The 215,026-nt window shown below is 62.8% G+C and carries 186 protein-coding genes and 1 pseudogene; 86 read left to right on the top strand and 101 right to left on the bottom strand.

Going from position 1 to position 215,026, the window contains the following annotated elements; genetic code table 11:
- Positions 1 to 192 precede the first annotated feature (192 nt).
- The 7 genes from ACY3GB_RS16155 to def all read right to left on the bottom strand — a co-directional run bounded on the left by ACY3GB_RS16155 (position 193) and on the right by def (position 7,926).
- Complete coding sequence (locus ACY3GB_RS16155; protein ID WP_011137805.1) at positions 193 to 1,461, bottom strand: sigma-54-dependent transcriptional regulator; 1,269 nt, start codon at positions 1,459 to 1,461, stop codon at positions 193 to 195.
- Positions 1,461 to 3,572 (bottom strand): sensor histidine kinase, encoded by a 2,112-nt coding sequence (locus ACY3GB_RS16150; protein WP_463089647.1) that lies wholly within the window; start codon positions 3,570 to 3,572, stop codon positions 1,461 to 1,463. Before ACY3GB_RS16150 ends, ACY3GB_RS16155 begins: the two co-directional genes overlap by 1 nt.
- Positions 3,572 to 4,144: a DUF4390 domain-containing protein gene (locus tag ACY3GB_RS16145; protein ID WP_463089646.1), complete on the bottom strand. Its 573-nt coding sequence runs from the start codon at positions 4,142 to 4,144 to the stop codon at positions 3,572 to 3,574. The genes ACY3GB_RS16150 and ACY3GB_RS16145 overlap by 1 nt, the downstream gene beginning before the upstream one ends.
- Positions 4,131 to 5,381 carry a 16S rRNA (cytosine(967)-C(5))-methyltransferase RsmB gene (rsmB, locus tag ACY3GB_RS16140; RefSeq protein WP_463089645.1) on the bottom strand — a complete coding sequence of 417 codons (1,251 nt, stop codon included), beginning with the start codon at positions 5,379 to 5,381 and terminating at the stop codon, positions 4,131 to 4,133. Before rsmB ends, ACY3GB_RS16145 begins: the two co-directional genes overlap by 14 nt.
- Positions 5,382 to 5,447: 66 nt before the next feature.
- Complete coding sequence (gene htpX / locus ACY3GB_RS16135; protein WP_463089644.1) at positions 5,448 to 6,302, bottom strand: zinc metalloprotease HtpX; 855 nt, start codon at positions 6,300 to 6,302, stop codon at positions 5,448 to 5,450.
- A 123-nt stretch (positions 6,303 to 6,425) separates the two neighbouring features.
- Positions 6,426 to 7,349, bottom strand: coding sequence for a methionyl-tRNA formyltransferase (gene fmt / locus ACY3GB_RS16130; protein WP_463089643.1), 924 nt, complete (start codon positions 7,347 to 7,349; stop codon positions 6,426 to 6,428).
- Between the two features lie 73 nt (positions 7,350 to 7,422).
- Positions 7,423 to 7,926 (bottom strand): peptide deformylase, encoded by a 504-nt coding sequence (gene def / locus ACY3GB_RS16125; protein ID WP_463089642.1) that lies wholly within the window; start codon positions 7,924 to 7,926, stop codon positions 7,423 to 7,425.
- A gap of 126 nt (positions 7,927 to 8,052) precedes the next feature.
- On the opposite strand from def, the gene ACY3GB_RS16120 reads away from it, so the two are divergent.
- The 4 genes from ACY3GB_RS16120 to topA all read left to right on the top strand — a co-directional run bounded on the left by ACY3GB_RS16120 (position 8,053) and on the right by topA (position 13,120).
- The gene (locus tag ACY3GB_RS16120) at positions 8,053 to 9,087 is read left to right on the top strand and encodes a LysM peptidoglycan-binding domain-containing protein (RefSeq protein WP_463089641.1); all 1,035 of its coding nucleotides are present in this window, start codon (positions 8,053 to 8,055) and stop codon (positions 9,085 to 9,087) included.
- Positions 9,087 to 10,166, top strand: a complete 1,080-nt coding sequence (gene dprA / locus ACY3GB_RS16115) for a DNA-processing protein DprA (protein ID WP_463089640.1) — start codon at positions 9,087 to 9,089, stop codon at positions 10,164 to 10,166. The genes ACY3GB_RS16120 and dprA overlap by 1 nt, the downstream gene beginning before the upstream one ends.
- A 29-nt stretch (positions 10,167 to 10,195) precedes the next feature.
- Positions 10,196 to 10,654: a Smg family protein gene (locus ACY3GB_RS16110; RefSeq protein WP_221667915.1), complete on the top strand. Its 459-nt coding sequence runs from the start codon at positions 10,196 to 10,198 to the stop codon at positions 10,652 to 10,654.
- 156 nt (positions 10,655 to 10,810) lie between these two features.
- Positions 10,811 to 13,120 carry a type I DNA topoisomerase gene (topA, locus tag ACY3GB_RS16105; RefSeq protein ID WP_463089639.1) on the top strand — a complete coding sequence of 770 codons (2,310 nt, stop codon included), beginning with the start codon at positions 10,811 to 10,813 and terminating at the stop codon, positions 13,118 to 13,120.
- 97 nt (positions 13,121 to 13,217) lie between these two features.
- Here topA and ACY3GB_RS16100 read toward each other — a convergent pair whose 3' ends face one another.
- Positions 13,218 to 13,355 carry a hypothetical protein gene (locus ACY3GB_RS16100; protein WP_463089638.1) on the bottom strand — a complete coding sequence of 46 codons (138 nt, stop codon included), beginning with the start codon at positions 13,353 to 13,355 and terminating at the stop codon, positions 13,218 to 13,220.
- A gap of 467 nt (positions 13,356 to 13,822) precedes the next feature.
- Between ACY3GB_RS16100 and ACY3GB_RS16095 the strand changes: the two genes are divergently transcribed.
- Positions 13,823 to 14,200 (top strand): hypothetical protein, encoded by a 378-nt coding sequence (locus ACY3GB_RS16095; protein WP_463089637.1) that lies wholly within the window; start codon positions 13,823 to 13,825, stop codon positions 14,198 to 14,200.
- Between the two features lie 7 nt (positions 14,201 to 14,207).
- Here the strand turns inward: ACY3GB_RS16095 and ACY3GB_RS16090 are convergent, their stop codons facing one another.
- The 5 genes from ACY3GB_RS16090 to ACY3GB_RS16070 all read right to left on the bottom strand — a co-directional run bounded on the left by ACY3GB_RS16090 (position 14,208) and on the right by ACY3GB_RS16070 (position 18,531).
- Positions 14,208 to 14,576: a DUF1622 domain-containing protein gene (locus ACY3GB_RS16090; RefSeq protein WP_463089636.1), complete on the bottom strand. Its 369-nt coding sequence runs from the start codon at positions 14,574 to 14,576 to the stop codon at positions 14,208 to 14,210.
- An 84-nt stretch (positions 14,577 to 14,660) separates the two neighbouring features.
- Positions 14,661 to 15,041, bottom strand: a complete 381-nt coding sequence (locus tag ACY3GB_RS16085) for a diacylglycerol kinase (RefSeq protein ID WP_463090951.1) — start codon at positions 15,039 to 15,041, stop codon at positions 14,661 to 14,663.
- 76 nt (positions 15,042 to 15,117) lie between these two features.
- Complete coding sequence (gene gshB / locus ACY3GB_RS16080) at positions 15,118 to 16,062, bottom strand: glutathione synthase (RefSeq protein WP_463089635.1); 945 nt, start codon at positions 16,060 to 16,062, stop codon at positions 15,118 to 15,120.
- Positions 16,063 to 16,080: 18 nt separating this feature from the next.
- Entirely contained in the window at positions 16,081 to 17,367 is a 1,287-nt protein-coding gene (gshA, locus tag ACY3GB_RS16075) for a glutamate--cysteine ligase (RefSeq protein WP_463089634.1), read from the bottom strand.
- Between the two features lie 219 nt (positions 17,368 to 17,586).
- The gene (locus ACY3GB_RS16070) at positions 17,587 to 18,531 is read right to left on the bottom strand and encodes a carbohydrate kinase family protein (protein WP_463089633.1); all 945 of its coding nucleotides are present in this window, start codon (positions 18,529 to 18,531) and stop codon (positions 17,587 to 17,589) included.
- Between the two features lie 120 nt (positions 18,532 to 18,651).
- Here ACY3GB_RS16070 and ACY3GB_RS16065 point away from each other — a divergent pair, with 120 nt between their 5' ends.
- Positions 18,652 to 19,131 (top strand): TlpA family protein disulfide reductase, encoded by a 480-nt coding sequence (locus ACY3GB_RS16065; RefSeq protein WP_463089632.1) that lies wholly within the window; start codon positions 18,652 to 18,654, stop codon positions 19,129 to 19,131.
- Positions 19,132 to 19,195: 64 nt separating this feature from the next.
- On the opposite strand, the gene ACY3GB_RS16060 is transcribed toward ACY3GB_RS16065, so the two are convergent.
- Together ACY3GB_RS16060 and secA are read right to left on the bottom strand one after the other, a co-directional pair.
- Positions 19,196 to 19,726: a DUF2087 domain-containing protein gene (locus tag ACY3GB_RS16060; RefSeq protein WP_463089631.1), complete on the bottom strand. Its 531-nt coding sequence runs from the start codon at positions 19,724 to 19,726 to the stop codon at positions 19,196 to 19,198.
- Between the two features lie 265 nt (positions 19,727 to 19,991).
- The gene (secA, locus tag ACY3GB_RS16055; protein ID WP_463089630.1) at positions 19,992 to 22,703 is read right to left on the bottom strand and encodes a preprotein translocase subunit SecA; all 2,712 of its coding nucleotides are present in this window, start codon (positions 22,701 to 22,703) and stop codon (positions 19,992 to 19,994) included.
- Positions 22,704 to 22,968: 265 nt separating this feature from the next.
- Between secA and ACY3GB_RS16050 the strand changes: the two genes are divergently transcribed.
- The 14 genes from ACY3GB_RS16050 to ACY3GB_RS15985 all read left to right on the top strand — a co-directional run bounded on the left by ACY3GB_RS16050 (position 22,969) and on the right by ACY3GB_RS15985 (position 40,684).
- A complete protein-coding gene (locus tag ACY3GB_RS16050) occupies positions 22,969 to 25,011 on the top strand; it encodes an alkaline phosphatase D family protein (RefSeq protein WP_463089629.1) in 2,043 nt (680 codons plus the stop codon).
- A 334-nt stretch (positions 25,012 to 25,345) separates the two neighbouring features.
- Positions 25,346 to 27,085, top strand: coding sequence for an ABC transporter permease (locus tag ACY3GB_RS16045; RefSeq protein WP_463089628.1), 1,740 nt, complete (start codon positions 25,346 to 25,348; stop codon positions 27,083 to 27,085).
- Between the two features lie 13 nt (positions 27,086 to 27,098).
- On the top strand, positions 27,099 to 28,412 hold the full coding sequence (locus ACY3GB_RS16040) for an ABC transporter ATP-binding protein (RefSeq protein ID WP_463089627.1): 1,314 nt from the start codon (positions 27,099 to 27,101) through the stop codon (positions 28,410 to 28,412).
- 69 nt (positions 28,413 to 28,481) lie between these two features.
- Positions 28,482 to 28,949, top strand: a complete 468-nt coding sequence (locus ACY3GB_RS16035; protein ID WP_463089626.1) for a DUF721 domain-containing protein — start codon at positions 28,482 to 28,484, stop codon at positions 28,947 to 28,949.
- Between the two features lie 79 nt (positions 28,950 to 29,028).
- On the top strand, positions 29,029 to 29,913 hold the full coding sequence (locus ACY3GB_RS16030; RefSeq protein ID WP_463089625.1) for a phytanoyl-CoA dioxygenase family protein: 885 nt from the start codon (positions 29,029 to 29,031) through the stop codon (positions 29,911 to 29,913).
- Positions 29,914 to 29,989: 76 nt separating this feature from the next.
- Positions 29,990 to 31,642 (top strand): acid phosphatase, encoded by a 1,653-nt coding sequence (locus tag ACY3GB_RS16025; protein ID WP_463089624.1) that lies wholly within the window; start codon positions 29,990 to 29,992, stop codon positions 31,640 to 31,642.
- 84 nt (positions 31,643 to 31,726) lie between these two features.
- On the top strand, positions 31,727 to 32,137 hold the full coding sequence (locus tag ACY3GB_RS16020; RefSeq protein ID WP_463089623.1) for a lysozyme inhibitor LprI family protein: 411 nt from the start codon (positions 31,727 to 31,729) through the stop codon (positions 32,135 to 32,137).
- Between the two features lie 181 nt (positions 32,138 to 32,318).
- Complete coding sequence (locus ACY3GB_RS16015) at positions 32,319 to 33,578, top strand: glutamate-5-semialdehyde dehydrogenase (RefSeq protein WP_463089622.1); 1,260 nt, start codon at positions 32,319 to 32,321, stop codon at positions 33,576 to 33,578.
- Positions 33,579 to 33,876: 298 nt separating this feature from the next.
- Complete coding sequence (locus ACY3GB_RS16010; RefSeq protein WP_463089621.1) at positions 33,877 to 34,353, top strand: WbuC family cupin fold metalloprotein; 477 nt, start codon at positions 33,877 to 33,879, stop codon at positions 34,351 to 34,353.
- 93 nt (positions 34,354 to 34,446) lie between these two features.
- Complete coding sequence (locus ACY3GB_RS16005; protein WP_463089620.1) at positions 34,447 to 34,803, top strand: hypothetical protein; 357 nt, start codon at positions 34,447 to 34,449, stop codon at positions 34,801 to 34,803.
- Positions 34,804 to 35,080: 277 nt separating this feature from the next.
- Positions 35,081 to 36,475: a DUF2252 domain-containing protein gene (locus ACY3GB_RS16000; protein ID WP_463089619.1), complete on the top strand. Its 1,395-nt coding sequence runs from the start codon at positions 35,081 to 35,083 to the stop codon at positions 36,473 to 36,475.
- Between the two features lie 156 nt (positions 36,476 to 36,631).
- The gene (locus ACY3GB_RS15995; RefSeq protein WP_463089618.1) at positions 36,632 to 38,242 is read left to right on the top strand and encodes a methyl-accepting chemotaxis protein; all 1,611 of its coding nucleotides are present in this window, start codon (positions 36,632 to 36,634) and stop codon (positions 38,240 to 38,242) included.
- Between the two features lie 211 nt (positions 38,243 to 38,453).
- Positions 38,454 to 39,800, top strand: a complete 1,347-nt coding sequence (locus ACY3GB_RS15990) for a glutamine synthetase family protein (RefSeq protein WP_463089617.1) — start codon at positions 38,454 to 38,456, stop codon at positions 39,798 to 39,800.
- A gap of 407 nt (positions 39,801 to 40,207) precedes the next feature.
- Positions 40,208 to 40,684: a universal stress protein gene (locus ACY3GB_RS15985; protein WP_231155313.1), complete on the top strand. Its 477-nt coding sequence runs from the start codon at positions 40,208 to 40,210 to the stop codon at positions 40,682 to 40,684.
- A 62-nt stretch (positions 40,685 to 40,746) separates the two neighbouring features.
- Here the strand turns inward: ACY3GB_RS15985 and ACY3GB_RS15980 are convergent, their stop codons facing one another.
- Entirely contained in the window at positions 40,747 to 41,493 is a 747-nt protein-coding gene (locus ACY3GB_RS15980) for a TlyA family RNA methyltransferase (RefSeq protein WP_463089616.1), read from the bottom strand.
- A gap of 431 nt (positions 41,494 to 41,924) precedes the next feature.
- Here ACY3GB_RS15980 and ACY3GB_RS15975 point away from each other — a divergent pair, with 431 nt between their 5' ends.
- From ACY3GB_RS15975 to ACY3GB_RS15965, 3 genes are all read left to right on the top strand, one after another.
- Positions 41,925 to 43,457 carry a glycine betaine uptake BCCT transporter gene (locus ACY3GB_RS15975; RefSeq protein ID WP_463089615.1) on the top strand — a complete coding sequence of 511 codons (1,533 nt, stop codon included), beginning with the start codon at positions 41,925 to 41,927 and terminating at the stop codon, positions 43,455 to 43,457.
- A 66-nt stretch (positions 43,458 to 43,523) separates the two neighbouring features.
- Positions 43,524 to 44,153: a YceH family protein gene (locus tag ACY3GB_RS15970; protein ID WP_463089614.1), complete on the top strand. Its 630-nt coding sequence runs from the start codon at positions 43,524 to 43,526 to the stop codon at positions 44,151 to 44,153.
- A gap of 89 nt (positions 44,154 to 44,242) precedes the next feature.
- On the top strand, positions 44,243 to 44,773 hold the full coding sequence (locus tag ACY3GB_RS15965) for a YfaZ family outer membrane protein (RefSeq protein ID WP_463089613.1): 531 nt from the start codon (positions 44,243 to 44,245) through the stop codon (positions 44,771 to 44,773).
- A 57-nt stretch (positions 44,774 to 44,830) separates the two neighbouring features.
- Here ACY3GB_RS15965 and ACY3GB_RS15960 read toward each other — a convergent pair whose 3' ends face one another.
- From ACY3GB_RS15960 to ACY3GB_RS15935, 6 genes are all read right to left on the bottom strand, one after another.
- Positions 44,831 to 46,846, bottom strand: coding sequence for a M13 family metallopeptidase (locus tag ACY3GB_RS15960; RefSeq protein WP_463089612.1), 2,016 nt, complete (start codon positions 46,844 to 46,846; stop codon positions 44,831 to 44,833).
- Positions 46,847 to 47,032: 186 nt separating this feature from the next.
- Complete coding sequence (locus ACY3GB_RS15955) at positions 47,033 to 49,066, bottom strand: prolyl oligopeptidase family serine peptidase (protein ID WP_463089611.1); 2,034 nt, start codon at positions 49,064 to 49,066, stop codon at positions 47,033 to 47,035.
- Positions 49,067 to 49,139: 73 nt separating this feature from the next.
- Positions 49,140 to 49,913 (bottom strand): alpha/beta hydrolase, encoded by a 774-nt coding sequence (locus tag ACY3GB_RS15950; protein ID WP_463089610.1) that lies wholly within the window; start codon positions 49,911 to 49,913, stop codon positions 49,140 to 49,142.
- 54 nt (positions 49,914 to 49,967) lie between these two features.
- Positions 49,968 to 50,684, bottom strand: a complete 717-nt coding sequence (locus tag ACY3GB_RS15945; RefSeq protein WP_463089609.1) for a substrate-binding periplasmic protein — start codon at positions 50,682 to 50,684, stop codon at positions 49,968 to 49,970.
- 89 nt (positions 50,685 to 50,773) lie between these two features.
- Positions 50,774 to 51,802, bottom strand: coding sequence for a low-specificity L-threonine aldolase (ltaE, locus tag ACY3GB_RS15940; protein WP_463089608.1), 1,029 nt, complete (start codon positions 51,800 to 51,802; stop codon positions 50,774 to 50,776).
- 12 nt (positions 51,803 to 51,814) lie between these two features.
- Entirely contained in the window at positions 51,815 to 52,420 is a 606-nt protein-coding gene (locus ACY3GB_RS15935) for a TetR/AcrR family transcriptional regulator (protein WP_463089607.1), read from the bottom strand.
- A 103-nt stretch (positions 52,421 to 52,523) separates the two neighbouring features.
- Here ACY3GB_RS15935 and ACY3GB_RS15930 point away from each other — a divergent pair, with 103 nt between their 5' ends.
- Entirely contained in the window at positions 52,524 to 52,859 is a 336-nt protein-coding gene (locus tag ACY3GB_RS15930) for a darcynin family protein (RefSeq protein WP_463089606.1), read from the top strand.
- A 127-nt stretch (positions 52,860 to 52,986) separates the two neighbouring features.
- On the opposite strand, the gene ACY3GB_RS15925 is transcribed toward ACY3GB_RS15930, so the two are convergent.
- Positions 52,987 to 53,211, bottom strand: coding sequence for a hypothetical protein (locus tag ACY3GB_RS15925; RefSeq protein ID WP_221662984.1), 225 nt, complete (start codon positions 53,209 to 53,211; stop codon positions 52,987 to 52,989).
- Positions 53,212 to 53,491: 280 nt separating this feature from the next.
- On the opposite strand from ACY3GB_RS15925, the gene ACY3GB_RS15920 reads away from it, so the two are divergent.
- Positions 53,492 to 54,268 (top strand): tRNA threonylcarbamoyladenosine dehydratase, encoded by a 777-nt coding sequence (locus ACY3GB_RS15920; RefSeq protein ID WP_463089605.1) that lies wholly within the window; start codon positions 53,492 to 53,494, stop codon positions 54,266 to 54,268.
- Between the two features lie 355 nt (positions 54,269 to 54,623).
- On the opposite strand, the gene ACY3GB_RS15915 is transcribed toward ACY3GB_RS15920, so the two are convergent.
- Both ACY3GB_RS15915 and ACY3GB_RS15910 read right to left on the bottom strand, forming a co-directional pair.
- Entirely contained in the window at positions 54,624 to 55,016 is a 393-nt protein-coding gene (locus ACY3GB_RS15915; RefSeq protein ID WP_463089604.1) for a VOC family protein, read from the bottom strand.
- A 59-nt stretch (positions 55,017 to 55,075) separates the two neighbouring features.
- Positions 55,076 to 55,837: a CDP-diacylglycerol diphosphatase gene (locus ACY3GB_RS15910; RefSeq protein ID WP_463089603.1), complete on the bottom strand. Its 762-nt coding sequence runs from the start codon at positions 55,835 to 55,837 to the stop codon at positions 55,076 to 55,078.
- Between the two features lie 305 nt (positions 55,838 to 56,142).
- Between ACY3GB_RS15910 and ACY3GB_RS15905 the strand changes: the two genes are divergently transcribed.
- From ACY3GB_RS15905 to ACY3GB_RS15885, 5 genes are read left to right on the top strand one after another with little or no spacing between them, the layout of a single operon-like run.
- Complete coding sequence (locus ACY3GB_RS15905; protein ID WP_463089602.1) at positions 56,143 to 57,402, top strand: MFS transporter; 1,260 nt, start codon at positions 56,143 to 56,145, stop codon at positions 57,400 to 57,402.
- A gap of 29 nt (positions 57,403 to 57,431) precedes the next feature.
- Positions 57,432 to 58,562 carry a LuxE/PaaK family acyltransferase gene (locus tag ACY3GB_RS15900; RefSeq protein WP_463089601.1) on the top strand — a complete coding sequence of 377 codons (1,131 nt, stop codon included), beginning with the start codon at positions 57,432 to 57,434 and terminating at the stop codon, positions 58,560 to 58,562.
- A gap of 1 nt (position 58,563) precedes the next feature.
- Positions 58,564 to 60,969: an acyl-CoA reductase gene (locus ACY3GB_RS15895; RefSeq protein WP_463089600.1), complete on the top strand. Its 2,406-nt coding sequence runs from the start codon at positions 58,564 to 58,566 to the stop codon at positions 60,967 to 60,969.
- Positions 60,970 to 61,011: 42 nt separating this feature from the next.
- Complete coding sequence (locus tag ACY3GB_RS15890) at positions 61,012 to 62,274, top strand: phenylacetate--CoA ligase family protein (RefSeq protein WP_463089599.1); 1,263 nt, start codon at positions 61,012 to 61,014, stop codon at positions 62,272 to 62,274.
- Positions 62,271 to 63,179 (top strand): GNAT family N-acetyltransferase, encoded by a 909-nt coding sequence (locus tag ACY3GB_RS15885; protein WP_463089598.1) that lies wholly within the window; start codon positions 62,271 to 62,273, stop codon positions 63,177 to 63,179. The genes ACY3GB_RS15890 and ACY3GB_RS15885 overlap by 4 nt, the downstream gene beginning before the upstream one ends.
- 180 nt (positions 63,180 to 63,359) lie before the next feature.
- On the opposite strand, the gene ACY3GB_RS15880 is transcribed toward ACY3GB_RS15885, so the two are convergent.
- The 10 genes from ACY3GB_RS15880 to ACY3GB_RS15835 all read right to left on the bottom strand — a co-directional run bounded on the left by ACY3GB_RS15880 (position 63,360) and on the right by ACY3GB_RS15835 (position 72,617).
- Positions 63,360 to 63,713: a YbjQ family protein gene (locus ACY3GB_RS15880; protein WP_011137868.1), complete on the bottom strand. Its 354-nt coding sequence runs from the start codon at positions 63,711 to 63,713 to the stop codon at positions 63,360 to 63,362.
- Between the two features lie 35 nt (positions 63,714 to 63,748).
- Positions 63,749 to 64,477, bottom strand: a complete 729-nt coding sequence (locus ACY3GB_RS15875; protein WP_463089597.1) for a 2-phosphosulfolactate phosphatase — start codon at positions 64,475 to 64,477, stop codon at positions 63,749 to 63,751.
- A 249-nt stretch (positions 64,478 to 64,726) separates the two neighbouring features.
- Complete coding sequence (locus tag ACY3GB_RS15870; protein ID WP_463089596.1) at positions 64,727 to 65,149, bottom strand: DUF3224 domain-containing protein; 423 nt, start codon at positions 65,147 to 65,149, stop codon at positions 64,727 to 64,729.
- A gap of 103 nt (positions 65,150 to 65,252) precedes the next feature.
- Positions 65,253 to 66,242, bottom strand: coding sequence for a murein tripeptide/oligopeptide ABC transporter ATP binding protein OppF (gene oppF, locus ACY3GB_RS15865; protein WP_463089595.1), 990 nt, complete (start codon positions 66,240 to 66,242; stop codon positions 65,253 to 65,255).
- A complete protein-coding gene (locus ACY3GB_RS15860) occupies positions 66,235 to 67,236 on the bottom strand; it encodes an oligopeptide/dipeptide ABC transporter ATP-binding protein (RefSeq protein WP_463089594.1) in 1,002 nt (333 codons plus the stop codon). The genes oppF and ACY3GB_RS15860 overlap by 8 nt, the downstream gene beginning before the upstream one ends.
- A 23-nt stretch (positions 67,237 to 67,259) precedes the next feature.
- Positions 67,260 to 68,174 (bottom strand): ABC transporter permease subunit, encoded by a 915-nt coding sequence (locus tag ACY3GB_RS15855; RefSeq protein WP_463089593.1) that lies wholly within the window; start codon positions 68,172 to 68,174, stop codon positions 67,260 to 67,262.
- Positions 68,175 to 68,187: 13 nt separating this feature from the next.
- Positions 68,188 to 69,108 carry an oligopeptide ABC transporter permease OppB gene (oppB, locus tag ACY3GB_RS15850; RefSeq protein WP_463089592.1) on the bottom strand — a complete coding sequence of 307 codons (921 nt, stop codon included), beginning with the start codon at positions 69,106 to 69,108 and terminating at the stop codon, positions 68,188 to 68,190.
- Positions 69,109 to 69,252: 144 nt separating this feature from the next.
- Positions 69,253 to 70,869, bottom strand: a complete 1,617-nt coding sequence (locus tag ACY3GB_RS15845) for a peptide ABC transporter substrate-binding protein (protein ID WP_463089591.1) — start codon at positions 70,867 to 70,869, stop codon at positions 69,253 to 69,255.
- 419 nt (positions 70,870 to 71,288) lie between these two features.
- Positions 71,289 to 72,323: a dihydroorotase gene (gene pyrC, locus ACY3GB_RS15840; RefSeq protein WP_463089590.1), complete on the bottom strand. Its 1,035-nt coding sequence runs from the start codon at positions 72,321 to 72,323 to the stop codon at positions 71,289 to 71,291.
- Positions 72,324 to 72,386: 63 nt separating this feature from the next.
- Positions 72,387 to 72,617: a sulfurtransferase TusA family protein gene (locus ACY3GB_RS15835; protein ID WP_021477345.1), complete on the bottom strand. Its 231-nt coding sequence runs from the start codon at positions 72,615 to 72,617 to the stop codon at positions 72,387 to 72,389.
- A 127-nt stretch (positions 72,618 to 72,744) separates the two neighbouring features.
- Here ACY3GB_RS15835 and ACY3GB_RS15830 point away from each other — a divergent pair, with 127 nt between their 5' ends.
- From ACY3GB_RS15830 to ACY3GB_RS15820, 3 genes are all read left to right on the top strand, one after another.
- Positions 72,745 to 73,509 (top strand): NRDE family protein, encoded by a 765-nt coding sequence (locus ACY3GB_RS15830; protein WP_463089589.1) that lies wholly within the window; start codon positions 72,745 to 72,747, stop codon positions 73,507 to 73,509.
- A 14-nt stretch (positions 73,510 to 73,523) separates the two neighbouring features.
- Positions 73,524 to 74,033, top strand: a complete 510-nt coding sequence (locus ACY3GB_RS15825) for a CNP1-like family protein (protein ID WP_463089588.1) — start codon at positions 73,524 to 73,526, stop codon at positions 74,031 to 74,033.
- A gap of 68 nt (positions 74,034 to 74,101) precedes the next feature.
- The gene (locus ACY3GB_RS15820; protein WP_463089587.1) at positions 74,102 to 74,707 is read left to right on the top strand and encodes a hypothetical protein; all 606 of its coding nucleotides are present in this window, start codon (positions 74,102 to 74,104) and stop codon (positions 74,705 to 74,707) included.
- A 22-nt stretch (positions 74,708 to 74,729) separates the two neighbouring features.
- Here ACY3GB_RS15820 and ACY3GB_RS15815 read toward each other — a convergent pair whose 3' ends face one another.
- Genes ACY3GB_RS15815 through ACY3GB_RS15800 form a run of 4 tightly spaced genes read right to left on the bottom strand, consistent with a single transcriptional unit; the run spans position 74,730 to position 79,675 of the window.
- Positions 74,730 to 75,569, bottom strand: coding sequence for an arylamine N-acetyltransferase (locus tag ACY3GB_RS15815; RefSeq protein WP_463089586.1), 840 nt, complete (start codon positions 75,567 to 75,569; stop codon positions 74,730 to 74,732).
- A gap of 56 nt (positions 75,570 to 75,625) precedes the next feature.
- On the bottom strand, positions 75,626 to 76,891 hold the full coding sequence (locus ACY3GB_RS15810; protein WP_463089585.1) for an MFS transporter: 1,266 nt from the start codon (positions 76,889 to 76,891) through the stop codon (positions 75,626 to 75,628).
- 52 nt (positions 76,892 to 76,943) lie between these two features.
- On the bottom strand, positions 76,944 to 78,173 hold the full coding sequence (locus ACY3GB_RS15805; protein WP_463089584.1) for an ATP-grasp domain-containing protein: 1,230 nt from the start codon (positions 78,171 to 78,173) through the stop codon (positions 76,944 to 76,946).
- Between the two features lie 56 nt (positions 78,174 to 78,229).
- The gene (locus ACY3GB_RS15800; protein ID WP_463089583.1) at positions 78,230 to 79,675 is read right to left on the bottom strand and encodes an FAD/NAD(P)-binding protein; all 1,446 of its coding nucleotides are present in this window, start codon (positions 79,673 to 79,675) and stop codon (positions 78,230 to 78,232) included.
- 454 nt (positions 79,676 to 80,129) lie between these two features.
- Here ACY3GB_RS15800 and ACY3GB_RS15795 point away from each other — a divergent pair, with 454 nt between their 5' ends.
- Positions 80,130 to 81,002 (top strand): AEC family transporter, encoded by an 873-nt coding sequence (locus ACY3GB_RS15795; RefSeq protein WP_463089582.1) that lies wholly within the window; start codon positions 80,130 to 80,132, stop codon positions 81,000 to 81,002.
- Between the two features lie 77 nt (positions 81,003 to 81,079).
- Here the strand turns inward: ACY3GB_RS15795 and moaC are convergent, their stop codons facing one another.
- The 21 genes from moaC to gatC form a co-directional block, all read right to left on the bottom strand.
- Positions 81,080 to 81,559 (bottom strand): cyclic pyranopterin monophosphate synthase MoaC, encoded by a 480-nt coding sequence (moaC, locus tag ACY3GB_RS15790; RefSeq protein ID WP_463089581.1) that lies wholly within the window; start codon positions 81,557 to 81,559, stop codon positions 81,080 to 81,082.
- A gap of 33 nt (positions 81,560 to 81,592) precedes the next feature.
- The gene (locus ACY3GB_RS15785) at positions 81,593 to 81,775 is read right to left on the bottom strand and encodes a hypothetical protein (protein WP_463089580.1); all 183 of its coding nucleotides are present in this window, start codon (positions 81,773 to 81,775) and stop codon (positions 81,593 to 81,595) included.
- Between the two features lie 4 nt (positions 81,776 to 81,779).
- Positions 81,780 to 82,691 carry a UDP-3-O-acyl-N-acetylglucosamine deacetylase gene (gene lpxC, locus ACY3GB_RS15780; protein ID WP_463090950.1) on the bottom strand — a complete coding sequence of 304 codons (912 nt, stop codon included), beginning with the start codon at positions 82,689 to 82,691 and terminating at the stop codon, positions 81,780 to 81,782.
- A 112-nt stretch (positions 82,692 to 82,803) separates the two neighbouring features.
- On the bottom strand, positions 82,804 to 83,991 hold the full coding sequence (gene ftsZ / locus ACY3GB_RS15775) for a cell division protein FtsZ (protein ID WP_463089579.1): 1,188 nt from the start codon (positions 83,989 to 83,991) through the stop codon (positions 82,804 to 82,806).
- A gap of 100 nt (positions 83,992 to 84,091) precedes the next feature.
- A complete protein-coding gene (ftsA, locus tag ACY3GB_RS15770) occupies positions 84,092 to 85,333 on the bottom strand; it encodes a cell division protein FtsA (protein ID WP_463089578.1) in 1,242 nt (413 codons plus the stop codon).
- 19 nt (positions 85,334 to 85,352) lie between these two features.
- Complete coding sequence (locus ACY3GB_RS15765; protein WP_021477359.1) at positions 85,353 to 86,078, bottom strand: cell division protein FtsQ/DivIB; 726 nt, start codon at positions 86,076 to 86,078, stop codon at positions 85,353 to 85,355.
- Positions 86,068 to 86,979, bottom strand: coding sequence for a D-alanine--D-alanine ligase (locus tag ACY3GB_RS15760; protein ID WP_046155177.1), 912 nt, complete (start codon positions 86,977 to 86,979; stop codon positions 86,068 to 86,070). Before ACY3GB_RS15760 ends, ACY3GB_RS15765 begins: the two co-directional genes overlap by 11 nt.
- A gap of 49 nt (positions 86,980 to 87,028) precedes the next feature.
- Positions 87,029 to 88,423 (bottom strand): UDP-N-acetylmuramate--L-alanine ligase, encoded by a 1,395-nt coding sequence (murC, locus tag ACY3GB_RS15755; protein ID WP_463089577.1) that lies wholly within the window; start codon positions 88,421 to 88,423, stop codon positions 87,029 to 87,031.
- A 37-nt stretch (positions 88,424 to 88,460) separates the two neighbouring features.
- Positions 88,461 to 89,543, bottom strand: coding sequence for an undecaprenyldiphospho-muramoylpentapeptide beta-N-acetylglucosaminyltransferase (murG, locus tag ACY3GB_RS15750; protein ID WP_463089576.1), 1,083 nt, complete (start codon positions 89,541 to 89,543; stop codon positions 88,461 to 88,463).
- A 116-nt stretch (positions 89,544 to 89,659) separates the two neighbouring features.
- Positions 89,660 to 90,817, bottom strand: a complete 1,158-nt coding sequence (gene ftsW, locus ACY3GB_RS15745; protein WP_021477363.1) for a putative lipid II flippase FtsW — start codon at positions 90,815 to 90,817, stop codon at positions 89,660 to 89,662.
- Positions 90,814 to 92,175, bottom strand: a complete 1,362-nt coding sequence (gene murD, locus ACY3GB_RS15740) for a UDP-N-acetylmuramoyl-L-alanine--D-glutamate ligase (protein ID WP_463089575.1) — start codon at positions 92,173 to 92,175, stop codon at positions 90,814 to 90,816. The genes ftsW and murD overlap by 4 nt, the downstream gene beginning before the upstream one ends.
- 11 nt (positions 92,176 to 92,186) lie before the next feature.
- A complete protein-coding gene (mraY, locus tag ACY3GB_RS15735; RefSeq protein ID WP_463089574.1) occupies positions 92,187 to 93,272 on the bottom strand; it encodes a phospho-N-acetylmuramoyl-pentapeptide-transferase in 1,086 nt (361 codons plus the stop codon).
- 1 nt (position 93,273) lies between these two features.
- Entirely contained in the window at positions 93,274 to 94,635 is a 1,362-nt protein-coding gene (locus tag ACY3GB_RS15730) for a UDP-N-acetylmuramoyl-tripeptide--D-alanyl-D-alanine ligase (protein ID WP_463089573.1), read from the bottom strand.
- Positions 94,632 to 96,113, bottom strand: a complete 1,482-nt coding sequence (locus ACY3GB_RS15725) for a UDP-N-acetylmuramoyl-L-alanyl-D-glutamate--2,6-diaminopimelate ligase (RefSeq protein ID WP_463089572.1) — start codon at positions 96,111 to 96,113, stop codon at positions 94,632 to 94,634. The genes ACY3GB_RS15730 and ACY3GB_RS15725 overlap by 4 nt, the downstream gene beginning before the upstream one ends.
- A 4-nt stretch (positions 96,114 to 96,117) precedes the next feature.
- Complete coding sequence (locus ACY3GB_RS15720; RefSeq protein ID WP_463089571.1) at positions 96,118 to 97,869, bottom strand: peptidoglycan D,D-transpeptidase FtsI family protein; 1,752 nt, start codon at positions 97,867 to 97,869, stop codon at positions 96,118 to 96,120.
- Positions 97,869 to 98,141, bottom strand: a complete 273-nt coding sequence (gene ftsL / locus ACY3GB_RS15715; RefSeq protein WP_021477369.1) for a cell division protein FtsL — start codon at positions 98,139 to 98,141, stop codon at positions 97,869 to 97,871. Before ftsL ends, ACY3GB_RS15720 begins: the two co-directional genes overlap by 1 nt.
- On the bottom strand, positions 98,138 to 99,100 hold the full coding sequence (gene rsmH / locus ACY3GB_RS15710; RefSeq protein WP_463089570.1) for a 16S rRNA (cytosine(1402)-N(4))-methyltransferase RsmH: 963 nt from the start codon (positions 99,098 to 99,100) through the stop codon (positions 98,138 to 98,140). Before rsmH ends, ftsL begins: the two co-directional genes overlap by 4 nt.
- Positions 99,097 to 99,543, bottom strand: a complete 447-nt coding sequence (gene mraZ, locus ACY3GB_RS15705; protein ID WP_011137898.1) for a division/cell wall cluster transcriptional repressor MraZ — start codon at positions 99,541 to 99,543, stop codon at positions 99,097 to 99,099. The genes rsmH and mraZ overlap by 4 nt, the downstream gene beginning before the upstream one ends.
- Before the next feature lie 401 nt (positions 99,544 to 99,944).
- Complete coding sequence (gene gatB / locus ACY3GB_RS15700) at positions 99,945 to 101,372, bottom strand: Asp-tRNA(Asn)/Glu-tRNA(Gln) amidotransferase subunit GatB (protein WP_463089569.1); 1,428 nt, start codon at positions 101,370 to 101,372, stop codon at positions 99,945 to 99,947.
- 168 nt (positions 101,373 to 101,540) lie between these two features.
- Positions 101,541 to 102,992 carry an Asp-tRNA(Asn)/Glu-tRNA(Gln) amidotransferase subunit GatA gene (gene gatA, locus ACY3GB_RS15695; protein ID WP_463089568.1) on the bottom strand — a complete coding sequence of 484 codons (1,452 nt, stop codon included), beginning with the start codon at positions 102,990 to 102,992 and terminating at the stop codon, positions 101,541 to 101,543.
- Positions 102,993 to 103,074: 82 nt separating this feature from the next.
- Entirely contained in the window at positions 103,075 to 103,362 is a 288-nt protein-coding gene (gatC, locus tag ACY3GB_RS15690; RefSeq protein WP_166439894.1) for an Asp-tRNA(Asn)/Glu-tRNA(Gln) amidotransferase subunit GatC, read from the bottom strand.
- A 353-nt stretch (positions 103,363 to 103,715) separates the two neighbouring features.
- Here gatC and ACY3GB_RS15685 point away from each other — a divergent pair, with 353 nt between their 5' ends.
- The 6 genes from ACY3GB_RS15685 (at position 103,716) to ACY3GB_RS15660 (ending at position 112,183) form a co-directional block, all read left to right on the top strand.
- Positions 103,716 to 104,759: a rod shape-determining protein gene (locus ACY3GB_RS15685; RefSeq protein ID WP_021477375.1), complete on the top strand. Its 1,044-nt coding sequence runs from the start codon at positions 103,716 to 103,718 to the stop codon at positions 104,757 to 104,759.
- Positions 104,760 to 104,823: 64 nt separating this feature from the next.
- Positions 104,824 to 105,732, top strand: a complete 909-nt coding sequence (gene mreC / locus ACY3GB_RS15680) for a rod shape-determining protein MreC (RefSeq protein ID WP_463089567.1) — start codon at positions 104,824 to 104,826, stop codon at positions 105,730 to 105,732.
- 6 nt (positions 105,733 to 105,738) lie between these two features.
- A complete protein-coding gene (gene mreD, locus ACY3GB_RS15675; protein WP_021477377.1) occupies positions 105,739 to 106,242 on the top strand; it encodes a rod shape-determining protein MreD in 504 nt (167 codons plus the stop codon).
- Positions 106,243 to 106,256: 14 nt separating this feature from the next.
- Positions 106,257 to 108,197, top strand: coding sequence for a penicillin-binding protein 2 (mrdA, locus tag ACY3GB_RS15670; RefSeq protein ID WP_463089566.1), 1,941 nt, complete (start codon positions 106,257 to 106,259; stop codon positions 108,195 to 108,197).
- Positions 108,178 to 109,272: a rod shape-determining protein RodA gene (gene rodA / locus ACY3GB_RS15665; RefSeq protein WP_046155192.1), complete on the top strand. Its 1,095-nt coding sequence runs from the start codon at positions 108,178 to 108,180 to the stop codon at positions 109,270 to 109,272. The genes mrdA and rodA overlap by 20 nt, the downstream gene beginning before the upstream one ends.
- A gap of 145 nt (positions 109,273 to 109,417) precedes the next feature.
- Complete coding sequence (locus tag ACY3GB_RS15660) at positions 109,418 to 112,183, top strand: M16 family metallopeptidase (RefSeq protein ID WP_463089565.1); 2,766 nt, start codon at positions 109,418 to 109,420, stop codon at positions 112,181 to 112,183.
- A 24-nt stretch (positions 112,184 to 112,207) separates the two neighbouring features.
- Here ACY3GB_RS15660 and dinB read toward each other — a convergent pair whose 3' ends face one another.
- From dinB to ACY3GB_RS15645, 3 genes are all read right to left on the bottom strand, one after another.
- Complete coding sequence (gene dinB / locus ACY3GB_RS15655; protein ID WP_463089564.1) at positions 112,208 to 113,350, bottom strand: DNA polymerase IV; 1,143 nt, start codon at positions 113,348 to 113,350, stop codon at positions 112,208 to 112,210.
- Between the two features lie 6 nt (positions 113,351 to 113,356).
- On the bottom strand, positions 113,357 to 113,656 hold the full coding sequence (locus ACY3GB_RS15650; protein ID WP_021479181.1) for an Rdx family protein: 300 nt from the start codon (positions 113,654 to 113,656) through the stop codon (positions 113,357 to 113,359).
- A gap of 357 nt (positions 113,657 to 114,013) precedes the next feature.
- Positions 114,014 to 114,469, bottom strand: coding sequence for a copper chaperone PCu(A)C (locus ACY3GB_RS15645; RefSeq protein WP_463089563.1), 456 nt, complete (start codon positions 114,467 to 114,469; stop codon positions 114,014 to 114,016).
- A 189-nt stretch (positions 114,470 to 114,658) separates the two neighbouring features.
- Between ACY3GB_RS15645 and ACY3GB_RS15640 the strand changes: the two genes are divergently transcribed.
- The 4 genes from ACY3GB_RS15640 (at position 114,659) to ACY3GB_RS15625 (ending at position 117,352) form a co-directional block, all read left to right on the top strand.
- Positions 114,659 to 115,306 (top strand): MarC family NAAT transporter, encoded by a 648-nt coding sequence (locus ACY3GB_RS15640; protein ID WP_046155196.1) that lies wholly within the window; start codon positions 114,659 to 114,661, stop codon positions 115,304 to 115,306.
- Between the two features lie 85 nt (positions 115,307 to 115,391).
- The gene (locus ACY3GB_RS15635; protein ID WP_463089562.1) at positions 115,392 to 116,225 is read left to right on the top strand and encodes a helix-turn-helix domain-containing protein; all 834 of its coding nucleotides are present in this window, start codon (positions 115,392 to 115,394) and stop codon (positions 116,223 to 116,225) included.
- A 96-nt stretch (positions 116,226 to 116,321) separates the two neighbouring features.
- Entirely contained in the window at positions 116,322 to 117,032 is a 711-nt protein-coding gene (locus ACY3GB_RS15630) for an AzlC family ABC transporter permease (RefSeq protein ID WP_463089561.1), read from the top strand.
- Positions 117,029 to 117,352 (top strand): AzlD domain-containing protein, encoded by a 324-nt coding sequence (locus tag ACY3GB_RS15625; RefSeq protein WP_463089560.1) that lies wholly within the window; start codon positions 117,029 to 117,031, stop codon positions 117,350 to 117,352. The genes ACY3GB_RS15630 and ACY3GB_RS15625 overlap by 4 nt, the downstream gene beginning before the upstream one ends.
- On the opposite strand, the gene ACY3GB_RS15620 is transcribed toward ACY3GB_RS15625, so the two are convergent.
- Positions 117,347 to 118,660 carry a sodium-dependent transporter gene (locus ACY3GB_RS15620; protein WP_463089559.1) on the bottom strand — a complete coding sequence of 438 codons (1,314 nt, stop codon included), beginning with the start codon at positions 118,658 to 118,660 and terminating at the stop codon, positions 117,347 to 117,349. The two genes, ACY3GB_RS15625 and ACY3GB_RS15620, sit on opposite strands and share 6 nt — an antisense overlap.
- Before the next feature lie 219 nt (positions 118,661 to 118,879).
- Positions 118,880 to 120,250: an amino acid permease gene (locus tag ACY3GB_RS15615; RefSeq protein ID WP_463089558.1), complete on the bottom strand. Its 1,371-nt coding sequence runs from the start codon at positions 120,248 to 120,250 to the stop codon at positions 118,880 to 118,882.
- Positions 120,251 to 120,598: 348 nt separating this feature from the next.
- Between ACY3GB_RS15615 and ACY3GB_RS15610 the strand changes: the two genes are divergently transcribed.
- Complete coding sequence (locus ACY3GB_RS15610; protein ID WP_463089557.1) at positions 120,599 to 121,309, top strand: glycine zipper 2TM domain-containing protein; 711 nt, start codon at positions 120,599 to 120,601, stop codon at positions 121,307 to 121,309.
- A gap of 66 nt (positions 121,310 to 121,375) precedes the next feature.
- Here the strand turns inward: ACY3GB_RS15610 and ACY3GB_RS15605 are convergent, their stop codons facing one another.
- The 10 genes from ACY3GB_RS15605 to bioB form a co-directional block, all read right to left on the bottom strand.
- Positions 121,376 to 122,260, bottom strand: coding sequence for a sterol desaturase family protein (locus ACY3GB_RS15605; protein ID WP_463089556.1), 885 nt, complete (start codon positions 122,258 to 122,260; stop codon positions 121,376 to 121,378).
- A 193-nt stretch (positions 122,261 to 122,453) separates the two neighbouring features.
- Positions 122,454 to 123,104, bottom strand: coding sequence for a glutathione S-transferase family protein (locus ACY3GB_RS15600; RefSeq protein WP_046168118.1), 651 nt, complete (start codon positions 123,102 to 123,104; stop codon positions 122,454 to 122,456).
- A gap of 83 nt (positions 123,105 to 123,187) precedes the next feature.
- Positions 123,188 to 124,087, bottom strand: coding sequence for a patatin-like phospholipase family protein (locus ACY3GB_RS15595; RefSeq protein ID WP_463089555.1), 900 nt, complete (start codon positions 124,085 to 124,087; stop codon positions 123,188 to 123,190).
- A gap of 15 nt (positions 124,088 to 124,102) precedes the next feature.
- Positions 124,103 to 124,651: an N-acetyltransferase family protein gene (locus tag ACY3GB_RS15590; RefSeq protein WP_463089554.1), complete on the bottom strand. Its 549-nt coding sequence runs from the start codon at positions 124,649 to 124,651 to the stop codon at positions 124,103 to 124,105.
- A gap of 38 nt (positions 124,652 to 124,689) precedes the next feature.
- Positions 124,690 to 125,595: a malonyl-ACP O-methyltransferase BioC gene (bioC, locus tag ACY3GB_RS15585; RefSeq protein ID WP_463089553.1), complete on the bottom strand. Its 906-nt coding sequence runs from the start codon at positions 125,593 to 125,595 to the stop codon at positions 124,690 to 124,692.
- Positions 125,592 to 126,356: a pimeloyl-ACP methyl ester esterase BioH gene (bioH, locus tag ACY3GB_RS15580; RefSeq protein ID WP_463089552.1), complete on the bottom strand. Its 765-nt coding sequence runs from the start codon at positions 126,354 to 126,356 to the stop codon at positions 125,592 to 125,594. Before bioH ends, bioC begins: the two co-directional genes overlap by 4 nt.
- Before the next feature lie 24 nt (positions 126,357 to 126,380).
- A complete protein-coding gene (locus tag ACY3GB_RS15575) occupies positions 126,381 to 126,998 on the bottom strand; it encodes a class I SAM-dependent methyltransferase (protein WP_463089551.1) in 618 nt (205 codons plus the stop codon).
- On the bottom strand, positions 126,988 to 129,831 hold the full coding sequence (locus ACY3GB_RS15570) for a bifunctional diguanylate cyclase/phosphodiesterase (RefSeq protein WP_463089550.1): 2,844 nt from the start codon (positions 129,829 to 129,831) through the stop codon (positions 126,988 to 126,990). The genes ACY3GB_RS15575 and ACY3GB_RS15570 overlap by 11 nt, the downstream gene beginning before the upstream one ends.
- 115 nt (positions 129,832 to 129,946) lie before the next feature.
- Positions 129,947 to 131,098, bottom strand: coding sequence for an 8-amino-7-oxononanoate synthase (gene bioF, locus ACY3GB_RS15565; RefSeq protein WP_463089549.1), 1,152 nt, complete (start codon positions 131,096 to 131,098; stop codon positions 129,947 to 129,949).
- Positions 131,099 to 131,210: 112 nt separating this feature from the next.
- Positions 131,211 to 132,194 carry a biotin synthase BioB gene (bioB, locus tag ACY3GB_RS15560; protein ID WP_463089548.1) on the bottom strand — a complete coding sequence of 328 codons (984 nt, stop codon included), beginning with the start codon at positions 132,192 to 132,194 and terminating at the stop codon, positions 131,211 to 131,213.
- Between the two features lie 98 nt (positions 132,195 to 132,292).
- Between bioB and ACY3GB_RS15555 the strand changes: the two genes are divergently transcribed.
- From ACY3GB_RS15555 to ACY3GB_RS15545, 3 genes are all read left to right on the top strand, one after another.
- On the top strand, positions 132,293 to 133,003 hold the full coding sequence (locus ACY3GB_RS15555; RefSeq protein ID WP_463089547.1) for a double zinc ribbon domain-containing protein: 711 nt from the start codon (positions 132,293 to 132,295) through the stop codon (positions 133,001 to 133,003).
- A 40-nt stretch (positions 133,004 to 133,043) separates the two neighbouring features.
- Entirely contained in the window at positions 133,044 to 133,508 is a 465-nt protein-coding gene (gene trmL / locus ACY3GB_RS15550) for a tRNA (uridine(34)/cytosine(34)/5-carboxymethylaminomethyluridine(34)-2'-O)-methyltransferase TrmL (protein ID WP_021475552.1), read from the top strand.
- A gap of 103 nt (positions 133,509 to 133,611) precedes the next feature.
- Positions 133,612 to 134,424, top strand: coding sequence for a septal ring lytic transglycosylase RlpA family protein (locus ACY3GB_RS15545; protein WP_463089546.1), 813 nt, complete (start codon positions 133,612 to 133,614; stop codon positions 134,422 to 134,424).
- Between the two features lie 204 nt (positions 134,425 to 134,628).
- Here ACY3GB_RS15545 and yihA read toward each other — a convergent pair whose 3' ends face one another.
- The gene (gene yihA / locus ACY3GB_RS15540; RefSeq protein ID WP_463089545.1) at positions 134,629 to 135,249 is read right to left on the bottom strand and encodes a ribosome biogenesis GTP-binding protein YihA/YsxC; all 621 of its coding nucleotides are present in this window, start codon (positions 135,247 to 135,249) and stop codon (positions 134,629 to 134,631) included.
- Positions 135,250 to 135,341: 92 nt separating this feature from the next.
- Between yihA and ACY3GB_RS15535 the strand changes: the two genes are divergently transcribed.
- The 9 genes from ACY3GB_RS15535 (at position 135,342) to ACY3GB_RS15495 (ending at position 145,091) form a co-directional block, all read left to right on the top strand.
- Positions 135,342 to 135,956 carry a c-type cytochrome gene (locus ACY3GB_RS15535; RefSeq protein WP_463089544.1) on the top strand — a complete coding sequence of 205 codons (615 nt, stop codon included), beginning with the start codon at positions 135,342 to 135,344 and terminating at the stop codon, positions 135,954 to 135,956.
- Positions 135,957 to 136,084: 128 nt separating this feature from the next.
- On the top strand, positions 136,085 to 138,106 hold the full coding sequence (locus tag ACY3GB_RS15530) for a cytochrome c biogenesis protein ResB (protein ID WP_463089543.1): 2,022 nt from the start codon (positions 136,085 to 136,087) through the stop codon (positions 138,104 to 138,106).
- Positions 138,106 to 139,251 (top strand): c-type cytochrome biogenesis protein CcsB, encoded by a 1,146-nt coding sequence (ccsB, locus tag ACY3GB_RS15525; protein WP_463090949.1) that lies wholly within the window; start codon positions 138,106 to 138,108, stop codon positions 139,249 to 139,251. The genes ACY3GB_RS15530 and ccsB overlap by 1 nt, the downstream gene beginning before the upstream one ends.
- Before the next feature lie 130 nt (positions 139,252 to 139,381).
- Positions 139,382 to 140,965, top strand: a complete 1,584-nt coding sequence (locus tag ACY3GB_RS15520) for a TerC family protein (RefSeq protein ID WP_463089542.1) — start codon at positions 139,382 to 139,384, stop codon at positions 140,963 to 140,965.
- Positions 140,952 to 141,251, top strand: a complete 300-nt coding sequence (locus ACY3GB_RS15515; protein ID WP_463089541.1) for a GIY-YIG nuclease family protein — start codon at positions 140,952 to 140,954, stop codon at positions 141,249 to 141,251. Before ACY3GB_RS15520 ends, ACY3GB_RS15515 begins: the two co-directional genes overlap by 14 nt.
- A gap of 112 nt (positions 141,252 to 141,363) precedes the next feature.
- On the top strand, positions 141,364 to 142,281 hold the full coding sequence (osmF, locus tag ACY3GB_RS15510) for a glycine betaine ABC transporter substrate-binding protein OsmF (RefSeq protein ID WP_463089540.1): 918 nt from the start codon (positions 141,364 to 141,366) through the stop codon (positions 142,279 to 142,281).
- Between the two features lie 19 nt (positions 142,282 to 142,300).
- Positions 142,301 to 143,437, top strand: coding sequence for an ABC transporter permease (locus ACY3GB_RS15505; protein WP_463089539.1), 1,137 nt, complete (start codon positions 142,301 to 142,303; stop codon positions 143,435 to 143,437).
- A complete protein-coding gene (locus ACY3GB_RS15500) occupies positions 143,434 to 144,363 on the top strand; it encodes an ABC transporter ATP-binding protein (RefSeq protein WP_463089538.1) in 930 nt (309 codons plus the stop codon). The genes ACY3GB_RS15505 and ACY3GB_RS15500 overlap by 4 nt, the downstream gene beginning before the upstream one ends.
- Positions 144,360 to 145,091, top strand: coding sequence for an ABC transporter permease (locus ACY3GB_RS15495; protein ID WP_463089537.1), 732 nt, complete (start codon positions 144,360 to 144,362; stop codon positions 145,089 to 145,091). The genes ACY3GB_RS15500 and ACY3GB_RS15495 overlap by 4 nt, the downstream gene beginning before the upstream one ends.
- A 67-nt stretch (positions 145,092 to 145,158) precedes the next feature.
- On the opposite strand, the gene ACY3GB_RS15490 is transcribed toward ACY3GB_RS15495, so the two are convergent.
- Complete coding sequence (locus tag ACY3GB_RS15490) at positions 145,159 to 145,995, bottom strand: isocitrate lyase/PEP mutase family protein (protein ID WP_463089536.1); 837 nt, start codon at positions 145,993 to 145,995, stop codon at positions 145,159 to 145,161.
- Between the two features lie 143 nt (positions 145,996 to 146,138).
- Here ACY3GB_RS15490 and ACY3GB_RS15485 point away from each other — a divergent pair, with 143 nt between their 5' ends.
- Positions 146,139 to 147,344: a bifunctional transcriptional activator/DNA repair enzyme AdaA gene (locus tag ACY3GB_RS15485; protein ID WP_463089535.1), complete on the top strand. Its 1,206-nt coding sequence runs from the start codon at positions 146,139 to 146,141 to the stop codon at positions 147,342 to 147,344.
- A 312-nt stretch (positions 147,345 to 147,656) separates the two neighbouring features.
- On the opposite strand, the gene ACY3GB_RS15480 is transcribed toward ACY3GB_RS15485, so the two are convergent.
- The 4 genes from ACY3GB_RS15480 to ACY3GB_RS15465 form a co-directional block, all read right to left on the bottom strand.
- Positions 147,657 to 148,049, bottom strand: a complete 393-nt coding sequence (locus ACY3GB_RS15480; protein WP_463089534.1) for a RepB family protein — start codon at positions 148,047 to 148,049, stop codon at positions 147,657 to 147,659.
- Positions 148,050 to 148,140: 91 nt separating this feature from the next.
- Positions 148,141 to 149,298 (bottom strand): YagK/YfjJ domain-containing protein, encoded by a 1,158-nt coding sequence (locus ACY3GB_RS15475; protein ID WP_463089533.1) that lies wholly within the window; start codon positions 149,296 to 149,298, stop codon positions 148,141 to 148,143.
- Between the two features lie 447 nt (positions 149,299 to 149,745).
- Positions 149,746 to 149,970: a helix-turn-helix transcriptional regulator gene (locus ACY3GB_RS15470; protein WP_463089532.1), complete on the bottom strand. Its 225-nt coding sequence runs from the start codon at positions 149,968 to 149,970 to the stop codon at positions 149,746 to 149,748.
- 325 nt (positions 149,971 to 150,295) lie between these two features.
- The gene (locus ACY3GB_RS15465) at positions 150,296 to 151,000 is read right to left on the bottom strand and encodes a hypothetical protein (protein WP_463089531.1); all 705 of its coding nucleotides are present in this window, start codon (positions 150,998 to 151,000) and stop codon (positions 150,296 to 150,298) included.
- 138 nt (positions 151,001 to 151,138) lie between these two features.
- Between ACY3GB_RS15465 and ACY3GB_RS15460 the strand changes: the two genes are divergently transcribed.
- Positions 151,139 to 151,447, top strand: a complete 309-nt coding sequence (locus tag ACY3GB_RS15460) for an H-NS histone family protein (RefSeq protein ID WP_463089530.1) — start codon at positions 151,139 to 151,141, stop codon at positions 151,445 to 151,447.
- Between the two features lie 251 nt (positions 151,448 to 151,698).
- Here ACY3GB_RS15460 and ACY3GB_RS15455 read toward each other — a convergent pair whose 3' ends face one another.
- The gene (locus ACY3GB_RS15455) at positions 151,699 to 156,057 is read right to left on the bottom strand and encodes an EAL domain-containing protein (RefSeq protein WP_463089529.1); all 4,359 of its coding nucleotides are present in this window, start codon (positions 156,055 to 156,057) and stop codon (positions 151,699 to 151,701) included.
- A 518-nt stretch (positions 156,058 to 156,575) separates the two neighbouring features.
- Here ACY3GB_RS15455 and ACY3GB_RS15450 point away from each other — a divergent pair.
- Positions 156,576 to 160,415 (top strand): PAS domain-containing hybrid sensor histidine kinase/response regulator, encoded by a 3,840-nt coding sequence (locus tag ACY3GB_RS15450; RefSeq protein WP_463089528.1) that lies wholly within the window; start codon positions 156,576 to 156,578, stop codon positions 160,413 to 160,415.
- Between the two features lie 136 nt (positions 160,416 to 160,551).
- Here the strand turns inward: ACY3GB_RS15450 and ACY3GB_RS15445 are convergent, their stop codons facing one another.
- Positions 160,552 to 161,106, bottom strand: a complete 555-nt coding sequence (locus tag ACY3GB_RS15445) for a hypothetical protein (RefSeq protein ID WP_463089527.1) — start codon at positions 161,104 to 161,106, stop codon at positions 160,552 to 160,554.
- Positions 161,107 to 161,363: 257 nt separating this feature from the next.
- Here ACY3GB_RS15445 and ACY3GB_RS15440 point away from each other — a divergent pair, with 257 nt between their 5' ends.
- Positions 161,364 to 161,597 (top strand): hypothetical protein, encoded by a 234-nt coding sequence (locus tag ACY3GB_RS15440; protein WP_463089526.1) that lies wholly within the window; start codon positions 161,364 to 161,366, stop codon positions 161,595 to 161,597.
- A gap of 402 nt (positions 161,598 to 161,999) precedes the next feature.
- Here ACY3GB_RS15440 and ACY3GB_RS15435 read toward each other — a convergent pair whose 3' ends face one another.
- From ACY3GB_RS15435 to ACY3GB_RS15425, 3 genes are read right to left on the bottom strand one after another with little or no spacing between them, the layout of a single operon-like run.
- Positions 162,000 to 163,031, bottom strand: coding sequence for an SEL1-like repeat protein (locus ACY3GB_RS15435; protein WP_463089525.1), 1,032 nt, complete (start codon positions 163,029 to 163,031; stop codon positions 162,000 to 162,002).
- A 3-nt stretch (positions 163,032 to 163,034) separates the two neighbouring features.
- Positions 163,035 to 164,966: a phospholipase D-like domain-containing protein gene (locus ACY3GB_RS15430; protein ID WP_463089524.1), complete on the bottom strand. Its 1,932-nt coding sequence runs from the start codon at positions 164,964 to 164,966 to the stop codon at positions 163,035 to 163,037.
- Positions 164,959 to 167,889 carry a type VI secretion system Vgr family protein gene (locus ACY3GB_RS15425; protein WP_463089523.1) on the bottom strand — a complete coding sequence of 977 codons (2,931 nt, stop codon included), beginning with the start codon at positions 167,887 to 167,889 and terminating at the stop codon, positions 164,959 to 164,961. The genes ACY3GB_RS15430 and ACY3GB_RS15425 overlap by 8 nt, the downstream gene beginning before the upstream one ends.
- Before the next feature lie 243 nt (positions 167,890 to 168,132).
- Here ACY3GB_RS15425 and ACY3GB_RS15420 point away from each other — a divergent pair, with 243 nt between their 5' ends.
- The 3 genes from ACY3GB_RS15420 to ACY3GB_RS15410 all read left to right on the top strand — a co-directional run bounded on the left by ACY3GB_RS15420 (position 168,133) and on the right by ACY3GB_RS15410 (position 171,403).
- Positions 168,133 to 169,140 (top strand): DUF6896 domain-containing protein, encoded by a 1,008-nt coding sequence (locus ACY3GB_RS15420; protein WP_463089522.1) that lies wholly within the window; start codon positions 168,133 to 168,135, stop codon positions 169,138 to 169,140.
- 164 nt (positions 169,141 to 169,304) lie between these two features.
- Positions 169,305 to 170,246, top strand: coding sequence for a hypothetical protein (locus tag ACY3GB_RS15415; protein WP_463089521.1), 942 nt, complete (start codon positions 169,305 to 169,307; stop codon positions 170,244 to 170,246).
- Positions 170,246 to 171,403: a hypothetical protein gene (locus tag ACY3GB_RS15410; protein ID WP_463089520.1), complete on the top strand. Its 1,158-nt coding sequence runs from the start codon at positions 170,246 to 170,248 to the stop codon at positions 171,401 to 171,403. The genes ACY3GB_RS15415 and ACY3GB_RS15410 overlap by 1 nt, the downstream gene beginning before the upstream one ends.
- A 359-nt stretch (positions 171,404 to 171,762) precedes the next feature.
- Here the strand turns inward: ACY3GB_RS15410 and ACY3GB_RS15405 are convergent, their stop codons facing one another.
- From ACY3GB_RS15405 to ACY3GB_RS15395, 3 genes are all read right to left on the bottom strand, one after another.
- Positions 171,763 to 173,259: a hypothetical protein gene (locus tag ACY3GB_RS15405; RefSeq protein ID WP_463089519.1), complete on the bottom strand. Its 1,497-nt coding sequence runs from the start codon at positions 173,257 to 173,259 to the stop codon at positions 171,763 to 171,765.
- 420 nt (positions 173,260 to 173,679) lie between these two features.
- Positions 173,680 to 175,602: a UvrD-helicase domain-containing protein gene (locus ACY3GB_RS15400; protein ID WP_463089518.1), complete on the bottom strand. Its 1,923-nt coding sequence runs from the start codon at positions 175,600 to 175,602 to the stop codon at positions 173,680 to 173,682.
- Entirely contained in the window at positions 175,599 to 177,692 is a 2,094-nt protein-coding gene (locus ACY3GB_RS15395) for an ATP-dependent nuclease (RefSeq protein WP_463089517.1), read from the bottom strand. Before ACY3GB_RS15395 ends, ACY3GB_RS15400 begins: the two co-directional genes overlap by 4 nt.
- A gap of 521 nt (positions 177,693 to 178,213) precedes the next feature.
- Between ACY3GB_RS15395 and ACY3GB_RS15390 the strand changes: the two genes are divergently transcribed.
- The 4 genes from ACY3GB_RS15390 (at position 178,214) to ACY3GB_RS15375 (ending at position 181,383) form a co-directional block, all read left to right on the top strand.
- Positions 178,214 to 179,167, top strand: a complete 954-nt coding sequence (locus ACY3GB_RS15390) for a DUF932 domain-containing protein (RefSeq protein WP_463089516.1) — start codon at positions 178,214 to 178,216, stop codon at positions 179,165 to 179,167.
- Positions 179,168 to 179,172: 5 nt separating this feature from the next.
- On the top strand, positions 179,173 to 179,409 hold the full coding sequence (locus ACY3GB_RS15385) for a hypothetical protein (RefSeq protein ID WP_463089515.1): 237 nt from the start codon (positions 179,173 to 179,175) through the stop codon (positions 179,407 to 179,409).
- 88 nt (positions 179,410 to 179,497) lie between these two features.
- Positions 179,498 to 180,481 (top strand): YqaJ viral recombinase family nuclease, encoded by a 984-nt coding sequence (locus ACY3GB_RS15380; RefSeq protein WP_463089514.1) that lies wholly within the window; start codon positions 179,498 to 179,500, stop codon positions 180,479 to 180,481.
- Positions 180,478 to 181,383, top strand: a complete 906-nt coding sequence (locus ACY3GB_RS15375) for a recombination directionality factor (protein WP_463089513.1) — start codon at positions 180,478 to 180,480, stop codon at positions 181,381 to 181,383. The genes ACY3GB_RS15380 and ACY3GB_RS15375 overlap by 4 nt, the downstream gene beginning before the upstream one ends.
- Here ACY3GB_RS15375 and ACY3GB_RS15370 read toward each other — a convergent pair.
- Entirely contained in the window at positions 181,372 to 181,677 is a 306-nt protein-coding gene (locus ACY3GB_RS15370; RefSeq protein WP_210563788.1) for a helix-turn-helix domain-containing protein, read from the bottom strand. The two genes, ACY3GB_RS15375 and ACY3GB_RS15370, sit on opposite strands and share 12 nt — an antisense overlap.
- 405 nt (positions 181,678 to 182,082) lie before the next feature.
- Between ACY3GB_RS15370 and ACY3GB_RS15365 the strand changes: the two genes are divergently transcribed.
- The 5 genes from ACY3GB_RS15365 (at position 182,083) to ACY3GB_RS15345 (ending at position 186,146) form a co-directional block, all read left to right on the top strand.
- Positions 182,083 to 183,720 carry a hypothetical protein gene (locus tag ACY3GB_RS15365; RefSeq protein WP_463089512.1) on the top strand — a complete coding sequence of 546 codons (1,638 nt, stop codon included), beginning with the start codon at positions 182,083 to 182,085 and terminating at the stop codon, positions 183,718 to 183,720.
- 54 nt (positions 183,721 to 183,774) lie between these two features.
- Positions 183,775 to 184,224, top strand: coding sequence for a hypothetical protein (locus ACY3GB_RS15360; RefSeq protein ID WP_463089511.1), 450 nt, complete (start codon positions 183,775 to 183,777; stop codon positions 184,222 to 184,224).
- A 62-nt stretch (positions 184,225 to 184,286) separates the two neighbouring features.
- Positions 184,287 to 184,556, top strand: coding sequence for a hypothetical protein (locus ACY3GB_RS15355; RefSeq protein ID WP_166439369.1), 270 nt, complete (start codon positions 184,287 to 184,289; stop codon positions 184,554 to 184,556).
- A 94-nt stretch (positions 184,557 to 184,650) separates the two neighbouring features.
- Positions 184,651 to 185,148 (top strand): DUF3768 domain-containing protein, encoded by a 498-nt coding sequence (locus tag ACY3GB_RS15350; protein ID WP_463089510.1) that lies wholly within the window; start codon positions 184,651 to 184,653, stop codon positions 185,146 to 185,148.
- A 95-nt stretch (positions 185,149 to 185,243) separates the two neighbouring features.
- The gene (locus ACY3GB_RS15345) at positions 185,244 to 186,146 is read left to right on the top strand and encodes a GTPase family protein (protein WP_463089509.1); all 903 of its coding nucleotides are present in this window, start codon (positions 185,244 to 185,246) and stop codon (positions 186,144 to 186,146) included.
- A gap of 32 nt (positions 186,147 to 186,178) precedes the next feature.
- Here ACY3GB_RS15345 and ACY3GB_RS15340 read toward each other — a convergent pair whose 3' ends face one another.
- From ACY3GB_RS15340 to rpmH, 6 genes are all read right to left on the bottom strand, one after another.
- Positions 186,179 to 187,438: a tyrosine-type recombinase/integrase gene (locus ACY3GB_RS15340; RefSeq protein WP_463089508.1), complete on the bottom strand. Its 1,260-nt coding sequence runs from the start codon at positions 187,436 to 187,438 to the stop codon at positions 186,179 to 186,181.
- 217 nt (positions 187,439 to 187,655) lie between these two features.
- Positions 187,656 to 189,008, bottom strand: coding sequence for a tRNA uridine-5-carboxymethylaminomethyl(34) synthesis GTPase MnmE (mnmE, locus tag ACY3GB_RS15335; protein ID WP_463089507.1), 1,353 nt, complete (start codon positions 189,006 to 189,008; stop codon positions 187,656 to 187,658).
- Between the two features lie 328 nt (positions 189,009 to 189,336).
- Positions 189,337 to 190,974 (bottom strand): membrane protein insertase YidC, encoded by a 1,638-nt coding sequence (yidC, locus tag ACY3GB_RS15330; protein ID WP_021477549.1) that lies wholly within the window; start codon positions 190,972 to 190,974, stop codon positions 189,337 to 189,339.
- A gap of 19 nt (positions 190,975 to 190,993) precedes the next feature.
- Positions 190,994 to 191,203 carry a membrane protein insertion efficiency factor YidD gene (gene yidD, locus ACY3GB_RS15325; RefSeq protein WP_021477548.1) on the bottom strand — a complete coding sequence of 70 codons (210 nt, stop codon included), beginning with the start codon at positions 191,201 to 191,203 and terminating at the stop codon, positions 190,994 to 190,996.
- On the bottom strand, positions 191,179 to 191,544 hold the full coding sequence (gene rnpA / locus ACY3GB_RS15320) for a ribonuclease P protein component (RefSeq protein WP_011137952.1): 366 nt from the start codon (positions 191,542 to 191,544) through the stop codon (positions 191,179 to 191,181). The genes yidD and rnpA overlap by 25 nt, the downstream gene beginning before the upstream one ends.
- Before the next feature lie 4 nt (positions 191,545 to 191,548).
- On the bottom strand, positions 191,549 to 191,683 hold the full coding sequence (gene rpmH / locus ACY3GB_RS15315) for a 50S ribosomal protein L34 (protein ID WP_021477546.1): 135 nt from the start codon (positions 191,681 to 191,683) through the stop codon (positions 191,549 to 191,551).
- Between the two features lie 330 nt (positions 191,684 to 192,013).
- On the opposite strand from rpmH, the gene dnaA reads away from it, so the two are divergent.
- From dnaA to ACY3GB_RS15285, 6 genes are all read left to right on the top strand, one after another.
- Entirely contained in the window at positions 192,014 to 193,417 is a 1,404-nt protein-coding gene (gene dnaA, locus ACY3GB_RS15310; protein ID WP_463089506.1) for a chromosomal replication initiator protein DnaA, read from the top strand.
- Between the two features lie 42 nt (positions 193,418 to 193,459).
- Positions 193,460 to 194,569 (top strand): DNA polymerase III subunit beta, encoded by a 1,110-nt coding sequence (gene dnaN / locus ACY3GB_RS15305; RefSeq protein WP_463089505.1) that lies wholly within the window; start codon positions 193,460 to 193,462, stop codon positions 194,567 to 194,569.
- Between the two features lie 130 nt (positions 194,570 to 194,699).
- A complete protein-coding gene (gene gyrB / locus ACY3GB_RS15300; RefSeq protein WP_463089504.1) occupies positions 194,700 to 197,090 on the top strand; it encodes a DNA topoisomerase (ATP-hydrolyzing) subunit B in 2,391 nt (796 codons plus the stop codon).
- Positions 197,091 to 197,427: 337 nt separating this feature from the next.
- Complete coding sequence (locus ACY3GB_RS15295; RefSeq protein WP_463089503.1) at positions 197,428 to 200,163, top strand: type VI secretion system Vgr family protein; 2,736 nt, start codon at positions 197,428 to 197,430, stop codon at positions 200,161 to 200,163.
- A gap of 3 nt (positions 200,164 to 200,166) precedes the next feature.
- Positions 200,167 to 201,579, top strand: a complete 1,413-nt coding sequence (locus ACY3GB_RS15290; RefSeq protein ID WP_463089502.1) for an SH3 domain-containing protein — start codon at positions 200,167 to 200,169, stop codon at positions 201,577 to 201,579.
- A gap of 1 nt (position 201,580) precedes the next feature.
- Complete coding sequence (locus tag ACY3GB_RS15285) at positions 201,581 to 202,318, top strand: hypothetical protein (protein WP_463089501.1); 738 nt, start codon at positions 201,581 to 201,583, stop codon at positions 202,316 to 202,318.
- A 515-nt stretch (positions 202,319 to 202,833) separates the two neighbouring features.
- On the opposite strand, the gene ACY3GB_RS15280 is transcribed toward ACY3GB_RS15285, so the two are convergent.
- Positions 202,834 to 203,547 carry a GIY-YIG nuclease family protein gene (locus ACY3GB_RS15280; RefSeq protein ID WP_463089500.1) on the bottom strand — a complete coding sequence of 238 codons (714 nt, stop codon included), beginning with the start codon at positions 203,545 to 203,547 and terminating at the stop codon, positions 202,834 to 202,836.
- A gap of 70 nt (positions 203,548 to 203,617) precedes the next feature.
- Positions 203,618 to 204,019 carry a very short patch repair endonuclease gene (locus ACY3GB_RS15275; RefSeq protein WP_463089499.1) on the bottom strand — a complete coding sequence of 134 codons (402 nt, stop codon included), beginning with the start codon at positions 204,017 to 204,019 and terminating at the stop codon, positions 203,618 to 203,620.
- A gap of 124 nt (positions 204,020 to 204,143) precedes the next feature.
- On the opposite strand from ACY3GB_RS15275, the gene ACY3GB_RS15270 reads away from it, so the two are divergent.
- The 4 genes from ACY3GB_RS15270 to ACY3GB_RS15255 all read left to right on the top strand — a co-directional run bounded on the left by ACY3GB_RS15270 (position 204,144) and on the right by ACY3GB_RS15255 (position 207,210).
- Positions 204,144 to 205,301, top strand: coding sequence for a DNA cytosine methyltransferase (locus tag ACY3GB_RS15270; RefSeq protein WP_463089498.1), 1,158 nt, complete (start codon positions 204,144 to 204,146; stop codon positions 205,299 to 205,301).
- Positions 205,302 to 205,682: 381 nt separating this feature from the next.
- Positions 205,683 to 206,081, top strand: coding sequence for a DUF1484 family protein (locus tag ACY3GB_RS15265; RefSeq protein WP_463089497.1), 399 nt, complete (start codon positions 205,683 to 205,685; stop codon positions 206,079 to 206,081).
- A gap of 274 nt (positions 206,082 to 206,355) precedes the next feature.
- Entirely contained in the window at positions 206,356 to 206,757 is a 402-nt protein-coding gene (locus ACY3GB_RS15260) for a DUF1484 family protein (RefSeq protein WP_463089496.1), read from the top strand.
- Positions 206,758 to 206,826: 69 nt separating this feature from the next.
- On the top strand, positions 206,827 to 207,210 hold the full coding sequence (locus tag ACY3GB_RS15255) for a DUF1484 family protein (protein ID WP_463089495.1): 384 nt from the start codon (positions 206,827 to 206,829) through the stop codon (positions 207,208 to 207,210).
- A gap of 274 nt (positions 207,211 to 207,484) precedes the next feature.
- Here ACY3GB_RS15255 and ACY3GB_RS15250 read toward each other — a convergent pair whose 3' ends face one another.
- The 3 genes and pseudogenes from ACY3GB_RS15250 to ACY3GB_RS15240 form a co-directional block, all read right to left on the bottom strand.
- Complete coding sequence (locus tag ACY3GB_RS15250; RefSeq protein WP_463089494.1) at positions 207,485 to 208,009, bottom strand: hypothetical protein; 525 nt, start codon at positions 208,007 to 208,009, stop codon at positions 207,485 to 207,487.
- Positions 208,006 to 208,743 (bottom strand): hypothetical protein, encoded by a 738-nt coding sequence (locus ACY3GB_RS15245; protein ID WP_463089493.1) that lies wholly within the window; start codon positions 208,741 to 208,743, stop codon positions 208,006 to 208,008. Before ACY3GB_RS15245 ends, ACY3GB_RS15250 begins: the two co-directional genes overlap by 4 nt.
- 4 nt (positions 208,744 to 208,747) lie before the next feature.
- Positions 208,748 to 211,494, bottom strand: a pseudogene (locus tag ACY3GB_RS15240) (type VI secretion system Vgr family protein).
- Positions 211,495 to 211,940: 446 nt separating this feature from the next.
- On the opposite strand from ACY3GB_RS15240, the gene ACY3GB_RS15235 reads away from it, so the two are divergent.
- From ACY3GB_RS15235 to ACY3GB_RS15225, 3 genes are all read left to right on the top strand, one after another.
- Complete coding sequence (locus tag ACY3GB_RS15235; RefSeq protein WP_463089492.1) at positions 211,941 to 212,669, top strand: hypothetical protein; 729 nt, start codon at positions 211,941 to 211,943, stop codon at positions 212,667 to 212,669.
- A gap of 213 nt (positions 212,670 to 212,882) precedes the next feature.
- Positions 212,883 to 214,238, top strand: a complete 1,356-nt coding sequence (yjjJ, locus tag ACY3GB_RS15230) for a type II toxin-antitoxin system HipA family toxin YjjJ (RefSeq protein WP_463089491.1) — start codon at positions 212,883 to 212,885, stop codon at positions 214,236 to 214,238.
- Positions 214,239 to 214,566: 328 nt separating this feature from the next.
- On the top strand, positions 214,567 to 215,026 hold a 460-nt coding region (locus ACY3GB_RS15225; RefSeq protein WP_463089490.1), incomplete at its 3' end, for a contractile injection system protein, VgrG/Pvc8 family.

Genomic DNA, 215,026 nt, shown 5'->3' with positions numbered 1-215,026 from the left:
AGCAGCGCCTCGTCGTCCAGCTCGCGGTCTTGCTCCATGCTCATGCTCCAGAATGCGAAACGCCAGCCCCAAAGGCTGGCGTCGATAAGCGATTTGTGTCGAGCAAAACGCCTGAGACAAGGCGCGCCTGGTAGCTTGGGCTGAGCAAAGCGAAGCCCAACATTACCGCAACGCAGCATCAGGCGTTTTGCCTTACTCCTCCGCCACCTTGCGGGCGAACTTGATGCCCAGCTGCTTGAGCTTGCGGTACAAGTGAGTACGCTCCAGGCCCACCTTCTGCGCCACCCGGCTCATATTGCCGTTTTCCAGCGAGATGTGGTACTCGAAATAGCGGCGCTCCAGCTGTTCGCGCAATTCGCGCAGCGGAATATTGAAGTCGAAGCCCGACTCCTCCACAGGCTTTTCGTGGCGGAACTGGGCCAGCACCTTGTTGACCTCGGCGGCGTCGACTTCGTCGGACTCGGCGGTCAGCGCCAGACTCTTGATGATGCTGCGCAGCTGCTCCAGATTGCCCGGCCAGTCGTACTGGCGCATCGCGTTCAGCGCCGCGGTGGTCAGCTTGCGCGCCGGCACCTGCTTGGACTCCACCAGCTCCACCAGGATCTGCTCGGCGATGAAGGTGATGTCCTCGGCGTGCTCGCGCAGCGGCGGGATCGGCACGATCACGCTGGACAACGCGGTCAAGAGGCGGTTGTCGCACTCGGGGTCCACCAGCAGCTCCTGCAGCGGACGGCTGCAGGAACAGATCAGGCGCACATTGAAGCGGTCGAGCTTGGACAGCAGGAACAGCAGGCCCTGCTGCACCCGACGGCTGTACTGGCCGATCTCCGGCAGGTAGAGCACGCCGTTATTGGCCTTCTGCAAGAGTTCCAGCGGCGCGTCGGCCAGCTGCTCCAGCTTGGCCGGCGTCACCCAGGGCGTGTTGCCCTGGTGGAAAAAGCGCGCCACCAGCTCGAAACCGGAGCCGGACTCGCCGGTCAGCAGCACCGGCGACTTGACCTTGGCCACACGCTCCAGCTGGCGCTTCAGTTCCTGGATCGGCTCGCTGCGGCCCAGCTTGTCCAGATTCAGCGAGGTGTTGGCCTGCATGTCGCCGTACTTCAGCGCGCGCTGAACGGTGGTCAACAGCTTCTGCAGCGCGATCGGCTTTTCCAGGAAGTCGAAGGCACCGATGCGGGTGGCTTCCACCGCGGTGTCTATGCTGGCGTGGCCGGACATCATCACCACCGGCATGTTGAGCAGGCCTGACTTGGCCCATTCCTTCAGCAGGGTGACGCCGTCGCAGTCGGGCATCCAGATGTCCAGCAGCACCAGCGCCGGCCGGGTCTGGTTGCGCAATTGGCGGGCCACTTCGGCGTTTTCCGCCAAAGCCACGGTATAACCTTCGTCCTGCAGGATCTCGGAGAGCAGCTCTCGGATGCCGATCTCGTCGTCCACAATCAAAATGTCGCTGCTACGCATTAGGCCTCCAGCAATGGCAGGGAGAGAAGGACACGCGCCCCATGCTGCCCGGCGTTCCCCAAAATGACCTGTCCATGGTGTTCTTCCATAATCTTCTTGACCACGGCCAGTCCAAGACCGGTTCCCTTGGCTTTACTGGTCACATATGGCTCGAACGCGCGTCTGAGAATGTCCGGGCCGAAGCCCGCGCCATTGTCCTCGACGCTGACGAGCGCGTTTCCTTCTTCTTGTCGGCTGCTAATTTGAATCATCGGGATGCCAACGTCAAGGACTGCATCCTGGGCGTTTTGCATCAGGTTATGCAGCACCTGCCGCAGCAGAGCCGCATCCCCCATGATCATCAGCGGAACTTCGTCCAGCGCAATCTTAACAGCAGGATTGGATTCGTAAAGGGCCATCACCTCCCGGATCACCTGATTGAGATCAAGTTTCACCAGTTTGATCTTGGGCGCGCGGGCGTAATCGCGGAACGCCTCCACCATGCTTTTCAGCGCGCCCACCTGCTTGATGATGGTGTCGGTAGAGCGTTTGAGCATGTCGGCGTCCGGCCCTTCCAGCTTGTCCGCCAGCTTCATCGCCAGCCGCTCGGCGGACAGCTGGATGGGCGTCAGCGGATTGCGGATCTCGTGCGCCAAACGCTTGGCCACCTCGCCCCAGGCCGCATCGCGCTGGGCGCGGGCGAGCTCGGTGATATCGTTGAACACCAGCACGTAGCCGTCGCTGGAGTGCTCGGGCAGCCGCGCGCCGCGCACCAGCAGCGTGCGCTCGCCCTGGGCGGCGTCGTAGCCGAGCTGGGTCTGCCAGTCGCTCTCGACGTCGCTGTCGGCGTGCTGCATCACCGTTTCCACCAGGCTGGCCACCGCCGGCATCACGCCGCCCCACTCGGGGAAACGGTGCTCGGCCAGCTGGCTGAAATCGAAGCCCAAAATGCGCGAGGCGCTGGTATTGGCGGCGCGGATCTGCCAGTCGCCGCCGAAGGCGATCACGCCGGCCGACAGGTTGGCCAATATGCTTTCCAGATAAAGCTTGCCGCCCTCGAGCTCGCCGCGGCTCTTTTCCGCCGCCTGCCGCGCCTCGTCCAATTGCTGCGTCATACGGTTGAACAGCGTGGTCAGCATGCCCAGCTCGTCGCGGCGATAAACCGGATGGCGCTTGGAAAAGTCGCCCTGCGCCACCGCCCGGGTTCCGGCCGCCAGCTCGGACAGGGGCGCCGACAATCGCTCGGACAGGAACAGCGCGAAGGCCAGCGCCGCCGTCAGCGCCAGCAGCACCGCCAGCGCCAGCGTCAGCATGTAGAAGGTGCGCAAGCCCTGCCGCGCCAGCAGCAATTGCCGATATTCGGAGCGAGCGCTTTCGATCTGTTCGGCGTCGCGGCTGATGTCGGCCGGCGCCGCCTGCAGCAGCTGCAGCACCCGCGTCTGCTCGCCCGGCCCCCGGTAAGCCAGCAGCACTCTCAGCGCCAGGCCGTTGTTGCCGTCGTTTTCTATGCTCTGCTGCGGCGTGCGCAGCTTGACCCCGCGCAGCGCTTCGTGGCCCGGGGACTGCGGCAGTCCGCGCGCGTCGCCGCCGGCGAAGGCCAGCAACTGGCCGTTGCCGCGGTTGAAGATGGCGATTTCCTTCAGGCCCAGCTGCTCGCGCAGCCGCTCCAGCCGCACCGGCAGCACGCCGTCCGGCAGCGCCTCCACTTCCTCCTGCACCATCCGCCCCTTGCGGCCGACATCGTCCAGCACGTAGTTGAGCGCGCTGCGGCCCAGCACCAGGCCGCGGTCCAGCGCCGCTTCGACCCGCACGTCGAACCAGCTTTCAATGCTGCGGGTCAGGAATTGCGCCGACACGGTGAACACCAGCAGGCCCGGCACCAGCGCGACGCCGGCGAACATCAGCGCCAGTTTCTGCGTCAGCTTGGCGCCGAACACGCGGTTCTTCACCCGCTGGCGCAGGCGCCACAACTGGCGGCCTACCACCCCGAGCAGGGCCAGCAGCAGCAGGCTGTTCAGTCCGAACACCCACCAGTAATAATCGTTGAGTTTGGATGCGTTGCCGGTGGCCACCGCCAGCAGGTAAAGCAGGATGGCCCCGACCGTCGCCATCGCGATGGTGGCGTAGCGCATCAGCCGGCGTCCTTGACGTCCAGCTTGATCCAGCCGGAATCCAGCGACCAGTCGTCAGAGCCCAGCGCGTTCATCTGGAAGGGCTTGGGCAGCTCGCCGATGTCCAGCAGCAAGCGGACCTGGCCGGCGACCTGGCCGGGCTTCTTCGGATCCAGCGTGCCGGGATTGAGCACGCGCCAACCCTGAATCGCGCCGAGGGCGGACAAGGCTTCGCGCAAGGTGGGGTAGTAATTGGACAGGCTGCCGATGGTGACGCGGTAGCGGCCGGTCAAGGGCTGGTAGGACAGTTTGAAAGCCAGCCGCGCGTGCGGGTCGAACCACTCGCGCAGCGACAGATAATATGACGTGGTGCGGGGCTTGGTCAGCTCGAACTCCAGCCGGAAGCCCAGCACTACCCCCTGCTCCAGCGCCTCGCTGAGGCTGGGGGTGAGCTTGGTGAGGAAACGGGTGCTGACCGCCAGCGTGCCGTCGGCCATCACCTCGGCCTCCGCGCGGCGCGAGCCTATGGTGTCGGCCAGCGCCGGCGGCAGCAGGCAACAGAGTAGAGCCAACAGCAGGCTAATGTTTCTCAAGCAGCGCGTAATAGAAGCCGTCATGTCGCTCACAAGGCAGCAGTTGTTCTTCTTTCAGGCACACCGCATCCGCGTGGCGCTTGAGGAAGCCCTCCAATTGCTGGCGGTTTTCTTCGGGAAAAATCGAGCAGGTAGCGTATAGCATTTTTCCCCCGCTGGCGAGCAGCGGCCACAGCGCGTCGGCCATCGCCGCCTGCTGCGCTCCCAGCGCGGCGAAATCGCCGGGCCGGCGCAGCCATTTGATGTCCGGATGGCGCCTCACCACGCCGGAAGCCGAGCACGGCACGTCGGCCAGGATGCGGTCGAACGGGCGGCCGCCCCACCAGTCGTCCGGCCGCGACGCGTCGGCTTCGATCAGCTGGGCGGACAGGCCGAGCCGGCGCAAATTGTCGCCGACGCGGGCCAGCCGCGCGCCGTCGATGTCCAGCGCGGTCACCTCCACGTCGGCGCGCTCCAGCATGTGGCCGGTCTTGCCGCCCGGCGCGGCGCAGGCGTCCAGCACCCGCTGGCCCGGCTGCAAGTCGAGCCAGTGCGCGGCGCGCTGCGCGCCCTCGTCCTGCACCGAGGCCAGGCCGTCGGCGAAGCCGGGCAGATCGCGCACCGCCACCGGCCGGGCCAGCTGCACCGCGTCGTCGCCCAGGGCCTTGGCCGTCAGGCCCGCCTCCTCCAGCCTGCCCAGGTAGTCGTCCACCGAGATGCGGCGGCGGTTGACGCGCAGCGTCAGCGGCGGATGGACGTTGCTGGCGTCCAGGATGCCGCGCCATTCGGCGGGATAGGCCGCTTTCAGCCGCGCCACCCACCAGTCCGGATGGTTGGCCTGCGCCACCTCGTCGGCCGCGGCGTTGGCCAGCAGCTCGTCGCGGCGGCGCTGGAAGTTGCGCAGCACGCCATTGACCAGCGCCTTGAACTTGCCGCGCGCCAGCATGCCCGCCAGCGTCACCGCCTCGTGCACCACCGCGTACTGCGCGGCGCGGGTGTATTGCAGCTGGTACAGCGCGATCAGCAGCAGGCGCTCCACCTGCGGCTCGGGCAGCGGATGCGGCACCAGCTGGCGCAGGCAGTGGCGCAGCACGCCCAGGTGGCGCAGGCTGCCGTAGCTCAGGTCCTGCAGCGCGCCGCGTTCGGCGGGCGTCAGCTTGCCGGCCTGCCGCTGGGCGTCGGCCAGCGCGTCGGTGAGAGTGGTGCCGGCCTCGATGCGGGCCAGGATCTCGGCGGCCAGTTGCTGAATTTGATGCATGGTGTGTCTTTCGATGAAACAAGGCCAGTCCGGGGGACTGGCCGCGGGTCGGTTCAAGGGCCTGCGTCAGTAGGCGCCGCGCGCCAGCGCGTGCAGCCGTTCGATGCGGTCGGCGGTGTGCGGATGGGTGCGGAACAAATCGCCGACGCCGCCGCCGGACAGCGGATTGATGATCATCATCTGCGCGGTCTCCGGGTGCGCCTCGGCGGCCGGCATCGCAATGCCCTGGGCATAATATTCGATTTTCTGCAGCGCGGAAGCCAAAGCCAGCGGATCGCCGGAAATTTCCGCTCCGCCTCGGTCGGCCTCGAATTCGCGCGCGCGCGAGATCGCCATCTGGATCAGGCTGGCCGCCACCGGGGCGAGAAAGGCCACCGCCAACCGCGGCAGCAAGCCGACCGGCTGGCCGTTCTCGTCGCGGCCGCCGAAGAACATCGCGAAGTTGGCCAGCGCGGAAATCGCGCCCGCCATCGTCGCGGAAAGGGTGGAGATCAGCGTGTCGCGGTGCTTGACGTGGGCCAGCTCGTGGGCCATCACGCCGCGCAGCTCGCGGTAGTCGAGCATGCGCATGATGCCGCTGGTGGCGGCCACCGCCGCGTTTTCCGGATTGCGGCCGGTGGCGAAGGCGTTGGGCTGGTCTTCGTGGATCACGTAGACGCGCGGCATCGGCAGGCCGGCGCGCTGCGCCAGCTCCGCCACCATGCCGTAGAATTCGGGCGCGCTGTTGGCGTCCACCTCCTGCGCGTTGTACATCGACAGCACCATGCGGTCGGAATTCCACCAGGCGAACAGATTCATGCCACCGCCGAACAACAGCGCCAGCAGCATGCCGCCCTTGCCGCCCAGCATGCCGCCGATCAGGACGAACAGGGCCATGATCGCGGCCATCAGCAGCGTGGTCTTCAGCCAGTTATCGTTCATGCTCTCCTCTCGCAACTGCGGGTTTGCCTATTTTTAGAGACTGCGCGCGATCTTTCTTCCAGCCCCGCGGCCGGCACAGAGCCGCCGCCGCGGGAAAAAGACCGCAAGCAAACTCTTAGTGCGTCAAACGCCCAACCGGGTTCCCGCCGGCAGGCTCTTGCCGGCGACGAAATCCCGCGCGGCCAGCCGCTTGCCGCCCGCTGCCTGCAGCACGGCCAGCCGCACCAGGCCCTGCCCGGCGCCCACCAGCACGCCGTCGGCGTCGGCGGACACCACCGCGCCCGGCTCGGCGGAACCGGGCTCGGCGCTGGCCAGCCACAGCTTCAGCGGCTCGCCGTTCAGCGCGGTGAACGCGCCCGGCGCCGGATTGTAGGCGCGGATCGCGCGGGCGACATCCTCGGCCGGCAGCGTCCAGTCGACCTCGGCTTCGGCCTTGGACAGCTTTTGCGCGTAGGTGACGCCGTCTTCCGGCTGCTTTTGCGGCTGGATCGCGTCCAGGCGGCCCAGCGTCTCGACGATGGCGTGCGCGCCGCAGGCGGCCAGCTTGTCATGCAGCGTGGCGGCGGTCTCGTCGGCGGCGATCGCCAGCGGGTGGATGCTCAGCATGTCGCCGGTATCGAGGCCGACGTCCATCTGCATGATGGTGATGCCGGTTTCCGCGTCGCCGGCCAGGATGGCGCGCTGGATCGGCGCCGCGCCGCGCCAGCGCGGCAGCAGCGACGCATGGATGTTCAGGCAGCCGCGCGCCGGAATCTCCAGCACGTCCTGCGGCAGGATCAGGCCGTAGGCGGCCACCACCATCACCTCGGCGCCGACGTCGCGCAGCATCTGCTGCGCCTCCAGGTTGCCGCGCAGCTTTTCAGGCTGCTCGACGCGCAGGCCGTGGGCCAGCGCCACTTCCTTGACCGGGCTGGGCTTCAGCTTCATGCCGCGTCCGGCCGGACGGTCGGGCTGGGTCAGCACCAGCGCGATCTCGTGGCCGGCGTCGATCAGCGCGCGCAGCGCGGCGGCGGCGAATTCCGGCGTACCGGCAAAAATCAGTTTCATCTTGATCAGTTCCCCGACAACGACAGCGGCGCCGTCGCGCGGCGCCGCCTGTTCCTGGCCATCCGGCCGGAAATCACATGTTCTGCTTTTCGCGTTTCTTCAGCTTGGTCTTGATGCGGGCTTGCTTCATCTGCGACAGGCGCTCGACGAACACCACGCCGTTCAAGTGGTCGATCTCGTGCTGGATGCAGATCGCCAGCAGGCCGTCGGCCTCCAGCTCGAACGGCTTGCCGTCGCGGTCCAGCGCCTTCACCTTGACATGCTCGGCGCGGGTCACCTTGTCGTAGATGCCGGGCACCGACAGGCAGCCTTCTTCATAGACGGTCTCGCCGTCCTTGGCGACGATTTCCGGGTTGATGAACACCCGGCGCTCGTCGCGCTCCTCCGAGATGTCCATCACCACCAGGCGGCGATGGTAGTCGACCTGCGTGGCCGCCAGGCCGATGCCCTTGGCCTCGTACATGGTCTCGAACATATCGTCTATCTGCTGCTGCAACGCGGCGTCGAAAACCTCCACCGGCTTGGCCACCGTGTGCAGTCTTTCGTCCGGGTAATGCAAAATGTTCAACAGCGCCATTGCTATCCACTCACTCCAAGTTGTCGTATTGCCGCGCCCGCGTCGATAATAGAGCGGTTAGGCGCAGCTTCGTTCCTCTCCGGCGCCGCGCCTTGGCGCGCCGGCATCAAAATTGGGATTCCTCGCATGCGTAAACGCATTATATCGCTTGCCCTGCTGATGGGGCTGGCCTTTCCCGCCTTTTCAGACGACCTGACCGTCAAACCCGACGCCCCCTCGCGCTACACCGTCGCGCGCGGCGACACGCTGTGGGGCATCGCCGGCCATTACCTGCAAAGCCCGTGGCGCTGGCCTGAGCTGTGGCGGATGAACCGCGACCAGGTCCGCAACCCGCACTGGATCTACCCGGGCAATGTGCTGGTGCTCGATTACGTCAACGGCCGACCCAGGCTCAGCCTGGCTTCCGACGTCCAGCGCGAGGTCAAGCTGTCTCCCCAGGCCAGGCCCGAGGAACTGGACCGCGCCATCGCCAGCATTCCCGCCGAGGCGATCGAGCCCTTTCTCGCGCGGCCGCTGGTGGTCGATCCCGCCCAGTTCGCCGCCGGGCCGAGGCTGGTCGCCGGACCGGACGAGCGGCTCACCATCACCCAGAGCGACCGCGTCTACGCCAGCGGCGTGACCGAGAACGGCACCTGGCAGGCGTACCGGCTGGGCAAGCAGCTGCTTGACCCCGACAGCAAGGAAGTGCTCGGGGTCGAAGCCGTATATGGTGGCGATCTGGCGGTAGACAAGCTGCGTCCCGACATCCAGACGCTGACCGTCCGCAACGTGGCCGGCGAAGTGCTGGTCGGCGACCACCTGGTGCGCGCCCCCAAGGCCGCCTTCGTCAATTACGTGCCGCGCCGCCCGGAAGAAGACCTGCGCGGCAAGATCATCGCCGTCTACCAGGGCATAGACGGCGCCGCCCAGTACTCGACGGTGGCGATCAACCTGGGCGCGCGCAACCGCATCGAGCCGGGCCTGGTGTTCGGCATCTACAAGAAGGGTAACACCATCACCATCGCCGACGCCGCCGGCAAAAAGCGCGAAACCCAGCTGCCGACCGAGCAGGCCGGCTCGCTGTTCGTCTACCGCGTGTTCGACAAGGTGTCCTACGCGCTGGTGCTGGACAGCCTGGGCGCCCTTTACGTCGGCGACAGCGTCGCCACGCCGGAAGACTGATGACCACTGAACTGCAAGCCTGGCTGACGCTGGCGCTGACGCCCGGCATCGGGCCGGTCGGCTTTCTCAAGCTGATCGACGCCTTCGGCTCGGCCGAACACGCGGCCGCCGCCCGCGCCGCCCAAACCGAAAAGCTGGTGGGCCGCGAGGCGGCCGAGGCGCTGCAGGCCGGCGCGGCCGCGGAGCCGGCCCGGGCCGCGCTCGCCTGGGCCGAGGGCGACGGCTGCCACCTGATCACGCTGCAGGACGACGACTACCCGCCGCAACTGGCGGAAGCCGCGTCACCGCCCCCGCTGCTGTTCGCCCGCGGCCGGCGCGAACTGCTGGCGCGGCCGATGCTGGCCGTGGTCGGCAGCCGCGCCGCCACGCCGCAGGGCAAGCGCAACGCCGAGGACTTCTCGTCCGCGCTGGCCGCCCACGGCTACACCATCGTCAGCGGCCTGGCCAGCGGCATCGACGCCGCCGCCCACCACGGCGCGCTGGCGCACCCCGCGTCCACCATCGCGGTGATCGGCACCGGCATCGACCGCGTCTATCCGGCGTCCAACCGCCAGCTGGCGCACCGCGTCGCGGCGGAAGGCCTGATCCTGTCCGAGTTCCCGCTGGGCATGGGACCGCTGGCCGGCCATTTCCCGCGCCGCAACCGCATCATCGCCGGCCTCGCCCTCGGCTGCCTGGTGGTGGAGGCGGGCACCGCCTCCGGCTCGCTGATCAGCGCGCGGCTGGCGATGGAGAACAATCGCGACGTGATGGCGATACCGGGCAGCATCCACAATGCCCAGGCCCGCGGCTGCCACCGGCTGATCAAGGACGGCGCGCGGCTGGTGGAGACCGTGGACGACGTGCTGGACGAGATCGGCCGGCTGCCCGCCGCGCCGGCCGGCATCGCGCGGGACGCGGAGCCGGAAGCGCCGCCGCTGCTGCTCAGCATGGGTTGGGAGCCGGTGCTGGCGGACACGCTGGCCGGGACGCTCGGGTTGACTCCCGGGGAGGTTTACGCGATGCTGCTCGAACTGGAACTGGCTGGCCGCGTGGCCAGCCTGCCGGGCGGCCGCTTCCAGCGGCTCGCACAACTCTGAGCGCTCAGCGTTCTTCACGAAAAATACCGATGTTTGACGTACTCACCTATCTATTCGAGCAATACAGCGATCCCGCCGCCTTCGGCGATCGCGGCGCGCTGACCCGCCAGCTGAACGCCGTCGGTTTCGACGACGACGACATCGGCGAAGCGCTGGACTGGCTGGACAGCGTCAGCGAAACCAGCGTCGAGCCCTATCTGGGCGCCGACGAGGGCAGCGGCCTGCGCATCTACGCCGACAGCGAGCTGGAACACCTGCCGCCCGACGTGCGCGGCCTGATCCAGTTTCTGGAAGACAACGGCGCGCTCAGCCCCGCCCAGCGCGAAATGGTGATCGACCGCCTGCTGGAGCTGGACCCCGAGGATCTGGACGTCGATACCGCCAAGCTGCTGGTGCTGATGGTGTTGTGGGCGCAACAGGCGGAACTGCCCATCTTGCTGGGCGAGGCGCTGCTGGAAGCGGTGCATGGCGAACCAACCATGCAATAGCTTGTCAGCCTCGGTGCGGCGGGCTTAACATGCCGCCGACCGATCGTGACCCTATTTAGCATTCAAGAGCGCCCTTGCGCTCTTGTTTTGTTTGACGGATATAACAAGATGTGTCGGCCGGGCGCGTCCGGCCTCGAATTTTGCTGAAAAGATAATATGCCCTCCAGCCTCCTGATCGTTGAATCGCCATCGAAGGCGAAAACGCTGAAAAAATACCTGGGCCCGGACTTCGAGGTCCTGGCCTCCTACGGCCACGTGCGCGACCTGGTGCCGAAGAACGGCGCCGTCGATCCGGAAAAAGACTTCGCGATGAAGTACCAGCTGATCGCGCGCAACAGCAAGCACGTCGACGCCATCGTCAGCGCGGTGCGCGAAGCCGACCACGTCTACCTGGCGACTGACCCGGACCGCGAAGGCGAGGCCATTTCCTGGCACCTGGTGCAGATCCTCAACAGCAAGAAGCTGCTGAAGGACAAGACCGCCCAGCGCGTGGTGTTCCACGAGATCACCAAGAACGCGGTGCTGGACGCGATCCAGAACCCGCGCGACATCGCGCAGGACCTGGTGGACGCGCAGCAGGCGCGCCGCGCGCTGGACTACCTGGTGGGCTTCAATCTGTCGCCGCTGTTGTGGAAGAAGATACGCCGCGGCCTGTCCGCCGGCCGCGTGCAGAGTCCGGCGCTGCGCCTGATCTGCGAGCGCGAGAACGAGATCAAGGCCTTCGAGCAGCAGGAATACTGGTCGGTCCACCTCGACAGCCACAAGAGCCGCACCAAGTTCTCGGCCAAGCTGACCCAGCTCGCCGGCAAGAAGCTCGACCAGTTCGACATCCCGAACGAAGCCGAGCAGGCCGCCGTGCTGGCCCGGCTGCAGGGCCAGCCGGCCACGGTCGGCTCCATCGAGAAGAAAAAGAAATCGCGCAGCCCCGCCGCGCCGTTCACCACCTCGACGCTGCAGCAGGAGGCCGTGCGCAAGCTGGGCATGACCACCGACCGCGCGATGCGCACCGCGCAGCAGCTGTACGAAGGCATGGACATCGGCCAGGGCACCGTCGGCCTGATCACCTATATGCGTACCGACTCGGTGGCGCTGGCCAATGAGGCGGTGGAAGAGATCCGCGGCTATATCGGCCTGAAGTGGGACGCCGACTTCCTGCCGAAAAACCCGGTCGCCTACAAGAGCAAGGCCAAGAACGCCCAGGAAGCGCACGAGGCGATCCGCCCGACCTCCATCCTGCGCACGCCGGAAATGGTCAAACCCTTCCTGACCACCGACCAGTTCAAGCTGTACGACATGATCTGGAAGCGGACGCTGGCCTGCCAGATGGCGCCGGCCAAGTTCGACACCACCAGCGTCGACATCCTGGTGGGCGAAGGCGTGTTCCGCGCCAGCGGCCAGGTGCAGACCTTCGCCGGCTTCCTCGCCGTGTACGAGGAAGACGTCGACGACGCCGAGGACGAAGACAACGCCAAGCTGCCGCAGCTGGCCGAAGGCGAAGAGCTGCCGGTGGACAAGCTGTACGGCGAGCAGCACTTCACCCAGCCGCCTCCGCGCTTCTCCGAGGCCAGCCTGGTGAAGGCGCTGGAAGAGTTCGGCATCGGCCGGCCATCCACCTACGCCAGCATCATCTCGACGCTGAAGGACCGCGAATACGTGATCCTGGACAAGAAGCGCTTCCTGCCGACCGACACCGGCGACATCGTCAACAAGTTCCTGACCGAGCACTTCGCCCAGTACGTCGACTACAACTTCACCGCCAAGCTGGAAGACCAGCTGGACGAGATCGCCAACGGCGGCCGCCAGTGGGTGCCGGTGATGGACACCTTCTGGAAGGGCTTCAAGAAGCAGATCGACGAGAAGGAAAGCATCTCGCGCGCCGAGGTCACCACCGAGAGCCTGGACGAGGACTGCCCGAAATGCGGCAAGCCGCTGTCGATCAAGTTCGGCAAGCGCGGCCGCTTCATCGCCTGCACCGGCTACCCGGAATGCGACTACACCCGCAACCTGGGCGAGACAGCGGAGCAGGCGGCCGAGGAAGCCGAAGCGCCGACGGTGATCGAAGGCCGCTCCTGCCCGGACTGCGGCGGCGAGCTGCACATCAAGAAGGGCCGCTACGGCAAGTTCATCGGCTGCGCCAACTATCCGAAGTGCAAGCACATCGAGCCGCTGGAGAAGCCGCGCGAAACCGGCGTCACCTGCCCGGAATGCAAGACCGGCCAGTTGATCGAGCGCAAGAGCCGCTACGGCAAGCTGTTCTACAGCTGCAACACCTATCCGAAGTGCAAGTACGCGACCTGGAACCCGCCGATCGCCGAGCCGTGCCCGAAGTGCAACTGGCCGATCCTGACGATCAAGACCACCAAGCGCCGCGGCACCGAGAAGGTGTGCCCGCAGAAGGAATGCGGCTACGCCGAGCAGATCGCGCCGCCGGAAGGCAAGGAAGCAACGCCCGCCGAAGAGGCGTAAGCGCGACGCTGCGGAACCGATCAACAAACAGCCCTGCGGCGTTGCCGACAGGGCTGTTTTTTTCGCCATATTCAAAGCCTAGGCAGAGATATCCCGCCTATTCGGTTTCTCCCAAAAAGGTGAAATAGCCCATAGGCACATGCACGCTGCGCAAGGTCGGCGCCGCGCCGACCTCCCCTAGCAAGTCGACGGCCTGCAGATAATGGCTGTTCGAATGCGGCGCGCACCAGAGCATGCCAATCTCCACCGCGGCGGGGCCCCCGTCTGCCGTTCAGCCCCTCCAAGTGCCGCGTGAAACGGCCGGCATAGCGCGGCGACGCAATGCGATGCGAGAAAGAAAGGCATGGGCCTTGCAGAGAGGCTGGCCGCTGCGGCCTGAGTAGTCGACGGCCGCCGGATGCGGCGCATCCAAGCGCCATGGTGCCCATGACAGAGGGCGCCCCGGCTCAGGAGCAGCCGGCCTCAGCCGCCGCTGTTGCGGATCGGCATCACCCGGGCAAACCCGGCCGTTACAGGCGGCAAGCCGGCATCATAGATAAGTGATTGATTATATGGAAAAGCACTGTTCATCCAGCGCTATAATCGCGGCCTGTGGCGCGCCTCCCTCGACCCAATCTGTCCCGGCACCGCGGAGCGTTGTCGCGACACGGCCGCCCGCGCAGATCCTGGGGACCGCAACGTCCGCATCAATGGATAGAAACCATGAAAGTCAGCAGCCACTTCCTGCTCACCGGCGCCGCCATCCTCACCCTGCTTGGCCTCGCGGGCCACGCCTACCTGATCCTGCCCGTTGCCTTCCTGATCGCCTTCTTCGGCCTGTCCGCCGCCGACCGCGAGCAGATCGCCGACATGACGCCGCACGCGGCGGCGATGCTGTTGCCGGCGTCCGAGCGCCCCTTGCTGCCGCTGGACGCCTTCCGCGGCCAGGATCTGATGTTCTACCAAGCCGGCAGCCCGGTATACCGCACCCTGGTCGCGCGCGACTCGCGCTGGCAGCTGCTGGGCGAACAAGGCAAGGTCGCGGAGGAGCCGGGCTGCATCCGCGTCTATCCCGGCTATCTATACCGCAGACAATGCTGAGGCCCGGTCAGGCAGCGGCCCGGCTGGCCTCCGCCTCGCGGATCTCGCGCGCCAGGAAGTAATTGAGCGCGGTGCGCAGCACGGCGATGGCGCCGAGCTTGCCGATCTGGTCCCAGCTGGGCGCCACCGCGGTGGACAGGATGTCGGCCGCCAGCTGCAGCTCCAGAGCCAGGGCGAGAAAACGCGCGAAGGTCAGCCGCAGCCGGTTGTAGTCGCTACGCTGCCCGGCCAGGGCCTGCCGCAACCAGCGCCCCGCCACCACCAGCACGCCGACGGCGATCGCCAGCGCGCCGCAGGCCTCCACCGCCAGCTTCAGCCACAGCGCCAGATTCTGCATCCACTCTTCGACGCCGGCCTGTTGCGGGGAAATCCACATATCGCTCTCCTGTTTCCGGACAAGACAAAGGCCCCGCCGCAGCGGGGCCTTGTTGTCAGAACCGGACGGCCGCGTTCGGTTCCCTCAGCCGAACAGCACGATGCCCCAGACCGTGGCCAGATTGATCAGGCCCAACAGTTGGGCGGCGCTGCCCATGTCCTTGGCCCGCTTGGCCAGCGGATGGCGCTCCAGCGAGGTATGGTCGACCGCCGCCTCGATCGCGGAATTGAGCAGCTCGATGATCAGCGTGGCCAGGCTGCTGGCCACCAGCAGCGCGCGGGCCAGCGGCGTGGTGTGGACGATGAAGGCGGCCGGGATCAGGATCAGCGCCAGAATGGTCAACTGGCGGAACGCGTCCTCATAGCGGAACGCCGCCTTCAGGCCGTCCAGCGAATAGCCGAAGGCGTTGACCAGCCGGGTGACACCGGTCTTGCCCTTGAACGGACTCTCCTGCAGTTTTCCCATCATCGCTCCACAATCCGGCGGCGCCGGCTTTCAAAAGACCGGCATGGTAGCGCGGATGCGCCGCGCGGCAAAGCGCTCAGTGCTGGCAGCGCCGCTCCAGCGCGTCAAGGTACAGGCCGGCGACGTTGATGCCGGTCTGGTCCATGATCTCGCGGAAGCAGGTCGGGCTGGTGACGTTGACCTCGGTCAGGTAGTTACCGATCACGTCGAGGCCGGCCAGCAGGATGCCCCGCTTTTTCAGCTCCGGCCCCACCGCCTCGGCGATCTCGCGGTCGCGCGTGCTCAAGGGCCGGGCTTCGCCGCGGCCGCCGGCCGCCAGGTTGCCGCGGGTCTCTCCGGCTGCGGGAATCCGCGCCAGGCAGTGGTCGACCGGCACGCCGTCTATCACCAGGATGCGCTTGTCGCCGTCGCGGATCTCCGGGATGTAGCGCTGGGCCATCACCGTGCGCTTGCCGCGCCAGGTGATGGTTTCGATGATCACCGACAGGTTGGGGTCGTCCGGCTTGACCCGGAAGATGCTGTCGCCGCCCATGCTGTCCAGCGGCTTCAGGATCACATCCTGATGCTGGTTGACGAAGGCGCGCAGACGGTGGGCCTCGCCGGTGATCAGCGTCGGCGAGATCAGCTCCGGGAAATGCAGGATGGCCAATTTCTCGTTGAAGTCGCGCAGCGCCTGGCCGCTGGTGAACACCTTGACGCCTTGCTCCTCGGCCAGCGAGAACAGCTGGGACGCGTACAGGTACTCCATGTCGAACGGTGGGTCTTTGCGCATCACCACCGCGCTGAAGGCGGTCAGCGGCTGGCGCAGCTTCTGGCCCAGCTTGTACCAGTTCTGGCGATCCTCGGTGAGGGCCAGGTCGCAAGCGTCCACCTGCAGGCGGCCGCCCTCCACCGACAGCTGGCGCGCCTCGGCGAAGCTGAGCGCGTGGCCGCGGCGGTGCGCCTCCTCCATCATCGCGAAGGTGGTGTCCTTGTAAATCTTGAAATGTTCCAGCGGGTCGGCAATGAACAGGATGCGCATGTCTGTGCTCCAGCGGGGTTATTCGGCGTCCGGGTCGGTGGCTTCCAGCTCCAGCGAGGCCGCCAGCAGCGCCAGCCGCGAGATCACGCCGTAGGCGTAGAAGCGGTTGGGCGCGCAGTCGGGCAGGCCCTTGCGGTCCGGCAGGCAGGCCGTCTCGAACGACAGCGGCACGAAGTGCATGCCCGGCGCGTTGAGGTTCTCGTCGATGCCGCGGCCGGTATGCACGCGGTAGAAACCGCCGATCACATAGCGGTCCATCATGTAGACCACCGGCTCGGCCACCGCCTCGGTGACGGTCTCGAAGGTGTAGACGCCCTCCTGGACGATCACCTCGGACACCTCCAGGCCTTCCTTGACCACCGACATCTTGTTGCGCGCCTTGCGGTTGAGGCCGATCACCTCGTCCGGGCTCTTCACGCTCATCACGCCCATGCCGTAGGTGCCGGCATCGGCTTTGACGATGACGAAGGGATCGTTGTCGATGCCGTATTCGCGGTATTTGCGGCCGATCTTGTCCAGCATCTGCGACACGGTTTCAGCCAGCTGCTCCTCGCCGGCCCGGGCATGGAAATCCAGTCCGCCGCAACTGGCGAAATAGGGATTGATGGTCCACGGATCGATGGAGATCAGCCGGGCGAAGTCGTCGCACACCTTGTTGTACGCTTCGAAATGGTGGGTCTTGCGCCGCACCGCCCAGCCGGCGTGCAGCGGCGGCAGCAGCGTCTGCTCCAGGTTCTTCAGCAGGTCGGGAATGCCGCCGGACAAGTCGTTGTTGAGCAGCACCACGCAGGGGTTGAAACCATCGGCCAGCACCAGGCGGTTGCCGCGGCGCTCCAGCGGCTCCAGCGTCAGCTTGTCGCCGTTGGCGGCGACCAGCTCGGTCGGCTCGGTGATCTCGGGGTTCAGCGAGCCCAGGCGGACCTTCAGCCCGGCCTGCTCGAAGATGTGCACCAGGGTGGCGACGTTCTGCAGGTAGAAAGTATTGCGGGTGTGGTTTTCAGGGATCAGCAGGATGCTGCGCGCTTCCGGACATACCTTGTCCACCGCGCTCTGCGCCGCCTGCACCGCCAGCGGCAGGAATTCCGGGTTCAGATTGTTGTGGCCGCCGGGAAACAGGTTCATGTCCACCGGCGCCAGCTTGAAGCCGCTGTTGCGCAGGTCCACCGAGCCGTAGAACGGCGTGGCGTGGGCATGCCACTGGCTGCGGAACCAGTGCTCGATCTGCGGCTGGGCCGCCAGGATGCGGCTTTCCAGCTCGTAAAGCGGACCGGTGAGAGCGGTGGCCAGGTGCGGAACAGGTGGCATGATATCCCCTTGGAACGGACGTTGAATTCGCTAATGGTGGGGGTGGCGACAGTCATATTCAAGTGCCGGCCCGCAATGCGGGCCGTCCGGCAGGCGAAAATCCGCCTGCGGCGCCGGCGAGCTCTCCCCGCTTTTCGCCAGGATTCTCATCATAGCCCGCCGGACAAACAAAAAGGCGCCGCGAAACGCGGCGCCTTCCAGGCACGGCATCCGAGCCGGCTATAGCGGCCATTCCTCGCCATAGGCTTCGAAGTAGATGTCCTTCAGCGAATCCCAGTCGAAGAAGTGATTCTGGCAACCCGGCGTGGTGACCTTGATCGCACCGATCACATTGGCCAGGCGGCCGGTGATCTTCCAGTCCACGCCGCGGCTGATGCCCCACAGCAAGCCGGCGCGGAACGCGTCGCCGCAGCCCATCGGGTCCACCGGCTTGATGGGCATCTGCACGCGCGGGATCAGATGCACGGTGTCGTCGACGTAGATCTCGGCGCCCTTGGAGCCGCGGGTGACGATCAGCGCCTTTACCTTCTTGCGCAGGTCGTCGACGGTCAGGCCGGCGCGCTCGCGCATCAGCTCGCTCTCGTAATCGTTGATCGCCACGTAGCTGGCCAGCTCGACGATCTCGTGGATCTCGTCGCGCGACAGCAGCGGCAGCTCCTGGCCCGGATCGAAGATGAACGGAATCCCCGCCGCCGCCAGTTCCCGCGAGTGCTGGATGAAGGCGGTGTAGCCCCCGGGCGACAGAATGGCCAGCTCGATCGGGTCCTTGATGTCGGACACGTGATTCTCGGTGGCGAAATCCATCGCGCCCGGATGGAAAGCCATCAGCTGGTTGCCGTCCTTGTCGGCAATGCCGAAGCATTGCGGGGTATACTGCTTGCGGATCAGGCGGATGAAGCGGTCGTCCACGCCCACCCGCTTCAGGTGCTGGCGGTATGGCTCGAAGTCCTCGCCCACCACGCCCATCACGATCGGCTTCTCGCCCAGCAGGCACAGGCTGTAGGCGATGTTGCCGGCCATGCCGCCGAATTCGCGGCGCATCGTCGGAGCGAGGAAGGTGGTCGAAATCTTGTGCAGCTGATCCGGCAGGATCTGGCTGTCGAATCGGCCATGGAACGAGAACAGGGTATCGTATGCGAGCGCCCCGCAGACGAGGATAGACATGCCCACTCCGCAAAGTAATCAATCGAACATTTTAACATAAAGTTTATTTTTCGATCATCCCCGGATCGCCGCAAGTTGCGGAAATCCAAGACAATTCCAATGACATCACAGGAAAAGCCGATGAACACCAAACGCTTGTTCGCCTCCCTGTTGCTGGCCGCGCTGCCGCTGGCCGCCCAGGCGGCGCCCTCTCTGGAGCAAAGCCGCTTCGCCGACCTCAACGCCAAGCCGGTGGCCGTGTCCGCCTACAAGGGCAAGGTGACGGTGCTGAACTTCTGGGCCACCTGGTGCGGCCCCTGCCGCGAAGAGATGCCGATGCTGAACGGCCTGCGCAAGAAGCTGTCGCCCAAGGGCGTGGAAGTGGTCGGCGTGGCGCTGGACAGCAAGGAGCAGGTGGAACCCTTCGTCAAACAGCTGAAGATCGGCTATCCGATCCTGCTGGGCAACGACGACACGCTGGACCTGATGCGCGGCCTGGGCAACAAGACCGGCGGCCTGCCGTACACGCTGGTGCTGGACCGCCAGGGCAAGGTGGCGGCGACGCTGACCGGCAAGCTTGACGAGAAAAAACTGGAAGCGGCGGTAAAGCCGTATCTGTGACGCGCGGGGCGTTCCGCCGCATCAGAAATGACGGCGGAACGCCCGGCAAAGCCGGGCCTCCATCCTAGCGGCCCGCTCTTCTCAGGCTGACCTGCCCCACCAGCTCCGCCATCTCCTCCGGCACCGCCGGCTCGATCAGCCAATAACGCCGGCAATCGTCGGTGCGGTCTATCCAGCCGCCCTCCACCAGCTCGCGCCGGATCAGCACGTGGTCGCCGAAGGCCTCCAGCGCGCGGATGGCGGCGTTGACGGCCGGCTCATCCCATTCCTCGCCGCGCGGCAAACCCGACCACAGCGCCCACAAGCAGGCGCGCTGCTCGCTGAACTTCTTCGGCCAGCGCAGCAGCCGGCCCTCGCCGTCGAAATGACGCAGCAGGCGGCGGACTTCATTCGATTCGGTTTGCGGCTCGACCGGGAGCGGGCGGTCGTGCTCGGCGCGCAGATGCTGGAAATTCTGGAAGCCGGCGGAGCGTGCCAGCATGTTGAGGATCTGCAGATGGCCGGGCGCTTCGGCCTCCGCCATCCACTGCCGCTTCAGGGAGCGGGCAAGGGACGAGATATCGCTGCTGTAGAACGGATAAACGGTGCGAGACATGGTTCGAATCCTGTCTGCGTGCCAAGGTCGGGAAGGACTGCCGCGATCGCCGTTGCGGTCTGGCACGGGGTTCGAGCCAAGCGGTAAGTGGGTGATGCTGCCAAGACAGGTTTAGCGTGGCGAAATCGCCGGCGACGCCTGGGTGAACTGCTGACCCGCCGTCATGCTAACACCATGGCATGGCCTTGCAAAGCGCGGCGGCGGGCCAACGCAAAAAAGCCGACGCGGTCGCGTCGGCTTTTCATTTGGCTGCTAGATCAGGCGATCAGGCCAGGCGGCCGTGGCACTGCTTGTACTTCTTGCCGCTGCCGCAAGGGCAGGCGTCGTTGCGGTTGATGCGCAGGCCTTGCGAAGCCAGCGCCTCCGGCGACAGCGGATTGTCCTCGTCGTCGCCCAGCGCCGAACCCGGCTCGGCGTGCTGCATCTCGAAGTCCGGCAGCGCATGCGGCTCCACCGCGTCCACGTCTTCCTGGCCGCGGATCTGCACCGTCATCAGCACTTGCACCACGCTGCGCTTGATGCGCTCCAGCATGTCGGCGAACAGCTCGAAAGCCTCGCGCTTGTACTCCTGCTTCGGGTTCTTTTGCGCGTAGCCGCGCAGATGGATGCCCTGGCGCAGGTGGTCCATCGCCGCCAGGTGCTCGCGCCAGTGGTTGTCCAGCATCTGCAGCACCAGGCTGCGCTCGAACTGGCGCATCACGCCGTCGCCGGCCTGCTCCACCTTGGCCTGGTAGGCCGCGGCGGCCATGTCGACGATGCGCAGGCGGATCTGCTCGATGTCCAGATTCGGCTCGGCCTTCAGCCACTCGGCCACCGGGGCTTCCAGCAGGAAGTCCGACGCCAGCGTCTTCTCCAGGCCGGCCAGGTCCCACTGCTCCTCCAGCGATTCCGGCGGCAGGTGCAGGTCGACCAGGTCGGAGATCACGCCTTCGCGCATGTTCACCACCACGTCGGACACGTCCTCTTCCACCAGGATTTCGTTGCGCTGCTGGTAGATCACCTTGCGCTGGTCGTTGGCGACGTCGTCGTATTCCAGCAATTGCTTGCGGATGTCGAAGTTGCGGCCTTCCACCTTGCGCTGCGCGTTCTCGATCGAGCGGCTCACCCACGGGTGCTCGATGGCCTCGCCTTCCGGCATCTTCAGCCGGTCCATGATCGCGGCGACGCGGTCGGAGGCGAAGATGCGCAGCAGCGGATCTTCCAGGCACAGGTAGAAGCGGGACGAGCCCGGATCGCCCTGGCGGCCGGAGCGGCCGCGCAGCTGGTTGTCGATGCGGCGGGATTCGTGGCGCTCGGTGCCGACGATGTGCAGGCCGCCGGCTTCCAGCACCGCGGCGTGGCGTTGCTTCCACTCGGCGCGGATGGCCTCGATCTTGGCTTGCTTGTCGGCGTCGGACAGGCTGTCATCGGCCTCCACCGCCTTGATTTCCGGCGCTGGGTTGCCGCCCAGCACGATGTCGGTGCCGCGGCCGGCCATATTGGTGGCGACGGTGATCATGCCCGGACGGCCGGCCTGGACCACGATCTCCGCTTCGCGGGCGTGCTCCTTGGCGTTCAGCACATTGTGCGGCAGCTTGGCCTGGGACAGCAGATTGGCCACCAGCTCCGAGTTTTCGATGCTGGTGGTGCCCACCAGCACCGGCTGGCCGCGCTCGTGGCAGTCCTTGATGTCGGCCAGGATGGCTTCGTACTTCTCCTTGGCGGAGCGGTACACCTTGTCCTGAGAATCCTTGCGGATCATCGGCTTGTTGGTCGGGATCACCACGGTTTCCAGATTGTAGATGCTCTGGAATTCGTAGGCCTCGGTGTCGGCGGTGCCGGTCATGCCGGACAGCTTGCCGTACAGGCGGAAGTAGTTCTGGAAGGTGATCGACGCCAGCGTCTGGTTCTCGCGGTTGATCTCCACGCCTTCCTTGGCCTCCACGGCCTGGTGCAGGCCGTCCGACCAGCGGCGGCCGGCCATCAGGCGGCCGGTGAACTCGTCGACGATCACCACCTCGCCGTCCTGCACCACGTAGTGCTGGTCCTTGTGGAACAGCGAGTAGGCGCGCAGCGCGGCCATCAGGTGGTGCATCAACGTGATGTTGGTGGCCGAATACAGGCTGTCGCCTTCCTTCAGCAGGCCGAGGCGGGTCAGGATTTCCTCGCTGTGCTCGTGGCCTGCCTCGGACATCAGCACCGAGTGGGCCTTCTCGTCCACCCAGTAGTCGCCTTCGCCTTCTTCGGTTTCCTGGCGCTTGAGCAGCGGCGGCACCGCGTTCATGCGCTGGTACATGTCGATGTTGTCGTCGGCCGGACCGGAGATGATCAGCGGCGTGCGCGCCTCGTCGATCAGGATGGAGTCCACTTCGTCCACCACGGCGAAGGCCAGCTTGCGCTGCACCTTCTCTTCGACGCTGAACACCATGTTGTCGCGCAGGTAGTCGAAGCCGAACTCGTTGTTGGTGCCGTAGGTGATGTCGCAGGCGTAGGCGGCCTGCTTGTCGTCATGGGCCATCTGCGACAAATTCATGCCGACCGACAGGCCGAGGAAGTTGTACAGCGGCGCCATGATGCCGGCGTCGCGGCTGACCAGGTAGTCGTTGACGGTCACCACGTGGACGCCGTCGCCGGACAGCGCGTTCAGGTAGACCGCGAGCGTGGCGACCAGGGTCTTGCCCTCGCCCGTTTTCATTTCGGGGATCTTGCCCTGGTGCAGCGCCATGCCGCCGATCAGCTGCACGTCGAAGTGGCGCATGCCCATCACGCGGCGCGAAGCCTCGCGGCAGACGGCGAAAGCCTCGGGCAGCAGGTCGTCCAGCGTGCTGCCCTTGGACAGGCGATCGCGGAATTCCTGGGTCTTGGCGGCCAGCGCCTCGTCGGACAGCGCCTGCATCGCCGGCTCCAGCGCGTTGATGCGCGCCACCTCTTGGCGATATTGCTTGAGCAGACGATCGTTGCGGCTGCCGAAAACCTTCTTGAGTAGCGAAGAAATCATGTAGTCGAATCCAGAAACCAGCGGGCCGTTGGGAGTGTCCGCAAAAAATGCTGAAAAGTGTAGCACATTCGCAGACAAGGTTATGGGGGCATCCATGCGCCACATCAAGATGTGAGTCGAGAAATCGCTGTTGGTTTTACGCGACGACCACTTAGAGCAAACGCTCGATTCAATTGACCGCCCCATTCATGCAACTTAAATATTGACCCGCGATAATCCGCAACTTTGCGCATTCCTACAACAAGCGACAATCTCGGGAGAAACGATGGATAGGCGGCAATTCCTCAAGTGGGGCAGTTTCCTGACGGTATCGGTGGCCGCGGCGGGCTGCGGCGGCGGCGGCTCGGACAGCGCCGATTCGGGCAGCCAGCGCCAGCTCGCGGCCGGCCAGGGCTTCGGCCTGGGCGTGGCGTCCGGCGATCCGCGCCCGGACAGCATCATCCTGTGGACCCGCGTCGACGGCGGCGACGGCGCCGGCTCGCTGTCGGTCACCGTGCAGCTGTCCGACAAGTCGGACTTCTCCAACCTGCTGGTCAACCAGGCGCTGAACGCCGACCCGGGCTGGGACTACACCGTGCGCCACAAGGTGACCGGCCTCTCCAGCGCCACCACTTATTACTACCGCTTCCTGACCGGCAAAACCGTCAGCGCCACCGGCCGCACCAAGACCGCGCCGGCAGCCGGCACCCCGCTGTCGCAGCTGAAATTCGCCTACATCACCTGCCAGGACTGGAGCGTCAACCACTGGGGCGCCTTCGACGAAATCGCCCAGCTGGATCTCGACTTCGTTATGCACGTCGGCGACTACATCTACGAAACCATCGGCGCCGGCTTCCAGACCGGCAACAACGAAACCCGCCATCCGCCGCTGACGCTGCCCAATGGCACCAAGCGCGCCGACGGCGCGATCTACGCCACCACGCTGGCCGACTACCGCTACCTGTACAAGAGCTACCGCGCCGATCCGCGCATCCAGGCGGTGCACGCCAATTTCCCGGTGATCTCGATCTGGGACGACCACGAATTCTCCGACGACTGCTGGCAGGATCGCCAGGTGTACTATCCCGGCGACGACAGCGCGCCCAGCACGCCGCGCCGCCGCAGCGCCAACCAGGCCTGGTTCGAGTACACGCCGGCCGATGTCAGCATCGACTTGGCCAATCCCTCGTTCCAGAACATCCAGATCTACCGCAGCTTCGCCTTCGGCAATCTGGCCACCCTGGTGATGACCGACCAGCGCCTGTACCGTTCCGACCACATCATCCCGGAAACCGCCGTGCCCGACACCGGCCTGGCCAATCTGGGCAGTCGCTATTTCGTGCCCAAGGCCGCGCTGGCCCAGGCCGAGGCCGCCAAGATGGCCTCCACCGGCGGCAACCTGCTGAACGTGTCCATCCTGGGCGCGACCCAGCGCGCCTGGTGGCAGCAGCAGATGCAGAGCGCCGCCACCACCTGGAAGCTGTGGGGCAACGAGGTGTCGCTGCTGCGCATGGGCGTGGACGGCACCATGGCGGTCGCCAGCCTGCTGGAGCAGGGACTGTCGGCCGCGCTGGCGCAGAATTTCAGCCTCAACCTCAGCGCCGCCCAACAGCAACAGCTAACCGGCGCGCTGTACCAGGACCTGCTGGCCGCCGACACCAGCGGCGCGACGCCGGTACTGAGCTACGCCAACACCCAGCCTCTGCTCGCCGCCGTCAGCGGCGGCGCGATCAGCGCCGGCGTGTTCGGCGCCGCGGTCAAACCGATGCTCGACAGCAACCTGCCGCCAAGCATGCTGCTCAACCAGTACATCCTCAACGCCGACCAGTGGGACGGCTACAACGCCGAGCGCAAGGCGCTGATGGCCTTCCTGAAAGGCAACGGCATCGGCAACGTGGTGGGCATCACCGGCGACATCCACGCCTTCTTCGCCGGACAGGTGTATGACGACTTCGACGCCGCCAGCCCGACGCCGGTGATGGTGGACCTGGTGACCGCCGGCATCTCCAGCAACTCCTTCTTCAGCTATTTCAAGAACGTGGTGGACACCGTGCCGGCCTTCGCCAAGGCCGCGCCCTTGATCTACCAGACGGTGAACGGCCAGACGGTCAACACCTTCACCGGCACGCTGCAAACCTTCAACCCGTGGCTGAAGTACGCCGACACCGACGCCCAGGGCTACGCGGTGGTGACGCTGACGCCGGGCAAGCTCAGCTGCGCCTTCCACAAGATGGCCAAGCTGGCGAACGGCGCCGCGCCGTCGCCGGCCACCGCCAGCGTCAAGACCGTCGAGGTGCTGGCCGGAACCCCGGCCGTCAACGTGCTGTAAGCGGTTTCCCGTCCCGGGGTTGGCCGCGCCCGCGCGGCCAACCCTTCCAGTCAGTACATTTCGTCACAAAATCCCTACAAAGCCCTCCGGTTTTTAACATTCGTTTTATGGCTTCTCTGGTAGCATCCATGCCCTGAAACCGGACGGCGCGTCGCCGCTTCCGGCATTGCTTGCAATGCTCTCCCGCACGGCTTTGGACAGGGCGGACGCATCGATGCCCGGGCTTGGCATGCCGAACGTCGAGGACGCATCCGCCACCCGCTCCAGAGTTGTCATAATAGAAGCGGGCTGGTTGCCGCCCGCCGCGATAAACGATAGAAAACGGAGAGGCCCGATGACCACCGCCGTCCGCCACTTCATGCCCGCCACCGCCCGGCGGCTGATCCCCAACCGCTGGGACCTGATCGCGTTTCCGCTGATCCTGGGCTTTTTGCTGATGGCCACCACCGGCATCCGCGAAACCTGGGGGCCCATCACCGCGCTGCAAACCGTTCCGATCACGCTGGATCCAGGCAACCTGCCCGAATACGCGCTGCGCACCACGCTGCGCATGCTGGCGGCGATGGCCGCCGCGCTGGCCTTCACCCTGGTTTACGGCACGCTGGCCGCCAAGAGCCGCCGCGCCGGCCTGTTGCTGGTGCCGATACTGGACATCCTGCAGTCGGTGCCGGTGCTGGGCTACATCTCGTTCACCGTCACCTTCTTCCTGGCCTTGTTCCCCGGCCGGGTGCTGGGCGCCGAGTTCGCCGCCATTTTCGCCATCTTCACCAGCCAGGCGTGGAACATGACCTTCAGCTTCTACCAGTCGCTGCGCACCGTGCCGCGCGACCTGGAAGAGGTGTCGGTCAACCTGCGGCTGTCGCCGTGGCAGAAGTTCTGGAAGCTGGAAGTGCCGTTCTCCATGCCCGGCATGATCTGGAACATGATGATGAGCATGTCCGGCGGCTGGTTTTTCGTGGTGGCGTCGGAGGCGATCACCGTCGGCGACAAGACCGTGACGCTGCCCGGCGTCGGCTCCTACCTGGCGCTGGCGATCCAGAACAAGGATCTGGCCGCCGTCGGCTGGGTGATCCTGGCGATGACCATCGTGATCCTGATCTACGACCAGTTCCTGTTCCGCCCGCTGGTGGCCTGGGCCGACAAGTTCCGCCTGGAGGACACCGCCAGCCAGAACGCGCCGGAGTCCTGGGTGCTGAACCTGATCCAGCGCACCCGCTTCATCCAGCAGCTGCTCAAGCCTTTCGGCAAGCTGCTGAAGAAGATCGCCCGCCTGCGGCTGAACTTCAGCCTGCCCAAGGGCATCCATTCGGAAGACCATACGCCGGTGTCGCGCGGCATCGACGTGTTGTGGTGGGCGCTGGTGGCGTTGCTCGCCGCCGCCGCCGCCAGCAAGCTGGTGCACTTCATCGCCACCGAAGTGGGCGTCTGGGAAGTGCTGAGAGTGTTCGGCCTGGGCCTGATCACATTGGTGCGCGTCAGCCTGCTGATCGCCGTCGCCTCGGTGATCTGGGTGCCGCTGGGCGTGCTGATCGGCCTGCGCCCGGCCTTGGCCGAGAAAATCCAGCCGCTGGCGCAATTCCTGGCCGCCTTCCCGGCCAACCTGCTGTTCCCGGTATTCGTGGTCTTCATCGTCCACTACAAGCTGAACCCGGACATCTGGCTGTCGCCGCTGATCGTGCTGGGCACCCAGTGGTACATCCTGTTCAACGTCATCGCCGGCGCCACCGCCTTCCCCAACGACTTCAGGGAAGCCGCCGCCAACTTCCGCATCCGCGGCTGGCAATGGTGGAGGCAAATCATGCTGCCGGGCATCTTCCCCTACTACGTCACCGGCGCGATCACCGCGTCCGGCGGCGCCTGGAACGCCAGCATCGTGTCCGAGTTCGTGTCCTGGGGCGACGACAAGCTGGCCGCCCACGGCCTGGGTGCCTACATCGCGCAGACCACCGCCGCCGGCGACTATCCCAAGATCCTGCTGGGCATCGTGGTGATGTCGCTGTTCGTCGTCCTGTTCAACCGCCTGCTGTGGCGTCCGATGTACGCCATCGCCGAAAACAAACTCCGTCTCAACTAAGGGGGCACCAAGCATGACTACCGAAAACAACGCCCTGGGACAGGAAATCTTCAAGCTGAAGAACGTCTGCCGCGGCTTCTCCAAGGGCAGCGACGAGATCCAGGTGCTGGACGATGTGAACCTGACGCTGCGCGAAGGCGAGATCGTCGGCCTCTTGGGCCGCTCCGGCTCCGGCAAGTCCACGCTGCTGCGCATCATCGCCGGCCTGATCCAGCAAAGCAGCGGCGAGGTCAACTACCAGGGCAAACCGTTGAAAGGCCCGGCCGAAGGCGTGGCCATGGTGTTCCAGACCTTCGCGCTGTTCCCGTGGCTGACCGTGCTGCAGAACGTGGAAGCCGGCCTGGAGGCGCTGGGCGTGGACGCCAAGGAGCGCCGCCGCCGCGCGCTGGCCGCGATCGACCTGATCGGCCTGGACGGCTTTGAAAACGCCTACCCGCGCGAGCTGTCCGGCGGCATGCGCCAGCGCGTCGGCTTCGCCCGCGGCCTGGTGGTCAACCCGACGCTGCTGCTGATGGACGAGCCGTTCTCGGCGCTGGACGTGCTGACCGCCGAGACGCTGCGCACCGACATGCTGGACCTGTGGAGCGAGGGCCAGCTGCCGATCAAATCCGTGCTGATCGTCACCCACAACATCGAGGAAGCGGTGTTCATGTGCGACCGCATCCTGGTGCTGTCGTCCAATCCAGGCCGCGTGGTGGCCGAGATCAAGGTGCCGTTCCCGCACCGCCGCAACCGGCTGGACCCGGCCTTCCGCAAGATGGTGGACGACATCTACGCGCTGATGACCGCGCGCCGCAGCGCCCACACCCTGCACAAGCTGCCGCTTGAAATCGGCAGCCACCTGACCGAGGTGTCCACCAACCTGATGGCCGGCCTGATCGAGGAAGTGGCGCAGGAGCCTTACTTCGGCAAGGCCGACATGCCGGAAATCGCCGAGAAGCTGCTGCTGGAGGTGGACGACCTGTTCCCGGTGGCCGAGGTGCTGGAGCACCTGGGCTTCGTCGAGCTGAAGGACGGCGACATGCTGCTGACCGCCGCCGGCAAGCTGTTCGCCGACTACGGCACCCAGGAGCGCAAGGTGATGTTCGCCGAGCACCTGCTGCGCCACGTGCCGATGGCCGCCCATATCCGCAAGGTGCTGCAGGAGCGTCCCGGCCAGCGCGCGCCGCGGCTGCGCTTCGCCCAGGAACTGGAAGACTCGCTGTCCGACCAGTCGGCCGAGGAGACGCTGGACACCGTGATCAGCTGGGGCCGCTACGCCGAAATCTTCTCCTACAACGACCACACCGAGACTTTCAGCCTGGAAGACGTCGAGGGCGGCCAGTAAGCTTCGGCCGGCCAAACAACGGGCGCCCGGACGGCGCCCGTTTTGTTTCGGCGGCCGCAGGCCTGCCCGATGCTACAATACGGCATCGACCGTTTCCCCCTCACGCCCATGTCCGGACGCCCGCTCAACGACATCACCCGCCAGGATCAGACCCTGGCCCGCCTCACCGCCGCCGCGCACGAGCTGATGGCGCTGGACCGCGCCTTCAAGAAGCTGATTCCGCCGGCGATGGGCGAGGCTTGCCGCGCGGTGCGCATCCGCGACGACGAGCTGGTGATCCACGCCGACAACGGCATCGTCGCCGCCCGGCTGCGCATGACCGCGCCCGGGCTGCTGCCGCAGCTGGCGCAACAGGGCTATCCGGCGTCCAAGGTGCGGGTCAAGGTGGCGCTGCAGCTGGTCCGCGTCAAAAAGCCGAAGACGCTGGCGATCAGCGAAACCGCGCTGGACGGCATGGAGCAGGCGTCCGGCTGCATCGGCCACCCCGACGTCAAGCGCGCGCTGCAGCGGCTGATCGCGCGCCAGCGCCGCGGCTGACTGTACCGACAGCCAGTTTTCCCGCCGCGCCGTTTCGACGCCAATAGCCTCCTTTCGATTCATTTCCGCAGGAGGCGCCATGGCCGCGTTGCAACGCTTTTCCCCCAACCATCCCGCAGCCGGCATCGCCGCCGCGCTGGAGCGCGACGGCGGCGTCATCATAGAAGGGCTGTTGTCCCCCGAACAGCTGGCCCGCTTCCGCGCCGAGCTGTTCCCGCTGCTGGACGCCGCGCCCGACTGCCAGGGCGACTTCTACGGCTACGCCACCCGCCGCCTGTCCGGCCTGATCGCCCGCGTGCCCGTCTGCCGCGAACTGGCCATCCACCCGCTGATCCTGCAGTTGATGGACATCATGCTGCTCGGGGGCTGCCGCGAATACCAGCTCAACCTGACCCAGGCGATACGCATCGGCCCGGGCGAGCCGCGCCAGTTCCTGCACAGCGACGCGCTGATGTTTCCGGTCAAGGTTCCCGGATCGGAAACCATGATCAACTGCATGTACGCGCTGGACGACTTCACCGAGGACAACGGCGCCACCAACGTCGCGCCGGGCAGCCATCGCTGGAGCCAGGAGCGGCTGCCGGACGAGAGCGAAGTGGTCCCGGCCGCGATGCCCGCCGGCTCGGTGCTGATCTACCTCGGCTCCGTCATCCACGCCGGCGGCGCCAACCGCACCGGCCAGCCCCGCACCGGCGCGGTGCTCAGCTACTGCCTGGGCTGGCTGCGCCAGGCGGAAAACCACTACCTGGCGGTGCCGCGCGAGCTGGCGCGCGAACTGCCGGAGCGGCTGCAGCGGCTGCTCGGCTATTTCGTGCATGCGCCCAATCTGGGCGGCGTCGACGGCCAGGACCCGATCGCGCAGCTGCGCGAGCCGCCGGCCGAGCCGCCGCGCTTCACCGAATTCCTGCCCGAAGAAGCCAAAACGCTGCTGGCCGAGGCGCGCGCCGCCATGCGAAACGATTGATCGCCTTCAGATAGACATCAAAGCGGAGTACAGTGGCGGTTTCTCCTTGAACGTCCCCTCCAGCAGGATGACCGCCATGTCCGAACACGATACGCCCGAAACCACACCCGAAACCGCGCCGCAGGACCCGTCGCGCCGCCGCCTGTTCGAAGGCCTGGCCGCCATCGGCGCCGCCGGCGTGCTGCCCGCCGTCGCCAGCCAGGCGGCCGACGCCGCGCCGGCCGCCCACGGCCCGCTGGACGACAGGCTGCGCCATCACGTGAAGAACGTGGTGGTGATCTATCTGGAGAACCGCAGCTTCAACAATCTGTACGGCAACTTCCCCGGCGTCAGGCATCCGCTGTCCAAGGCGCCGGCCGAAGCCTGTATCCAGCTGGACCGCGACGGCTCCAGGCTGAAGAACCTGCCCAAGATCTGGGGCGGCATGGTGCAGCGCGGCCAGACCGTGGCCGGCAAGTACTACCTGATCGAGGAAGACAAGATCCAGAACCTGCCCAACGGCCCGTTCCCGCTGAAGGACGCCGACGGCGAGCCGCTGCCGGAAGCCGTGATCACCCGCGACCTGTGGCATTTGTTCTACCAGAACCAGATGCAGATCAACGGCGGCAAGAACGACCAGTTCGTCGCCTGGGCCGACTCCGGCGCGCTGGTGATGGGCTATTACAACGAGACCGCCAAGAACCTCAACCAATGGAAGATCGCCCAGCAATACACGCTGTGCGACAACTTCTTCATGGCGGCCTTCGGCGGCTCCTACCTGAACCACCAGTTCCTGATCTCCGCCCGCACGCCGGAATACTTCAACGCCAAGGACACCGCGGCGGCGAAGAAGATCGCCGTGCTGGACGACGGCCCCAAGGGCTACCGGCTGAAGGTGAAGACGCCGGCCTCGGCGATGGACGGCCCGCCGCAATTCGTCAACAACGGCGCCATCACGCCGGACGGCTATGCGGTCAACACCATGGCGCCGCCGTTCCAGCCCAGCTACGTCAAGCCGGCCGAGGGCGGCGACAAGCGCTACGCCGATCCGGCCGACGCCAACACCCTGCCGCCGCAGACCTACGACACCATCGGCGACCTGCTGTCGCGCAAGGGCGTCAGCTGGGCCTGGTACGGCGGCAGCTGGCAGGCGGCGCTGGACGGCAAGGGCGGCCCGGACGCGCCCAACTTCCAGTACCACCACCAGCCGTTCAACTACTTCAAGAACTTCGCGCCCAGCACCCAGGCCCGCGCCGAGCACCTGCGCGACGGCGGCCTGGGCGACAGCCCGATCAGCAACCGCTTCATCGCCGACGCGGTGGCCGGCAAGCTGCCGGCGGTGGCGTTCTACAAACCGCAGGGCAACCTGAACATGCACGCCGGCTACTCCGACGTGGAAAGCGGCGACCGCCACGTGGCCAACGTGCTGCAGCACCTGATGAGCGGCCCGCAGTGGAAGAACATGGTGGTGGTCATCACCCACGACGAGAACGGCGGCTGGTGGGACCACGTGGCGCCGCCCAAGGGCGACCGCTGGGGTCCGGGCAGCCGCATCCCCGCCATCGTGGTGTCGCCGTTCGCCAAGAAAGGCCATGTCGACCACACCTTCTACGACACCACCTCCATCATCCGCTTCATCAGCCGCCTGCACGGCCTGCCGGAGCTGGAGGGCGTCAAGGTTCGCAACCAGGCCTTCCGCGAGCGCGGTGCGCAGCCGCCGGGCGACCTGACCGGCGCGCTGCAGCTCTAAGCCCCATGGCCGGTCCGCATCCGCGGGCCGGCTGCTATTTTTTTCTTATCCTTCCGCGTGCGCGCCTTGGAAAACCATAAAAGCATGACTCGATTCGCCCTACGCCTGTCCGCCCTGCTGCTGCTCGGACTCCTGTCCTTCCGCGCCTTCGCCTGCGCCGAAGAGGCGATGTACAGCCACCATTACGACCAGTGCATGGATCAGGCCGGCGGCGTCACCGCAGGCATGCTCGATTGCCTCTCGGCAGAACACGCGCGCCAGGACAAGCAGCTGAACGACACATACCGCAAGCTGATGGCCGCCTTGCCGGCCAAGCGCCAGCACAGGCTGCAGGTCGCCCAGCGGCTGTGGCTGAAATACCGCGCCGCCAACTGCAGCGCCTACGTCGACCCCGACGGCGGCACCGCCGAATCGCTGGTGGCCGCCGACTGCGAACTGGCGTCCACCGCCGCCCGCGCCGCCGAGCTGGCCCGGCTGCAGCCCGCCTCGCGCTGAATCCCCCGCCCCGCGCCCGGGCGCGGGGCCATCGCCGAACCCGCTCGCCGCGCCCCTGCCTGCCGCCGCGCGCCTCCTGCCTGACAATAACCAATCTACATTCAGACTGTCTCTGTTCGCTGCCAGCGCTTTGGTTTAAGCTGCAAACAATCCGAAAACAACAACACCGGGACTCTTCGCCATGAACGTCAAAGAATACATGCAGCAGCTGGGCCAGGCCGCGCGCAAGGCGTCGCGCCTGCTGGCCCGCGCCGACGCCAACCAGAAAAACGCCGCGCTCCACGCCATCGCCGACGCCATCGTCCGCGAGCAGGACGCGCTCTTGGCCGCCAACCGCCAGGACCTGGACGCCGCGCGCCAGGCAGGACTCGACGACGCGATGCTGGACCGGCTGACCCTCACCGCCAAGGGCGTGGCGGCGATGGCCGACGGCCTGCGCCAGATCGCCGCGCTGCCGGACCCGGTGGGCGAGATCGACGAAATGAGCTACCGGCCGTCCGGCATCCAGCTGGGCAAGATGCGGGTGCCGCTGGGCGTGGTGGGCATCATTTACGAGGCCCGCCCCAACGTCACCGCCGACGCCGCCGGCCTGTGCCTGAAATCCGGCAACGCCACCATCCTGCGCGGCGGCTCCGAAGCCTTCCACAGCAACCAGGCCATCGCCGCCTGCGTGCACGAGGGCCTGGCGGCCGCCGGCCTGCCGGCCGAGGCGGTGCAGGTGCTGGCCACCACCGACCGCGCCGCGGTGGGCGAGCTGATCTCGATGCCGGAATATGTCGACGTGATCGTGCCGCGCGGCGGCAAGGGCCTGATCGCCCGCATCAGCGCCGAGGCGCGGGTGCCGGTGATCAAGCATCTGGACGGCAACTGCCACGTCTACATCGACGACACCGCCAATCCGGACAAGGCGTTCAACATCGCCCTCAACGCCAAGACCCATCGCTACGGCACCTGCAACACCATGGAAACGCTGCTGGTGCACAGCGCCTTCGCCGAGTTCATGCTGCCGCGGCTGGCCGGCGCCTATTGGGAAAAAGGCGTGGAGCTGCGCGGCTGCGAACGCACCCGCGCCATCCTGGGCGAGCAGGTCAAGGCCGCCACCGACGACGACTGGGCCACCGAATATCTGGCGCCGGTGCTGGCGGTGAAAGTGGTGAAGGACATCGACGAGGCGATCGAGCACATCAACCACTGGGGCAGCCATCACACCGACGCCATCGTCACCGAGGACTACGGCCGCTCGCGCCGCTTCCTGCGCGAGGTGGACTCGGCCAGCGTGATGGTCAACGCCTCCACCCGCTTCGCCGACGGCTTCGAGTACGGGCTCGGCGCCGAGATCGGCATCTCCACCGACAAGATCCACGCCCGCGGCCCGGTCGGCTTGAACGGCCTCACCAGCCAGAAGTGGATCGTGCTGGGAGATGGGCAGATCAGACAGTAAGCGTCCCGCCGGGAGATAGGCAACTTGCCAACGGCCATCCGTCACAGGATGGCCGTTCCGCTTGATCGATCCAAACGCAAAAGTCGCCTGGATCGACGATTCGAAGCGGCCCGTCTCCCCGTCCTGCGGGCGGAACCGCCATCCAAACCATCGTCCGCGCAACGGACGCGAAACCATTCGGACATCCAGGCTGCGGCGGCCATCCGCTGCCGAACGCCCCGCAGCGCCACGCGCGAAAACACAATCGCTCCATTTCGCGCCATAATCGCGCTTTGTTTTTCACGCTCGCGTCAAACCGATGAAAATCCTGACCAACCAAGATCTCGCAGACCTGTCAGCCAAGGCCGCCTGTGCGCCGCGCCTGCGCGCCCACCACAACATCCACGCCGAACTGGACGATCCGATCCAGCGTCTGGCCATCGCCATGGAGCCGGACACCTATGTCCGCCCGCACCGCCACCCCGGCAGCCCGGAACTGCTGATCATGCTGTCCGGCGCGCTGGACTGGATCGAATTCGACGCCGCCGGCGAAACCGTGGTCGCCCGCCATCGGCTGGGCGACGGCGGCGCGCGCGTGTTCGAGATGCCGGCCGGCGCCTGGCATTCGGTGGTGTCGCTGGAGCCGGGCAGCGTGGTGTTCGAGGTGAAGCGCGGCCCATACCAGCCCTTGCCCGAATCCGATGTAGCCGCCTGGGCGCCGGCTGAAGGCGACGCCCGCGTCGCCGACATGCTGGCCTTCCTGCGCCGCTGCCAGCCCGGCGACCGCTTCGCGTAACATCGCTTAACATCTTGCCGCCGCGAATGACGGAACCCGCGGCGGCCGCCGGCGCACCAAAAGGCATTGTTTCCCCAACCGATGCCGAAACCGATGTTCCTATTCCGCGCCGTTCTCCCCCTCGCCATTTCCCTGTCCCTGCTGGCCTGCGCCACGCCGCTGCGCGCCGCCCCCTCGCTCAGCCTGAGCAGCCAGCGCCCGCCGCAGCAAGTGGCCGACTGCCTGCAGCAAGGCTTGCAAAAGCTGCACATCCCCGATGATTTCGTCGAGCGCCGCGACGAGCGCGACGGCAGCCGCAGCCTGGCGTTGCGCAATCCGGTCAGCGACGCCTCCGGCACCCGGGTCGACATCCTGCCGCAAGGCGACGGCAGCCGGTTGGAAGTCCGGCTGAACGGCATGCCGCTGAGCCCGGCCTGGAAGAAGCAGATCCATGGCTGCGCCCGCAAATGACTGTGGATAAGTCATGCATTCCGTGACTGGCTGTGGATGATCTGGATATCCCGGGATAAGACTGTGGACAACTTGCCGGAAAACGCGCATTCCTTGCCGACGATGTGGGTAAGTGATTTCATCCACAACTGCCTGTGCATAATGTGGACAATTTCAGAACAAGCTGTGAATAAACACCGGCGCGGCGAATCCGCCTGCCCTACCGAACCGCGTCGGGAGCGCGCCATCCGCCCCGCGCGGTTACACTGACGGCAATACGCCACGACTGGACTCGCCGATGACCACCGCCTCCCATCCCCAGTACGACCAGCACTACGCCGACGGCAAAGCCCGCCGCCGCCAATGCCCGCGCTCCAGCCAGGCCGAACTCCACCTGGCGCCGGAGCGCGACGTGGTGGCGCTGGTGGAGTCCACTTCCCAGGGCCGGGTGCCTGCGCTGGTTCCGCTGCGCTACGCGCGCATGCACGCGTCGCCGTTCGCCTTCTTCCGCGGCATGGCGATGATCCAGGCCGCCGACCTGGCCGCCGGACCGGACAGCGGCCTGCGCCTGCAGATCTGCGGCGACGCCCACCTGATGAACTTCGGCTTCTTCGCCTCGCCGGAACGGCAACTGGTGTTCGACATCAACGATTTCGACGAAACCCACCCCGGTCCCTGGGAATGGGACGTCAAGCGGCTGGCGGTCAGCCTGGTGCTGGCCGGCCGCAGCCGCGGCTTCGACGCCCAGGCCACGCGCGAAATCGTCCAGCGCCTGGCCGCCACCTATCGCCGCCGCATCGTCGCTTTTTCGCAGATGAGCCAGCTGGACCTGTGGTATTGCCGCGTCGATTTCGAACAATTGCTGTCCCAGGCCACCGACGAGGGCATGCGCCAGCAATTGAACAAAGTGGCCGGCAAGGCGCGCAACCAGACCCAGGAGCGGCTGCTGCCCAAGATGACCGACCTGGAGGACGGCGGCTTGCGGCTGCGCGACAACCCGCCGGTGATCTTCCACCTCGACGACAGGAACAGCCCGCTGGCCGCCTGCGACGACTGGCTGGGCGGCGACAGCCTGGCCAAGATCCAGCGCATGCTGACCGGCTACATCGACACGCTGAAAGAAGACCGCCGCGAGCTGCTGCAGCGCTTCCGGCTGGTGGACGCCGCCTTCAAGGTGGTGGGCGTCGGCAGCGTCGGCACCCGCTGCCTGGCGCTGCTGCTGCAGGACGACTACGACCAGCCGCTGTTCCTGCAGTTGAAGGAGGCGCGGCCGTCGGTGCTGGAGGCCTTCACCCAGGAATGCGTGCACGGCAATCAGGGCAAGCGGGTGGTGTTCGGCCAACGGCTGATGCAGGCCACCAGCGACCTGTTCCTGGGCTGGACCCACGGCGCCGACGGCCATCACTTCTACATGCGCCAGCTGCGCGACATGAAGGCCGCCCCGGCGCTGGAAGCGTTCACCAATGCCGAAGAGCTGGCCAGCTACGGCCAGGCCTGCGGCTGGACGCTGGCGCGCGCCCACGCCAAGTCCGGCGGCTGCGCGGCCGAAATCGCCGGCTATCTGGGGGAGTCGGACAAGTTCGACCAGATGCTGGCCGACTACGCGCAGGCCTACGCCGACCAGGTGGAAGCCGACTACCGGCTGTTCGACGCCGCGGTCCGCGGCGGACGCTTGCCGGTCTCCGCGGCATAAATGCCGGGTTAGGGAAAATTGCGATGTTGACGGTTGCGTCCTGAACTAGACTGTAACAACAGAAACGCATAATCAGCCGGCGCCGGACCGTCCCCGACGGGCCCGCGCCGCCGCCGCATCTGCGGCGGCTTGTTTCCCTACACCAGAGCGTCCAACATGCAGCTGAACACCCGCCTGATCATCATCATCGCCGCCAGCCTGATCGCGCTGCTCGGCCTGTCCACCGTCGCCTTGCTTTCCACCCGCGCCACCCTGCATCAGGAAAAAAGCGAGCAGATCGTGCACCTGCTGAAAATGGCGGAAAACAGCCTCACCCACTTCCAGCAGCTGGAGGCCAAGGGCATGCCGCGCGCCGAGGCGCAGAAGCAGGCCATCGCCGCGCTCTCCGCGCTGAAGGTGGACGACATCTACTTCTTCGGCCGCAACCGCGAGCACCGCGTGCTGTTCCATCCCAGCAAGGACCGCGTCGGCAAGCTGGACATGGGCAGCAAGCTGCCGGACGGCCGCACCACGGTGGAGGCCTACGATGACGCGATGAAGGACGCCCACTACGGCGTGCTGGTGATCCAGACCAAGCGCAAGGGCAGCGGGGACGAAGAGTTTCCCAAGCTGAACGGCGTGTTCCGTTTCGAGCCGTGGGACTGGACGATAGGCACCGGCATCTTCATCGACGACATCGATCAGCTGTTCTGGAGCGAGGCGCGCACGCTGATGATCGTCGCCGTGGCCTGCGCGGTGGTGCTGGGCGCGCTGGTGGGCTGGATGTCGCGCTCCATCCTGCAATCGCTGGGCGGCGAGCCGCGCTACGCCGCCGACGTGGTCAAGGCGATCGCCGACGGCGACCTTAGCGTGGAGATCGAGGTCAAGGGCGGCCCCAACAGCCTGCTGGGCGCGATGAACGACATGCGGGGCAAGCTGCGCCTGATGATAGAGGAGATCGGCCGCGCCACCGCCAGCATCAACCACTCCTGCCACCAGCTGTCCAGCGACATGGACAAGGTGCATGAGGTGTCCGGCATCGCCAGCTCGTCCACCACCTCGGCCGCCGCCGCCATCGAGCAGCTGTCGGTCAGCATAGACCATGTCAGCGCCAGCACCCGCGACACCGAGACCGGCGCGCGCGACACCGCCCAGCTGGCCGGCGAGGGCAAGATTCTGGCCGGCAACGCCGCCGACGGCATCCGCCAGATCGCCGACCAGATCCACGGCGCCAGCGACATGGTGGGCCAGCTGGCCGAACGCAGCCGCAGCATCAGCAGCATCGCCGAAACCATCCGCGACATCGCCAACCAGACCAATCTGCTGGCGCTGAACGCCGCCATCGAAGCCGCGCGCGCCGGCGAGATGGGCCGCGGCTTCGCGGTGGTGGCCGACGAAGTGCGCAAGCTGGCCGAGCGCACCGCCAGCGCCACCGACGAGATCAGCAGCATCGTGCAGGCGGTGATCAACGAAACCGGCAATGTCTCCGGCCGCATGGACGAGATCCGCCCCGCGGTGCAGGCCGGCGTCGAGCAGGTGCAGCAGGCCGCCGAAACGCTGGAGTCGATCAGCCGGCAGGCCAGCACCGCGCTCGAGCACGTGCACAACGTGGTGGTGGCGATGGGCGAGCAGAGCCAGGCCGGCACCAATATCGCCGGCAATGTCGAACAGGTGGCCGGCGTGGTCGAGGAAACCCAGAACTCTGTCAGCCACGCGGTGGAGGCGGTGCGCGCCATCGACCAGCAGGCCACCAATCTGCACCAGACGGTCAGCCGCTTCCGGCTCTGAGCGACCTGCGCGGCGTCCCTTTCCCGATAGCGGCCGTTTGCGGAAAACGGCCGCGGAACGCACGCACGCAAGGTTGTAAACAGGCACCACTCATCGTCGCACTTGCCGCCGTCGTTGCGGCTGGCATAATGGCCACGGGCACTCGCTCCATGAAAGCAAGAAAAAAACTGAGGACAGACAGGAACCCCAGCACGCTTCAGTGGAGAATCGTATGTCTGATGCCCGCATGCCGGCAGGCCTCATCGAATGGCTGCAACACAGCAAGGCGCGGGACGTCGAGCTCGCCTTTGCCGACGTCCATGGTTTTCCCCGCGGCAAGACCCTGCCCGCCGCCGCCTTCATCAAGGGGCAACCGCTGCGCATCGCGCGCGCGGTGCCGCTGCAAAGCTGTATCGGCGAATTTCCCGACTACAGCTTCTACGGCGAACACGATCCGGACGTCACGCTGGCGCCGGACTACAACACACTGCGTCCGGTGCCTTGGGCCAAGACTCCGCGCGCGCTGGTGATCTGCGACTGCGTAGACCACGATGGCGGCCTGTCGCCGCTGGCGCCGCGCTCGGTGCTGAAGCAGGTGCTGGCGCGCTACGACGCCCATGGCTGGACGCCGGTGGTCGCGCCGGAGCTGGAGTTCTACCTGTTCGCCGCCCACGGCGACCCGGCGCAGCCGTTCCAGCCGCCCCAGCTTGCCAGCGGCCGCCGCGAGGCAGGCTTCGACGCCTTCGGCTTCTCGGCTCTGGGCGAGCTGGAGGCGTTCTTCGACGAGCTGTACCAGGCTTGCGAGACGCTCGGCATCGCCACCGACACCTGCGTGCACGAGATGGGCCCCAGCCAGTTCGAGATCAACCTCAAGCACGGCGACGCGCTGAAGCTGGCCGACGACACCTTCCTGTTCAAGACCGCGCTGAAGGAGATCGCCCACCGCCACGGCCTCAGCGCCGTGTGCATGGCCAAGCCGCTGCCCGGCCAGCCCGGCAGCTCGATGCACATCCACCAGAGCGTGGTGGACCGCCAGGGCCGCAACGCCTTCAGCCGCGCCGACGGCTCGGAAAGCCCGGAATTCTTCGGCTTCATCGCCGGCCTGCAACGCTTCCTGCCCGAGCTGATGCCGCTGTTCTGCCCCAATCCCAACTCCTACCGCCGCTTCGTCAAGGGCATGGCGGCGCCGGTCAACCTCAGTTGGGGGCTGGACAACCGCTCGGTCGGGCTCAGGGTGCCGGTGTCGGGCCCGGAGGCGCGGCGAGTGGAAAACCGCCTGCCCGGCTGCGACGCCAACCCCTATCTGGCGCTGGCCGCCAGCCTGGGCGCCGGCCTGGCCGGCATCGAGCAGAAGCTGGTTCCGGACGAGGCGGTGCACGGCAATGTGTTCAAGCAACAGGCCGCCAGCCTGCCGACCACGCTGGACGCCGCCTGCGCGGCGATGGCCGCCGGCTGCGCCGAAGCGCTGTTCGGCTCCGACTTCAGCCGCGCCTATCTGGCGGTGAAGGAGGTGGAGTTGAACGACTACCATCGCCAGGTCACCGCCTGGGAGCGGCAATATCTGGGATTCCTGGTCTGAAGCGTCGCAGCGCTGATTGTTTGTCGACACGCGCCGCATCCCCTTCGGCCCGCGCCGGCAAGACCGCCTTGGCCCTGGGGCCTTTGAGCCGCCGTTTTTTCGATCGGCGGCGCCTGGGCCAAGGCGGTCTTGCCGGGGTTTCGCGGGCTGAAGGGGTCGCCTAGGGGTGTCGGGGAGCTGGCGAAACAGCTTCCCGACCTGCCCGGCGGGCAGCCCCGCCATGAAAACATTCGTCCGCGCAGCGGACTCCATAAACCAAATCGAACCCATGGCCTGGTTCAATTCAGGCATGGCAGCCCGCAAATTTGCCCTGGATCAATACCCGCGCTCGCCCGGCGAGACACCGCAGCCGCCATCGGAGTATGCTGAAGGCATCCCACCAAGCCGGTGTTTCGAAGGAGCAGCCCATGTATCGTCACATCATCGCCGCGATAGACGGCAGCAACAATTCCGACAAAGCCCTGCATGAAGCCATCCGCGTCGCCAAGTTCGCCGAGGCCAGGCTGACCCTGATCCACGTCGCCAGCCTGCGCGACCTCGCGGTCGACAGCCTGGGCGTCTACGCCGGCGACCCCGGCTACGACCTGGCGCTGGAGCAAGGCCAGGAAGCGCTGGCCCGCGCCCAGACCATCGCCCGCAACGCGGGCCTGACCGATGTGGTCAGCCATCTGGAGAAAAGCTGGGAAGGCGGCCATGACCTGGCCGATCTGCTGATAGGCTACGCCAGCGCGCAGCAAGCCGACCTGATCGTGCTGGGCACCCATGGCCGCAGCGGCCTGGCCCACCTGTTCCTGGGCAGCTTCGCCGAGGACATCCTGCGCCGCAGCCAGTGCCCGCTGCTGGTGGTGCGCAGCCAGGAAGACGACGACATCCGCGTCGAATAAGCCCCGGCGCGATCGGGGCGTCCACGCCAATCCGGCCCGCCTTGCGCGGGCCTCGCCGTTTGTCAGCGGCGCTCGGCGTGGACGAAGAACTCGCGGTTGCCGTCGCCGCCCTTGATCGGGCTGTCGAACCAGGCCAGTGTCTTCATGTTCTGCTCGGCCAGCACCCGGTCGATCTTGTTCTTAACCTGCGGGTACAGGCTTTCGTCGCGGACGATGCCGCCGTGCGACAGCCCTTCCCTCCCCACCTCGAACTGCGGCTTGACCAGGCTGAGCAGGCATCCGCCCGGCGTCAGCAGCGGCAGCGCCGACGGCAGCACCAGGCTCAGCGAGATGAAGGACACGTCGCACACCATCAGGTCGAAGCCGTCGCCCTCGTTGGCGGCCAATAGCGACGCGCGGTCGAGCGCGCGCGCGTTGACGCCCTCGAAATAGCGGACCCGCGCGTCCTCCCGCATCCGCGGGTGCAGCTGGTCATGGCCGACGTCCACGCCCACCACCCGGTGCGCGCCGGCCTGCAGCAGGCAGTCGGTGAAGCCGCCGGTGGACTGGCCGACGTCCAGCGCGGTCCAGCCGGCGATGTCCAGCCCGGCCGCGTCCAGCGCGCCGCGCATTTTCAGCCCGCCGCGCGACACGTAGCGGTCGGCCTCGTCGGCGACGATGTCGAACGCCGCGTCGGCCGGAAATTTCTGGCTGGACTTGGCCACCACCGCGCCGCCGCAGCTGACGCGGCCGGCCGCCACCAGGTTCTGCGCGGCGGTGCGCGACGCGGCAAGCCCTTGTTCCACCAGCAAAATATCCACTCGAATCATGTCCGTTCCCGCTGCCCGAATTCCGATGAACGCGACAGGTTGGCGAAGCCGCCATCCGCTGTCAAGCGAAGCCGCCGACCCAGCCCGTTTGCATCAGATCTCGCAACAGATGTTTACAAGAAAATGCTAATAATGATAATCTAAAAAGCAATTCATTGATTTTATTCATATATTCAAACAGCCCGCCGGCATCGGACAATAAGCGCGCGCCCCATCCCGCGCGCCCTTATCCATCCATGCTGGCCCGCTCCGCCAGCGCCCGGCAGACAACGGCCGCTGGCGGCAGAGCCTCGCAGCAGGCTCTGGCCCGGACAAGGCTTTCGCGCCGGCCATCGCCGGTTTCGCCCGCGGCCCAGGCCGCGCCTCGCCTCACCATCCATCACGGCCGCGCGCCCCGTGCGGGGACGCGCGCCGCCATGCAAGGAGTACCGATGGTCCTACGCCTGTCTTTGTTGTTCGCCGTATTGTTCGCGCTCTGGGGCGCCGCCGCCCCCGCGCACATGACCGCCACCGCTTCCGAGTGGCTGAGCTTCACCATTTCCCGCTTCGGCTGGTTCTATCTGCTGTCGGTGTTCGGCTTCCTGCTGTTCGCGCTCTACCTGGCTTTCGGCCGCTTCGGACATATCCGCCTGGGCAAGGAGGACGACGAACCGGAGTTCTCCCGCCTGAGCTGGTTTTCCATGCTGTTTTCCGCCGGCATGGGCATCGGCCTGGTGTTCTGGGGCGTGGCCGAGCCGCTGTCCCACTTCGCCACGCCGGCAAGCGCGTCCACCGCGCCGGAATCGGCCGAGGCCGCGCGGCTGGCGATGCGCCACGCCTTCTTCCACTGGGGCCTGCACCCGTGGGCGGTGTACAGCCTGACCGCGCTGGCGCTGGCCTACTTCAAGTTCAACCGCGGCCAGAAGGGCCTGATCAGCGCCGCCTTCCGTCCACTCTTGGGCAAGCGCGTCGACGGCCCGGTCGGCACCGCCATCGACGTGATGGCGGTGCTGGCCACCGTGTTCGGCGTCGCCACCACGCTGGGCTTCGGCACGCTGCAGATCGAAAGCGGCCTGGAGATGCTGTTCGGCGTGACGCCGTCCGCCGCCCTGACCGTGGCCATCGTCGTCATCGCCACCGCGCTGTTCCTGCTGTCGTCGCTGACCGGCCTGTCGCGCGGCATCAAGTGGCTGTCCAACCTCAACATCCTGCTGGCGGCGCTGCTGTTCCTGGCGGTGGTGGTCCTGGGGCCCACCGGCTTCATCTTCGACACCTTCACCACCACGCTGGGCGACTACCTGGGCAACCTGACCAGCACCAGCCTGCGGATGAGCCCGTTCACCCAGGGCACCTGGATGGCCAACTGGACGCTGTTCTACTGGGCCTGGTGGGTCACCTGGGCGCCCTTCGTCGGCATGTTCATCGCCCGCGTCTCGCGCGGCCGCACCGTGCGCGAATTCATCGTCGGCGTGCTCCTGGTGCCGTCGCTGGCCAGCTTCGTCTGGTTCTCCGCCTTCGGCGGCACCGCGCTGGACCTGCAGCTGTTCGGCGGTGCCAACCTGGTCTCCGCGGTCAAGACCGACGTCTCCACCGCGCTGTACGTGATGTTCGAGCAGCTGCCCGGCGGCCGCGTCCTGTCGCTGCTGGCGATGACGCTGGTGATCATCTTCTTCGTCACCTCAGCCGATTCCGCCACCTTCGTGCTGGGCATGTTCACCAGCGGCGGCGACCTGAACCCCAGCCACCGCGTCAAGCTGATCTGGGGCGTGCTCCTGGCCGCCATCGCGCTGGTGCTGCTGCAAAGCGGCGGCCTGAAGGCGCTGCAGGCGGTGCTGATCGTCAGCGCGCTGCCCTTCATGCTGATCATGATAGGCATGGCGGTGTCGCTGTACCGCGCGCTGGACGAGGAGGAGCACGACAGCCGCCTGCGCGAGATCCGCCGCCTGCGCCAGCTGGAAGCGCTGGAAAAACGCCAGCAGGATTGACCAAGCCGCGGGACGGCCGGCGGATTTGATGCGATCATGACAGTATTGTCTCGCCATGGAGGATGTATGGACACGCATCAACTCGACCCGATGGAGGTGCGCGTGCTGGGCGCGCTGCTGGAAAAGCAGGCGCTGACGCCCGACGCCTATCCGCTGACGCTGAACGCGCTGGTCGGCGCCTGCAACCAGCTGACCAGCCGCGAGCCGGTGATGCAGCTGTCCGAGGCCGACGCCAGCGCCGCGCTGGACGCGCTGATCGCCAAGAAGCTGGTGGCCGAGCGGCTGCCGGCCGGCAGCCGGGTGGCCAAGTACGAGCACCGCCTCAACTACGAGTGGAACATCGACGGCGCGCGGCTGGCCGCGCTGTGCCTGCTGACGCTGCGCGGCCCGCAGACCGGCGCCGAGATCCGCGCCCGCGCCGGCCGCATCTACAGCTTCTCCGGCGTGGACGAAGTGGAAACCGCGCTGAACGCGCTGGCCGACAAGTACCCGCCGCTGGCGATGAAGCTGGAGCGCCAGCCGGGCGAGCGCGAGGCGCGCTGGTGCCACCTGCTGTCCGGCGAGCCGCAGATCGTCCCGGCGCCAGCCTGCGAAGTGATAGACGTCGGCCTGACCGGCAGGGTGGCGGCGCTGGAAGCCGAAGTGGCGGCGCTGAAGACCATGCTGCTGGCGCTGGAGCAGCGTCTGAACGGCTGAACGGGCCTCCCGCGGCTAGAAGCGACTGAACTTGTTTTTTAGCAATTGGTCACTACCTGTTGTCGTTTGAACCAACAGGAATAGACCGCATGAAGCATCTCGCAATCGCCCTGGCGCTGGCCGGGCTGGCCGGCGGCGCCCACGCCGCCGACTACATGTTCGGCGCCGGCAACGGCACCCAGCAAATCACCCGCACGCCGGACGGTTTCGGCATCGGCCTCAATCTCGACTATCTGCGCGACGACCACAAGGGCAGCGCCGGCGGCGCCGGCCTGGAGTTCGCGCTGCCGCTGGGCCCGCTGACCGTGGCCGGCGGGGGCAAGCTGATGGCGCTGTCGCCGGATAGCGGCTCCGCCACTGCCGCGCTGGTCGGCGGCCGCGCCAGCTTCGACCTCGCGCCCAAGGTCAAGCTGTTCGGCCAGGCCTACTACGCGCCGAGCAGCTTCGCCAGCGGCAGCGTCGACCGCGTCAGCGACTACGCCGCCGGCGTGCGCTGGAACGTGGTCGGCCCGCTCAGCGTGGAAGCCGGCTACCGCTACTTCGACATCCGCCGCGACAACGACAGCCGCAGCCGCACGCTGGCCGACGGCGCCTACCTGGGCGCGGGCCTGAGCTTCTGATCCCGCCCCGCATCAAAAAAACGGCAGCCGAGGCTGCCGTTTTTCATTGCTCCGCGCTCACCACCACAGGTGGAAGCGCTGCGCCGGCGGCAAATACATCTTGTCTCCCGGCTTGACGCCGAAGGCCTGGTAGAACGGCTCCAGATTGCGGACGGTGCCGAAGGCGCGCCACTGGTCTGGCGTGTGCGGATCGGACACCAGCTGCTTCAGCGTGGCCGCGTCGCGGCTCTTGCTGCGCCAGGACTGGGCGAAGGCGATGAAGAAGCGCTGGTCCCCTGTCAGGCCGTCGCGCACCGGCGCTTCCTTGCCGCCCAGCGCGATCTGGTACGCCTTGTAGGCGATCTCCAGACCGGCGTTGTCGGCGATGTTCTCGCCCAGCGTCAGCTCGCCGTTGACCTTGTGCCCCTTCACCGGCTCGTAGCCGCCGTACTGCTTGACCAGCTTGGCGGTCACGTCCTTGAAGTGCTGCTCGTCGGCCGGCGTCCACCAGTTGCGCATATTGCCGTCGCCGTCGAACAGGTGGCCCTGGTCGTCGAAGCCGTGGCTGATCTCGTGGCCGATGGTGGCCCCGATGCTGCCGTAGTTGACCGCCGGATCGAAGGCCGGATCAAAGTACGGCGCCTGCAGGATGGCCGCCGGGAACACGATCTCGTTGTTGGCCGGGTTGTAATAGGCGTTGACCGTCTGCGGCGTCATCTCCCATTCGGTCCGGTCCACCGGCTGGCCGAGGTGCCTGGCCTGGCGGCGATAGTTGAACGCCGAGATCCGCTCGACGTTGCCGATCAGGTCGTCCGGGCGGATCTCCAGGCTGGAGTAGTCGCGCCACTTGTCCGGGTAGCCTATCTTCGGCGTGTACTTGGACAGTTTCAGATGCGCCTCGCGCTTGGTTTCCGCGCTCATCCAGTCCAGCGTGTCCACGCTGCGGTCGTAGGCCGTCAGCAGGTTGCGCACCAGCTCGTCGGCCTGGCGCTTGGCTTCCGGCGTGAAATACTTGGCCACGTACAGCTTGCCCACCGCCTCGCCCATGCCTTCGTCCACCAGCGTCACCGCCTTCTTCCAGCGCGGCCGGTCGGCGCTGCGGCCGTCCAGCGCCTTGCCGTAGAAAGCGAAGCGCGCAGCCGTCCATGGCTTGTCCAGATAGGGCGCGTAGGCGTCCAGCAGGCGCAGCGTCAGGTAGTCGCGCAGCGCCGGCAGCGGCGTCGCGCGCAACAGGCCGGGCAACTGTTCCAGATAGCTGGGCTGATCCAGGTTGAGATCGGCGGCGGCGGCCAGTTGCGCGTCCTTCAGCAGCGCCGGCCAGTCGTAGCCGGGCAGACGCTTGGCCAGCTCGGCCGCGCCGGTCTTGTTGTAGGTCTTCTGCGCGTCGCGGTTGTCGACATTGCTCCACTGCGCCTTGGCCAGCCGCGTCTCCAACTCCAGCACCGCGGCGGCGCGCGGCTGGGTGTTCTTCTCGCCGGCCAGCGTCAGCAGCTGGGCCAGATAGGCGCGGTAGGCCTTGCGCGCGGCGGCGAAGTCAGCGGACTGGACCAGATAATAGTCGCGGTCCATCGCCAGGCCGGACTGGCCGACGCCGGCCAAGTAAGCGGCGGAATTCTTGTTGTCCTGCGCCACGTAGAAGCGGAACGGCGTGTCCTCCGGATGGTCCTGCAGCCGGCCCATGTAGGCGATGGCGGCGTCGGCGCTGTCCAGCGCGGCGATGGCGGCCAGCTTGGATTTCAGCGGCGCCAGGCCGCGGCGGGCGATGGCCTGTTCGTCGAGAAAGCTGTGGTAGAGATCGGCGATCTTGCGCGAGTCGGCGGAGGCCGCCGGATCGGCATGCTCGATCAGCTCCCGCACCCGCTGCTGGTTGCGGTCGTACAGCAGCTCGGCCACGCCGGTCGACGAGCGGTCGGCCAGAATCCGCGCGCGCTTCATCCAGCCGCCGTTGGCGTGCAGCGCCAGATTGTCCTGCGGCCGCACGGCGCGGTCCATTCCCTGAAAATCTATGCCGTACGCGCCGTAATCCAGCCCTCCGGCCCAGGCTGCCTGCAGGCTCAACAGCATGGCCAGCGGCAGCAATTTCTTCCCTTGCATGGTTTTCCTCTTATCGTTCTGAAGCGGCCGGACTCTGCCCGGCCTCGAGCGATGGTACGCCCGCGCTCCCCGCGGCGGCAATCGTCAAAATGCAAACGACATCATTGCTCAAACAAACCAGCCAGAAGAGGCGGGCCGCAATGAAAAAGGGCGCTCTCGCGCCCTTTGCTGCCGACATCGTCCGCCTCAATCGCAGAGCCGCTGGTACAAGTACACCAGCACCCGCGCCAGCTCGGCGGCGGTGTCCTCCTGGCCGGCGTTGCCGGCGTGGCCGCCGCCGTCGGTCTCGTAGAACAGCGCGTCGTGGCCCAGCTCCAGCAGCCGCGCCGCCATCTTGCGAGCATGGCCGGGATGGACGCGGTCGTCGTTGGCGCTGGTGGTGAACAAGGCCAGCGGGTAGCGCGCGTCGGCGCGCAGATTGTGGTACGGCGAGTAGGCGGCCAGCGCGGCGCGCTCGGCCTCGTCGTCCGGATCGCCGTATTCGTCTATCCAGCTGGCGCCGGCCAAGAGCTGGGTGTAGCGCAGCATGTCCAGCAGCGGCACTTCGCACACCACTGCCCGGAACAGCTCCGGCCGCTGCGCCATCGCCGCGCCCACCAGCAGGCCGCCGTTGCTGCCGCCCTCTATCGCCAGCTTGGCCGGCGAGGTCAGCTTGCGGCGGATCAGGTCTTCCGCCACCGCGATGAAGTCGTCGAAGCTGACCTGGCGTTTCGGCCCCAGCGCCGCCTGGTGCCAGTGCGGGCCGAACTCGCCGCCGCCGCGGATGCAGGCCAGCACGAAGGCGCCGCCCCTGGCCAGCCAGTGCGGGCCGAAGTTCTCGATGTAATAGGGCAGCATCGGCACCTCGAAGCCGCCGTAGCCGTACAGCAAGGTCGGCGTGGCGCCGTCGAACGGCGCATCGCACCGCCGCACCACGAAATAGGGAATCTGTTCGCCGTCCGGCGCCGTCGCCTGCCATTGTTCGGCGACATAGGGCGATGGCTCGAAAGCCTCCGGCTGCCGGCGCAGGCATTCCTGTTCGCCGCTGGCCAGGTCCAGCCGGTACAGGCCGCTGGGGGTCAGGAAATCGCTGTAGCTGTAGTAGAGCACATCGCTCTGCCATGGTTGGTCGGCGATCTCGATCACGCCGTCGGCCGGCAGATCCAGCGGCTGCGGCGTCCAGGCGCCGTCTTGCTTGGCGAAGCACAGCATGCGGCTCTTGACGTTGTCCAGCAGGTTGACCAGCAGCCGGCTGCGGGTGGTTTCCACCGCCGCCACCGCCAGCCGCGGCTCAGGCGCCTGCAGCAATTGCGGCGCCGGGCCGTCCCCGATCAGGCCGGACAGCCCGACCGCCAGCAGGCTGCCGCTGGCGTAGGTCGCGCCGCGCCAAGACCAGTCCTCGGCCAGCTTGACGATGAAATCGCCGCCGATATAGGCCTCGATCTCGGCCTTGGGCGGCAAGGGCAGCGCGTGCGCCTCCAGGCCGCCGTCCAGCAGGTAGTAGGTTTTGCGGTAGAAGCCGTCGGACGCCTCGATCAGGTCGACGGCGCTGCCGTCGCTGTCGAGGAAGCGCCAGGCGGCGGTCATCATCGCGTCTTCCGGCGCGGCGAACAGCTGGGTCCAGCCGTGCTGGCCGTCCGCGCCGCGCGCCACCAGCCACACCTCGCGCGGGTAGCCGGCGCGGGTCAGCGGCGCGCCCTTCCAGCCGGGGCAGACGAAGGCGCTGTCCGGATCGCGCCAGGCGATGTGGTTCTTGCCTTCCGGGAAGCTGAAGCCCTGCTCGACCCAGCGCCGCGCCTCGACGTCGTACTCGCGCGCCACGGTGGCGTCGCCGCCGCCGTCGGTCAGGTGCACCAGCGCCCGCTCGGGCCGGACCGTACAGTGGGACACGCCGTCCAGATACCAGTCGCGCTCGTCGGCGTCGGCCAGCACGTCGATGTCCAGCACCGCCTGCCAGTCCTGGCTGCCGGCGCGGTAGGCGTCCAAGGTGGTTCTGCGGTAGAGGCCGCGCGGATGCGCCTCGTCCTGGTGGAAGTTGTACAGCCAGCCGGCGTGCTCGGCGAAATACGGTATCTGCCGCGTGTCGCGCAGGTGGGCGAGGATGTCGGCCTTGAGGCCGGCGAAGCGCGGATCGGCGTCCAGCACGCCCTCGGTGCGGGCGTTCTGCGCGGCCACCCAGTCGGCGGCTTGGTCGGAATCCAGGCTTTCCAGCCAGGCGTGGGGGTCGTGGGATGGCGTCATGATGTCGGCGATAGAAAATCCAAGGATGGCGGCGAGGGTAGCACCGGCGCGCCCCAACCGCCATAGCGCCCGCTCAACGGCGGCCGTGCGCCAGCATCCACGCGCCGGCCAGGCCCAGCGCCCTCGCCTCGATGCCGTTGTAGCCGTGCCAGGCCCAGGGCTGGCACGGATCACCCTCGTTGTTGCCGCCGTCCAGCAGCATCAGCTCGCGCGGCGCGTCGGCGCGCAGCCGGTCCACCACCGGCCCCAGATTGCCGGTCCGGCTGGCGCGGCATTCGTCGCGGCGGTGCTGGATCATCAGCACCGGGATGGCCAGCCGCTCCAGAGGCAGGCCGGCCAGACTGCCGCGGCCGCTGTCTATGCTGGAGGTCAGCAGCAGGCCGTCCGCCGCGTCCGGCCGGTTCAACGCCGCCGCCGCCGCCGAGGTGGTGCCGCGGCTGGTGCCGGCCAGCCACACCGGCAGCGCCGCGCCCTGGCGCAGATAGCCGGACACCGCGGCGATGTCGGCCGCGTGCTCGGGGCTCTCGCGGAAATCGCCGAGCAAGCCGCGCGGCATGTCGGACGGCGCGTCCGCCACCGCGACGCGGAAACCCATGTCGGCCCAGCCTTGGCGGGTGCGCACCAGGAAATTGCCCTTGCCCGCGCCCAGCTCGCCCGCCGCCGACAATTTGAGCAAGCCCTCGCCGCCGGCGAGCAGGATCAGATTGGCGCGCGCAGGCCCCGGCGGCTCCAGCAGCAGGAAACGCAGCGTGACGCCGGGGCGGGTGGGAATCTCCACCAGCCGCTCGGCCCAGGCGGGCAAGGCCAGCAGGCAGCACAGCAGCGGCGGCAGCAGTCGATTGCGCATGGCGCTCTCCCTCGGCGGCGGTTCACGATGCCCGGCCCGCCCGCCGGGAGGCGCTCAAGGCAGCTCGGCGGCGGCGGCCCGGAAACGGGCGATCACCCCGGGCGGCGTGTCCTTGTTGAACGCGGCGTACAGACCGCTGTCCAGCTTGTCCAGCCGGATGCCGCGCGCCACCAGCGCGCGATCCTGGCCCAGCGCCTTCAGCTTGCTGGCGATGCCGCTCTCGGTGGACGGCAGCAGGTCGCAGCGGCCGGCCGCCAGCTTCCTGACATTGAGGGTGGAGTCCGGCGACACCTCCAGCCTGACAAAACCCTGCTCTTCCAGAAACTCGTGGCGGTAGTCGTTCAGCACCACGCAGATGCTGTATTTTCGCGCCTCGTCCAGCGTGCGCGGCTGGATGTCGTTGCGCGCGGCCAGCCGGTAAAAATAGATGTCGGTATCGAGAATCTTGAAAGTGAAGTCCAGGTATTTTTCCCGCTCCCGGGTCCTGGCGATGGGAAACACCATCGCGTAGGGCCGGCTCTTCGCCTCCTGGTAGGCGCGGGCCCACGGCGCAGACTGCAGCGCGCTGAACGGCAGGCCCAGCTTGCGCATCACCCGCGTCACCTTCTCCACCGTGGTGCCGCCCATCACTTGTCCGTCCGGACCCACCATCACGTAGGGCGGGTCGTCGTCGGTGTAGATGCGCACCTGCGCCAAGCCATCGCTCCGTCCCGGCATCGGGAACAGGAGCATGGCCGTCAGCAGCGCGCCGAACTGCAAGCGTTGCCGCATCCGGCCTGCTCCCATCGGTGCCCATCTACTGGTTATAGGCTCCCGGGCCGGCTCGCGGCCATTTTGCCGGCCGCGCGGCCCGAAGACGCTCAGTCGCTGAGCACGCGCTGCATCACGCCCAGCAGGCGGTCGATGTCGGCGCGGCCCACCTGCCAGTGGGTGACCAGCCGCATCGCGCCCTGATGCGGCGGGTTGGCCAGGAAACCGGCCTGCTTCAACGCCGACATCAGCTCGGCGGCGTCGATGTCGGCATTGAAGCGGAACCACACCAGGTTGATGTGGACGTCGGCCGGATCGATGTCCACGCACGGCAGCTTGGCCAGGCCCTCGGCCAGGTAACGGGCATTCTGGTGGTCCTCGTCCAGCCGCGCCGCCATTTCGCTCAGCGCCAGGATGCCGGGCGCGGCGATCACGCCGGCCTGGCGCAGGCCGCCGCCCAGCAGCTTGCGCTTGCGGCGCGCCTGATCGATGAAATCGGCGGTGCCGGCCAGGATGGAGCCGATCGGCGCGGCCAGGCCCTTGGACAGGCAGGCCATCACGCTGTCGGCGTGGCGGGTGATCTCGCGCACGTCGCAGCCCAGGTGGGCCGCCGCGTTGAACACCCGCGCACCGTCCAGGTGGACGGGCACGCCGTGCTCGCGCGCCAGCGCGGCGGTGTCGGCCATCGCCGACAGCGGCAGCACGCGGCCGTTGCCGTGGGCGTTTTCCAGGCAGATCAGGCCGGTGCGCGGCTCGTGGATGTCGTCGCCGACGCGGATGCGGCGCTCGATCGCGTCCACCGCCATCAGGCCGTTGTCGCCCTCTATCGTGCGCAGGTGGGCGCCGGCGATCACCGCCGCCGCGCCGGCTTCGTGCCAGACGATGTGGCTGTTGTCCTCGACGATCACCTCGTCGCCGCGGCGACAGTGGGTGAACAGCGCCAGCTGGTTGCCGAAGGTGCCGCTGGGGACGAACAGCGCCGCCTCCTTGCCCAGCTTGTCGGCGGCCAGCTCCTCCAGCCGCAGCACGGTGGGGTCGTCGCCGTAAACGTCGTCGCCGACCTCGGCCTCGGCCATCGCGCGGCGCATCGCCGGCGTCGGATGGGTGACGGTGTCGCTGCGAAAGTCTATCCACTGCATTTGCGCTTCTCCTCAAGTGTGGTGGCACGCCGGCAGGGCCAGATAGCCCGCCAGCGCGTCGGTAATCGCTTCTTCCAGCCCCTCGGCCTGCGGATCGGCGTCCAGCAGCAGGCCGTGCACCAGGCTGTCTGCCATCCGCAGCAGCAGCCCGGCCCGGGCGGGATCGCCGCCGGCTTCGGCCAGCCAGGCCGCGAGGCGCGCATGGAGCGCGGCGTCGATGGGATTGCTGGCCGGCGGCTCGTCGTAGATCGGCCATTCCCGCTCCAGCACCCGGTGCAGGCCCAGCTCGCGCCGATGCAGATCCAGCGCCGCGCCCACCATCGCCGCCAGTTGCTCCCGCGCCGGCAAACCGGCGCTGCGGGCCAAGGCGGCCTCAATCGCAGCCAGCGTCTCCTCGCCGTGGCGGCGGTGCAGCGCGGCCAGCAAGGCCTGCTTGTTGGGAAAGTACTGGTACAGCGAGCCGATGCCGACGCCGGACAGCTCGGCGACGCGGTTGGTGTTGAAGGCGGCGTAGCCGTCGCCGGCCAGAATGCGAGCCGCCGCCTCCAGAATGGCGGCGACGGCGTGGCGGGAACGGGCCTGCCGCGGCTGTTTGCGCGGCTGCGGAATGACAGTCATGGGTCTAGCTAAACACGAGTTTTCCGGCATCGCAAGCGCGCTTACATTAGCGCTGGAGCGGCGCCGGACCGCCCTCTCTTTCCATCCATACGGGAATATCGCCATGCCAAAGACCCTGACTTTCTTCGCGCTGATGCGCGTGCACGCCAACTGGCTGCGGCTGAGCCGGCCGGAGCGCCGCCGCTTCGAGGACGACACCCTGAAGCCGATCTACGCCCGCTATCCCGAGGTGCGCATGCGCTGGTTCGACGCCGAGGCCTTCACCGCCCGCTGCAGCGACGTGGCCCTGTTCGAGACCGAATCGGTGCAGGCCTTCTATTACTTGATCGACGCGCTGCGCGACAGCCCGCTGATGACCGAGCCCTATTTCGAGTTCGTCGACATCATTCCGGCGGTAGAGGACGGCTTTCGCGACTACGACGCCCAGCTGGCGCCATAGGGAAAATGCCGACGGCGGCCGCAGGGGCCGCCGTCATCGGACATGCATCGGAGATTCAGGCTTGGCCTGATAAGGCCGGCGCGTAGAGCCGGCGTCTTGCATTCAACGGATTGTCAGTCTAGGCGGCTCAGTGGATTCGGTACGATTGTCGGATCGCGTCTGCCTGGCGCTCCGCCCTCTGGATGTCCGGCGTGGCCATCGTGATGTCGGCGCCGCAACTGCAGCGCAGCGCATGGTCGGGGAGCAAGGCCTTCAGATGTTGGCGGGTTTCTCGCCCGCACTCCTCGCAGGCGATGACCACGGTGGCGTTGTAATGCTTATCCAGATCGATGTCGAATCTTTGCTGCTTCATCGGATTCTCCCTAGAACTGAGAGTCGACCGGCAGAGGACCTGCCGACGGCAATTCGTGCCGGTCTCGGAACGCGGCCGGCAAAACCGGCGCGTATAGAAGAAGATAGGGCAATCGGAAAAAGGTTCCAATCAATCAAGCAGTTGGATTGTAAAAAAATCTTCACGCGGAGCCAGAAACGCCACACCCGCAACCCCGCCGCCGCAGCCAGGCCGCGCCCGGACTGGCACCCCGCCCTCGGCTTGGTTATCCTTGGCCGTTTTTGCGCAACAGGTTATCCCGATGGATCACTCCGCCGATCTAGACCGCCGCTTCGGCGGCATTGCCCGCCTGTACGGCGACGACGCGCTCGCGCGCTTCGGCCGCGCCCATGTCTGCGTGGTGGGCGTAGGCGGCGTCGGCTCCTGGGTGGTGGAAGCGCTGGCGCGCAGCGCGATCGGCCGCCTGACGCTGATCGACCTGGACAACGTCGCCGAGTCCAACACCAACCGCCAGCTGCCGGCGCTGGACCCGCTGTACGGCATGGCCAAGGTGACCGCGCTGGCCGAGCGGGTCAAGGCCATCAACCCGGCCTGCGAGGTGACGGAGATAGAAGACTTCGTCACCGAAGAGAATATGGACGAAATGCTGGGCCAGGGTTTCGACTACATCGTCGACTGCATCGACAGCCTGAAAGTGAAGACGGCGATGGCCGCCTGGTGCGCCAGGAAGCGCCAGCGCTTCATCGTCTCCGGCGGCGCCGGCGGCCAGATGGACCCGAGCAAGATCAAGCTGGCCGACCTGTCCGAGGTGACCCAGGACCCGCTGTTGTCCAAGCTGCGCTACAACCTGCGCCGCCGCCACGGCTTCGCCCGCGACGGCAAGAAGATGGGCGTGCCCTGCGTCTACTCCACCGAGCAGCTGGTCTACCCGCAGGCCCAGGCCTGCGACGCCGGCGAGGCCCGCGGCCCGCAGGGCCTGTCCTGCGCCGGCTTCGGCGCCGGCATGGTGGTGACGGCCAGCTTCGGCCTGTTCGCCGCGTCGCGGGTACTGACCGATCTGGCCAAGGCCAAAAAATAAGCCAAGCCTGACTAGCGGTTTCTGAGTCTTCCATTCCGCGCAGACCGTTAGCAATGCACCCAGTTCCCCTTCAGGACGCGCCGGCAAAAAAGCGTCTGGCCAGGTGTTAAGCCGCCGATATGTTCGACGCCGCGCGACGCTAGCGCGCGGCTAGTTTCGGCGGTGCCTGGCCAGATGCTTTCTTGCCGGGGTTTCGCGGGCTGCAGGGGCGGCCTGGGCTCGCCAAGGGGCTGGCCGCACAGCCCCTGGCCCGTCTGGCGGGCGGAACCGCCACCTGAAACATCGTCCGCGCAGCGGACACATCAGCCTAATAAACCAGCCCCCATGCTTGGGACCTAGCGAAAAGCACGCAGCTTCAGCCCTTGCGCTGAATCAGATCCCACTGATTGCCGCACAGGTCGCGAAACACCGCCACCGTGCCGTAGTCCTGCTCCATCGGCGGGCGGGTGAACTCGACGCCCGCCGCGCGGTAGCGCTCGTAATCGCGCCAGAAATCATCGGTATTCAGGAACAGCCACACCCGGCCGCCGGCCTGGTTGCCGATGGCGGCGCGCTGAATGTCGTCGCTGGCCCGGGCCAGCAGCAGGCCGGCCGCCGAGCCCGGCGGCGTCACCACCACCCAGCGCTTGTCCTGCTCGGCCTGGTAGCTGTCCTCGGTCAGCTCGAACCCCAGCTTGCCGACAAAGAAATCGATGGCCTCGTCGTAGTCGGCCACCACCAGCGCCACCAGCGCCAAACTCTGCTTCATGTTCTTTCTCCGACGCCGAGCGCCGCCGCCGGCGGGACATCCGCCAGCCTGCGCCGCCGTCACGGTTGCAATATCCGGCAGGCATGGTCCTGCAGCTCTTCCGCCGAGCCGCGGTTGATTTCGAACAGGTCGGCGCGGGTGGCCAGCAGCACGAAGCCCTCGCCATCGCCGAAGCGCGCCGGCAGCATCGCCATGCCGTAGCGGCCCATCTCGGCGCGCGCGCCCGGCAGCTCGTTGGCCAGCAGCCGGAAGGGATCGTCCCGGGGATCGCCGTTCTGGTCGGCGTCCACGCGCCGCGCCCAGTACGCGTGCCCCTTCAGTTCCACCGGCAGCTGCCGCCAGCGGTAGCCCAGGCCGTCGGCCAGATCGTCGATCTGCTGCCGCACCACGGAATCGGTGCAGGAAATGTGGATGTGCAGCTGGTTCTGGCTGCGGCCGTACTGGGAGTTGACGGTCAGGGACAACGCCAGCTTGGGCAACGGCAGGCCGCGCCGCGCGTCCAGATAGCTTCTCGCCTGCCAGGCGGCGCGCCAATAGCCGGGCGAGCCGTCGCCCAGCAGCTGCGGGCTCTCGATGCCGCTCACCTTGTCGGTGGGGATCAACAGGTATTGCAGCGGCCCGTTGCGGTCTTTCAGCACCGCCACGCCCCGCTGCAGCGCCACTTCGGCGCAGGGGCCGGGCTGGCCCTGCGCCTGCTGGGCCGGCACGCACTGCTCGCCGACGATGCGCCACAAGGCGTCGCTGTCCGCCAGCGCGTAAAAAGACGCGCCCGCGGCCAGCAGGCCGAACCAGGCCGCGCCCGCCAAGATTCTTCTTTTCATTGCGACTCCATGGGTGGGGGATCAAGCGCGGCAGCCGCCGCCGTCCATCGCCGCATCTTATCCGAATCCGGATTGGAGTAAAAACTCATGCCAATGATGTCGCCAAATCAACAAAATTGATTCCAAATAAATACAAATTGGCGACCTTATATTTCCCAAAAACACCAAAAATCGGCACAAAACAAAAAATCCATCCCAAAGGACAGGGATTCCATCTGACTACTTGACCTACTCTGTGCGCCCTCCATGCCGAAGAAACTCGGCGCCAAGCCACACATAGACATTCTGCGAAAACTGCAACAATCATGCCAGAAGAATCATTCCGTCCGCTGCTTCATCACATTACCCGCCGCCAGGCGCTGCTGTTCTGCCTATTGCTCACCGCCTTCGAACTGCTGACCTACCTGGCCAGCGACATGGTGATGCCGGCCATGCTGCGCGTCACCGCCGATCTCGCCGCCGACAGCCGCCACGTGCCCACCGCGCTGAACGCCTTCCTGCTGGGCGGCATCGCCTTCCAGTGGCTGATCGGCCCGCTGTCCGACCGTTTCGGCCGCCGCCCGACGCTGTTGGCCGGCACGCTGATCTTCGCGCTCGCCTGCCTGGCCGCCGCCGGCAGCCAGCATATCGCCTGGTTCAACCTGCTGCGCTTCGTCCAGGGCATCGCGCTGGGCTTCATCGTGGTGGTCAGCTACCCCGCGCTGCAGGAAACCTTCGCCGAGCGCGACGCGGTGCGGCTGATGGCGCTGCTGGCCAATATCGCGCTCTTGTCGCCGCTGGCCGGCCCGCTGCTGGGCAGCCTGCTGCTGGAAGCCCTGTCCTGGCGCCAGCTGTTCGCCGCGTTCGCCGCCGCCACCGCGCTGGTGGCGCTGGGCCTGTGGCGCTGGATGCCGGAAACGCTGGGCGCGCCGCGGCGCGATGGTCCGGCGCAGCAGCCGGTGCCGCTGCGCCTGGACGTGGCGCTGGCCAATTACCTGGCGCTGCTGAAGCACCGCAACTTCGTCTGCGGGAGTCTGGCGCTGGGCCTGTTGACCATGCCGCTGATCGCCTGGATCGGCCTGTCGCCGCTGCTGCTGATCCGCCATCTCGGCTACAGCGGCCTGGAATACGGCCTGTGGCAGCTGCCGGTGTTCGGCGCGGTGATCGCCGGCAACCTGCTGCTGAACCGGCTGGCCGGGCGGATGGAATTGTCCCGCCTGCTGCGGCTGGCGCTGTGGCCGATGGCCGGCGGCCTGCTGCTGACCGGCCTCGCCGCGCCGTTGTCGCCGTCGCTGCCGGCGCTGGTCGCCTGCCTGGCGGTCTACGCCTTCGGCCTGGGGCTGGGCAACGCCACGCTGTACCGGCTGACGCTGTACAGCAGCGACAACGCCAAGGGCAGCGTCGCCGCGATGCTGGGCATGCTGTCCACCGCGATGCTGGGCGGCGGCAGCGCCGTCCTGGCGCTGCTGGACGCCGGCGACAGCCCGGCCCGCTTCGCCGCCGGGGTCAGCCTGGCCTCGCTGCTGGCCTTGCCGCCCTTGTGGCTGCTGCTGCGCCGCCCGCAACCCGAACCGCTCGCCGCCTGACGCCCGCTTTCTTCATCACTGGAACCGCCATGACCACGCTTTCCCATGTCGAGGCGCTGTGCGCGCTGGAACAACCGTACCGCGCCGACGCCGAATGCGACCGCCTGTTCGACGCCGCGATGCGCGAACTGGTCGACTACCACTGCGAGCACAGCCCCGGCTACCGCCGCTGGCTGGAGCAGAACGGCTTCACGCCGGAACGGCTGGCCGGCCTGTCCGACTGGTCGCAGCTGCCGCCCATCTTCGCCAACTACTTCAAGCGCAGGCTGCTGCTGAGCAAGACCGGTGAGGACGCGCTGGAACTGACCTCGTCCGGCACCACCGGCCAGAAAAGCCGGATGCGCTACGACGAACGCAGCATCGGCGCCGCCCAGCGCATGGTCGACCGCATCTTCGACCACTACGGCTGGAACACCCCGCAGCAGCCGTGCAACTACCTGCTGCTCAGCTACGAGCCGGCCGGCGCCATCACCTTGGGCACCGCCTACACCGACCAATTCCTGTGCAAGTACGCGCCGGTGAACCGCGCCGTCTACGCGCTGCGCCACAACGGCAAGGGCAATGAGTTCGATCCCTTCGGCGCGGCGCGCGCGCTGCAGGAATTCGCCGCCGAAGGCCTGCCGGTCCGCATCCTCGGTTTCCCCGCCTTCCTGTGGTTCACGCTGGAGCGGATGCGCGACATGGGCCTGCCGCCGCTCGCGCTGCACCCGGAATCGCTGGTTTTCCTCGGCGGCGGCTGGAAAACCCATGCCGACAAGGCGATATCGAAGGCCGAGCTCTACCGCCGGCTGGGCGAGCAGCTGGGCCTGCCGGACGAGCGCTGCCGCGACGGCTACGGCTCGGTCGAGCACCCGGTGCCCTATGTCGAATGCCCGAATCACCGCTTCCACGTGCCCAGCTGGGCCCGCGCCTGGGCGCGCGACACCGCGACGCTGGCGCGGCTGCCCTACGGCGAGGCCGGCTTCCTGCACCTGGTTTCGCCCTACATCACCTCCAGCCCGGCGCACAGCATGCTGCTGAGCGATCTCGCCGTGCTGCATCCGGCCGAAAGCTGCGGCTGCGGCCTGACCACCGACTGGTTCGAGCTCTTGGGCCGCGCCGGCACCAGCAAGAGCCGCAGCTGCGCGATGGCCGCGTCCGAACTGATCAAGGAGTCCTGACATGTATCTGATTGATGGAGAACTGCGCGCCGACATCGGCCTCGACGCGGCGCTGAGCGCGCTGCGCGGCAAGCTGGCCGACACCCTGGCCTGGGAGCCGGACGCCGATGCCGTGCTGTCCTGCGCCGAGCGCTTCGCCGACGCGCTGGCTCGCGCCGAGCGCCACCCGCTGCTGGATGAAGCCGGCCGCGCGCAACTGGCCGCCTTCTGCCGCCGCGGGGCGCTGCAGGCCAAGCTGGAGCGCGAGCTGGGCGAGCAGCCGTTCTCGCTGCGCCGCCCCGACTACCGGGAAGCGCGCTTCGAGGCCTGGCGGCCGCTGGGCCTGGTGCTGCACGTGACGCCGTCCAACGCCGCGCTGCTGCCCTTCATGGCGGCGCTGGAAGGCCTGCTGGCCGGCAACGTCAACTGGCTGCGCCCCAGCTCCAGCGATCAGGGCCTCAGCGCCCGGCTGCTGGCCGAGCTGCTGCGCCATGACGCCAGCGGCCGGCTGGCCGCCCGCGTCGCCGTGCTGCCGGCGCCGAGTGAGGCGTTGCCGCGGCTGCTGGCCGACGCCGACGGCGTGTCGGCCTGGGGCGGCGACGCCGCCTTGTCCGCGATCCGCGCGCAGCTGCCGGCCGGCTGCCGCTGGATAGACTGGGGCCACCGCGTCAGCTTCGCCTATCTCGATCCCGCCGCCGCCGCGGACGAGACGCTGGACGCGCTGGCCGACGACATCTGCCGCTTCGACCAGCAAGCCTGCTCCAGCCCGCAGGCGCTGCTGGTGGATAGCGACGATCCGTCCGCGATCCACGACATGGCGCGCCGGCTGGCCGCCGCGCTCGCCCGCCGCGCGCCGATGTGGCCGGCGCTGACGCCGGACCTGCAGGAAGCGGCCGAGATCAGCGCCCGGATGGCCTTCCACAAGCTGGACCAGGCCTTCGCCGACGGCCAGGGCCAGGTGCTGTCCGGCCAGGGCTGGCGGCTGGCCTGGAGCATGGAACAGGAGCTGGCGCCGTCGCCGCTGTTCCGCACCGTGGAGCTGAGGCCGGCTCCGCGCGCGGCGCTGGCCCGCATCCTGCGCCCCTGGCGCACCCATCTGCAAAGCTGCGGCCTGATCGCGCCCGCCGTCCGCCTGCCGGAGCTGAGCCGCGCGCTGTTGGCCGCCGGCGTCAGCCGCGTCGCGCCGGCCGGCCGCATGCACGACGGCTACCACGGCGAGCCGCACGACGGCGTCTACGCGCTGCAGCGGCTGTCGCGCCGGGTGTCGGTGAGCCTGGACGCCGCCGCGCTGCCCGGCCACGCCCATCTGGACGCGCCGCCGGCCGAGCCCGAGGGCCTGGCCGCGCTGCCGGTGATGGACAAGGACGCCTTCCAGAGCCAGGGCGCCAACGACAAGGCGCAGCTGTTCTTCCGCAGCGGCGGCAGCAGCGGCGCGCCCAAGCTGGCCGGCTTCAGCTACCGCGACTACCATCGCCAGATGCGCGCCGCCGCCGACGGCCTCTTGGCCGCCGGACTCAATCCGGCCACCGACCGCGCGATGAATCTGCTGTACGGCGGCAAGCTGTACGGCGGCATGCTCAGCTTCTTCACCATCCTGGACCACATGGGCGTCGCCCAGTACCCGATGGGCGGCCCGTCCGACGACGACTTCGCCGAAATCGCCCACTTCATCGTCGAGCAGAAGATCAACACCCTGATCGGCATGCCGGGCACGCTGCACCGGCTGTTCGAATGCGAGCACAAGGTGCTGCGCCGCTACGGCGGCGTGCGCAAGGTGTTCTGCGGCGGCGAGCACATCAGCGACGGCCAGCGCGCCTACATCGGCAGCTTCGGCGTGGAACTGATCCGCTCGGCGATGTACGGCTCGGTGGACGCCGGCCCGCTGGGCCACGCCTGCCCGCACTGCGCCGACGGCGAGTTCCACCTGCTGGCCGAGACCCAGTGGCTGGAAGTGCTGGACATGGACAGCGACCTGCCGGCCGCGCCCGGCGCATCCGGCCGCCTGGTGTTCACCTCCCGCGAGCGCGAGGCGCAGCGGGTGGAGCGCTACGATCTGGGCGACCTGGGCCAGTGGCTGGACGGCGGCTGCGCCTGCGGCCTGGCCGCGCCGCGCTTCCGCCTGACCGGCCGCCACGGCGCGCTGCTGCGGGTGGGCACCATCTTCGTCAACCCGGCCGCGCTGAGCGAGAAGATCGGCCTGCCGATGCAGTGGCTGGTCGACCACGCCGACAGCGGCGGCGACCGCATCCGGCTGCTGGCCGACGGCGACCCGTGGGCGATACGCGCCCGGCTGCTGGAAGAGCCGATGCTGAACGAAGTGGTCGGCGGCGGCTTGCTGCAACTGGACGTGGCCGCCACCCCCGCCGCCGAATTCCGCCGCCATCCACACAGCGGCAAAACCCCGCTGGTGCTGGACCTGAGACGATGAAACCCGGCCGGCGGCGCGCCGCCGGCATGTACACACATAATCATGAATCCGAAACTGATATCGCTGGTGGAACACGCCCGCAACCATTCGCCGCACTACAACGCGCTTTACCACGGCCTGCCCGCCGAAGGCTGGCGGCTGTGCGACCTGCCGCCGGTCGACCCCGCCGTCTACTGGCGGGACTCGCAGGAGCTGTCGCGCTGGCCGGCGCTGACCGCCGCCCCCGAGGACGGCCACGTGTTCAAGACCGGCGGCTCCACCGGCGACGGCAAGCTGTCGGTGTTCAGCCGCGCGGAATGGCAGGCCTTCGTCGCCGCCTTCGGCGCCGGCCTCGCCCGCCAGCTGCGCCCGGGCGACCGCGTCGCCAACCTGTTCTTCGCCGGCGACCTCTACACCAGCCTGCTGTTCATCCACGGCGCGCTGTCGCATTCGCCGGCGCCGGTGCTGGAATACCCGTTCACCTGCAATGTCGACAACGACGCGCTCGCCGGCGCGATCCGCAGCCATCGCATCAATGTGCTGGCCGGCGTGCCGGCCCAGTTGCTGCGCTTCGCCCATCATCTGGAAGAACGATCGCAGGCGCTGCCCGAAGTGGAAACGGTGCTGTACGGCGGCGAAAGCCTGTTCGGCGAGCAGATCGCGCTGCTGAAGCAGGTGTTCCCGCTGGCCCGGATCGGATCGGTCGGCTGCGCCAGCGTCGACGCCGGCCTGATCGGCTATGCCGACCCGGACTGCGCGCACGGCGAGCACCGGGTGTTCGATGAAGACAGCGTCGTCGAGATCGTCGACGAAGACAGCGGCGAGCCGATAGAAGAGCCCGGCCGCCGCGGCCTGCTGCTGGTGACCAATCTGCAGCGCCGGCTGATGCCGGTGATCCGCTATCCCAGCGGCGACCTGGCCTGCTGGCGCGAGCCGCCCGGCCCCAACCGCAAGTTCGCGCTGCTGGGCCGGGCCGGCAACGGCCACCGCGTCCGCGTCGGCACGCTGTCGCTGTTCCCGGAAGAGCTGGGCCGCGCGCTGGGCGAACTGCACGAGCTGCTGGGCTGGCAGCTGGAGATCTCGCGCGAAGACGGCCGCGACCGGCTGGAACTGCTGCTGGCGGCGCGCGCGCCGCTGGACCTGACGCGGATGCGCCAGGCGCTGCTGGCCAAGCAGCCGGCGATCGCCGAGCTGTGCCAAGCGGAGCGGCTGAGCCTGGCGCTGCGCCAGACCACGCCGGAAGCGATGCGCACCCATCCGCGCTCCGGCAAGCTGCTGCGGGTGGTGGACCGGCGCGACTACCAGCCGGCGGAGGCGACGGCATGAGCGCACGCCATCCTAGCGCCGCCTGGGCGCGCGATTACCTGCCGACCGACGCCGCCGACATCAGCGCGCTGTTCCGCGCCGTCTACGGCGACCACTATGTCTACGCCGACGTCTACCTGCCCAGCCAGATCCAGCAGCGCAACGCCAGCGGGCAATGGCGCTCGGCGGTGGCTGTGCGCGACGGCCGGCTGCTGGGCCACGCGACGCTGTGGCTGGATCCGGCCCGGCCGGGCCAGGCGGAGCTGGCGCTGAACGCGGTGCACCCGGACGCGCGCGGCCAGGGCATCGCCAGCCTGCTGGGCCGCCATTTGCGGGCCATGGCCGCCGAGCTCGGCATCCCGCTGTTGACCATCAAGCAGGTATGCTCGCACCCGCAAAGCCAGTACGTCGCCGGCGCGCTCGGTTTCCACAACACCGCGCTGCTGCTGGACTACGTCGATTCGCCGTTCGGCAAGCCGGAGCCGGAAAGCATCGTGTTCGGCTGCCTGCCGCTGCAGCCGCGGCCGCTGCCGCGACTGGCCTGGCCGGCGGAATGGGAAACATGGCTGGCGCCGCTGCGCCAGGCATTCGGGGAGGGAGAATGCGCGGCCGCCGGCGCGGCCTTGCCGGGCCTGGCGCTGGCGCGCCACGGCCAAAGGCTGGAGCTGACCGCGCAGCAACCGACCGAAGCGCGGCTGGCCGAAATCGCCGCGCTGCCGGCCGGCCAACTGGTCTATCTGAAGCTGCCGGCCGCGGCCGAGACGCTGGCGCGCCGGATCCAGCTGCGGAATGCCGGCTTCCGCTTCGGCGGACTGCTGCCGGCGCCCGCCGGCGGCTGGCAGCTGCTATGGCTGCGCGGCCTGTCCGGGCAGGACATCCGCTTCTGCGACGAACAGGCCGAACGGTTGTACCGGCTGAACGCTTGAGCCAAAGCGCGCCGGCCTGAGCTGGGCATCCGGCACGGCCAGAAGGCGCAACGCGGGATCAGCGGTTTTGCCTCCCTGCTCGCGGGCGGCAGGCCGCGGGCAAAACCTAGCGCAGCGCCTGAGCCAAGGCGCGCCGACGCAGACAGTACATCCTGTACGGCCAGGAGGCGCAACGCGGGATCAGGGGTTTGGCTCGCGCCCTGCAAGCGGTTCCAGCTTGACCGCGGTGCCATAGCACAGCACCTCGGTCAGACCGGTCATCACCTCGGTGGCGTCGTAGCGCATGCCTATCACCGCGTCGGCCCCCAGCGCCTGCGCGTGCTGGCACATCTCGGCGTAGGTTTCCGAGCGGGCCCGCTCGCACAAGCTGGTATAGATGGTGATGTTGCCGCCGAACAGCGACTGCAGGCCGCCGAAGAAATTGCCGACCAGCGAGCGCGAGCGCACGGTGATGCCGCGCACCACGCCCAGGTTGGCGCTCACCCGGTAGCCGGGCAGTTCGAAAGCGGTGGTGACCATCTTGGCTGGCAGCATGGAGTTCTCCCTGGAAAATTGAAGACGCCGGCCGCTCAGGCGGCGGCCAGCTCGCGCCCGGCGCGGAAGGCGCCGTCGTCCAGCACCGGCACGCAGGCGCTGATGTTCAGTTGCGCGGCCAGAACGATGTCGTCCTGGAAGCCGCGCGCGGCCAGCTCCGCGCCCGAAGCCGTGTATTGCAGCTGGCGCTCCAGATCGTGGCGGGCCAGTTCGAACGCCGCTTCGGCCGCCAGCGCCTCCGGCGACTTGCCGCGGCGCAGGCGCTGGATGATGGCGCCGGCGCCGATGAAGTCTTCATAGGCGAAGCGCAGTCGGCCATCCGCGTCCAGCTCGCCGGCGGCCACCAGCAGCACGTCGCCGCCCATCGTTTCAAGATAGTCGGCCACCGCCGCCGCGTTGCGCAGGCAGGCGGCGGTGGTGTTCGCCGACTCGCTGATCAGGCTCAGCGCCGCGCCGTTCTGCGAGGGCAGCACCAGGCGGCTGCCGGCCTTCAGCCCGCACAGCGAAGCCGGCGACAGCGAAGGCTGGTGATGGCTGCGCTCGGCGGCCAGTATCGCCTGCTGCTCGCTGGCGAAGTCGGCGGCGCCGGTCGTCCTGTAGCGGTAAGGCAGCACCTCGGCGCCGTTGCCGCAGGCGATGTCGACGCTGGTGCCGAACGACAGCACGTCGACGATCACGCAATGGGCCGCCTGCGCGCTCAGATGCTGAACCGCCGGCAAGCCCCACTGCAGACGCACGGAATATTCCTGTTGCGCGTAATGCATCCCACATCCCATCAAGATGGAACACCGCCAGCGGCTTGCGCCGGAGGCGGTGTTTCCGTTGATTCTTCGATACCGTCGCGGTCTGGGCCGCGACCTCTTGTCCCAGGCGTGCTGACGACGCCTTGATTCTTGTAAGTAAGGTCCGAAGATTAACGATTAACGCGGGAAAGCTCAAAGAAAACCGGCTAAAAAACAGGAAAAAGCGCCATGGCCGGCGTCAACGCTGATGAATATCCAACACCGGCGCGGTCAGCCCCGCTTCAGCATCAGCGTGTATTCGCCGCCGCGCTCGCCGGCGCGGGCCGCCAGCCTCCCTTCGCCAGACAGTCCGGCAAAATCGCCGCTGCCGCTGCCGGGCAACACCTGCAGCGCCGCGCAGGCGCCGGCGGCCGGCGAGTAAACGCCGTCATGGCGCAGCACGAAGCTGCCGCGCAATCCATCCCAGGTCCCGGTCACCCGCTCGAAGCCGGTGAAGATCACATCGCCATCCGGCGAAGTCGGATACAACAGCTGGTATTCCAGCCGGCCCTCGCCCGTCAGCGGGCCGGTCAGTTCGTTGACGATGCTGGCGCGCTTGAGCTCGCCGGCGCCTTCGGTCTGCAGCAGGCTCTGCTCCTGCCACTGCCGGGTATGGAACGCGCAGCCCAGCGCGACGACAAGATGGGCGCTCATGGTCAGTCTCCTTTCTGAAGATCACAATTCAGCATAACAGCCGGCAAACAAAAACGCCGCCAACCCTGAGGCTGGCGGCGTCTGTTCCGATCTGGCGGCGGAATCAGGCCAACAGGCAGGACGCCTGGGTCTCCCCGCTCAGGCGGCGCAGCACGGGCACTTCCTGCGCGCAGCGCGCCTCCGCCTGCGGGCAGCGGGTGCGGAACACGCAGCCGGACGGCGGGTTGATCGGGCTGGGCAGATCGCCCTGCAGAATCTGGATGGTCTTGTTCTTTTCCAGCTTCGGATCCGGCACTGGGATCGCCGACAGCAGCGCGCGGGTGTACGGGTGCGAGGGCACGTCGTACAAGGCGTGCTTTTGCGCCAGCTCCATCTCGCGGCCCAGGTACATCACCAGGATGCGGTCGGAGATGTGCTTGACCACGGCCAGGTCGTGGGCGATGAAGATCAGCGCCAGGCCCATCTCGCGCTGCAGCTCTTTCAGCAGGTTGATGATCTGCGCCTGGATCGACACGTCGAGCGCCGACACCGGCTCGTCGCAGATGATCAGCTTGGGCTCAAGGATCAACGCGCGGGCGATGCCGATGCGCTGGCACTGTCCGCCGGAGAATTCGTGCGGATAGCGGTTGATCATCTGCTCGCGCAGGCCCACCTTGCGCATCATCGCCTTGACGCGTTTCATCACCTCGTCGGCCGACAGCTCCGGCTTATGCACCCGCAGCGGCTCGCCGATGATCTGGGCGATGGTCATCCGCGGGTTCAGCGACGCCAGCGGATCCTGGAAGATCATCTGGATGTCCTTGCGGACGGCCAGCCAGTCCTTGTCCGCGCCCTTGCGCAGGTCCTTGCCCATCCATACGATCTCGCCGTCGGTGGCCGGGATCAGGTTGAGGATGGCGCGGGAGAGCGTGGACTTGCCGCAGCCGGACTCGCCGACCACGCCCAGCGTCTCGCCGGCGTACAGGTCGAAGCTGACGCCGTCCACCGCCTTCAACGTTTTCTTCGGGCTCCACGGCCAGGCGTCTCCGCCCTTGACCTGGAAATGCACCTTGACGTTGCGCACCGACAGGATGGGTTGCTTGTTGTCAGGCATGGGTCACCTCCTCGGCGGCTTTGACCAGTTCCTCCGCCGGCTTGTGACAGGCGCGCAGAATCTGCGGATTGAGCGGGTTGGCGGCCAGCGGCGGCAGTTCGCCGGCGCAGCGGGCGACGGCGTGGGCGCAGCGTTCGCTGAACGGGCAGCCCTTGGGCATATTGGCCATGTTCGGCGGATTGCCCGGGATGCTGATCAGCGCGGCGTCCTCGTGGTCCAGCCGCGGCAGCGCGCCCAACAGGCCGATGGTGTAGGGGTGGCTCGGATGGTAGAAGATGTCGTCGGCGCGGCCGTACTCCATCGCGCGGCCGCCGTACATCACCAGCACGTTTTCGCACAGGCCGGCCACCACGCCCAGATCGTGGGTGATCATGATGATGGCGGTGCCGAAATCGCGCTGCAGGTCCTTCAGCAGCGACAGGATCTGCGCCTGCACGGTGACGTCCAGCGCGGTGGTCGGCTCGTCGGCGATCAGCAGCTCCGGCTCGCACAACAGCGCCATCGCGATCATCACCCGCTGGCGCATGCCGCCGGAAAACTCGTGCGGATACATGTCCACCCGGCGCGCGGCCTCGGGAATGCGCACCGCGTCCAACAGCTCGATCGCGCGCTTTTTGGCGTCGCGCCGGCTCATGCCCTTGTGCAGCTCCAGCACCTCGGTCATCTGCCGCTCCACCGTCAGGTAGGGGTTCAGCGAGGTCATCGGGTCCTGGAAGATCATCGACACGCGGTCGCCGCGGATGCGGTTGAGGTCGCGGGTCGGCAGCGTCAGCAGGTCCTGGCCGTGAAACAACGCCTGGCCGCTGGCCTGGCCGTTCTTGGCCAACAGGCCCATCATCGCCAGCATGGTCTGGCTCTTGCCGGAGCCGGATTCGCCGACGATGCCCAGCGTCTGGCCCTTGTTCAGCTCGAAGCTCACGCCGTTGACGGCGTTGACCACGCCGTCGTTGGTCTGGAACTGAACCCCGAGGTTGTTGACTTTCAAAATGCTCATGGCTTGCCTCGTCTATCCTGGGGTCAGCGGTCTTTCGGGTCCAGCGCGTCGCGCAGGCCGTCGCCGATGTAGTTCGCGCAGTAGAGCGTCAGCGACAGCATGCCGGCCGGGAACAGCAGCATCCAGGGCTGGCTTTCCATCGCCTTGGTGCCGTCGCCGATCAACACGCCCCAGCTGGTCATCGGCTCCTGCACGCCTAGGCCGAGGAAGGACAATACCGACTCGGTCAGGATCACGCCCGGCACCGTCACCGTGGTGTAGATCACCACGATGCCGAGCAGATTGGGCACGATGTGGCGGAAGATGATGGTGGGGGTGGAGACGCCGATCGCGTGCGCGGCCTCGATGTACTCCTTGGAGCGGATGGCCAGCGTCTGGCCGCGCACCACGCGCGCCATGTCCATCCAGCCGAGGATGGTGATGGTCAACACCACCAGGTAGAACTCGCGGCCCAGCAGCGTCACCATCAGGATGGCGATCAGCAGGTAGGGCACCGCGTACATCATGTCGACCACGCGCATCATCGCGTTGTCGATCTTGCCGCCGAGGAAGCCCGCGGTGGCGCCCCAGATCACGCCGATCAGCACCGCGGCGATGGTGGCCAGCGCGCCGACCATCAGCGAGATGCGGCCGCCGATCAGCGAACGCACCAGGAGGTCGCGTCCCAGCTCGTCGGTGCCGAACAGGTGCAGGTTGTGGAAGGTCGGCGCCAGGCTGATCGCATCCCAGTCGGTGTCGGCATAGCCGTGCGGCAGCAGCATCGGCCCGAAGATACAGGACAGGGTGATCAGGCTCAGGATCACCAGGCTGACCACTGCGGCCTTGTTGCGGAGAAAGCGGACGCGGGCGTCGCGCCACGGGCTGCGGCCTTCAGTCGCCGCTTCGGCGAGGCCGCTTTCCAGCGCGGCGACAGCCGCGGCTTGTTTGGTCTTCATCATTGCGGAATCCTCCTCAATAACGGATCTTGGGGTCGAGCATGGCGTAGGCCAGGTCGACGAGGAGGTTGAACACCACGGTGATCACCGTCACCAGCACCACCAGGCCCAGCACCAGCGTGTAGTCGCGGTTGGAGGCGCCGTTGACGATCAGCTTGCCCAGGCCCGGCAGCGAGAAGATCGACTCGGTCACCACGGCGGAGGTGATGGACGAGATCGCCAGCGGCCCCAGCAGCGTCACCACCGGCATCAGCGCGGGCTTCAGCGCATGGCGCAGCACGATGGTGCGCAGCGGCAGGCCCTTGGCGCGGGCGGTGCGGATGAAGTTGCTGTTCATCACCTCGATCAGGCTGCCGCGCATCACGCGGCCGATGGTGGCCACATTGATGAAGGTGAGCAGCGCCACCGGCAGCACCATGTACTGGATCGAGAAGTCATCCCAGCCGCCGGACGGCAGCCAGTGCAGCAGCATCGAGAAGATCAGCACCAGCACCGGGCCGATGATGAAGGACGGGAAGGCGCTGCCCATATTGCCGACCAGCATCACCAGGTAGTCGATGGCGCTGTTCTGGCGCAGCGCGGCGATGGTGCCGAGCAGCACGCCGATGAACAGCGAGATCACGATGGCGCTGCCGCCGATGGCGGCGGACACCGGCAGCGCGTGGGCCACCAGATCATTGACGCTCCAGTCCGCGTAGCGGAACGACGCGCCCAGGTCGCCATGCAGCAGGCTGTTCAAGTAATAGAGATACTGCTTCCACAACGGCAGGTCCAGATGGTATTTGGCCTGCAGATTGGCCAGCACCTCCGGCGAAACCTTGCGTTCGCCGTCGAACGGACCGCCAGGGGTCATATGCAGCAGCAGATAGCAGACCGTCGTCACGGCCCAGACGGTTGGTATGGTAACCAACACGCGGCGAAGAGTGTAAGACCACATCGCTTGAAACTCCCGATCGCCGATCCGGGGCGGCGGCAGGCGGCCGCCGACCTCCCCCGGAGGGCGAGAACACCACAATCATCGGCCGGTTGCCCTTGCGGCGCAACCGGCCTCGTCACGCGGACAGACGCCGCGCTTTCACGCTTAGTGCTGAACGATGTACAGGTACTTGCTGCGGTAGCGGTCTACCGGATTCTTCAGCGAGTAGCCGCCGACATACGGCTTCACCAGGCGCGGCAGCGTGTACTGCAGCACCGGGATCATCGGGTAGTCGTCCATCACCAGCTTGGTGGCCTGGGTCAACAGCTGGGCGCGCTTGGCCGGATCGGTGGATTCGTTGCCCTGCTTGATCAGCTCTTCGGCCTTCTTGTTGCAGTTGAAGTTGTCGTTCTGGGTATTGCCGCACTGCACCAGCGCCAGGAAGGTGGTGGCGTCGTTGTAGTCGGCCAGCCAGCCGTTGCGGCCCACCTGGTAATCGCCGTCATGGCGCTTCTTCAGGAATACCTTGAACTCGGTGTTGTCCATCGAGGTGTTCAGGCCCAGCTTGGACTTCCACTCGGACGCGACGAAGATCGCCATCTTCTTGTGGTAATCGCTGGTATTGTAAGACAGCTTCAGCGTGGTGCCCGGCTTCACGCCGGCCTGGGCCAGCAGCTTCTTGGCCTCGTCCACGCGCTTGGCCATCGGCCACTTCGCCCAGTCGTAGGTGGTCGGCTGGGCGCCGTGCACGCCCTTGACCATCACGCTGTAGGACGGCTGCTGGCCGTCGGCGGTGATCTTCTGCGCCAGCAGGTCGCGGTCCACCACCATGGACAGGGCCTTGCGCACGCGCACGTCCTTCAGCAGCGGATCGCGGTTGTTCAGGCTGTAGTAGCGCAGGCCGAGAATGGTGTTGTTCTTCAGATCCTTGGGCATCTCGCTCTTCAGCTTGGCGAAGCTGCCCGGCGGGATTTCATAGCTCATGTCGGTCTGGCCCGACAGGTAGAGCTTGTTGTCCGCGTTCTGGTCTTCGATCGGCAGGAAGCTGACCTTGGTCAGCTGCACGTTCTTGGCGTCCCAGTACTGCGGGTTCTTCTCGATCACGACCTTGCTGTTGACTTGCCAGTCCTTCAGCACGAAGGGGCCGTTGGAAACCATCTTGCCGGGCTTGGTCCAGTCCTTGCCGTACTTGTCGATCACCGCCTTCGGCGCCGGGCCGAGCTGGGCGTTGGACATCAGCTCGGGCAGGTAGGACACCGGGAAAGCGGTCTTCACTTCCAGCGTGTACTTGTCCAGCGCCTTCACGCCGATGGCGGAGGTCGGCTTCTTGCCGGCGACGACTTCCGGGCCGTTCTCGAAGAAGATGCCGAAAGTGCCGGCGTACGGGGCGGCCAGCTTCGGATCCACCAGGCGGCGGATGCCGTAGACGAAATCGTCGGCGGTGACGATGCTGCCATCCGACCATTTGGCGTTCTTGCGCAGGTGGAACACCCAGGTGGTGGGGCCGGTCTGCTTCCAGGATTCGGCCACGCCCGGCACCAGCGTGCCTTCGTTGTCGGTGGCGGTCAGGCCCTCGAACATGTCATGGGTAATGACGTTGGCGGGCACCCCCTCCACCACCATCGGGTCCAGCGACTCCGGCTCGGAGCCATTGGAGCGCACCAGTTCCTGCTTGGCTGCCAGCTTGACGCCTGCCGGAACCTTGGCGGCCAGCGCGGATCCGGAAGCCATGGCCAGCGCGACGGCGGCGGCGATCACCTGCAGCGATTGCTTGTTCGACATCTCTAATTCTCCTGATTCTGTAGCATCCCGCGCCCGGCGGGTTGTTCGATTTTTTTCACTCTATTGTATCCAGAGTGGGTCTGACGATTATGCGCAGAGGGTTTTGATTCCATCAAGCCCCTATCGGCACAATATGCTATTCATTTTTCTCAAAAAGGAAAATCTGTCCGACAATAGTCAAGTCAAGCAAATCAACGGCCTGCATAGCTTCATCATTTTATACTTATGGCATTTTGCCATGTGAAATATTATTGCCTGACCCAAGCAAAATTCATCCAAAGCCGAAGCAATTCCCTTCAAGCCGCATCAGTAAATAATGGCTTGCTTATAAATTGAATGAAGATTCCCGGCGGATTCCAGCCCCCTGCGGAACAAATAAAAAAAGCCGCCCAAAGGCGGCTTCGCGATCGCCGGCAGGATCAGTCCCGCAAACGCCAGGCGATGCTTTCCCCGGCGCGCAAGGGCACCAGGCTGCCGCCTGGGTAGGCAAGCTCCGCCGGCACCGGCCAGCTCTCCTTGACCAGTTCGATCTTGTCGCCGTTGGCCGGCAGGCCGTAGAAAGCCGGGCCGTTCAGGCTGGCGAACGCCTCCAGCTTGTCCAGCGCGCCGACAGCTTCGAAGGCTTCGGCGTAGAGCTCGATCGCCGCGTTCGCGGTGTACATGCCGGCGCAGCCGCAGGCTGCCTCCTTGGCACCCTTGGCGTGCGGCGCGCTGTCGGTGCCGAGAAAGAACTTGGCCGAACCGGAGGTCGCCGCCTTGACCAGCGCCTGGCGGTGCAGCTCGCGCTTGAGCACCGGCAGACAATAATGATGCGGTCGGATGCCGCCGACGAACAGCGCGTTGCGGTTCATCAGCAAGTGGTGGGCGGTGATGGTGGCGGCGACGTTGGCCGGCGCGGCGGCGACGAACTCGGCCGCCTCGCGGGTGGTGATGTGCTCGAACACCACTTTCAGCGCCGGCAGCCTGGCCAGCAGCGGCTTCATCACCCGCTCGATGAACACCGCCTCGCGGTCGAACACGTCGATGTCGGCGTCGGTCACTTCGCCGTGCACCAGCAACGGCATGCCGACTTCGGCCATCGCCTCCAGCGCCGGCATCGCCTTGAAGATATCGGTGACGCCGTGGTCGGAATTGGTAGTGGCGCCGGCCGGGTACAGCTTGACGCCGTGAACGAAGCCGCTGGCCTTGGCCTGGCGGATTTCCTCGGCCCGGGTGTTGTCGGTCAGGTACAGCGTCATCAGCGGCTCGAAGGCGCTGCCGGCCGGGCGCGCGGCCAGGATGCGCTCGCGGTAGGCGGCGGCGGCGGCAACGGTGGTGACCGGCGGCTTCAGATTGGGCATGACGATGGCGCGGCCCATCTGGCGACAGGTGTCGGGCAGCACCGCGGCCAGCGCGGCGTCGTCGCGCAGGTGCAAATGCCAGTCGTCGGGGCGGATCAGGGTAAGAGTCTGCATGGTGGGTGGCTTGCCGTAACGATGGATAAAACAATGGCGATGGAAAACCATCGCCAGGAATGTCTACTTGCGCCGGAGCACCATCCGGAACTTGCCTTCGCCGGTGGTGGTCGATTCCAGCAGGCCGTTGCCGGTCTGGCGGCAGAAGGCTTCAAAGTCCTTGGGCGCGCCCGGGTCGGTGGCGATCACCTCCAGCACGGCGCCGCTGTCCATATCGGCCAGCGCCTTCTTGGCGCGCAAGATCGGCAGCGGGCAATTCAGGCCGGAAAGATCAATATGCTTGTCGGGGGTCATGGGCCGGGTATCCTTCAGCCATATCAGGTTACAATGAATCACATGGCGGCCGGCCGCGCAAACCGGCGGGCCGCAGCCGTATAGTTTACGCCAGTCGTCAAGCCTTACCCAAATCGGTCACCGCAATATGTGCATCCTTGCTTTCGCCTACAAAACGCCGGGCATGGGCCAGCTGGTACTTTTGGCCAACCGCGACGAATACTACGCCCGTCCCGCCGAGCCGCTGGACTGGTGGCCGGAATTTCCCCACACCCTGGGCGGCCGCGACCAGCAATCCGGCGGCGGCTGGCTGATGGTGGACGGCCGCAACCGCATCGCCGCGGTCACCAACTTCCGCGACGGTTTCCCGCCCAAGGCGGAGCGCTCCCGGGGCGAGCTGGTGCAGCGCTTCGTCACCGGCGACGACGATCCGTTCGCCTTCGCCGACTGGCTGCGCGAGGAATGCCACCGCTACGGGCCGTTCAACCTGCTGTTCGGCACCACTTCGGACCTGTTCTTCTTCCACAGCCCCGGCCGCCAGATCGCCCGCGTCACGCCCGGCATCCACACGCTGTCCAACGCCACGCTGGACACGCCGTGGTTCAAGTGCCAGCGGCTGGCGGAGCGCCTGGGCGATTTCGGCCGCCCGCCGACCGAGGAACAGGCCTACGCCGCGCTGTCCGATCCGACGCCGGCCGGGCCCGGCCATCTGCCCAATACCCGCATCGGCCTGGCGCTGGAAAAAACGCTGTCGCCGATCTTCATCCAGGGCCGCGACTACGGCACCCGCGCCTCAATGCTGCTGACGGTGTCCAGCCGCGGCGATATCAGTTTTTCCGAACTGAGCTGGGGCCTGGCCGGCCGCGAAACCGGCCGCCGACATTACAACCTGCGCGCCGGACAGGCGCGCTGACGGAGCATCCGCATTTGAAAGCCATCGCAACCTCCCTGCCGGCGCTGCTGGCGCTGTGCCTGAGCCTGCCCGCGCTGGCCGGCAGCGACAGAATCAACAAGAACATCGAGTTCCAGGAAGAGCAGCCCTGGGCCGAACAGGACTACGCGCTGCCCGACTACCCGCAGACGCCGGACTGGATAGAAGTGAAGCCGGACTGGCTGCAGCAGAACCGCTTCTTCGTCGACGCCAAGACGCTCAGCGTGGGCGGCGACGGCGTGGTGCGCTTCGTCAGCCGCGTGCTCACGCCCAGCGGCGTGGAGAACCTCAGCGCCGAGGGCATCCTGTGCAAGGACAACCAGTACAAGGCCTACGGCTTCGGCGACAGCCTCAACCATCGCTGGATCGCGTCGATGCGGCCGCAGTGGCTGGCGATCAACGGCACCGACAAACTCAAGCGCGAACTGAGGGAACTGATGTGCCCGTCGCACAGCGCCCCTCGCGACGCGGCCCAGGCGATCGCCTCGCTGCGCGGCGCCCGTTGACGCCATGATCGATGCCTGCGGCGGATGTTCTAAGATGAAGCATCTGTCTTGCATTCGCGTAGGCGCCGATGGATCAGCAAACTCTGCAGGAAAAGCGGGAAAGGGAATGGGTCAGGCGGCTGTTCGAGCAAAAAGGCATTGACCCGCTCGACGTGAAATCGCTGAAGTGCCCCGCTCCCGATGTCGGCGTGTCGCTGTCCGATGGCCGCTGCCTGGCCATCGAAGTGACCGAGGTGCTGGCCGGCGAACATGCCCGGCGCAATGCCCGCAAGAAGGAAATCCAGCAGGCCCAGCAGGCGGCCGGCGGCATCAGCTGGATGTTCACCCGGCCGGCCAACGCGCTGGACGTCGCCTGCCGCATCGAGGCCAAGGTGGGCAAGGACTACCATGTGCCGAACGGCCATCAACTGCATCTGCTGCTGGCGGCCGGCACCATCGAACACGGCACGATGGCCTCCACCCTGCTGCTGTTCATTTCCATCCCGGAATTGAACCAACTGACCCACGACATGCTGGAACGCTCGCGCTACCAGCACGTTTACCTGCACCTGCAACTGGGCCGCGGACTATACGAGTGGAATCGCCGGGACCGTTGGCACGAAGTCCATCGCCCCAGTTGCCGCTCCGACGGCTATCCGCTGATGCCGCAGTTGAAGCTGCAAACCGGCATGTAGCGCATGCCTAAGCGCCCACGGCCTACCGGAGCGGCGCATCAAACTCATCGGGGGGCAACTGCGCGGCAAGCTCCTCCGCGATGCCAAACTCCTCCACTAGGCTGCCAAGCAGCTCCTGCCTCGATAGCTGCCGTGACGTCTCAACGCCATCGAAACCGCGTGAAACGCGGTTTCCCTTAACAATGCCGTCTATCCTGTCCGGCCGCGCCAGGCGAATGATCACGCCTTGGTTGAAACGGCTCAAGTCGCGGCTGTACTCGTTCCAATAGGCAAAATCGGCGGAAGTGGCGTCCAAACGCTCGATACGGCAATACACCCTGGGCCGGCTCAAAGGCTTCCAGTCCAGATGCCATCGCCCCTCCACTAACCGATTGTGCCCTCCCCACAGAGGATCCGGCCGATCCGATAGGCCCAGCGGAATCGGCTGATCGTGCAACATGGTCGGATCAACGATCAGCGGCGGCGCCGAGTCAAAAACCACCGCCACCGTGCCATGCTTGGGCGTGTTCGGCGCAGGCTCGGCCAAAGACGACGGCACCATCATAGAAATGCCCAGGGCAGCCGGAAAACCCAACGCCTGCAACAAGGAGCACAACGCGCCGTTCCCGGCCCAGCACGTCCCACCAGTGCCCTGCTGCAGCCAGGTTTCGAAGAAGTCATCGGGCCTGGCTCCAGGAAGCGGGCAATGGCTGGAAGCTGTGGTTTGGATGCGCTTGAGGATGTTGTCGAACGGGATTTGGCGACACCATTGTCGGTAAAGCAAGGCGAGCCCCTCTGAATCAATGGCTGGTGGAGCGCTGAATCCCAGCCGCTCCAAAACACGTTCGGCCAGGTGCGGGCGAAGCGGATGATGTCGATGCATATCGGTTATACGAATTAGATTGAAGGAGATGAGAACAAAATGCCAGCCAACTGGACTCAGTTGTCCGCCTCGGCGGCGGCGGGCTGCAAGCCTTCCTTGGCCGCGGGCTGGCGCAGCCAGCCATACGCGGAAATCGCCAGCATGATCATTCCCGCGGCCTTGAAGGCAAAGCCTATGCCTAATTCAGTGGCAATCCATCCCCAAGCGAGGCCGCCTACCGTTAACGCTCCCGAGAAAACCAGCGAATAGACCGCCAGCGCGCGCGCGCGCATGGCTGGGGGAAATACCGCTTGGGCTCCGGAGTTCATCGTGGACACAATCCCGGCCCAAGAAAAACCGGCGATGAAAGCCGCCGGCAGCAATGAAAAAAGCCATGGCGCCCAGCCGAAATACAGAAGCATCGAGCCATAAACCACCGTTGCCCATCCCAGCAGATGCGCGCGCTTCAGCAAAAAGCGCAATTGCGGCAATGCGAAGGCGGAGGCGACGGCGCCAGCGCCAAAAGCCGCCATCAACCAGCCAAGGGCGGCCTCGCTGCCGGCAAGCATGTTCTTGACGTAGATAGGCAGCAGAGACTGGAAAATGGAAATTGCAAAAAAAAGGCAAAGCGTTTGACCCAGAATTCCGCGGAAAATCGGTGAAACGAAACTGTGCCGAACCCCATCGACTAAGGAGTCGAGAAAGGATCCCTGGTTTGTTCCAGCCGATGGTCCTGAGCTCTTGTCCCCGCCAGGTACGCGCCAATGCAAAACGATCAGGCCGACAAAAGAAAGCGCGTTCGCCAGATACAGCGCGGCTGGGCCGGTCAGACTGAACAGCCAGCCCCCCAGGATAGGGCCAATGATGGACGCGAGATTGTAGCTGAGCCCATTCAGCGTGGCCGCGGCTTCAATTTCGTCTGCCTGCACCAATGACGACATGGACGCCTGCCAAGCCGACACCTTGAAAGCAGCCCCCGCACCCAGAGCAAAGGTCAGGAATATGATCACGGCCGCCGAAGGCGCATCATACAAGGCCGCCATCACCAGCAATGCCGCCGCGGCCAGCATCTGCAGATTCACCAGCATCAGATATCGGTCCTGATCCATCCGGTCAGCGAATACGCCCCCGAACAAGGCGAATAGAAATATCGGCGCCTGATTAGCCGTCTGGGCCAACACCGCGGCGCTGGGATTCTGGGACTGTTTGGCCAGCAACCAGCCGGTGGCGAATATCCGCATCCATGCGCCGATATTGGAGATGAAGTTGGCCAGACATAAGTCGCGAAAGCGGGAATGGCGTAATGGCTGGAAGAGCGGTGTTTTGGTTCTGACGTGCGGCATCAAACATCCTGATGACAGGGCGGGCGAGCCACGCTCGCCCGCAAAGAGTCGCTTACAAGTAGGAAACCGGGATGAATTCGCCTACCAAGTGCTGGAAGGCGCGACGGGCCTCCGCCTCGTTATCAGCCCGGACAAAAGCCTTGCCGGCAAAATCGATATTGGTGGTCGTGGCTTCAACGCTTTGTCCGACATGAACACGCCAGTCCATGTCGATATCACAATCCAGTTCCGGCTGGCGCAGTTCACGGATCATGCCGTCCACCTTGGGGAACACTACAAAAAACGCGGGCCGGCTTTTGTGGCTGACAGCGGCCTGGCCCAGATGGGACGCATCCTGTCCGGACTGGATCATCAGCTCTATGTCATACAGATTCACCCCTTCCCAGGAATGATAGGCTGGCACGGTCATCAATCCCGGAGAACGCGCCGCGACTTCGAGGAATACCAGTTCATCAGCCATGGAATGGAACAATTCCATATGAAAGCAGCCATTGTCGGCGCCCAGCGCGCGCGCGCACTGCAAACCGAAGGCTACGATGCGCGCATGCAGCGGCTCATTTCGCCCCACCATGATGGATCCAAGAGTGCGCCCTTCCTGCAAGTCCGCCATCGGACAGCTATAGCGGCTAACCGCGCTGTAGATCGGCTCACCGTTCTGGATAGCCAGATCGAACTCGTACAAATCCCCATCGATGAACTCTTCCGCCTCATACTCGCAATCATCGCCAGCCGCCTCCGACAGGAATCTCTCGAAATCGGCAGGTTTGTCTATCTTGTAAACGCCCCGGCTTCCCACCGATGCGCGCGGCTTGACGATGAATTTGCCTCTCAATGCCCGTCTCAGATCGACGTACGCCTCAGCGTCGACATCCGGCACGAGTTCGGCGTATACCGGGGCCCGCAAGCCAGCGCTTTGAATAATATGCTTCATGGCGAGCTTATCCCGGAAGTGCTCCACCTTCCCCGCAAGGTGGTCATGCAAGCCGAAGCGCTCGCGCAAGCGGTCGGCAACCTCCATATTCGCTTCCTGATTGCAAAATATTTTGACGCCAACGTCCCCGTTCACCAGCGGCACCAGAGCTGCAATCGCCTGTTCCAAATTCAGGCACAGGGTTTTTGAATGCGGGTCGTATACCTCATCCACCCGCACAACCGTGGATGCGCTCTCCAGCCACGACGGCAGCGCCTGCGAATGTGCCGCAAGAATGATCTTATCGAATCGTTCGATCAGCTCTCGCGAAAAGAACTCGAAGTTTTTAGTGCCTACAAAAATAACCCGCATATTTATTTCTCTCCTTATTTCTCTCTTGGCTTCCGCCCCCCGCGACAAAACCACTATCAGATGCGGGCGGTATCCTCGGCAGCGACGTCGATTACCCATTGCCGCGCCCACTGGCCAGCGCAGCGAGCGTTGAACCAAAAAGCGTTGGTAGAAAAAAGACTGCCTTTATTCAAAGGCCCCAAATTGTAAAGACGACGGGTCGGCCTGCCGCCATGGCGGCATTCGAAAGTCATGGGATGAATATCCATGCCACCACAAGGATGGGCCTCGACAAGGCCCCGGGCCAGTAGGTTGCGCACCAGAGGCGCTTCAATGCCATCCAGCCGATTAGAACCGCCGGTGCCATCAATCATCACGGTTGAGCGGATGATTTGTCCGTCGTCGGTCCCCATGACGAATTCGCCCCCTTCCCACACTGGCGCCGAAGCGGCCTTGTGAATGCGCAGCCTGCCTTCGGCAGCGGCGGCGGCCAATTCGCCCACCACCTCATATGGAATCGGATGACGCCAAGCTGCCCATGCCGCGCCAAAATTGAGATGGAAAGACAAGCGGTCCTGCATCGGCATGGCTTGCCAAAGTTTGTGCATATAAGGCCGGGTGGACACCAAGGTGTCCTGATAAGGCAAATTCGCTTCCGCCGAGCGCGTCATCAAATATTCGAAGTAGGCTGCCTCGCCTTCATGCCGCAGGATGCGCATCGCATGATCACGCTCGTCGCCACCTCGCAGACTATCCCTCTCCTGCTTGAGCAGCCCGATAAAGTGGTCAAGGCGAACCCCACCCTCTCCTCCGCGTAGCAAATTGTTCCAAGTCAGGTGCCGTGGCTCATGGCGATTGCTGGCGGTCAGGCAAGTCGGCGCATAGCCATGGCGCGAGAACAAGTGAATTTCACGATTCTGGTTACTTTGCAGCGAGCGTAGTGCATCGATAGCCGTCAATCCCGAACCGGCGATCAGCACGCGGCCGTCGGGAACCTGTTCGAATTGGCTGTGATGGTCAATGAAGCCAGGCAGTGCCCGAAACTTCGGAAAGTGGCTACCGTGGAGAGACCCCAGGCACAAGACAACGCGTTTGGCTATCGCTAGTGTTCCCCTTGTCGACATCAACCGGTAGCCGCCGCTCTCAGGGAGCAGATCATCGACCTGTTCATGGATTTCGTGGATATCCAGCAAGCCTGACTCGGCAATATCCTGATAGGTTTCATTGAGAAAATCGGAATAGGTCAATCGGTTTGGATAGAGCTCCCCGTTCCTTCCTTTTCCCGCCATCCACTGCGCGAATCCTGTCGGCTCCTGATCCGAGATGGACAACATCCAAGGCGGGGTATTCACCTTGTGGATGGAAGCTGCGTCGCCAAACGCCTTGCCACGGGCAAATTCCGCCTGAGGAGAAAGCAGCGCGACCCTCACCTTGCGGAGTCCTGCAGAATACGCTTCATCCTGAACTTGTTTCAGTAGGCTAACACCCGTCGCACCCACGCCGACTATTGCGATATCAAACAATTTTATGATCACGGTTTTTGAGGAGATAAGATTTTATTTCATAGTCATATAATGTCAATTGGAATTTTTGTTTGGTTTCATTATTCGTTTCATATGCCATAGCTTCAGAATTTATTGGATATTAATAGCCTATAATTTAATTTTTTAGAATAAAATGCCGCCCAACTAATAATGGCAGCAGCCATCCATATCCTTTTGCACTATCGAATAATCTCCATCCGACAGCCGTGCTGTCTAACGAAGCCATTTCTCAACCACCCAAGATCTCAACGCGCAATCAACGCATAAGCAGCCCATGGCCGTTATGCAAGCACTTGCACAACAATGCCATTGTTATGATATATTCTCCTTCCATTTATCCTAATGGTTTATCTCGTCCAAGCCTGACCCGCTGTCGACAGGCATTCACCATTCTGTGGATATCTCCTTTTGAAACATTAACTTGATGCCCAGCATGTCGATTTCCATATTTGCCCCACTGTTATACCTACTAATGGGCCTTGGCCTTGGTCGCACGCCGTTTGAAATCAAGGGGCGCGCTTCCGCATTGCTGACCAAGTTGGTGATTCCGCTAGTGATCATCTACAACATCGCCACCCACCGGCCCGGCGTATTCGCCGTGATGGCGGGGATGATGGTGATGATGATCAGCCTGCTTCTGATCAGTCGAATCAAAACCCGCGATCCGGTGCATAACCTGTGCTTCAGCTACCTGAACATCGGTTGGCTGGGCATGCCGGTCGCCAGCACTTTATTTGGCGATGGCGCAGCCATGGTTTTCATCGCCGCTTATGTCGGCAGCTCGCTATTGGGAAATTCTGTGGGTGTCGGATTGATGGCTCAGGGAAGCAATCTGAAAACGCGCATGCTGGAAACATTGAAAGCGCCACCGGTATGGGCGCTATTGGTAGGCGTGGGGTGCATTCCGTTCGGGCCGCAACTGGAAGCTCATGCACGGCCTGTTTATGAAGTACTGAAATTCCTGATGAGTTTTCTGGGAATGTCCATTCTAGGCATCTGGTTATCCGCCACTCGCCTGAAAGTGGCTGATTTCAGCCAAGCGCTAAAAATATCGATTCTGCGAGCCGCCGCCATCGCAGCGCTGGTATGCCTGTTCGTCATGCTATGCCGCAGCCTGGATATCCGATTGGTGCTGGAAAATCAGGCCGCGCTATACATGATGTGTTTGCTGCCGCCGGCCGCCAACATCATCGTGCTGGAAACCCACTATATGAAGAGCGGCCGGTCAGCCAGCCTGATCGCTTGCGGCACCTGCATCAGCATTATCGCCATCGGCGCTTACGTGGCTGCGGTGATATTGCAATAGCAGGCCAACGCGCCGCGAGACTATCGCGGCGCCGCCCGATCAAGACCATGTTCTGACGGCGGCCTCCGCGATCCCGGCTAACTCCCGGCCCGCCAGCCGCCGCTCTTGCCGCCGTCTTTCTCCAGCAGCCGGACGCCGGTGATCTCCATGCCGCGGTCCACTGCCTTGCACATGTCGTAGATGGTCAGCAGGCCGACATTGACCGCGGTCAGCGCCTCCATCTCCACGCCGGTCTGGCCATTGCACTCGGCGGTCACTTCTATCCGAACTGCGGATTCGCCGTCCAGCAGCTGAAAGTCCACCGCCAGCCGCGTCAGCGCGATCGGGTGGCACAGCGGGATCAAGTCCCAGGTCTTCTTCGCCGCCATGATGGCGGCGACGCGGGCGATGCCCAACACGTCGCCCTTCTTGTGGCCGCCGTCACGCACCAGCGCGAAGGTGGCCGGCAGCATGCGGATCGCGCCTTCGGCCACCGCGCGGCGGGCCGTGGCCGCCTTGCCGCCGACATCCACCATATGGGCTTGGCCGGCAGCGTCGAAATGGGTGAGTCGTGTCATCGCGTACCCTTCAAATGAAAACGCCCGCCGCGATCAGCGCAGCAGGCGGAAAATCAGCCAGAAGCAGGAAACGACGACCAGCAGGCCGGCGCTCCAGCGGACGATGGCCAGCGTGCGGCGCAGGTGGCGGCGGTCATGGGTGAGCGCGAAGCACAGCAGCGCCCAGCCTATCGCCAGCACCGTCGCCAAAAGCCACAGCCGCCAGAAGCCGAACACGGCCTTATTCCTGCGGCGGCAGCCGGTGGAAGCTGGACGGCGCGTCCAGCGGATCGTCGAAGCTGGCGAACTCCCAGGCCTCCGGCGTCTCCAGCAATTTGCGCAGCAGTTTGTTGTTCATCGCGTGGCCGGACTTGTGGCCGGAAAAGGCGGCGATCAAGGGATGGCCGACGATGTAGAGGTCGCCGATCGCATCCAGGATCTTGTGGCGGACGAATTCGTCCGGAAAACGCAGGCCTTCTGGATTCAGCACGTATTCATCGTCGATCACGATGGCGTTGTCCAGGCTGCCGCCGCGGCCCAGGCCGTGGTTGCGCATGTACTCCACCTCGTGCATGAAGCCGAAGGTGCGGGCGCGGCTGATCTCGTCCATGTAGGAGTGGCGGGCGAAATCGACTTCCACCGTCTGCGGCGCGCGGTTGAACGCCGGATGGTTGAACTCGATGGACAGCGTGATCTTGAAGCCGTCGTGCGGATCCAGCCGGACCCACACGCCGCGGTCTTCCACCATCACGGTCTGCTTGACGCGGATGAAACGCTTTTTCTTGGGCTGTTCGGCCACCCCAGCCGTCTGCAGCAGATAAAGAAATGGCGCGGCGGACCCATCCATGATGGGAATCTCCGCCGCCGTCACCTCGACGACCAGGTTGTCGATGCCGAAGCCGGCGAACGCCGACATCAGATGTTCGATCGTGCCGACACGCACGCCGGTGTCTGTCACCAGCGTGGAGGAGAGGCGCGTGTCGTTCACGAGCGAAGGTTCCACCTTCACGTCGACCGGCTCGGGCAAGTCGGTGCGACGGAAGACGATGCCGGTATCGGGCGGCGCCGGCAGCAGGGTGAGTTTCACCCGCTCGCCGGAATGCAGACCGACGCCCGTGGCGCTGATCGCTTGCTTCAGCGTGCGCTGCAGAATCATTTCAGGCTACTCAACCAGACGGGAAAACCCGATTCTAGCATAGCGCTCGGCCATGCTTTATTGATTGATTCGCTGACATGAATAGCGTTTATCTATCCGTATCCTCCGTTCAGTCCGCCTGCTTGCGCAGGAAGGCCGGGATGTCGTAGCTCTCGCTGACCTCGGGGTTGGAGAAGTCCAGCGAGGGATTGGCGCGGCGGCGGCCGGTGCGCATGATGGCCGGCGCGTCCAGGTCCTCGTAGTTCACCATTTCCACCGCGCGGTCGTCGGTGCCGGTCTTGACGATCTTGATGTACTCCGGACGATCCTCGTTGCGGACGGTTTTCTTCTGGCCCAGGCCGGTGGCGATCAGCGTCACGCGGATGGTATCTTCCGGCATGTCTTCCACTTCGGCGGTGCCGAACTTGATCTGCGCGTCCTCGTCCGCGTACTGGCGGATGATGCCCATGATCTCGCGGTACTCGCTCATCTTCAGGCAACCCGGGGCGGTGGAGATGTTCACCAGCACGCCGCGCGCGCCTTCCAGAGTGATGTTGTCCAGCAGCGGGCTGGCGACGGCCTGCTCGGCGGCCACGCGGGCGCGGTCGATGCCGGAGGCGTAGGCGGAACCCATCATCGCCAGGCCCATCTCGCCCATCACGGTGCGCACGTCGGCGAAGTCGACGTTGATCAGGCCCGGGCAGGTGATCACTTCGGCGATGCCGGCCACGGCGCCCTTCAGCACGTCGTCGGCGGCGCGGAAGGCTTCGCGCATGGTGACGTCGTCGCCCAGCACTTCCATCAGCTTCTCGTTGGGGATCACGATCAGCGAGTCCACATGTTTCTTCAGGTCCTCGATGCCGTTCTGCGCGACTTTCAGGCGCTTGCCTTCATGGTCGAACGGACGGGTGACCACGCCCACGGTCAGGATGCCCATTTCCTTGGCCACTTCAGCCACCACAGGAGCCGCGCCGGTGCCGGTGCCGCCGCCCATGCCGGCGGTGACGAACACCATGTTCGCGCCGCGCAGGCTCTCGGCGATGCGCTCGCGGTCTTCCAGCGCCGCGCTGCGGCCCACTTCCGGATTGGCGCCGGCGCCCAGGCCGCGCGTCAGATTGGTGCCCAGCTGCAGCTTCTGCGGCGCGCGGTTGCGCTGCAGCGACTGCGCGTCGGTGTTGGCGCAGATGAATTCCACGCCGTGCACATTGCCGGTGATCATGTTGTCGATGGCGTTGCAACCGCCGCCGCCGACGCCGATGACCTTGATGACGGCCGTGTTGGCCGTTTCCTGCATGACTTCAAAAACCATTCCGCTCATTTTCCTCTCCTCATAAAGATGAGCCATTCATTACTGCCTGGTACTGCGCCCGAACAACCTGCAATACGCCGCCGGCACCCGCCGGCGGCACCGAATCCAATCAGAAATTACTGCCGAACCACGCCTTCATCCGCGTGAACATCTGGCCCATGCCGGCCGACTCGGCCTTCACCGGGCCGGCATAGCCCTGGATCTGGTCCTTGCCGTACAGCAGCAGGCCGACGCCGGTGGAGAAGCGCGGGGTCTTCACCACCTCGGCCAGGCCGCCCACGTACTTGGGCACGCCGACGCGCACCGGCAGATGGAACACCTCCTCGGCCAGCTCCACCATGCCCGGCATCAGGCTGGCGCCGCCAGTCAGCACCATGCCGGACGACAGCATTTCCTCGAAACCGCTGCGGCGCAGCTCCTGCTGCACCAGCTGGAACAGCTCCTCGACGCGCGGCTCGACCACCTCGGCCAGCGTCGCGCGGGACATCTGGCGCGGACCGCGTTCGCCCACGCCCGGCACTTCTATCATCTGCGCCGGATCGGCCATGCCCACCAGGGCGACGCCGTGCTGGATCTTGATGTCCTCGGCCTCCTTGGTCGGGGTGCGCAACGCCATCGCGATGTCGTTGGTGATCTGGTCGCCGGCGATCGGGATCACCGCGGTGTGGCGGATGGCGCCGCCCACGTACACGGCGATGTCGGTGGTGCCGCCGCCGATGTCGATCAGGCACACGCCCAGGTCTTTTTCATCCTCGGACAGCACCGCGATGGCCGAGGCCATCGGCTGCAGCACCAGGTCGGACACTTCCAGCCCGCAGCGGCGCACGCACTTGGTCACGTTCTGGGCGGCGGACACCGCGCCGGTGACGATGTGCACCTTGGCTTCCAACCGCACGCCGCTCATGCCCAGGGGCTCGCGCACGCCTTCCTGGCCGTCGATGCTGTATTCCTGGGTCAGGATGTGCAGCACCTGGTGATCAGGCGGAATGGTCACTGCCCGCGCGGTCTCGATCACGCGGTCGATGTCCATCTTGGTGACTTCGCGATCCTTGATCGCCACCATGCCGTGCGAGTTCACGCTCTTGATGTGGCTGCCGGCGATGCCGACGAACACCTCGTGAATCTTGCAGTCGGCCATCAGCTCGGCCTCTTCCAGCGCGCGCTGGATCGCCTGCACGGTGGACTCGATGTTGACCACCATGCCGCGCTTCAAGCCGCGCGACGGGGTGTGCCCCATGCCCACGATGTTCAGCTGGCCGTCTTCCAGCACCTCGGCCACGATCGCCACGATCTTGGAGGTGCCGATGTCCAGGCCGACCAGCATGTTCTTGCTTTCCTTTGGTTTGCTCACCTGTCGCTCCAACGCCTAATCACTTGTTTCCCTTGGCCGGCGGCGCCTTGTAGTCGGGCATCCGCACGGCGAATCCATTCGGATAGCGCAGGTCGACGTATTCGATGTGATACGGCAACCGCGCCAACTCGCTCTTCCAGTAGGTGGCGAAGCGCTCCGCGCGCGCCGCCACGTCATTACGTCCCAGCTCCAGCTGCAGCTGGTTGTCCAGCACCACTTTCCACGCCCGCCGCGACGACAGCCACAGCTCGCGCGGCGCCAGGCCCGACGGCTGCAAGGTCTGGCGCATCTGCGTCAGCATCGCCGTCATGTCCTTCTCCGCGCCCGCCGGCCCGAAAAACACCGGCAGCTTGGCGTCGCTGGCGGCGTCGAAACGCTCGCCGCGGGTATTGACCAGGCCGTTCTCCCCCCAGCGCGCCAGCGCCACATGCTCCTCCACGGTGATATCCAGCGCGTCCGGCCAGCGCCGTCTCACCTGCGCGTCGCGCACCCACGGCAACTTGCCGAAGGCGGCGCGCGTCTTGTCGATATCCAGCGTGAAGAAGGTGCCGGACAGTTCGTGCTCCGCGATGAACTTCAGCTGTTCGGCCGTCACCCGGTTCATGTCGCCCTGAATCCGTATCTTCTTCACCGGGAACACCGGCGCGTGCGTCAGCCAGAATCCCCCCGCGTACAGCAGCATCAGCGCCGTGGCGCCCAGCATCAGATTGGCCAGGCTCCTGAGCAGCCGATGGTTATCCCACATGCACCGTATCCAATACCTTCAGACACAGGTCCTCGTAAGCGATGCCCTCCACCTTGGCCGCCATCGGCACCAGGCTGTGGCTGGTCATGCCCGGGCTGGTATTCGCCTCCAGCAGGTAGATCTCGCCCGCCTCGTCCATCAGGAAGTCCACCCGGCTCCAGCCGCGGCAGCCCAATACCTTGAACGCCTTCAGCGCCAGTTCGCGCGCCCTGGCTTCCACTTCCGGAGCCAGGCCGGACGGGCAGCGGTAGACCGTGTCGTCGCGGAAGTACTTGGCCTGGTAATCGTAATACTCGGTGGCCGGTTCAATCTTGATGGTCGGATACGCTTGGTCGCCGATCACCGCGCAGGTGTACTCGCCGCCGCCGATGAATTGCTCGGCGATCACCACGTCGTCGTACTTGCGCGCCTCCTCGAACGCCGCGCGCAATTCGCCCGCCGCCTTGACCTTGGTCACGCCGATGCTCGAGCCCTCGCTGGACGGCTTGACGAAGATCGGCAGGCCCAGCGCCTTTTCGATCGCGTCGAAATCGCTGCTCTCGTCCAACAACTCGAACGCCGGAATCGGCAGGCCGGCGCCCTTCCACAGCAGCTTGGTGCGCCACTTGTCCATGGCGATGGCCGAGGCCATCACGCCGCAGCCGGTATACGGCACGCCCAACGCCTCCAGCGCGCCCTGCAGCGTGCCATCCTCGCCGAAGGGGCCGTGCAGGATGTTGAACACGCAAGCGAAACCTTCTTCCTTCAGCGCCGACAACGGCTTTTCCGACGGATCGAACCGGTGGGCGTCCACGCCCTTGGACTGCAGCGCCGCCAGCACGCCGGCGCCGCTCATCAGCGACACCTCGCGCTCGGACGAGCTTCCGCCCATCAACACCGCCACTTTGCCGTACTGCTTCATCTCTCTATCCTCAACAAGCCCGCGCCCCCGGCGCGGACGGAAATCCTGATCAGCCCGCCAGGGCCGTCACCTTGCCCGGCACCGCGCCGACCGAGCCGGCGCCCATGGTCACCACCACGTCGCCGTCGCGGGCGGCGTCCAGGATGGCCTGCGGCAGCTCGGCGATGTCCTCGACGAACAGCGGCTCCACCTTGCCGCCCACGCGCACCGCGCGCGCCAGCGCCCGGCCGTCTGCGGCGACGATGGGCGCTTCGCCGGCGGCGTAAACCTCGGAGAGCAGCAGCGCGTCGACGCTGGACAACACTTTGACGAAGTCCTCGAACAGGTCGCGGGTGCGGGTGTAGCGGTGCGGCTGGAAGGCCAACAGCAGGCGGCGGCCGGGGAAGGCGCCGCGCACCGCGGCCAGCGTGGCGGCCATTTCCACCGGGTGATGGCCGTAATCGTCCACCAGCGTGAAGCTGCCGCCGTCCTTAGCCTTCACTTCGCCGTAGCGCTGGAAGCGGCGGCCGACGCCGGCGAATTCCGCCAGGCCCTTCTGGATGGCTTCGATGCTGGCGCCGCACTCCAGGCCGATGGCAATCGCCGACAGCGCGTTCAACACGTTGTGGCGGCCCGGCAGGTTCAACACCAGCGGGAAGCGGGTGATGGCACCGTTCTTCACCACCACGTCGAAATGCATCTGGCCGGCGGCAGCGCGCACGTTCTCGGCGTAGATGTCGGCGGAGTCGTCCAGGCCATAGGTGGTCACCGGCTTGGTGACGCGCTCGCGGATCTCGCGCACGTTGGGGTCGTCGACGCACAGCACCGCGCGGCCGTAGAACGGCATCCGCTGCAGGAAGTCGACGAAAGCCTGCTTCAGCTTGTCGAAACTGTGGTCATAGGTGTCCATGTGGTCGGCGTCGATATTGGTCACCACCGCCATCACCGGGCTCAGGTGCAGGAAGGACGCGTCCGACTCGTCGGCCTCGGCCACCAGGAATTCGCCCAGGCCCAGCTTGGCGTTGGCGCCGGCGGCGGTCAGCTTGCCGCCGATGACGAAAGTCGGGTCCAGGCCGGCCGCGCCCAGCACCGACGCGGTCAAGCTGGTGGTGGTGGTCTTGCCGTGGGTGCCGGCGATGGCGATGCCCTGCTTGAAGCGCATCAGCTCGGCCAGCATCAGCGCGCGCGGAATCACTGGCACGCGCTTGTCGCGCGCCGCCAGCACTTCCGGGTTGTCCGCCTTCACCGCGGTGGAGGTCACCACCACGTCGGCGCCTTCCACATAGGTGGCGTCGTGGCCGAAGAACACGCGCACGCCTTCGGCGGCCAACCGCTTGGTGGTGGCGCCGTCGGCCATGTCCGAACCGGACACGGTGTAGCCCAGGCCGTGCAGCACCTCGGCGATGCCGCACATGCCGACGCCGCCTATGCCCACGAAATGTATGTGTTTGACCCTGTGTTTCATGTCTGTGTCTCTGCTTGGACGCTCGTTCGGCGCCCTGTCATTCCCCGGCCAGCTGCTGGCACAGGTCGGCCACCCGGCCGGCCGCGCCGGAGCGGGCCAGCGCGCGCGCGCGCTCGGCCTTGTCCAGCAACTGGTCTCTGTCCAAACCCGCCAGCAGGCCAGCCAGCCCGTCGGCGTTCAATTCTTTCTGCGGCAAATGCCAGGCCGCGCCGGCCTCGGCCATCCACTCGGCGTTGTCGCGCTGGTGGCCGGTGGTGGACACCACCAGCGGCACCAGCACGCTGGGCACGCCGGCCGCGCACAATTCGCTGACCGTGATCGCGCCGGCGCGGCAGATCACCAGATCGCACTCGGCCAGGTGCCTGGGCATATCGTCGACGAAGGGCAGCAGCTCCACTTGCTCGCGCAGGCCCGCCGCCTGATAAGCCGCCTCGACCGCGGCGAAATTCGCCTCGCCGGTCTGGTGCGTCAGCCGCGGCCGCTTATCGGCCGGCAGCTTGGCCATCGCCTGCGGCAGCGTTTCGTTCAACACCTTGGCGCCCAGGCTGCCGCCGACCACCAATACCTTCAGCGGGCCGCTGCGGCCGGCGAAACGCTCGGCCGGCGGCGCGATGCTCTCGATCTCGCCGCGCACCGGGTTGCCGGTGACCAGGGCCTTGGGCTCGCGCGCCGCGCTGCCGTCGAAACCGCAGGCCAGCTTCCTGGCGAACGGCAGCAGCGCCTTGTTACTGAGCAGCAGGCCGGCGTCGGCGTTGACCAGCACCAGCGGCTTCCACAGCAGGCCGGCCATCACGCCGCCGGGCAGGCAGACATAGCCGCCCATGCCCAGCACCACGTCCGGACGGTGGCGGAAAATCTGCGCCGCGCTGCTGAAGAAGGCGCCGGCGAGCTGCAGCGCGCCCTTGACCGAGCCCAGCAGGCCCTTGCCGCGCACGCCGTGGAAATTCAGCCGTTCCAGCGGGATGCCGGTCGGCGGCACCAGCTTGTTCTCCATGCCGCGGCGGGTGCCCAGCCAGACTACCTTCCAGCCCCGGCTTTGCAGCTCTTTGGCCACGGCGAGGCCGGGGACGATGTGTCCACCCGTGCCAGCCGCCATCACCATGACCGTGCGATTCGCCATTTCTATCCGTTCCGTTAAATCTTGTTGCCGCGCATCATGCGTCGGTTCTTGCTTCGCCCTTCGGGCTCGCAGAAACCGAAGGACACGGCGCCAAGGCGCCTGGAAAGGTCTGCAGGCTAAACCTTATAGCCCCGCATAATTCTTCGGTTTTCGTAATCCACCCGCAGCAGCACCGCCACCGCGATCAAATTCATCAGCATCGCCGAGCCGCCGAACGACATCAGCGGCAGCGTCAAACCCTTGGTCGGCAGCAGGCCCATATTCACCCCGATGTTGAAGAACACCTGGATGCCCAGCCAAATGCCTATGCCCTGCGCCACCAGCGCCTGGTAATAGCGCTCCAGCTTTTTCGACTCCACGCCGATGTGGAAGGCGCGGCGCACGATCCAGGCGTACAGCCCGATCACCACGCAGATCCCGGCGAAGCCGAACTCCTCGGCGATCACCGCCATGATGAAGTCGGTGTGCGCCTCCGGCAGGTAGAACAGCTTCTCGATGCTGCCGCCCAGGCCGACGCCGAACCACTCGCCGCGGCCGATGGCGATCAGCGAGTGCGATAGCTGGTAGCCCTTGCCGTACGGGTCGTCCCACGGGTCCATGAAGCCCAGCACCCGCTTCAGCCGGTACGGCGACGACACGATCAGCAGCACGATGGCCACCACCGCCATCGCCGCCAGCCCCGAAAAGATGCGCATATTGATGCCGCCCAAAAACAGCAGCCCCATCGCGATGCTCATTACCACCATCAGCGCGCCGAAGTCCGGCTCGCGCAGCAGCAGGAAGGCCACCACCACCATCGCCGCGAACATCGGCGCGAAGCCTTCCTTGATGCTGTGCAGCAGGTGGCTCTTGCGCACCGTGTAATCCGCCGCGTACAGCACGGTGGCGAACTTCATCACCTCCGACGGCTGCAAATTCAGCACGAACAGGTTGATCCAGCGCCGCGAGCCGTTGACCACCTTGCCGATGCCGGGAATCAGCACCAGCACCAGCATCACCAGGCCGATCAGGAAGATCTTTCCCGAATACTTCTGCCAGAACGCCGTCGGTATCTGAAACGCCGCGAACGCCGCCGACAGCCCGATCACCATGAACACCACGTGGCGGATCAGGTAGAAGTAGCGGTTCTGCGTCGCCGCGTCCGCTTCCGCGTAGGCGATCGACGCCGAATACACCATCACCAGGCTGATCGACAGCAGCAGCGCCAGCGCCCAGGCCAGCGCCTCGTCCAGAGCGGTGATCGCCGTGTAGCGGCTGGCCGGATTGCGGATCATGCGCGGGCCGCCTTCACCGCCGCCACGGTGTCGATGAACACCTGGGCGCGATGCGCGTAGTTCTTGAACATGTCCAGGCTGGCGCAGGCCGGCGACAGCAGCACCACATCGCCCGGCAGGGCCAGCGCCGCCGCGCGGCGGGTGGCGTCTTCCAGCGTGCCGCAGCGTTCCAGCGTCAGGCCGCTATCGGCCAGCGCCGCCTCGATCCGGCCGGCGTCGCGGCCGATCAGCAGCACCGCGCGCGCGATGCGCTGGCAGGCCGGCTTCAACGGCGCGAAATCCTGGCCCTTGCCGTCGCCGCCGGCGATCAGCACCACCCGGCGGGTCATGCCGTTCAGCGCCGCCTCGGTCGCGCCGACATTGGTGCCCTTGGAATCATCGATAAACGCAACACCGTCGAATTCGTCTACCAGCTCGACGCGATGCGCGAGGCCGCGGAAAGTCTTCAAGCCTGCAAGCAGCGCTTCCAGCGGCAGGCCTATGCCCTGGCACAACGCCAGCGCGGCCAGCGCGTTGGCGGCGTTGTGCAGGCCCTGCAGCTGCATGTCGGCGCAATCGAATACCCTTTCGCCGCCCACGCTCAGCCAGTAGCCGCCGTTGCGGGCCAGCGCGTAGTCGGCGGCGCCGCTCAGCGAGAACCACTTGACCGGATGGCCGGGGCGGATCATCGCCCGCACCAGCGCGTCGTCCTTGTTCAATATCTGCGCGCCCTTGCCGTTGAATACCCGGGTCTTGGCGTGCGCGTAATCCAGCAAATCCTGGTAGCGGTCGAGGTGGTCCTCGGAAATGTTGAGCACGGTGGCGGCGTCGGCCTCCAGCGTGAACGTCGACTCCAGCTGGAAGCTGGACAGCTCCAGCACCCACACGTCGGGCCGGCGGCCGCTCTGCTCGCGCGCGAGCAAAGCCTCCAGCACCGCCAGGCCGATATTGCCGGCGACGATGGTGTCGAGGCCGGCGGCCTCGCACAGATGGCCGACCAGGCTGGTGACCGTGCTCTTGCCGTTGGAGCCGGTGATGGCGATCACCTTGCTGCCGTCGTTCTGGATCGCACGCGCCAAGATCTCTATATCGCCCACCACCTCGCCGCCGGCGCGGCGAAAGGCGGCGATGGCGGGATTGGCCAGCGGCACGCCCGGGCTGACCACCAGCAGCTCGGTGCCGGCGAAAGTGGCGTCGTCGAACACGCCGGCGATCACCTCGACGCCCGGCAGATGGCGCTCCAACTCGGCCAGCCGCTCGGCGGACGGATTGGCGTCGGCGACGCGCACGCGCGCGCCGTGCGCGGCCAGGTAGCGCGCGGCCGCCAGGCCCGAGCCTCCCAACCCCACCACCGTCACATGTCGATTGGCGTAATCCATCTCTTCCGTCCTCAGCGCAGCTTCAGCGTCGACAAGCCGATCAGCACCAGCATCATGGTGACGATCCAGAAGCGAACCACCACCTGGGTTTCCTTCCAGCCCTTCAATTCAAAATGGTGATGCAGCGGCGCCATGCGGAACACGCGCTTGCCGGTCAGCTTGAACGAGGTGACCTGGATCATCACCGACAGCGCCTCCATCACGAACAGGCCGCCCATCAGGAACAACACGATCTCCTGGCGCACGATCACCGCCACCGCGCCCAGCGCGGCGCCCAGCGCCAGCGCGCCGACATCGCCCATGAACACCTGGGCCGGATAGGCGTTGAACCATAGAAAGCCCAGACAGGCGCCGCACATCGCCGCGCAAAACACCACCACCTCATGCGCGCCGGGGATGAATGGCAGGCCCAGGTATTTGGAAAACACGGCATGGCCGGCGACGTAGGCGAAGATGGCCAGACCGGCAGCCACCAGCACCGTCGGCAAGGCCGCCAGGCCGTCCAGGCCGTCGGTCAGGTTCACGGCGTTGGAGGTGCCGACAATGACGAAATAGGTCAACACGCAAAAGCCCACCGCGCCCAGCGGATAGGCGACCGTCTTGAAGAAGGGCACGATCAGCTCGGTGGACGCCGGCAGCTTGGCGGTGGCGATCAGGAACACGCCGGCGCCGATGGCGATGGCCGACTGCCACGCCATCTTGAACTTGGCGGACACGCCTTTCGGGTCCTTGTACACCACCTTGCGCCAGTCGTCGTAGAAGCCCAGCGCGCCGGTGCCCAGCATCACCGCCAGCAGCAGCCATATGTATTTGTTGGACAAATCGGCCCACAGCAGCGTGGTCAGCGTGATCGCCAGCAGGATCAGCGAACCGCCCATGGTCGGCGTGCCGGCCTTGACCAGGTGGGTCTGCGGACCATCGTTGCGCACCGCCTGGCCGACCTTCAGCTCGGTCAGCTTGCGGATCACCCACGGCCCCAGCAGCAGCGAGATGGCCAGCGAAGTCAACGCCGCCATCACCGCGCGCAGCGTGGTGTAATTGAAGACATTGAAGGCCCGGATATGCGAACCCAACAGATCAGCCAACCAAAGCAGCACCTTAAACTCCCTCTTTCTTTGCTTGCATCAGGTGTTCCACCACCCGTTCCATGCGCATGAAGCGCGACCCCTTGACCAGAACGGCGGTACCCGACGCCAGCCGGCTATCCAGGCACTCCAACAACTCGTCAATCGAATCAAAACCCTGCCCATCGCCGCCGAACGCGGCTACCGCGCGGCGCGAGGCCTCGCCCAGCGCGAAGAGCTGTTCGATGCCGCGCAGGCGCGCGTGTTCCCCAACTTCGGCATGCAAGGCCGGCGCGGCCTCGCCCAATTCGCCGATATCGCCCATCACGAAGCAGCGCGGGCCCGGCAGTCCGGCCAGCACATCGAGGCCGGCCTTCATCGAATCCGGGTTGGCGTTGTAGCTGTCGTCGATCACGGTCAGGCCGCGCGGGCTTTGCTTGATCTGCAGACGGCCCTTGGCGCCGCCGAAAGACACCAGGCCCTGGGAGATGGCGGCCAGCGGCACGTCCAGCGCCAAGGCGACGGCCGCCGCCGCCAGCGCGTTCCTGACGTTGTGCTCGCCCGGGGCCGGCAGCGCAATCTCCGCCTCGCCCGCCGGGGAGCGCAGCGTGAAACGGCTTCCCAGCGCCGACAGCGCCAGGCCGCGCGCGCTCACGTCGGCCTTGTCCAGGCCGAAGCTCAGCTGGCGATGGCCGCCGGCGGCGGCGCGGAACAGCGGCAGATTGGCGTCGTCGGCGTTGACCACCGCCACGCCGCCATCGGCCAGGCCTTCGAAGATCTCGGCCTTGGCGCGGGCGACGTCCTCGGTGGAGCCGAAGTGCCCGAAGTGGGCGCGCATCGCGTTGTTGACCAGCGCCACCTGCGGCCGAGTCAGCCCGGTCAGGTAGCGCAGCTCGCCGTGATGGTTCATGCCCATCTCGATCACCGCGTAGCGATGTTGCGGCTTCAGCTTCAGCAGCGTCAGCGGCAGGCCGATGTCGTTGTTGAAATTGCCGGCGGTGGCCAGCACGGCATCGGCGCCGGCGTGGGCGCGCAGAATGGCGGCCAGCATTTCCTTGACCGTGGTCTTGCCGTTGGAGCCGGTGACGCCGATGCGGATGGCCGGCTGCGTCGCGCGCCAGCCGGCGGCCAGCCGGCCCAGCGCCAGCCGGGTGTCGTCGCCCGCCTGGATCAGGCTGGCGCCGGCCAGCTCGAAACCGTCGCGCACCAGCGCGGCCGCGCCTTTCGCCGTCACGTCGGCGACGAAATCGTGGGCGTCGAAGCGCTCGCCCTTCAGCGCGACGAACAGATCGCCCGGCTGCGCCTGGCGGCTGTCGGTGATCACGCGCAGCACTTCGCCGTCGGCGCCGATCAGGCGGCCTTGGGCGAGGCGGGCGGCTTGGCTCAGCGTCATCATGGCCGTTTTCCCCACGCGGTCAGCGCCTCTTCCGCGACGCGGAAGTCGGAAAACGGCCGCTTGACGCCGGCGATGTCCTGGTATTCCTCGTGGCCCTTGCCGGCCACCAGCACCACGTCGCCGACGCGGGCCTGCGCCACCGCCCAGTGGATGGCGGCCTCGCGGTCGGCCTCGACATGGGCGCGGGCGGCGTCCATGCCGGCCAGCACGTCGCGGATGATGGCCTGCGGATCCTCGCTGCGCGGGTTGTCGCTGGTCAGCACCGCCACGTCGGCGTGCTTCTCGGCGATGGCGCCCATCATCGGGCGCTTGCCCGGATCGCGGTCGCCGCCGCAGCCGAACACGCAGAACAGCCTGCCGCCGGCCGGGCGGATCTCGGACAGCGTGGCCAGCGCCTTCTCCAGCGCGTCGGGGGTATGCGCGTAATCGATCACCACCAGCGGCTCATGCGCGCCGCCCACGCTCTGCATCCGGCCGCGGGCCGGCTGGATGCGCGCCATCACCGCGGCGGCGTCCTGCAGGCTGACGCCGTTGACGCACAGCGTGGCCAGACAGGCCAGCAGATTGGCGGCGTTGAAGCGGCCGACCAGGCCGGTGCGCACGTCGACCACGCCCCACGGCGTGGTGACCGTCAGCTGCAGGCCTTCCAGCGTGGCGGCCAGCGCCAGCGGACGCACGTCGCCCTGCTCCAGGCCGTAAGTGACCACGCGGGTCAGCTTAGGATCGATCTCGGCGGCCAGCTGGCGGCCGAAAGCGTCGTCGGCGTTGATCACCGCGTGCTTGAGGCCGTCCCAGAAGAACAGCTTTCTCTTCGACTCGCCGTAGGCCTCCATCGAGCCGTGGTAATCCAGGTGGTCGCGGGTCAGGTTGGTGAACACCGCGGTGGCGAATTCGACGCCGTTGACGCGGAACTGGTCCAAGCCGTGGCTGGACACTTCCATCGTCACCACGTGCGCGCCCTGGCGGCGGTATTCGGCCAGCTTCTGCTGCACCGTCACCGGGTCCGGCGTGGTGTGGGTGGTTTCGGTCAATTGACCGTAAAAGCCGTTGCCGACGGTGCCGATCAGCGCCGCCTTCTGGCCCAGCAGCGAGAACGCCTGCGCCAGCCAGTGCGAAATCGAGGTCTTGCCGTTGGTGCCGGTGATGCCGACCACGGTCAGGTCGCGCGAGGGCTGGCCCAGCACGTGGGCGGCGACGATGCCGGCGCGCTCGCGCAGATTGGGCACCGCCAGATTCGGCACTTGCCACTCGGCCTTCCAGGCGAAGCCCTCGGCATCGTCCCACAGCACCGCGGCCGCGCCCTTTTCCAGCGCCGCGGGAATGAAATCGCGGCCGTCGACGTACTCGCCGCGGCAGGCGAGGAACACATCGCCCGGCAGCACGCGGCGGCTGTCGGCCTCCACCCGCTTGATCGGGAGGCCCAGCTGTTGCAACAAGGCCGGATCCCAGTCCGGCAACGCAGTCAAACGGCTCTTCATGATCTTAGAAATCCGCCGGAACCGGGGTCGATTCCGGCAATAAAGTGTTGTTGGATGGCTCGTCCGGCGCGATGTTCAGCACGCGCAGCGCGCCGCCCGCCACCTGCGAGAACACCGGCGCGGACACCGCGCCGCCGTAGTATTTGCCCGCCGACGGCTCGTCTATCATCACCGCCACGATCACCTTGGGCGAGTGGCCGGGCGCGAAGCCCATGAACAGCGCGCGGTGCTTGTTGGCCACATAGGTGCGGCCCTCCAGCTTGCGCGCGGTGCCGCTCTTGCCGCCTATGCTGTAGCCGATGATGCGGCCGCCGACGGCGCCGCCGCCCGGCTGGCTGTTGGCGATCAGCAGATCGCGCATCTCGTGCGCGGTCTTTTCGTTGAGCACGCGCTTGCCCGGCATCGGATTGGCCGTCTTGTACAGCGAGATCGGCAGCATCACGCCGTCGTTGGCGAAGATGGTGTAGGCGCGCGCCATCTGGATCAGGCTGACCGATATGCCATAGCCGAAGGACATGGTCGCCTGCTCGATCGGACGCCATTTGTGCCAGTCTCGCAGCCGGCCGCCGGCCTCGCCGGGAAAGCCGGTTTCCGGCGCCCGGCCGAAGCCCAGCGCGTCGTAATGGGCCCAGGACTCTTCCGGGCTGTTCATCAGCGCCAGCTTGCTGGTGCCGACGTTGGACGATTTCTGGATGATGCCGAGGATGTCCAAGCTGGGGCGCGGCGCCACGTCGCGGATGGTGGCCGGCCCGATCATGTAAGTGTGGGTGTCCAGCACCGTGTTCAGATTGGCCTTGCCGTGCTCCAGCGCCAGCGAGATCGACAGCGGCTTCATGGTGGAGCCCGGCTCGAACAGGTCGATCACGCCGCGGTTGCGCATCATCTCCGGCGTCACGCCGCTGCGGTTGTTCGGATTGAACGACGGGTAGTTGGCCAGCGCCAGCAGCTCGCCGGTGTGGGCATCCAGCACCACCACGCTGCCGGCCTTGGCCTTGTTGGCCTCCACCGCGGCCTTGATCTCGCGGTAGGCCAGGTACTGGATGCGATGGTCTATCGCCAGCGCCAGCTTCTGGCCGTCGCGCGGCGGTTCGATGGCAGCGACGTCCTCGATGATGTGGCCGCGGCGGTCCTTCAGCACCACGCGGCGGCCGTCCTTGCCGGACAGCATCTTCTCGCGGGCGAGCTCCACGCCTTCCTGGCCCTTGCCGTCCACGCCGGTGAAACCGATGATGTGCGACACGATCTCGCCGGCCGGGTAGAAGCGGCGGAACTCCTGCTGCTTGGCGATGCCGGGCACGCCCAGCGCCATCACCTTGTCCGCCAGCTCCGGGCTGATCTGGCGCTTGATGTAGACGAATTCCTTCTTGCGGTCGGACAGCTTGGCCGACAGCTCTTCCGGCGACAGGTCCAGCAGGCCGGCCAGTTCGCGCAGCTTGGCCGGCGGCACCGGCTCCATGTCGGCCGGGCTGGCCCAGATGGTCTGCACCGGCGAGCTGATCGCCAGCGGCTCGCCGTTGCGGTCGGTGATCACGCCGCGGTTGGCCTCCAGCATCAGCGTGCGACGGAAGCGCGCCTCGCCCTGGCCCTGCAGGAAGTCCTGCTGCACCACCTGCAGATAGACCGCGCGGCCGATCAGCGCTAGGAACAGCAAGGCCAGCATCAGCAGCACGCAGCGCACGCGCGTGCTGGTCATCCGCAGCGCGGGACTGGCCGGCGCGGGGCGGGTGCGGACGCTGTAGCTGGAACCGGCGCGCATCACAGCGCTCCCTTGGCGGTGATCACCTGGATCTGGCGCGGATCAGGCGTGTGCATGTCCAGGCGGGTGGACGCGGCTTTCTCGATCACCGCGTGCGCGCCCCAGGTGCTCTGCTCCAGCTGCAGCTGGCCGAACTCCACCTCCAGCTGCTGCCCCGACTTGGTTTCCTTCTGCAAGTCGCTGTAGAGCTTGCGCGACACGTGCGTGGACGTCACCACCGACCAGGCGGAGAACACGGCCATCAGCAGCAGCGTCGCGTTGAGCTTGTTCATGCGTCGCCCTCCCGCCACGGCGCGGCGGTGCGCTCGGCCACGCGCATGATGGCGCTGCGGGCGCGCGGGTTCTCGCGCAGCTCCTCGTCGCCGGCGCGGATCGCCTTGCCGACCAGATCGATCGGCGGCTTGGCCATGTCGGCCGCGCGCACCATCGCCCAGGCCGGCAGCTTTTCCTCGCTGCTGACGTCGCGCAGGTACTGCTTGACGATGCGGTCCTCCAGCGAATGGAAGCTGATCACCGCCAGGCGGCCGCCTTCGTTAAGCAGACGCGCCGCCTGCGGCAGCACCGCCTTCAGCTCGTCCAGCTCGCGGTTCACAAAGATCCGGATCGCCTGGAAGGTTCGCGTCGCCGGGTCTTGGCCCGGTTCGCGAGTACGGACGTTTTGCCCAACGAGCACAGAGAGCTCGCGGGTGGTCGTGATGGGGTTTTCCCCCCGTTGCGCAACAATGGCTGCTGCGATCTTGCGAGCAAACCGCTCTTCACCATAAGTCTTGATGACCTCTCTGATATCGGCCTCGTCGGCCGTTGCCAACCACTCGGCGGCGGTGACGCCGCGGGTGGTATCCATGCGCATGTCCAGCGGCGCGTCGAAGCGGAAGCTGAAACCGCGGCTGCCGTCGTCGATCTGCGGCGACGACACGCCCAGGTCCATCAACACGCCGTCGACGCCGGCCACGCCCAGGCGGGCGAGCTCGGCCGACAGCGTCTCGAAACCGTTGTGAACGATGTTGAAGCGGGGGGCCTCCGCCGCCAGCCTTTCGGCGACGGCGATGGCTTCCAGATCTTTGTCGAAGGCGATCAGCCGGCCGGAAGGGCCGAGCTTCGACAGGATCAGGCGGCTGTGGCCTCCGCGACCGAAGGTGCAATCGACGTAGACGCCATCCGGCCGGATGGCGAGCGCGTCGACCGCTTCGGTCAGCAATACCGTGCGGTGCACGAAGGTGGGGGTGCTCACAGCGTGAAATCTCCAAGGTGTTGCGCCAAATCGGCTTGGTCGATGGCCAGCGCGTCAGCGGTCTGGCTATCCCATTCCTCGGCATTCCACAGTTCGAAGCGGTTGCCCATGCCTACCAGGGCAACGTCCTTGTCCAGCGCGGTCAGTTCGCGCAGGCGGGCCGGCAGCAGCACGCGGCCGGCGGAGTCCATTTCCAGGGTCTCGGCATGGCCGAGCACCAGTCGTTGATAGCGTTTCAGGGTGGGATTGCCGGTGGGAAGGGCCAGCAGACGGGCCTCGACCGGGCGCCAGTTGGGTTCGGGGTAAAGCAGCAGATGGTCTTGGGATTCGAGGGTGACGACCAGCTTGTGCCCAAACGCGGACAGCAGCGTCTCGCGGTGCTTGGCCGGAATAGCCAAGCGCCCCTTGCTATCGAGAGACAAGATGCTGACGCCACCAATCATGATTTGAGAATCCGCTGACCGAGAAAACGGAGCCGTCGCTCCGGGGGGAGAATTTCCCCACTTTCACCCACTTTGACCCACTTTCCGCCACTATAAGAAAGAACTGCCCCACGGTCAACATAGGGATTTACTAATTCGCCTTTTGAGACAATGACTTACGGGCGCACGTAAAAATGGAATCTGAAACAAATCAGTGACTTAAATTCGCCTGTAAAAGTGGGACATGAACATTGCGGGTCGCGGAGACTGTAACAAGGCGGCAATAATTGCCGATGGAACTGTTTGAACCACAAGTATCTTCAGGAAAAGCAACAAATTACCGGCGGCGATTTTCAGCCATGTATTTAAAAAACAACAGGGCGGCCATTCAGGCCGCCTTGTTGTTCCGGGCGATCAAACGATCAAGACAGCTTTTGGCGCAGGATGTCCTGCACCTGGGCCGGATTGGCCTTGCCCTTGGACGCCTTCATCACCTGGCCGGCCAGCGCGTTCAGCGCCTTTTCCTTGCCGGCGCGGAACTCCTCCACCGCCTTGGGATTGGCGGCGATCGCCTCTTCCACCATTTTCTCGATGGCGCCGACGTCGGACACCTGCTTCAGGCCGTCGCGCTCGATGATGGCGTCGGCGGACAGATCGCTGTCCCACAGCGCGTCGAACACCTGCTTGGCCAGCTTGCTGGACAAGGTGTTGTCGGCGATGCGGACAATCAGGCCGGACAGGCGCTCAGCCGAGATCGGGCAAGCGGCGATGTCCTGGCCGTCGCGGTTCAGCCGCGCGGCGATTTCGCCGTTGATCCAGTTGGCGGCCAGCTTGCCCTGGCCGGAGGCCTTGGCGGCGGCTTCGAAATACTGCGCCTGGGCCAGACTGGACGTCAGCAGCGCCGCGTCGTAGGCCGACACGCCGTAAGCATCGACGAAGCGGGCCTGCATCGCGGCCGGCAGCTCCGGCATCTCGCCCTTGATGCGGGCGATCTGCTCGTCGGAGATGCGCACCGGCAGCAGGTCCGGATCCGGGAAGTAGCGGTAGTCGTGCGCGTCTTCCTTGCTGCGCATCATGCGGGTCTCGCCGCTGTCCGGGTCGAACAGCACGGTGGCCTGCTGCACCTTGCCGCCGTCTTCCAGCGTGTCGATCTGCCACTGGATCTCGTACTTGGCGGCCTGCTCCAGGAAACGGAAGGAGTTGAGGTTCTTGATCTCGCGCCGGGTGCCGAATTCTTTCTGCCCCTCCGGGCGCACCGACACGTTGACGTCCATGCGGAAGCTGCCTTCCTGCATATTGCCGTCGCAGATGCCCAGCCAGGTCACCAGCGTGTACAAGGCCTTGACGTAGGCCAGCGCCTCGTCGACCGAGCGCATGTCCGGCTCTGACACCACTTCCAAGAGCGGGGTGCCAGCGCGGTTGAGGTCGATGCCCGACAGGCCCTGGAAGTCTTCGTGCAGGCTCTTGCCGGCGTCTTCTTCCATGTGAGCGCGGGTCACGCCGATCACCTTCTCCTGGTCGCCGACCAGAATCTTGAGCTTGCCGCCTTCGACGATGGGCAAGTCCATCTGGCTGATCTGGTAGCCCTTGGGGAGGTCCGGATAGAAGTAGTTCTTGCGGGCGAACACGTTCTTCTGGTTGATGTTGGCGTCCAGCGCCAGACCCAGGCGGATGGCCTTGTCCACCACCGCGCGGTTCAGCACCGGCAGCACGCCGGGCAGCGCCAGCTCCACCGCGGAGGCCTGGGTGTTCGGCTCGGCGCCGAAAGCGGTGCTGGCGCCGGAGAAAATCTTGGAGGCGGTATTGAGCTGCACGTGCACCTCGATACCGATGACGACTTCCCATTTCATGGTCGGAAAATCCTTATTCATGCCAGGACGCAGCCAGAGCTGCGCCCTCGAAAACGTAAACTTTCAGTCAGCGCGCGAGCGGCGCGAAGGCAAGGCGGGCGCGCGCAGGCAGTACACTCGTACGGCAAACGCGCCCAACGCGGCATTCGCGTCGCGCAGCCGCCGGCGTTACAGCGCCGGCGCCTTGGCGTGCCAGTCTGTCGCTTGCTGGAACCGGTGCGCGACGTTCAGCATCTTGGCCTCGGCGAAGTAATTGCCGATGATCTGCAGGCCGATCGGGCGGCCGTTGGCGGCGAAGCCCGCCGGCACGCTCATGCCCGGCAGGCCGGCCAGATTCACCGACAGCGTGTAGACGTCGGACAGATACATCTGTACCGGATCGGACGCCATCTGGCCCAGGTCGAAGGCGGCGGTCGGCGCCACCGGCCCCAGGATCACGTCGCACTGCTGGAAGGCGGCCTTGAAATCGTTGGCGATCAGTCGGCGGATCTTCTGCGCCTTCAGGTAGTAGGCGTCGTAGTAGCCGTGGCTCAGCACGTAGCTGCCCACCAGGATGCGGCGCTTGACCTCGTCGCCGAAGCCTTCGGCGCGGGTCTTCTCGTACATGTCGACCAGATCCTTGTAGTCCTTGGCGCGGTGGCCGTAGCGGACGCCGTCGTAGCGGGACAGGTTGGTCGAGGCCTCAGCCGGCGCGATCACGTAATAGGCCGGGATCGACAGCTCGGTGTTGGGCAGCGCGATCTCCACCGCCTCGGCGCCCAGCTTCTTCAGCTCGCTCACCGCATTGTCGACGGCGCGCGCCACATCGCCATCCAGGCCGGCGGCGAAGTATTCCTTGGGCAGGCCCACCTTCAGGCCGGCCAGGGATTGATTCAGGTCGCGGGCGTAGTCTTCCTTGGCGCGCTCCAGGCTGGTGGAGTCGCGCGCGTCGAAGCCGGCCATCACGTTCAGCATCAGCGCGCAGTCCTCGGCGGTTTGCGCGATCGGGCCGCCCTGGTCCAGCGAGGAGGCGAAGGCCACCATGCCGTAGCGCGACACCACGCCATAAGTCGGCTTGATGCCGGTGACGCCGCAGTGGCTGGCCGGCTGGCGGATGGAGCCGCCGGTGTCGGTGGCGGTGGCCACCGGTGCCAGGCGCGCGGCGACGGCGGCGGCGGAGCCGCCGGAGCTGCCGCCCGGAATCGCCTTGGCGTCCCACGGATTCCTCACCGCGCCGTAGAACGAGTTTTCATTGGACGAACCCATCGCGAACTCGTCCATATTGGCGCGGCCCAGCGTCACCATGCCGGCGGCGGCGCATTGCTCCACCACGTGGGCGCTGTACGGCGAGACGAAGTTGTCCAGCATCTTGGAGCCGCAGCTGGTCTTCCAGCCTTGCTGGCAGAACAGATCCTTGTGCAGCAGCGGCACGCCGGCCAGCGGATGGGCGTCGCCGGCGGCGATGCGCGCGTCGGCGGCGCGGGCTTCGGCCAGCGTCTTTTCGCGGTCGACCGTGATCACCGCGTTGAGCGCCGGGTTCAGCGCCTCGATGCGGTCCAGGTACTGGCCGGCCAGTTCCACGCTGGAAACCTGTTTGGCCGCCAGCTGTTGCGACAATTGCTTGAGGGTGGCTTGTGTCATTTCGATCAAATCTTGCTATCCGGATAGTCTGGCCCGGCCGGCGATTTTCTGGGAACCAATCGCGGCGGGACGGCTCACAGGCTTACTCGATCACTTTGGGAACGAGGAACAGGCCTTTTTCCACTTGCGGCGCGACCGCCTGGAAGGCCTCGCGCTGGCTGGTCTCGGTAACGACGTCGTCGCGCAAACGCAGCGACACGTCCTGCGGATGCGCCATCGGCTCGATGCCGTCGGTGTCCACCGCCTGCATCTTCTCGATCAGGCCGAAAATATTGTTGAGCTGGTCCGCTGTGGCGGCGATTTCCGCCTCGCTCACATTGATGCGGGCAAGCTTGGCGATCCGTGCGACATCCTGATGCGTCAGCGACATGGCTTCCTCGTTAAAACCTTTAATATTTCAAGCTTTATAGGGTATCATACCCCGTTTGATTCTCCCAAGATCGACATTGCGCCACGACGCATTCCGGGGGCATTTTCCGCCCCGCCGGAAGCCCGCGCCGGGGCCAGCAGACGCAGGCCGGATCCGCCGCCGGGAAAGACCGGCAACAACTGTTTGAGGCTCCCCGCATCGACGCGACAAAACGCCCGTGCGCAACGCTGAAAACAGTGAATAGTTGCCACGCCTGATAAAAAGGCGGGGAAACGGGCCTGCCACAGATTAAACTGGATTTTTACGGACGCCGCCGGCGTCCGCCACTGACGAAAACTGACCAGGACCGCCCAATGTTTCGTTCGCTGACCGGATACTTCTCCAACGACCTCGCCATCGACCTCGGCACCGCCAACACCCTGATCTACATGCGCAGCAAAGGCATCGTGCTGGACGAGCCTTCGGTCGTCGCCATCCACAACGACGCGCCGACCAACAAGAAATCCATCCTGGCCGTCGGCCTGGAAGCCAAGCGCATGCTGGGCCGCACCCCGGGCAGCATCCAGGCGATCCGCCCGATGAAGGACGGCGTGATCGCCGACTTCACCGTCACCGAGCAGATGCTGAAGCAGTTCATCAAGAAGGTGAACCCGAACCGCTTCTTCGCCGCCAGCCCCCGCATCGTGATCTGCGTGCCCTGCGGCTCCACCCAGGTGGAGCGCAAGGCGATCCGCGATTCCGCCCTCGCCGCCGGCGCCCGCCGCGTCGAGCTGATCGAAGAGCCGATGGCCGCGGCGATCGGCGCCGGCCTGCCGGTGGAAGAGCCGACCGGCTCGATGGTGGTGGACATCGGCGGCGGCACCACCGAAGTCGGCGTGATCTCGCTGGGCGGCGTGGTCTACTCCAACTCGGTGCGCGTCGGCGGCGACAAGTTCGACGAGTCCATCATCAACTACATCCGCCGCAACTACGGCATGCTGATCGGCGAGACCACCGCCGAGGAAATCAAGAAAACCATCGGCTCCGCCTTCCCGGGCGCCGAGGTGCGCGAAATGGAAGTCAAGGGCCGCAACCTGGCCGAAGGCATTCCGCGCGCGTTCACCGTGTCTTCCAATGAAATCCTGGAAGCGCTGACCGAGCCGCTGAACCAGATCGTTTCCGCGGTGAAAATCGCGCTGGAGCAGACTCCGCCGGAACTGGGCGCCGACATCGCCGAGAAGGGCATGGTGCTGACCGGCGGCGGCGCGCTGCTGAAGGACATCGACCGCCTGCTGGCGGAAGAAACCGGCCTGCCGGTGTTCGTGGCCGAAGAACCGCTGACCTGCGTGGTGCGCGGCTCCGGCAAGGCGCTGGAAAAAATGGACAAGATCGGCACCATTTTCACCAACGTGCCTTAAACTTCCAGCAAACACCCTGTAAACCGAGCGAACGCCGCGCCGTCAAGGCGCGGTGGCTGTGGCCATGGATTTCGCCAACACCCCAAGCTTTTTCCGCTCCGGGCCGCCCCCGGCTGCGCGCCTGGCCATGAGCGTCGTCGCCTCGATCGCGCTCTTGATCGGGGACAGCCGCTACGGCCTGATGGAACAGGCGCGCGAAGCGCTGTCGCTGGCGCTGTACCCGGTGCAGCGCGCGGTCAACATGCCGGCCCAGGCGGTGCGCCACGCCGGCGACTACCTGACCTCGCAGGCCGAGCTGAAGCAGGAAAACACCCTGCTGCGCGAGCGGCAGCTGCAGATGGCCGCCCAGCTGGGACGGCTGCAGACGCTGGAGCGCGAGCTGAACGAACTGCGCCAGCTGAACGGCATCCGCGCGCAACGCGACGACTCGGCGCAGATCGCCGAGACGCTGTACACCGGCCGCGACCCGTTCTCGTACAAGATCATCATCGACAAGGGCGACGACGCCAAGCTGCAGGCCGGCCAGCCGGTGGTGGACGCGCGCGGTCTCCTGGGACAGGTGACGCGGGTGCAGCCGCTGACCGCCGAGGTGACCTTGATCATCGACAAGAACCAGATGGTTCCGGTGATGATCGCCCGCACCGGCGAGCGCGCCATCCTCTATGGTTATGGTGGCGGCATCGAACTGCGCTACCTGCCCCAGAGTTCGGACGTCAAGGAAAACGACCGCATCGTCACCTCCGGCCTGGACGGCGTGTTCCCGGAAGGCATCCCGGTGGCGGTGGTGAGCAAGGTCGATCGCAATGCCGGCGCCGCCTTCACCCGCGTCAGCACCCTGCCGATGTCCGGCGTGCAGCAAACCCGCTACGTGCTGGTGCTGCAGGCCAAAGAAACTCGCCCGCGCCCGGCGGAACCCCCGGCGCTGCCGGAGAAGAAGACCAAGGGCGGCAAGAAGTCCGCCGACGAGGAGTAAGCCCAGATGTCGTTGGACCGCCCCAAGGAATTGCTCAAGCCGGTCAAGCGCCGCTTCATCCTGACCACCTTCGTGATCGCCGTGCTGGTCGAGCTGGTGCCGCTGCCGCACGGCAGCACGCGCTGGCTGCCCGACTTCATCGGCCTGTTGATTCTGTATTGGGTGATCAACCAGCCGCGCCGGGTCAACATCGGCATCGCCTTCCTGATGGGCATCATCGCCGACGTGTCCACCGCCGGCCTGTTCGGCCAGCACGCGCTGGCCTACTCGATCACCGCCTTCCTGGCCTTGAGCCGCCAGCGCCAGCTGGTGATGTTCAACCTGGGCCAGCAGGCGCTGGTGGTGCTGGGCCTGATGCTGACCAACCAGCTGATCATGGTGGTGGTGCGGATGCTGACCGGTTCCGCCTTCGTCGGCTGGAGCTATTTCCTGCCGCCCTTGATCGGCGCGCTGCTGTGGCCGCTGTTGACCAAGCTGATGCTGATTCCCTACCGCCACCACACGGCATGAAACCCGACTGATCCATGCGCCGCCCGTCCCGTTTCAAGAACCCGCAGTCCGAAGAAGCCCAGTTCGAGCTGCGGCTGGTCATCGCCTACGCGCTGATCATCCTGATGTTCCTCACCCTGCTCGCGCGCTTCGTCTGGCTGCAGGTGCTGCAGCACGACCATTTCTCCACGCTGGCCCAGAACAACCGCATCTCGCTGGTGCCCATCCTGCCCAACCGCGGCCTGATCCTGGACCGCAACGGCATCGTGCTGGCGCAGAATTATTCCGCTTACACGCTGGAGCTGACGCCCAGCAAGATTCCCGACCTCGCCGCCACCGTCGCCAAGCTGAAGACGCTGGCCGACGTCAGCCCGCGCGACGAGAAGCTGTTCAAGAAGCTGCTGGCCGAAAGCAAGAATTTCGAAGCCATTCCGCTGAAGGTCAAGCTGACCGACGATGAGGCCGCGCGCGTCGCCGCCCACGGCTTCGAGCTGCCCGGCGTCGAGGTCAAGGCCAGGCTGTTCCGCGATTATCCGTACAAGGAAATGACCAGCCACGTGCTGGGCTACATCGGCCGCATCAACCAAAGGGACAAGGAGCGGCTGGAGGAAGAGGACAAGACCACCAACTACAAGGGCACCAACTACATCGGCAAGACCGGCCTGGAAGCAGTGTACGAGGAAGACCTGCACGGCCAGGTGGGCTTCGAGGAGATGGAGACCGACTCCGGCGGCCGCGCGGTGCGCAGCCTGCGCCGCACGCCGCCGGTCAACGGCAACACGCTGAAGCTGGCGCTGGACATCCGGCTGCAGGAAATGGCCGACAAGCTGTTCGGCGAGCGCCGCGGCGCGCTGGTGGCGATAGACCCCAACACCGGCGGCGTGCTGGCCTTCCTGTCCAAGCCCGGCTTCGATCCCAGCCTGTTCATCGACGGCATCGACACCCAGACCTGGACCGCGCTGAACACCGACTGGCAGAAGCCGCTGATCAACCGCGCGCTGCGCGGCACCTACCCGCCGGGCTCCACTTTCAAGCCCTTCATGGCGATGGCGGCGCTGAACACCCACAGCATAGGCATGCGCGACATCCGCCCGGCGCCCGGCTACTTCACGCTGCCCGGCTCCAGCCACCAGTTCCGCGACAGCAAGAAAAGCGGCAACGGCATGGTCAACCTGCAGCGCGCGATCACCGTGTCCAGCGACACCTTCTTCTACAAGCTGGCCTGGGACATGGGCATAGACAAGATCCACCCGGTGGTCGGCTCCTTCGGCCTGGGCAGCAAGACCGGCATCGACCTGGACGGCGAGGCCACCGGGGTGCTGCCGTCCAAGGAATGGAAGGAAAAACGCTTCGCCCGCTACAAGCCCGAGGTGCGGCGCTGGTATCCGGCCGACGTGGTCAGCATCGGCATCGGCCAGGGCTTCAACGCCTACACCCCGCTGCAGATGGCCAACGCCACCGCCATCATGGCCAACGGCGGCCAGGTGTTCAAACCGCACCTGGTGCAGCAGGTGGTGGACTCCAAGACCGGAAAATCCCGCCAGATCGAGCCGCAGCCGATCCGGCAGCTGCCTTACCCGAAGGAATACTTCGACTACATCAAGGAAGGCATGCGCAACGTGATGATCTCCGGCACCGGCGCCCGCGTCGGCGCCGGCCTGCAATACTCGATGGCCGGCAAGACCGGCACCGCCCAGGTGGTGGCCATCAAGCAGGGCGCCAAGTACAACGCCGCGGCGCTGGCCGAGCAGTACCGCGACCACAGCTGGTTCATCGCCTTCGCGCCGGTGGAGCAGCCCAAGATCGCGGTGGCCATCATCGTCGAGAACGCCGGCTTCGGCGCCGCCGCCGCCGCGCCGGTGGCGCGCGGCCTGTTCGACTTCTACCTGACCGGCAAGGTGCGCAACGACCTGGCCGGCCTGCTGAAAACCGTGCCGATGGAAAACGGAGACGTACGTGAAGACGCCGCTGATTAAGCAGATCTGGCAGCAGATAAAAGAGCCGCTGGACGGCTGGCTGATGCTGTTCCTCGGCCTGATCTTCGCGGTCAGCATGGTGCTGCTGTACTCCGCCAACAACCAGTCCTTCGACAAGATAGACAACAAGCTGATCTACACCGCGATGGCGCTCACCGTGATGTGGGTGATCGCGCGGATGCGGCCGCAGAGCGTGATGAACTTCGCGCCGCCCATCTACGTGCTGGGCGTGCTGCTGCTGATCGCCGTGCACTTCAAGGGCATCACCGTGAACGGCTCCACCCGCTGGCTGAGCCTGGGCGTCACCCGCATCCAGCCGTCGGAGATCCTGAAGATCGCGCTGCCGATGATGCTGGCCTGGTTCTTCCAGAAATACGAGCTGTCGCTGCGCTGGTGGCATTACCTGATCGCCGCCGCCATCATGCTGGTGCCGGTGGGCCTGGTGCTGAAGCAGCCCGACCTGGGCACCGCGCTGCTGATCGCCGCCGCCGGCTTCTTCGTGCTGTTTTTCGCCGGCCTGCCGTGGAAGGTGATCCTGGCCGGCGCGGTGATGGCCGCCGCCAGCCTGCCCATCGTCTGGAACCATCTGCACGACTACCAGCGCAAGCGGGTGCTGACCCTGATCGACCCCACCACCGACCCGCTGGGCACCGGCTACCACATCATCCAGTCGATGATCGCCATCGGCTCCGGCGGGCCGTGGGGCAAGGGCTGGCTCAACGGCACCCAGACCCACCTGGACTACATCCCGGAGCGCACCACCGACTTCATCTTCGCCGTCTACTCCGAGGAGTTCGGCCTGGCCGGCAACGCGGTGCTGCTGACGCTCTACCTGCTGATCCTGAGCCGGGCGATGATGATCACCGCCAGCGCCCAGACGCTGTACGGCCGGCTGATGGCCGGATCGATCACCATGTCCTTCTTCGTCTACGCCTTCGTCAACATGGGCATGGTGTCCGGCATCCTGCCGGTGGTGGGCGTGCCGCTGCCCTTCATGTCCTACGGCGGCACCGCCTCGGTCACGCTGTTCATCGGCATGGGCATGCTGATGGGCATCAGCAATCTGCGGCGCTGAGCGCCCGCGCCGGAACCCTTGCCGAACCGGCCTGCCCAAGCAGGCCGGTTTGTCCATCCGCCCCGCGCGGCTTGACGCCGCGAACGACGCTGCGGCATCGTCAAGCGGACGCCCTCCCATCCAGCAAGGAAACGCAACTGAATCCATGAGACTGAAGACCCTGAGCCTGCTGCTGGCGCTGGCTTTGTCGCCCGCGCTGTCCGTCCACGCCGAAACCGCCGCGCCGGCCGTCCAGCGCGCGCAGGCGGCCGCCCCCTACGCCAGCGCCGAAGGCATCAGCGAATACCGGCTGGCCAACGGCCTGCGCGTGCTGCTGGCGCCCGACGACTCCAAGCCCACCACCACCGTCAACCTGACCTATCTGGTCGGCAGCCGCCACGAAGGCTACGGCGAAACCGGCATGGCCCACCTGTTGGAGCACATGCTGTTCAAGGGCACGCCCACCAGCGGCAACCTGATGTCCGAGCTGTCCAAGCGCGGCATGCAGTTCAACGGCTCCACCTTCTTCGACCGCACCAACTACTTCGAAACCTTCCCCGCCGACCCCGCCAGCCTGGACTGGGCGCTGGCGATGGAGGCCGACCGCATGGTCAACAGCAAGGTGGCCAGGAGCGACCTGGACACCGAGTTCTCGGTGGTGCGCAACGAGATGGAGCAGGGCGAGAACAACCCGGCCAACGTGCTGTGGAAGCAGCTGTCGGCGATCACCTTCGACTGGCACAACTACGGCCACAGCACGATAGGCGCCCGCTCCGACGTGGAAAAGGTGCGCATCGAAAACCTGCAGGCCTTCTACCGCAAGTACTACCAGCCCGACAACGCGGTGCTGGTGGTGGGCGGCAAGTTCGACCCCGCCCGCACGCTGGCGCGGATCGAAACGCTGTTCGGCAAGATTCCGCGCCCGCAGCGCGAGCTGGTCCCCACCTGGACCGAGGAGCCGCAGCGCGACGGCGAGCGCGAAGTCACCGTGCGCCGCGTCGGCGACACCCAGCTGGCGGCGACGCTGTACCGCACCGCGGCCGGCAGCCATCCGGACAGCGCCGCGCTGCAGGCGTTGGCGGTGATTTTGGCCGATACGCCCAACGGCCGCCTGTACAAGAACCTGGTCGCCGCCCACAAGGCCGTCGGCGTCAGCGCGATGCCGTTCGAGCTGGCCGAGCCCGGCTACATCGTGTTCCTGGCCGAGCTGTCCAAACGCCAGAGCCTAGCCCAGGCCCGCCCCATCCTGCAGGCCACCGTCGAGGCCATCCGCGCCAAACCCATCACCGCCGCCGAACTCAAGCGCGCCAAAGCCGCGCTCTTGAAGGACATCGAGCAAACGCTGAACGATCCGCAGCGGCTGGCGGTGCAGCTGTCCGAGTCCATCGCGCTGGGCGACTGGCGGCTGTATTTCCTGCAGCGCGACCGCATCGAGGCGCTGACCGTCGCCGACGTGCAGCGGGCGGCGGAAAACTACTTCAAGCCCAGCAACCGCAGCTACGGCCAGTTCATCCCCACCGCCAAACCCGACCGCGCCGACATCCCGCCGGCGCCGGACGTGGCCGCGATGGTCAAGGATTACAAGGGCAAGGCCGCCGTCGCCGCCGGCGAAGCCTTCGACGCCAGCCCCGCCAATATCGAGGCCCGCACCCAGCGCGGCCGGCTCGCCAACGGCGCGGCGATCGCGCTGCTGCCCAAGCAGACCCGCGGCAATGTCGTCCACGGCGCGTTCAGCTTCTCCTTCGGCGACGCCGGCAATCTGCGCGGCCAGGCCGCGGCGGCCGAACTGGCCGCCAACATGCTGGAGCGCGGCAGCCGCAAGCTGGGCCGCGCCGCCATCGCCGACCAGCTGGACGCGCTGCAGGCCAGCCTGGACATCGGCCAGGACGGCCAGGACCTGCAGGTGCGCTTCAAGACCACCCGCCAGAACCTGCCGGCGCTGCTGGAGCTGATCGCCGAGCTGCTGCAGCAGCCGGCCTTCCCCGCCGACGAGTTCGAGCAGCTGAAGCGCCAGGCGCTGGCCGGCATCGACGCCTCGCGCGGCGAGCCGCAGGCGCTGGCCGGCCAGGCGGTCAGCCAGCAGCTGAACGCCTACGCCAAGGACGACATCCGCTACAGCCCGACGCTGGACGAATCCTACCGCGACATCGCCGGGGTGAGGCTGGACGCGCTCAAGCGCTTCCACCAGCAGTTCTACGGCGCCGATCACGGGCAGCTGGCCCTGGTCGGCGACTTCGACGCCGCCGCCGTCCGCGGCCAGCTGGACCGGCTGTTCGGCCGCTGGAACAGCAAGGCCGCCTACCAGCGCGTGGACGGCCTGCTGCCGCAACCCAAGCCGGCCAGCCTGTCCATCGCCACGCCGGACAAGGCCAACGCCGTCTACAGCGCCTCGCTGCCGCTGGCCATCGGCGACGACTCGCCCGACTACCCGGCGCTGCTGCTGGCCAACGAGATCCTGGGCGGCGGCGCGCAATCGCGGCTGCTGACGCGGCTGCGCCAGCAGGACGGCATCAGCTACGGCGCCGGCAGCGGCGTCGACGCCGCCAGCTTCGGCAAGGTGGGCGCGTGGCGGATGGGCGCGATCTTCGCGCCGCAGAATCTGGACAAGCTGAAACAGGGCGTGGCCGAGGAGCTGGCGCGGCTGCGGCGCGACGGCGTCACCGCCCAGGAGCTGGCCGAAGCCAAACAGGGCCTGCGGCGGACCTACCAGGTGGCGCTGGCCCAGGACGGCCCGCTCAGCGACCTGCTGCAGCGCCAGCTGTGGCAGGGCCGCACCATGGCTTTCACCCGCGAGCGGCTGGCGATGCTGGACGCGCTGACGGTGGACGACGTCAACGCCGCGCTGCGCAAGTATCTGCAGCCGGAATTGCTGACCCAGGCCTACGCCGGCGACTTTTCCGCCAAGCCGGCCGTGGTGAAACCCGCGCCCTGATCCGGACGCGAACGGATGCTTCCGCTAGGCGGAGGCATCCTCCGCCGGGCCATCCTCCGCCGGTGCCTCTCCAGCCGGCGCGTTGTCCGGCAGCGGCCGGCCGTCGCGGCCGAACAGCCGCAGCTGGCGCGGCAGGTCGAAATCGTCGGCCAGCTTCACGCCGACGCCCAGCAAGCGCACCGGGCGGCTGCCGCGGGCATGGCCGGTGCGCAGCAGCTGGCCGAAGGCCGCCATCGACAGCGCGTAACCCGGCTGCTCCACCGTGGTCTGGCTGAAATCGTCGAACTTCAGCTTCACCGACAGCCCCTTGAAATCCGGGCTGCCGCTGCGCGCCAGCCGCGCCTGCAGCCGGTCCGCCAGCTCCGGCAGCTTGGACAGGCAGCTGGCGAGGTCGGGCAGGTCCTGGGCGTAGGTCTCCTCGACGCTGATCGTCTTGCGGCTGCGGTCGGTGGACACCGGCCGCTCGTCGCGGCCCTGCGACAGCGCCAGCAGCCGCTCGCCAAAGCTGCCGAAATGGCGGAACAGGTCGGCCGGCGACCAGCGCCTGAGGTCGCCGCAGCTGTGTATGCCCAGCCGGTGCAGCCGTTCGGCGGTGACGCGGCCGACGCCGTGTATCTTCTCCACCGGCAAGGTGACGACGAAAGCGTCGACGTCGCGCGGCCGGATCAGGAACTGGCCGTCCGGCTTGTTCCAGTCGCTGGCCACCTTGGCCAGGAATTTGTTGGGCGCGATGCCGGCCGACGCGGTGATGCCCACCTCGTCGCGGATCTGGCGGCGTATCGCCTCGGCCATCAGCGTGGCGCTGCCCTGCTCGTGCGGCTGGCCGGTGACGTCCAGATAGGCCTCGTCCAGCGACAGCGGCTCGATCACGTCGGTGTAGCGCTGGTAGATGGCCATGATCTGCTGGCTGGCCAGCCGGTAGCGCGCCATGTCCGGCGGCAGGATCACCAGTTCCGGGCACAGCCGGAGCGCGCGCGCCGACGACATCGCCGAGTGCACGCCGTAGCGGCGGGCGATGTAGTTGCAGGTGGCCACCACGCCGCGCGTCTCCGGGCGGCCGCCCACCGCCAGCGGCGCATCGCGCAGCCTGGGGTCGTCGCGCATCTCGATCGCGGCGTAGAAGCAGTCGCAGTCGACGTGGATGATCTTGCGTTGCGGGGCGTTCATCGGGAATCAGGGACGGTCGCTGTGCCCCAGCGCCTTGTCCGGCGCGATGCGGTCGCGCAGCCGCTGCTTGAGGATTTTCAGCTCGGGAAAGCCGTCTTCCGCCTTGCGGTCCCACAGCAGCTCGCCGTCGACCTCGACGCGGAACACCCCGCCGCTGCCGGGGCGCAGCGCCACCTCGGCCAGTTCTTTTTCAAAGGTGGTCAGCAGTTCCTGGGCCAGCCAGCCGGCGCGCAGCAGCCAACGGCAGCCGGTGCAGTAATGGATGACGACGCGGGGCAGGGAAGCGGGGGAGTCGGACGGATTCATGATGGAAAGACGCGGCGGGAACAAAACGACAGCATAACGTAAAAAACGGCGCCGACCCCCTGTTTGCAGCGTGTTGTGCGGGTGCGAAGCACCCTCTCCTCCATCGTTTCTCTTTTGTTTGGCAGACTTGGCGCAGTGCCGAGTCGGGGGCCGGCGTCGCGGATATCGTCTTGTTCAACCTTGTTGCTCGGGCCAGTGTGCCCAGCCGGGCCGGGACTGTAAAGTCCGGAATGGTCGCCTCGCGCATTGCTGCGAAGCAGCATGTAACTTCGGCGCAACGGCGGCCAAACAAACAAAAAAACAGCAGCTTGCGCCGATATGGCGGCAAGCTGCTGCGGGCATGGCTTGGTAGCGCTATCAGTGCGCGTGGTCGTCGGCGCCGTCCTGCACCACCACCTGCACCTCCACCTGGCCGGCCTTCTCGAAGCCCAGCGTCAGCGGGAAGCGGTCGCCGGCCTTCAGCGGCTGCTTCAGACCCATCAGCATGATGTGGTAGCTGCCCGGCGCGAACTTGACGGTCTGGCCCGGCGCGACCGCCACGCCGCCCTCCACCTTGCGCATCCGCATCACGCCGTTGTCGTTGACGTGGGTGTGCAGCTCGGCGCGATCGGCGCGCGGGGTGCTGGCCGACACCAGCTTGTCCTCGGCCTTGCCCTGGTTTTCCAGCGACAGGTAGACGCCGCCGGTCTGGCTGGCGGCCGGCATCGCGCGGCTCCACGGATGGCCGATGTGGATTGCGCCCAGCTGGAAGGAGTGGGCGGCTGCCAGGCCGGACAGGCACAGGCCCAACAGGGCGGCGGCGAAACGTTTCATCGCGGGGTCTCCAATTGAAAATGGCTCTCACTCTAGCACGCCGCGCGGGCCGATGAACGCGACAAATTGCCGCATCCGTCGGCCTCGCGCCACACCTTGCCATGCCGCCGGTCTAAAGCGCAGTCCCCGGCTACCCCGCCGCAACGTAAGCCTCTACAATCGGCGGGCTAGATACCCGGCCTCAACACCATGTTCAAAACCTTGTCGCTGCAATTCCTGTTCGGCGGTCTGCTCAGCCTGATCACCATCACCAATCCGCTGTCCAAGATTCCGCTGTTCATCACGCTGACCCGCGAAATGAGCGAACCGCACCGCGACTCGCAAGCCCGCCGCGCCTGCGTGTTCGCCGCCGCCATCATGGCGGTGAGCCTGCTGGCCGGCAACCTGATCATGGCCGCCTTCGGCATTTCCTACGGCGCGCTGCGCATCGCCGGCGGCTTCGTGGTGGCGGTGCTGGGCTACCGCATGCTGTTCTTGTCGCAGGACCCCGGCCAGGCGCCCAAACAGTCCGGCGAGCGCGAGGACTACGCCTTCTTCCCGCTGGCGATGCCCGGCATCAGCGGCCCCGGCACCATCGCGGTGGTGATAGGCATTTCCACCGAGATCGCCGAACTGTCCACGCTGCCGGCCAAGGCGCTGGCCTTCGCGATGACTTTCGCCGCCATCGGCCTGACCTGCGCCGGCATGTGGCTGACGCTGAAGTCGTCGCTGCTGATCTCGGAGCGGCTGGGCCGCGGCGGCCGCGAGGTGATGACGCGGTTGATGGGCTTCCTGCTGATCTGCATCGGCGTGCAGTTCGTCGGCTCCGGCATCCGCACCTTCATGGCCGGCTCGTAAGCCGCCGCCCAAGCCAAGCAAGCCGGCGCGCACAAGCCGCGCCGCCTCTGCCACAATGGACGGACCATCACCGCAGGTCCGCGCCATGCCCGCCCTTTCCGCCGAACGCTCCGAACTGTTCCGCGCCGACGATCTCGGCGCGCTGGAATGCCTGGACGCGCAATACGCCGAGCGGACCTTCCCGCCCCATTTCCACGAGCAGTTCGTCGTCAACACGCTGACCCTGGGCGCGCAGTCCTACCGCCACCGCGGCGGCCTGCACCGCGCCGGCGTCGGCGCGCTGGTGCTGATCAATCCCGGCGAGGTGCACACCGGCGAAACCGCCCACGAAAACGGCTGGGCCTATCGCGGCTTCTATCCCGGCGTCGACATGATAGGCGGCTTGGCCGCCGACCTGAACGGCAAGGCCGGCCTGCCCTATTTTCGCGACACCGTGGTGGTCGACCCCGGCCTGGCGCGCCGGCTGGACAGCCTGCACCTGCTGCTGCGCGACAGCCGCGACGCGTTGCGGCGCGAATCGGCGCTGGCCGCGGTGTTCAGCGAGGTATTGGTCAAATACATGCGGCTGCGCCCGGACAAGCAGGCATCCGCCCCCGGCGCCGTGGAAACCGTCAGGCAGATGCTGGCCGACGATCCCGCCGCCAACCACTCGCTGCAGCAACTGGCGGCGGCAGTCGGCCTGTCGCCCTGGCAGCTATGCCGCCAGTTCAAGCGCGAAACCGGTCTGCCGCCGGTGGCCTGGCGCAACCAGCTGCGGGTGGCGCGCGCCCGCAAGCTGCTGGCGGCCGGCATGCGGCCCGGCGCGGCGGCGCTGGAGCTGGGCTTCGCCGACCAGCCGCACCTGACCCGCGCGTTTCAGCAGGCGCTGGGCATCACGCCCGCCGCCTATCAGAAGGCCGTGGGCGCGCGGCCCCGCTGAGTCGGCCGCAAAATCGTTCAAGACAGGCCGGACGGCCTGCTCCATCATCAGGAACAGAGGGCCGATGTCCGGCCCCGCCGCACGCAGGACTCATCCATGCCCTCCCTATCCGACCGCCGCCGCTGGCTGCTGGACGGCGCGCGCGACACCATTCCGATGATGGTGGGCGCGGCGCCGTTCGGCGTGATCTTCGGCACCCTGGCCATCGCCGCCGGACTGTCGCCCGCCGCCACGGCGGCGATGTCGCTGCTGGTCTTCGCCGGCTCCTCGCAATTCATCGCCGTCAGCCTGGTTTCCGCCGGCGCGGCCCTGCCGGTGATCTGGCTGACCACCTTCGTCGTCAACCTGCGCCACGCGCTGTACAGCGCCACCCTGCTGCCCTACGCCCGGCCGTGGCCTCTGGCCTGGCGCTGGCCGCTGGCGTTCTGGCTCACCGACGAGACCTTCGCCGTGGTCGAGCACCGCTTCCGCAGCCTGGGCGCGGACGGCGGCCAGTGGTACTGGCTGGGATCGTCGCTGGCCATGTATCTGAACTGGCAGCTATGGACGCTGGCCGGCGTGGCGCTGGGACGCTCGGTGCCGGGACTGGACAGATTGGGATTGGATTTCGCGATGGTGGCCACCTTCGCCGCCATCGTCGCGCCGCAGCTGAAGAAGCGGCCGACGCTGGCCGCGGCGTTGGCCGCGGGCGCGGTGGCGCTATTGGCGCGCGGCCTGCCCTACAAGCTGGACCTGATGCTGGCCGCGCTGGCCGGCGTCGCCGCCGGCATGATGGTTGAACGCGGACAGAAACGGGAGGCCGCATGAACTCATGGCAACACTGGGCGGCCATCGTCGGCATGCTGGCCGCCACGTTGGCGATACGCGCCAGCTTCCTGGTCTTCGGCCAGCGGCTGGCCTTTCCCGGCTGGCTGAACCGCGCGCTGCACTACGTGCCGGCGGCGGTGCTGTCGGCGCTGGTGGCGCCGATGGCGCTGGCGCCGGCCGGAACCATAGACCTGTCCTGGCATAACGCCTATCTGGCCGGCACCATCGTCGCCATCGCCGTGGCCTGGAAAAACGGCAAGACGCTGCTGGCCATCGTGGTCAGCTTCGCGGTCTATGGCGCGCTGCGCTGGCTGCTATAGGTTGTAGGCCAGCACCAGGCCTATCATCAGCGGCGCCAGCCAGCGGCAGGCGACGCGCATCAGCGTCGCCGCCGGCGCGGACAACCGCAACTCGTCCCGCACCGCCGGCCACGCCACACAGCCGGCGAACAGCGCGGTGCCGATGCAGCCCAAGGGCAGCAGCACATTGGACGCGGCGTAGTCCATCAGTTCGAACGCGTTGCGGCCGAACAGCTTGCAGTCGGCCAGCGGTCCGAAAGACAGCGCCGCCGGCACGCCGGCGAGAAAGGCCAGCGCGGTCACCGCCAGCGTCGCCTTGCGCCGGCTCGCGCCGAACTCGTCTATCGGCAGGATGGCCACCACCTCCAGCAGCGACACCGCCGAGGTCAGCGCCGCCATCAGCAGCAGCGCGAAGAACGCCGTCGCGAACAGCTGGCCGTAGGGCAGATGGTTGAACACCACCGGCATCACCATATAAGTCAGGCCGGGGCCGGCCTGCGGATTCAGGCCGAAGGCGTAGATCGCGGGGAAGATCATCAAACCGGCCAGCACCGAAGTCAGCGCGGTCAGCCCGGTCACCCACAGCGCCGAGTTGCCGAGCCGGGTGTCCGGCCCCAGGTAGGAGCCGTAGGCCAGCATGCAGCCGGCGCCCACCGACAGCGAGAAGCAGGCCAGGCCCAGCGCCTCCACCAGCATGCCAGGCGTCAGCCGGGCGAAATCCGGCCGGAACAGCGCCTCCACCCCCGCCATCGCGCCGGGCAGCGTCAAGGCGCGGATGATCAGCGCCAGCATCAGCAGGAACAGCAGCGGCATCAGCAGCTTGCCGACGCGCTCGATGCCCTTCTGCACCCCGCCGGCCACCACCAGCAGCGTCAGGCCGGCGAACAGCGCGTGAGTCAGCAGCGCCTCGGCGGGATCGCCGACGTACTGGCCGAACAGCGCGGCCAGCGCGCCCGCGTCGTCGCTCATCACCCGGCCGTCCAGCGCGCGCAGCAGGTAGCCCAGCGTCCAGCCGCCGACCACGCTGTAAAAGGAAAACACCAGGAAGCAGCACAGCACGCCGCCGTAGCCCAGCAGCTTCCAGCGCGGCGAGCCCAGCCGGGAGAACGCGCCGACCGCCCCGCAGCCGGCCGCGCGGCCCAGCGCCAGCTCGGCCTGCAGCAAGGCCAGCCCCAAGGTGAAAGTGAAGGCCAGGTAGACCAGCAGAAAAGCGCCGCCGCCGTTCATGGCGGTGACGTAGGGGAATTTCCAGATGGAACCGAGGCCCACCGTGGCGCCGGCCGAAGCCAGAATGAAACCGAGGCGGGAACCCCATTGCGTGCGTGGCATGACAACTCCTGAGTCAGAACTGTTTGCCGCCGCACGGGATGAAAAGCTGGATACAACAAGGCCGCCCATGACGGCGGCCCGGAAAGCGGATGTGAACACTCCTGGCGCGCCGGCTTAGCCGCGCCACCACCAATTTTGGGTCTGGAGTGAAATAATCTGCTTCATCATGGTTCAAGCATGCCGGTTAACGCCCGCAGGCGTCAAGCCCGGCGTGCGCGCTCAAGCGTTCTCGCTGGCCAGCTTGGCCTTGGCCGGCGGGGTCTTCTTCAGGCGGAAGCCCGCCCACAGCAGGCCCAGCCACACCGGCAGCACGTAGACCGACACCGCCATGCCCGGCGTGAACAGCAGGATGCCCAGGATCATCACCATGAAAGCCAGGCAGATCCAGTTGGACAGCGGGAACCAGAACGACGGGAACACCAGCTTCTGGCCGCCCTTGGCGCGGCGGAACTTCAGGTGGGTCAGGCTGATCATCGCCCAGTTGGTGACCAGCGCGGCCACCACCAGCGACATCAGCAGGCCCAGCGCCTCGCCCGGCAGCAGGTAGTTCAGGATCACGCAGGCGAAAGTGGCCACCGCGGAGAACAGCGTGGCGTAAACCGGCACGCCGCGCGTGTCCAGCTTGCCCAGCGCGCGCGGCGCGTTGCCCTGCCTGGCCAGGCCGAACAGCATGCGGCTGGTGGCGTAGACACAGCTGTTGTACACCGACAGCGCCGCGGTCAGCACCACGAAGTTCAGCGCGTGCGCGGTGAAGCCGGCGCCGATCTGCTCGAAGATCATCACGAAGGGGCTGCCGCCGGCGGCCACCTTGCTCCACGGGTACAGCGACAGCAGCACCGCCAGCGAACCGATGTAGAAGATCAGGATGCGGTAGATCACCTGGTTCACGGCTTTGGGGATGGTCTTCTGCGGGTCGGACGCCTCGGCCGCGGTCATGCCGATCAGCTCCAGGCCGCCGAAGGAGAACATGATCACCGCCATCATCATGAACAGGCCTTTGACACCGTGCGGGAAGAAGCCGCCGTCGTTCCACAGATTGCTGACCGAAGCCTGCGGACCGCCGGTGCCGGACAGCAGCAGGTAGCCGCCGAAAACGATCATGCCGATCACCGCCGCCACCTTGATCAGCGCGAACCAGAACTCGGTCTCGCCGTAGGATTTGACGTTGGCCAGGTTGATGCCGTTGATGCAGACGAAGCACACCAGCGCGGTCAGCCAGGCCGGCACATGCGGCCACCAGTACTGGACATAGGCGCCGACCGCGGTCAGCTCGGCCATGCTCACCAGCACGTACAGCACCCAGTAGTTCCAGCCGGACAGGAAGCCGGGGAAGCTGCCCCAGTAGCGGTAGGCGAAGTGGCTGAACGAGCCGGCCACCGGCTCCTCGGCCACCATCTCGCCCAATTGGCGCATGATCATGAAGGCGATGAAGCCGGCGATGGCGTAGCCGAGGATCATCGAGGGGCCGGCCGACTTCAATACGCTGGCCGAGCCGAGGAACAGGCCGGTGCCGACGGCGCCGCCCAGCGCGATCAGCTGGATGTGGCGGTTTTTCAGCTGTCGCTGCAAACCGGTGTGGGCTTCGCTCACTATGAATTCTCCTTGAGGTGCGGGCGCCAAACGCGCGCCCGGACGGGTGCGCGACCATCTAAACATCAGCACGACATTGCCGTCAAACCATTGGATACAATATAAATGCCCAAAATATGCACAATGATTGAATTTTAAAAATAAAATTCCCCATTTCCTGCAACTTCAAACCATAAATTGCTCAATCAGACCTATCTAGCTGCGAATTTCCGCATTGGCCGCCCCATGCCCGGCACGAACGTTCGGTTACCTGCAGTGACAAATGCCACACACAGCTCTTGCAACTGTTTGTCGATAATCCCAGTCGAAGGCATTGAGTGACCCGTGCGTCACATCAGGGAGAGAACAATGAAACAATCCGTATTGATCGCCAGCGTGCTCGGCGGCGGCATCGCGCTCGGCGCGGTGGGCGTAGCCGGCATCCAGGCCATGAAGTCGTCGAAACCGGAAACCGCCATCGTCGCCAGCGCGCCGCTGACCCAAGCCTCGGCGCCGGCCATCCAGGCGCTCGCGCCCAGCGCGGCCTCGTCCACCCTCACGCAGCCGGCGCCTCAGGCCTCTACGCCCGTCGTCGCGGCCGCGACCCCGAAAGCGGAACCCGCGCCGGCGCCGAAACCGGCGCATGCCACCCACGCCAGGATCCTGGGCGTGACCCCGATCCGCGAGGCCGGCACCGAGCCCAAGCAGGTCTGCCACCAGGAGCAGGTGGTGCACCAGGCGCCGGTGCAGGACCAAAACCGCATCGCCGGCTCGGTGATCGGCGGCGTGGTCGGCGGCCTGCTGGGCAACCAGGTGGGCGGCGGCAACGGCAAGAAGGCGGCCACCGTCATCGGCGCGCTGGCCGGCGGCTATGCCGGCAACCAGGTGCAGGAAGGCATGCAGCAGCGCGACCAGGTGACCGGCACCCGCACCATCTGCAACACGGAAGAAACAAAGACCGAGAAGATCGTCGGCTACAACGTGCGCTACTCGCTGGATGGCAAGACCGGCACCGTGCGCATGGACGAGAAGCCGAAGGGCAAGACGCTGCCGGCCAAGGACGGCAAGCTGCTGATCTGATCCTCGCGGATCGGCCGCAACCAGAGACAAGGCCCGGCATCGCCGGGCCTTTCTCCATTCTGGGCCTCAGGCCGCGGCCCGCCTCGCCTCCCCGGCGCGCTGCCGCTCCGCCACCTTCTCCGCCGCCTCCGGCGGGCCGAACAGCAACACCAGCCGGTCGCGCCAGCCATCGGCGCGCCAGGCCTCGGCCAGCATGTCGCGCCACTCCACCAGGCTCACCCACAGCGGATTGAAGCTGTTCACCGGCTTGACCGTGCCGTAATCGCACGGGTCGCTCTCCAGCTCCTCGGCATAGGTGCCGAACATCCGGTCCCAGATCACCAGCACGCCGGCGTAGTTGTGGTCGATGTAGCGCGGGTTCTTGGCGTGGTGGCCGCGGTGGATGGACGGGGTGTTGAACACATGCTCCAGCCAGCCCAGCTTGGGCGAAGCCTGGGTGTGGACGAAGAACTGGAAGGCCAGGTTGAGCAGCACCACCGCCACCACCTGCTCCGGCGGGAAACCGACCCAGGCCAGCGGCAGCCAGAACGCCCACATGCCGGCCAGCGGATACATCAGGCTCTGGCGGAAGGCGGTGGTGAAGTTCATCCGCGTCGAGCTGTGGTGGACGCTATGCGCCGCCCACAGCCAACGCACGCGGTGGCTGACGCGATGAAACCAGTAGTAGAGGAAGTCCTGGCCGAGGAACAGCAAGAAAAAGCTCAGCCAGCTGGCGGAAAAATCGAGCAGACGATGGTACTGGTAGATCCAGCCGTACAGCGGCAGCACCAATACCCAGGCCAGCTTGTCCGCGCCCTGGTGCAGCAGGCCCAGCGCCGCGCTGCATAGCGAGTCCCGCCAATTGTAGAGGCCAAGCCGGCCCTGGCGCCGAAACAGCCACAGCTCCCAGGCGACAAACAGCAGGAATACCGGCGCCAGCGCCAGCAGGATCAATTCAATCGGAAATTTCATCGCAGCCCGCCATAGAGCAAACACTTGATTGGAGTGTAAGCTCTATCCACGCTGGGCTGTCAACCGCGGCAACCCTGCCGGCGCGCTTTCTCGGCCCGCTGTGGCGGGAAAACCATACGAAAAGCGGCCATCTACCAACCGGGGGATGGCCACCAAACGGCAAGACAGCCGCATGCCGCGGCCAGCGCATTGTTCAGTCGCGGCGGGCCATCAACGCGGCCAGCGAAGCGTCGCGCTCGCTCCACACCCGCGCCACGCTGGGGCGCTCGCCCAGGCGGCGCAAGTAGTCGCTACAGCCTTCCAGCCGCTGCGTCATGTCCTCGCCGAGAAAAGTCTGGCTCAGGCGCGCCACCACCGGCAGGATGCCGGCGGCGCTGAGATCGGCGAAGCTGAAGTCCTCGCCGGCCAGCCAGGGGCGGCACTGCGCCAGCTTGGCCACCGCGCCAATGCCGCGCGCCAGCGCCTGGCGGATCTCCTCGCACTTCTCCGGCTCCGGCCGGGTGCCTTTCAGCATGTGGCGGATCAGCGGGCTGGCCGGCAGCATCACGTACAGTTCCAGCATCGCGGTCAGCTCGCGCGCCAGCGCCCGGCTGTTGGGCGTCGGCGGCAGCAGCGAAGCGGTGGGGTAGGCGTCCTCCAGCCACTCCAGGATCACCGTCGATTCGGCCAGCGGGTGGCCGTTGATCTCGACGAAGGGGATCTTGCCCATCGGGCTCTTTTCCAGCAGCTCGTCCTCTTGCGAAGGCGTCGTCACCACTTCCTGGAAATTGACCCCCTTCTCCAGCAAGGCGATCTTCACCTTGTTGTAGTAGGGAGACAGCGGAATACCGTGCAGTTTGATCATGCCGACTCCAATAGCGATGGGTTCGTAAGCGCCGATGCGGGGGGAGGCATCGGCGCGCGGCCTACATCATCCAGCCTATTCCCTTATTTAGCCAGCGCCAGGCTCTTTTGCTGCAGCAATTGGCGGATCTGCGGCAGCATCTGCTGCGCCGCCTTCTCGCCTTCCAGGATGGCCTGATTGCGGGCCTCGAACTCGGCCGAGCCGATGTTCAGCACATTGGGGTGGATCACCACGTCGGCCTGCTTCAGCTCCTGCGCCAGCGCCGAGCCGTTCATGATGCTCAGGCTCTGGTCCAGCATCGACAGGAAACCGGTGGCGCGGCCGGCCTTGGGACGGCCGGTGATGTCGACGGCGATGACGAACTGCGCGCCCATTTCGCGCGCGGCGCTGACCGGCACCGGGCTGACCAGGCCGCCGTCGACATAGCTCTTGCCGCCTATCTTCACCGGCAGGAACACGTTGGGAATGCTGGCCGAGGCGCGCACCGCCTGGCCGGTGTTGCCGGTGCGGAACACCACCCGGCGTCCGCTGTCCAGCTCGGTGGCCACCGCGGCGAACGGCTTGCCCAGTTTCTCCAGCGGGCGGTTGCCCACCTGGGCGTTGATCCAGTTCTGCAGCTTCTCGCCCTTGATCACGCCCTTGGTGGACAACGTCCAGTCGGTGAGGTCGGCCTGGTCCAGCGCGATCGCGCGCTGCTGCAGCTGCATGCCGGTCAGCCCGGACGCGTACAGGCTGCCCACCACGCTGCCGGCGCTGGTGCCGACGATGATGTCCGGCGTGATGCCGGCGCCTTCCAGCACCTTGATCACGCCGATGTGGGCGAAGCCCTTCACCGCGCCGCCGCCCAGCGCCAGCGCGATCTTGGGTTTGGGCAGCGGCTTGGCGACCTGGCCGCTGTCAGGCGGCGAGACGGTCATGCAGGCGGACAACAGGGAGGCGATCCCGGCCAGCAGCGCGGGACGTAGAATGCTCTTGCTAATCATGATTGCATCGGTCTTTCAGACATCGGCGGCCGCCAGGGCCGCCCCAACGGGCGCGGGATCCAGCATCACGTAATTCAGATGCTTCGCGCCCTCCAATTCGAAATGGGTTTCGCCATGGACAGCCATGCCGATGCGGCGGTAGAAGGCGATGGCGCGTTCGTTGCCGTGCCATACCCTCAGCCACAAACGCGGCTGGCCGGGCTGCGCGGCAGCCCATTGCCGCGCCGCCGCCATCAGCCGCCTCCCCAGGCCCTGGCCGGTGTGGCTCTCCACCAGATAGAGTCGCTCCATCTCCTGCGACGGATCATCGCAGCCGGCACAGGCCTCATCCGATTTCAGCTGCGCGTAGCCCAGCAAATGGCCGTTCTTCTCCATCACCAGCAGTTGGCGCGACGGATCGGCGATCAAGGCCGCCATCTTTTCCGGCGTGAATTCGGTCAGCGCATAGCCGGCCAACCCCTGGCGGATGCCGTCGATGGCATAGGTGCTCAGCCACACCTGGATCGACAGCGCGGCGAGAGAAGCCGCGTCGCCCGGACGCGCGGGACGGATTTCCAATTCCATGGCTAACTTTCTTCAAGCTGCGCGGCGGCGGTCCGCCGTCAGGGCTTGGGTGCCTTCTTGACGAATTCGATCACCTGGCGGCCATCGTCGGTCATCTTGGCCAGCTTCTTTTCGGTGCCCTTCCACGCGTGGCCGTATACCACCTCGTAGCTGGCCGGCAGCTTGCCGTCGCGGCGGTGCCGCTCGTACGCGGCCTCCACCTTGCGCCAGGCCTGCTTGCCCATCAGGCCGCGGCCGCGGCCGGCGGTGGCGTTGTGCGCGCCGATCGCTTTCAGGTCGCGCATCACCGCGCGGGCGTCGTCATAGGTCAGCGCGATCTTTTCCATGTCCATCACCGGCTCGGCGAAACCGGCGCGCATCAGCGCGTCGCCGATGTCGTGCATGTCGATGAACTGGTTGACGTGGGTGGCGCCGTCCACGCCGGCGAAGGCGTCGCGCAACTCGAACAGCGTGTCCGGCCCCAATGTGGAAAACATCAGCATGCCGTCCGGCTTCAACACCCGGCGCATCTCGGCGAACATCCGGTCCGGCTCGTTGATCCATTGAATGGTCAGATTGGACCAGATCATGTCGACGCTGGCGTCGGCCAAGGGCAGCTTTTCGATATCGGCGTTGATCTGCCACGGCTGGCTGGGCTTGAACAGCTTCTTCAGCAAGCCGTCGCCGGATCGGCCGCGCTCGCGCGAGGCCTGCAGCATCGCGTGCGCCAGGTCCAGCTCGATCACCCGCGCCTGCGGATAGCGCCGCCGCAACTCGGACGAGCCGTAGCCGGTGCCGGCGCCGGCGTCGAGGATCACCGCCGGCTGATGCTTGATGTAATCCAGCCGTTCCGCCATGCGGTCGGACACTTCGCGCTGCAGCACCGCGGCGGAATCGTAGCTGGCCGCGGCCTTTTCGAACGAGGCGCGCACGCGCGCCTTGTCGGTGTAAAACGCTTCACTCATGCCTGGGTTTCCAGATGCTCGGCAAGCGCGCGCACGAAATCCTGCTCATGGGACAGGAAGGGCGCGTGCGACGCCTGCGGGAATTCGTAAAGGACGGCGTCGGGCAGCGACTCGGCCAGCCAGCGGCCGGCGCCGATGGGGGTGATCGCGTCGCGCGCGCCGTAGAACAGCGCGGTCGGGCACTGGATGCGGCCGGCCAGCGCGCGCGCGTCGGCCTCCAGCAGCAGCTCCAGCGCCGGCAGCAGGCCTTGCGGCCGGCCATGGGAAAACAGTTCGCCGCGCAGCGCCTTCAGCGTGTCGCGCGCCGCCGGCGCGCCCATCATCTGCAAGGCGAGAAAGCGCTCCAGCGTCTGCTCGAACGCGCCGTCCAGGCTCTGGGCGACGGCTTCTATCGATTTGCGCTCCTGCGCGTGCGGCCAGGTCTCGTCGCGGACGAAGCGCGGGCTGGTGGCCACCAGCGCCAGGCTCTTCACCTGAGCCGGATGGCGGGCGGCCCAGTGCTGGGCGATCAGGCCGCCGAGCGACCAGCCCACCACCTGCGCCGGCAAGGGGAAATGGGCCGCGAGCAGGTCGGCCACCGCGTCGGCGTCGAAGCGCGGCAGCGCCGGCGACGCGCCATGGCCCGGCAGATCCACCAGGTGGACGCAGAAACGCGTCGCCAGTTGTTCGGCCACCCGGGCGAACACGCCGCCGTGCAGCCCCCAGCCGTGCAGCATGACCACGTCCGGCCCCTGGCCCTGCGTTTCGACAAACAGATTCATGAACGGTCAAATTGGGCGAAAACGCTATTTTCGCAAGAGTACGATGCGAAGGAAACCTCCAAAACCGGCATCTTCGTCGTGAAAAGGTTGCAGTTTGGTAACCGAAACGATGTCGCCCAGCCGGCGATTGATGTCGGTGGCGACGGCGCGCGCCAGCAGATTGCCGGCGCGACGCCACAGCGGCGCCCGGCCGCCGTCGGCCAGAAACTTGTCGAACACCGCCACCCGGCCGCCGGGCTTCAACACCCGCTCCACCTCCAGCAGGCAGGCCCGCGGATCGGGAACCACCGCCAGCGTCAGATGCAGCGCCACCGCGTCGAAGCTCTCGTCGGGGAAGTCCAGCTTCTGTCCGTCCATCACCTTGGCGTCCACCTCCATGCCCAGCTTGGCCGCGCGCTCGCGCAGCCGCGCCAGCATCGCCGGCGCGATGTCGATCGCGGCGACGTGGCGGCAGCGCACCAGGAAGTCCAGATCCAGACCGGTGCCGGCGCCTACCAGCAGCACCCGCTCGTCCGGCTGCGGATTAAGCAGGCCGATCGAGCGGCGGCGATGGCGGGCGAAGCCCTGCGCCACCTTGTCGTACACCGGCGCGTACAGATCGTAGCGCCAGCGGTTGAAGCGGTTCGCGCACTCACGCCACACGGTCCGGCTCCCTGCCGAGGCCCGCCAGCTTGTCCCAGTCCAGCGCCCAGGCCGGCGCCGGCTTCGCGAAATAGAAGCCCTGCAGCATGCCGCAGCCCATTTCCTTCAGCATCGCCTGCTGGCTGGCGGTCTCCACCCCCTCGGCCACCACGTCCAGGTCCAGCGCGCGCGCCAGCGCCAGGATGGCGCGGACGATGGCCACCGACTCCTGCTTGCGGTCCAGGTCGAACACGAAGGACTGGTCTATCTTCAGCACGTCGAAGCGATAGCGGTGCAGATAGGACAGCGCCGAATAGCCGGTGCCGAAATCGTCCAGCGCCAGCCTGACGCCCAGGCCGTGCAGCGCCTGCATCGCGGTGGCGGCGGCCTCGGGCTGGTCGATCAGCGCGCTCTCGGTGATTTCCAGATGCAGCATCGCCGGCGGCAGCTGGTAATGGGCGATGCGCTCGCCTATCCAGCCGACCAGGTCCGGGTCGCGGAAATTGGCCGAGGACAGGTTGATGTGTAGCGCGCAGTCCTCGTCCACCCGCCCCTCGGCGCGCCAGGTCCGCAGCTGGGCGCAGGCGGCGTTGATCATGTAGCGGTCCAGCCGGGTGATCAGTCCGCTTTCCTCGGCCACCGGCAGGAACACGCCCGGTGACACCAGCCCGCGCTGCGGATGCTGCCAGCGCACAAGCGTCTCGAAACCGGCCAGCGCGCCGGTGGCGGCGGAGATGAAGGGCTGGTAGTAGGGCAGCAGCTGGCCCTCCTCCTCCAGCGCGCGCCGAAGCTCGGTCTCCAGCGCCAGCTGGTCGGCCTGGTCTATCCGCAGCTGGTGGCTGAACAAGGTGTAGCCCTGGCGGCCCTGCTGCTTGGTGCAGTACATCGCGTGGTCGGCGTCGCGCAGCAGGTCGTCGGCCTGGCGGTAGTGCGCGCGGTCGGCCAGCACCACGCCGACGCTGGCGGTGGAGAACACCTCGCGCCCGGCCAGGATCACCGGCCGCTCGAACTCGCTGACGATGCGGCGGGCGATGATCTCGCACTCGTCCACCGCGTCCATGCCGAACATCAGCACCGCGAACTCGTCGCCGCCCAGCCGCGCCAGGAAATCGTAATGGCGCAGGCAGGCGCGGATGCGCGCCCCCGCCTCGAACAGCAGGTGGTCGCCGGCCAGATGGCCCAGCGTGTCGTTGACCAGCTTGAAGCGGTCCAGGTCGATGAACACCACGGCGAAGCGGTCGCCGCCGTCGAGATAGGCGTCCCAGGCGCGACGCAGCGCCTTGGAAAAATAATTGCGGTTGGGCAGCTTGGTCAGCGGATCGTGCAGGCTGTCGAACTCCAGCTGGGCGTTGACCGCGTCCAGCTCGCTGGTGCGTTCGCGCACCCGCTGCTCCAGGTCGGCGTAGGCCTGCTGCAGGCTCTCCAGCGCGCGCACCCGCGCCAGCGCGGCGCCGATATGGTTGGCGACGAATTCCAGCACTTCCTGGTCCCGGTAGCCGTACACCACCTCGCCGTCGTAGCTCTGCACCGCCAGCACGCCCAGCAGTTCGTGGTCGCAATACAGCGGCACGCCCAGCCAGCTCTTGGGCGGCATCTCCCCCTCCTCCGCCGCCACGCCCGGCAAGCTGCCGTACGGATCCAGCAGCAGCGGCCGGCCGCTGTGCAGCACCTGCTCGATCAGGCCCTTGCCGGGCTTGCGCGCCCGCAGCGACGACGCGTATTCGTCGGCGCAATAAGGGAAGCTGATCAGGTCGCTGCCCATGTCGTACAGCGCCACCACGCAGTTGCGCGCCGCCACCATCTCCAGCAGCAGCCGGTGCAAGCCGCTGAGAAACGCTTCCAGCGACAGGCTGGTATTCGACAATTCGGCGATGCGGAACAACACGTTCTGGAATTTCTCCGCGCGCTTGCGGCTGGCCACCTCGGCGCGCAGCCGCGCGTTGGCGCCCTCCAGCTCGCTGGTGCGCAGCGCCACCTGCCGCTCCAGCCGGCCGTGGTACAGCGCGCGGTCCAGCGCGAACCCGACATGGCGGGCGGCGAACATGAACCACTGCTGTTCGGCCGATGTCGGCATCGGTTGGTCGTCGTAGACCTGCAGCACCACCGCGCCGATCAGCTCGTCGGCCGCATTGGCCAGCGGCGCGCCCATCCAGAAAGCCGGAAGCTGCGCCGGAGGCGCCAGCGCCTCCTGCCGGCACAATTCCTCGATGCGCTCCCCGGTCAGCACCATCGGCGCGCCGCCGCGCATCAGCCAGGCGGTCAAGGAAGCATCGGGGCCGGCCAGCGGAAAGATCCGCTCCGGATCCGGCGGCGATGGATCGCGCCGGTCGACGTAGAACGGGAAATGGAACGCGGAGCAGTCCTCGTCGTACAGCGCGATGCAGAAATTGTCGGCGTCCAGCAGACGCTGCATCAACCGGTGCAGCCGCGGCAGCATCCGTTCCAGCGCCGGACACTCGCCGGCCAGCAGGCTGATTTCCAGCATCGTCTCATTGGCGGCGCGCGCGGCCGCCTGCTCGACTCGCAACGCTTCGCACTGCAGATGGCCGGCCAGCAGCGCCGCCACGGCTTCCAGTTGCGCGGGCGGCTCGCCGCGCCACGCCAGCCATCCCAAGGATTGGCCGCCAGCGCGCAGCGCTTGCGCGCCCGCGCCTGCCGGCAGCGATTCTCCCGCGGACAAGGCCTCGCCGTCCGGCAGGCCGGCGGCATCGCCGAATGCTGCCAGCCGCCGCCACGCCGCCCCGTTCCGTCCCCATGCCGCCGCCGCGCTCAAACCGCCCAGGTCCTGCAATAACGACAAGGCGCGGGCCGCGGCCCGTTCCGGATCGTCCAGATATTCTGCCGTGCTCTTCATGTCGTTATCGTAGTACGGGACGCCGAGAAAGTCCGCAGCCAGACAAAAGCCCGGAGCAAATGCCCCGGGCTTGAACGTTTTCATGTGGCGCGGACGCCTTCCGCCCCGCCAGGCTTCAGTTTGCCGCCTGGCTCAGCATCAGATCCAGTAATGCGTCCAATTGGGAAAGCTCATGCCGGGCCGACAACGAGATCCGCAGCCGGGAGCCGTTTTCCGGCACGGTCGGCGGCCGCACCGCCGGCACCCAGTAGCCCTGCCGCCGCAACGCGTCGGCCAGCCGAACCGCCTTTTCATCCGAGCCGACCACGAAGGGCTGGATCGGCGTGGCGGACAGGCCGGCGTAAGGCGTGCCGTCCAGCCGCTGCCGGCAGCGGCCGATCAACTGCCCCAGCCGCTCGCGGCGCTCGCCGGCCTCGGCGATCAGCCGCAGGCTGACGCCCACCGCGGCCGCCAGCGCCGGAGGCTGGGCGGTGGTGAAGATATAGGTGCGGGCCTTGTTCACCAGCCAGTCGATCAACGGCCTGCCGCCGGCGACGAAGGCGCCGGCCAGACCGGCGGCCTTGCCCAGCGTCGCCATGTAGATCAGCCGCTCGCTGGAGAGATCGTGCGCGGCGACCGAACCGCGGCCGTCGCCCAGCACGCCGAAGCCGTGAGCGTCGTCGACATACAGCCAGGCGTCGTGACGCTCGGCCAGCGCCAGCAAGGCCGGCAGCGGCGCCTGGTCGCCGTCCATGCTGTACACGGCGTCCACCGCGATCAGCTTGGTCGCCGCGTCGCTGGCGGCCAGCAGTTGTTCCAGATGTTCGAGGTCGTTGTGGCGGAACCGCTGGAAATCGGCCCTCGACAACAGACAGCCGTCGTTCAGCGAGGCGTGGTTGAGCTTGTCGGCGAACACCGCGTCGCCGCGCCCCACCAGGCTGGTCAGCACCGCCAGATTGGCCGCGTAGCCGGAGCCGAACAGCAGCGCCGCCTCGCGGCCGACGAAGCCGGCCAGCTCCTCTTCCGCCTGCTGGTGGGCCCGCGTGTGGCCGGTCAGCAGATGGGAAGCGCCGCTGCCGGCGCCCCAGCGGTCGGCGCCTTGCTGCAGCGCGCGCACCAGCGAGGGATGATCGGCCAGGCCGAGATAATCGTTGCTGGCGAAAGACAGGTATTCCTCGCCATCGATGACAATGTCGACGCCTTGCGGCGACTCGAGCGTCGCCCGGTAACGGCGACGATGGCTGGCGTCCAGTTCCAGCAGGGCTGCGGACAGGTCTTGGAGGCGCATGGCGATTGCACTCTTTTACGTTGTTGACCAAACCGCGGCAGCTGCCCGCCCCGGTCGACACACTATATATATGTTCCCATTTAAGGCTACAGTACAGAATTGCTAATATTTTTTACAGCGCCTGCAAATCCAGCTTGGACATCAGCGCCTGGTCGGCCACCACGTCCGGATTGCCGGTGGTCAGCAACTTGTCGCCGTAGAAAATGGAGTTGGCGCCGGCCAGGAAACACAGCGCCTGGGTGGCTTCGTCCATTTCGCGGCGGCCGGCCGACAGCCTGACGTAGCTGGCCGGCATCGTGATCCGCGCCACCGCGATGGTGCGCACGAACTCGGTCCAGTCCAGCCGCTCGGCGTTCTGCAGCGGCGTGCCCACCACCTGCACCAGATTATTGACCGGCACCGACTCCGGCTGCGGATCCAGATTGGCCAGCTGGGCGATCAGACCGGCGCGGTCCGTCCGAGTTTCATTCATGCCGACGATGCCGCCGCAGCACACCGACAGCCCCGCCTTGCGCACCTTGCCCAAGGTGTCCAGCCTGTCCTCGTACTCCCGGGTCTGGATGATGTCGGCGTACTTGTCCGGCGCGGTGTCCAGATTGTGGTTGTAATAATCCAGGCCGGCGTCCTTCAACTGCTCGGCCTGGCCGTCGCGCAGCAGGCCGAAGGTGGCGCAGGTCTCCAGCCCCAGCGCCTTCACTTCGCGCACCATCTCCAGCGTTTTCTGCAGATCGGCGTCCTTGGGGCCGCGCCAGGCCGCGCCCATGCAGAAGCGGCCCGCGCCGTTGGCCTTGGCCTGGCGCGCCGCGTCCACCACTTCGTCCACCGTCATCATCGGCTGGTCGGCCACCGGCGTGTCGTGGTGCACCGATTGCGGGCAATAGCCGCAATCCTCCGGACAGCCGCCGGTCTTGATCGACACCAGCGTCGACAGCTGGACCTTGGTCGGATCGAAGAACTGACGATGGATTTCGGCGGCGCGGAACACCAGTTCCATGAAAGGCAGGCCCAACAGCGCCTCCACATCGTCTACGCTCCAATTAGATTTTTCCGGATGCGGGGTGGCCGGGCGCTTGAGTACCATCGTGGCTGAATGCATCGTATGCTCCAATAACTGTTTGTCATTCTCGCTGCGAGCCATGTAGCTCGTCATCCTGCCCCGATGGGCAGGCGACAAAATCTTGGAGGGTGGTCGACATGCTGTCAAATATTAGAAAGTTAATAATTGACAACTGCTCAATAATTAATCAGAAATGCGTGCTATGCGGGCAGCCGCATGCCCGCGAGGGTCTGTGCGGCGGCTGTCGGGCGATGCTGCCGCGGATGCCGGCGGAGCGCTGCCCGCGTTGCGCGGAGCCGACAGTCGGCGGCGCGCTGTGCGGACACTGCCAGCGCCAGCCGCCCGCCTTCGACGCGCTGCATGTGCCCTACCTGTTCGCGTATCCGCTGAACGGCCTGATCCACGCCTACAAGTATGGCAGGCGGCTGCAGCTGGCCGGCGCGCTCTCTGGATTGCTCACCGAATTCGCCCGCTGTCAAGGCCATAAATACGATTTAGTCATCCCGGTTCCGCTGGCGAGCGAACGACTGGCCGAAAGGGGCTTCAATCAGAGTTCCGAGCTTGCCAAAGCGTTCGCTGATACAATAAACAGCCGTTTTTCGGACAGTCTGTGTTGGCGAAAATGCAACACTTTGCCGCAAGCCTCGCTCGGCCGCGCCGAAAGACTGCGAAACGTTCGCCATGCATTCGACGTAAAACGCCGGTGCGACGGGCTTTCCATCGCGATCGTCGACGACGTCGCGACCAGCGGCGCAACCCTCTCAGCCTTGTCTAAAATGATCAAAAAACAAGGCGCGAAACGGGTCGACGCATGGGTGCTTGCCCGAGCATTTTCCCTAAAAACTTGACCAAGATTTTGATTCTTTGGAACAATCCAGCCTGCCAACGATGTTCACTGTTGTTCTATTTCAGCCGGAAATTCCGCCCAACACGGGCAATGTGATTCGTTTATGTGCCAACACCGGCTGTGAACTGCATCTGGTCAAACCCATGGGCTTCCCGCTTGAGGATGCCAAGTTGCGGCGCGCAGGGCTCGATTACCACGAGTATGCCCGCGTCGTCGTCCATGAAGATTGGGACGCTTGTCTGCGTGCGCTTCAGGGACGGCGGATTTTCGCCGCGACGACCAAGGGCGCTACGCGCCATGACCGGATTTCCTACCAACCCGGGGACGTTTTTCTGTTCGGTCCCGAATCCCGCGGCTTGCCGCAAGATGTGCTGGCTGCCCTGCCGGCGCAGCAAAGGATTCGATTGCCGATGCGTCCCGAGTCGAGAAGCCTCAACCTCTCCAATGCCGTCGCTGTGACGGTGTTCGAGGCTTGGCGCCAGCTCGGTTTCGAAGGGGGGGTATAGCGGTTCGCAAAGTTGGCCCAACAGCATAGGGAGGTTTATGCAACCTGTTCTCCGATGGCTGTGGCTTCTATTTGTCAGTCTCGTGCTTGTGGCCTGTTCCACTGTGAAGACGGCCAGTGCCACAAACCAGTCGGCTTCGCCGACTAACAAGAAGTCCGTTGCCAAAAACGGAGCTTATTTCCAGAACGACGGTCCGGCCGATCATATCCCGGTCAACCTGAGCCTGGTTCCCGACGCCGTTCCGCAGGACGAGCCGCTTATCAAGTCGGCCAACCTGCCTTACTCGGCGCTGGGCATGAGCTTCCGTCCCGATGTGCGTGAAAAGCCGTATCACGCCGTCGGCCGTGCCTCCTGGTACGGCAAGCAGTTCCACGGCCGCAAGACGTCCTCTGGCGAACGCTACGACATGTTCGCGATGACTGCGGCCCATCCGACCCTGCCGATCCCGAGCTATGCCCGGGTGACCAATCTGACCAACGGCAAGTCGGTGGTGGTGCGCGTGAACGACCGCGGTCCGTTCCACAAAAAGCGCCTGATGGATCTGTCGTACGCCGCCGCCTACAAGCTGGGCTTCATCCAGCAGGGCAGCGCCAAGATCGCGATCGATCGCGTCTGGCCGGCGGAAGACAGCACCTACTCCGCCTCCGCGCAGCCGGTGACCCAACCCGTGGGCCGGGAGCTCAGGGCGGGCGACAATCCGAAGTATCTGCAGCTTGGCTCGTTCAACACGCTGGCCAACGCCGAGGCGCTGCTGCAGAAGACGCTGAACGGGCTGGACGACAAGTACGACTCCAAGCTCGGCATCGTCAACCAGCAGGGCGCATACAAGGTGCGCCTGGGACCGTTCTCGTCGGACGAGGCGGTGCGCAACGCAGCGGAAAACCTGCACGTGGAGACCGTCATCACCAGCTTGTGATGGTCCGTGCTTGAATCGTATGGCAACAGGGCAAAAGGCGAAGGATGCATCCTTCGCCTTTTTTCATGCCCGTCTGCCGCCCAACCCAATAAAAAGCCCCGGCCGAGAAGCCGGGGCAAAGCCTGGATAGCAACGATTCAGGCCCCGCTCAGGGAGCCAAGCGGGAGGTGCGGAGCACCTGCAGGATTAGGCGGCGCCTGCCGTTCAAAGTTCCGCCATGCCGTCGTCCTGCGGCGGCAGCGCGTCAAACCATCCCTTGACCACCTGCTCCACCTCGTCGACGCCGGTCTTCTTCAAGCTGGAGAACATCTGCACGCTGACCGACGGATAGTCGGCCAGTTCGCGCTTCACCTCGGCCAGCACCTTGTTCTGCTCCTGGCGCGACATCTTGTCGGCCTTGGACAGCAGGATGTGCACCGGGCGGCCGGCGACGCGGAAAAATTCCAGCATTCTGCGATCCAGCTCTTTCAACGGGTGGCGGGCGTCCATAATCAACAGAAGGCCGATCAGGCTCTGCCGGGTCTGCAGGTAGCGGCCCAGCAGCTCCACCCAGTGGGCGCGCACCGCTTCCGGCACTTCGGCGTAGCCGTAGCCCGGCAGGTCCACCAGGAAGCACTCGTCGCCCAGCTCGAAGAAGTTGATGTGCTGGGTCCGGCCCGGCGTCTTGGACACGTAGGCCAGCCGGGTGCGGTTGGCCAGCGTGTTGATGGCGCTGGACTTGCCGGCGTTGGATCGGCCGACGAAGGCCACCTCGGCGCGGGTGGCCGGCAGGTCCTTCATGTGGTTGACGGTGGTATAAAACCGGGCGTTCTGAAAAATCGACATGGTAGTAAGGTTGAAATCAATTGGTATAGAATAACAGGTTTGGAATTGCTACTTTTACAGATATTTTAGGGGCTCACCCTAAAGGAGCGACCATGAGACGTAAAATGCTGTTGGCGATGGCATCCCTCACCCTGGCCGGCAACGTGCTGGCAGCCTCCCCGGCGGCCAAGGGTGACCCGGCGAAAGGCAAGCAGATCGTGGACACCGTGTGCGCCGCCTGCCATGGCGTCGACGGCAACAGCGTCGCAGCGGCCAATCCGACCATCGCGGGCCAAAGCCAGCAATATCTGTATAGCCAGCTCAAGGCCTTCAAGACCGGCGAACGCAAAAACCCGACCATGCTGGGCATGACCGCCGGCCTCTCCGACGACGACATGCACAACCTGGCCGCCTACTTCAGCCAGCAAAAGCCCAAGGAGCGCGAAGCGGCCGACAAGGCGCTGCTGCCGCTGGGCGCCAAGATCTACCGCGTTGGCAATCCCGCCAGCCACGTGCCGGCCTGTATGGCCTGCCACGGCCCGGCCGGCAAGGGCCTGCCCGAACAGTTCCCGCGCCTGGGCAGCCAGCACGCCGGCTACATCGCCAAGCAACTGGCCGATTTCAAGGCCGGCGCCGACCGCAAGAACCTGATGATGACCGATATCGCCGGCCGGATGACCGATACCGAGATGAAGGCGGTGGCCGAGTACATTTCCGGCCTGCGCTGAGCCGTGCCCCCACCCGCCGGAGCCCGACACCCCGCGCGGCGACAGCCGCGCGGGCGGGCGCAACTTTGCCGCTCCGGCCCGTTCAAAAGGGAAGCCCCGAACGGGCTTCCTTTTTCACGTCCATAACAATGAAAACCACACACCGTCGCCAAACCCTGCCCCGCGCGCTGTACGAGCTGTTCAGCTCGATGCGCTTCGCCATCGGGCTGCTTACCGTGCTCGGCATCGCCTCCATCATAGGCACCGTGCTCAAGCAAAACGAGCCCTATCCCAACTACGCCTTCGAATTCGGCCAGTTCTGGTTCCAGGCTTTCGAGCTGCTCGGCTTGTATGACGTCTACCATTCGGCCTGGTTCCTGATCATCCTCGCCTTCCTGGTGCTGTCCACCACGCTGTGCATCGTGCGCAACGGCCCGGGCTTCATCAAGCAGATGCGCGGCTACCGCGAGAAGGCCGGCGACAACTCGCTGGCGGCGATGCCGCACAGCCAGGCGCTGGAGGCCGAGGACGTCGATCTGCCGCGCCTGCTGGGCTATCTGCGCGGCCAGGGCTTCCGCTGGCGCGAAGCCGAGCGCGACGGCGGCGTGAAGCTGATCGCCGCCAAGAAGGGCGCCGCCGGCAAGCTCGGCTATTTCCTCGCCCACATCGCGCTGATCGTGATCTGCGTCGGCGGCCTGCTGGACGGCAACCTGCCGCTGAAGCTGGCGGAAGTGGCCGGCCGCATCGTGCCGGAAACCCGCGACCTCCCGCAAAGCCAGATTCCGGAGCAGAGCCGGCTGGGACCGTCCAACCTGTCCTTCCGCGGCAACGTCACCATCGCCGAAGGCAAGAGCGCCGACGTCACCTTCCTCAATTCCGGCAACGGCTATCTGGTGCAGGAGCTGCCCTTCATCGTCTCGCTGAAGAAATTCCACGTCGCCTACTACAGCAACGGCATGCCCAAGCTGTTCGCCAGCGACATCGTGGTCACCGACAAGAAAAGCGGCAAGACCACCGAGGCCACGGTGCAGGTCAACCACCCGCTGATCGTCGACGGCGTCGCCATCTACCAGTCCAGCTTCGGCGACGGCGGCTCGCCGCTGAAGCTCAAGGCCTGGAACCTGGCCGCGCCGGACGGCGCGCCGGCGGCGCTCACCGGCGTGTCGATGAACAGCCAGCCGCTGCGCGCCAACGGCAAGGACTACGCGCTGGAATTCGGCGAGCTCAGGGTGTTCAACATCGAAAACGTCGCCAAGCCGGGCGAGACCGATCCCACCCTCACCCAGCGCATGCACGACGCGCGCGAGGTGAAGCTGCACAAGGATCTGAAGAACTACGGCCCGTCGATCACCTTCAAGGTGCGTGACAGCCAGGGCCAGGCGGTGGAATACGTCCATTACATGGCGCCGATCGCGCAGGACGGCGCCAGCTACCTGATGGCCGGCATGCGCAAGACGCCGGCTGACCCCTTCCAGTACCTGCGCCTGCCGCTGGACGACGACATGCAGGTCGACCGCTTCATGCGCCTGTACGCCGCGCTGCGCAACCCGGCACTGTACGGCGAGATCGCCGCGCGCGCCACCCGCAAGGCGCAGCAGGGCGGCGTGATCGACGACAAGCTGGCCAAGCAGTTCGGCGACAGCGTCAAGGGCGTGCTGGAGCGCTTCGCCTCGGGCGGTTTCTCCGCGCTGGAGCAGTTCCTCGACGAGCGGGTGCCGGCCGACAAGCGCCAGGCGGTGGCGCAGACCTATATCAAGATCCTGCAGGGCGCGGTGGTGGACGTGATGGCGGTGGCCGACGAAAAAGCCGGCGCCAAGCCGCTGGCCGCCGACGCCGCCCATTACCGTTTCCTGCTGGACGGCCTGGTGGCCGCCAGCGCGCTGCAGGACTACGGCTCGCCGGTGTTCCTGCAGCTGGAAGGCTTCGACCAGGTGCAGTCGTCCGGCCTGCAGCTGACCCGCTCGCCGGGCAAGACGCTGGTCTATCTGGGATCGGTCTTGCTGGTGCTGGGCATCGTGCTAATGTTCTATGTGCGAGAACTGCGCCTGTGGATACGCATAGATGGCCGCAAACTGCGGGTGGCGATGACCTCCAACCGCCACAACCGCGATCTGGATACCGACTTCCAGCGTCATCTCGACGCGATCAAACAGCTGACACGGGGAATATGATGGAACTGGCAACAACGAGATTCGACCGCCTGCCGCTGTGGCGCCGGCTGAACCGCCGGGACTGGGCGTACGCGCTGCTGATCGCCGTCGCCGCCGGCTACGCCTTCTCCCTCTATCATCACGCGATGGACGGCTACGAGCAGGCCATCCTGGCCGGATCGGCGCTGGGCCTGGTGGCGCTGGGCTGGTTCTGGCCGGCCTGGCGCTGGTTCTTCCCGCTGGCGGGCGCGCTGGCGCTGCTGGGCATCCAGCTGTACCAGCACGACCTGGCCCGCGGCCAGAGCGCGTTCTGGCTCAAGTACGCGCTGTCCAGCCAATCGGCGATCATGTGGATGTGCTCGCTGTTCTTCCTGGCCACCGCCGTGTACTGGATAGGCCTGGCCCGCCGCTCGGCGCAACTGGCGCGGATGGGCGCCGGCCTGACCTGGGCCGCCTCGGCGATGGGGCTGGCCGGCCTATTCGTGCGCTGGTACGAGAGCTATCTGATCGCGCCCGACGTCGGCCATATCCCGGTGTCCAATCTGTACGAAGTGTTCGTGCTGTTCACGCTGATCACCGCGCTGATGTATCTGTACTACCAGGCCAAGTTCGCCGCCGCCCAATCCGGCGCGCTGGTGCTGCCGGTGATCAGCGCCGCGGTCGGCTTCATCCTGTGGTACAGCTTCGACCGCCAGGCGCACGGCATCCAGCCGCTGATCCCGGCGCTGCAATCGTGGTGGATGAAAATCCACGTGCCGGCCAACTTCGTCGGCTACGGCGCCTTCTCGCTGGCCGCGATGCTGGGCATCGGCCAGCTGCTGGCGCAGAAGGGCTGGCTGAAAGACCGCCTGCCGGCGGCCGAGGTGCTGGACGAAATGATGTACCAGGCCATCTCCGTCGGCTTCCTGTTCTTCACCATCGCCACCATTCTGGGCGCGATGTGGGCGGCCGACGCCTGGGGCGGCTACTGGAGCTGGGACCCGAAGGAAACCTGGGCGCTGATCGTGTGGCTGAACTACGCCGCCTGGCTGCACATCCGGCTGGTGAAAGGCTGGCGCGGCGCGCCGCTGGCCTGGTGGGCGGTGATCGGCCTGGCCGTCACCAGCTTCGCCTTCCTCGGCGTCAACATGTTCCTGTCCGGCCTGCATTCCTACGGCGGCCTGTAAGCCCGGCGGCCTATCCAAAGCCCGGCGCCTGCCGGGCTTTTCGCATTTTCCCTGTCCGGAACGCTGGCATTTGGTATCCTTGTAGCGTTTTTATCGCTTTTTTATCGCACAAGGAACGCGTTACACCATCATGGACTTTTCATGGCTGTCCGACCCCGCCGCCTGGCTGGGCCTTTTTACGCTGATCGTCCTCGAGATCGTACTCGGCATAGACAACCTGATCTTCGTGGCCATCCTGGCCGACAAACTCCCTCCGGAACAACGCGACCGCGCCCGCATCGTCGGCCTGTCGCTGGCCCTGGTCATGCGCCTGATCCTGCTGGCCAGCATCTCCTGGCTGGTCACGCTGACCACGCCGCTGTTCTCGGTCATGGGGGTCGGCTTCGCCGGCCGCGACCTGATCATGCTGGGCGGCGGCGTGTTTCTGCTGTTCAAGGCCACCACCGAGCTGCATGAGCGGCTGGAAGGCGTCGACCATGTCAAGAGCGGCGGCCAGCGCGCCTACGCCGCCTTCGCCACCGTGGTGGCGCAGATCCTGGTGCTGGACGCGGTGTTCTCGATCGACTCGGTGATCACCGCCATCGGCATGTCCGAACACCTGCCGGTGATGATGCTGGCCGTGATCATCGCCATGATCCTGATGATCGCCGCCAGCAAGCCGCTGACCGCCTTCGTCAACGCCCATCCGACCGTGGTGATGCTGTGCCTGGGCTTCCTGCTGATGATCGGCTTCAGCCTGATCGCCGACGGCTTCGGCTTCCATATTCCCAAGGGCTATCTATACGCGGCGATCGGCTTCTCGGTCTTGATCGAGGCCTTCAACCAGGTGTCGCAGGCCAACCGCATCCGCTACCTGAACCGCTCGCAGAGCTTCCGTGAGCGCACCGCCAACGCGGTGCTGAGCCTGATGGGCAGCCGCCTGACCGCCGCCAGCGCCGACGAGGCCAAGCCCGAAGCCGGCCCGCTGCCGGTGGAAGACACCGCTTTCGGCCACAACGAGCGCGCGATGATACACAGCGTGCTGACCCTGGCCGAGCGGCCGATCCGCGTGATCGCCACCCCGCGCGCCGACATCCACCGCCTGGACCTGAGCCAGCCGGAAGCGGCCCAGCGCCAGGCGCTGCGCGACAGCCCCTACTCCCGCCTGGTGGTGATCCGCGACGGCAGCATAGACGAGCCGCTGGGCATCGTCGCCCGCAAGGACCTGCTGGCCCAGTTGCTGGACGGCCGCGCGCTCGACATCGACGCCGCGCTGCGCCAGCCGCTGGTGCTGCCGGAAACCGTCACCGTGCTCAAGGCGCTGGAAAGCTTCCGCCAGAACGCCGCCGACATGGCCTTCGTGGTCAACGAGTTCGGCAGCCTGGAAGGCATCGTCACCCAGAAAGACCTGATGGAGGCGATCGCCGGCGAATTCCCGGAAGAGCACGAGCGCCACGAGCGCCCGGCCATCGCGGTGAACGGCGACGGCAGCTACGACGTCGAAGGCAGCCTGGAGCTCGTCACGCTGGAGCAATACCTGACGCTGGGCGACTTCGAGGACGAAGACTTCCACACCGTGGCCGGCCTGCTGATGGACTGCCTGGAGCGCATTCCGCGCGAAGGCGACGAAGTCACCGTCGGCGAATGGAAGCTGCGCGTCACCGCGCAGAAGGGCAACCGCACCGAGCGGGTGCTGATCAGCCCGCTGGCCAACGGCTTCGATGCCGCCATCTGAGCATGAGCCGGGGCCGTCCAGGCCCTGGTTTCTCTACGTGCTGCGCTGCGCCGACGGCGCGCTGTACACCGGCGTCAGCACCGACGTGGCGCGCCGCTACCGCCACCACCTAGCCGGCAAGGGCGCGCGCTACACCCGCCTCAACCCGCCCGTCGCCGTCGAACTGGTGATCGAATACCCCGGCCGCTCCGCCGCGCTGCAAGCCGAGCACGCGTTCAAGCGGCTCACCGCCGCGGCCAAGCGGAACTTCCTCCGCGACCACGCCGACTCCGCCCCGACAGGCTGACGCGTCTTTTCCCCTCCCGGCGCTGGCCGCCGCCGCGCGATGGACGGTATAGTGAACACCATCGTCATCATGCTCGGCTGCGAGCGCGGCCGGTCCATCACGGGGAAAATCCATGTCAAACCGCCTGTCCCGCCTCGCCGCGCTGCTGGCCGGCATCCTGCTGGCCTCCGCCGCCGGCGCGGCCGACGCCGTCCGCGTCGGCTCCAAGATAGACACCGAGGGCGCGCTGCTGGGCAACATCATCCAGCAAGTGCTGCAGGCCCACGGCGTGAAGACCGAGGGCCGGCTGTCGCTGGGCAACACCAAGGTGGTGCGCACCGCCATCGCCGCCGGCGAAATCGACATCTATCCCGAGTACACCGGCAACGGCGCCTTCTTCTTCTCCGACGAAAAGAACCCGGCGTGGAAATCCGCCGCCGCCGGCTACCAGCGCGTCAAGCAGCTGGATTACGACAAGAACCGCATCGTCTGGCTGGCCCCCGCGCCGGCCAACAACACCTGGACCATCGCCGTGCGCCGCGACGTGGCCACCGCCAACGGCCTGCGCACGCTGGCCGACCTGGGCGCCTGGCTGGGCCGCGGCGGCCGCTTCAAGCTGGCCGCCTCGGCCGAATTCATCGAACGTCCGGACGCGCTGCCCGCCTTCCAGAACGCCTACGGCTTCAAGCTGCGTCAGGATCAGTTGCTGGCGCTGGCCGGCGGCGACACCTCGGCCACCATCAAGGCCGCGGCCGAGCAGACCTCCGGCGTCAACGCGGCGATGGCCTACGGCACCGACGGCCCGGTGGCCGCGCTGGGCCTGGTCGCGCTGGCCGATCCCAAGGGCGTGCAGCCGGTGTACGCGCCGACGCCCATCATCCGCGCCGACGCGCTGGCCCGCCACCCCGAGATCGCCGCCTGGCTCAAGCCGGTGTTCCAGTCGCTGGACGAAGCGACCTTGCAGAAACTCAACGCCAGCATCGCGCTGGAAGGCCGCAACGCGCGCCAGGTGGCCGCCAGCTACCTGACGCGCAAGGGCTTCATCCAGTGACCATCGGGCCGTTCGCCTGATGCGGCTGCGCAACCGAGTGCAGCTGGCGCTGGCGCTGCTGCTGCTGGCCGGCCTTTGCAGCCCGCTGCTCAGCCACGCGCCCAACCGCCTGCTCGCCGGCCAGAGCCTGCGCCTGCCCGCGCTGACCGGCGCTTTCTGGCTGATCGTTCCGGCGCTGCCTTTGCTGTTGTCGCCGTGGCGGCGTCCGTCGCGCCGGCTGCACGGCCTGCTGGCCTTGTGCGCCATCCTGCTGGCCAACGGGCTGTTGTTGCTGGCTGGCGGCGAGGCCGCGCGTCTGGGCGGCGGCCCCGACTCGCTGGCCCGCACCGCCTTCGGCGCCGGCTTCTGGCTGCTGCAGCTGGCCGCCGGCCTGCAACTGGCCGAATCGCTGCGCGGCCTGGCCCCGCCTCCTCCCATCCGCGCGCTGGCGATCTGCGCCGCCTGCCTACCGGCCTTGGCGCTGCTGGCCTCCGGCCGGCTGGACGCGCTGGCGCTGCTGCGCGAATACCATAACGATCCCGATGCGTTCAGCCAGGCGCTGCTGCGCCATCTGCAGCTGGTGGGACTGTCGGTGCTGCCGGCCGCGCTGCTGGGCGCGGCGCTGGGCGTGGCGGCCTTCCGCCGGCCGCGCGCCGAGGCCTGGCTGTTCCCGATCTTGAATACCTTGCAGACCATCCCCTCGCTGGCCTTGTTCGCGCTGCTGATCGCGCCGCTGGCCTGGCTGGGACGGCTATGGCCGCAATCGGGCATCGCCGGCGTCGGCCTGGCGCCGGCCGTGACCGCGCTGGCGCTGTATTCGCTGCTGCCGATGACCCACGGCACGCTGGCCGCGCTGCGCCAGGTGCCGGCCGCCGCCCGCGACAGCGCGCGCGGCATCGGCATGTCGCCGTGGCAGATATTCCGCCGGGTGGAGCTGCCGCTGGCGCTGCCGGTCTTCATCGCCGGCCTGCGCGTCACCACGGTGCAGGCGGTCGGACTGGCCGCGGTGGCGGCGCTGATCGGCGCCGGCGGCTTCGGCGCCATCCTGTTCCAGGGCCTGTCGGCCAGCGCGCCCGATCAGGTGCTGCTGGGCGTGCTGCCCATCGTGCTGCTCACCCTGTGCTGCGACGCCGTCTTCAAACTGCTGGCCTCCCGGCTGGAGCCCGTGCCCCGATGATTGAAATCGCCAACGTCAACAAAGCCTTCCACGGCGCGCCCGCGGTGACCGACCTGTCGCTGACCGTCGCCGACGGCGAATTCGCGGTGCTGGTGGGCACTTCCGGCTCCGGCAAATCCACCATGCTGAAAATGCTGAACCGGCTGCTGGAGCCGGACAGCGGCGAGATCCGCATCGCCGGCCGCGACATCCGCGCCCAGCCGCCGGAACGGCTGCGCCGCCATATCGGCTACGCCATCCAGTCCGTCGGCCTGTTCCCGCACTGGACCGTCGAGCAGAACATCGCCGCGGTGCCGCAGCTGCTGAAATGGCCGCGCCAGCGGATACAGGCCCGGGTGGACGAGCTGCTGGCGCTGCTCAGGCTGCCCGCCGACTTCCGCCGCCGCTACCCGCACCAGTTGTCAGGCGGCCAGCAGCAGCGCGTCGGCGTGGCTCGGGCGCTGGCGGCCGATCCCGATCTGCTGCTGATGGATGAGCCCTTCGGCGCGCTGGATCCGGTGACCCGCGCCAGCCTGCAGCAGGAACTGGCGCGCATCCACCGCCTGTCCGGCAAGACCATCATCCTGGTCACCCACGACATCGACGAAGCGCTGCTGCTCGGCCAGCGCATCGCGGTGATGGACCAGGGCCGCATCCAGCAGCAGGGCAGCCCGCGCGACATCCTGCTCCATCCGGCCAACGGCTTCGTCCGCGATTTCTTCCAGCCTGACGAAGCCGGCGTGCGGCTGCTGGGGCTGCTGCGCGTGGCCGAACGGCTGCGCCCGGGCGAACGCGCGACAGGCGCCGCCCTGCGCGCCGACGCCACGCTGCGCGAGGCGCTGTCCGCCTTCATCGTGCAAGGCGCGGCGGCGCTGCCGGTGATCGACGCCGCGGGAGCGGACGTGGGCGCGCTGCGTTTCGAAGACCTGCTGGGCGCGTCGGCATGAGGCGGCGCGCGGGGCTGATCGCCGGCTCGCTGGCCCTGGCCGCGCTGCTGCTGGGCCTGCCGCGCAGCGCGTCATTGTTTAACTACTGGTTTCCCGAACTGGACCGTCCGCTGTATCTGCAGGACAGCTTCGGCGAGCTGCTGCTGTCCCACCTGGCCATCGTCGCCTTGTCCGGCGGCGCGGCGACCCTGCTGGGGATAAGCGCCGCAGTATGGACCAGCCGGCCGGCCGGGCGCGATTTCCGCCCGCTGCTGGAAACGCTGCTGTCCATCGCCCAATCGTTTCCACCGGTGGCGGTGCTGGCGCTGACGGTGCCGCTAATCGGCTTCGGCGCCGCGCCGGCGCTAATCGCGCTGGCGCTGTACAGCCTGCTGCCGATCACCCACGCCGCGCTGGCCGGCCTGGCCTCGGTGCCGGAGGACGCGCGCGAAACCGCCCGCGGCATCGGCATGAGCGCGCGGCAGACACTGTGGCGGGTGGAGCTGCCCCTCGCCGCGCCGGTGATCGTGGCCGGCGTGCGCACCGCGATGGTGATCAATATCGGCACCGCCGCGCTGGCCTCCACCGTGGGCGCGCGCACGCTGGGCCTGCCCATCATCGTCGGCCTGTCCGGCTTCAACACCGCCTACGTGATCCAGGGCGCGCTGCCGGTGGCGCTGCTGGCCATCGTCGTCGATCAGGCGTTTCAGTGGCTGGGGGAATGGCTGACGCCGCAGCATCATGCGTGAGCTGCGCTTCCTGACCGCGCTGCGCTGTGGATAAAAGACGTCGAACGGCCTGGCTGTGGATAGATTTTCAGCCCCTGGCGAACAGCGCTTCCGCCTCGGCAAAGCCATAGTTATGCGCGTTCATCGCCGGCCACTCGTCCTGCATCGCCTCATCAGCCATGCGCCGCACCAGACCCATCACCGCCAGCATCGGCCCCACGCCCAGGCTGACCCGCAGCACCCCGGCGTCGAACCAAGCGTCCGCGCCAATCATCCCTGGCAGCGCCATCAAATTCAGAGGACCACGCAAACGTTGCGCCAGCCATGCCGCCTCCGCGACATCGCTCAACCCCGGCACGAACACCATGTCGGCCCCGGCAGCCAGATAAGCGTTGCCGCGCGCCAGCGTCTCCTCCAGCCGCCGCTCCGGCGTCACGCCAAGATCGAGCAGATAGGTGTCGATGCGGGCGTTGATCCACAGGGGCGCGTCCATCTGACCGGCAGCCTGCCTGGCCGCGGCCAGGCGCTCGCACTGCGCCGCTGCGTCGAACAGCGGCTGCGGCAGCCACCCGTGGCCGTTGTCCTCCAGGTTGACGCCGACCGCGCCGGCCTCGATCGCGCCTTTCACCGTCAACGCCACATCCGCCGGCGCCAGGCCATACCCCGCCTCGATATCGGCGCTGACCGGCACCGCCACGCTGGCTGCGATACGGGCGATCTCGCCCAGCATCGCCTCGCGGCCTATGCGCTGGGCGTCGCCCAGGCCGCAGGCATAGGCGATGCCGCCGCTGGTGGTGGCGATAGCCGCATGGCCGGCTGCCTCGAACAGCCGGGCGCTGGCAGCGTCCCAGGCGTTGGGCAGCATCAGCCGACCCTGCAGGTTCAATTGGCGGAAGCGTTCAAAACGGGACAAAGGCGCAATCATGGCGCGTACTCCGGTTGGAAATGGGACGCCATCGTCGCTCGGTAGCCACTCGTCGGCTGGCGGTTTTCGGCCATCGACAACCTCCCGGGGTCAATGTCCGAAAACCGCTGGCCGGCGCGGCGCGTTGCCCGCATCATCGCGCGATGGAACTCGATCCCGATCTCTGCCACCGCGCATTGGCCAGCCGCGACGCCCGCTTCGACGGCCGCTTCTTCATCGCCGTGCGCAGCACCGGCATCTACTGCCGGCCAATCTGCCCGGCGCGCACCGCCAAACGCGAGAACATCGCCGTCTACCCCACCGCCGCCGCGGCGCAGGAAGCCGGCTTTCGCCCCTGTCTGCGCTGCCGTCCGGAAACCGCACCCGATTCCGGCGCTTGGCGCGGCGTGGCCAACAGCGGGCACTCTCACACCGTGGCGCGCGCGTTGGCGCTGATCGAGCAAGGCACGTTGGACGATGGCGGCATGGCAGAGCTGGTGGACAAATTGGGCGTGGGCGAACGCCAGTTGCGGCGGCTGTTCGCCGAACACGTCGGCGCCTCGCCGCTGACGGTGGCGCAAACGCGACGGGTACTGTTGGCGAAGCAATTGATCCACGAAACGCGGCTGCCGCTGACCGACATCGCCTTCGCCGCCGGCTTCGGCAGCGTGCGCCGCTTCAACGAAGTATTCCAGCAGCTATACCGCCGCGCCCCGGGCGAGCTGCGCCGCGATGCATCCGCTTGTCAAAACGCGCCAGGGGAAGTCAGCCTGCTGCTGCGCTATCGGCCGCCTTACGATTGGCCGGACATGTGGGCGCAATTGGCAGCCCAGGCTGTACCCGGCCTCGAAACCATGCAAGAAAACCGCTATGCCCGAACCTTTCGCTGGCGTGATACGACAGGCACGTTAAGCATCGAACCAACAAATGGCGAGGCGCTGCTGGCGACGATACGGCTGAGCCAATGGCAGGCGCTTAGCGACATCTTGGCCCGCTTGCGCGCCATGCTGGATCTGACGGCGGATCCGGACAGCATCGGGCACCATCTCGCGCAAGACGCCACGCTGGCGGACCGCATCGCCAATCGGCCAGGTTTGCGGCTGCTTGGCGCCTGGAGTGCCGCTGAATGGGCGTGGAAACAACAGGGCACACCAAGCGAACGCGCCATTTGGCTAACCCGGCATGGACTGCCGCTGCCATCTGCTGATCCCGCCTTCCCCTCTCTCAGCCACGCTTTTCCGCCAAGTTCGAACATGGAAGGCGACATGCCGCGCTCGGCTGAGCCGGACGCTTGCGATCCCGCCCTCGAGACAGTCTGTCCGGATGCTTGGCGGCCATGGCGCGCCTATGCCCTGCGCTACCTCGCTTGAAGCGACTCGGACGTCGAGCCGGGAAACCCGTGGGCGCTCGCAGCAATATCCATCCGCGACCCGGCAATGGCTCTGCGACAGACTCACCCGGAAACGCCCCCTGGAAAACAAGAAACCACCGCCTGCGGTGGTTTCAGGGAGAGAATCGTACGGCTTCGATGCAGAATGTTGAAATAGTGAACAATTCCATTGAATTTATTATGTTTTTTACATGAAGATGCTTACATGTGTACCTTAGCGTGTACCTAAAAAGGATTGCTCGACCATTGCGGGAAGACCTGAACACTGCCAGTCTGCCCCATAGGCTATTACTCAGCAGTAATTTTTAACCTTGTGACCACCGCTTGAGGAAACGATCCTTTTTTTGCCGGTTTCTACAACAATCGTCATTCTGGACGCCCCGCTCGCCCACACCCTCTTGACATCCACCGGTCTTTCTTGACTGCAAGCGACGGCTACAGACTTGCTCTCCGCAACAGGTGGATCCAACTGGGCATCAGGCGGTAATTTTGCATCACTCCTTGCATGCTGTAGCTTTTCCATCACAATCTGCTCAAGCATCGCTCGCTGCGTCACTCCCTCGCGCTCAGCAAGCTGTTCCAACGCCCGCTTTACCTTTGACAACACCGTCATGCTCAGCCGCTCGCTCTCACAAGCATGTCTAGCCCGATAGACCACCTGACGTTCCGCATTACTCTTTGCCATCACATCTTCTCCAACCTGCGGGGACAGGCTTGTTCATTACCCTGCCCCCGCTCTTGATCAAACCCTCAACTACCACAGTGCTGCCGAGACTCTACGTAGGCCGGGATGCCCGTCTGATCGGACTGCGCCGCAAAGTCCGATCAGTCAGCCTCGGCATGAACTGGAAATAGCGGTCCATCTTGGTCAGGTATGGCACCACCCGCTCCTTCAGCGCCGTGCGCTTCTCTTGATCATCACGATGGATCATTCCTACGGCACACTGCGGCTTACCGTGCCATTTCTGGTTGCAATTGAAGAACAACCCATCCCGACCAGTAATCTCGACCCAGTACTGGCCCAGCGTCGCCGCAATCGTGATGTCTTCGCGATGGTGACGGCCATCGAACAGCATCAGCACATGGAAGTGAAGGCCCTTATTCGGTGCCATCTCCATCTTCACCACGTAGCCAACCATGTGCGTGAAGAGACCATGAGATGCATTCTTCTTCAAGAACACTTCCAAGTCTTTCTTGGCACGCTCTTCTGAGATATGACGAGCAAACTCACCTTGCCCCATCCCATCCGGCCTGCGATAGCCGAGATCAAGACGTATTACCAATAAGCGAGAGTGGCACTCAAAAGACCAAGCCAGAAACTTCTCTACACTCTGGGTATTTTTATTAACTCGACGATTATTTGAGTTTACCGCTTGCTTGAACTCTTTTGTCTTTGCTGCCGCCCTTACCTGATCAACAAAATCATTTAATTTCTTGGCGAGCACCTGTGCATACAGAGCCTTCTTTTCACGGTGAGCCTTCAATTGATCAACAATCCCAGAATCATACGCAACGCGAACAAACGTCGAAATTTCCACCTCTAGAGCAAGACCATCTAAAAACTCTCTGTACTCGGGACGGGACAGAGAATTCAGCACGATACGAATCGTATTCCCAAGAGGAGACGCTCTTAGAAAATAATCTTCCGGCCTAGGCGGAGCAAAACTTTTATTCTCCCTATATTCTATTTTTTCTTTGCCAATAATCTTAGAATATTTGTACCCTAATTTTTCCGCCTTGAATTGATTATTCTTAGATTTAATGGCAGCAAACGCTGCACTTATGAGCTGCCTGATCTTCTCGACATCATCCACTGCTTCTGGTGAAATATAGTTCGAAGCATCCCCATCCTCATCACATATGTAACCGACCATGTGCATAATATCGTTGTGGTGATTGATACTTACATTGTTCTCTTCTTTAAGATTATTCATACCTATCTCATGATCTTGTTTGTTAAACATAATACTGATAACAAATAGATAACATTCACTCCACCGTCATCACATACCCGCAAAGCGGGCTAGCCGGGCACTTTCTAGGCCAAAAGCCAGCCATACCGATGCATTTGCCTTGCTGATGGATGAAAGAATTAGTTCCAATGTCAAAGCCAGAAAAAGCTATGCACGTGCTCACTAACAATAGCTGCAACCCATGCAAACCATGCCGTTTGAATTGATTCTTCAGCATCGAAAAACTAGTTCTTCGCCTAGAAAATCAAAGACTTAAAAAGCAACCAAGCATGCTCTTCTGATGAACTCACCGTTCACCTGTGCATCTACTTATCCACCTTGCCAATACTACTCAGTAATAAAAAAATACGACTGTTCACAACTGATATGGAAAGTGAGATGGTCGCGATAAGGTGTATCACGGCTAGATCAGCGGCAGGCCCGTTGGCACTCTTGCAGATAAGCCTCTAGCTCATGCTCCAGCCAACCAATGGCCTTAGGACCAAGACGGATAGGCTTCGGAAAGCGCGGGTCATAGCGGGGGGAATTCGGGTCCAGCTTGTCGTATACCGTGGAGCGGGACAATTTGAGACGGGACACAACCTCCTTGCAGCGCAAGATGATCGTGTTCAGGCAAGGCGTAGCAGCAGTCATTTGGACCTCCTCGGTCACCGTTGGAATCGATGAGGCCCAGAATAGTTGTCGTAGGAATTTTCGGCACGCAGTGTGCTAGCAGCTGAAAAAATAAATTCCTCTAAAATTGTAACACACTGATTTTAAATAAGTTTTTTAATTCAAAATGCCACCATCTCTTGCAACCACCGATTCAAGGCATACGAGGAGGAACACCGTAAAGTGCATGGCCATATGAGATGCTTAGGCACTAGGTGCAAGCAGAGAAGCCAGATATAAGCAAGCCCCGCCACAAACGAGGCCTGCGCTAATGGTAGAGGGAATTAGAGATTTAAGAAGTGCGATATTACTTGTCATCCTCATTAAAAAGGCCCTTAGCGTCTGGCATTTCTCTTAGCCATCCATAAAGGGTAGAGTGAGGAAAACCATGCTCTCGGTATTTCTTAGTACTAGTTCGCTTAGCCAACAATGGTACTTTACTTTCAGTGAGACAAGACTCTGACGATATTACTCTCGCAGCATAGCTTCTTGTTTTCCAAGGGCCATTTTCACGTACATAGCGATAAACCTCCTCCTTTAAAGGTCTATCATTCAAACTCCTACCTATGCCTCCTGCCCGAGGAATTGCACTACGCCCACGTTTAACTGACTCCCTGATTGCCTTTCCGGCGCCAATAGATCCCCACATATTGCCACACCAATAGCAGGCATCAAGAAGAAGCCCCTTAGCTAGCAACTCATTCCCCTCGGCATAGGCCTGTATAGCCTCTATCGCATAACTTTGTGTGATGATGAATAATGCACCTTGAGTGCTAATTTCCTCAATAGAGCCACTTTTGGCTTGCTCTTGAATATCTTGCAATGCACGATCCCCTGATACTTCAACCTCCATAAGGTGATCAATATATACTTTTTCAAACTTAGCACACTCTTCAAACTTCTCTGGCCAAACTTGATGATGAAAATCAAGGCATCGTGACAAAATATCGGCAGCAACTTCATTAACCGTCAACTCTTCCCGTGGTGTGACATCAGAAAACAGCACTTTCATTTCCCTTTCAAGTACAATAGCCCCCCAATTGTAACAGCAACCTATGATTTCGATAAAAACAAATTAAATACACAACTCTCTCTTGACCCGTATGAAATGATTCGATTAAATGGTGCACTTCATCACTAGGAGTATGGCATGGATTTGCAAGCACTGAGTTTTGTCGAATTGAAAGATCTTCTTGCACAGGTTCAAGCGGAAATTGGCCAACGTGAGAAGGCTGAAAAGGCTGAGGCCAGGAACAAGATCCTTCAGCTGGCTAAAGCCCATGGTTTGTCTTTGGATGACTTGTTCAAACAGGCTGAGAGCAAGGTTAAGAAGCCGGTAGAGGCGAAGTACCGTCACCCCGCAGATGCTTCCTTAACTTGGTCTGGACGCGGTCGTAAGCCGCTGTGGGTGCAAGCGTTGCTGGACCAAGGCAAGACGCTGGAAGAGCTGGCTATTTAATTGTTACATCGCAAGGCTCATTTTGTTGCGAAGGAATGATGCCAGGCAGGATTAACCAGGCTCATATTTGAGCCTTTTTTTATAGCGCTTACCGATCCGCTCGATGATGTCGCACTGCTTGCACCAGTGTCCCCGTATAGCGGCTGTCAGGGGAATTTGGTGATAACAATCATGAAGTTCCTAAACAAGCTTGTGATGTGTACAGATATAGTTTGGAACAAAGCAGTCTGAAATACCTTGATGGCAAGAGGCTAATTTGAGCGATTTTCATGATGAGCGGCGAGATTAATCCATGGATGGTTATGCTTAAGGCATTCCGCCAGATCTGACTTGGACAACGGCGAGCTCATCCAGAATCCCTGCAATACATCGCAGCCCAAGCGACGAAGGACATCCGCTTGTTCTTGCGTCTCTACGCCTTCGGCAATTACTTCAAGGCTCATAGCATGTGCCATCGAGATGATCATTTCAACCAGGGTCATGACCTCGCTCTTGTCAAACATGGTGCTGATGAAGGAACGGTCGATTTTCAGCGCATGCACCGGCAATTGCGCAAGATAGGCGAGCGAAGAATAGCCGGTGCCGAAGTCATCGATGGCGATGGCCAGATCGAAAGCGCTCAACTGGCGAAACGTTTCGATGCTGTCCTCGACGTTATCCATAATCTGGGTTTCTGTAATCTCCAGATCAATGCCACGCTCGTTAGGGTAGCGCTGTAGAACGGATGAAAGGGTGGAGACGAAATCCACCTGCTTGAGTTGCCACGGGGAGACGTTCACCGCGATGCGAGGGGCGTACAGGCCTGCTGTTTTCCACTCATGGAAATCCTCCACGGCCTGCCGCAGTACCCAGTTTCCGACTTGGCCGATCAACCCCACCTCCTCTAGTACCGGTATGAATTCGGCCGGCGGCACCAACCCCCGCTCTGTGCTTTGCCAGCGGACCAACGCCTCCACACCAATTAGCTGATGAGTACGAGCGTTGAATTTAGGCTGGTAGTGGAGGACGAACTGCTCACGCTCAATGGCCAGTTGTAATTTGGCTACCAGCGCCAGTGAGACGAGCGCGCGCTCCGTCATCTCCTGGCGATAAAACAGAAATGGCCTGGCCTCCGCCTTAGCACGATTCAGAGCCGACTCCGCCCGGTCTAGCAGGATGTTGGCTTCGAGGCCATCATCGGGATACAGGGCGATCCCAAACTTGGCTGATAGCCGTAGTTCGATATCCTCGATGACCGCCAAGGTTCCGCTTAAACACAGTTGCCGCAGGCCCTCAATCCGAAGAACAGCATCCTCTTCGCTTGATACATCAGACAGCAATATCACAAATTGATCGCCGCCATACCTGGCCAGCAGATGGACATCGAAGAGATGTTCCGACAACCTAAGTGCCAAAGCCTGGAGCAACTGATCTCCAACTTGATGGCCAAAAACATCATTTATAGTTCGGAAATGTTCGATATCCAGAAGTGCCACCGCGATCTTGCTGCCGGCACATTCTGCGTCCGTGATTCTCAACGCCAACCGCTCCTGCAGTAGGGCACGATTCGCCAAGCCGGTCAGGCTGTCGTAGTAGGCGAGGTAATCGAGTTTCTCTTCTTTTTGGATATGATCGAGAGCAAACGCGATGTCGCTGGACAACTCTTGCAGCAGCGCGGTTTCTTGCTTATCGAATACCCCGGCTTCTCGCGCATACAGGGCCAATACCGCGGTAGTCTCGCCATTGACTACAATGGGCAGATAGGCTACCGCCTGAGATGCAGGCTCGACAACGCCCTCACCAAGCGAGGCTTGCATCGGAGTATCACTGCAAACGACCATTTCCCCTGAACGTGCAGCGCGGCAAGCCGCGTACTCCCGGATCGGGGTATCATCCAGGGCATTGAAGCGGACCTGTTGCAGAGCATCATCATCCATGCCGCGATGTGCCACAACGGAGCCTTCCTGGCTGGAAGGATCGATGACACCCAGCCAAGCCTTTTGATACGCGCCGACCTCGACTGCAATCCGACATGTATCCTCAAACAGCTCATTTCGGTCATGGCAGCGCACAATCAAGGTGTTGATGCGGCTGAGCACCTCGTAGACTCGGTTGAGACGCTCAACATGCTGGCGTAACAAGGATTGTTGCAAGGCGATCGCCAATAACCGAGCGTAGGCTTCAGCAAGGGTCTGCTGCTCCGAACTGAACGCGCCCAACTCTCTGGATGTCAGGTTCATCATGCCCAGCAACGTGCTTTCCGCCAATAGCGGGATACGAATATAGGATTGAATACCTTGTTGATACAGCCGTTCCTGAGTGGACGAACGCTTGGGTAATGCTCCCAGATCTTCTACCCTACAAGCGTACCCTTGCTCCAAACGCCTCAAGTCATCCATCCCATAGCTGAAAAGGGACATACGCTGGCCAGGATCATATTTTGAGCCAGGTGCGAACTCTATCGCCAACACCTGCACTTCGCGTCCTCTCCGGTCGATAATCATGGCGCTGGCGCCCCAGAACGGAATTTGCTTGCGCAGATAGCGCAAACCAAGCTGCGCGATCTGCTGTGGCGTATGCGCGGCCAGGATGGCCCTGCCCAGTTCGTTCAGCGACTCAAGACGCTGCACATGCGCCTCCAACTCAGCACGGGCTTGTATCCTGTCGCTAATATCTCGTACGACCACCGTGATGCCATGCTTTCCATCCAATTCAAGCTTGGAAAACGACACTTCCACCGGGAAAACCGAACCGTCTGCACGAATACCCAAGATTTTGCCACCCTCGCTACCCGTTCGGCGGCTGATCGCGGTGCTCTGGTGGAACGCGTGCACATGTCGGGTGTGGGCGGCACGCAAAGCCGGCGGTAGCAGGATGTCCAGCGGCTGTCCGACAGCATCACGGGCTAGTCGGCCGAACATGCGTTCTGCCGCAGGGTTAAACAATGTGATGCGCTGCTCATGATCAATGGTGATGATGCCATCCATCGCTGAATTGACGATGCCGGCATGACGCTTTTCGCTATTGCGCAGTTCTTGATCTGCCGCCCTCTGCACGGTCAGGTCTTGAGTGACCAAGGCGAATCCCACCAAGGCCTCCGCATCGTCTCGAATCGCATAGACTATCGCCTTCGCCCAAAAGCGATCGCCATCTCGCCGTACGTGCCACCCTTCATGCTCTGCTCTACCATGTTCTTTCGCTTGAGCCAACAAGGCATCCGGCACGCCGGCAGCCTGGTCCTCTCGGGTATAGAAGCACGTAAAATATCGACCAATAATTTCATCGGCGGCATAGCCTTTGATACCCTGAGAGCCCACACTCCAGCGTTGTACTATCCCGCTCGGGTCCAGCAGGTAGAAAGCGTAATCCGTCACCGCATCCACCAGCAGATGAAACTCGTGCTCGCTGCGCCGTAGCGCCTCTAGCACCCGCTGCTCCTGACTCGTATCCAGCACCGCGCCATGAACATAGGCGTTCTCGCCGAACTGAATCAGTTGCCAAGACAGCAGCGCATGAAATGTCTCACCGCCAAATTTGCGCATCAGAACCAACTTGCCACAGACGCATTCCTTCTTCTGCATTTCGAGCATCAATTTGACTCTGTCATTTGGATTGACCCAAATGGCTAAATCGCGTGCGGTGCGGCCTATAACCTGATGTCTGTCGTAACCAAACAATTGTTCAAATGCCGGATTGACTTCGATGATACGGCCGTTGTCTAGACGCGAGAGTCCCATAGCGATCGGGCTGCCTTCGAATATCGCGCGAAAACGTGCTTCACTTTGCTGGAGCTCTGCGGACTTGGATTCCAAGGCTTGTACTGATGTGCTCAAACGAAGACGAGATTGAGACTGGTACTCACCCAGCATGCTCAACATCACGCCGTTGAGCACCAGTATGCTCACTTGCAGTAAGTCGACCACCGGATAATTGACCGCCGCTGACGACAAGGAAAACAGCATGAGCACGCTTCCGGTCGAAACGGCCGTCGCCAACAAACCGGGGCCCAGGCCGCCCAGAATGGCGCTCAAACCGATTGGAATCAGACACAGGATCAATAAGGGACGCTGGAAAAAGTCCACCGGAAGGTAAATGCGGATGGCTACCATCGCCATCGAACCAATGACCGCAAAGATATAGCTCTTCCAGCTTCCATTGGATGGCCGGAGCGATAGCGATGTCGTCAAACTTTCTTCGCGCAAGACACGCAGCCCCCGGAACAGCAGCACCGCCGTTACACCGGTAAACAGCGCATCCTTGCCACTCGCTATCCATACATTTTCCATCATGGAACCAAGTAACCAGTCCGGAATGACCAGCCATGACAGCGCCGCGACTATATAAACGATAGTCGTCGCCCATACTAGCCTGCGCGGGTGAGTGCGGACCCAACTTCCGAGACGCTTATGCCCCAGCAACCTAAGCAGGTTCTCTGAGTGCATTCTGTACAGTGAAAAGAACAGCAAGCTGGCGGTGACAAAAATAAACAGCACATCCCAGGCGCCTCCCTCTAGTGCAAATTCACCACCAGGACCATTCATCAAGACATCTGGCGTCACAAGCCAAGACAGGGCAATGAACACATAAGTCAATGTCACTGCCATTATCTGGTAACGATTACCCGCGAGCATATCCCCTCCCGCTGGAATCTAATTGGGTATTTAGTCATTTAAAAGCATGTAATAGTTCATCAGCAGATGAAGACCAAACATGCCAGATGTGGCACACATGCTCTCTTAAATTTAGGAGATAACGAGTGGTGGGAACAAGTCGACCTGATAGCTCCCGGCACGCCGCAGAAGCACGTCTCTCTTCCGCCCCATGCTTGCCCGACAAGCATCGACTACCTGGAGGAGTCCAAAGAATATATGGGCAATATCTGTACCTATTGGTTTCGATAGTCCCATAATTAAAATTAAACCCATCAAGGCGTCAAGACTCGCGACTGTTGTACTCAACAACTATTCTGATTCTGTGCATGGACCTATATATAACAATGCGATATTGAACAGGTTATCAATAAATAATTTAAACAGAGTAAATAATTTGTTACATACACGCAATCCGTTCTCTTCGAGTCTCTGCCTGCAAAAGGTAGTGCATATTGAGCAGGCAAGCCTCTGCGCAAATAAATGCGAAGGATAGGGTCATGGCATACATCAGTTTCAGAAATAGCCAAGCCTCTGCCATTGGCAGAGCTGTCTTAATTATCGTTCTGATTCTTGGCATGTTGCAGACAGGCAGCATTATTGAATCACTGAATGAATCGAGAGTGTCTTATCAAAAAGCCAATCGGATCTTGAAGTTGAACTCCATGATTTCTGAGCTTTTGGATGCATCATTGAAACAGCGAAATGAGAGCAACCAAATCAGAATGCTATTGACCAGAAATACACCACCCTCTGCAGAGGAAATCACACAGTTAATGCGCCTGGCGTTAGCAACCGACAAAGCCATGAGCCAGATCTCTTTGCAGCTGGCGGATGGCTATGTAGAAGACTATGATGCCGCTAAGAAAAGGCTGGATAATTTTAGCTCTGACTTTATGGCCTTACGAAAGGAAGCGTACACTACGCTGAAAAAATCAGCTTTCCGTGATGAGTCACTCAGTAATTTTCTCTATAACGCGACACAGCGATGGCAAAATGAACTTCAAAAAATCACCACGGAGGTGGGGGAACAACTATCCATAGCAGGCGACCCCAAGATCAATAGCTTAGCCTCCATTCGCCAGCGGATATGGCTGATGGATGGCTTGCTCAAATCGAATGCAGTATCGCTTATTCTTCGTGGACAATTAGGCCACGGTCTCAATAAAGACATTGAGGAAGATCTTGCATTTAGGCTAAACCTTGGGGTATTAAGTCTTGAGCAGCTGCAACCCGTAGTATATCGACTAAACGATGGGCATCTAAAAGCAGATTTTTCAAAATTAAAACAAGCTGCACTTCGTTTGCAGATGCTGTCCTATCTACAGTTAGCCGCTATTTCTCAAACGAAAGCGGTCGCCTCGTCAAGTGAGTATATTACCAACCTTGAAAACATTTCCAGCACGATTAAGAATTTAATTGACACGAGCGCCAATGTTACGAATGAATTAACTAATCAGAAAAGAGAACAGCTGCTTCAAATCATGTTACGGGATGGCTTGTTTGGAAGTATCTCTTTGGCATTGCTATTTGCCTTGCTTTTTTACATGGTTAAAAAAGTCATTCGCCCGCTGAGTTCACTCCAAAAGATGTTGGATGCCTCTGGTGATGCGATTCTGATTGTGAATGATTCTGGCCGTGTCGTTATTGCCAATACCGGCGCCAGCAAAATGTTTGGCTATCCGATCAAAGAGATGCATGGATTACCCCTTGAGGCAATACTTCATATCGGCAAGGATTTCATGGCCTTGCATGCCATACTTTCTGAATATGAAAGTCAAACGTTTACTGGAGAGGGAATACGACTAACGGGGGAGCGGTTTTACGCAGGCTTAACAATCAGTCGTTTTCAAGAAGATATTGGACATCAATGGAATATGCTCATTGTGCGTAATGAGCATGAGCGCACATTGGCAGAAAATTCATTGCAAGAAAGTGTCAGCCTACATGAAGCCATTTCCAAGGTGGAACAAATGCTTCTGGCTCGAGAGCCGCGCGAAATCGTTTTTGGCAAGTTGCTAGAGATATTTAAGCACTACACAGGAGCAAATGATTGTTTCATGGTCTCCTGGTCCGAGCGTGGGTCATCAAATAGCCACTTTGAGCTACAAGCCGGTACATGGCCTGATTACTTGCCATCTATTGATCAAATCAAGTCGCCATCCGACTTATACAACCTAACTCATCCTGATTCATCATGGGTTGCACTGCCCATTTCAATCGAAGACAAATTATTTGCCGGGGTATTTTTGCGACACCCCAATATGCCTAAGCTTTCACTTGGACTACAAATATTGGTTAGCACCTATGCCAACATGCTTGGTTTTTATGATGAAGAAAATCTGAGAAAACAATCAGAGCAATTACTACGTGCGGTCTTGCAAGAAGAAGAAGCGATCTATTCATCCTCACCTGTTGGGCTCCTAAGAATCAGCGGGCAGCTAGAAATCGTGCGGTCAAATCCTGCAGCGGAGAGAATCTTCGCTGTCAGTCAACATGATTTGGTTGGTATGCATCTGATGGAGTTGCTGGCCTCGGAAGAAGGTTGGGGAGAGCTCGCAGAACAAATTCAAAAATTAAAGAAGAAGTACATTCGCATCATTTCAGAGCAAGAGTGCTTAAGAGGCGATGGAGCGCCAATCTGGGTGTTATGGGAAGGTCAATTTTTGTACCAAGATATTGAAAATGATGAAATGGTTTTGGCATGCGTCGATATTACTGATAGAAAGATGACTGAATTGGAGCTTAGAACGGCTAGAGATCAGGCTAATGCAGCCAGCCATGCCAAGAGTAATTTCTTGGCTACCATCAGCCATGAAATTCGTACCCCGATGAATGGCGTGCTAGGCATGTTGGAAATATTGAGCATGACGCCGTTAAATCATGAACAGCACGATGCGTTAAGAACCGTGCAAGACTCAGCTCAGACTTTGATGAGATTGATTGATGACATATTAGATTTCTCCAAAATAGAAGCGCAAAAATTAATGATTGAAATGACCCCTACCGATATTCGGACACTCGTCGAAGGGGTCTGCTATCTTTTCCGCGATAACGCTATGAAAAAAGGACTGGCGTTAAGATTAAACATTGATGAAGCACTCGCCCCGACACACATCATCGACCCATTAAGGGTACGGCAAATTTTGCTGAATTTCATCAGCAATGCAGTCAAGTTTACCTCTTCCGGTCATATTGACTTCCGAGTAAACGTTCTGGAAATGGATGATAAATCACAAACACTGAGCTTTGAGATAGAGGATTCGGGGATTGGCATGTCGCCAGAAAACCTGGCGATGCTCTTTGAACCTTTTACTCAGGTCGATTCCAATACGACAAGACGGTTTGGCGGGACAGGCTTAGGTTTGGCTATTTGCCGTCGCTTGGCAGAACTGATGCATGGCCATGTTGCACTAAGCAGCGAAGAAGGACGGGGAACCTGTGCGACTTTCACCTTAATAGCGGAGTGCAGCGTCGAACCCGTTTCTCCAATAGTCTGGCCTGAGATTCGATCATTTCCCTCTCTCTCTTCGGATACCGAATCGGCTAGCAAAATCGAGAGTCAGTACCTACCTATTTTGTATGCTGAAGATAATCCTACCAATCGAAAACTAACACTGAAACAATTGGAAAAATTGGGATACCATGCAGATTGGGCGGAAGATGGAGATAGTGCTTTCAGAAAATGGCTAACAGGTCACTATTCCATGCTGTTGACAGACTGCCATATGCCGGGCGTGGATGGCTATCAATTAGCGCGATTAATTAGAGCACAAGAACATGCCAAGCCAGGCCTCGGTCATATCCCGATTGTGGCTTGTACTGCAAATGCAGGCCAAGAGGAATTAGACAAAACACAAGATGCGGGAATGGATGATTTCTTGACCAAACCGCTTTCCATTCATGCGTTGGCAAACACTTTGAAAAAATGGGTACGGAATCATCCAGATACCCAGGTTGATGAATGCCACGAGGAAAATAAAAAGCAGGAGGGCATCCCCATCGACCGATCCGTGCTTGAGGTGTATAGCGCGGGTGACCTCTCTGTTGAATTGGATATTTTACGCGAATTCCAAGAATCAAATAATGATGAAGTCAAAGAGCTTCGGCAAGCGCTGGCCCATTCCGAATGTGAAAAAATTGAATATTGGGCACACAGAATCAAGGGAGCCAGCCGCATGGTAGGCGCCAACGAATTAGGCATGGTGGCAGAGCGCATTGAGCAGGCGGGAAAGAAAGGAGAGCATGAACTTGCAAACGCTTTGATGATGGAATTAGACAAAGTACTCTCAGAATTTAACAATTGGCTCAAAATAGAAACAGAGATGTTAGTTAAATAAGGAAATATTTTCGGCAAACACGTGCGATAGCCGTCATGATGTTTTTGTCAGCCAGAAATTGAAATTTTATGGCTTGGATGAAATTTGTGTCTTGCCGCAAAATGACATGCCTGCTATGACAGCATCTACATGCGCCTTATAGCTTTAAAATTTCTTTAGCGGTATTTCTTTGAATACAATTCTCGGCACCAATTGACATGAGGCCAAGCTCAAACAAACCTGTCGGAAAATAATTCTTGCCATCTTGCCTCCTATAATCGTTCGCCCCACAAATCATGGCCGCAGAGAAAAGCTGATCATTCTGCAAATAGCCTATCACGGTCTCCTTAGGGCTCAAGTCCGCATGATACCCATATTTTACCAAAATAGAATTCAGGTTTCTTATGAATGGTGAAGCATTAAACAAAACCAGTAGAATTTTCGAAAATGCAATATCGGTAGCGAGAGCACGTTTTGCATTTTGGCCTGGCAGCCCCTTGCTAATTGCACTGACGATCCCCGCAACATAGCCAAGTAGCTTGAATAAATCGTCGGACACTTTGCTTTCTGATGTCATTTTTGCTCTGACTTGCTGAGTCAACGGCGCTACGACGATATAAATAAAAGGAAAGGCTAAGGTGGATATTTCCCCCTCGGCACGCAAAGCAAGATGGTATCGGCACTTAGCCTTAAACTCCATTAGCATACGCATGGATTTTCCTTTCCTCTTTCTCAAGAGCACGCTTTATGCAATTAAAACAAATACAACAAAATACCAAATGCAACAATCACTTCTATCAGCATAAAGTAATTAATAGCAACAACAAGTCAATCTCTTTGGCTCATTACTTCCAAGTAGTCGTGAGATCGAAGAATTGACATGCGGTTTTTAGAATACGTAAGAGTCCGTAGTTCGGAAGGATTCAGGATTCGCTAAGCTATGATTTGGATGTCGCAGAGGTAATGGCTATGTTCAACATCACAGTGGATTTCGTTGGTGGCGCACTCGATGGGCAGCAACGTGCTTTGATCGATGATGTAGAAATGGTGAAGCTGGGGTATCGCTCATATTTTCTCACGCGCGATAAAGACGGCCTCAAGCACTCGATAGCCGTCCCCATCGAGTGGCCCGAGGAGCTGGCTAACTGGACAGTCCTGGCCAAAATGGCAGTCGGCACCTTTGTGGAATCCAGCACTTTGTGACTAAATGAATTATGCCCGGTTTAGATGAGTAATTTTACACATCGTGGACGCTTCCAAAGCGCTCCGATCCGGTTTTCACCGTCACAGGCCCGTTAACGATGAGGCATGAAACCAGGCGCCAATTGCATCATTGACTGTTATGGGTCAGTCATTAGACGGGGATGGTAGCTTCTCTTGTTTCATACGGGAAATAAAATGCCAGCCTACCCCTCAGGCAGGCTGGCATGTCAGCAGAACACGCAACGGTGATGATCATGCATCCTCTGGAAGTCGGGCATCCCAGTCTGGCTGACCCTGCTTGGCTATTCATTCTTCCACCGCCTTGAGATCGGGTTGGTGTTCCATCGGGGGGCCTTGTGGCTGCAGGCGACGAGAAAAGAAAGCACCAGTGCCAACCCATATTTAGGGATTATCCGCACCTTGTGGTCTACCAGTCTTTGGGTCTAAACCCTTAGCCTTGGCCATCCTTTCAATCAGCTCCTCGCTTGGTTTGGGCGGGGCAATGTTGGCCTCATGATCTTTCAACCACTGAATCTTTCCATCCCACGAAGGAAGTTTGGCTGGTGGAAGTGGCACAATATCATCCAGTTCTGGGATAGATGGATGAAGGTAAGAGTAACGACCTAGAATATCGCTAATTTCCTTGTAACGACGGCTCCTCTCATGGTCCTTTTCTAGGGCCATGTAATACAACTTATCGGTAACAAGAGGACCGGAGAATGCTTCAGCCAGCGCATCTGCAGCAGTTTCATTCCCTCCTTTAACAGACAATTGGAATGCGACCAATGCCTTTTCTCGAAGTGAGGCCTCATCTTTCAAATCTATTCCCAACTCTAGGCCAGCCTTTCCATGTCCTTGCTCAGCGGCACACATCCGCATCTGTCGCGCCACTTCTGGGGCTCTATCGATAGGCGCCAATTTTTCTGCTACGTAATATTGCCCTTCAGGACTCCCCATATCTGCTGATTTTCGATAGTAGCGCAACGCCAGTTCCGGGTCTTTTTTGACGCCATATCCCGAATCAATGTACCGAGCCATATCGTAGTAGCCACCAGGTACACCTTGCTTGATCAGCTCTTCGGTCAGATCCAACGTTTCTTTTACAGGATCTGCTGTCCATGCCTGACCTTTTCCAATCATCTGACGGAGTTCAAGATTAGCCTTGTAATGGCCATGAGCAGTAGCAATGCGGTAGTAACGCTCTAGCTCTGGATAGAGGCTGACATCATCCTTCAGCAGATTGTTCTTTTGCACATATCGCGCGTAGCGATATAGCTGGTCAGAATTCTGGTCGAGCTTGGGCAGATGATCTTTTTCATATACACAGGTGAAGGCAAGATTTGCTTTTACTTCATCAAGGTTTTGCACAGTTCTTTCCTTATTGCCACAAGCAGCAAGTAGAAGGCATAAAGGTAACAGCGTAAGCCATTTCACGACTTAATCCTTATTAGTTCGAGCAGCACTGAGTCGTGTAAATTCGACCAGAGAGGCTATGGGCGATCGGTTATTAGCTCTTGCTTTTTTATTCTCATTGATGATGTATTCCCACTTTTTAAACGCCTCTGCCGGTTTGTCCTGTGCCCCACGCCCATCCGTATGGACGTGCCACAAATTCCTCCGCAACGGCTGCGTGATCTCTGGTCGATGGTGAGCAATGTTCAGCTCGCTATCAACCTGCATGCTACGCGAATTGATATTGGCGCTGCCCAGTGTCATGAAGGTATCGTTGACGATCATCAGCTTGGCGTGGACATACACAGGCGTCCAGTCACGGCCAGGAACGGCATAGGACTCCGCGCTCATCGGGTATTTCAGCCGCACCTTTTTGCCATCGGGCGTCGTCGGCTCCGAATCCGGGGCCACCAGGGTGCACACATGCACTTTCAGCCCGGGGCGTTCTTCCGGCAGGATGGGCGCGTCACCTTTCTCCAAGGCGGTCTTTTGGGCGCTTAGCTGTTGTTTGCGGGCTTGCAAGGCGGCCTGCTTGGCTTCCAGCGCCTGTTTATGCTGTTGATACGCTTGCATCTTCGCCTTGCTGGCATAGGCGCTGGGCACAAGTTGCAGGCTACGGTCCAACTGGTTCTGCCGCAGCTCGACTTCCGTCCGGCTTAGCTTGGCTTGCACGTCATCCGCCCGTTCCAGTCTGGCGACATTGGGGATGGTTTCCGCCCGGCCCAGGCTGTTCAGCATTTCGTAGGTTTTGACCGTACCGTCACCCATACCTTCATCGCTGGAGTTGGTGACCACGAACAGGTAGAGCGAATCGTGCTTGCCGGGATCACGGCCGCAACGGGTTTGCGCCTGGGCAGCAGCCTTGATTTTCTCTGCCAAAGGGGGCCAGCGGAAATACTGGTTTTCGATGTAGATCATCGTGCTGGCGTTGTTAACGGCCTGCAGGTAAAGCCTCTCGATGTCGCGGACGTTGTATTGCGCCTGGGTGCGCAGAATCTGCCCTTGGATCGGCAGGTTTTGCGCATCATGGCGCACGGAGTAGCGGCTGAAATCCGGCTTGGGCAAGTTCTCGCCGGTTTCCTTCTTCCAGGCCAGCCAGAAGTTGGCAAACAAGTCGCCTACGATAGGGCCGGTGACGCGGCTGGAGATATCCTGTCGGGGACCCTTGCCGTTTGGCCCTTGATTCGGGGGGCTGCGTTTGTAGCTGTGCTCATCCCGGTCCCAGTACTCGTCCAGCATGTTGTGTCCCATCACGAAGCCCACCGCATGCTGGGGGTCTTCATAATCCACCACCACCATCTTTTGGTGATGGGTAACGGTGGCAGCCTGAATGGTGCTGGTGACTTTCTTCAGTTGCTTATCCGTAGCTTCATACATCGAGCGGTAGAGAATTTCCGCTCTTTCCACCAAATCAAAATCCCGCCCAACATAGCGCGGATTGGAGAGCGGATCGTGCGTTCTGCCATGCCAATAGTAGTCATACTTTCGCTGCTCAGGTGACGCGGTGGGGCTGGTGCTAAAGAGGGGCGAATAGCCCGGGGCAGGGTTTTCTGGCCCATACTGGGCAAGATTGCTCCCTATCGGCCCCATGCGCCATCCCAGCACTTTGACTTTCACCCCTTGCTTGGCCTTCTGCATGAGTAGTTCGCCGATGCAAGGCGACTTGCCATCGCGGATGAAGTACATTGACGGCTGAAAGCCCCAGCAGATGATGCAGACCGATTTTTTTGCGGCTGCAATCGCTCTATGTACGGCGCCGAATGCACGTTCCCCATTGACCAGTGGCTGAAAGCTTGCGGTTAACACATTGTATTCGGATTTGTCGACAAACCAGGGGGGCGTGATCGTGCACTGCATGGTCTGGTTTTGCGCGACGGGAGCTTTAATGGGCTTATTCGTGGTGGCCGCATCACCCATGATTTCTTCCTTTCTGCTGCGCTATACCCAGGAAATCCTCCCGCGCCGAATCGAGGAGCGACGTTCGCCCTGCATCATCCGCGCTGCCTGGCGTGTGGCCATGGAAGCCCAGATTAGCCGGTTCGCCTTGCGTGGGATTGGTGTACTCATTGGGCACCGGGATGTCGTATTTGACACCATTGGCCATCTCAAGCCGGTATTTTTGCGTGGGCACCATGTGGTCGATGTGGAGTCGTCCGCTTTCATCGAGCACATCCTTTTTCAGCACTGCGCCATCGGCAAACAAGGTAAACGGCATGCCGGCCCAACTGCTTTTCATCCCTTGCGCAGCCTGATCGATCTGTATCGTCAAAGGCGACTTGGGCAGACTCTTGGGGAAGGCTGGGTGCGCAATATTGAGCAGATCCGGGCCGCTCAGGTTGTGGCTGGCGCCCTTCACGCTGACGGTGCCAGGGCAATGCACCTCGATATTGCCGCCCGCGAGTCGGATGTAGGCGCCGCCGCCCGCGTTGAGCAGGATTTCCTCCTTGGCCGCGATGGTGATGCGGTCCTTGCAGGAGGTGATGGTGACGTCCTTGTCAGCGGTCCACTCCATCGCATCGCTTTGCGCCTGAATCTGCACCATGCCCTTGGCGGCAATCAGCTTCATCGCCGCTTTGTCTTTCACCCCGGCGACGAACAGGCTGATGTGCTTGCCCACGTTGTGAATCCAGCGCCGGCCGGTCGTGTGGTTGGCATCGCGTTGGGCGACGAGGTTGAGGTTGGCGCCTGCAGCCAGCGTTTGGCTCTGCTCGGTCAGGCTGGCGATGCCGGCGGGGCCGGACAGGACCAGTTGCGGTTGCTGGCCAGCCTGATCTTTCGCTGTCTTGCCGTCTTTGTCGGTATTGCTGCCAGCTTCCCAGGCGGCCAGGGCATCCAGCTGATGCTGCATGTGGCCCTTGGCTTTCTTGCCGGCTTTGGCGTTATCCTCGCCGACTCCGTCCGGGCCGGTTTCCATGGTGTCGGCCAATTGGGTGGTGGCGGTTTCGGCCAGCGCCTGGCTGAGTGCCACTGCGGATTGCAGCTGGCTTTGCGCGTGCTCGCGCGCCAGCTGTTTGCCGCCTGCGCCGTTCTGCGCTTCAGTGGACAGCAACAGGCCGTGGGCGGCGCGGATGGCGCCGTGGTTGTCGGTGCGCAGTTCGAAGCCTTCGCCGCGCGGCTGGGCCTTGCCGTTGCTGCGTGGATGCGTCAGGAAGCCCTGGTTGAGCTGAGTCTTGCCTGGTTCACTGGATAGCTTGGCACGCACCTCACCAGGGGTGTCGTCGAACAGCAGCTCGTTGTAGCCACCACCTTGATGCTCCTTGGACTTGATGCCGGATAGCGTCTTGTTGGCCGGCAGGCTGCCGGCGCCGCTAAAGTCCGGTGGCGGATGGCTGCCGTTGTATAGCACGCCGGTAATCAAGGGCCGGTCGATGTCGCCCTCGATGAAGTTGACCAGTACCTCCTGGCCGATGCGCGGGATGAACTGGTGGCCCCATGCCGCGCCGGCCGACGGCATCGCCACGCGCAGCCAGCAGGAAGACTTGTCATCCATCCCCGCGCCGATGGTGGGATGTTCCTCCGGCCGCTGCCAGTGAAATTGCACTTTGACACGGCCTTGCTCGTCGGTATGCACTTCTTCGCCGGCTGGACCTACCACGGTGGCGGTTTGGCTGCCCTGGCTAGTCGGCTTGGCGTGCCTTGTGCCGGCATAGGCCGGCGTCAGCGGGATGCCGCGGCGTTGCGCCTGGATCGAGGTCGTGAACGGAGCGGCATCCTGCTCCGCGCCGATATGCTGCGCCAAGTCGGTCGGCAGGTTGTTGCGCGCCTGGAAGCTTTGTCCGGTGACGACAAATTCGCGGCTTGCGGGTGCATCGCTATCGTGGGCAGGGTGTTCGTCCAGGCGGAACCACTCGCCCGGCAGTAGGCCACGCACCGAGCCCGTGCCGCTGAACGACTTCGCTTGAAGGTCATTGGCCTGCTGCCGTAGTGTGGCGTATTGGCCCAGTTGCTCCTCATCGCCGGCGTAATACAGCCCTGGCGCGTCGTAGTGCGTCAGGCTGCTTTGCAAAGACTGGCCGGCTTGTCCTTGGTCGATACGGCTTTGGTCGCCGCTCTGCAGGGCGTATACCGGTTTGTAGTCGTAGCTGGCCAACGCAGTGTCTCTGGGCACGATCTGGCGCGCGGCTTCCCAGCCGGTAAGACCATCCTCTTCTTCGGTAGCATCGCTGCGGTGGAAGCGCACCCGTTCCAGCTTAGAACCCGGCAGGCTGTGGGCATCATCAAAGATGGCCAGTTCCACTTGTGGTCCATCGTCATCCAGGTGAAGGAAACGCCACGCGTAGCCTTCTTCATGAATCAGTCTGACGATGAAATCAAAGTCGCTCTCGCGATATTGCAGCGTGTAGCTACGGGGCTGGGCGGGTTTGACCTGGATGTCCAGCGTCTGCACGCGGGCGAAGGTGGGATTGGCGGCTTGATGCTCTGAGAGTATCTGCTTGACGATGTCCGGAACCGACAGATCCTGAAACACTCGGGAGGTCTTACGGTGGCGCAGCAGTGCGAAGGGCGGCTCGATGGTCAGCTCGTACTTGGTGAAGCCGCCATCCGATCCCGTCAGCCTGGCCTGGCTGACCACGCCGCAGCGGATAACTTCGTCGCCATCTGCGTCCCGGATCCCGATGCGAGCAGGCTGGCCCAGCAGAGTCTTGAGCTCGATATTGCCATCCGGTGACAGGCACGTCAGCGTGTAACGGTAGGGCTTGGATACGCCTTCTTCGCCATCTAGGCTCAACGGCAGCAGCTGTTCGGGGGCGATCTGGCCGCTGCCCAGTTCCAGCGTGAGTAGCCGTTGTTCTTGATTGAAGGCAGAGGCGAAGCTGGCCAGCAGTGCGTTTAGATCCATCGGGAGCCCAAAAAAAAACACCCTCCAAAGAGGGTATGTCATTGAACTAAAAAGATTTAAAGATTTTATGGAATAATTAAGATATCACACAAGGTTAAGTTCACAAAAAATTAGCCACCCTGTACTAAGGTACAGCAACACTTGTTTTGTTTACGTTTTATAAAGGGCACTCTGCATCTTTGCCGGCTAGCAATGGTCGTCGATAATTCTAACCATTCCCGAGGCTTAGGTATTGCAAAAATCATGGACGAACAGCTTGCTCAGTTAATTTCTGATTACCAACGGGCAGTGGGCACTGCTGTTTTGCTTATGTCAGAATCTGGCATTGAAAGCCCATCAAACATCAGTGACCTACTCCATCTGGATATCCCTGCTTATGGGGAGTTGAATGGAGGAATTAGTTATTTCAAACACGGGTTTGGCTATCGGGTACATCTACCTGAGGGAAAAGTTGAATTTGATTTTGGTGAGAATGGCGAGATTGATGGATTTGATGAATGGCGCTTGTGGCAATTTTGTCAGCAGCACCCGAGCGTTTATGCGTTTGACACGCAGCAGTCACTCTCAGTTTTCATTAAGCACGCCCTTGAAGAAAAACAGCTTGTCGCATCCGCGCATAATCTCTACTACGTAGTCGACTCTATAAAATTGCTGGGTGATAAGGTTGCCAATATTTTGAAAGAAGGGTGCGCTCTTCCCCATAAAACGCGAGATAGCGTGTTGACACTTGCCTCTCAGTGTTTTGAGTCAGCAGACCTGATGTTACGACACTACGAAAAAATTAAACAACTCTTAGAAAAGGAAAAAAAGCTCAACAATACTAACGGCATCAAGTTCCGAGTGTATCTCCTTTCCTGGCTCGGATATTTACACACGACCGCTGATGGGTTTAAAAGTCTGAATATGCGGCTTCTTCTACAAAAGAAGCGTCCAGCAGGCTTTCTAGAGCTTATTGCCAAGTGTAATGAACTTGGTAAGCTAGAGAAGCGACATGCTGATGAGTTACGAGAATTGCGTAATGATATTTTTCATCTTCGAACTAATGATAAAGCAATTAGTCAATTTTTTTCAGAAGAAGGAAAGCGAATAGAGTGGGCTAGAGCATTACATGCTGCGCTTTCCTCATTTTTCTCAGATTACAGAATCATCGCCGAAGTACACTATCTATGCAGTGGGCGACTGGGGGAGAGTCAAATAAGGCAGGAGAGCATGAATCGTCGAAAAAAAAGTAGAAAAGTAGCCGTAGTCTGAAAAATTTTCACAATAGTGCTGGCAACATTTACTTTGCTCAGTACTTTATATCATTCTCCCAAGAAATGACATGAGCGAATCGATTCAATGATGCTATAATAGTGGAATTTTAAATATTACACCGCCCGGTAAAAGGTGATGGGTAGTAGTAAAAAGGAAAAACCATGGGTGAAGATTCAAAAAAATCAGGTGAAATCGGAGAAGCTTTAACTAAAGCTTTTTTGGAGAAGGTTGGCTGGATTGATCAGCTTGAATGTATCAAAATTTACTGCAATAGCACAGAGCATAAAACACCTAAAGAAAATGATCGACGTACTCATGGGGATGACCGTGTTCTCATCTCTCATAGTCCATTTTATGATCAACGAACTGACGTCATTCACATATCATCAAAAAATAGTTTGAATGGCTATCCGCAAAATCACAACGAATTAAGAAAGACATTTAAAAAACACATCGAAGAACTGAATGAGATAATTAGTTGTGCCAAATATGACAGTGCTCTTCTTGACTTAGTGAATAGTTATACTCCTCGCCGATATACTGAACACATCGGCTTGCTCGTATGGACTGACTCAAGTCAAGAAACAAAAGACAAAGACATACTTAAAATTGTTGCATCGTCGCAGCTTGATGAAAAATGCACGCATGATGTTTATTTTTTGGATGGCGCAAGAATTGACTTCATCTATAAAGTTATTGACCACATCAATACTGAGATAAGTGATAAAAATATTGACTCTTACGACTTCTATTGTCCAGACCCAGGTGGGCTCTTATATCAACAAGAGGAACGATATAGGAAAAATCTGCCTCTTGAACTTATGATGTCAGAAGTAATTCCAATCAGAGGAATACAGGGAGATAAGCATAAGCTTTACCTATATGCCAACCAAGGATTTGATACTGATAGTTACAGAAGGCTATTGGATCTAGCCTTGGGGTTTGCAAATGCTTGGCCCCGAGAAATTCATATCGGTTTTACTGATTACAATGAAGCTCATCATTTTAATGAGGCTCGATCTGCAGAATTATCTTACAGCAGACGAGATAAAGTCCTTAAGCCATTCTGCTTCAACAAATCCATTCTAAACGAGCTCGTCTAATGGAAAACAAGAATAATCCATTCGAAAAACTAGATGCCAGTCGTTGCTTACCACATGGCGATCAGCTTCGCATTCTATTAAATAGCGACCACATCACATATGGGGATGTTGCTAGACTAGCTCGTAAGAAAGGCTTTTTCAATGCGAATACTGAGAAAAATAAAAATATCCCAATTCTAGCTGCTTCTATTCTCAAACCAATTGAATTGGTCGAGTTGCTATCCAACTCAACTTCACGCGAATTGGCAGTTAAAGAAAATCTAGATGAGATTGAGCTTATAACTACCAATACCAACTGGATTGATCCATTAAAAAGTTTTGGTGATATCTTAGCCAATAAATTTCATGAGCTGGATAGGCCGGGTCTCAGCTTTAATCAAATCCCGCACATACAGTTCAACGGCAGAAATGAAGCCAGCATAAAGTATTCAGTCAATCGCCTTGACTATAGCCAAGATTTACTAGACAGAAACCAAGATTTCATAGCCGAGATAAAAATAAAGCAAGAAGATGGAAAGCTCAAACTAGATTTAATAGCGCAGCACACATCAAAAGATACATATCGCATCAATCAGCAAATTGTAACCGCATTAACAAAGCACTTCCAAAATGAAAAAGTGACCAATTCCGATGAGACAAAAAAAATTCTTTTCGGCCACTTCTCCAATAAAAACAGAACAACTTTCCTACTCAGGTTAGCTGGTGGCTTTCAAGATAATACTCTACCAGGTAAAATATTAGATGGCAGTATCAAAAGGAATACTAGAGAAACAATACTCGCCCACGATCTTGAAGTAAAGTGGCTTGATGGAAATGTCAAAAATATCGCATTTGATGGCGAACAGATAAATAGCATTATCATGCTGATTTCTGAAAAGTATTACAACTATTTCTTCTTGACAAAAATTAAAGTAAAACACGAATTTACTATCGGAACTAATAAAGGATGTTGTGTAATTTCCTACGGCTTTAGCAGAACACGAGACCTAGAAAATCTGCATAACTGTGAGTTTTCTTTTCACATTGACAGCCTTTCAATCGATGAAGCAAAAAACCTGAAAATACGAACTACTATCCGAGAAAAAATATCTTCTTTAATCAGAAATAAAGTAAAAATCGAAAAAGAAGATCTTTCTACCCCACAATCTTCTCTTTAATTGAATAGTGTAAGCTGTATTTACAGCGCTAACTGCAACATTCATTATGAATTTAAATGTGCGTATCAAACGATAGGGTTTATATCTCATTTACTAGTCGTTCGAAATAAAAAGAGAGGCGATGCCTCTCTTTTTTAATTACTCTCCACGCGCTATACATAATTAATTACAGCTTGATCAACGTGCTCTTTCGCTCCTTACTATTCAAGAGCGTCCATGTGCACCGGACGTCGGCTCATAAACGCTCTCCTAACGCCAGATGAATTATTCTGTTATTACCACCGCACGTAGTCGGCTACTGTCATATCTTGAAGTAAATCAATGCGACCACAGTGGGAATTTGTTATTTTGATCTAGCGTTATACTTCATTAAGGGGATGCCGAAGGAAATGCTCCCGCAAGGCATTAGCGATGGCTTTTTCCTTATGCTTGATGGCCAAGGCATTAACTGCGGCCCCGTTCATCCACTTTATTGGACATTTCGTTCGTTTCTTCTGTTCGGCGCTGAGCCGAAAAAGAGCCTCTGGCGAGAAGTCTCCTGAAGTCCATATTTCGAACGACAAGTTGGCCTCTCTGAGGTGGGGCTGTGCTCTAAGGTGGGCTTGTATCGTCGGAATTTTAGACAGCCACTTTCCAACTTCTTCATCTGTCACTATTCCACCTGGTTCACGACCCTTGCACTCGATTGCAATGCAGTCAGCTTTCTGAGCAGTGATTTTCAAGACGTCGATGTCTGCCTGTGTTCCATTCGCTGGGTCCATCGCACGGATTCCCATGTCTATTGAAACTGCATCTCGCCTCGCAAGATAGCCAGCAATTAATTCGAATAGAGGCCCGCGTAAGTTTCCTGCGCGCCCTTCAATTTCGCGGAGGCTGTTCATAAGACCAACAAGTCGGTCCGGTGTATCTGACGACGCGTATGCGGCTGCACGGTTGAGTGTTTCGAGAAGAATTCTCAGCGCCTCACCGACACGTGGACCAAATAGTGCCCCTGGCGTAGCCATCAGTACTCCGGCTGCATGACCAGTAGTAAGTGCAGAACCGGTAAAGCCATCTGCGATAAGAACCGGCAGTACTGTCGCCCCAGTAAGGGTTACGTGTAACGCTCTGGCCTTTCTGAGGAAGTACTGAATGTGATACTCGTCTAATATTCCTTCTGAAAATACATCAGCCACTAGGAAGCCTGGGCTACCTACTTTGCCTCGTCGTAATGGAAGAAGATAACTTGGCCCCGTGAGATCGAAATTGAATTGCTGAATTGGTTCAAGTTCGGGCTCGCCACGGATGCGAATCTGGTTGTACGAGGCTGCTCCGATGCGACGCGCCCACTCTCGGAGGCCATCCAAGATGATTCTCTCAGCCACGCTACGCGACCTTATCCCATCGATATCGGCGTGACCAATTTCGTAACGCTTAACAACGACGATACGCTCATCCCTGAGACTTCGCTCGGCAAGTAGACCTGCGTCGATAAGCCGCTCTAACACGGTAGCACTGGTGACCTGCTTCTTGACTGGGCGAGCAGTTGCACCACTTACTACCGGGAACTCTCCGAGACTCACAGCTCCCCGGCGTGCAAGAACACCATCAAGTGCCATTCCGTACACTGACCCAGTGCTACGAAGGTCGCGTTGAAGCGCTTGCCAAAAACGCTCTTCGGTGCGCTGAGCTTCGATGTACATAAAGCGAGCGCCTTTCGGCAGCAGGGGAACAGGGAACGTCCGAATCGGTGGCTTGACCCGAGAGACCCGCTTGCGTGCAGCGTCGGGCAAGAGACCCTGCGAGATAAGCCATGCCGCTACATTTGAGGAAAGATGCGGCCCCTCTGCTTCCAGATAGTCTTTAATGCTCTGCATGTCCCACCTGTCACACAGCTTAATTTATAACCAGTACTACCACTGTTGGCTCTTTTTTCGAAGATGCTATATATTTTCTTTTAAATCATGATGTTAGTTTTTTCCTGCCGGGAGGGCGTGTCCGGCTGTGTCCAAAGGCTCTGTCTGGACGACCTCAATTCAGCCTGATATGGGCACTTGGCCGTCAGCGAAAGTCAGCGGCCCGCATTCTCTATGCAGCAATAGTCGGCGTAGTATCGTCAAGTGATGACCTGCGCGATCGCTTGACGAAGAAACCTGCCAAACAATCTACGTGTGGAAATCAGACAACGCGGTCAGTAAAAACTAGAACCGAATCAGTCCGTTTAAGGCTGCCGATTAAACTCATCCGACGGAACTGCCGTAGACGTCCGAAGAAGGGGAAGGGCCGTAACATAAATGTCAGGTCACTATCTCGATATGCCATCCTTTGCTTGCGAGAGCCTCTCTCAGAGTCTGGGGAACTCGGCTTTCGTTCGCCGCAAGGCATAGCAACTTCGTTGGTCGTGACATTGCAACATAAAGGTTTCGCATTTGCGCCTGTTGCGTTTTAGGGAGCTTTGCGAGCTCCTTCGACGCCACCCCTGCGATGTACTCAAGGCCAAGTGCAACATCGAACTTCCGACTCGTCCCTCCATACGACTCCAAGACCAGGGATGCGGTATGTGTCTCGCCCTTCATTCCAGCGACCGTACCGAGGCCAAAGTCGAGGCTCCTCCCTTGGTGGGTAACCTGACACCTTGTCGTGGCTGCAGCGGTCAGCGCCGCGGATACTCCTGTGTCCTCGAAAACGCTAAGCGCCTTAAACGCATCGAAGCCGAGTGCGTCGGGAAGGTACGGCTTGAGCCCCGCGTACAACAGCTGAAGGAGAGTGTCTCGCTGACCGCCTAAACAGAGGACCTCGCCGGAAAGTACGAGCTGCCGAATAAGTTTTTCAATTGGCCCAGTAGGTGCGACTGTGTTTGCAGCCCGAGGCAGCATCCGCGCATCACGAATGTCTTGCGCCAACGATGCCCCCGCCGCACGAAGAACGAGCAGAAGAGCCCTGCGGACGTCGGAGACTCGTGAGTTCAACGATGTCTCCTGCAGAGTCCTTCTGGCGTCGCCGACGAGGCCCCAGAAGCATTCCGAACGCATGCCCGCAATTTGTTGACCTGCTACATACGTCGGCCAATAGTCTGCAAGATGACGCCCAGGGTCGACCTTGCTCTCACCAGTCTTGCGAGCGCTCATCGCCTTCACTTCGTGGGTGCCGATGTCTTCCGCAGTCATGCGGTCTAGGACCATGCGTCCATAGTGTGCGACCACCTTTGTTGTATCGGCAGTGGCGTACAGGAGAAGGACTGGGGGATGGGTGGTAACGCCTTCACCGACGACCGCTTCGCCGCTAACACGGATGCTTCCCACGGCAACGGCAATTGAAGTGCCAAACCGTTTACTGGTACTGATGCGGCCGTACTCATCCCGAGGGAACGTGAGGAGTTCGACGTTCTCCTCGTCCGAGAGAATCTTCTGGTCGACGTCTCCGAATCGCTGCATCACAGACTTGCCATCGAAGATACGGTTAAGGAAGGACTCCTGCTCCCAGGACGTGTCCTGCATCTCGTCGATGAATACCATGGGGAAGCGTCGATGCACTACATCAACCAAGTGGGGGCAGGTCTTGAGAGCCAAGTCCGCATAAGCGAACATGTCGCGGTGCCGAAAGATGCCCGCCTTCGTCAGCATATTCTTTAGACTCATCAGGGACTTGTACGAGGCCGTGTGCGCCGCAGGCAGGCTGCCGCTTTCAATCTGCACCTTCAACTCTGCCGTTCGATAGAACAGCGTGGTGGCGATGCCCTCTCCGTTGCTCTGCTTCTCCAGATACATGCGAAGGCCGGCGAACCGCCCCAACTGGAGTAGAGACTTGGCCTTATCGGCGAACACCAGGTCATCGATGACGTCGACCTTCTGCCCCAGGCTTCGCAACATGGGCATTGCAAAGAACTGGTTGACGAAGCTGTGGATGGTTCCGATGAAGTGGGGATAGCTTAGAAGCTGCGCGCCCTCAGCCGTCTCCGCTAGGCGGTGCGCAATCTCATCGCGGGCAACGTTGGTGTGGCTGAGGACACAGATGCCGCGGCGCGCATGCGGCCACTTCTTTGCGAGCAGCAGAAGCTTGGCAGCAAGCAGCGATGTTTTCCCGCTGCCTGGCACCGCGTTGAAGTCTCGCGAGCCGTTCTCTAGCAACGCGCTACGGCGCTCCGCGTCGTCGAAGTTCAAGTCCTTGGCTAGCATCGCCAACTCGGCCAGGTCGTCTGGCCAGAGGCTAACCGCGCTCACTTGCCGTCCCCCCGAGTGCCACTTGCTGCCGCGCTGAGCGAAACTGCTTGGGCTGCCGGTGCGGTTGCCACTTGCCCCAGTGTCGTTGCAGCTGCCGCGGCACCATTCTGCGTGGTCGTAACGGTCGGGTTGGCCGCTCCGGCTCCAGTACCAGATGCCGTTGTGGGCTTCGGCGCTGGAGCGATGGTTAGGTGAGAGAGAGCCGTTTGCAGGTACGGAGGCAGCATCTTGAACAGGTCCTCGCCAGTCCCGTATGCGCCCGTGCAGACCAAGTAAGCTGCATACTGAGCTGCGATAGCCTTCGAAGCTTCATTTACCTTGAGCGGCTGATAGATGATTGCTGCAAGAGCTTCGGGTGAATGCTTCTCGTCCTTCAACTTTATCCAGCTCGCCTCTGCTGCTGCGAGAGTCGCAATTTCATCCTCCTCTTCGAGGCGTTCGTCGCGAGATTTGGCTTTGACGGCAAGAGAAATAGCCAAGTGCATCAGCTTCGTGCAGCCGTAGAGCGCGAGGTCGTACTCGAGAGTCCAACGGTCAGACACGCAGACGATTGTGTTGCCGCCCTCGGCCCGGTTCTTCTTGTTCTGCACGACTTGAGCCATCTCAAGCGGGGAGTAATCCGAGTCGAAGCGTTTCCCTTTGGCGGGCTTCGTGACATAACTTTTCGCGACGTCGGGCACGATGTCCCGGTCAGTCAGACAGACAACTGGGATCGGAATGTCCGGGCCGGAGCCCTCGCGCTGGAGGATGCGGGCATAGTGATACAGACCGATGTGTCCAACGTTGACTATCGATACACCGTGTTTGGAGAATGACCGACCGCACATTTCAGCAAGGGCCGGTACCAAGATGGCTTCAGCAGCCCCCTCCACCATCATGACGCCGCGAGCGAAGAACAGGTTCGCCTTCGTTGCATCAATGAACCGGCGCAGGAAGGAGTAGTCAGTTTGTCTGAGCTTGGTCTTGCCTGCAGCTAGAGGGAAGGTCTGAGCCTTGTTCACCAGCGTCAAGTCTTCGATACGTGCGGTCGATACTAGCGAGGGGCTGTGGGTTGTCATAATGACTTGCACCCGCTTCTGCGCTTGGCCCTCGCTCGAGTGCTCTTTCAAGAGATCCATCACGCGCTCTTGCATTTGAGGATGTAAATGGGCCTCGGGCTCCTCTATGAGCAACAGGGCCAGTTCCTCTCCATCACGCAGCAGAACCAGTTCCGTCGCCATGAACAACGCATTGTTGTAGCCAAGCCCTCGTGTGCAACGGGCTTCAGGGTTAATGTGTGCTCCAGGCAGCAGGGATAGCTCGAATTTTTCGAGGATTGGTGTCAGCGAAAGGTCGGGGGCAATACGGATACGCGATTGAAGGGCATCGCCGGAGAACGCAAATTGGCTCAGGTAGTTCTCGTTAATGTCCTTCTCAACGCTTTTGACGACTTTATGCTCACCCAGGTGGTGCTGAGTGAACGCCATCAGCCCGACCAGACTCTCTGGGATGTCTTTGGGCGCCTCCTTATCAAAGTCGTTCACTTCCTGACCGACAATGTTGTTATGGGCACCAAGAATCTGAGACAGCCGTGATTGGCGACCTGGTCGAAGTTCAGCTTCTGCGTCCCGTAGCGGCTTCAAATAGGTCGCCCGCACCAGCTCTCTGACCGCATAACCAACCTCCGGGCCGGTGCCGTTGGCTCCCGTCCGAACGATAGTGTCGACTCGAGCACGCTTCGTTGCTTGTGGCGGGTGGTAACGCGCTTCCAGGTGAAGGATGAGCACGCAACCTCCATCCATCCCAAGGGTCAGCCACTCAAGGACTGATGCCTCCTGGTCTGGACTCAGGCCGCACAGCGTGGCTTCTATGTTCAGGGTATGAGAGCGATCCGAGCCCTGTATGTGAAAGTCCTGCTCGAAGAGTCGGATGGGCTCGTAACTAGTCGTCAGCAGCACTTGGCGAATAGCGTCGACGATGCCGGATTTTCCTGCATCGTTCTCACCAACAAGGATGTTTAGTCCAGGATTGAGTTCCCAGTCCAGTGAAGGCGCAGATGAGTCGTCACCAAATGCACGGTAGTTACGCGCACGAATGTGCTTTAAGTACATATGCTCCCCTCGCTAATTATTCACGCCCTGAGTTGCCACTCTTTGGTGCCTCATGAGCTTCATACAAGGTCCGATAAGGAGGCTCCATGCTCAAGCTATCTGCCATATCTTCAAACTAGGGCCGCAGGAGCAACTATTTAGATTGGCTGTACGGCTGACCTTTTGAATGGCAGTTTCTGGCCGACAATAGCAACGCCATGGCAATGGCATTTTCAACTGCTTTGGCAGGTATATTCTCAATCGAATATCGCGATGAAAGGCGGCTCTACTTAGTCAGCCGCCATTGAATCCGCTATGGTGTACGCATTCGCTATTGGTCAATAGCAGTCATGCTAGCACAAAGGCATGATCGGCTGCTTTGGCCGACAAGTAGGCAGCAAGGGGCCCACTCATGCGGATACTTCTTCCGACTCAAAAAATTTTCAGCCACATATCACCTCCCTGAGCTACCACCGGGCTATCGCCCGCATTCGTTCATCGCCCCGGTCACGCGCCGGGGTTTCTATTTCTGGGAGAGTGAAATGGCGCATCTAGTGGAAACCATGGCCTACGTTGGCGCGACACCGTGGCATGGGCTGGGCAATCTTTTGTCTGAGGGGCTGCCGGTGGACATCTGGCAGCGCGAGGCGGGGATGGACTGGACCATCGAGCAGAGCGACGTGCTGTTCAATGTGTCGCCGGGCGGCATGCATATCCGGCCACATGCCGATGCCAAGGTGCTGTACCGCTCGGATACCTTCGCACCCTTGTCGGTGGTCTCCAACCGCTACAAGGTGGTGCAGCCGCATGAGGTGCTGAGCTTTTACAACGATCTGGTGCATGCCGGCGGCTTCGAGCTGGAAACTGCGGGCGTATTGAAGGGCGGGCGCAAGCTGTGGGCACTGGCGCGTACCGGCCAGGAGACCCAGATTCGCAGTGGGGATCAGGTGAAGGCCTATCTGTTGCTGGCCACCAGTTGCGACGGCACGCTGGCCACGACCGCACAATTCACCTCGGTGCGGGTGGTGTGCAACAACACCCTGCAACTGGCGGTGGGTAACAACAGCGGCGCGGTGAAGGTGCCACACTCGACGGTGTTCGATCCCAAAATGGTCAAGGAAGTGCTGGGGATCGGCCTGTCGTCCTGGGATCGTTTCATCGGCAACTTGAAGCAACTGAGTCAGCGCACGGTGTCGCCGCAGAAGGTGCAGCAGTTCTTCCAGGAAGTGATGGGAGAGACAGTGGTAGACGAGGACAGTCTGCCGATCTCCAAGACCACCCAGCAGTTGATCGCGCTCTACAGCGGTGGGGGCATGGGGTCGATGCTGACCGGCACCCGCGGCACCGCCTGGGGGCTGCTCAACGCGGTAACGGAGTATGTCGATCATCACCGCCGCGCCCGCAATCAGGACTATCGGCTGGACTCCGCCTGGTTCGGCCAAGGCGCACAGCTGAAACAACGCGCGCTGGAGCAGGCGCTGGCCTTGCTGGAGTAAACGCCATGCACACCGACTCTCTACAACCGTTATCGCCAGGCGATGCGCCGCTGCTGCAGATCATGATCTGCATCTCCGGCGGCATGGTCAGCGCCGTCTACGCCTCGGATGCAGCGTGCACCGTTACGGTCGTGGACTGGGATGATGCCGCGGACGACGGGGCTGACTATTTCCCGCTGAAGGGCTTTGCCAGCCGAGCGGCGTGCGAAGCCCAGCTGCAGCAGCTGATTTCGGTGGGCTGAACGCCTCCCTTCCGTTTTACCTGTTTCCCTTTCCTTCCCGCCCGGTCTGGCCTGCGCCAGATCGGGCGTTATGCTTTTGGAGCGCATCATGCGTGAACGTTACGGCCAGGCGCTGCGCCTGGCATCCACCTTGAAGCTGTCGCGTGAGGCCTGGCTGGCGATTCGCCGCCAGGGCATTGGCTCGTCCGACGCGGCGGCGGCCATCGGCCTGTCGCCGTACAAGTGCGCGCTGTCGCTGTGGCTGGAGAAGACCGGCCGCAAGGCGCCAGAAGACCTGGCGCAGAAAGAGCCGGTGCTATGGGGCACGATATTGGAGCCTGTGCTAGCCGGGGTCTACGCCCAACGCACCGGACGGAGAGTGCGTCGCGTCAACGCCGTGCTGCAGCATATCGAGCATCCCTTCATGCTGGCCAACCTGGACCGCGAAGTCGTTGGCGCCGATGCCGGCGTCGGCACCCTCGAGATCAAGACTGCCAGCTACCACTCCGCCCCGCAGTGGGAAGAGGGCGTGCCCATCGCTTACCAATGCCAGGTGCTGCATCAACTGGCCGTTACCGGCCATGCCTGGGCCGATGTGGCGGTGCTGATCGGCGGCCAGGATTTCCGCATCTACCGGATCGAACGGGACGAAGACAAGATCGCCGATCTGATCGAGCGTGAAGCGCGCTTCTGGCAAAGCGTGGAGCGGGACGAGCCGCCGGAACCGGACGGCTCGGACGATGCCGGCCAGGCATTGCAATGGCTGTTTCCTCAAGACAGCGGCACCACGGTGGATCTGTCCGAATCCAGCGAAGGCACCGCGCTATTCGACACCCTGTTGGCGCTGAAACTGCGCCGCGAGGACATCGAAGCGCAGGAGGCCTATGCCAAGCAGCAACTGCAGAACGTGATGGGCAGCGCCAGCACTGCCGTGTTTGCCGGCGGCCGAGTGAGCTGGAAGCGGACCAAGGATCGCACCCTGACCGACCTGGAACGATTGGGTCTGGAGCGGCCAGAGGTGCTGAAGCAATACAGCAAGACGGTGGCCGGCAGCCGCCGTTTCCTGCTGCAAACCGAAAGGAACGCATCATGATCAAGGGACTCGCCATCACCCCGCCCGTCATCGGACGGATCAGCATCGGCAAGCTGGTGCAACGCCACGACAAGCTGCTGCCGGAGAAGGACGACAGCTTCACCCTCACCACCCAGGTGCAGAATCGCGACGGTTGGCTGCTGCACCCGTTGCATCAACCACTGGCCGAGCAGGCCAACAACGGCAAGATCCGCGCCATTCCGGTGCGGTTGCCGTTCAACAGCAGCGAGCTGAACCTGCGCGCCGAATACAGCGCCTTCGACCGCGCCAGCGGGCGCCCGCTGTGCGTCGGTAACGGCGAAACCGCACGCCGCGTGACCCCGAATGGCCTGGAGGAAGCCGCCTGCGCCGGCCCGGATCGCTGCGCGTTCGCTCGCGATGCCGGCTGCAAGCTGTATGGCCGGCTCAATGTGCAGGTGGAAGGGCAGCAGGATGAGCTGGGGACGTTCATTTTTCGGACCACCGGCTACAACTCGGTGCGCACGCTGGCGGCCCGGCTGCATTACTTCGAAGCCGTCAGCGGCGGCCTCACCCGTTACCTGCCGCTGACGCTGCGGCTGCGCGCCAAGAGCACCGCCCAGTCCTACCGCACCCCGGTCTACTACGTCGATCTGACGCTGCGCGACGGCCAGAGCCTGATCGATGCCGTCACCCAAGCGCGTGCCGAAGCCGAACAGGCCGAGTCGGCAGGCGTCGATACCGCGCAGATGGAAGCGATGGCCAAGCGGCTGCTACAGAACGGCCAGTTCGAAGAGACGGAAGAAGACGTGCCGCAGTTGCTGGAAGAGTTCTATCCGGAAGCGACCCCGGAGGGGGAGTCACAGGCACCCGCTACGCCGATTCGGCCGGCGCGACTGACGCGGCAACTGGGCAAAGTTAATGGAACAGAACTAGTCCGCTAGCCATGCATGCACGTTTGCCCGCTGTTCTTCGTGCAGTTGGGTAAACGCCAGAATCCACTTCGCGAGTTCATCATCCTCGGCATAAAAGTAGGCAGTCGGTACGCCCAGAACTGCCGCCAGATGCTGGGCGATCTGATAATCGGCTTTATGGATGCCCAACTCGTAACGATTGATGCGAGTGCTGGCGACAGAAGGATCCAGCCCGGCCTGAATCCCTAACTGCTTCTGAGACAACCCCGCCTTCAACCGCGCTTCCTTCAGGCGCATTCCCCAGATTTCGTTGTGGCCAGCCATCTTCTAGTCCTCATTGATGCAAGAGGACTACGAGAATCGTTGTCAAATTTCTTCAGGCATACTACGATTTTCGTAGTTTTCTTAAGAAAAGGGCCTGGATGCGTGTTTGCACGCATGAAAAGACGGCAATGCCATGGGGCACAGCACGAAATCAGAGGGGCGATTGCGTATTCGTTTTACGACCAACAGGAGTTCTTCATGCAACAGTGCATGCCCAAACATCCCGTCAAACCCATCCATCCCTTGCTGATCGCAGCGGCTTACCTGCTCTACCACGCCCTCTATTCAGGACGATTCGGCCGGTTCGGGCGGATTTGCCTGGCCGTGGCCATGGTGATGAGCCTAGTAGGACAGCTGCCTCAGCCTCCCTTCCCAACTCGGATAATGAATAAGGAGTAATGGCAGATGAAAAACCAATCAGCTTTACCCAGCCTGCTGGCCGTTACCAGCAGCGCGCTGCTACTGAGCGCCTGCGGAGGTGGCGGTGGCGACAGCAACGCGTCGAGCACGACGCCCACCCCGACACAGCAGATTTCCGGCAAGGCCATCGATGGCTATCTGGTCGGCGCAACGGTTTGCCTGGATCTGAACGACAACGGTGTCTGTGATCCGGGCGAGCCCAGCACCACCACTCAGGCGGATGGCGGCTACAGCCTGCCAGTCAGCGGCACCGTCACCGGCAAGAAGCTGTTGGTAATGGTCACGTCTTCGACCAAGGATCTGTCCCGTCCCGGTTACACCTTCCCGGCCAGTTTCACCCTCAGCACCATTCTCAGCGATACCGCCAATCAGCACGTCACGCCGCTGACGTCGCTGGTGGCGGCGCAGATGGAGGCTGGTCTCAGCCGCGCGGCGGCGCAGCAGAACGTGGCAACGCTGGTGGGGGGCTCGGTCAATCTGAACGCCGATTACATCGCCGGTCAGGATAGCGCGACCTCAGCGCTGGCCAGCAAGGTGGTGGACAAGATCACCACCTTCAGTACCAACGGCAAAACCGATCCGGATACGGTGCGGGCGGTATTGAACGCGATCACCGCGAAGGGCAATGTCGATCAGGTCACGCCAGCCGACGTGATGGCGCAAGCCAGCCTGCCGGTGTACAGCCGCAACGTCGATGCGGCCGCCATCCTCAAGGCCGGCACCTATAGCTGGTACGGTCTGTTGAATGGCAGCGGCGCTCAGCCGGTGGCAGTTCGCGAGCTCGACACCTTGAGCAATACCGGTTACCAGAACCAGCAGCAGAAGTACGTCAGCCCGCAATGGCAGGCCATGGTCTGGGGGGAGTTCTCGCCCAACGCCGGCGAATATGAGCTGAAGGCCGATGGCAGCTGGACCGACTTTCTCAGCAACCAGAACCCGGAGCCGATCTGGACATTGCAGCAGGTGGACGGTAACGCCATCACGGTAACGAATCCGCTGACGGGCATCAGTGGCCGCTTGGAACTGCGCGCAGCCAAGCTGGATGGCAAACCGATTGCCGCGGTGATGAAGGGACAATTGGATAGCGCGCTGCTGGGCCAGATCCATGGCAGCTTCGCCATCGGCAGCACCGGCTACACCACTTTCATTCGTCGCAATCTGGATCAGGTCAGCATCGCCGACTGCCATCCCGCCACCCACAACAACCAGCCCTGCAATGTGATTGGCGATCCGACCCAGTCATACCGTGCCGTCGATCAGGTGTTCGGCCTCGACATCCCAGTCAGCAGTAACGGCAATCTGCTGCGGTTGAACACCGATGGCACCGCCGTCATCCGCGATGCCAATGGTCAGGTGCTGACCAGCCAGGTCCGCTGGAGCCGGTTGGCGCGCAACGCCAATGTGCTAGTGCTGAGCATCGCGCTAAACGATGCCAAGGCGGCCCAGTTGAACCAGCTGGATGACATCCAGGCCGGCAATCAGATCGCCATCGCGCTGCGCGCCGGCCATCTGCAACTGGCGCTGGTGGAGCCGGCCAGCATCGACCGCGGCGGCATCGCCTTCTCGTCGTCCACCTTCGATCAGTTCTTCACCGCGCTGAAAACCGCCCTCGGCTGGAACTGACGGCATACATCGCCCCGAGAGCGGGGCGATCCATCTTCTATATAGGGAGCCAGAATGAAACCGCTATTACTCACCGCCTTGGCGGCACTGATCGGCCAGCAGGCGCTGGCCTTTGGCGAAACCGGCCGCTGGAGCAGCGGCTGGGGTCAGGGCGTGTCGGAATACATGGTCAAGGATGCCAAAGGCAACCAGCTCTACATCGCCTGCAACAACGACGGACAGACGCCGGCCATCATGACGTTGACGGTGGGCGGCAAGGAATACGGCTACGGCAGCAATCAGGACTTCGTGCTGATCATAGACGGCAAGGCGCCGCTGGCGCCAAGCGATGCCGGCTCGAATGCCGGCGGCGACAACTTTCGCTTGGCTTGGGAGGGGATCCGCAAGGCCAAGACCCTGGCGGCTAAGACTGTGGATGGCAAGGTCGTGCCGTTGCCCTTGACCGGCGCGGCCAAGACGCTGCCGTCCAGCAAGAGCAAAACCTATAGCTGCGTCACCTGGTAACGCCACGGCGGGCGCGGACTTTTTGTCTTCGCCCGCCTTATTCATCCGATCCCCGACAACCTATGAAAACCCCTTACCTGATTTTCTCACTGCTCACGCTGCTGGCCGGCTGCTCGTCCGGCTACGACAGCGATGTGCAAGAACGCTTCGTCAACGGCTGCATGGGGCGGGGCGCAACTCGGTCCTACTGCAGCTGCATGCTCAAGGTTTACGAAAGCCGCCATACGCAGGACCAATACGTCGCACTGGAAACCGAGATGAGGCTGACGGGTACCATCCCCGCCGGCTTCAGGGAAACCATGCTTGCCGGCCTGCAGCAATGTCGGCCCTGATGGACCACTACAGAATCGGCTGAACGCCTGCCCCTATCTACCCCTTGCCCCTGGTCTGGCCTTGCCGGACAGGGGCTTTTTTGCGAGGACACTGATGATGAATCACCGCATTCACACCCTGGATGGTCTGGTCTGCCCGTTTCAGGACGCGGCGGGTATCCGCAGCTGGCTGCAGTCGCTGATGCACAATCAACGCCTGCCCGCGCCGGACGCCATTCTGCTGCAGGTCAACCGGCTGCCGCAAACCGGCGCCTGGCTGCTGAACCAGCTAAAGATCGCCGAGCTGAATGACCAACTGCGGCACAGCTTGCCATTCCCCTCATCCCGACTGGGCCAGGTCTGCTGCACCCAAGGTTTCGCCAGCCTGGAACAAGCTGAACGCTTCATTGAGGCAATCCGCCAGATGAAGGACTTCAGCGCAGACAACGATCCCTACCTGGAACATGACTTCGGCCAAGTCGAAATCGATGGCGTCGCCGTGTTCTGGAAGATCGACTACTACGCGCCGGACTCCGAACAGGGCAGCGAAGTGCCGTGGGATGCCGAGGCGACCCGGCGGGTGATGACGCTGATGCTGGCAGAGGAGTATTGAGTCTTCATCCAGGTCAGCCCGCGCTTGATGTCCTTCTTATCCGACCTCGTCGCCACACAGTCTATGGCGGCGCTTTTATTTGAAGGGAACATGCCATGACGGCAGAACACCCATCTTCGAAACCAATGGCAGGCTTGCCACCTCTTGAGGAGGATGCCTCCTGGGACCAAACCTCTCTTCCGCCACCGGAAGCTCTGCAACGACTGCGACAGCAAATCGCCCAGGCCGTGAATTATCAGGTCACAGTCGGCGTACTGGGCAAAAGCGGCGCGGGCAAATCCAAACTGTGCAATGCCCTGCTGGGAGAGGAGGAAGTCGAAGTCTTTGCCATTGCCGCCGGCATCGCGAGCCCGCAGGAAATCACATTGTTATCGCTGCAAGGCAAGGGCATTTCATTGTTGGACATGCCCGGACTGGGCGTCAGCCAGCAACGCGACCAAGCATACGCAAAATGCTACCGCGAGATGTTGCCCGAGCTGGATCTGGTCCTGTGGCTGATAAAGGGAGACGATCGGGCACTTGGCATCGACGATATGTACTATCGCGATATCGTACTGCCCGCAGTGCTTGAGCGGCAGCTGCCCGTCTTGTTTGTTGTGACCCAAATCGACAAGATAGAGCCTTGCCGCGAGTGGGACTGGGGCCTCAAGATGCCCGGACCCTATCAGCGGATGAACATCGAAACCAAGCTGCTCAGTCTACGGCGCCGGTTTAAGCTGATGCCGGGTCAGATTTGTGCCATCTCAGCGACGGAGGGAGCGGGCCTGAACGATCTGGTAGACAAGCTGGTGCAACTCTTGCCCGGCGACAAAACCTGGGGCGTGACTCATGAGGCTTGGCTGGATGATGGCGCTCAAGATGTTTGGCAAGCTACCGCCGGAAGCCAATGGACGATGGTAAAAACCGCCACAGCCGGCCTAGTGCGGATCGGGCTACAACAGATAGCTTATTGGTTTAATCATTTTGTTGACAAGCTCTTTAGCAGTGCGCGCAAGTGAGTCACTTACTTCACACAAGGGCGACTTTGCTATCAAGCAGATCGAAAAAGAGGCGTAACTTTGGCACCTTCAATCTGCACCTGAACAAAGTCAGCCCAAGCCTGCAAGATCATCTTGCGCTGATCGGCATACTGCGCTCGGTTGTACACTCCCTTGATGCCATTGATCTTGTGCGCCAACGCCTTCTCAATGGCGTCAGAGGGGTGCCCCATTTCATGCAAGTGAGTAGATGCCGTCCGTCGGAAATCATGCAGCACAAAATGCTGAACATCCAGCGACAGAGCGCGTACGGCCTGGTTAAGTGTGCTTTTGGATATTGGCTTATCTTCAATGCCGCGCGGGCTTGGGAACAGATAAGCTGAATGTCCCGCGTAAGCACGTAGCTCATTCAACATTTCCACTGCTTGTCGAGATAGGTACACTCGGTGTGGCTGGTCCTTCTTCATGCGCTCGGCGGGAATATCCCAAATTCCTACCTCCAGATCGAACTCATCCCATCGCGCCTCAGTCAGCTCTGATTTACGCACCATAGTGATAACCAGCAGATGCAGTGCCAACTTCAAGGCTTGACGAATATCTGAACCATAGATCCCACGAAGTACTTCACCAATTTCCTTTGGAGTCAACACTCTAGTTCGGCTCTCCTCGGTTGCAATGAAACGTGCAACTAATGCAGCAGCCGGATTGTTTTCGGCCATCTGTTTGGCAACTGCAAAATCATACATTCGCTTAAGTACATTTCGGGTCAACAAGGCCATCTTTGGGGAACCGCGCGACTTGATGCGCTCGCATAGCTCCAATACATCGGCTGGCTTTACCTCACCCAGAGGCGTTCCGCCAAGGACTGGGTATACATCCTTGCTCATAATGCGCTTGATGGTCCGGGTATAGCTCTCAGACTTTCCCGGCAACTGATCAGCCTGCCACGCCTCAGCAAACGCCCTCACTGTATTCAGCTTTTCAGTCTTGGCTGCCTGCACTGCGCGCTTGGGTGACTCCCCCATAGCCACCAGAGAAGCCCACTCATCGCGCTGCTTACGCGCCTGCGCCAAGCTGATCTCAGGGTAACTACCTATCGTCAAGGTCGGCTGACGCACACCGTGCAATTGATATCGATAACGCCATATCTTGGCCCCACTGATCATCACCTCCAGCAACAAGCCTCCCGTATCGCTGATGCGATAACGATTGGTCTTAGGCTTGAGTGCCTTAATTTTGGTATCGGTCAATGGTGTGGCTTGGCGTGGCATAGTTCTCGCTCGATTGGGTGTCGCAGACAGTTTCGCAACCATACACATCTCGACCAGGTCCCTTTTTGAGCATCAATAGCCATAACAGAAGGCATATAGGTACACAAAAAAATCAGATCAGAAATATGTGTACCGTATTGTGTACCCAAAACAACTGGATGTCCATGGAACACATCGGACACAGCCGCACCTAAAATCCAATAAACAAAAGAAAAATCAAGCTACACCAGAACATCACCGGATCGCTTTGGACATGATGCTATTTTCCGATGCAGAACCGGGAGAAGATCACGCCCAGCAGATCGTCGGCGGAAAACTCGCCGGTGATCTCGGACAGCGCGTTCTGCGCCATCCGCAGCTCTTCGGCGAAGATTTCCACCTGCTCCCAGTCGGCTTCGGCCAGCTCCAGGTGGTCGGCGGCGCGGGCGATGGCGTCCAGATGGCGCTGGCGCGCCAGGAACACGCCTTCGTCGGCGCCGCTGTAGCCTATCATCTCCAGCAGCTTGGCCTTGAGAACGTCCACGCCGTCCAGCGTGCGGGCGGACAGGCGCACCAGCGGATGCCCGTCCTGCATGCTCAGGCCGGCGGCCTCGCCGGACAGGTCCACCTTGTTGAAGACCTGCACCCTGGGCAGCGCCGGCGGCAGCCGCTCCAGGATCGCCTGCACTTCGGCGGTCAGACCTTCGCGGCTATCCACCAGCAGCAGCGCCAGATCGGCGCGCTCCACCGCCTGCCAGGTGCGCTCGATGCCTATCTTCTCCACCACGTCGTCGGTGTCGCGCAGGCCGGCGGTGTCGATCACGTGCACCGGCACGCCGTCGATGACGATCTCCTCGCGCACCGTGTCGCGGGTGGTGCCGGCGATATCGGTGACGATGGCGATATCGTCGCCGGCCAGCGCGTTCATCAGGCTGGACTTGCCGACATTGGGCTGGCCCACCAGCACCACATGCATGCCCTCGCGCAGGATGGCGCCCTGCTTGGCGGTGGCCTGCACCCCCACCAGGTGCCCCCGCAGGCGGCGCAGGCGGCCGATGGCGTCGGCCTGTTTCAGGAAGTCGATCTCTTCTTCCGGAAAGTCCAGCGTCGCCTCCACCAGCATGCGCAGGTTGATCAGCTCGTCCACCAGGCCGTGCACCTCGCGCGAGAACGCGCCCTTCAGCGATTTCAACGCGCTCCTGGCCGCCGTTTCGCTGCTGGCATCGATCAGGTCGGCCACGCTCTCGGCCTGGGCCAGGTCCAGCTTGTCGTTGAGAAAGGCCCGCTTGGTGAATTCGCCCGGCTCGGCCAGCCGTGCACCCAGCTCCACGCAACGCGCCAGCAGCATCTTCAGCACCACCGGGCCGCCGTGGCCCTGCAGCTCGATCACGTCCTCGCCGGTGAAGCTGTTGGGTCCGGGGAAGAACAGCAGCAGGCCGTTGTCCAGCGCCTGGCCGTGGCCGTCGAAGAAGTCGGTGTAGGTGGCGTAACGCGGCTTGGGCGTCTTGCCATTGGTGATGGCCTGCGCGAACGGCAGCAAGTCCTTGCCGGAGACGCGGATCACGCCGACGCCGCCGCGTCCCGGAGCGGTGGCGACGGCGCAGATGGTGGCGGGGGTGTAGCTGAGGTTCATCGGCATTCCTTCGATGCTTGGCCGCGGACGGCGGGCTGGTACACGGGCGGACATCGGGCATCAAGAGTCGGCATCGCCCCTCTCCCCCGAGGGGAGAAGGAGGCAGGCCGCCTTGCGCTCATGCTCCGCACCGGCTTCATGCCCGCGGCGAATTCATTTAGAGCGGCTAACAGAGCACCTGAGCCAAGGCGCGCCGACGCAGACAGTACACAGAGTACGGCAAGGAGGCGCAACGCAGGATCAGGGGCTCTGTTAGCTGCTCCTGTTCAATTATCCAGCAAAAAACCCGGCCAGTGGCCGGGTTCGATCAGCAATTCGGACGGGGCGCTCAGGATTGCAGCGCGGCCTTGTTGCTCTTTTCGATCTGCTTGTTGATGAACCACTGCTGGGTCATCGACAGCACGTTGTTGACCACGTAGTACAGCACCAGGCCAGCCGGGAAGAAGAAGAACAGCGCGGAGAAGGCCAGCGGCATGATCTTCATCATCTTCGCCTGCATCGGGTCGGCCGGCGGCGGGTTCAGGAAGGTCTGCAGGAACATGGTCGCGGCCATGATCACCGGCAGGATGTAGTACGGGTCCGGGCGGGCCAGGTCGGTGTACCACAGGATCCACGGCGCGCCGCGCAGCTCCACGGAGGCCAGCAGCGCCCAGTACAGGCCGATGAACACCGGAATCTGGATCAGCATCGGCAGGCAGCCGCCCAGCGGATTGACCTTCTCGGTCTTGTACATCTCCATCACCGCCTGCTGGAACTTCATGCGGTCATCGCCGTGCTGCGCCTTCAGGCGCTCCAGGCGCGGCGCCAGGGCCTTCATCTTGGCCATCGAGCGGTAGGACGCGGCGGTCAGCGGGTAGAACACCGCCTTCACGGTCAGCGTCAGCAGCACGATCGCCCAGCCCCAGTTGCTCACCAGCGCGTGCAGCTTCACCAGCAGCCAGAACAACGGCGAGGCGAAGATGTAGAAGATGCCGAAGTCCTTGGCGTACTCCATGCCGTCGGCCAGCTTGGAGATGATGCTGTACTCTTCCGGACCGGCGAACAGCGGCACGGACACGCTCAGGCTCTTGCCCGGCGCGACGGTGGCGTAGTCCACCAGCGCGGCGGCGGAGTTCAGGCCGGCGGTTTCCTTCAGCTCGAAGCGGCAGGAGCGCTCGTCCTTGCACACCGAGGCGCCGTCCAGCGGCTTCAGGATCCAGGCGGACATGAAGTAGTGCTGCACCATCGCCACCCAACCGTCAGTGGTGGTCTTGGCGTAGTCGCCCTTGCCCTTGGCCAGATCGTCGAAGCTCACCTTCTGGAACTTGTGCTCCGAGGTGTACACGGCCGGACCGGTGTAAGTGTGGGCCATGCGGCCTTCGCCCTCCGGCGCCTGGCTGTCGCGCAGCAGGCGATAGTAGGCGGTGGGGGCCAGCGGCGCGGCGCCGCCGTTCACGATGTCGTAACGGACGCCGATTTCGTAGCTGTTCTTGCTGAAGGTGTAAACCTTGCTCACCTTGACGCCGTTGGCGTCCGGCGCGGTCAGCTTCACTTCCAGCTTGTCGCCGGTCAGCTCGTAGCTGGGCTTGTCGGCGGTGAACACGGTTTTATGGGTGGGCAGCGCGGGATTGCTGGCCGCCACCAGGCCGGTCTGGGCCACGTAGGTGCGCTTGGCGTCGTCCTCGAACAGCTGGAACGGCTGGTTGTGGTCTTCGGCCGCGCCATGCTTCAGAAGCTTCAGCGAGCGCAGGTCGCCGCCCACGGTATCGATCTCTGCCTCGACCAGATCGGTCTTGACGTGGATGCGCTGACCACGGGTCAGCTTGTTGGCGTCGGCCGGCTGCGCCACATTATTGGCGGCGCCGGTCGTGGCCTGTGTCTTGGCCGCTTGCTGCTGCGGGGTGTGCTTGGGCATGAAATATTCATTCCACCCAAACAAGATGCCCACGGACAGTAGAACAAAGATTATCAGTCGCTTGGAGTCCATCTTCTCGATACCGGAAAGTTCAGGGAACCGGGTCATAGCCGCTGCCGCCCCAGGGGTGGCAACGGCAGATGCGTCTGGCGGCCAGACAGCCACCCTTGAGCGCGCCGTGTTTTCTCACCGCCTCGATCGCGTAGCCGGAACAGGTGGGCTGGAAGCGGCAACGCGGCGCCAACCACGGGCTGATAGCCAGCTGGTAGAAACGGATCAGGAGGATGAGGATGCGCGACATCGTGCCAGTTTAGCAAACAAGGCCTGCAAAGCCGTTACAGCTTCGGCACGCTGTTCGCGGGTAAACGCCGTCTTGGCGCGCACCACGTAGTCCACGCCGTCCAGGCCTTGCTGGTTCAGGCGGAACCACTCGCGCACGCAGCGCTTGATGTAGTTGCGGCGTACCGCCCGCTTGGCGACCTTCTTGCCGACCACCAAGCCCACACGGGCGTGGTCCAGGCCGTTGGGACGGGCGAACACCTGGAAGAACGCATTGCTGCGCTGTTGCCGCAAACTAAAAACGGATGAGAACTCATCCGTTTTTAACAGCCGGTGCGCACGGCGAAAGCGGTAAGCCGACAAGGGCTTAGACGGCCAGCTTCTTGCGGCCCTTGGCGCGGCGAGCGGCGATGACGGCGCGGCCGCCACGGGTCTTCATGCGGACCAGGAAGCCGTGAGTGCGTTTGCGACGGGTATTGGAGGGCTGGTAAGTACGTTTCATGATATGGGTTTCCTGTTTCGAAACGGAAATAAACGCGTGATTTGACTAGATATTCGCCGCTTTGTCAACGAGGAATTTTCTCCACCCCTGTGGATAACTTTGCAAAAAACCGTTAGAATGTCTAGGTTTACCGTTGCCGATCGGCTGCACAACAAATGAACGCACTCCGGGGCTCTCCAGCCCGCCGCGTTTGAAACACCGCAGCCCGCCGGCCGCTTCCATGCCGAACATTCCGTCGCTCGCGCGCGCGAAACACGCGCCGCGTGCGGCATTTCCCGCTGTTGCAAGCCACGCGCCGGCAGCGGGTTTTTCGCTTTCACTTGGTATGTAATGACTGAACTGGATCAATTCTGGCCTGCGTGCCTCGCCCGCCTGGAGGCCGAACTGTCTTCGCAACAGTTCAACACCTGGATCAAGCCGCTGACCGCCGAAGCCGGCGACGAAGGCATTGCGCTGTTCGCACCGAACCGCTTCATCATGCAGTTCATCAAAGACCGCTTCCTGCCGCGCATCGAGGAACTGGCCGTTGAACTGGTGGGCGAGCTGCCGGTGGAACTGCGCCTGGGCGCGCCCAGCTCGCGCCCCGCCGCGCCGGTGGCCAGCAGCAGCCAGCCCAGGGCCAAGGAGCCGGCCAAGACCGCGGCCAGCGCCCCGGCCGCGCCGTCGCCCGCCAAGCAGGCGGCGGTGAAGGCCATTGGCGGCAGCCATGAAAGCACGCGCCTGAATCCGTCCTTCACCTTCGACACGCTGGTGACCGGCAAGGGCAACCAGCTGGCGCGCGCCGCGGCGATGCAGATCGCCGAGAATCCGGGCGACCAGGCCTACAACCCGCTGTTCGTCTACGGCGGCGTGGGCCTGGGTAAGACTCACTTGATCCAGGCGATCGGCAACCACGTGTTCCAGAAGAACCCGCAGGCCAAGATCCGCTACATCCACGCCGAACGCTACGTGGCCGACATCATGCGCGCCTACCAGCACAAGGCCTTTGATGAATTCAAGCGCTACTACCACTCGCTGGATCTGTTGCTGATTGACGACATCCAGTTCTTCGCCGGCAAGAACCGCACCCAGGAAGAATTCTTCTACGCCTTCAACGCGCTGATCGAGGGCGGCAAGCAGGTGATCATGACCTGTGACAGCTACCCCAAGCAGATAGAAGGCATGGAAGAGCGGCTGATCTCGCGCTTCTCCTGGGGCCTGACCGTGGAAATCCAGCCGCCGGAGCTGGAGATGCGCGTGGCCATTCTGATGAAGAAGGCCGAGGCCGACAGCATCAAGCTGGAGCACAACGTGGCGTTCTTCATCGCCCAGAACGTGCGCTCCAACGTCCGCGAGCTGGAAGGCGCGCTCAAGCGCGTGGTGGCCTACGCCCGCTTCACCAACCAGAACATCACGCTGGAGCTGGTGAAGGAAGCGCTGAAGGACATCCTGGCCGCCGGCAACCGCCAGGTAACGGTGGACGCCATCCAGAAGACGGTGGCCGAGTACTACAAGATCAAGCTGTCCGACATGCACAGCAAGAAGCGCAGCCGCGATATCGCCCGCCCGCGCCAGGTGGCGATGGCCCTGGCCAAGGAGCTCACCCAGCTGTCCTTGCCCAATATCGGCGACGCCTTCGGCGGCCGCGACCACACCACGGTGCTGCACGCCTGCAAGACCATCACCGAGATGCGCGCCAACGACGCCGACATCGCCCACGATTACGAAGCGCTGCTGGCCATGCTGCGCAATTAAAACCATGATCCGACTCTTCACTATCCAACGGGAGCCCGCCACATGCTGATCCTGCAAGCCGAACGCGATGCCCTGCTCAAGCCCTTGCTGGCAGTCACCGGCATTGTCGAGCGTCGTCACACGCTGCCCATCCTGTCCAACGTCCTGATCGAGAAAAAGGGCGGACAGGTAGGCTTTTTGGCCACCGACCTGGAAATCCAGATCACCACCGCCAGCAGCGACGAGCTGCCGGGCGAGGATTTCCGCCTCACCACCTCGGCCAAGAAGCTGCAGGACATCCTGCGCGCCATCCCCGGCAACGCCACCGTCACGCTGGAACAGCTGGACGGCGGCCGCCTGGTGCTGAAGGCCAGCAAGAGCCGCTTCAACCTGCAAACCCTGCCGGCGGAAGACTTCCCGCTGCTGTCCGTGGGCAGCGCCGGCGAATCCAGCTTCTCGCTGTCCCAGCGCGAGCTGAAGCGCCTGATCTCCCAGGTGCAGTACTCGATGGCGGTGCAGGACATCCGTTATTACCTCAACGGCCTCTTGATGCAGACCGACGGCAACCAAGTGCGCCTGGTGGCCACCGACGGCCACCGCCTGGCTTTCGCCAGCGCCGACGTCACCGCCACCCTGCCCAAGGCCGAGGTGATCCTGCCGCGCAAGACCATCATCGAGCTGTACAAGCTGCTGCAAGACAGCGACGACGAAATCAAGATCGAAGTGCTGGCCAACCAGGTGCGCTTCAGCTTCGGCGCCACCGTGATCATCAGCAAAGTGGTGGACGGCAAGTTCCCCGACTACAACCGCGTGATCCCGCTGGACAATGAAAAGATCTTCCTGATCGAACGCCTGGAATTCCTGCACGCGCTGCAGCGCGCCGCCATCCTGGCCAACGAGAAATTCCGCGGCGTGCGCCTGGTGCTGGCCCCCGGCAAGATGTCCATCCTGTGCACCAACAGCGAGCAGGAAGAAGCCGAGGAAGAACTGGAAATCGCTTTCCAGGGCGGCACGCTGGAAATCGGCTTCAACATCAACTACCTGCTGGACGTGCTGACCAATCTGCCGGCCGACACCCTGCAGCTGGCGTTTGGCGACTCCAACCGCAGCGCGCTGTTCACCATTCCGGATGTCAGCAACTTCAAGTACATCGTGATGCCGATGCGCATCTAAATGTAGAACGGAGCGGGCGGCCCAGCCGCCCACCGGGTTAAAGAGCCCCCTCCCGCAGGCGGACGGCTCTCAAGAATGACCGGCGCGGCCCGCCTCACGGCGCAGCCGCCGCCATTTGGAAGGTTTGAGTATGAGCGAACAAGAATACGGCGCGGACAGTATCAAGGTGCTTAAAGGCCTGGATGCGGTGCGCAAGCGCCCCGGCATGTACATTGGCGACACCCAGGACGGCACCGGCTTGCACCACATGGTGTTTGAAGTGCTGGACAACGCCATTGACGAGGCGCTGGCCGGCCATGCCGACACCATCAAGGTCACCATCAATCCGGACAACTCCGTTTCCGTGGAAGACAACGGCCGCGGCATCCCCACCGACATCCACCCGGAAGAAGGGCGCTCGGCGGCGGAAGTGATCATGACCATCCTCCACGCCGGCGGCAAATTCGACAGCAACAGCTACAAGATCTCCGGCGGCCTGCACGGCGTGGGCGTATCGGTGGTGAACGCGCTGTCCGACTGGCTACGGCTTAAGATCTGGCGCGACGGCAAGGTTCACGAGATGGAATTCCGCCGCGGCGACGCCGTGGCCCCGCTCACCGTCACCGGCCATACCAGCCACCGCGGCACCGAAGTCACCTTCTTCGCCAGCGTGGAAACCTTCGGCCACATCGAATTCCACTTCGACATCCTGGCCAAGCGCATCCGCGAGCTCTCGTTCCTGAACCAGGGCGTGGGCATCCAGCTGATCGACAAGCGCAGCGGTAAGGAAGAAAACTTCGCCTTCTCCGGCGGCGTGGCCGGCTTCGTGGAATACATGAACCGCAACAAGACCGTGCTGCACCCGAAAGTCTTTTACGGCATCGGCGAGAAGGACGGCATGAGCGTGGAAGTGGCGATGCAATGGAACGACTCTTATCAAGAGAGCGTCCAGTGCTTCACCAACAACATCCCCCAACGCGACGGCGGCGCCCACATGACCGCGCTGCGCCAGGTGATGACCCGCACGCTGAACCAGTTCATCGAAGAAACCGAAGCCGCCAAGAAGGCCAAGGTGGACACCACCGGCGACGACATGCGCGAAGGCCTGACCTGCGTGCTGTCCGTCAAGCTGCCGGACCCCAAGTTCTCCAGCCAGACCAAGGACAAGCTGGTTTCCAGCGAAATCGGCCCGGTGGTGAACGAAGTGGTCAGCGAAGCGCTGAAGACCTATCTGCTGGAAAACCCCAACGACGCCAAGATCATCTGCGGCAAGATCGTGGAAGCCGCCCGCGCCCGCGAGGCCGCGCGCAAAGCCCGCGAAATCACCCGCCGCAAAGGCGTGATGGACGGCCTGGGCCTGCCCGGCAAGCTGGCCGACTGTCAGGAAAAAGACCCGTCGCTGTGCGAACTGTACCTGGTGGAGGGTGACTCCGCCGGCGGCTCCGCCAAGCAAGGCCGCGACCGCAAATTCCAGGCCATCCTGCCGCTGAAGGGCAAGATCCTCAACGTGGAACGCGCCCGTTTCGACAAGATGCTGCAAAGCCAGGAAGTGGCCACCCTGATCACTGCCATGGGCTGCGGCATCGGCAAGGACGAGTACAACCCGGACAAGCTGCGCTACCACCGCATCATCATCATGACCGACGCCGACGTGGACGGCGCGCACATCCGCACCCTGCTGCTCACCTTCTTCTACCGCCAGATGACCGAGCTGGTGGAGCGCGGCCACATCTACATCGCCCAGCCGCCGCTATACAAGGCCAAGCACGGCAAGCAGGAACGCTATCTGAAAGACGACGGCGAACTGAACCAGTACCTGCTGCAACTGGCGCTGGAAAAAGCCGAGCTGATCCCGGCCGAAGGCGAAGCCCCGCTGTCCGGCGAAACCCTGGGCGAAATCGCCCGCCAGTTCCTGCTGGCCCGCGCCGTGATGGAACGCGAAAGCCGCGTCATCGATCCGCTGGTGCTGGAAGCTATGCTGAAAACCGGCCCGCTGTCGCTGGAAAGCCAACAGCAAGCCGACGCCGCCGTGGCCGAGCTGAACAAGCACCTGTCCGCCGACACCATCGAACTGCAGCTGCTGCGCGATGAAAAGAACGACGGCCACCTGGTGAAGATCATCCGCAAGCTGCACGGCAACGTGCTGGTGACCGTGCTGGACCAGAACTTCCTGGACAGCGGCGACTACGCGGAACTCAAGAAAACCGGCAGCCTGCTAGGCGGCCTGCTGCGCCAGGGTGCCCACGTCAAACGCGGCGAAACCGTCAAACCGGTGGCCGAATTTGGCGAAGCGCTGGACTGGCTGCTGGCCGAGGTGAAGAAGGGCATGAACATCCAGCGCTACAAAGGCCTGGGCGAGATGAACCCGGAACAACTGTGGGAAACCACCATGGACCCGACCGTGCGCCGCCTGCTCAAGGTGCGCATCGAAGACGTGATGGGCGCGGACGACGTGTTCACCACCCTGATGGGCGACGAGGTGGAGCCGCGCAGGCAGTTCATCGAGGGTAATGCCTTGATTGCGCGGAATATCGACGTGTAAGGGTGTAGGATCCCACGAAACTCTAGATTTTTCCCACTTTTCTAGATTTTTGGGATTTCACGCGCAGCCTACGCTGTGAGAAGGATGGCCTCCAGGTTTGGGGGCCATTTTTATTTCTAGAGTACCACTGGATTCAAAAAACGTACTGAGCACATTAGGCTCCAGTATTGATAAGATCGCCTAGTCCCTATCAACAATATACCTGTACTTTAGTACAGTCATGTCAACCGTTGCCGCCAATTCGAGTTGTGGGCACTCCCTCAACATCATAGAATTCTTATCCCCTTTCAGTTCAATAACATACCCTCATTCGAGGGTATTTTTATTTGGGAGCCTGATGGATCTGAATGCACTGCTGGCCAGCTTCGCCTCCGCCTTTGGCCAAAATAACCGGTTATTGACGCTGCAACTGGGCAGCGGCCAGATAGCCGCCGAGCAGCTGTTGCCGCTGGGCCTGGACGGCGAGGAAGGCGTCTCCCGCGCCTACCGTTACACGCTCGCCTGCTTGTCGCCGGATGGCAATATCGAGCTGAAAACGCTGCTGGGCCAGCCGGCCCGCATTGGCATCAAGGATGCCGATGGCGACGAAACCATCCGTTGCGGCGTAGTCAGCCAAGTCAGGCTGGCAGGGTCTGACGGTGGTTTTGCCAAGTACGAGCTGGCCATCGAGCCGCCTTTCGCGCTGCTTCGCCATCGAAAAACCTCCCGTGTGTTCCAAGACTTGTCCGTCCCGGACATCATCAAACAGATCCTGTCCGAGCATCAGGCTACCAATCCCGCCTTCGCCCGGGCGCAGACGCTGGACATCCAGGTCAAGCCCGCCCCGCCGCGCAGCTATACGCTGCAATATCGCGAGAACGATTTCGATTTCATCGTTCGGCTGCTGCATGAGGAAGGCTACGCCTGGCGATTCGTGCATCTGGATGAAGACGGCCCACAGGTGGAACTGGCCATCTTTGACGATGCCCGCAGCCTGCCGGGCTCCAAACTGGAGCGGGTGCGCTTCCACCGCAGCGACGCGACGGAAGAAGAGGACGGCCTTACCGAATGGCAAGCTGCGCGCCAGATCGTGCCGGGCGGCACGGCGCTGGCCAGCTACGACTACAAGCCGGTCTACACCCAGCAAAACCGCGAAGACAGCCACATCGACCAAGGCCAAACCGGCCAAGCCCTGCAAAGCAGCCTGACGCAATACGACGCGCCGGGTTTGTACTATGCCGGCGATGAGGAGCAGCTGGGCCATTACGCCGAGCTGCGGCAGCAAGCCAACGATCTGCAGGCCAAATCGTTCAGCGGCAGCGGATCGGTGCGCGGGCTGTTGCCGGGCGAGTGGTTTCGCCTGGATGACCATCCTGCGCATGACGGTGACGCGGCGGAGAAGCGCGAATTCGTCGTCACCGCTCAAAGCCTGCAGGTCCGCAACAACCTGCCGACCGACTTGGCGCAGCATGTCGGCACAGACCAGAATACCGCCCCGTTCTCCACCTCAATCCAAACCCAGCGCCGCGGCATTCCACTAACACCCGCCTATGCCGGTACAGAGCACGCCAAACCGAAATCTCGCGGCGTGCAGACCGCCACCGTGGTCGGCCCGGCGGGAGAAGAAGTCCACACCGATGAACAAGGCCGGATCAAGGTGCAATTCCACTGGCAGCGGCCGGACGAGCACCCGACCATCGGCGCCGGCCTCGACGACAAATCCTCCTGCTGGCTGCGCGTGGCCATGCCCAGCGCCGGCGCCGGCTGGGGCCACCAGTTCATCCCGCGCCTCGGCCAGGAAGTGCTGGTCGACTTCATCGAAGGCGATATCGACCGGCCGGTGATCACCGGCGTCTTGTACAACGGCAGCCACCCGACGCCCGACTTCAGCGGCGCCGGCAGCCTGCCCGCCAACAAGACCCTGTCCGGCATCAAGAGCAAGGAACACCAGGGCGGCGGCTACAACGAACTCTTGTTCGACGACACCCCCGGCGAAGTGCGCGCCAAGCTATCCAGCGAACCGGGCAAGACCCAGCTCAACCAGGGCTACCTCGCCCACCCGCGCAGCAACGGCAAGGCCCAGCCGCGCGGCGACGGCTTCGAACTGCGCACCGACCACCACGGCGCCATCCGCGCCGCCCACGGCCTGCTGCTCACCACCGAGGCGCAGAACGGCGCATCCGGCAAACAACTGGCGCGCGAGCATGCGCAAAGCCAGCTGCAATCCGCAGTGGCACTCAGCCAGGCGCTAGCCGAAACCGCCACCACCCAACTGGCCGACAGCATGGAGACCGGCCCCGACGAGATCGGCCCGGACAACGCCAAGACCGGCAAGAAACCCGACGGCCACCTGCAACACCACGCCGACACGCTGAAGGCCTGGGAAGCGGGATCGAACACCGACAAGGACGGCAAAACGGCGAAAGAGCAAGCCGGCCAGCAGCCGCTGCTGATCCTGTCCGCACCAGCAGGCATCGCCTCCCTGACCGAGCAAAGCCAAACCCTCAGCGCCGGGCAAAACCTCAACCTCATCGCCCAGCGCGACGCCAACCACACGACGGGACGGCGCTGGCTGCACAACGTCGGCCAGCACATCAGCCTGTTCGTGGCGGGGGTGAAGGACAAGGTGGCGCTGAAGCTGATCGCGGCCAAGGGCAAGGTGCAGGTGCAGGCGCAGAGCGACGCGATGGAGCTGACGGCGGATAAGGATGTGACGATCACCTCCTGCAAAAACGTCATTACCGTTGCAGCCAAAGAAGAGATTCTGCTAACCAGCGGCGGCAGCTACATCCGCATCGCCGGCGGCAATATCGAGGTGCATTGCCCAGGCACCGTGAGCGTCAAGGGGGCTGAACATCAATTGAGCGGACCCACAAGTCTCGTTCAGACGTTGAAATCAGAGAATAAAACTACAGACTTGCATGTACGTTATGAGGATGCTGAGGGCAATCCTTTGGTTGGGGAACAAATCAAGCTGCAATCAAGTGATAATACAAAATTGCAACAATCATCTGATGCAGACGGTTGGGTAAAGTTTAAGAATGTGCTTTTCGACACATTCAAGGGCGATTTGCCTACAAGAAAAAAAGGTTAAATCATGTCCAATAAAGCTATGCCGGAAAATCTGGTTTATGTTTGCCTTCCTGGAGAAACGGCAAAAGGCCTAGTCGCAGGCTGCAAAAACCGGGTAATTAAACGCAAGCACAGAGATGTAGTCATTCAGATAAATATAAAGCCAAATGCCACCTACACTCTGCGAGCAGACCGCAGTGATTTTTATAGTGAAAGAGATAAGCTCCTACATGCATACCATGCCAGAAAAAGCATGTCTTTCAAGGATGGTGAGCGCATATATGTTTGGATATCCAGAGACTTCTCTGGAAAATTAATTATTGAAAGTTCAGGAAAAGTCTTAGGCGAATGGTATCCAAACAAATTAGACAACAATAAGTATGACAAAGACCCAATGATCAAGCCCGAACCGCTGATGATCATTCTAAACAGCAAGCCCGCAACACCTAATTTCTTGAAATGTACAGCAGCGGACCCCTATGGGCATTCTGTCGTTTTAACTCAAGAAGACCAGTTACTTAAAGGCTTCCTGAGCGACGAAAAAATGAAGAAGAGCCAATACTCCTATTTATTAGGAAGTATGGACAAGCCCGAGCTCCAAGAGCACTATATTGCCGGCACAATTTCAAAAAATGAGCTAACCCCTGTGGCTATTCAGCAACTTGAACGACTTGGAGGTCAAATAACAGGGGCCCCAGATAAACTATTTAAAGAGCCTCAAAAAGGTAGTCAGCTTGAAGCCATCATCGCCAATGTAGTTGAGGGTACAAATGCCGCGATGACAAGCAATGACTCCCCTCTCACTGCCAATTATTTTAAAGAAACCGCTGGCTATATCCAGTCTCACTGGAAAAGGTTTAATATGTTAGGCATGAGAGTTTATATAGAGAGATCTAAAATTGGCATGTACCGTTATATTTTCAAAGGCAGACTGATTACTCCAACAGGGTTATCTAAGCCAAAAACTGTTAGCATGCCTGTAGGTAGCAACAAAGCTGAATTTTTGGGGTCGAATCATCACATCACAGGACGACGTGGCCTTGGTGGGTTTAAAAGAGTATTTTTAACCGCCAAAGGAAATTTCAGGGCGGGCATGAAGATTCAAGGCGTCGGAACGGTAATAGATTTATATGGGGACTTCACCACCACATTTGGAGATGGAAAATCCAATGACATGAGCGAGTTTTTCGGAAGAGCTGGAGTATCTATTTTTAAAGCGGGCAGCACCGCTGCCTTAGGGGGATTGATTACTGCGGGTATTATGTATACCGCTGCTGCTGCTACCGCTGCCGCTGCCGCAGTTGGTATTACCGTGACAGCTCCATTTTGGCTTGGCGCAATGGTTGTTGTTGGGGGCTTCATAGTTGCAGCAACAATAATTGACTACATAGATAACTCATTTAATATTAAAGAGACCGTAGCTGGCTGGGCTAGATAATATGAATCCCATTACAAAAATTTCCAGAATAGTGTTGGTGTGGGCGTGGGTTATGTTGCCCTTAGCTTTTATCATGGCGAATCAATGGTCTGGCAAGTCGCCTGAGGCCATTAGATTTTCCATAGCTTTCTATCTTACCTTCGCAATTTTGGCAACAATTTCCACACTCGCACTTAGCAGAAAAGCAAATAAAATAGCAGTTTATTCCTTGGGTATATTTAATGCTTTTTTTGCGTGCACTATTCTCAGCGCATTCTTATTCATTTTCCCCGCTTTTTTTAAAAAATACGATTCGGAAAACTTTAATTTTATATTAGTTTCCTATACCGCCACCTGGACAGTATTTTCCATTGCACATGGTTTTCTGACATTACCAAAGATATCAGAAATAAAAGATTTTTTCATAAAGGACTTTAAAGAATCAGGCGCAATATCAGGAGGAAGGGCGATTGAGCATTTCTCCATACAAGAAAAACTCTTACTTAACAAATTCAATGACTCAATCCTAAAGCTCGCCTTTCCAATTACAATGGTATTGTTATTAATAGTGGGACTAAATCTAAGAAAAGCACATCCTGAATTTTCAACAATGGCTATCAGTACAGCTATGTCTTTCTTGTTAGCCTGCCTTATTCAAATTTACATGATGAGCTGTATTTGCATTGCTGCTGCCATGCAAGCAAGTAAAAAGCTAGGTATTCAATTGCCTTCAAGCAATCCGTTACATTCTAACAAATAAGCCTAGACTCTATAAATCTGATATACACACTAAGATATCACTGCTGCTATATCCTCTCGTACTAGGCACGTTGGTAACATACAGACTGACATGGAGTGATTACATCCCCCAAGCCAGGGCGGTTCAGAGTTCCAAAATGCGAAAAGTTGATGTCGTCCGGCACCTCCGGGATACAGAGATCACGGACCTAACCAATCGCACTCCAGACAAGCAATAGAAGTGCTCCGGTACTTCTAATCCACGGCAGTAGCATCAACGCTTGTCGCCAGTGGGTAAACTCGCACCATGTGCTTGGGCCTTTTATAGAAAGATACCAAGTGGGAGATCCGATCAAGTGGCTGGACCGGATAAGACCTGGGAGAGGATCATCCAGAAAGATGGGACGGCCATAGCGTCTCCGTCCCACTTTCATCTAGAATCCCGCTGATTTTCCGTGGGACTCATCTGGTTGAAGATGGGATCCTAAAAAGGGTGAATCACCCCCACTTTCCTAGATACCTCGTGAGCCTCAAAAACTACTCATCCTCTTCATCGCTATCATCCAACGCTCTTGCCAACCGTTGCTCCGACAACCATTGCAATCGCTTGGCCTGCGTCAACAAAACGCCGCGCAAACCCTTTTGCACTTTGCGTTCACTGATGACTTGAGCCAACCGAGAGATGGTTTGCGTGCGTCTGGCGATGCGGATGTCTGGATGAGAGCGGATTCGCAGCACTTCATCAGACACTACTACTCCAGCGTGCGAGACTGGGATAGAGATATCGACTTGCGGCGTGGGCGGCGCTTTTTCATTGAGAATGGCTTTGAATTTTGATCGCTCGATAGCTTGCGAGTAAATGGCGTGTTCAAGGGCGTCAAGCCGTTTTCTAGCTTCAGCGTCTTTCTTGGAGACCTTCTGCAATTCTGGCAACGGATAAACCACAATGGTGTGGACCTCGAACGGGTCCAACACGTTCATCGCCACCGCGTCCGTGCGCTGATTGGTTAAGTGGCGTCGGATGCGGGTTCGCAGAGATTCTTTGGTTTGGCCGACGTAGATGGGCTCGCCGTCGTAGTCGTAAAACGAGTAAACGCCCCAGACATAGTTGCCAAGCCGGATAGGTTTGTCCGTGATGGGATCGATGACCTCACGGTTGAGAAAGGCTTCCAGCCTATCTCTCAACTCTTGGGTTTCGAATGGCAAATCCGCGCACGCGAGTCCTTCGCTCAGGTTGGTAATATCGCTCAAAACCATGCCTCTATGACAATAAAATTGACGAGAATGAATCACGCCATCTTATGCCATCCGCCCACACCTGTTAACCAAGAAAATTCTTGAGCATGCTCTGTATCAAAAACGCGTCTCGGGTTTGGCATTCCCAAATCTCCAAGATGCGCCAACCCATCCCTTCCAGCCGTGCCCGTGTAGCGACATCCCTAGACATATTGGCTTGGATTTTGGCTTGCCAGTATGCTTGATTTGACTTCGGCATCCGGCATCGCCCGCAATCGTGGCCGTGCCAAAAACAGCCATGGACGAACACCGCTTGGCGCCGTCCTTTGAACACCAAATCCGGCTTGCCTGGCAGCTCTTTTCCATGCAGACGATAGCGATAGCCTAACGCGTAAGCGATCTTCCTGACTGTCATTTCCGGTTTGGTATGCTTAGACTTGATGCGTCCCATCACGCGGCTGCGCGCCTCCGGCGACAGGGTGTCCATAGGGTTGCCTCGTTGCCGGCCCAAGGGCTTGAGCGGCGGGATTTGAGATATGTGATACTATACGCGTCCGCCGCGAAAAACATGGGCGGGGTTTGCGCATCGACTTGATTTTGAAGGGGGAAACATGGAATACAGCAGCAATTGCGTGAGAGAGCCGCAATGCGAAGCTTATGCCGAGCCCTCTTACGCCAGCGCCCTCGCACAGCCGCGCAAGCAAAAACGGAAACCCGCTTTTTTGGAGTTCTTCGCTGGCAGCGGTCTGGTTTCTCATGCCCTAGCGCCCTACTTCGACACCGCCTGGGCCAACGACATCAGCGCCAAGAAGGCTGCGGTGTATGCGGCCAACCACGCGCCTGGCAAATTCGACCTGCGCTCGATCACAGAGGTGTACGGCGCGATGCTGCCTCATGCTGATCTTTCTTGGGCCAGCTTCCCATGCCAGGACTTGTCTTTAGCCGGTTTGAACGGCGGCATTCACGCCGAGCGCAGCGGCCTGGTTTGGGAATGGCTGCGCATCCTCGACGAATCAACCAACAAGATTCCGCTGCTAGTAGCGGAAAACGTGGTGGGCCTAGTATCGGCGAATGGCGGCGACTACTACCGCGTGCTGCACGCCAGCCTGCGCGAGCGCGGTTATAAGGTCGGCGCGCTCATGCTCGACGCCGTGCGCTGGGTGCCGCAGTCTCGCCCCAGAATTTTTGTGGTTGCCTTGCACAAAAACCTCGCAGCTCCCCCCGAACTGATGGCCGAAGGCCCAACCTGGGCGCACTCCCAAGCCATCGTCAAAGTCGCGGAAGGCTTGGAAGATTGGGTTTGGTGGAAATTGCCCGAGCCCACCCACCGCAAACAGGACCTTGCCGACATCATCGAGTGGGATGCGCCTTGCGATTCTCCGGAAGTCGCCGCACGCAATATCGCGTTGATTCCTGAAAATCATCGCCGCCTACTGGACAGCTTTGAAACCTTCGCCGCTCCAGGCTATAAGCGCACAAGAGCCAGAGGCCAGACTCTGGAACTGCGATTCGACGGCGTCGCCGGATGCCTGCGCACCCCCAAAGGCGGCAGCAGTAGACAATTTTTGGTGCTGAAGCGGGATGGGAGGCTTTCTACCCGCCTGCTAACTGTAAGAGAAACCGCTCGTTTGATGGGCGCGCCAGACACCTTCCAGCTGCCAGGCAGCTACAACGACGGTTATATGGCGATGGGCGATGCCGTCGCCGCGCCTGTCGCCGCCCACCTCGCCAAACATCTGCTTGCGCCGCTGTACAAGGCGACTGTTTAATCGCGACTCCTGAAAAGAAGGCAAGCCATCTGTTTGCCTTCTTTTTTGCCTTTGAAATCAAACTCCCTCGCCATATCTATCGCATAAAACTGCCCTGCGATACGTACTTCTTCGCTTGCCTAGCAAGACTCCCCGCTAGATAATCCTCCCGTGCCGTTCAATAGCGGCACCGGGATTGGCGTCCCGAAGAATCTCGGCGGACTGTAGCGAAAGCTCCAGTCCTCACACCATTGCTACGTGCAATTTATGGCGGGCCTTGGTGGGAGCATCCTAGATGCGCCGGTTCCGAGATTCCGGTAACGCCAATCCCGCCATGTGCCTGCCACCCACCGATTGGCGTCGGAAACGCAGGCGAGCACTTAAATCTCGGAGAATCTTGCCATGACAAGCATTTCCCGCAGTGCGTCTCATCTTGCCGTATCCCCCAGCCCTTTGCTCCGTTCCGGGGCGTCTGCCTCTTTGTCTCAGCCCAGCCTGCTGGCGATGCATAGGCTGCATGATGCCTTTGCCGCCTTGCAGGACCAGCGAGCCCGCAAGCCGCAGGCCTGCGCCCGCGTGCCAGCGGCGCAGCTGGCGCATCTGTGCCGCGACATTGAGGACGCGGTGGTGGAAACCATCTGCCACCTGGCCCACGGCCAGCTGGGCTTGCAGGCGCTGTTAGGCCTGCTGTCCGTGCTGGGCGACGATGTGCGCCTGCCTTCCAGCCGCCTACAGCAGTTGTTGGCGCCGCTGGACAAGCGGATGGAAGCGTCGCTCAGCCGGCTCACCGGCGTGCTGTAAGCCGCTGCCGCCGCGGCCCCTCCGGGCACGGTGGCCGCTGAGAACCCCGTGTTGGGGTGGGCAGCGGCGTGGCGGCACCTTGGGGGCGCACTCACCCATCGCGCCCTTCGCCGCCTGCGCATCAGGCACCGCTCCGCCCTCGCCGCTGTCTCCACCCCTGCACGGGACGCACTGACTTGCCGCTCGCCCACGCGCATTGGCCTTTCCCCGGCCGCAGGCCGGACAGGCGCTGGCTCGCGCCCGGGCGGGCGGACTTTCTCGCTGGAGGATACGCATGTCCCACCCCACTGAATTTGCGCCGTTTGCCGTGCACATCCGCCCCCAGGCACATGGCCACGGGCCACACCGCCATCTGCGGCTATCCAATCCGGCCGCGCCGCTGGCCAAGCTGAACCACATTTTTGCCCAGCTGCAGGAGCAATTGGCCGACCCCGATCTAGCCAGCCTGCGCCAGCCCGTGGCGCAGCTGGCCCACCTGTGCCGGGAGATGGAGGACGCGGTAAGGGAATCCATCCCCCACCTGGCCCATGCCCAGCTGGGCCTGGAATCCATGATGGACCTGCTCTCATGCCTGGGCGACGAGGTACGCCTGCCATCCAGCCGGTTGAAGGAACTGCTAGCGCCGTTGGATAAGCGCATGGACCAGCCGCTCCACTTGCTCACCCGCGCGCTGTAAACGCACAAGCCAGCCGGGCCGCACACGTAGGCCCGGCGGTTTCCGCTATCCCGTCATGGAGGAAAACGCATGTCCAACATCACCCCGCTAATGCCACCCACATCTAGCCAGAACGCCGACACGAACAAACCCAACCACCTCCCCGCCACCGTGGCCGCGCTGGTGGAGCTGAACCAGATCATCACCAAGCTGCAAAACCCGCTCACCCACCACAGCCCCACCGCCCTGCGCCTGCTAGTGGAAAGGCTGGCGGAGCTCAACCAGGAAATCGAACAAGCCCTCAGCACCAGCAACCAAACCCTGGCCCGCACCAGCGAGGGCATGCAGTCGCTGCTGGACCTGCTCCGCCTGGCAGACGGCACCCCATTCCCCGCCCGCCAGCTGTTCAGCCTGCTTACTCCGCTGCACCAGGAACTGCTGCTGGCCCGCTACCAGCTGGTAGGCCGGGTGTAGCAAAAAGCCCACCCGGCCAGATGGCGGGGTGGGCCTTTTGTAAAATCGCTTATATCAATATTCAAACAGTAACCACTTCTGGACTACTTCTCCAACTCATATAAAACTCATACAACCAAATCACTCTTGAAAATAATTTATGCCCAAATCAATTAAAATAATCACCAAGACCACCAACAAATAGCAATCAATTAAAATGTTGAATCATCAACAAGTATTTCCCAATGCACATAACAACTTGGTTTTGCATGTACCTTAGCCAAGCTTTCTAAAATTATTTACCATCACATGAAACATAAGAGGAGTCTTTTTTACAAAAAAACACCTCATGCATCCTTCCTCCGCCATCGTACATGTAATATACAGAGAATTTTTTTAGCCCTCCCCACTCGGAACTAGAAACTTCTACCTCGGGCTTCTTTCCACTTACTATACAATTTTCGGCCTTTAATCCTATTCCTTTATTTCCATACCCTACCTTAAAGATTTTTAATTTTTCCTTGCACTCATCACCCACATAGAATTCGTATGTATATTTAGGAGATGAGTCTTTCAAATCAGCATAGCCGGAAACTCCTACACTGATGGTATTTTTCGGATCCATATTTTGAATAGAAATCACAAAGTCATTTCCATCAAAATCAACTTTCCCATCTTGGCTTATGTCATCTTCTTGCACACCAATATTTTTACTCTCCGCTTGTGCAATATCACGCTCACTCTTCTTACATCCAATCAAAGAAATGGTCGTAACAGATAACATACCAAATAAAATCCATGCAAAGAACCTTTTAATCATAGCTTACCCCATCTAACCTTTGCCTTCTCCAAGAGGCTTTGATAAAGAGCATCATCCCTTTCAGGCCTCTGCATTTTCACTGGTAGCATCGATGCACCACGATCACTATTTAAAAACTCTTTCTCTACTGTAAACTCCAGAAGAGGCCACCTATCCATTCTTGCTCGCCTAAATTCAGGTGAGTTTATCATCATATAGTATTGTGATATTAACTCACCCTGCTGTTCATTATTATGTAAGAAAAAACTCTTTATCCACCTCCACTCAATTGCATATCTATTTGTTACAAATATTTTTTTGTTCTCATCATATGTTCTAAAATCACCTTCTGCATTTCCTCTCTCAAATTGACTGCCTCCTACACAAAACTGCCAAACATGAGTCATCTCATGCAACCAATTTGCAACGACTGCCAAAGCAGAATCTTCTTTGGAGAAGTCATCTCGCCATGATCGAGGAAGAAATACAAATGGAAACCTTACAATTGAAGTATCTTTATAACCTGCTCCCAGCGATCTAGCGCTGTCATTTATTAACCAAACTTTATCATAGTGGATTTGATCTGAAAAATATTGCCGACATAATGCCACCTCACCAGATGTAAGCCTTCTAACCTTGACATTCTCAACAACACAAGATTTTCCGATATCTTTTTGATTGGTGCAAATATGTGCTTGCAATTTATAATCAATCCAAATATCTTTCTCATAAACACAATCTCTATATTCTTTCACAAGACTACTCCACAGGCTTAAACCTAATACGCTCGACCTTCTCAATTTCTTGAGACACTATTCTTTCTGTATTCCCATATTCATCTGTTTTTCCTTTAACTATTCGCCCAGAGTCCATCTTAATTTCGTACGCCGCATTCCTCATTGGCTGTCCATCAAGATCTAACAGTTGAATCTTCTCGTCAAAGAACGCTCCTGGCATTACTGGCAAAGTAATAGGTGAACTCAAGCTCGTCCCCCCACTCCAATCATGGCTCGCCCCCTTGAAGCTGACGGTGCCCGGCGCGTGCAGCTCGATCTTGCCATCCTTGATCCGCACATAAGCGCCGCCGCTGGTCAGCAGGATTTCCTGTTTGCCGTTGAGGTGGATCTTCTGTTTGACTGAGGTGATGGCGACATCCTTATCTGCCGTCAGCTCCATCGCGTCGCTCTGCGCCTGCACCTGCACCTTCCCCTTCGCCGCGATCAGCTTCAGCGCCACCTTGTCCTTCATCCCCGCCACGAACAGGCTGATGTGCTGGCCCACGTTGTGCAGCCAGCGCCGGCCGGTGGTGTGGTTGGCGTCGCGCTGGGCGATGAGGTTCAGGTTGGTTCCGGCGGTGACGGTTTGGCTTTGTTCGGTCAGGGAGGCGATGCCGGCTGGGCCGGACAGGATCAACAGCGGCTGCTGGCCGGCTTGGTCCTTGGCGGTCTTGCCGTCCTTGTTGGTGTTCGATCCCGCTTCCCAGGCCTTCAGCGCGTCGGCGTGGTGTTGCAGGTGGCCGTCAGTCTTCTTGCCGGCCTTGGCGTTGTCCGGGCCGATTTCGTCGGGGCCGGTCTCCATGGTGTCGGCCAGCTGGCCGGTGGCGGTTTCGGCTAGCGCCTGGCTGAGTGCCACTGCGGATTGCAGCTGGCTCTGCGCATGCTCGCGCGCCAGTTGCTTGCCGCCGGCGCCGTTTTGCGCTTCGGTGGTGAGCAGCAGGCCGTGGGCGGCGCGGATGGCGCCGTGGTGGTCGGTGCGCAGTTCGAAGCCGTCGCCGCGCGGCTGGGCCTTGCCGTTGCTGCGCGGGTGGGCGAGGTAGCCCTGGTTGAGCTGGGTCTTGCCCGGTTCGCTGGATAGCTTGGCGCGCACTTCGCCGGGGGTGTCGTCGAACAGCAGCTCGTTGTAGCCGCCGCCCTGGTGTTCTTTGCTCTTGATGCCGGACAGGGTCTTGTTGGCGGGCAGGCTGCCGGCGCCGCTGAAGTCGGGCGTCGGGTGGCTGCCGTTGTACAGCACGCCGGTGATCACCGGCCGATCGATGTCGCCTTCGATGAAGTCGACCAGCACTTCCTGGCCGAGGCGCGGGATGAACTGGTGGCCCCAGCCGGCGCCGGCGCTGGGCACGGTGACGCGCAGCCAGCAGGAGGATTTGTCGTCGAGGCCGGCGCCGATGGTGGGATGCTCTTCCGGCCGCTGCCAGTGGAATTGCACCTTGATGCGGCCTTGTTCATCGGTGTGGACTTCCTCGCCGGCGGGGCCGACCACGGTGGCGGTCTGCACGCCCAGGCTGGTCGGTTTGGCCGATGCGGTGCCGGCGTAGGCCGGGGTCAGCGGGATGCCGCGGCGCTGCGCCTGGATGCGGGTGCGGAACGGGGCGTCGGCGGGGTCGCCTCCGGCAGGATGGCTTTCAGGTCCGTCGGCAGGTTGTTGCGCACCTGGAAGCTTTGGCCGGTGACGACAAGTTCGCGCTTCTCCGCCGCGTCGCCGTCATGCGCGGGATGATCGTCCAGGCGAAACCACTCGCCCGGCAACAGCCCGCGCACCGATCCGCTGCCGCTGAACGACTTGGCTTGCCGGTCGTTGGCCTGCTGCCGCAGCTCGGCGTAATGGCCCAGTTGCTCCTCATCGCCGGCATAGTACAAGCCCGGCGCGTCGTATTGCGTCAGGCTGCTTTGCAGGGCTTGGCCGGCCTGGCCTTGGTCGATATGGCTGTCGTCGCGGTTTTGCTGGGTATAGACCGGCTTGTAGTCATAGCTGGCCAGCGCGGCGCCGCCCGGCACGATCTGGCGCGCGGCCTCCCAGCCGGTGAGGCCATCCTCTTCTTCTGTCGCATCGCTACGATGGAAGCGCACTCGTTCCAGCTTGGAGCCCGGCAGGCTGTGGGCATCGTCAAAGATGGCCAGCTCCACCTGTGGGCCATCTTCATCCAAGTGAACAAATCGCCAGGCGTAGCCTTCCTCATGCAGCAGCCTGACGATGAAATCGAAATCGCTCTCGCGATATTGCAGCGTATAGCTGCGCGACAGGGCCGGCTTGACCTGGATGTCCAGCGTCTGCGCCCGGGCGAAGGCGGGATTGGCTGCCTGATGCTCGGACAGGATCTGTTTGACGATGTCCGGGACCGACAAGTCCTGGAACACGCGCGAGGTGTGGCGATGGCGCAGCAGCGCGAAGGGCGGCTCGATGATCAGCTCGTATTTGGCGAAGCCGCCATCCGATCCCGCCAGCTTGGCCTGGCTAACCACGCCACAACGGATGGTTTCGTCGCCATCGGTATCCTTGATACCGATGCGAGCGGGTTGGCCCAGCAGCGTCTTGAGCTCGATATTGCCATCCGGCGACAAGCAGGCGAGCGTGTAGCGGTAGGCGCGGGAGACGCCTTCCTCGCCGTCCAGGCTCAGCGGCAACAGCTGCTCGGCGGCTATCTGGCCGGTGCCAAGCTGCAGCGTCAGCATTCGGTGATCTTGATTGAAAGCAGAAGCGAAACTGGAGAGGAGGCTGTTAAGGTTCATGGCTATCCGAACGGGAAAAGGAAAGAGCCCAGCAAAGGGCTCTAGAATTTGACGTGCATAAACAGCCTAGCTATTTTAGATTGACCATCTCGGCCTTAACAGCCTGACAACCATACCAAGTCCAATTACCTGACCAAAAGGACAGGCAAAAAGAAACTTCCGCGCAACTAAATAACTTAAATATATTGCAAAATAACACTTAAATGGCGGCAACCCTCACATATGCGCTTTATGTGCTCAAGCACTCCTTGGCCCTTCTCGTACCCACGGATAGGTCGGCTACCACGCAAATTCCGCCCGAGTAGTGAGATGGCCTAATTCAGCCTGGGTACAGGAGCACGCTTACCATATGGGCGGTCTGGACCAGCAAGTCCCGCCGCGCCCCCTGCCATGTCCATTTTAAATGCATAATCCAGACTTTCCCGCCTACCCTGCACGCACCTGCCATGGCCACACGCTCTCTGCCGCATACCAACAAGCGCCAGCCCAAAATCCCCCACACTAAGGTGGGGCTGTTTCTGCAGATACTGGATTTCTTGCTCAAAGTCGCCGGCCTTAGCATCACCTTGCTGGGCGTTCTGGCATGGATAGCCGGGACTTGCTATCGGTACGGATTCTGGGGAGCGGCCAACAATGCAGGGCCGCTGTCCGCCTCTACATTGCAAGAAACCGCGCTGCACGGTTTCATTTCACCATTCGCCACCTGGATACGCGCCATCGGAGCAATCTTGGCATTGAGCGTCCTCACGGCACTAAGCGGCCTGAGAGTAAAATTCAACCTCCCGAAGCCCGTTGCCTCCCGGCTGCCTGCATGGCTAAGCAGCAGGATGGGGTATGACAAAAGTTACGCTGGCCTAGCCATGGGGTTCCTGGTGGTTGCTTGCCTTTTGTTTTCGGCTTTGCTGTATCCACTTGCTTACTGGGTCGTCAATTCGTATCAAGCGGGACAAGCGTTTTTTACTAAAACCACGTGCAACCATCGCCAGCAAAAGTCCTGGCCTAGCAACCTTAGCCTGGATAATGGCAAGCTCGTGCATGGATGGATACTGGATCGCACAGACAAAATGCTGATGCTGTCTGATGGCTATCAGATCTACACCGTATCTCTCGGCGACAAGATTCGGCTGATGGACACTACAGTGATCGATATGGATTGCAAGAAAGCCACCCCATAGCGACATTGCAACTTGGCGGTTGAATCGTTCAGCAAATGAGCGGGTCTGTCTACAACCTGCCGTCTCTGATGGAGCGGTGGTAGCAAAAGCATCAAGCGTAGTTCCACAGCATCAAAAACCTATTCATGCTTACCACACAGACACAAGCAAGTCCTTGTATTTTATAGATTCAATATCTTATTATCTATTCAATTTCAATTCAAAATCCATTCCATGTCCGCAGAAACCATCCTGTCCAGCCTGCAGACTGGCCCCAAAACAGCGGCTGAGCTTTGCGCCCAACTGGGCCTGAGCCAACCCACCCTATCGCGCCGTCTGCAGGACGCCGGCGCCAGGGTGATCCGCGTGGGCCGCGCCCGCGCTACGCGTTACTTCGCCGTCAGACTGATAGGCGGGCATGCCGGCATTCCCATCTATCGGGTCTCTCAGGAAGGCCAGCTGGAGGATATGGGCGAGCTGGCTGCCACCTGGCCCGGGTTTGCGCTGGTCCGCCCGGACGGCGCCTCCACACACTACGATGGCCTGCCTTGGTGGCTGAACGACATGCGTCCGCAAGGCTATCTGGGCCGGGCGTGGGCGCGGCGGTTTGCCTTGCAAAGCGCGGGCTGGTCTACGGACCTGAAGGATTGGACGGATGAGCAGGTATTGCTTGCGCTGGCATCGGGCGAGGTGGACATGCCCGGCAATCTGCTGATTGGCGATGAAGCGCGCTCGCGGTGGCTGGCGGGAACACTCGCCGAAGCCATTTCCCCAGATGATAGGGCGCGTTACTACTTGCACACGGCCAAGCTGGCGGAAAGCGGCTCGCTGCCCGGCTCCAGCGCGGGCGGAGAGCAACCCAAGTTCACCGCCTGCGTGGCGGGCCGCGAGGTGTTGGTCAAATTTTCCGCCTCCAGCGATAACGAGGTAAGCCGCCGCTGGCGGGATTTATTGCTGGCGGAACATATCGCGCTGCGCTTTCTGAACGCCCGTGGCTTTGAAGCGGCGCAGAGCGAGGTGGTAGATATTGGCTCCCAGCGCTTTTTGCAAATCTGCCGATTTGACCGAAACGAGACCGGCGGCCGCCGCGGCATGGTCAGCCTGCATACGCTGGACGCGGAGTTTGCCGGACTGGGCGCAGGCACGTGGCCGCAGATCACGGCGCAGCTACTGAGGGAACGATCGCCACGCAGCCAGCGCCCCATCATCACGCCGCAAGCCGATGAAACGGCAGGCCGGCTGTTCGCCTTTGGCACGCTCATCGGCAACACCGACATGCATGCGGGCAATCTGGCCTTTTATCACGACGGCGCGCTGCCGCTTTCGCTGGCCCCGGTTTACGACATGCTGCCCATGGGCTTTGCCCCCAAATCCGGCGGCGAAATGCGCGATGCGCTACAACCATTCCGCCTCCCCACGCTGCCGCGCGCCACGGTCTGGCACCAGATGCTGCCGCTCGCCCGCGCTTATTGGCAGGAGGTGATGGATCACCCGCTGGCCAGCCCCGCGCTGACATCCATTGGCGCGAATCAGCAAAGCTGGTTGGATACCGCAGCGGAACAGATCAGGCGGGCAGGTGGCGCGGGCTAATCTCTGTGGAAACATCCCCACGCCGCGGAAATCGCGCAGGACATCACCCGCTAGCCTCCTCCGACTCACCTTGCACCACAGGCTACTGCTTGGTTACTGCTGGATAGCCGACGCCAGCCCCTGAAGGCTTGCCTTCCGGTATATGCGGTTCGTCCCATCTCAACATGCGCTTTCGCCTCGCCGGTCAAACTCCCAGTTCTTTAGTGCAAGTCCGTTGATTTCCTGCCATAGCTCGCTTGTGACAGCCTTCACAAGATCAATAGAATCCTAATCTTCTTCCTGCTCAATGACATACCTTCGCCCGAAGGTATCTTCGTCTGGAATGCCGATGGATCTGAATGCATTGTTGTCCAGCTTTGCTTCCGCCTTTGGTCAAGATCGCCGGATGCTGACGCTGGAGCTTGGCACCGGCCAGATAGCCGCCGAGCAGTTGCTGCCACTCAACCTGGACGGCGAGGAAGGCATCTCTCGCGCCTACCGTTACACGCTCGCCTGCCTGTCGCCGGACGGCAATATCGAGCTCAAGACCTTGCTGGGCCAACCGGCCCGGATTGGCATTGCCGATGTGGACGGAGACGAAACCATCCGCTGCGGCGTGGTCAGCCAAGCCAGGCTGGCGGGATCGGATGGCGGTTTCGCCAAATACGAGCTGATCATCGAGCCGCCCTTCGCGTTGCTGCGCCATCGTCGCACCTCGCGCGTGTTTCAGGACTTGTCGGTCCCGGACATCGTCAAACAGATCCTGTCCGAGCATCAGGCAGCCAATCCCGCCTTCGCCCGGGCGCAGA

The sequence above is a fragment of the Chromobacterium sp. Ag138 genome (genome assembly GCF_055181315.1).
This window is presented reverse-complemented; position numbering and strand designations above follow the sequence as displayed.

What these genes read in the sequence shown, in the direction of transcription:
- ACY3GB_RS15935 (WP_463089607.1), bottom strand. Translation starts at nt 52,420, where the DNA reads ATGACTGTCATTCCGCAGCCGCGCAAACAGCCGCGGCAGGCCCGTTCC.
- bioC (WP_463089553.1), bottom strand. Translation starts at nt 125,595, where the DNA reads ATGAGTGAAGCGTTTTACACCGACAAGGCGCGCGTGCGCGCCTCGTTC.
- ACY3GB_RS15985 (WP_231155313.1), top strand. Translation starts at nt 40,208, where the DNA reads ATGTATCGTCACATCATCGCCGCGATAGACGGCAGCAACAATTCCGAC.
- ACY3GB_RS15635 (WP_463089562.1), top strand. Translation starts at nt 115,392, where the DNA reads ATGCCCGCCCTTTCCGCCGAACGCTCCGAACTGTTCCGCGCCGACGAT.
- ACY3GB_RS15480 (WP_463089534.1), bottom strand. Translation starts at nt 148,049, where the DNA reads ATGGCAAAGAGTAATGCGGAACGTCAGGTGGTCTATCGGGCTAGACAT.
- trmL (WP_021475552.1), top strand. Translation starts at nt 133,044, where the DNA reads ATGTTCACTGTTGTTCTATTTCAGCCGGAAATTCCGCCCAACACGGGC.
- ACY3GB_RS15830 (WP_463089589.1), top strand. Translation starts at nt 72,745, where the DNA reads ATGTGCATCCTTGCTTTCGCCTACAAAACGCCGGGCATGGGCCAGCTG.
- ACY3GB_RS15250 (WP_463089494.1), bottom strand. Translation starts at nt 208,009, where the DNA reads ATGATTAAAAGGTTCTTTGCATGGATTTTATTTGGTATGTTATCTGTT.
- ACY3GB_RS15990 (WP_463089617.1), top strand. Translation starts at nt 38,454, where the DNA reads ATGTCTGATGCCCGCATGCCGGCAGGCCTCATCGAATGGCTGCAACAC.
- ACY3GB_RS16005 (WP_463089620.1), top strand. Translation starts at nt 34,447, where the DNA reads ATGTTCCTATTCCGCGCCGTTCTCCCCCTCGCCATTTCCCTGTCCCTG.
- ACY3GB_RS15275 (WP_463089499.1), bottom strand. Translation starts at nt 204,019, where the DNA reads ATGGACACCCTGTCGCCGGAGGCGCGCAGCCGCGTGATGGGACGCATC.
- ACY3GB_RS16085 (WP_463090951.1), bottom strand. Translation starts at nt 15,041, where the DNA reads ATGGGAAAACTGCAGGAGAGTCCGTTCAAGGGCAAGACCGGTGTCACC.
- oppB (WP_463089592.1), bottom strand. Translation starts at nt 69,108, where the DNA reads ATGTGGTCTTACACTCTTCGCCGCGTGTTGGTTACCATACCAACCGTC.
- yidC (WP_021477549.1), bottom strand. Translation starts at nt 190,974, where the DNA reads ATGGACTCCAAGCGACTGATAATCTTTGTTCTACTGTCCGTGGGCATC.
- ACY3GB_RS15420 (WP_463089522.1), top strand. Translation starts at nt 168,133, where the DNA reads ATGGACGAACAGCTTGCTCAGTTAATTTCTGATTACCAACGGGCAGTG.
- ACY3GB_RS15640 (WP_046155196.1), top strand. Translation starts at nt 114,659, where the DNA reads ATGTTCAAAACCTTGTCGCTGCAATTCCTGTTCGGCGGTCTGCTCAGC.
- ACY3GB_RS15605 (WP_463089556.1), bottom strand. Translation starts at nt 122,260, where the DNA reads ATGAAATTTCCGATTGAATTGATCCTGCTGGCGCTGGCGCCGGTATTC.
- ACY3GB_RS15645 (WP_463089563.1), bottom strand. Translation starts at nt 114,469, where the DNA reads ATGAAACGTTTCGCCGCCGCCCTGTTGGGCCTGTGCCTGTCCGGCCTG.
- bioB (WP_463089548.1), bottom strand. Translation starts at nt 132,194, where the DNA reads ATGCATTCAGCCACGATGGTACTCAAGCGCCCGGCCACCCCGCATCCG.
- mreC (WP_463089567.1), top strand. Translation starts at nt 104,824, where the DNA reads ATGGATTTCGCCAACACCCCAAGCTTTTTCCGCTCCGGGCCGCCCCCG.
- ACY3GB_RS15530 (WP_463089543.1), top strand. Translation starts at nt 136,085, where the DNA reads ATGAAAACCACACACCGTCGCCAAACCCTGCCCCGCGCGCTGTACGAG.
- ACY3GB_RS16045 (WP_463089628.1), top strand. Translation starts at nt 25,346, where the DNA reads ATGACCACCGCCGTCCGCCACTTCATGCCCGCCACCGCCCGGCGGCTG.
- ACY3GB_RS15620 (WP_463089559.1), bottom strand. Translation starts at nt 118,660, where the DNA reads ATGCCACGCACGCAATGGGGTTCCCGCCTCGGTTTCATTCTGGCTTCG.
- topA (WP_463089639.1), top strand. Translation starts at nt 10,811, where the DNA reads ATGCCCTCCAGCCTCCTGATCGTTGAATCGCCATCGAAGGCGAAAACG.
- ACY3GB_RS16030 (WP_463089625.1), top strand. Translation starts at nt 29,029, where the DNA reads ATGGCCGCGTTGCAACGCTTTTCCCCCAACCATCCCGCAGCCGGCATC.
- ACY3GB_RS15590 (WP_463089554.1), bottom strand. Translation starts at nt 124,651, where the DNA reads ATGGAATTGGAAATCCGTCCCGCGCGTCCGGGCGACGCGGCTTCTCTC.
- ACY3GB_RS15945 (WP_463089609.1), bottom strand. Translation starts at nt 50,684, where the DNA reads ATGCGGCAACGCTTGCAGTTCGGCGCGCTGCTGACGGCCATGCTCCTG.
- def (WP_463089642.1), bottom strand. Translation starts at nt 7,926, where the DNA reads ATGGCGCTGTTGAACATTTTGCATTACCCGGACGAAAGACTGCACACG.
- mreD (WP_021477377.1), top strand. Translation starts at nt 105,739, where the DNA reads ATGTCGTTGGACCGCCCCAAGGAATTGCTCAAGCCGGTCAAGCGCCGC.
- ACY3GB_RS15495 (WP_463089537.1), top strand. Translation starts at nt 144,360, where the DNA reads ATGAGGCGGCGCGCGGGGCTGATCGCCGGCTCGCTGGCCCTGGCCGCG.
- ACY3GB_RS15290 (WP_463089502.1), top strand. Translation starts at nt 200,167, where the DNA reads ATGTCCAATAAAGCTATGCCGGAAAATCTGGTTTATGTTTGCCTTCCT.
- ACY3GB_RS16120 (WP_463089641.1), top strand. Translation starts at nt 8,053, where the DNA reads ATGCGTAAACGCATTATATCGCTTGCCCTGCTGATGGGGCTGGCCTTT.
- ACY3GB_RS15340 (WP_463089508.1), bottom strand. Translation starts at nt 187,438, where the DNA reads ATGGTTGCGAAACTGTCTGCGACACCCAATCGAGCGAGAACTATGCCA.
- ACY3GB_RS16060 (WP_463089631.1), bottom strand. Translation starts at nt 19,726, where the DNA reads ATGTCTCGCACCGTTTATCCGTTCTACAGCAGCGATATCTCGTCCCTT.
- ACY3GB_RS15270 (WP_463089498.1), top strand. Translation starts at nt 204,144, where the DNA reads ATGGAATACAGCAGCAATTGCGTGAGAGAGCCGCAATGCGAAGCTTAT.
- murD (WP_463089575.1), bottom strand. Translation starts at nt 92,175, where the DNA reads ATGGATTACGCCAATCGACATGTGACGGTGGTGGGGTTGGGAGGCTCG.
- ACY3GB_RS15455 (WP_463089529.1), bottom strand. Translation starts at nt 156,057, where the DNA reads ATGCTCGCGGGTAATCGTTACCAGATAATGGCAGTGACATTGACTTAT.
- ACY3GB_RS15410 (WP_463089520.1), top strand. Translation starts at nt 170,246, where the DNA reads ATGGAAAACAAGAATAATCCATTCGAAAAACTAGATGCCAGTCGTTGC.
- ACY3GB_RS15880 (WP_011137868.1), bottom strand. Translation starts at nt 63,713, where the DNA reads ATGCTGCCAGCCAAGATGGTCACCACCGCTTTCGAACTGCCCGGCTAC.
- ACY3GB_RS16040 (WP_463089627.1), top strand. Translation starts at nt 27,099, where the DNA reads ATGACTACCGAAAACAACGCCCTGGGACAGGAAATCTTCAAGCTGAAG.
- secA (WP_463089630.1), bottom strand. Translation starts at nt 22,703, where the DNA reads ATGATTTCTTCGCTACTCAAGAAGGTTTTCGGCAGCCGCAACGATCGT.
- yihA (WP_463089545.1), bottom strand. Translation starts at nt 135,249, where the DNA reads ATGTCGATTTTTCAGAACGCCCGGTTTTATACCACCGTCAACCACATG.
- ACY3GB_RS15265 (WP_463089497.1), top strand. Translation starts at nt 205,683, where the DNA reads ATGACAAGCATTTCCCGCAGTGCGTCTCATCTTGCCGTATCCCCCAGC.
- ACY3GB_RS15395 (WP_463089517.1), bottom strand. Translation starts at nt 177,692, where the DNA reads ATGTACTTAAAGCACATTCGTGCGCGTAACTACCGTGCATTTGGTGAC.
- ACY3GB_RS16150 (WP_463089647.1), bottom strand. Translation starts at nt 3,572, where the DNA reads ATGCGCTACGCCACCATCGCGATGGCGACGGTCGGGGCCATCCTGCTT.
- ACY3GB_RS15570 (WP_463089550.1), bottom strand. Translation starts at nt 129,831, where the DNA reads ATGAAGAGCACGGCAGAATATCTGGACGATCCGGAACGGGCCGCGGCC.
- ACY3GB_RS15390 (WP_463089516.1), top strand. Translation starts at nt 178,214, where the DNA reads ATGGCGCATCTAGTGGAAACCATGGCCTACGTTGGCGCGACACCGTGG.
- ACY3GB_RS15295 (WP_463089503.1), top strand. Translation starts at nt 197,428, where the DNA reads ATGGATCTGAATGCACTGCTGGCCAGCTTCGCCTCCGCCTTTGGCCAA.
- bioF (WP_463089549.1), bottom strand. Translation starts at nt 131,098, where the DNA reads ATGCGCCTCCAAGACCTGTCCGCAGCCCTGCTGGAACTGGACGCCAGC.
- ftsW (WP_021477363.1), bottom strand. Translation starts at nt 90,817, where the DNA reads ATGATCCGCAATCCGGCCAGCCGCTACACGGCGATCACCGCTCTGGAC.
- ACY3GB_RS15595 (WP_463089555.1), bottom strand. Translation starts at nt 124,087, where the DNA reads ATGATTAGCAAGAGCATTCTACGTCCCGCGCTGCTGGCCGGGATCGCC.
- ACY3GB_RS16015 (WP_463089622.1), top strand. Translation starts at nt 32,319, where the DNA reads ATGAACGTCAAAGAATACATGCAGCAGCTGGGCCAGGCCGCGCGCAAG.
- ACY3GB_RS15930 (WP_463089606.1), top strand. Translation starts at nt 52,524, where the DNA reads ATGCCAAAGACCCTGACTTTCTTCGCGCTGATGCGCGTGCACGCCAAC.
- ACY3GB_RS15475 (WP_463089533.1), bottom strand. Translation starts at nt 149,298, where the DNA reads ATGAATAATCTTAAAGAAGAGAACAATGTAAGTATCAATCACCACAAC.
- ACY3GB_RS15465 (WP_463089531.1), bottom strand. Translation starts at nt 151,000, where the DNA reads ATGAAAGTGCTGTTTTCTGATGTCACACCACGGGAAGAGTTGACGGTT.
- ACY3GB_RS15855 (WP_463089593.1), bottom strand. Translation starts at nt 68,174, where the DNA reads ATGATGAAGACCAAACAAGCCGCGGCTGTCGCCGCGCTGGAAAGCGGC.
- ACY3GB_RS15970 (WP_463089614.1), top strand. Translation starts at nt 43,524, where the DNA reads ATGGACACGCATCAACTCGACCCGATGGAGGTGCGCGTGCTGGGCGCG.
- ftsZ (WP_463089579.1), bottom strand. Translation starts at nt 83,991, where the DNA reads ATGAGCGGAATGGTTTTTGAAGTCATGCAGGAAACGGCCAACACGGCC.
- ACY3GB_RS15535 (WP_463089544.1), top strand. Translation starts at nt 135,342, where the DNA reads ATGAGACGTAAAATGCTGTTGGCGATGGCATCCCTCACCCTGGCCGGC.
- ACY3GB_RS15490 (WP_463089536.1), bottom strand. Translation starts at nt 145,995, where the DNA reads ATGATTGCGCCTTTGTCCCGTTTTGAACGCTTCCGCCAATTGAACCTG.
- ACY3GB_RS15895 (WP_463089600.1), top strand. Translation starts at nt 58,564, where the DNA reads ATGTATCTGATTGATGGAGAACTGCGCGCCGACATCGGCCTCGACGCG.
- ACY3GB_RS15405 (WP_463089519.1), bottom strand. Translation starts at nt 173,259, where the DNA reads ATGCAGAGCATTAAAGACTATCTGGAAGCAGAGGGGCCGCATCTTTCC.
- ACY3GB_RS15625 (WP_463089560.1), top strand. Translation starts at nt 117,029, where the DNA reads ATGAACTCATGGCAACACTGGGCGGCCATCGTCGGCATGCTGGCCGCC.
- dnaA (WP_463089506.1), top strand. Translation starts at nt 192,014, where the DNA reads ATGACTGAACTGGATCAATTCTGGCCTGCGTGCCTCGCCCGCCTGGAG.
- dprA (WP_463089640.1), top strand. Translation starts at nt 9,087, where the DNA reads ATGACCACTGAACTGCAAGCCTGGCTGACGCTGGCGCTGACGCCCGGC.
- gatC (WP_166439894.1), bottom strand. Translation starts at nt 103,362, where the DNA reads ATGTCGCTGACGCATCAGGATGTCGCACGGATCGCCAAGCTTGCCCGC.
- ACY3GB_RS15370 (WP_210563788.1), bottom strand. Translation starts at nt 181,677, where the DNA reads ATGGCTGGCCACAACGAAATCTGGGGAATGCGCCTGAAGGAAGCGCGG.
- gshB (WP_463089635.1), bottom strand. Translation starts at nt 16,062, where the DNA reads ATGCGCATCCTGTTCATTGCCGACCCGCTGGAACATTTCAAGATTTAC.
- ACY3GB_RS15415 (WP_463089521.1), top strand. Translation starts at nt 169,305, where the DNA reads ATGGGTGAAGATTCAAAAAAATCAGGTGAAATCGGAGAAGCTTTAACT.
- osmF (WP_463089540.1), top strand. Translation starts at nt 141,364, where the DNA reads ATGTCAAACCGCCTGTCCCGCCTCGCCGCGCTGCTGGCCGGCATCCTG.
- ACY3GB_RS16110 (WP_221667915.1), top strand. Translation starts at nt 10,196, where the DNA reads ATGTTTGACGTACTCACCTATCTATTCGAGCAATACAGCGATCCCGCC.
- ACY3GB_RS15555 (WP_463089547.1), top strand. Translation starts at nt 132,293, where the DNA reads ATGCTGTCAAATATTAGAAAGTTAATAATTGACAACTGCTCAATAATT.
- ACY3GB_RS15450 (WP_463089528.1), top strand. Translation starts at nt 156,576, where the DNA reads ATGGCATACATCAGTTTCAGAAATAGCCAAGCCTCTGCCATTGGCAGA.
- ACY3GB_RS15500 (WP_463089538.1), top strand. Translation starts at nt 143,434, where the DNA reads ATGATTGAAATCGCCAACGTCAACAAAGCCTTCCACGGCGCGCCCGCG.
- ACY3GB_RS15995 (WP_463089618.1), top strand. Translation starts at nt 36,632, where the DNA reads ATGCAGCTGAACACCCGCCTGATCATCATCATCGCCGCCAGCCTGATC.
- ACY3GB_RS15975 (WP_463089615.1), top strand. Translation starts at nt 41,925, where the DNA reads ATGGTCCTACGCCTGTCTTTGTTGTTCGCCGTATTGTTCGCGCTCTGG.
- mnmE (WP_463089507.1), bottom strand. Translation starts at nt 189,008, where the DNA reads ATGAACCTCAGCTACACCCCCGCCACCATCTGCGCCGTCGCCACCGCT.
- ACY3GB_RS15765 (WP_021477359.1), bottom strand. Translation starts at nt 86,078, where the DNA reads ATGTGGGATAACCATCGGCTGCTCAGGAGCCTGGCCAATCTGATGCTG.
- yidD (WP_021477548.1), bottom strand. Translation starts at nt 191,203, where the DNA reads ATGTCGCGCATCCTCATCCTCCTGATCCGTTTCTACCAGCTGGCTATC.
- ACY3GB_RS15375 (WP_463089513.1), top strand. Translation starts at nt 180,478, where the DNA reads ATGATCAAGGGACTCGCCATCACCCCGCCCGTCATCGGACGGATCAGC.
- mrdA (WP_463089566.1), top strand. Translation starts at nt 106,257, where the DNA reads ATGCGCCGCCCGTCCCGTTTCAAGAACCCGCAGTCCGAAGAAGCCCAG.
- pyrC (WP_463089590.1), bottom strand. Translation starts at nt 72,323, where the DNA reads ATGCAGACTCTTACCCTGATCCGCCCCGACGACTGGCATTTGCACCTG.
- ACY3GB_RS15905 (WP_463089602.1), top strand. Translation starts at nt 56,143, where the DNA reads ATGCCAGAAGAATCATTCCGTCCGCTGCTTCATCACATTACCCGCCGC.
- ACY3GB_RS15820 (WP_463089587.1), top strand. Translation starts at nt 74,102, where the DNA reads ATGGATCAGCAAACTCTGCAGGAAAAGCGGGAAAGGGAATGGGTCAGG.
- ACY3GB_RS15685 (WP_021477375.1), top strand. Translation starts at nt 103,716, where the DNA reads ATGTTTCGTTCGCTGACCGGATACTTCTCCAACGACCTCGCCATCGAC.
- gatA (WP_463089568.1), bottom strand. Translation starts at nt 102,992, where the DNA reads ATGACACAAGCCACCCTCAAGCAATTGTCGCAACAGCTGGCGGCCAAA.
- ACY3GB_RS15900 (WP_463089601.1), top strand. Translation starts at nt 57,432, where the DNA reads ATGACCACGCTTTCCCATGTCGAGGCGCTGTGCGCGCTGGAACAACCG.
- moaC (WP_463089581.1), bottom strand. Translation starts at nt 81,559, where the DNA reads ATGACACGACTCACCCATTTCGACGCTGCCGGCCAAGCCCATATGGTG.
- ftsL (WP_021477369.1), bottom strand. Translation starts at nt 98,141, where the DNA reads ATGAACAAGCTCAACGCGACGCTGCTGCTGATGGCCGTGTTCTCCGCC.
- ccsB (WP_463090949.1), top strand. Translation starts at nt 138,106, where the DNA reads ATGGAACTGGCAACAACGAGATTCGACCGCCTGCCGCTGTGGCGCCGG.
- ltaE (WP_463089608.1), bottom strand. Translation starts at nt 51,802, where the DNA reads ATGCAGTGGATAGACTTTCGCAGCGACACCGTCACCCATCCGACGCCG.
- ACY3GB_RS15345 (WP_463089509.1), top strand. Translation starts at nt 185,244, where the DNA reads ATGACGGCAGAACACCCATCTTCGAAACCAATGGCAGGCTTGCCACCT.
- ACY3GB_RS15730 (WP_463089573.1), bottom strand. Translation starts at nt 94,635, where the DNA reads ATGATGACGCTGAGCCAAGCCGCCCGCCTCGCCCAAGGCCGCCTGATC.
- ACY3GB_RS15810 (WP_463089585.1), bottom strand. Translation starts at nt 76,891, where the DNA reads ATGCCGCACGTCAGAACCAAAACACCGCTCTTCCAGCCATTACGCCAT.
- ACY3GB_RS16065 (WP_463089632.1), top strand. Translation starts at nt 18,652, where the DNA reads ATGAACACCAAACGCTTGTTCGCCTCCCTGTTGCTGGCCGCGCTGCCG.
- ACY3GB_RS15355 (WP_166439369.1), top strand. Translation starts at nt 184,287, where the DNA reads ATGAAAACCCCTTACCTGATTTTCTCACTGCTCACGCTGCTGGCCGGC.
- rsmB (WP_463089645.1), bottom strand. Translation starts at nt 5,381, where the DNA reads ATGCATCAAATTCAGCAACTGGCCGCCGAGATCCTGGCCCGCATCGAG.
- ACY3GB_RS15920 (WP_463089605.1), top strand. Translation starts at nt 53,492, where the DNA reads ATGGATCACTCCGCCGATCTAGACCGCCGCTTCGGCGGCATTGCCCGC.
- dnaN (WP_463089505.1), top strand. Translation starts at nt 193,460, where the DNA reads ATGCTGATCCTGCAAGCCGAACGCGATGCCCTGCTCAAGCCCTTGCTG.
- ACY3GB_RS15815 (WP_463089586.1), bottom strand. Translation starts at nt 75,569, where the DNA reads ATGCATCGACATCATCCGCTTCGCCCGCACCTGGCCGAACGTGTTTTG.
- ACY3GB_RS16100 (WP_463089638.1), bottom strand. Translation starts at nt 13,355, where the DNA reads ATGCTCTGGTGCGCGCCGCATTCGAACAGCCATTATCTGCAGGCCGTC.
- ACY3GB_RS15440 (WP_463089526.1), top strand. Translation starts at nt 161,364, where the DNA reads ATGTTCAACATCACAGTGGATTTCGTTGGTGGCGCACTCGATGGGCAG.
- ACY3GB_RS15285 (WP_463089501.1), top strand. Translation starts at nt 201,581, where the DNA reads ATGAATCCCATTACAAAAATTTCCAGAATAGTGTTGGTGTGGGCGTGG.
- ACY3GB_RS15470 (WP_463089532.1), bottom strand. Translation starts at nt 149,970, where the DNA reads ATGACTGCTGCTACGCCTTGCCTGAACACGATCATCTTGCGCTGCAAG.
- murC (WP_463089577.1), bottom strand. Translation starts at nt 88,423, where the DNA reads ATGAAACACAGGGTCAAACACATACATTTCGTGGGCATAGGCGGCGTC.
- ACY3GB_RS15430 (WP_463089524.1), bottom strand. Translation starts at nt 164,966, where the DNA reads ATGGGTGATGCGGCCACCACGAATAAGCCCATTAAAGCTCCCGTCGCG.
- ACY3GB_RS15870 (WP_463089596.1), bottom strand. Translation starts at nt 65,149, where the DNA reads ATGAGCGCCCATCTTGTCGTCGCGCTGGGCTGCGCGTTCCATACCCGG.
- ACY3GB_RS16020 (WP_463089623.1), top strand. Translation starts at nt 31,727, where the DNA reads ATGACTCGATTCGCCCTACGCCTGTCCGCCCTGCTGCTGCTCGGACTC.
- dinB (WP_463089564.1), bottom strand. Translation starts at nt 113,350, where the DNA reads ATGAACGCCCCGCAACGCAAGATCATCCACGTCGACTGCGACTGCTTC.
- ACY3GB_RS15630 (WP_463089561.1), top strand. Translation starts at nt 116,322, where the DNA reads ATGCCCTCCCTATCCGACCGCCGCCGCTGGCTGCTGGACGGCGCGCGC.
- ACY3GB_RS15955 (WP_463089611.1), bottom strand. Translation starts at nt 49,066, where the DNA reads ATGACGCCATCCCACGACCCCCACGCCTGGCTGGAAAGCCTGGATTCC.
- ACY3GB_RS15460 (WP_463089530.1), top strand. Translation starts at nt 151,139, where the DNA reads ATGGATTTGCAAGCACTGAGTTTTGTCGAATTGAAAGATCTTCTTGCA.
- ACY3GB_RS15925 (WP_221662984.1), bottom strand. Translation starts at nt 53,211, where the DNA reads ATGAAGCAGCAAAGATTCGACATCGATCTGGATAAGCATTACAACGCC.
- ACY3GB_RS16155 (WP_011137805.1), bottom strand. Translation starts at nt 1,461, where the DNA reads ATGCGTAGCAGCGACATTTTGATTGTGGACGACGAGATCGGCATCCGA.
- ACY3GB_RS15350 (WP_463089510.1), top strand. Translation starts at nt 184,651, where the DNA reads ATGATGAATCACCGCATTCACACCCTGGATGGTCTGGTCTGCCCGTTT.
- ACY3GB_RS15360 (WP_463089511.1), top strand. Translation starts at nt 183,775, where the DNA reads ATGAAACCGCTATTACTCACCGCCTTGGCGGCACTGATCGGCCAGCAG.
- yjjJ (WP_463089491.1), top strand. Translation starts at nt 212,883, where the DNA reads ATGTCCGCAGAAACCATCCTGTCCAGCCTGCAGACTGGCCCCAAAACA.
- murG (WP_463089576.1), bottom strand. Translation starts at nt 89,543, where the DNA reads ATGGCGAATCGCACGGTCATGGTGATGGCGGCTGGCACGGGTGGACAC.
- ACY3GB_RS16050 (WP_463089629.1), top strand. Translation starts at nt 22,969, where the DNA reads ATGGATAGGCGGCAATTCCTCAAGTGGGGCAGTTTCCTGACGGTATCG.
- ACY3GB_RS16090 (WP_463089636.1), bottom strand. Translation starts at nt 14,576, where the DNA reads ATGTGGATTTCCCCGCAACAGGCCGGCGTCGAAGAGTGGATGCAGAAT.
- gshA (WP_463089634.1), bottom strand. Translation starts at nt 17,367, where the DNA reads ATGCCACCTGTTCCGCACCTGGCCACCGCTCTCACCGGTCCGCTTTAC.
- ACY3GB_RS16000 (WP_463089619.1), top strand. Translation starts at nt 35,081, where the DNA reads ATGACCACCGCCTCCCATCCCCAGTACGACCAGCACTACGCCGACGGC.
- ACY3GB_RS15980 (WP_463089616.1), bottom strand. Translation starts at nt 41,493, where the DNA reads ATGATTCGAGTGGATATTTTGCTGGTGGAACAAGGGCTTGCCGCGTCG.
- ACY3GB_RS15805 (WP_463089584.1), bottom strand. Translation starts at nt 78,173, where the DNA reads ATGCGGGTTATTTTTGTAGGCACTAAAAACTTCGAGTTCTTTTCGCGA.
- ACY3GB_RS15260 (WP_463089496.1), top strand. Translation starts at nt 206,356, where the DNA reads ATGTCCCACCCCACTGAATTTGCGCCGTTTGCCGTGCACATCCGCCCC.
- ACY3GB_RS15910 (WP_463089603.1), bottom strand. Translation starts at nt 55,837, where the DNA reads ATGAAAAGAAGAATCTTGGCGGGCGCGGCCTGGTTCGGCCTGCTGGCC.
- fmt (WP_463089643.1), bottom strand. Translation starts at nt 7,349, where the DNA reads ATGAAACTGATTTTTGCCGGTACGCCGGAATTCGCCGCCGCCGCGCTG.
- bioH (WP_463089552.1), bottom strand. Translation starts at nt 126,356, where the DNA reads ATGAATCTGTTTGTCGAAACGCAGGGCCAGGGGCCGGACGTGGTCATG.
- ACY3GB_RS15795 (WP_463089582.1), top strand. Translation starts at nt 80,130, where the DNA reads ATGTCGATTTCCATATTTGCCCCACTGTTATACCTACTAATGGGCCTT.
- ACY3GB_RS15760 (WP_046155177.1), bottom strand. Translation starts at nt 86,979, where the DNA reads ATGAAGCAGTACGGCAAAGTGGCGGTGTTGATGGGCGGAAGCTCGTCC.
- htpX (WP_463089644.1), bottom strand. Translation starts at nt 6,302, where the DNA reads ATGAACGATAACTGGCTGAAGACCACGCTGCTGATGGCCGCGATCATG.
- rpmH (WP_021477546.1), bottom strand. Translation starts at nt 191,683, where the DNA reads ATGAAACGTACTTACCAGCCCTCCAATACCCGTCGCAAACGCACTCAC.
- ACY3GB_RS16070 (WP_463089633.1), bottom strand. Translation starts at nt 18,531, where the DNA reads ATGTCTATCCTCGTCTGCGGGGCGCTCGCATACGATACCCTGTTCTCG.
- ACY3GB_RS15915 (WP_463089604.1), bottom strand. Translation starts at nt 55,016, where the DNA reads ATGAAGCAGAGTTTGGCGCTGGTGGCGCTGGTGGTGGCCGACTACGAC.
- gyrB (WP_463089504.1), top strand. Translation starts at nt 194,700, where the DNA reads ATGAGCGAACAAGAATACGGCGCGGACAGTATCAAGGTGCTTAAAGGC.
- ACY3GB_RS16025 (WP_463089624.1), top strand. Translation starts at nt 29,990, where the DNA reads ATGTCCGAACACGATACGCCCGAAACCACACCCGAAACCGCGCCGCAG.
- ACY3GB_RS15385 (WP_463089515.1), top strand. Translation starts at nt 179,173, where the DNA reads ATGCACACCGACTCTCTACAACCGTTATCGCCAGGCGATGCGCCGCTG.
- ACY3GB_RS15610 (WP_463089557.1), top strand. Translation starts at nt 120,599, where the DNA reads ATGAAACAATCCGTATTGATCGCCAGCGTGCTCGGCGGCGGCATCGCG.
- oppF (WP_463089595.1), bottom strand. Translation starts at nt 66,242, where the DNA reads ATGCCTGACAACAAGCAACCCATCCTGTCGGTGCGCAACGTCAAGGTG.
- ACY3GB_RS15845 (WP_463089591.1), bottom strand. Translation starts at nt 70,869, where the DNA reads ATGTCGAACAAGCAATCGCTGCAGGTGATCGCCGCCGCCGTCGCGCTG.
- ACY3GB_RS15950 (WP_463089610.1), bottom strand. Translation starts at nt 49,913, where the DNA reads ATGCGCAATCGACTGCTGCCGCCGCTGCTGTGCTGCCTGCTGGCCTTG.
- ACY3GB_RS16010 (WP_463089621.1), top strand. Translation starts at nt 33,877, where the DNA reads ATGAAAATCCTGACCAACCAAGATCTCGCAGACCTGTCAGCCAAGGCC.
- ACY3GB_RS15890 (WP_463089599.1), top strand. Translation starts at nt 61,012, where the DNA reads ATGAATCCGAAACTGATATCGCTGGTGGAACACGCCCGCAACCATTCG.
- ACY3GB_RS15255 (WP_463089495.1), top strand. Translation starts at nt 206,827, where the DNA reads ATGTCCAACATCACCCCGCTAATGCCACCCACATCTAGCCAGAACGCC.
- ACY3GB_RS15885 (WP_463089598.1), top strand. Translation starts at nt 62,271, where the DNA reads ATGAGCGCACGCCATCCTAGCGCCGCCTGGGCGCGCGATTACCTGCCG.
- ACY3GB_RS15660 (WP_463089565.1), top strand. Translation starts at nt 109,418, where the DNA reads ATGAGACTGAAGACCCTGAGCCTGCTGCTGGCGCTGGCTTTGTCGCCC.
- ACY3GB_RS15380 (WP_463089514.1), top strand. Translation starts at nt 179,498, where the DNA reads ATGCGTGAACGTTACGGCCAGGCGCTGCGCCTGGCATCCACCTTGAAG.
- ACY3GB_RS15600 (WP_046168118.1), bottom strand. Translation starts at nt 123,104, where the DNA reads ATGATCAAACTGCACGGTATTCCGCTGTCTCCCTACTACAACAAGGTG.
- gatB (WP_463089569.1), bottom strand. Translation starts at nt 101,372, where the DNA reads ATGAAATGGGAAGTCGTCATCGGTATCGAGGTGCACGTGCAGCTCAAT.
- ACY3GB_RS15515 (WP_463089541.1), top strand. Translation starts at nt 140,952, where the DNA reads ATGCCGCCATCTGAGCATGAGCCGGGGCCGTCCAGGCCCTGGTTTCTC.
- ACY3GB_RS15365 (WP_463089512.1), top strand. Translation starts at nt 182,083, where the DNA reads ATGAAAAACCAATCAGCTTTACCCAGCCTGCTGGCCGTTACCAGCAGC.
- ACY3GB_RS15425 (WP_463089523.1), bottom strand. Translation starts at nt 167,889, where the DNA reads ATGGATCTAAACGCACTGCTGGCCAGCTTCGCCTCTGCCTTCAATCAA.
- ACY3GB_RS15960 (WP_463089612.1), bottom strand. Translation starts at nt 46,846, where the DNA reads ATGCAAGGGAAGAAATTGCTGCCGCTGGCCATGCTGTTGAGCCTGCAG.
- ACY3GB_RS15860 (WP_463089594.1), bottom strand. Translation starts at nt 67,236, where the DNA reads ATGAGCATTTTGAAAGTCAACAACCTCGGGGTTCAGTTCCAGACCAAC.
- ACY3GB_RS16035 (WP_463089626.1), top strand. Translation starts at nt 28,482, where the DNA reads ATGCTACAATACGGCATCGACCGTTTCCCCCTCACGCCCATGTCCGGA.
- ACY3GB_RS15235 (WP_463089492.1), top strand. Translation starts at nt 211,941, where the DNA reads ATGGCCACACGCTCTCTGCCGCATACCAACAAGCGCCAGCCCAAAATC.
- ACY3GB_RS15835 (WP_021477345.1), bottom strand. Translation starts at nt 72,617, where the DNA reads ATGACCCCCGACAAGCATATTGATCTTTCCGGCCTGAATTGCCCGCTG.
- ACY3GB_RS15965 (WP_463089613.1), top strand. Translation starts at nt 44,243, where the DNA reads ATGAAGCATCTCGCAATCGCCCTGGCGCTGGCCGGGCTGGCCGGCGGC.
- ACY3GB_RS15875 (WP_463089597.1), bottom strand. Translation starts at nt 64,477, where the DNA reads ATGCATTACGCGCAACAGGAATATTCCGTGCGTCTGCAGTGGGGCTTG.
- mraZ (WP_011137898.1), bottom strand. Translation starts at nt 99,543, where the DNA reads ATGATTGGTGGCGTCAGCATCTTGTCTCTCGATAGCAAGGGGCGCTTG.
- ACY3GB_RS15650 (WP_021479181.1), bottom strand. Translation starts at nt 113,656, where the DNA reads ATGAATCCGTCCGACTCCCCCGCTTCCCTGCCCCGCGTCGTCATCCAT.
- ACY3GB_RS15520 (WP_463089542.1), top strand. Translation starts at nt 139,382, where the DNA reads ATGGACTTTTCATGGCTGTCCGACCCCGCCGCCTGGCTGGGCCTTTTT.
- ACY3GB_RS15725 (WP_463089572.1), bottom strand. Translation starts at nt 96,113, where the DNA reads ATGAAGAGCCGTTTGACTGCGTTGCCGGACTGGGATCCGGCCTTGTTG.
- ACY3GB_RS15485 (WP_463089535.1), top strand. Translation starts at nt 146,139, where the DNA reads ATGGAACTCGATCCCGATCTCTGCCACCGCGCATTGGCCAGCCGCGAC.
- ACY3GB_RS15505 (WP_463089539.1), top strand. Translation starts at nt 142,301, where the DNA reads ATGCGGCTGCGCAACCGAGTGCAGCTGGCGCTGGCGCTGCTGCTGCTG.
- ACY3GB_RS15720 (WP_463089571.1), bottom strand. Translation starts at nt 97,869, where the DNA reads ATGCGCGCCGGTTCCAGCTACAGCGTCCGCACCCGCCCCGCGCCGGCC.
- ACY3GB_RS16095 (WP_463089637.1), top strand. Translation starts at nt 13,823, where the DNA reads ATGAAAGTCAGCAGCCACTTCCTGCTCACCGGCGCCGCCATCCTCACC.
- ACY3GB_RS15445 (WP_463089527.1), bottom strand. Translation starts at nt 161,106, where the DNA reads ATGCGTATGCTAATGGAGTTTAAGGCTAAGTGCCGATACCATCTTGCT.